Origin of the sequence: Corynebacterium sp. P4-C1 (genome assembly GCF_030503595.1) — a bacterium.
Lineage (GTDB): Bacteria > Actinomycetota > Actinomycetes > Mycobacteriales > Mycobacteriaceae > Corynebacterium.
The window spans coordinates 173015-402630 of the sequence record NZ_CP129966.1 but is presented as its reverse complement, the minus strand read 5'-3'; the positions used below and the strand labels follow the sequence as shown (position 1 = coordinate 402630).

At 64.2% G+C, this 229616-nt stretch carries 218 protein-coding genes, 7 tRNA genes and 5 pseudogenes (2 of these 230 running past the window's edge); 78 read left to right on the top strand and 152 right to left on the bottom strand.

The window, feature by feature from the left end:
* The 12 genes from coaBC to pyrR all read right to left on the bottom strand — a co-directional run.
* Window positions 1-512, bottom strand: the start of a protein-coding gene (gene coaBC / locus QYR03_RS01920) for a bifunctional phosphopantothenoylcysteine decarboxylase/phosphopantothenate--cysteine ligase CoaBC (protein WP_301712388.1). 742 nt of this gene lie to the left of the window's left edge; the window shows 512 of its 1254 coding nt (coding positions 1-512); the start codon lies at window positions 510-512; its stop codon lies off the left edge, out of view.
* Between the two features lie 77 nt (window positions 513-589).
* On the bottom strand, window positions 590-2164 hold the full coding sequence (locus tag QYR03_RS01915; protein ID WP_301978761.1) for a hypothetical protein: 1575 nt from the start codon (window positions 2162-2164) through the stop codon (window positions 590-592).
* Between the two features lie 160 nt (window positions 2165-2324).
* The gene (locus tag QYR03_RS01910; protein WP_301712386.1) at window positions 2325-3005 is read right to left on the bottom strand and encodes a DUF3558 family protein; all 681 of its coding nucleotides are present in this window, start codon (window positions 3003-3005) and stop codon (window positions 2325-2327) included.
* A gap of 256 nt (window positions 3006-3261) precedes the next feature.
* The gene (gene rpoZ / locus QYR03_RS01905) at window positions 3262-3573 is read right to left on the bottom strand and encodes a DNA-directed RNA polymerase subunit omega (protein ID WP_259850705.1); all 312 of its coding nucleotides are present in this window, start codon (window positions 3571-3573) and stop codon (window positions 3262-3264) included.
* A gap of 6 nt (window positions 3574-3579) precedes the next feature.
* Complete coding sequence (gene gmk / locus QYR03_RS01900) at window positions 3580-4170, bottom strand: guanylate kinase (RefSeq protein WP_259850703.1); 591 nt, start codon at window positions 4168-4170, stop codon at window positions 3580-3582.
* Window positions 4171-4173: 3 nt separating this feature from the next.
* Window positions 4174-4494, bottom strand: a complete 321-nt coding sequence (gene mihF, locus QYR03_RS01895; protein ID WP_259850701.1) for an integration host factor, actinobacterial type — start codon at window positions 4492-4494, stop codon at window positions 4174-4176.
* A gap of 218 nt (window positions 4495-4712) precedes the next feature.
* Window positions 4713-5564 carry an orotidine-5'-phosphate decarboxylase gene (gene pyrF / locus QYR03_RS01890; RefSeq protein WP_301712385.1) on the bottom strand — a complete coding sequence of 284 codons (852 nt, stop codon included), beginning with the start codon at window positions 5562-5564 and terminating at the stop codon, window positions 4713-4715.
* A 6-nt stretch (window positions 5565-5570) separates the two neighbouring features.
* The gene (gene carB, locus QYR03_RS01885) at window positions 5571-8933 is read right to left on the bottom strand and encodes a carbamoyl-phosphate synthase large subunit (RefSeq protein ID WP_301712384.1); all 3363 of its coding nucleotides are present in this window, start codon (window positions 8931-8933) and stop codon (window positions 5571-5573) included.
* Window positions 8934-8948: 15 nt separating this feature from the next.
* Entirely contained in the window at window positions 8949-10181 is a 1233-nt protein-coding gene (carA, locus tag QYR03_RS01880) for a glutamine-hydrolyzing carbamoyl-phosphate synthase small subunit (protein ID WP_301712383.1), read from the bottom strand.
* 78 nt (window positions 10182-10259) lie between these two features.
* Window positions 10260-11588: a dihydroorotase gene (locus QYR03_RS01875; protein WP_301712382.1), complete on the bottom strand. Its 1329-nt coding sequence runs from the start codon at window positions 11586-11588 to the stop codon at window positions 10260-10262.
* A complete protein-coding gene (locus tag QYR03_RS01870; protein ID WP_301712381.1) occupies window positions 11585-12544 on the bottom strand; it encodes an aspartate carbamoyltransferase catalytic subunit in 960 nt (319 codons plus the stop codon). Before QYR03_RS01870 ends, QYR03_RS01875 begins: the two co-directional genes overlap by 4 nt.
* On the bottom strand, window positions 12541-13095 hold the full coding sequence (gene pyrR, locus QYR03_RS01865) for a bifunctional pyr operon transcriptional regulator/uracil phosphoribosyltransferase PyrR (protein ID WP_301712380.1): 555 nt from the start codon (window positions 13093-13095) through the stop codon (window positions 12541-12543). Before pyrR ends, QYR03_RS01870 begins: the two co-directional genes overlap by 4 nt.
* A gap of 130 nt (window positions 13096-13225) precedes the next feature.
* On the opposite strand from pyrR, the gene QYR03_RS01860 reads away from it, so the two are divergent.
* Genes QYR03_RS01860 through QYR03_RS01845 form a run of 4 tightly spaced genes read left to right on the top strand, consistent with a single transcriptional unit; the run spans window position 13226 to window position 16000 of the window.
* Complete coding sequence (locus QYR03_RS01860) at window positions 13226-14596, top strand: TIGR01777 family oxidoreductase (protein WP_301712379.1); 1371 nt, start codon at window positions 13226-13228, stop codon at window positions 14594-14596.
* 26 nt (window positions 14597-14622) lie between these two features.
* On the top strand, window positions 14623-15111 hold the full coding sequence (locus QYR03_RS01855; protein WP_301712378.1) for a YbjN domain-containing protein: 489 nt from the start codon (window positions 14623-14625) through the stop codon (window positions 15109-15111).
* Window positions 15111-15581, top strand: coding sequence for a hypothetical protein (locus QYR03_RS01850; RefSeq protein ID WP_301712377.1), 471 nt, complete (start codon window positions 15111-15113; stop codon window positions 15579-15581). The genes QYR03_RS01855 and QYR03_RS01850 overlap by 1 nt, the downstream gene beginning before the upstream one ends.
* The gene (locus QYR03_RS01845) at window positions 15581-16000 is read left to right on the top strand and encodes a hypothetical protein (RefSeq protein WP_301712376.1); all 420 of its coding nucleotides are present in this window, start codon (window positions 15581-15583) and stop codon (window positions 15998-16000) included. The genes QYR03_RS01850 and QYR03_RS01845 overlap by 1 nt, the downstream gene beginning before the upstream one ends.
* Window positions 16001-16062: 62 nt before the next feature.
* Here QYR03_RS01845 and QYR03_RS01840 read toward each other — a convergent pair whose 3' ends face one another.
* The 19 genes and pseudogenes from QYR03_RS01840 to aspS all read right to left on the bottom strand — a co-directional run bounded on the left by QYR03_RS01840 (window position 16063) and on the right by aspS (window position 36494).
* Entirely contained in the window at window positions 16063-16821 is a 759-nt protein-coding gene (locus QYR03_RS01840; protein ID WP_301712375.1) for an ATP-binding cassette domain-containing protein, read from the bottom strand.
* A gap of 4 nt (window positions 16822-16825) precedes the next feature.
* The gene (locus QYR03_RS01835) at window positions 16826-17809 is read right to left on the bottom strand and encodes an ABC transporter permease (protein WP_259850860.1); all 984 of its coding nucleotides are present in this window, start codon (window positions 17807-17809) and stop codon (window positions 16826-16828) included.
* Window positions 17810-17907: 98 nt separating this feature from the next.
* The gene (locus QYR03_RS01830; RefSeq protein WP_301712445.1) at window positions 17908-18897 is read right to left on the bottom strand and encodes a substrate-binding domain-containing protein; all 990 of its coding nucleotides are present in this window, start codon (window positions 18895-18897) and stop codon (window positions 17908-17910) included.
* Between the two features lie 122 nt (window positions 18898-19019).
* The gene (locus QYR03_RS01825; RefSeq protein ID WP_301712374.1) at window positions 19020-19868 is read right to left on the bottom strand and encodes a PPK2 family polyphosphate kinase; all 849 of its coding nucleotides are present in this window, start codon (window positions 19866-19868) and stop codon (window positions 19020-19022) included.
* 265 nt (window positions 19869-20133) lie between these two features.
* Window positions 20134-20580: pseudogene (nusB, locus tag QYR03_RS01820) on the bottom strand (transcription antitermination factor NusB); the annotation flags it as partial.
* A 72-nt stretch (window positions 20581-20652) separates the two neighbouring features.
* A complete protein-coding gene (gene efp, locus QYR03_RS01815) occupies window positions 20653-21216 on the bottom strand; it encodes an elongation factor P (protein ID WP_259850676.1) in 564 nt (187 codons plus the stop codon).
* Window positions 21217-21313: 97 nt separating this feature from the next.
* Entirely contained in the window at window positions 21314-22405 is a 1092-nt protein-coding gene (locus tag QYR03_RS01810) for a Xaa-Pro peptidase family protein (protein ID WP_301712373.1), read from the bottom strand.
* Window positions 22406-22843, bottom strand: a complete 438-nt coding sequence (gene aroQ, locus QYR03_RS01805; RefSeq protein WP_301712372.1) for a type II 3-dehydroquinate dehydratase — start codon at window positions 22841-22843, stop codon at window positions 22406-22408.
* Between the two features lie 76 nt (window positions 22844-22919).
* Window positions 22920-23981 carry a 3-dehydroquinate synthase gene (gene aroB / locus QYR03_RS01800; RefSeq protein ID WP_301712371.1) on the bottom strand — a complete coding sequence of 354 codons (1062 nt, stop codon included), beginning with the start codon at window positions 23979-23981 and terminating at the stop codon, window positions 22920-22922.
* 51 nt (window positions 23982-24032) lie between these two features.
* On the bottom strand, window positions 24033-24548 hold the full coding sequence (locus QYR03_RS01795; protein WP_301712444.1) for a shikimate kinase: 516 nt from the start codon (window positions 24546-24548) through the stop codon (window positions 24033-24035).
* Between the two features lie 175 nt (window positions 24549-24723).
* A complete protein-coding gene (gene aroC, locus QYR03_RS01790; RefSeq protein ID WP_301712370.1) occupies window positions 24724-25944 on the bottom strand; it encodes a chorismate synthase in 1221 nt (406 codons plus the stop codon).
* 12 nt (window positions 25945-25956) lie between these two features.
* A complete protein-coding gene (locus tag QYR03_RS01785; RefSeq protein WP_301712369.1) occupies window positions 25957-26394 on the bottom strand; it encodes a prepilin peptidase in 438 nt (145 codons plus the stop codon).
* A 120-nt stretch (window positions 26395-26514) separates the two neighbouring features.
* Entirely contained in the window at window positions 26515-27375 is an 861-nt protein-coding gene (locus QYR03_RS01780) for a shikimate dehydrogenase (protein ID WP_259850656.1), read from the bottom strand.
* Between the two features lie 9 nt (window positions 27376-27384).
* The gene (gene mltG / locus QYR03_RS01775; RefSeq protein ID WP_259850655.1) at window positions 27385-28539 is read right to left on the bottom strand and encodes an endolytic transglycosylase MltG; all 1155 of its coding nucleotides are present in this window, start codon (window positions 28537-28539) and stop codon (window positions 27385-27387) included.
* Window positions 28540-28542: 3 nt separating this feature from the next.
* A complete protein-coding gene (ruvX, locus tag QYR03_RS01770; RefSeq protein WP_259850653.1) occupies window positions 28543-29082 on the bottom strand; it encodes a Holliday junction resolvase RuvX in 540 nt (179 codons plus the stop codon).
* Window positions 29083-29208: 126 nt separating this feature from the next.
* Entirely contained in the window at window positions 29209-31881 is a 2673-nt protein-coding gene (gene alaS / locus QYR03_RS01765) for an alanine--tRNA ligase (RefSeq protein ID WP_259850651.1), read from the bottom strand.
* Window positions 31882-32007: 126 nt separating this feature from the next.
* Window positions 32008-33438 (bottom strand): replication-associated recombination protein A, encoded by a 1431-nt coding sequence (locus QYR03_RS01760; RefSeq protein WP_301712368.1) that lies wholly within the window; start codon window positions 33436-33438, stop codon window positions 32008-32010.
* On the bottom strand, window positions 33435-34598 hold the full coding sequence (locus tag QYR03_RS01755) for a phosphotransferase (protein WP_301712367.1): 1164 nt from the start codon (window positions 34596-34598) through the stop codon (window positions 33435-33437). The genes QYR03_RS01760 and QYR03_RS01755 overlap by 4 nt, the downstream gene beginning before the upstream one ends.
* A 57-nt stretch (window positions 34599-34655) precedes the next feature.
* Window positions 34656-36494, bottom strand: coding sequence for an aspartate--tRNA ligase (gene aspS / locus QYR03_RS01750; RefSeq protein ID WP_301712443.1), 1839 nt, complete (start codon window positions 36492-36494; stop codon window positions 34656-34658).
* Window positions 36495-36723: 229 nt separating this feature from the next.
* Between aspS and QYR03_RS01745 the strand changes: the two genes are divergently transcribed.
* Both QYR03_RS01745 and QYR03_RS01740 read left to right on the top strand, forming a co-directional pair.
* Window positions 36724-37614 (top strand): neutral zinc metallopeptidase, encoded by an 891-nt coding sequence (locus QYR03_RS01745; RefSeq protein WP_259850645.1) that lies wholly within the window; start codon window positions 36724-36726, stop codon window positions 37612-37614.
* A gap of 14 nt (window positions 37615-37628) precedes the next feature.
* Window positions 37629-38375, top strand: a complete 747-nt coding sequence (locus QYR03_RS01740; RefSeq protein WP_301712366.1) for a CBS domain-containing protein — start codon at window positions 37629-37631, stop codon at window positions 38373-38375.
* A 210-nt stretch (window positions 38376-38585) separates the two neighbouring features.
* Here QYR03_RS01740 and QYR03_RS01735 read toward each other — a convergent pair whose 3' ends face one another.
* The 6 genes from QYR03_RS01735 to QYR03_RS01710 are packed head-to-tail and all read right to left on the bottom strand — an operon-like array spanning window position 38586 to window position 44910.
* Window positions 38586-39239 carry a DUF624 domain-containing protein gene (locus tag QYR03_RS01735; RefSeq protein ID WP_259850639.1) on the bottom strand — a complete coding sequence of 218 codons (654 nt, stop codon included), beginning with the start codon at window positions 39237-39239 and terminating at the stop codon, window positions 38586-38588.
* Window positions 39240-39265: 26 nt separating this feature from the next.
* A complete protein-coding gene (locus QYR03_RS01730) occupies window positions 39266-40195 on the bottom strand; it encodes a carbohydrate ABC transporter permease (protein WP_259850637.1) in 930 nt (309 codons plus the stop codon).
* A 3-nt stretch (window positions 40196-40198) separates the two neighbouring features.
* The gene (locus tag QYR03_RS01725; protein ID WP_259850636.1) at window positions 40199-41044 is read right to left on the bottom strand and encodes a carbohydrate ABC transporter permease; all 846 of its coding nucleotides are present in this window, start codon (window positions 41042-41044) and stop codon (window positions 40199-40201) included.
* A 26-nt stretch (window positions 41045-41070) separates the two neighbouring features.
* Complete coding sequence (locus QYR03_RS01720; protein WP_259850635.1) at window positions 41071-42414, bottom strand: ABC transporter substrate-binding protein; 1344 nt, start codon at window positions 42412-42414, stop codon at window positions 41071-41073.
* A gap of 43 nt (window positions 42415-42457) precedes the next feature.
* Window positions 42458-43738, bottom strand: a complete 1281-nt coding sequence (locus QYR03_RS01715; RefSeq protein ID WP_259850634.1) for a DUF4032 domain-containing protein — start codon at window positions 43736-43738, stop codon at window positions 42458-42460.
* Between the two features lie 53 nt (window positions 43739-43791).
* The gene (locus tag QYR03_RS01710; RefSeq protein ID WP_259850633.1) at window positions 43792-44910 is read right to left on the bottom strand and encodes an ABC transporter ATP-binding protein; all 1119 of its coding nucleotides are present in this window, start codon (window positions 44908-44910) and stop codon (window positions 43792-43794) included.
* Window positions 44911-45054: 144 nt separating this feature from the next.
* Here QYR03_RS01710 and QYR03_RS01705 point away from each other — a divergent pair, with 144 nt between their 5' ends.
* On the top strand, window positions 45055-46500 hold the full coding sequence (locus tag QYR03_RS01705) for an L-serine ammonia-lyase (protein WP_259850631.1): 1446 nt from the start codon (window positions 45055-45057) through the stop codon (window positions 46498-46500).
* Window positions 46501-46699: 199 nt separating this feature from the next.
* On the opposite strand, the gene hisS is transcribed toward QYR03_RS01705, so the two are convergent.
* Genes hisS through tpx form a run of 3 tightly spaced genes read right to left on the bottom strand, consistent with a single transcriptional unit; the run spans window position 46700 to window position 49261 of the window.
* Window positions 46700-48025, bottom strand: a complete 1326-nt coding sequence (gene hisS / locus QYR03_RS01700) for a histidine--tRNA ligase (RefSeq protein ID WP_301712365.1) — start codon at window positions 48023-48025, stop codon at window positions 46700-46702.
* A gap of 11 nt (window positions 48026-48036) precedes the next feature.
* A complete protein-coding gene (locus QYR03_RS01695) occupies window positions 48037-48711 on the bottom strand; it encodes an MBL fold metallo-hydrolase (protein WP_301712364.1) in 675 nt (224 codons plus the stop codon).
* 49 nt (window positions 48712-48760) lie between these two features.
* Window positions 48761-49261 (bottom strand): thiol peroxidase, encoded by a 501-nt coding sequence (gene tpx / locus QYR03_RS01690; protein ID WP_301712363.1) that lies wholly within the window; start codon window positions 49259-49261, stop codon window positions 48761-48763.
* A gap of 109 nt (window positions 49262-49370) precedes the next feature.
* Between tpx and QYR03_RS01685 the strand changes: the two genes are divergently transcribed.
* Both QYR03_RS01685 and QYR03_RS01680 read left to right on the top strand, forming a co-directional pair.
* Entirely contained in the window at window positions 49371-50255 is an 885-nt protein-coding gene (locus QYR03_RS01685; RefSeq protein WP_301712362.1) for a peptidylprolyl isomerase, read from the top strand.
* Between the two features lie 384 nt (window positions 50256-50639).
* On the top strand, window positions 50640-50969 hold the full coding sequence (locus tag QYR03_RS01680; protein ID WP_301712361.1) for a hypothetical protein: 330 nt from the start codon (window positions 50640-50642) through the stop codon (window positions 50967-50969).
* Between the two features lie 347 nt (window positions 50970-51316).
* Here the strand turns inward: QYR03_RS01680 and QYR03_RS01675 are convergent, their stop codons facing one another.
* From QYR03_RS01675 to QYR03_RS01590, 18 genes are all read right to left on the bottom strand, one after another.
* The gene (locus QYR03_RS01675) at window positions 51317-53593 is read right to left on the bottom strand and encodes a bifunctional (p)ppGpp synthetase/guanosine-3',5'-bis(diphosphate) 3'-pyrophosphohydrolase (protein ID WP_301712360.1); all 2277 of its coding nucleotides are present in this window, start codon (window positions 53591-53593) and stop codon (window positions 51317-51319) included.
* Between the two features lie 58 nt (window positions 53594-53651).
* The gene (locus QYR03_RS01670; protein ID WP_259850619.1) at window positions 53652-54218 is read right to left on the bottom strand and encodes an adenine phosphoribosyltransferase; all 567 of its coding nucleotides are present in this window, start codon (window positions 54216-54218) and stop codon (window positions 53652-53654) included.
* Between the two features lie 3 nt (window positions 54219-54221).
* Window positions 54222-55988, bottom strand: coding sequence for an ABC transporter substrate-binding protein (locus QYR03_RS01665; protein WP_301712359.1), 1767 nt, complete (start codon window positions 55986-55988; stop codon window positions 54222-54224).
* Window positions 55989-56025: 37 nt separating this feature from the next.
* Entirely contained in the window at window positions 56026-57312 is a 1287-nt protein-coding gene (secF, locus tag QYR03_RS01660) for a protein translocase subunit SecF (protein WP_301712358.1), read from the bottom strand.
* A 2-nt stretch (window positions 57313-57314) separates the two neighbouring features.
* Window positions 57315-59291 carry a protein translocase subunit SecD gene (gene secD, locus QYR03_RS01655; RefSeq protein WP_301712357.1) on the bottom strand — a complete coding sequence of 659 codons (1977 nt, stop codon included), beginning with the start codon at window positions 59289-59291 and terminating at the stop codon, window positions 57315-57317.
* Window positions 59292-59556: 265 nt separating this feature from the next.
* Window positions 59557-59895 (bottom strand): preprotein translocase subunit YajC, encoded by a 339-nt coding sequence (gene yajC / locus QYR03_RS01650; RefSeq protein WP_301712356.1) that lies wholly within the window; start codon window positions 59893-59895, stop codon window positions 59557-59559.
* Between the two features lie 32 nt (window positions 59896-59927).
* Window positions 59928-61004 (bottom strand): Holliday junction branch migration DNA helicase RuvB, encoded by a 1077-nt coding sequence (ruvB, locus tag QYR03_RS01645; protein ID WP_301712355.1) that lies wholly within the window; start codon window positions 61002-61004, stop codon window positions 59928-59930.
* A gap of 23 nt (window positions 61005-61027) precedes the next feature.
* Window positions 61028-61642 carry a Holliday junction branch migration protein RuvA gene (ruvA, locus tag QYR03_RS01640; protein WP_301712354.1) on the bottom strand — a complete coding sequence of 205 codons (615 nt, stop codon included), beginning with the start codon at window positions 61640-61642 and terminating at the stop codon, window positions 61028-61030.
* Window positions 61639-62160, bottom strand: coding sequence for a crossover junction endodeoxyribonuclease RuvC (gene ruvC, locus QYR03_RS01635; RefSeq protein ID WP_259850853.1), 522 nt, complete (start codon window positions 62158-62160; stop codon window positions 61639-61641). Before ruvC ends, ruvA begins: the two co-directional genes overlap by 4 nt.
* A 150-nt stretch (window positions 62161-62310) precedes the next feature.
* Window positions 62311-63066, bottom strand: coding sequence for a YebC/PmpR family DNA-binding transcriptional regulator (locus tag QYR03_RS01630; protein WP_301712353.1), 756 nt, complete (start codon window positions 63064-63066; stop codon window positions 62311-62313).
* Window positions 63067-63145: 79 nt separating this feature from the next.
* A complete protein-coding gene (locus QYR03_RS01625) occupies window positions 63146-63994 on the bottom strand; it encodes an acyl-CoA thioesterase II (protein WP_301712352.1) in 849 nt (282 codons plus the stop codon).
* A 63-nt stretch (window positions 63995-64057) separates the two neighbouring features.
* Entirely contained in the window at window positions 64058-64438 is a 381-nt protein-coding gene (locus QYR03_RS01620) for a hypothetical protein (RefSeq protein WP_301712351.1), read from the bottom strand.
* 14 nt (window positions 64439-64452) lie between these two features.
* Window positions 64453-65568, bottom strand: a complete 1116-nt coding sequence (locus tag QYR03_RS01615; RefSeq protein ID WP_301712350.1) for a glycosyltransferase family 4 protein — start codon at window positions 65566-65568, stop codon at window positions 64453-64455.
* Between the two features lie 6 nt (window positions 65569-65574).
* A complete protein-coding gene (locus QYR03_RS01610; RefSeq protein ID WP_301712349.1) occupies window positions 65575-66504 on the bottom strand; it encodes a phosphatidylinositol mannoside acyltransferase in 930 nt (309 codons plus the stop codon).
* The gene (gene pgsA / locus QYR03_RS01605) at window positions 66504-67160 is read right to left on the bottom strand and encodes a phosphatidylinositol phosphate synthase (protein ID WP_259850582.1); all 657 of its coding nucleotides are present in this window, start codon (window positions 67158-67160) and stop codon (window positions 66504-66506) included. The genes QYR03_RS01610 and pgsA (QYR03_RS01605) overlap by 1 nt, the downstream gene beginning before the upstream one ends.
* Window positions 67160-67768 carry an HIT domain-containing protein gene (locus tag QYR03_RS01600; RefSeq protein WP_301712348.1) on the bottom strand — a complete coding sequence of 203 codons (609 nt, stop codon included), beginning with the start codon at window positions 67766-67768 and terminating at the stop codon, window positions 67160-67162. The genes pgsA (QYR03_RS01605) and QYR03_RS01600 overlap by 1 nt, the downstream gene beginning before the upstream one ends.
* The gene (gene thrS / locus QYR03_RS01595) at window positions 67737-69803 is read right to left on the bottom strand and encodes a threonine--tRNA ligase (protein WP_301712347.1); all 2067 of its coding nucleotides are present in this window, start codon (window positions 69801-69803) and stop codon (window positions 67737-67739) included. Before thrS ends, QYR03_RS01600 begins: the two co-directional genes overlap by 32 nt.
* Before the next feature lie 162 nt (window positions 69804-69965).
* Window positions 69966-70622: a copper resistance protein CopC gene (locus tag QYR03_RS01590; RefSeq protein ID WP_301712346.1), complete on the bottom strand. Its 657-nt coding sequence runs from the start codon at window positions 70620-70622 to the stop codon at window positions 69966-69968.
* Window positions 70623-70840: 218 nt separating this feature from the next.
* Between QYR03_RS01590 and QYR03_RS01585 the strand changes: the two genes are divergently transcribed.
* The 3 genes from QYR03_RS01585 (at window position 70841) to QYR03_RS01575 (ending at window position 73430) form a co-directional block, all read left to right on the top strand.
* The gene (locus QYR03_RS01585; RefSeq protein WP_311197609.1) at window positions 70841-72319 is read left to right on the top strand and encodes an MFS transporter; all 1479 of its coding nucleotides are present in this window, start codon (window positions 70841-70843) and stop codon (window positions 72317-72319) included.
* Window positions 72320-72426: 107 nt separating this feature from the next.
* The gene (locus tag QYR03_RS01580) at window positions 72427-72879 is read left to right on the top strand and encodes a helix-turn-helix domain-containing protein (protein WP_259850574.1); all 453 of its coding nucleotides are present in this window, start codon (window positions 72427-72429) and stop codon (window positions 72877-72879) included.
* Window positions 72876-73430, top strand: a complete 555-nt coding sequence (locus tag QYR03_RS01575; RefSeq protein WP_259850572.1) for a putative toxin-antitoxin system toxin component, PIN family — start codon at window positions 72876-72878, stop codon at window positions 73428-73430. The genes QYR03_RS01580 and QYR03_RS01575 overlap by 4 nt, the downstream gene beginning before the upstream one ends.
* A gap of 117 nt (window positions 73431-73547) precedes the next feature.
* Here the strand turns inward: QYR03_RS01575 and QYR03_RS01570 are convergent, their stop codons facing one another.
* Entirely contained in the window at window positions 73548-73742 is a 195-nt protein-coding gene (locus tag QYR03_RS01570) for a hypothetical protein (RefSeq protein WP_301712345.1), read from the bottom strand.
* Between the two features lie 92 nt (window positions 73743-73834).
* Entirely contained in the window at window positions 73835-74128 is a 294-nt protein-coding gene (locus tag QYR03_RS01565) for a hypothetical protein (protein ID WP_259850569.1), read from the bottom strand.
* Window positions 74129-74424: 296 nt separating this feature from the next.
* Here QYR03_RS01565 and QYR03_RS01560 point away from each other — a divergent pair.
* The 5 genes and pseudogenes from QYR03_RS01560 to QYR03_RS01540 all read left to right on the top strand — a co-directional run.
* Window positions 74425-74654: pseudogene (locus QYR03_RS01560) on the top strand (IS256 family transposase); the annotation flags it as partial.
* A gap of 229 nt (window positions 74655-74883) precedes the next feature.
* The gene (locus QYR03_RS01555) at window positions 74884-75567 is read left to right on the top strand and encodes a hypothetical protein (RefSeq protein ID WP_259850567.1); all 684 of its coding nucleotides are present in this window, start codon (window positions 74884-74886) and stop codon (window positions 75565-75567) included.
* A gap of 27 nt (window positions 75568-75594) precedes the next feature.
* A complete protein-coding gene (locus tag QYR03_RS01550; RefSeq protein WP_259850565.1) occupies window positions 75595-75735 on the top strand; it encodes a hypothetical protein in 141 nt (46 codons plus the stop codon).
* Window positions 75736-76899: 1164 nt separating this feature from the next.
* A complete protein-coding gene (locus tag QYR03_RS01545) occupies window positions 76900-78021 on the top strand; it encodes a sensor histidine kinase (protein WP_259850563.1) in 1122 nt (373 codons plus the stop codon).
* A 181-nt stretch (window positions 78022-78202) separates the two neighbouring features.
* On the top strand, window positions 78203-78826 hold the full coding sequence (locus tag QYR03_RS01540; RefSeq protein WP_301712344.1) for a response regulator transcription factor: 624 nt from the start codon (window positions 78203-78205) through the stop codon (window positions 78824-78826).
* A gap of 126 nt (window positions 78827-78952) precedes the next feature.
* On the opposite strand, the pseudogene istB reads toward QYR03_RS01540, so the two are convergent.
* From istB to QYR03_RS01525, 3 genes and pseudogenes are all read right to left on the bottom strand, one after another.
* A pseudogene (istB, locus tag QYR03_RS01535) lies at window positions 78953-79735 on the bottom strand (IS21-like element helper ATPase IstB).
* Between the two features lie 26 nt (window positions 79736-79761).
* Window positions 79762-80967 carry an IS21 family transposase gene (gene istA / locus QYR03_RS01530; RefSeq protein ID WP_301712343.1) on the bottom strand — a complete coding sequence of 402 codons (1206 nt, stop codon included), beginning with the start codon at window positions 80965-80967 and terminating at the stop codon, window positions 79762-79764.
* Window positions 80968-81263: 296 nt separating this feature from the next.
* Entirely contained in the window at window positions 81264-81527 is a 264-nt protein-coding gene (locus QYR03_RS01525; RefSeq protein WP_259850557.1) for a hypothetical protein, read from the bottom strand.
* Between the two features lie 841 nt (window positions 81528-82368).
* On the opposite strand from QYR03_RS01525, the gene QYR03_RS01520 reads away from it, so the two are divergent.
* Together QYR03_RS01520 and QYR03_RS01515 are read left to right on the top strand one after the other, a co-directional pair.
* Entirely contained in the window at window positions 82369-82563 is a 195-nt protein-coding gene (locus QYR03_RS01520) for a hypothetical protein (RefSeq protein ID WP_259850554.1), read from the top strand.
* Between the two features lie 151 nt (window positions 82564-82714).
* The gene (locus QYR03_RS01515) at window positions 82715-82978 is read left to right on the top strand and encodes a hypothetical protein (protein ID WP_259850552.1); all 264 of its coding nucleotides are present in this window, start codon (window positions 82715-82717) and stop codon (window positions 82976-82978) included.
* 146 nt (window positions 82979-83124) lie between these two features.
* On the opposite strand, the gene QYR03_RS01510 is transcribed toward QYR03_RS01515, so the two are convergent.
* Window positions 83125-83196: transfer RNA gene (locus tag QYR03_RS01510), tRNA-Val, on the bottom strand.
* Between the two features lie 280 nt (window positions 83197-83476).
* Between QYR03_RS01510 and QYR03_RS01505 the strand changes: the two genes are divergently transcribed.
* The 9 genes from QYR03_RS01505 (at window position 83477) to msrB (ending at window position 86485) form a co-directional block, all read left to right on the top strand.
* Window positions 83477-83552: transfer RNA gene (locus QYR03_RS01505), tRNA-Gly, on the top strand.
* Window positions 83553-83574: 22 nt separating this feature from the next.
* Window positions 83575-83646, top strand: a tRNA-Val gene (locus tag QYR03_RS01500).
* A gap of 19 nt (window positions 83647-83665) precedes the next feature.
* A tRNA-Gly gene (locus QYR03_RS01495) sits at window positions 83666-83741 on the top strand.
* Window positions 83742-83781: 40 nt separating this feature from the next.
* Window positions 83782-83855: transfer RNA gene (locus tag QYR03_RS01490), tRNA-Cys, on the top strand.
* 29 nt (window positions 83856-83884) lie between these two features.
* Window positions 83885-83956 (top strand) — tRNA-Val (locus tag QYR03_RS01485).
* An 18-nt stretch (window positions 83957-83974) separates the two neighbouring features.
* Window positions 83975-84050, top strand: a tRNA-Gly gene (locus QYR03_RS01480).
* Window positions 84051-84104: 54 nt separating this feature from the next.
* Complete coding sequence (locus QYR03_RS01475) at window positions 84105-84782, top strand: dihydrofolate reductase family protein (protein ID WP_301712342.1); 678 nt, start codon at window positions 84105-84107, stop codon at window positions 84780-84782.
* A 25-nt stretch (window positions 84783-84807) separates the two neighbouring features.
* Window positions 84808-86100 carry a glycosyltransferase family 87 protein gene (locus QYR03_RS01470; protein WP_259850548.1) on the top strand — a complete coding sequence of 431 codons (1293 nt, stop codon included), beginning with the start codon at window positions 84808-84810 and terminating at the stop codon, window positions 86098-86100.
* A complete protein-coding gene (gene msrB, locus QYR03_RS01465; RefSeq protein ID WP_259850547.1) occupies window positions 86066-86485 on the top strand; it encodes a peptide-methionine (R)-S-oxide reductase MsrB in 420 nt (139 codons plus the stop codon). Before QYR03_RS01470 ends, msrB begins: the two co-directional genes overlap by 35 nt.
* Before the next feature lie 108 nt (window positions 86486-86593).
* Here msrB and hemQ read toward each other — a convergent pair whose 3' ends face one another.
* Window positions 86594-87295 (bottom strand): hydrogen peroxide-dependent heme synthase, encoded by a 702-nt coding sequence (hemQ, locus tag QYR03_RS01460; protein WP_259850545.1) that lies wholly within the window; start codon window positions 87293-87295, stop codon window positions 86594-86596.
* 224 nt (window positions 87296-87519) lie between these two features.
* Here hemQ and QYR03_RS01455 point away from each other — a divergent pair, with 224 nt between their 5' ends.
* Window positions 87520-88086 (top strand): DUF3000 domain-containing protein, encoded by a 567-nt coding sequence (locus QYR03_RS01455; protein ID WP_259850844.1) that lies wholly within the window; start codon window positions 87520-87522, stop codon window positions 88084-88086.
* A 3-nt stretch (window positions 88087-88089) separates the two neighbouring features.
* The gene (locus QYR03_RS01450; RefSeq protein WP_259850543.1) at window positions 88090-89292 is read left to right on the top strand and encodes an HRDC domain-containing protein; all 1203 of its coding nucleotides are present in this window, start codon (window positions 88090-88092) and stop codon (window positions 89290-89292) included.
* Between the two features lie 50 nt (window positions 89293-89342).
* On the opposite strand, the gene dxs is transcribed toward QYR03_RS01450, so the two are convergent.
* From dxs to dut, 4 genes are all read right to left on the bottom strand, one after another.
* The gene (gene dxs / locus QYR03_RS01445) at window positions 89343-91232 is read right to left on the bottom strand and encodes a 1-deoxy-D-xylulose-5-phosphate synthase (RefSeq protein WP_301978968.1); all 1890 of its coding nucleotides are present in this window, start codon (window positions 91230-91232) and stop codon (window positions 89343-89345) included.
* A gap of 167 nt (window positions 91233-91399) precedes the next feature.
* Entirely contained in the window at window positions 91400-92713 is a 1314-nt protein-coding gene (locus tag QYR03_RS01440) for a class I SAM-dependent RNA methyltransferase (RefSeq protein ID WP_301712341.1), read from the bottom strand.
* A 41-nt stretch (window positions 92714-92754) separates the two neighbouring features.
* Window positions 92755-93594, bottom strand: coding sequence for a DUF3710 domain-containing protein (locus tag QYR03_RS01435; protein WP_301978739.1), 840 nt, complete (start codon window positions 93592-93594; stop codon window positions 92755-92757).
* 135 nt (window positions 93595-93729) lie between these two features.
* The gene (gene dut, locus QYR03_RS01430; RefSeq protein WP_301712442.1) at window positions 93730-94203 is read right to left on the bottom strand and encodes a dUTP diphosphatase; all 474 of its coding nucleotides are present in this window, start codon (window positions 94201-94203) and stop codon (window positions 93730-93732) included.
* A 128-nt stretch (window positions 94204-94331) separates the two neighbouring features.
* Between dut and QYR03_RS01425 the strand changes: the two genes are divergently transcribed.
* Window positions 94332-94892, top strand: a complete 561-nt coding sequence (locus QYR03_RS01425; protein ID WP_301712339.1) for a DUF3093 domain-containing protein — start codon at window positions 94332-94334, stop codon at window positions 94890-94892.
* Between the two features lie 23 nt (window positions 94893-94915).
* On the opposite strand, the gene QYR03_RS01420 is transcribed toward QYR03_RS01425, so the two are convergent.
* Entirely contained in the window at window positions 94916-95209 is a 294-nt protein-coding gene (locus tag QYR03_RS01420; protein ID WP_259850527.1) for a DUF4193 domain-containing protein, read from the bottom strand.
* 225 nt (window positions 95210-95434) lie between these two features.
* Here QYR03_RS01420 and ppgK point away from each other — a divergent pair, with 225 nt between their 5' ends.
* The gene (ppgK, locus tag QYR03_RS01415; RefSeq protein WP_301712338.1) at window positions 95435-96244 is read left to right on the top strand and encodes a polyphosphate--glucose phosphotransferase; all 810 of its coding nucleotides are present in this window, start codon (window positions 95435-95437) and stop codon (window positions 96242-96244) included.
* Window positions 96245-96497: 253 nt separating this feature from the next.
* A complete protein-coding gene (locus QYR03_RS01410) occupies window positions 96498-98117 on the top strand; it encodes an RNA polymerase sigma factor (protein ID WP_367620393.1) in 1620 nt (539 codons plus the stop codon).
* Window positions 98118-98200: 83 nt separating this feature from the next.
* Here the strand turns inward: QYR03_RS01410 and QYR03_RS01405 are convergent, their stop codons facing one another.
* The 4 genes from QYR03_RS01405 to QYR03_RS01390 form a co-directional block, all read right to left on the bottom strand.
* Entirely contained in the window at window positions 98201-99133 is a 933-nt protein-coding gene (locus tag QYR03_RS01405; RefSeq protein WP_301712336.1) for a hypothetical protein, read from the bottom strand.
* 235 nt (window positions 99134-99368) lie between these two features.
* Complete coding sequence (locus QYR03_RS01400) at window positions 99369-99893, bottom strand: hypothetical protein (protein ID WP_259850519.1); 525 nt, start codon at window positions 99891-99893, stop codon at window positions 99369-99371.
* 67 nt (window positions 99894-99960) lie between these two features.
* Window positions 99961-101718, bottom strand: coding sequence for a DEAD/DEAH box helicase (locus tag QYR03_RS01395; RefSeq protein ID WP_301712335.1), 1758 nt, complete (start codon window positions 101716-101718; stop codon window positions 99961-99963).
* Entirely contained in the window at window positions 101715-101966 is a 252-nt protein-coding gene (locus QYR03_RS01390) for a DUF3039 domain-containing protein (protein WP_259850842.1), read from the bottom strand. Before QYR03_RS01390 ends, QYR03_RS01395 begins: the two co-directional genes overlap by 4 nt.
* A 90-nt stretch (window positions 101967-102056) precedes the next feature.
* Here QYR03_RS01390 and QYR03_RS01385 point away from each other — a divergent pair, with 90 nt between their 5' ends.
* The 6 genes from QYR03_RS01385 (at window position 102057) to galE (ending at window position 107520) form a co-directional block, all read left to right on the top strand.
* The gene (locus QYR03_RS01385) at window positions 102057-102500 is read left to right on the top strand and encodes a DUF3099 domain-containing protein (protein WP_259850515.1); all 444 of its coding nucleotides are present in this window, start codon (window positions 102057-102059) and stop codon (window positions 102498-102500) included.
* 15 nt (window positions 102501-102515) lie between these two features.
* Window positions 102516-104039, top strand: coding sequence for a methyltransferase (locus tag QYR03_RS01380; RefSeq protein ID WP_301712334.1), 1524 nt, complete (start codon window positions 102516-102518; stop codon window positions 104037-104039).
* 16 nt (window positions 104040-104055) lie between these two features.
* Window positions 104056-104490, top strand: coding sequence for a D-aminoacyl-tRNA deacylase (dtd, locus tag QYR03_RS01375; RefSeq protein ID WP_301712333.1), 435 nt, complete (start codon window positions 104056-104058; stop codon window positions 104488-104490).
* Window positions 104491-104662: 172 nt separating this feature from the next.
* Complete coding sequence (locus QYR03_RS01370; protein ID WP_301712332.1) at window positions 104663-105655, top strand: sigma-70 family RNA polymerase sigma factor; 993 nt, start codon at window positions 104663-104665, stop codon at window positions 105653-105655.
* 169 nt (window positions 105656-105824) lie between these two features.
* Entirely contained in the window at window positions 105825-106517 is a 693-nt protein-coding gene (locus QYR03_RS01365; RefSeq protein WP_259850507.1) for a metal-dependent transcriptional regulator, read from the top strand.
* Window positions 106518-106560: 43 nt separating this feature from the next.
* Window positions 106561-107520 (top strand): UDP-glucose 4-epimerase GalE, encoded by a 960-nt coding sequence (galE, locus tag QYR03_RS01360; RefSeq protein WP_259850505.1) that lies wholly within the window; start codon window positions 106561-106563, stop codon window positions 107518-107520.
* A 7-nt stretch (window positions 107521-107527) separates the two neighbouring features.
* Here galE and QYR03_RS01355 read toward each other — a convergent pair whose 3' ends face one another.
* Complete coding sequence (locus QYR03_RS01355) at window positions 107528-108730, bottom strand: DUF4192 domain-containing protein (RefSeq protein WP_301712331.1); 1203 nt, start codon at window positions 108728-108730, stop codon at window positions 107528-107530.
* A gap of 261 nt (window positions 108731-108991) precedes the next feature.
* On the opposite strand from QYR03_RS01355, the gene QYR03_RS01350 reads away from it, so the two are divergent.
* The 4 genes from QYR03_RS01350 (at window position 108992) to hrpA (ending at window position 117606) form a co-directional block, all read left to right on the top strand.
* Window positions 108992-109999: a PAC2 family protein gene (locus tag QYR03_RS01350; RefSeq protein ID WP_259850501.1), complete on the top strand. Its 1008-nt coding sequence runs from the start codon at window positions 108992-108994 to the stop codon at window positions 109997-109999.
* A gap of 28 nt (window positions 110000-110027) precedes the next feature.
* Entirely contained in the window at window positions 110028-112589 is a 2562-nt protein-coding gene (locus QYR03_RS01345; protein WP_301712330.1) for an RNA helicase, read from the top strand.
* 99 nt (window positions 112590-112688) lie between these two features.
* Complete coding sequence (locus tag QYR03_RS01340) at window positions 112689-113630, top strand: hydrogen peroxide-inducible genes activator (protein ID WP_301712329.1); 942 nt, start codon at window positions 112689-112691, stop codon at window positions 113628-113630.
* A gap of 61 nt (window positions 113631-113691) precedes the next feature.
* Window positions 113692-117606: an ATP-dependent RNA helicase HrpA gene (gene hrpA / locus QYR03_RS01335; RefSeq protein WP_301712328.1), complete on the top strand. Its 3915-nt coding sequence runs from the start codon at window positions 113692-113694 to the stop codon at window positions 117604-117606.
* Window positions 117607-117667: 61 nt separating this feature from the next.
* Here the strand turns inward: hrpA and nrdR are convergent, their stop codons facing one another.
* Window positions 117668-118132: a transcriptional regulator NrdR gene (gene nrdR, locus QYR03_RS01330; protein ID WP_301712327.1), complete on the bottom strand. Its 465-nt coding sequence runs from the start codon at window positions 118130-118132 to the stop codon at window positions 117668-117670.
* A gap of 115 nt (window positions 118133-118247) precedes the next feature.
* Window positions 118248-118619 (bottom strand): hypothetical protein, encoded by a 372-nt coding sequence (locus QYR03_RS01325; RefSeq protein WP_301712326.1) that lies wholly within the window; start codon window positions 118617-118619, stop codon window positions 118248-118250.
* A gap of 277 nt (window positions 118620-118896) precedes the next feature.
* Between QYR03_RS01325 and lexA the strand changes: the two genes are divergently transcribed.
* The 5 genes from lexA to QYR03_RS01300 all read left to right on the top strand — a co-directional run bounded on the left by lexA (window position 118897) and on the right by QYR03_RS01300 (window position 124127).
* Window positions 118897-119571, top strand: coding sequence for a transcriptional repressor LexA (lexA, locus tag QYR03_RS01320; protein WP_301712325.1), 675 nt, complete (start codon window positions 118897-118899; stop codon window positions 119569-119571).
* 131 nt (window positions 119572-119702) lie between these two features.
* Window positions 119703-120482 carry a DeoR/GlpR family DNA-binding transcription regulator gene (locus QYR03_RS01315; RefSeq protein WP_259848626.1) on the top strand — a complete coding sequence of 260 codons (780 nt, stop codon included), beginning with the start codon at window positions 119703-119705 and terminating at the stop codon, window positions 120480-120482.
* Window positions 120483-120661: 179 nt separating this feature from the next.
* Entirely contained in the window at window positions 120662-121627 is a 966-nt protein-coding gene (locus QYR03_RS01310) for a 1-phosphofructokinase family hexose kinase (protein WP_301712324.1), read from the top strand.
* Window positions 121628-121641: 14 nt separating this feature from the next.
* Window positions 121642-123786, top strand: coding sequence for a fructose-specific PTS transporter subunit EIIC (locus QYR03_RS01305; protein WP_301712323.1), 2145 nt, complete (start codon window positions 121642-121644; stop codon window positions 123784-123786).
* Between the two features lie 71 nt (window positions 123787-123857).
* Complete coding sequence (locus QYR03_RS01300; RefSeq protein ID WP_076598856.1) at window positions 123858-124127, top strand: HPr family phosphocarrier protein; 270 nt, start codon at window positions 123858-123860, stop codon at window positions 124125-124127.
* 128 nt (window positions 124128-124255) lie between these two features.
* On the opposite strand, the gene QYR03_RS01295 is transcribed toward QYR03_RS01300, so the two are convergent.
* The 3 genes from QYR03_RS01295 to hflX all read right to left on the bottom strand — a co-directional run bounded on the left by QYR03_RS01295 (window position 124256) and on the right by hflX (window position 128261).
* Window positions 124256-125341, bottom strand: a complete 1086-nt coding sequence (locus QYR03_RS01295) for an HNH endonuclease signature motif containing protein (RefSeq protein ID WP_301712322.1) — start codon at window positions 125339-125341, stop codon at window positions 124256-124258.
* Window positions 125342-125439: 98 nt separating this feature from the next.
* Window positions 125440-126729 carry a uracil-xanthine permease family protein gene (locus QYR03_RS01290; RefSeq protein ID WP_259848630.1) on the bottom strand — a complete coding sequence of 430 codons (1290 nt, stop codon included), beginning with the start codon at window positions 126727-126729 and terminating at the stop codon, window positions 125440-125442.
* Window positions 126730-126773: 44 nt separating this feature from the next.
* On the bottom strand, window positions 126774-128261 hold the full coding sequence (gene hflX, locus QYR03_RS01285) for a GTPase HflX (RefSeq protein WP_301712321.1): 1488 nt from the start codon (window positions 128259-128261) through the stop codon (window positions 126774-126776).
* 115 nt (window positions 128262-128376) lie between these two features.
* Here hflX and QYR03_RS01280 point away from each other — a divergent pair, with 115 nt between their 5' ends.
* Both QYR03_RS01280 and QYR03_RS01275 read left to right on the top strand, forming a co-directional pair.
* Window positions 128377-129150, top strand: coding sequence for a hypothetical protein (locus tag QYR03_RS01280; RefSeq protein ID WP_301712320.1), 774 nt, complete (start codon window positions 128377-128379; stop codon window positions 129148-129150).
* Between the two features lie 13 nt (window positions 129151-129163).
* Complete coding sequence (locus QYR03_RS01275; protein ID WP_301712319.1) at window positions 129164-129679, top strand: hypothetical protein; 516 nt, start codon at window positions 129164-129166, stop codon at window positions 129677-129679.
* A 9-nt stretch (window positions 129680-129688) separates the two neighbouring features.
* Here QYR03_RS01275 and dapF read toward each other — a convergent pair whose 3' ends face one another.
* From dapF to QYR03_RS01260, 3 genes are read right to left on the bottom strand one after another with little or no spacing between them, the layout of a single operon-like run.
* Window positions 129689-130624 carry a diaminopimelate epimerase gene (gene dapF / locus QYR03_RS01270; protein WP_301712318.1) on the bottom strand — a complete coding sequence of 312 codons (936 nt, stop codon included), beginning with the start codon at window positions 130622-130624 and terminating at the stop codon, window positions 129689-129691.
* A complete protein-coding gene (gene miaA, locus QYR03_RS01265) occupies window positions 130621-131550 on the bottom strand; it encodes a tRNA (adenosine(37)-N6)-dimethylallyltransferase MiaA (RefSeq protein ID WP_301712317.1) in 930 nt (309 codons plus the stop codon). Before miaA ends, dapF begins: the two co-directional genes overlap by 4 nt.
* Window positions 131543-132139 (bottom strand): hypothetical protein, encoded by a 597-nt coding sequence (locus QYR03_RS01260; protein ID WP_259848634.1) that lies wholly within the window; start codon window positions 132137-132139, stop codon window positions 131543-131545. The genes miaA and QYR03_RS01260 overlap by 8 nt, the downstream gene beginning before the upstream one ends.
* A 128-nt stretch (window positions 132140-132267) precedes the next feature.
* Here QYR03_RS01260 and QYR03_RS01255 point away from each other — a divergent pair, with 128 nt between their 5' ends.
* The 3 genes from QYR03_RS01255 to QYR03_RS01245 all read left to right on the top strand — a co-directional run bounded on the left by QYR03_RS01255 (window position 132268) and on the right by QYR03_RS01245 (window position 136467).
* Complete coding sequence (locus QYR03_RS01255) at window positions 132268-133656, top strand: DUF349 domain-containing protein (protein WP_301712316.1); 1389 nt, start codon at window positions 132268-132270, stop codon at window positions 133654-133656.
* Between the two features lies 1 nt (window position 133657).
* Complete coding sequence (locus QYR03_RS01250) at window positions 133658-134737, top strand: GNAT family N-acetyltransferase (RefSeq protein WP_301712314.1); 1080 nt, start codon at window positions 133658-133660, stop codon at window positions 134735-134737.
* Window positions 134738-134892: 155 nt separating this feature from the next.
* A complete protein-coding gene (locus tag QYR03_RS01245) occupies window positions 134893-136467 on the top strand; it encodes an FMN-binding glutamate synthase family protein (RefSeq protein WP_301712313.1) in 1575 nt (524 codons plus the stop codon).
* Here the strand turns inward: QYR03_RS01245 and QYR03_RS01240 are convergent.
* On the bottom strand, window positions 136451-137095 hold the full coding sequence (locus QYR03_RS01240) for a hypothetical protein (protein WP_301712312.1): 645 nt from the start codon (window positions 137093-137095) through the stop codon (window positions 136451-136453). The genes QYR03_RS01245 and QYR03_RS01240 overlap by 17 nt on opposite strands.
* Before the next feature lie 10 nt (window positions 137096-137105).
* Window positions 137106-138566 (bottom strand): tRNA (N6-isopentenyl adenosine(37)-C2)-methylthiotransferase MiaB, encoded by a 1461-nt coding sequence (miaB, locus tag QYR03_RS01235; protein WP_301978965.1) that lies wholly within the window; start codon window positions 138564-138566, stop codon window positions 137106-137108.
* A gap of 211 nt (window positions 138567-138777) precedes the next feature.
* Here miaB and QYR03_RS01230 point away from each other — a divergent pair, with 211 nt between their 5' ends.
* Window positions 138778-139671 (top strand): glutamate ABC transporter substrate-binding protein, encoded by an 894-nt coding sequence (locus QYR03_RS01230; protein ID WP_301712310.1) that lies wholly within the window; start codon window positions 138778-138780, stop codon window positions 139669-139671.
* 17 nt (window positions 139672-139688) lie between these two features.
* Here QYR03_RS01230 and QYR03_RS01225 read toward each other — a convergent pair whose 3' ends face one another.
* The 3 genes from QYR03_RS01225 to QYR03_RS01215 all read right to left on the bottom strand — a co-directional run bounded on the left by QYR03_RS01225 (window position 139689) and on the right by QYR03_RS01215 (window position 141824).
* Window positions 139689-140321: a regulatory protein RecX gene (locus QYR03_RS01225; RefSeq protein ID WP_301712309.1), complete on the bottom strand. Its 633-nt coding sequence runs from the start codon at window positions 140319-140321 to the stop codon at window positions 139689-139691.
* A gap of 6 nt (window positions 140322-140327) precedes the next feature.
* The gene (recA, locus tag QYR03_RS01220) at window positions 140328-141443 is read right to left on the bottom strand and encodes a recombinase RecA (protein WP_259848642.1); all 1116 of its coding nucleotides are present in this window, start codon (window positions 141441-141443) and stop codon (window positions 140328-140330) included.
* A 165-nt stretch (window positions 141444-141608) separates the two neighbouring features.
* Complete coding sequence (locus tag QYR03_RS01215; RefSeq protein ID WP_259848644.1) at window positions 141609-141824, bottom strand: DUF3046 domain-containing protein; 216 nt, start codon at window positions 141822-141824, stop codon at window positions 141609-141611.
* A 93-nt stretch (window positions 141825-141917) separates the two neighbouring features.
* Here QYR03_RS01215 and QYR03_RS01210 point away from each other — a divergent pair, with 93 nt between their 5' ends.
* From QYR03_RS01210 to QYR03_RS01200, 3 genes are read left to right on the top strand one after another with little or no spacing between them, the layout of a single operon-like run.
* Window positions 141918-142502 carry a biotin transporter BioY gene (locus QYR03_RS01210; protein WP_259848645.1) on the top strand — a complete coding sequence of 195 codons (585 nt, stop codon included), beginning with the start codon at window positions 141918-141920 and terminating at the stop codon, window positions 142500-142502.
* An 11-nt stretch (window positions 142503-142513) separates the two neighbouring features.
* Window positions 142514-143227: an energy-coupling factor ABC transporter ATP-binding protein gene (locus QYR03_RS01205; protein WP_259848646.1), complete on the top strand. Its 714-nt coding sequence runs from the start codon at window positions 142514-142516 to the stop codon at window positions 143225-143227.
* A 17-nt stretch (window positions 143228-143244) separates the two neighbouring features.
* Window positions 143245-143841, top strand: a complete 597-nt coding sequence (locus QYR03_RS01200; protein WP_301712308.1) for an energy-coupling factor transporter transmembrane protein EcfT — start codon at window positions 143245-143247, stop codon at window positions 143839-143841.
* A gap of 17 nt (window positions 143842-143858) precedes the next feature.
* Here the strand turns inward: QYR03_RS01200 and QYR03_RS01195 are convergent, their stop codons facing one another.
* The 4 genes from QYR03_RS01195 to pgsA (QYR03_RS01180) all read right to left on the bottom strand — a co-directional run bounded on the left by QYR03_RS01195 (window position 143859) and on the right by pgsA (QYR03_RS01180) (window position 146373).
* The gene (locus QYR03_RS01195; protein ID WP_259848648.1) at window positions 143859-144716 is read right to left on the bottom strand and encodes a PspA/IM30 family protein; all 858 of its coding nucleotides are present in this window, start codon (window positions 144714-144716) and stop codon (window positions 143859-143861) included.
* 108 nt (window positions 144717-144824) lie between these two features.
* Window positions 144825-145208, bottom strand: a complete 384-nt coding sequence (locus QYR03_RS01190; protein WP_259848905.1) for a helix-turn-helix domain-containing protein — start codon at window positions 145206-145208, stop codon at window positions 144825-144827.
* A gap of 8 nt (window positions 145209-145216) precedes the next feature.
* The gene (locus tag QYR03_RS01185) at window positions 145217-145819 is read right to left on the bottom strand and encodes a CinA family protein (RefSeq protein ID WP_259848650.1); all 603 of its coding nucleotides are present in this window, start codon (window positions 145817-145819) and stop codon (window positions 145217-145219) included.
* Window positions 145816-146373 carry a CDP-diacylglycerol--glycerol-3-phosphate 3-phosphatidyltransferase gene (pgsA, locus tag QYR03_RS01180; protein WP_259848651.1) on the bottom strand — a complete coding sequence of 186 codons (558 nt, stop codon included), beginning with the start codon at window positions 146371-146373 and terminating at the stop codon, window positions 145816-145818. The genes QYR03_RS01185 and pgsA (QYR03_RS01180) overlap by 4 nt, the downstream gene beginning before the upstream one ends.
* Window positions 146374-146418: 45 nt before the next feature.
* Between pgsA (QYR03_RS01180) and QYR03_RS01175 the strand changes: the two genes are divergently transcribed.
* Window positions 146419-146703: a YciI family protein gene (locus QYR03_RS01175; protein ID WP_301712307.1), complete on the top strand. Its 285-nt coding sequence runs from the start codon at window positions 146419-146421 to the stop codon at window positions 146701-146703.
* 10 nt (window positions 146704-146713) lie between these two features.
* Here the strand turns inward: QYR03_RS01175 and QYR03_RS01170 are convergent, their stop codons facing one another.
* Together QYR03_RS01170 and QYR03_RS01165 are read right to left on the bottom strand one after the other, a co-directional pair.
* Window positions 146714-147889 (bottom strand): TerC family protein, encoded by a 1176-nt coding sequence (locus tag QYR03_RS01170; RefSeq protein WP_301712306.1) that lies wholly within the window; start codon window positions 147887-147889, stop codon window positions 146714-146716.
* 198 nt (window positions 147890-148087) lie between these two features.
* A complete protein-coding gene (locus QYR03_RS01165) occupies window positions 148088-148468 on the bottom strand; it encodes a DJ-1/PfpI family protein (RefSeq protein WP_301712305.1) in 381 nt (126 codons plus the stop codon).
* Between the two features lie 246 nt (window positions 148469-148714).
* On the opposite strand from QYR03_RS01165, the gene QYR03_RS01160 reads away from it, so the two are divergent.
* Both QYR03_RS01160 and QYR03_RS01155 read left to right on the top strand, forming a co-directional pair.
* The gene (locus QYR03_RS01160; protein ID WP_003849997.1) at window positions 148715-149104 is read left to right on the top strand and encodes a helix-turn-helix transcriptional regulator; all 390 of its coding nucleotides are present in this window, start codon (window positions 148715-148717) and stop codon (window positions 149102-149104) included.
* On the top strand, window positions 149094-149978 hold the full coding sequence (locus QYR03_RS01155; RefSeq protein WP_301712304.1) for a permease: 885 nt from the start codon (window positions 149094-149096) through the stop codon (window positions 149976-149978). The genes QYR03_RS01160 and QYR03_RS01155 overlap by 11 nt, the downstream gene beginning before the upstream one ends.
* A 282-nt stretch (window positions 149979-150260) precedes the next feature.
* On the opposite strand, the pseudogene QYR03_RS01150 reads toward QYR03_RS01155, so the two are convergent.
* The 10 genes and pseudogenes from QYR03_RS01150 to dapB form a co-directional block, all read right to left on the bottom strand.
* Window positions 150261-150476, bottom strand: a pseudogene (locus QYR03_RS01150) (low molecular weight phosphatase family protein); the annotation flags it as partial.
* Window positions 150477-150939: 463 nt separating this feature from the next.
* Complete coding sequence (locus QYR03_RS01145) at window positions 150940-151575, bottom strand: hypothetical protein (RefSeq protein ID WP_301712303.1); 636 nt, start codon at window positions 151573-151575, stop codon at window positions 150940-150942.
* A 195-nt stretch (window positions 151576-151770) separates the two neighbouring features.
* Window positions 151771-152964: pseudogene (locus QYR03_RS01140) on the bottom strand (IS3 family transposase).
* A 271-nt stretch (window positions 152965-153235) separates the two neighbouring features.
* Window positions 153236-153445, bottom strand: a complete 210-nt coding sequence (locus tag QYR03_RS01135) for a hypothetical protein (protein WP_301712302.1) — start codon at window positions 153443-153445, stop codon at window positions 153236-153238.
* Between the two features lie 3 nt (window positions 153446-153448).
* Window positions 153449-156502 (bottom strand): DNA translocase FtsK, encoded by a 3054-nt coding sequence (locus tag QYR03_RS01130; RefSeq protein WP_301712441.1) that lies wholly within the window; start codon window positions 156500-156502, stop codon window positions 153449-153451.
* Between the two features lie 246 nt (window positions 156503-156748).
* On the bottom strand, window positions 156749-157375 hold the full coding sequence (locus QYR03_RS01125) for a TIGR03085 family metal-binding protein (RefSeq protein ID WP_301712301.1): 627 nt from the start codon (window positions 157373-157375) through the stop codon (window positions 156749-156751).
* Between the two features lie 41 nt (window positions 157376-157416).
* Window positions 157417-159507 (bottom strand): ribonuclease J, encoded by a 2091-nt coding sequence (locus QYR03_RS01120; protein ID WP_301712300.1) that lies wholly within the window; start codon window positions 159505-159507, stop codon window positions 157417-157419.
* A gap of 2 nt (window positions 159508-159509) precedes the next feature.
* Window positions 159510-160418, bottom strand: a complete 909-nt coding sequence (gene dapA / locus QYR03_RS01115) for a 4-hydroxy-tetrahydrodipicolinate synthase (RefSeq protein WP_301712299.1) — start codon at window positions 160416-160418, stop codon at window positions 159510-159512.
* A gap of 43 nt (window positions 160419-160461) precedes the next feature.
* Window positions 160462-161214 (bottom strand): FAD-dependent thymidylate synthase, encoded by a 753-nt coding sequence (gene thyX / locus QYR03_RS01110; protein WP_259848658.1) that lies wholly within the window; start codon window positions 161212-161214, stop codon window positions 160462-160464.
* The gene (dapB, locus tag QYR03_RS01105; protein ID WP_301712298.1) at window positions 161215-161961 is read right to left on the bottom strand and encodes a 4-hydroxy-tetrahydrodipicolinate reductase; all 747 of its coding nucleotides are present in this window, start codon (window positions 161959-161961) and stop codon (window positions 161215-161217) included.
* A gap of 193 nt (window positions 161962-162154) precedes the next feature.
* Here dapB and QYR03_RS01100 point away from each other — a divergent pair, with 193 nt between their 5' ends.
* Both QYR03_RS01100 and QYR03_RS01095 read left to right on the top strand, forming a co-directional pair.
* Window positions 162155-162811: a hypothetical protein gene (locus tag QYR03_RS01100; RefSeq protein ID WP_301712297.1), complete on the top strand. Its 657-nt coding sequence runs from the start codon at window positions 162155-162157 to the stop codon at window positions 162809-162811.
* Window positions 162812-162834: 23 nt separating this feature from the next.
* Window positions 162835-163242, top strand: a complete 408-nt coding sequence (locus QYR03_RS01095) for a hypothetical protein (RefSeq protein WP_301712296.1) — start codon at window positions 162835-162837, stop codon at window positions 163240-163242.
* A 10-nt stretch (window positions 163243-163252) separates the two neighbouring features.
* Here the strand turns inward: QYR03_RS01095 and QYR03_RS01090 are convergent, their stop codons facing one another.
* The 8 genes from QYR03_RS01090 to QYR03_RS01055 all read right to left on the bottom strand — a co-directional run bounded on the left by QYR03_RS01090 (window position 163253) and on the right by QYR03_RS01055 (window position 171650).
* Window positions 163253-164428 carry a copper oxidase gene (locus QYR03_RS01090; RefSeq protein ID WP_301712295.1) on the bottom strand — a complete coding sequence of 392 codons (1176 nt, stop codon included), beginning with the start codon at window positions 164426-164428 and terminating at the stop codon, window positions 163253-163255.
* Window positions 164429-164528: 100 nt separating this feature from the next.
* The gene (locus QYR03_RS01085) at window positions 164529-166820 is read right to left on the bottom strand and encodes a polyribonucleotide nucleotidyltransferase (RefSeq protein WP_301712294.1); all 2292 of its coding nucleotides are present in this window, start codon (window positions 166818-166820) and stop codon (window positions 164529-164531) included.
* Between the two features lie 144 nt (window positions 166821-166964).
* Window positions 166965-167222, bottom strand: a complete 258-nt coding sequence (locus QYR03_RS01080; protein ID WP_259848664.1) for a hypothetical protein — start codon at window positions 167220-167222, stop codon at window positions 166965-166967.
* A gap of 107 nt (window positions 167223-167329) precedes the next feature.
* Window positions 167330-167596, bottom strand: a complete 267-nt coding sequence (locus QYR03_RS01075) for a hypothetical protein (protein ID WP_259848665.1) — start codon at window positions 167594-167596, stop codon at window positions 167330-167332.
* Window positions 167597-167644: 48 nt separating this feature from the next.
* Entirely contained in the window at window positions 167645-169015 is a 1371-nt protein-coding gene (locus QYR03_RS01070) for an inorganic phosphate transporter (protein ID WP_301712293.1), read from the bottom strand.
* A 195-nt stretch (window positions 169016-169210) separates the two neighbouring features.
* The gene (gene rpsO / locus QYR03_RS01065) at window positions 169211-169480 is read right to left on the bottom strand and encodes a 30S ribosomal protein S15 (protein WP_259848667.1); all 270 of its coding nucleotides are present in this window, start codon (window positions 169478-169480) and stop codon (window positions 169211-169213) included.
* 188 nt (window positions 169481-169668) lie between these two features.
* Window positions 169669-170625: a nucleoside hydrolase gene (locus QYR03_RS01060; protein WP_259848668.1), complete on the bottom strand. Its 957-nt coding sequence runs from the start codon at window positions 170623-170625 to the stop codon at window positions 169669-169671.
* Window positions 170626-170672: 47 nt separating this feature from the next.
* Window positions 170673-171650: a bifunctional riboflavin kinase/FAD synthetase gene (locus QYR03_RS01055; RefSeq protein ID WP_259848669.1), complete on the bottom strand. Its 978-nt coding sequence runs from the start codon at window positions 171648-171650 to the stop codon at window positions 170673-170675.
* 31 nt (window positions 171651-171681) lie between these two features.
* Between QYR03_RS01055 and truB the strand changes: the two genes are divergently transcribed.
* On the top strand, window positions 171682-172590 hold the full coding sequence (gene truB / locus QYR03_RS01050; RefSeq protein WP_259848671.1) for a tRNA pseudouridine(55) synthase TruB: 909 nt from the start codon (window positions 171682-171684) through the stop codon (window positions 172588-172590).
* On the opposite strand, the gene QYR03_RS01045 is transcribed toward truB, so the two are convergent.
* From QYR03_RS01045 to rimP, 9 genes are all read right to left on the bottom strand, one after another.
* Window positions 172552-173259, bottom strand: coding sequence for a 4'-phosphopantetheinyl transferase (locus tag QYR03_RS01045; protein WP_259848672.1), 708 nt, complete (start codon window positions 173257-173259; stop codon window positions 172552-172554). The genes truB and QYR03_RS01045 overlap by 39 nt on opposite strands.
* Window positions 173256-174056 carry a metallophosphoesterase gene (locus QYR03_RS01040; protein ID WP_259848673.1) on the bottom strand — a complete coding sequence of 267 codons (801 nt, stop codon included), beginning with the start codon at window positions 174054-174056 and terminating at the stop codon, window positions 173256-173258. Before QYR03_RS01040 ends, QYR03_RS01045 begins: the two co-directional genes overlap by 4 nt.
* An 18-nt stretch (window positions 174057-174074) precedes the next feature.
* Window positions 174075-175370 (bottom strand): MATE family efflux transporter, encoded by a 1296-nt coding sequence (locus QYR03_RS01035; protein WP_259848674.1) that lies wholly within the window; start codon window positions 175368-175370, stop codon window positions 174075-174077.
* On the bottom strand, window positions 175367-176362 hold the full coding sequence (locus QYR03_RS01030) for a bifunctional oligoribonuclease/PAP phosphatase NrnA (RefSeq protein ID WP_301712292.1): 996 nt from the start codon (window positions 176360-176362) through the stop codon (window positions 175367-175369). The genes QYR03_RS01035 and QYR03_RS01030 overlap by 4 nt, the downstream gene beginning before the upstream one ends.
* Window positions 176363-176797, bottom strand: a complete 435-nt coding sequence (rbfA, locus tag QYR03_RS01025; RefSeq protein ID WP_259848676.1) for a 30S ribosome-binding factor RbfA — start codon at window positions 176795-176797, stop codon at window positions 176363-176365.
* 130 nt (window positions 176798-176927) lie between these two features.
* Window positions 176928-179747, bottom strand: a complete 2820-nt coding sequence (infB, locus tag QYR03_RS01020) for a translation initiation factor IF-2 (RefSeq protein ID WP_301712291.1) — start codon at window positions 179745-179747, stop codon at window positions 176928-176930.
* Window positions 179748-179882: 135 nt separating this feature from the next.
* Window positions 179883-180164, bottom strand: a complete 282-nt coding sequence (locus QYR03_RS01015; RefSeq protein ID WP_301712290.1) for a YlxR family protein — start codon at window positions 180162-180164, stop codon at window positions 179883-179885.
* Between the two features lie 186 nt (window positions 180165-180350).
* Entirely contained in the window at window positions 180351-181400 is a 1050-nt protein-coding gene (gene nusA, locus QYR03_RS01010; RefSeq protein ID WP_301712289.1) for a transcription termination factor NusA, read from the bottom strand.
* A gap of 61 nt (window positions 181401-181461) precedes the next feature.
* Window positions 181462-182016, bottom strand: a complete 555-nt coding sequence (rimP, locus tag QYR03_RS01005) for a ribosome maturation factor RimP (protein ID WP_301712288.1) — start codon at window positions 182014-182016, stop codon at window positions 181462-181464.
* 50 nt (window positions 182017-182066) lie between these two features.
* On the opposite strand from rimP, the gene QYR03_RS01000 reads away from it, so the two are divergent.
* Window positions 182067-182912 (top strand): DUF4439 domain-containing protein, encoded by an 846-nt coding sequence (locus QYR03_RS01000; protein ID WP_301712287.1) that lies wholly within the window; start codon window positions 182067-182069, stop codon window positions 182910-182912.
* 35 nt (window positions 182913-182947) lie between these two features.
* Here QYR03_RS01000 and QYR03_RS00995 read toward each other — a convergent pair whose 3' ends face one another.
* Window positions 182948-184726, bottom strand: a complete 1779-nt coding sequence (locus QYR03_RS00995; protein ID WP_301712286.1) for a proline--tRNA ligase — start codon at window positions 184724-184726, stop codon at window positions 182948-182950.
* A gap of 43 nt (window positions 184727-184769) precedes the next feature.
* On the opposite strand from QYR03_RS00995, the gene yaaA reads away from it, so the two are divergent.
* Window positions 184770-185570: a peroxide stress protein YaaA gene (gene yaaA / locus QYR03_RS00990; protein ID WP_259848683.1), complete on the top strand. Its 801-nt coding sequence runs from the start codon at window positions 184770-184772 to the stop codon at window positions 185568-185570.
* Here the strand turns inward: yaaA and QYR03_RS00985 are convergent, their stop codons facing one another.
* Together QYR03_RS00985 and QYR03_RS00980 are read right to left on the bottom strand one after the other, a co-directional pair.
* A complete protein-coding gene (locus tag QYR03_RS00985; RefSeq protein WP_259848684.1) occupies window positions 185571-185699 on the bottom strand; it encodes a hypothetical protein in 129 nt (42 codons plus the stop codon).
* Window positions 185700-185811: 112 nt separating this feature from the next.
* Entirely contained in the window at window positions 185812-186600 is a 789-nt protein-coding gene (locus QYR03_RS00980) for a hypothetical protein (RefSeq protein WP_301712285.1), read from the bottom strand.
* Window positions 186601-186817: 217 nt separating this feature from the next.
* Here QYR03_RS00980 and QYR03_RS00975 point away from each other — a divergent pair, with 217 nt between their 5' ends.
* The 4 genes from QYR03_RS00975 (at window position 186818) to QYR03_RS00960 (ending at window position 190043) form a co-directional block, all read left to right on the top strand.
* Window positions 186818-187543, top strand: coding sequence for a DUF1648 domain-containing protein (locus QYR03_RS00975; protein WP_301712284.1), 726 nt, complete (start codon window positions 186818-186820; stop codon window positions 187541-187543).
* 25 nt (window positions 187544-187568) lie between these two features.
* Window positions 187569-188075, top strand: coding sequence for a thermonuclease family protein (locus QYR03_RS00970; RefSeq protein WP_301712283.1), 507 nt, complete (start codon window positions 187569-187571; stop codon window positions 188073-188075).
* A 66-nt stretch (window positions 188076-188141) separates the two neighbouring features.
* Window positions 188142-189263, top strand: coding sequence for an ATP-binding protein (locus tag QYR03_RS00965; RefSeq protein WP_301712282.1), 1122 nt, complete (start codon window positions 188142-188144; stop codon window positions 189261-189263).
* 33 nt (window positions 189264-189296) lie between these two features.
* Window positions 189297-190043 (top strand): NAD-dependent deacylase, encoded by a 747-nt coding sequence (locus QYR03_RS00960; RefSeq protein ID WP_301712281.1) that lies wholly within the window; start codon window positions 189297-189299, stop codon window positions 190041-190043.
* On the opposite strand, the gene QYR03_RS00955 is transcribed toward QYR03_RS00960, so the two are convergent.
* Both QYR03_RS00955 and cobA read right to left on the bottom strand, forming a co-directional pair.
* Entirely contained in the window at window positions 190040-190990 is a 951-nt protein-coding gene (locus QYR03_RS00955) for a class I SAM-dependent methyltransferase (RefSeq protein ID WP_301712280.1), read from the bottom strand. The two genes, QYR03_RS00960 and QYR03_RS00955, sit on opposite strands and share 4 nt — an antisense overlap.
* On the bottom strand, window positions 190974-191708 hold the full coding sequence (gene cobA, locus QYR03_RS00950; protein ID WP_301712279.1) for a uroporphyrinogen-III C-methyltransferase: 735 nt from the start codon (window positions 191706-191708) through the stop codon (window positions 190974-190976). The genes QYR03_RS00955 and cobA overlap by 17 nt, the downstream gene beginning before the upstream one ends.
* Between cobA and QYR03_RS00945 the strand changes: the two genes are divergently transcribed.
* The gene (locus tag QYR03_RS00945; RefSeq protein ID WP_301712278.1) at window positions 191707-192936 is read left to right on the top strand and encodes a protein adenylyltransferase SelO family protein; all 1230 of its coding nucleotides are present in this window, start codon (window positions 191707-191709) and stop codon (window positions 192934-192936) included. The two genes, cobA and QYR03_RS00945, sit on opposite strands and share 2 nt — an antisense overlap.
* Here the strand turns inward: QYR03_RS00945 and mqo are convergent, their stop codons facing one another.
* Window positions 192937-194367 carry a malate dehydrogenase (quinone) gene (mqo, locus tag QYR03_RS00940; RefSeq protein WP_301712440.1) on the bottom strand — a complete coding sequence of 477 codons (1431 nt, stop codon included), beginning with the start codon at window positions 194365-194367 and terminating at the stop codon, window positions 192937-192939.
* 277 nt (window positions 194368-194644) lie between these two features.
* On the opposite strand from mqo, the gene QYR03_RS00935 reads away from it, so the two are divergent.
* The 4 genes from QYR03_RS00935 to QYR03_RS00920 all read left to right on the top strand — a co-directional run bounded on the left by QYR03_RS00935 (window position 194645) and on the right by QYR03_RS00920 (window position 199407).
* Window positions 194645-195679 (top strand): alpha/beta hydrolase, encoded by a 1035-nt coding sequence (locus tag QYR03_RS00935; RefSeq protein WP_259848693.1) that lies wholly within the window; start codon window positions 194645-194647, stop codon window positions 195677-195679.
* 2 nt (window positions 195680-195681) lie between these two features.
* Window positions 195682-197070, top strand: coding sequence for a mycothione reductase (gene mtr / locus QYR03_RS00930; RefSeq protein ID WP_301712277.1), 1389 nt, complete (start codon window positions 195682-195684; stop codon window positions 197068-197070).
* Window positions 197071-197306: 236 nt separating this feature from the next.
* Window positions 197307-197705 carry a hypothetical protein gene (locus QYR03_RS00925; RefSeq protein ID WP_301712276.1) on the top strand — a complete coding sequence of 133 codons (399 nt, stop codon included), beginning with the start codon at window positions 197307-197309 and terminating at the stop codon, window positions 197703-197705.
* Between the two features lie 607 nt (window positions 197706-198312).
* Window positions 198313-199407, top strand: a complete 1095-nt coding sequence (locus QYR03_RS00920) for an HNH endonuclease signature motif containing protein (RefSeq protein ID WP_301712275.1) — start codon at window positions 198313-198315, stop codon at window positions 199405-199407.
* On the opposite strand, the gene map is transcribed toward QYR03_RS00920, so the two are convergent.
* From map to dxr, 5 genes are all read right to left on the bottom strand, one after another.
* Window positions 199404-200276, bottom strand: a complete 873-nt coding sequence (gene map, locus QYR03_RS00915) for a type I methionyl aminopeptidase (RefSeq protein WP_301712274.1) — start codon at window positions 200274-200276, stop codon at window positions 199404-199406. The two genes, QYR03_RS00920 and map, sit on opposite strands and share 4 nt — an antisense overlap.
* Window positions 200277-200383: 107 nt before the next feature.
* On the bottom strand, window positions 200384-202213 hold the full coding sequence (locus tag QYR03_RS00910; RefSeq protein WP_301712273.1) for a penicillin-binding transpeptidase domain-containing protein: 1830 nt from the start codon (window positions 202211-202213) through the stop codon (window positions 200384-200386).
* A 62-nt stretch (window positions 202214-202275) separates the two neighbouring features.
* Window positions 202276-203439: a flavodoxin-dependent (E)-4-hydroxy-3-methylbut-2-enyl-diphosphate synthase gene (gene ispG, locus QYR03_RS00905; RefSeq protein ID WP_259848700.1), complete on the bottom strand. Its 1164-nt coding sequence runs from the start codon at window positions 203437-203439 to the stop codon at window positions 202276-202278.
* Window positions 203440-203501: 62 nt separating this feature from the next.
* Entirely contained in the window at window positions 203502-204749 is a 1248-nt protein-coding gene (locus QYR03_RS00900) for an RIP metalloprotease (protein ID WP_301712272.1), read from the bottom strand.
* Window positions 204750-204767: 18 nt separating this feature from the next.
* Complete coding sequence (gene dxr / locus QYR03_RS00895) at window positions 204768-205919, bottom strand: 1-deoxy-D-xylulose-5-phosphate reductoisomerase (RefSeq protein ID WP_301712271.1); 1152 nt, start codon at window positions 205917-205919, stop codon at window positions 204768-204770.
* A gap of 148 nt (window positions 205920-206067) precedes the next feature.
* On the opposite strand from dxr, the gene QYR03_RS00890 reads away from it, so the two are divergent.
* Complete coding sequence (locus QYR03_RS00890; protein WP_301712270.1) at window positions 206068-206625, top strand: DUF2631 domain-containing protein; 558 nt, start codon at window positions 206068-206070, stop codon at window positions 206623-206625.
* Window positions 206626-206722: 97 nt separating this feature from the next.
* Here QYR03_RS00890 and rlmN read toward each other — a convergent pair whose 3' ends face one another.
* The 3 genes from rlmN to frr all read right to left on the bottom strand — a co-directional run bounded on the left by rlmN (window position 206723) and on the right by frr (window position 209362).
* Window positions 206723-207832 (bottom strand): 23S rRNA (adenine(2503)-C(2))-methyltransferase RlmN, encoded by a 1110-nt coding sequence (rlmN, locus tag QYR03_RS00885; RefSeq protein ID WP_301712269.1) that lies wholly within the window; start codon window positions 207830-207832, stop codon window positions 206723-206725.
* Between the two features lie 60 nt (window positions 207833-207892).
* The gene (locus QYR03_RS00880) at window positions 207893-208738 is read right to left on the bottom strand and encodes a phosphatidate cytidylyltransferase (RefSeq protein ID WP_259848908.1); all 846 of its coding nucleotides are present in this window, start codon (window positions 208736-208738) and stop codon (window positions 207893-207895) included.
* 66 nt (window positions 208739-208804) lie between these two features.
* Window positions 208805-209362, bottom strand: a complete 558-nt coding sequence (gene frr / locus QYR03_RS00875; protein WP_259848704.1) for a ribosome recycling factor — start codon at window positions 209360-209362, stop codon at window positions 208805-208807.
* 95 nt (window positions 209363-209457) lie between these two features.
* Between frr and QYR03_RS00870 the strand changes: the two genes are divergently transcribed.
* Window positions 209458-210570, top strand: a complete 1113-nt coding sequence (locus tag QYR03_RS00870; RefSeq protein ID WP_301712268.1) for an amidase family protein — start codon at window positions 209458-209460, stop codon at window positions 210568-210570.
* Between the two features lie 38 nt (window positions 210571-210608).
* Here the strand turns inward: QYR03_RS00870 and QYR03_RS00865 are convergent, their stop codons facing one another.
* The 4 genes from QYR03_RS00865 to rpsB form a co-directional block, all read right to left on the bottom strand.
* Window positions 210609-211544 (bottom strand): DMT family transporter, encoded by a 936-nt coding sequence (locus tag QYR03_RS00865; protein WP_301712267.1) that lies wholly within the window; start codon window positions 211542-211544, stop codon window positions 210609-210611.
* Window positions 211545-211604: 60 nt separating this feature from the next.
* Window positions 211605-212288 (bottom strand): UMP kinase, encoded by a 684-nt coding sequence (pyrH, locus tag QYR03_RS00860; RefSeq protein ID WP_301712439.1) that lies wholly within the window; start codon window positions 212286-212288, stop codon window positions 211605-211607.
* Window positions 212289-212495: 207 nt separating this feature from the next.
* Window positions 212496-213314 (bottom strand): translation elongation factor Ts, encoded by an 819-nt coding sequence (gene tsf / locus QYR03_RS00855; protein WP_259848711.1) that lies wholly within the window; start codon window positions 213312-213314, stop codon window positions 212496-212498.
* Between the two features lie 209 nt (window positions 213315-213523).
* Window positions 213524-214426, bottom strand: a complete 903-nt coding sequence (rpsB, locus tag QYR03_RS00850) for a 30S ribosomal protein S2 (protein ID WP_301712266.1) — start codon at window positions 214424-214426, stop codon at window positions 213524-213526.
* A 329-nt stretch (window positions 214427-214755) separates the two neighbouring features.
* Between rpsB and QYR03_RS00845 the strand changes: the two genes are divergently transcribed.
* A complete protein-coding gene (locus QYR03_RS00845) occupies window positions 214756-215301 on the top strand; it encodes a M23 family metallopeptidase (protein ID WP_301712265.1) in 546 nt (181 codons plus the stop codon).
* Here QYR03_RS00845 and QYR03_RS00840 read toward each other — a convergent pair.
* The 12 genes from QYR03_RS00840 to rpsP form a co-directional block, all read right to left on the bottom strand.
* Window positions 215264-216178, bottom strand: a complete 915-nt coding sequence (locus QYR03_RS00840) for a tyrosine recombinase XerC (RefSeq protein ID WP_301712264.1) — start codon at window positions 216176-216178, stop codon at window positions 215264-215266. The two genes, QYR03_RS00845 and QYR03_RS00840, sit on opposite strands and share 38 nt — an antisense overlap.
* Window positions 216179-216341: 163 nt before the next feature.
* Complete coding sequence (dprA, locus tag QYR03_RS00835) at window positions 216342-217526, bottom strand: DNA-processing protein DprA (protein ID WP_301712263.1); 1185 nt, start codon at window positions 217524-217526, stop codon at window positions 216342-216344.
* The gene (locus QYR03_RS00830; RefSeq protein ID WP_301712262.1) at window positions 217523-219055 is read right to left on the bottom strand and encodes a YifB family Mg chelatase-like AAA ATPase; all 1533 of its coding nucleotides are present in this window, start codon (window positions 219053-219055) and stop codon (window positions 217523-217525) included. The genes dprA and QYR03_RS00830 overlap by 4 nt, the downstream gene beginning before the upstream one ends.
* A complete protein-coding gene (locus tag QYR03_RS00825) occupies window positions 219042-219434 on the bottom strand; it encodes a YraN family protein (protein ID WP_259848718.1) in 393 nt (130 codons plus the stop codon). Before QYR03_RS00825 ends, QYR03_RS00830 begins: the two co-directional genes overlap by 14 nt.
* Window positions 219435-219518: 84 nt before the next feature.
* Window positions 219519-219824 carry a DUF2469 domain-containing protein gene (locus QYR03_RS00820; protein WP_087118156.1) on the bottom strand — a complete coding sequence of 102 codons (306 nt, stop codon included), beginning with the start codon at window positions 219822-219824 and terminating at the stop codon, window positions 219519-219521.
* Window positions 219814-220467 (bottom strand): ribonuclease HII, encoded by a 654-nt coding sequence (locus tag QYR03_RS00815; RefSeq protein ID WP_301712261.1) that lies wholly within the window; start codon window positions 220465-220467, stop codon window positions 219814-219816. The genes QYR03_RS00820 and QYR03_RS00815 overlap by 11 nt, the downstream gene beginning before the upstream one ends.
* Window positions 220468-220484: 17 nt before the next feature.
* Window positions 220485-221174 carry a signal peptidase I gene (gene lepB, locus QYR03_RS00810; RefSeq protein WP_301712438.1) on the bottom strand — a complete coding sequence of 230 codons (690 nt, stop codon included), beginning with the start codon at window positions 221172-221174 and terminating at the stop codon, window positions 220485-220487.
* A 176-nt stretch (window positions 221175-221350) separates the two neighbouring features.
* Window positions 221351-221698, bottom strand: coding sequence for a 50S ribosomal protein L19 (gene rplS, locus QYR03_RS00805; protein ID WP_259848720.1), 348 nt, complete (start codon window positions 221696-221698; stop codon window positions 221351-221353).
* Between the two features lie 131 nt (window positions 221699-221829).
* Window positions 221830-223002, bottom strand: coding sequence for a tRNA (guanosine(37)-N1)-methyltransferase TrmD (gene trmD, locus QYR03_RS00800; RefSeq protein ID WP_301712260.1), 1173 nt, complete (start codon window positions 223000-223002; stop codon window positions 221830-221832).
* Window positions 223003-223007: 5 nt separating this feature from the next.
* Window positions 223008-223508: a ribosome maturation factor RimM gene (gene rimM, locus QYR03_RS00795; protein WP_301712259.1), complete on the bottom strand. Its 501-nt coding sequence runs from the start codon at window positions 223506-223508 to the stop codon at window positions 223008-223010.
* Window positions 223509-223661: 153 nt separating this feature from the next.
* Window positions 223662-225677, bottom strand: coding sequence for a hypothetical protein (locus tag QYR03_RS00790; RefSeq protein ID WP_301712258.1), 2016 nt, complete (start codon window positions 225675-225677; stop codon window positions 223662-223664).
* Between the two features lie 91 nt (window positions 225678-225768).
* On the bottom strand, window positions 225769-226293 hold the full coding sequence (rpsP, locus tag QYR03_RS00785; protein ID WP_301712257.1) for a 30S ribosomal protein S16: 525 nt from the start codon (window positions 226291-226293) through the stop codon (window positions 225769-225771).
* 390 nt (window positions 226294-226683) lie between these two features.
* Between rpsP and QYR03_RS00780 the strand changes: the two genes are divergently transcribed.
* Complete coding sequence (locus QYR03_RS00780; RefSeq protein WP_301712256.1) at window positions 226684-228948, top strand: acyltransferase family protein; 2265 nt, start codon at window positions 226684-226686, stop codon at window positions 228946-228948.
* Between the two features lie 42 nt (window positions 228949-228990).
* Here QYR03_RS00780 and ffh read toward each other — a convergent pair whose 3' ends face one another.
* Window positions 228991-229616 carry the end of a signal recognition particle protein gene (gene ffh, locus QYR03_RS00775; RefSeq protein WP_259848732.1) on the bottom strand. The gene runs 1021 nt beyond the window's last position, so the window shows 626 of its 1647 coding nt (coding positions 1022-1647); its start codon lies off the right edge, out of view; its stop codon occupies window positions 228991-228993.

The window sequence follows — 229616 nt, the reverse complement described above, 5'->3', positions numbered from 1 at the left end:
ATCCGGCCGGCGCCGGTGTCTGTGCCGGTTAGCCGCCCGTGCGCCGGTTCCAGCACGATCACGCCGCGGCGACGCAGCGTGGCCACGTTGTCTTGGGTGGCGGGGTTTTCCCACATTTCCGTATGCATTGCGGGGGCGAGTACCACGGGACAGGTGGCCACCAGGACCGTCGCGGTCAGGAGATCATCCGCACGACCGGCGGCGATGCGCGCAATGGTGTCCGCCGTTGCGGGGGCGATAACAATCACATCAGCTTCCTTACCCACGCGCACATGCTGGACTTCGTCCACGCGGGAGAACACGTCTGTATCGACCGGGTTTCCGGACAGCGCCTCGAAGGTCGCCGCGCCCACGAAGTTCAGTACCGCCGGTGTGGGAACCACCCGGACATCATCTCCGTCCTCGGTGAATTCGCGGATAAGGTGGCAGGCCTTGTATGCGGCGATGCCTCCTGCGACTCCGACGACGACGTTGCGTGGGCTGCGGGTGTTCTCACTGGGCTCTGGGCTCATGGCCCCCGAGCTTACCCACCGACCTCGGGTCTCACTCACCGTGCCCGGGCTTATCCACCGGCAACTAGTGCTTCCAACTAGTGGTTCGGTTGGCGCACCCACGCCCCGATCACGCCGGGCACGACTTCCGGTGCTTCGCCGAGTAGCGCCTTCAGGTTTCCTTCACGCTCGACAGAGGAGGTCACAGCCTGAACCTTGCCCCGCTTCCTGTTCGCCGCTCCGGCGCCGCGCTGCCCGGCACCATACATCCCCGGCCCACCGGCGATCGCTCCACGCGCACCTGCCCCAGCGCTACCGCCGCCGGACGCACCCGTCCCGACGAACGTTCCGCCACCGTGGCCACCGGTTGCCGATCCAGCAAAGCCTCCGCCCGGGCCGCCGAATCCGACGCCTGCACCACCGCCGAATCCTGCCCCGCCGAGACGCCCTGCTCCCATTGCACCACCGACTCCGCCGGAGGCTGCGCCCCCGCGCATTCCTCCAAACCCGCCAGCAGCTCCTGCCCCACCGCGTCCTCCGCCTAGCGCGCCCATCGCCGGGCCAGCCAGTCCGTTGAGGTTGCCTGCTCCTGCACTGCCCACACCGCCGGCCACGCCGCCTACACCAGCCAGGCCTGTTGTCGGTCCGATGCCGTTCACGCCAGCGCCACCCGGCAGTGCGCCACCGGTTCCGGCTGCACCTCCGCCCGTGATCCCTGTCAGCGACGGCGGCATCGTCGGTGCCGCCGCACTCGCCGCCTGCGTCGGTGTGGCGCCAGCCGCGATCGACTGGAGCATGTCCGGGTTCGGCCGTCCGAATTGTTCAATGACCTGCGTTGGTGTCGATGCGTACGCTAAGTCGCGGTACCCCGCGTTCGACAGCGCCTGCTGCACGATCTTCGGCAAAGGAGTGTCCTCGAAGCCTGGGGCGTTCGGCGCCAGCTGCCCTGACTGGTTCGTCCCAGCACCGTTCGGTGCCCCCAACTCGGGCAGCAGCTGTGTGAACAGTGGCGTCACCGGCACAAGTTCGGTGGTCAGCTTCGGCGAGAATGCCGCGAGGAATGATTCCTCCAGCGCTTTCGCCACACCCGGGCTCGGGGTTAACCGTGCCACCGCCAATGCCGCGGCCACCTGCAGCGCGTTCGCTTCCGTCACGGTGACTAGACTCGCTGTGTGCGCGGACAACGCCGACGCGTTCGCCGCGTACTCTGTCCCCGCCGTCTGAATTTGGCCGAGGTTCTCGATCGCCCTGGAGATCGACTCAGTTTCCGCCGACCCCTGAAGATCAGCGATGGCGCCCGGAATGAAGGACAGCGCCTCCCCGACCGTCGCCGCGGTGTCCGCCCAGTCCGCCGACATCCCCGACATCGACACCACATCCGTAGCGATGAGCTGCATGTTCAGCGAGTCCAAGCTCATCGGTTTTCCCGCTACCGGCCGGGTGGCATCGAACGTATTGATCACCGGGTGCTCCGTGCTCACGTCATCGATGACCGCCTGGTAGCTATTCCCCATCACCGACTGCCCCACGCTGCCCAGCACATCCGCGAAGCTCATGTCCGCCATCTGGTACCCCAACAGCTGAGCAGAAAGAAGGTCCACGGCGTTGTTGAAATGCTGAACTAACCCGAATGTGGCTTCTGGCTCACTATCCGCCCTAATCGTGCTGTGCATGGAGCCAGACTTATCGAGACCGGAAACTTGCGAAAATGTTTGGTCACTCCCGAAGCCAAACCCAAATCTGCCGTCGGTACACGCGGCCGAGGCATCATTCAATTTCCCGATTGCATTCTGCACATCGGAAACTACTAATTTCATTTTCCCCCCCTGTTTTCTAGAGTCTGTAAAGCGCTTCTAAAATCTCGATCGATACTTTGCAAAGTTCTTCATGCTGGTAAATCCCGCTGACCCCGCCTACTCCGGAAGCAACTGCGAATTGGCCCCGCTCTGTATCGACGCCCGCATAGCAGATGTCGTCGTCAATGCCGATTGGTCCGTATGCGTAAACACCGGGCACTACATCCGATACTCCGGTCTCAACCAACGCTCCCTGCTCCACCGTCCTTGCTAGATCTGCTGAACCACCAAGCAAGACATACGTGAGGCCACTCGTATCCCCAGGAAGGTCCATAAAGCAGGAATTGAGGTCCTTCATGTGTGTCCGTTTGTTCCGACCTCGGCTCTCAAACCCGATCGCGGCGAACTCCTCGGCGGAGATCTCCTCGCAGGGGTTGAAGATGTTGCCGGCGATGTCCTCGTAGTTGAAGTCGCCGAGGACAAGGTCGCCGCTTGCGAAATGGAAGGCGGGGCGGTCCGCGTCGTCGGCCGGGGCTTGGGCTGACGTTTGGGTGTCAGCGGCGGCGGATCCAGCGGGTAGCTCGGCGGGTGTGCCGTGATCTTGCAGTTCCGACGAGCAGCCGGCCAGCGCCACTACCAACACAGCCCCCGGTGCGGCAGAGAACGCGCGGGCTGCAATGGTCCCCCAACCATTGATCCTGCCGTGACGCTTTCCCATATCCTCCGTCCCCCGTATCGGCGGATTCGCCTGTGTTCGTAGTGGTGCTGGCCGACAGGAACAAGAATGACATGTTTTCAACGGGAATGTAACCCAACAATGTCTACTTCAGTAGACATTCGTCCGTCCTTGGTTGCGTCCTTGATCGCGTCGGGTGTGAGTAGAGGCCGACGGAGAGAATGCGGGCATGAAAAAACGGGCCGCGCCACCGTGATGGTGGGCGACCCGCGCCGGCGCAGGGTGCCGTCGAAAAGCGTTACTGGCCTTCCTCGTGCTCCAAGAGACCGTGCTCGATCTCGCGGAGGGCGATGGACAGCGGCTTCTCACCCGGCTGCGGAGTGACCAGGGGGCCGATGAACTCGAACACACCCTCGTCCTGCTCCTGGTAGTAGCTGTTGATCTGACGGGCACGCTTGGCCGCGAAGATCACCAGGGCGTACTTGGAAGACACCTTGGTCAGCAGCTCATCAATAGGCGGGGCGGTAATGCCCTCAGGCGTGTCGAACACCTGCTCGTTGACGTCGGCGGCCTCCGCCGTGTTGGCCAGATCGTTGGTCACGTTGCTCACTCACACCTATTCGTTGTTTGGACGCTGGACGCACAAGAGAATATCACTAATCCCCTGCACAGCCTCATCCAGATCGTTGTTGACAATGACATCGTCGAATTCGTCCTGAGCGGCGAGCTCAGCACGAGCCGTTTGAAGTCGACGCGCGATCACGTCCTCGGTTTCGGTGGCGCGGCCGGTGAGACGCTCCACGAGCACCTCCCACGACGGAGGGGCGAGAAAGACCGTGACGGCCTCCGGCATGATCTGCTTGATGTTGCGCGCACCGGCCAGATCAACCTCGACCAACACCGGGCGACCGGCATCGAGGGCTTCCCGCACAGGTGCGGCGGGAGTGCCGGAACGCTGCAGACCGCCGTGAATATCGGCCCATTCAAGCATCTCACCAGCGTCGATACGCTCCTGGAACGCGTCGCGGGAAACAAAGAAGTAGTCCTTGCCGTCCACTTCACCCGGGCGCGGATCACGCGTGGTCATGGAGACGGAGAAGTACAGGTCCTCCACCTTGTCGCGGAGACGCTGAACCACCGTCGATTTACCAACGGCGGAAGGGCCAGCCAAAACAACCAGCCGGCCCTTCCCGTTCACGTTTGTCACCGATTATTCCCCGTAGCCGAAGCGCTCGAGCAGAGCGCGACGCTGGCGGTCGCCGAGGCCGCGCAGACGGCGGGTCTGGGCGATCTCCAGCTCCTCCATGATCTCGCGGGCCTTGACCTTGCCCACCTTCGGCAGAGCCTCGAGGAGAGCGGAGACCTTGGTCTTGCCAATGATCTCGTCGGACTCAGCCTTAGCGAGGACGTCCTTCAGGTTGGTGTCGCCACGCTTCAGGGAAGCCTTGAGCTCAGCACGCTGCTTGCGTGCTTCCGCAGCTTTAGCGAGAGCCTGCTGGCGCTGTTCCGGGGTCAGTTCGGGAAGGGCCACTGGGTTCCTCCAATGTGTTAGGGGTTAAGTTCTGATCCAGCTTTTGAACCGATTCGACACTGTCGCAAAAGAATTACATAGATGCAACTCGTCGACGTGGGACAACTGTACCACTGAGCGGTTCCTGACACGATGATTGGCGGTGTGTTTTGCCACGTCATCGCATCGACGCCTATAACCTACCAGCAGTTTTCATCCTCGCGTAGTTCAGGGCTGATCTAGCCCGACACAACCAGCGATTTCGCCGCTTTCCGCAGGTCAGCAACATCGGGACCGGCGGACAGAACGGAGCGCGAGACATTCGGGAAGACAAGGTGGGACTGCTTTCCGGCGATCCGCGCCACATTTTCCATCGTCGCGCCCTGCGCGCCCACGCCCGGCATGAGCACCGGCGCATTGAGGTCCTCGAGACGCGGCGGGGACGCCACAGTCGCACCGACCACAACGCCCACGTGCCCGACGTAGGGCGTGTCCCCGCTGTGCGAGGCGCGCTTATCGACGTTGAATTCCGCGCACTCGTCCACCATCTGCTGCGCCACGGTGACACCACTGCCGCTGAGGGTCTGCCCCTGGAAGGCTTCGGCTTCCGGGTTGGAGTTGGCGGACATGACGAACACACCCCGGTTCTCCCGACCGGCGAGCTCGATCGCCGGTGTGAGCGAGCCGACACCGAGGTACGGAGTCAGCGTCACCGCATCGCAGCACAGCGGTGAATTCGCGTCCAACCACGCAAGGGCATACCCCTCCATGGTCGAGCCGATATCCCCGCGCTTCGCGTCCGCCACGACCAGGGAACCGCTGCCCCGTAGCTGCTCAAGTGTCTCCTCGAGCACCGCGAAGCCGGCGGAACCGAACCGCTCGTAGAACGCCACCTGGGGCTTGATCAGGGCGACGTGGCCGGCGAAGGCCTCGACGCAACGGAGTGAGAACTCCCTGAGCCCGGCGACATCCTGGGACAAGCCCCAGGCGTTGAGGAGCCCCTCGTGGGGATCGATGCCGACGCAGAGCCGGCCGTATTCCTCCCCCGCCGCGACGAGACGGTTACCGAAGTTGCGCGGTGTGTCCTGCACGCTCATCTACTTCGCCGCCTGCCCGTTGTGGTCGAGCTCCTGGAGGCTCGTCACGGTGATCTCGTTCGCGCGCAAGGCCTCGATGCCCTGCACCGCCGCGGTCACGCCCTGGACCGTCGTCATCATCGGCACGCTGGAAACAACGGCCGCCGCGCGAATGTCGTAGCCGTCGTGGCGTGCACCGGCAGAACCCGCCGGCGTATTCAGAACCAGGTCCACTTCGCCTTCCAGGATCCGGTCGACAATGGACTTGCCCTCGACACCGTCGCGCACCTCGGAAGCCTTGAGCGCGACTTCGCACTCAATTCCGTTGCGGCGCAGCATCTGTGCGGTGCCTTCCGTCGCCAGCACATTGAAGCCCATCGTGTACAGGCGCTGGATCGGGAAGATCAGTGTGCGCTTGTCACGGTTGGCCAGGGAGACGAACACGGTGCCCTCGGTCGGCAGTTCGCCGAATGCGGCTGCCTCCGCCTTCGTGAAGGCGACACCGAAGGACGGGGCAAGGCCCATGACCTCGCCGGTGGACTTCATCTCGGGGCCGAGGATGGTGTCCAGCACGGCACCGTCCGGGCGGCGGAAGCGGGTGAACGGCAGGACCGCCTCCTTCACCGCGATCGGGTGCTCCAGCGGCAACGAGCCACCGTCATAATCGGTCGGGAGCAACCCCTCGGACTGCAGCTCCGCGATAGTGGAACCCATCATGATGCGGGAGGCCGCCTTGGCCAGGTGCACACCGGTTGCCTTGGACACGAACGGCACAGTGCGGGAAGCTCGCGGGTTGGCCTCGATGACGTAAAGGATGTCGTCCTTCAGCGCGAATTGGACATTCATCAGGCCCTTGACCCCGATACCGTGAGCCAGAGCCTCGGCGGAGCGGCGCACCTTATCGATGTCGTCCGGCCCCAGAGTCATCGGCGGCAGAGCACACGCGGAGTCACCGGAGTGGATGCCGGCTTCCTCGATGTGCTCCATCACGCCGCCGAGGTAGACATCCTCACCGTCGGACAGTACGTCGACGTCGATCTCGATCGCGTTGTCCAGGAAGCGGTCGACGAGCACCGGGTGGTCCGGGGTGAGCTCGGTCGCGCGGTCGATGTAGTCGCGCAGGTTCTCCTCGTCGTAGACGATCTCCATTCCGCGGCCGCCGAGCACATAGGAGGGGCGGACCAAGACCGGGTAGCCGATGCGGTCGGCGACCTCGCGGGCGCCGTCGAAGGAGGTCGCGGTGCCGTAGGCCGGAGCAGGCAGCTTCGCCTCCTCGAGGACCTTGCCGAATTCGCCGCGGTCCTCCGCCATGTCGATGGCCTCCGGGGTGGTGCCCACGACGGGAACACCTGCGTCGGCGAGCTTCTGCGCGAGGCCCAGCGGAGTCTGGCCGCCAAGCTGGACGATCACGCCGGCAACGGCGCCCGTCGCCGCCTCGGCACGGTAGATCTCCATGACATCCTCGAACGTCAACGGCTCGAAGTACAGCCGGTCGGCGGTGTCGTAGTCGGTGGAGACAGTCTCCGGGTTGCAGTTGACCATGACCGTTTCGTAACCCACACGGGAGAGCTCGAGCGCCGCGTGAACGCAGGAGTAGTCGAACTCGATTCCCTGCCCGATGCGATTCGGGCCGGAGCCCAGGATGATGACCTTCTCCTTGGCTGTGCCGCCCTGCGCGGCCCCCACGGCCCCTGCCTCGGACTCGGCGTGCGGGTCGTACTCGTAGGCCGAGTAGTGGTACGGCGTTTGCGCCTCGAATTCGCCGGCGCAGGTGTCCACCGTCTTGTACACCGGGTGGATGCCCAAGGACCAGCGCAGGGAGCGCACACCGTCTTCACCGGCGAGCTCCGGGCGGAGCGCGGCGATCTGGGCGTCGGAAAGCCCGTACACCTTGGCCTCGCGCAGCAGGTCGGCGTCGAGGACCGGGGCATCGATAAGCTGCCCGCGGAAATCGATGAGCGCCTCGAGCTCGGCGAGGAACCACGGATCGATGCCGCTCGCCTCGTAGACCTGCTCGATGGTGCCTCCGAGGCGGAGCGCAAGCTCAACGTCGTACATGCGCTTATCTGTCGGGCGCTTCAGGTCGTCGAGGACGGCGGCGAGGTCCTTCTCGCGTCCCTCAGCGAAGTACTCGTCCGGCTTCGTCCAGAAACCGCTCGGTTTATCCTCCATGGAACGCATGACCTTGTTCAGGCCCTGGATGTAGTTGCGGCCGATGCCCATGGCCTCGCCCACCGCCTTCATGGAGGTGCCCAAGGTCTCGTCCGCGCCCGGGAATTTCTCGAAGGCGAAGCGCGGCATCTTCACAATCACGTAGTCGAGCGTCGGCTCGAACGCGGCCGGCGTCACGCCGGTGATGTCGTTGGTGATCTCGTCAAGGGTGTACCCGATGGCCAGCTTCGAGGCGATCTTGGCGATCGGGAATCCGGTGGCCTTGGAAGCCAGCGCGGAAGAGCGCGACACGCGCGGGTTCATCTCGATGGTGATGATGCGGCCGTCGACGGGGTTGACCGCGAACTGGATATTGCAGCCGCCGGTGTCCACGCCCACCTCGCGGATGATCGCGATGCCCTGGTCGCGCATGGTCTGGAACTCGCGGTCGGTCAGCGTCAACGCCGGGGCCACCGTGACAGAGTCGCCGGTGTGGACACCGAGAGCGTCGACGTTCTCGATCGAGGCAATCACGACTACGTTGTCGTCGCCGTCGCGCATGAGCTCGAGCTCGAATTCCTTCCAGCCGAGGATGGACTCCTCGATGAGGACGTTCGCCTCCGGGCTGGCGTCCAAGCCGTCGCCGGCGATGCGTTCCAAATCCTCCATGGTGAAGGCGAGGCCGGAACCGAGGCCGCCCATGGTGAAGGACGGGCGGACAACGACGGGCAGGCCGAGCTCTGCCACGGTCTCCTTCACTTCGTCCATGTTGAAGCACACGCGGGAGCGTGCGGAATCGCCGCCGATCTTTGCCACGATGTCCTTGAATTTCTGGCGGTCCTCGCCGCGCTCGATCGCGTCGATATTCGCGCCGATGAGCTCGACGCCGTGCTTGGCCAGAATGCCCTGGCGGTCGAGCTGGATCGCGGCGTTCAGGGCGGTCTGCCCGCCGAGCGTGGCCAGGATAGCGTCGACCTTATGGCCCTGCTCTGCTTCACGGGCGAGGATGCGGTCGATGTATTCCGGCTGGATCGGCTCGACGTAGGTGTGGTCGGCGAATTCCGGGTCGGTCATGATCGTCGCCGGGTTGGAGTTGATCAATGTGACGCGGAGGCCTTCCTCCTTGAGCACGCGGCACGCCTGGGTGCCCGAGTAGTCGAACTCGCAGGCCTGGCCGATCACGATCGGGCCAGAGCCGATGACCAGGACGTGGTTGATGTCGTCGCGTTTCATTAGTTCCCTTCCTGGTTAGTTCTGCTCGGTGGCCGCGGCTGCGCTGCCGGTGCTGGTGGTGGTGCCGTTCTTCTTCGCCTTGTGGCCGTCCATGAGCTTCACGAACTGGTCGAAGAGCGGGTTCGCGTCGTGCGGGCCGGCGGCGGATTCCGGGTGGTACTGCACGGAGTACGCCATGCCGGACTCGAGTGCCACGCCCTCGACGACGCCGTCGTTGAGGCAGGTGTGCGTGATCAGCGCCGGACCGAAATCGGTGTCGAATGTCGTTCCTGCCGCGATCTTCTCAGAGGTGAAGCCTTCCGGCGCCTTCACTGCGAAGCCGTGGTTCTGGGAGGTGATGTCGATTTTCCCGCTGGTGTGGTTCTTCACTGGGACATTCACACCGCGATGGCCGAACTTCAGCTTGTAGGTGTCCAGTCCGAGCGCGCGACCCAGGATCTGGTTGCCAAAGCAGATGCCGAACAGCGGTGTGCCGTCGGCGATGATGTCGCGGGTGACCGCCACCATGTCGTCGGCGGTCGCCGGGTCGCCGGGGCCGTTGGAGATGAACACCCCATCCGGGTTGTGCTTCTTGATCTCCGCGTACGGCGTGCCGGCTGGGACGACGATTGTCTCGATTCCCCGCTGGGAGAAGTGCCCCGGGGTCGCCGTTTTGATGCCCATGTCGTAAGCAACAACGGTGTAGCGCTTGTCCCCCTTCGCTTCGATCACGTAGGGCTCGTCGGTGGACACGTCTGCGGACAGGTCCGCGCCCGACATCGCGGGCTGCTCCTTGACGAGGGCGGCAAGCTTGTCGACGTCGCCGCGCGCCTGCTCGCCCATGAAGATGCCGGCGGCGATGGAGCCGTAGTTGCGCAGGTGGCGCACGAGCGAGCGGGTGTCCACACCGTGGATGCCCACGATGCCCTGGCTGCTCATCTCGTCCTCGAGGCTGCGCTCAGCGCGCCAATTGCTGACCCGCTTGGACAAGTCGCGGATCACCAGTCCGGCAACCCAGATGCGGTTGTCGTGGGACTCGTTGTCCTCGTCGTTCCACCCGGTATTGCCGATCTGCGGAGCCGTGGCCACCACGATCTGGCGGTGGTAGGACGGGTCCGTCATCGTCTCCTGGTAGCCGGTCATGGCAGTGGTGAAAACGGCCTCGCCGAACACAGGCTCGGTGTCGGCGCCGGCCGCGCCAAAGGCGAAGCCCGGGAACGTGGTGCCGTCGGCCAGTACCAGCACGGCGGGGATGCGTTCAGTGCTCATGTGTGTTTCCTTCTTCGTTTCGCTCTATTCACGCTGCTTCTGCGCCTCTCCCCTATGTGGGAGCGGCGCTCGTGCTGGTCAGTCTGTGTCTGTGTTTTTGTCGGTGTTGCTGTCGGCTCCACTTCCAACCTCGGCGAGGTGGAAGGTCTGTTCACCGCGGAGCCACGTGCCCACCACGCGCGCCGCGAATTCCGCGCCCTCGTACGGGGTGTTGCGGGACTTCGACGCCATCTCGTCGCCGAGCGCGGTCCACCCGGCGTCCGGGTCGACGAGGACGAGGTTGGCTGGCTGTCCCACCGCAATGGGGCGGCCCTGGTCCGCGAGACGGAGAATCTCTGCGGGGCGTTCGCTCATGACCTTGGCCACGAAGCGCCAATCAGCCAGGCCCGACTCGACGAAGACCTTGGCGATAATCGCCAGCGACGTCTCCAGGCCGATCATGCCGGGCTTGGCGTTTTCGAATTCCACGCATTTGTCTTCGGAGCCGTGCGGGGCGTGGTCCGTGGCCACGATGTCGATGGTGCCGTCAAGAAGCGCGTCGCGCAGGGCGATGGTGTCGCGGTCCTCCCTCAGCGGCGGATTGACCCGGTAGACGCCGTCGTAGGTCTCCAGCTTGGCATCGGTGAGCAGCAAGTGGTGCGGCGTCACTTCGGCAGAGACCTTGATGCCCTGTTCCTTTGCCCAGCGCAGCAGGGAGACAGTTCCTTCGGTGGAGGCATGGCACAGGTGGTAGCGCCCGCCGTAATCGCGCGTCATAATCAGGTCACGAGCAATCACGGACTCCTCGGCCACGCGCGGCCAGCCGCGCAGACCCAGGCGGGCAGCGTTCTCGCCCTCGTGGGCGCAGGCCCCCTCCGTCATGCGGTGGTCCTCAGCGTGCTGGGCCAGCACGACATCGTAGGCCTTCGCGTACTCGATGGCGCGGCGCATGAGCTGCGGGTCGTTGACGCATTTGCCGTCGTCGGAGAACATCTTCACGTGCCCGCGGGACATCAAGCCGATCTCGGTCAGAGTGTCGCCGTCCAGCCCCTTCGTGATGGAGCCGACCGGGTAGACATCGCATTTCCCGTATGCCTGGCCCTTCTCCCACACCGCGTCGGCGAGGAAGGGCTGGTCGATGACTGGCTGGGTGTTAGCCATGGTGAACACGGCTGTGAAACCGCCCCTGGCCGCGGCGTCGGAACCGGTGGCGATCGTCTCGGTGTCCTCGCGGCCGGGCTCGCGCAGGTGCACGTGCATGTCCACGAGCCCCGGCAGCAGGACCTTGCCGCCGCAGTCCATGACCTCGTCCGCGTCGTTGAAGGGGTTCTCGCCGATGGAGTCGATCACGCCGTCGGCGACGTCGATGAGGATATTGGTCTCGTCCTCCCCGTAGGGGCGGACGTTGTTGAGTGCGAGCGTGGTCATTTGGTGGCTCCTTCCTCAAGGCTGACCGGATCTCCGGACCCCGCGAGCAGAGTGAACAGCACTGCCATGCGGGTGTACACGCCGTTGGTCACCTGGTCGAGGACGACGGTGTTGGGGCGGTCGGCGACATCGAAGTTGATCTCCATGCCGCGCAGCATCGGGCCGGGATGCATGATCAGGGTGCTGCTATCGAGCTTCTCGGCGCGGTCCTTGGACAGTCCGTAGAGCGCCGCGTATTCGCGGTGGGACGGGAAGAAACCGCCGTTCATGCGCTCAGCCTGCACGCGCAGCATCATGACGACGCTGGGCGTTTCCGCCGATTCGAGTTCCGCGTCGAAGTCGTAGGCGACGCGGCACGGCCAGTGCTCCACCCCGGTGGGCAGCAGCGTCGGTGGGGCGACGAGAACGACCTCTGCACCAAGCGTGGACAGCAGGTCGACATTAGAGCGCGCCACGCGGGAATGCAGGATGTCGCCGACGATGAGGACCTTCTTGCCGGCCACGTCGCCGATGCGCTGGCGCATCGTCACAGCGTCGAGAAGCGCCTGCGTCGGGTGCTGGTGCGAGCCGTCACCGGCGTTGATGATGGACGCGCCCGGCACCCACTCACGCAACAGGTTCGGCGCGCCGGATGACGGGTGGCGCATGATGATCGCGTCAGCACCGACTGCGCGCAGGGTGCTCGCGGTGTCCTTGAGGGACTCGCCCTTCTTCACGCTCGAGCTCGACGCGGAGACGTTGATCACATCGGCGCTCATCCACTTGCCGGCGGTCTCGAACGAGGAACGGGTACGGGTGGAGTTCTCGTAGAACAACGTGAACACGGTGCGCCCGCGCAGTGTCGGCAGCTTCTTCATTTCGCGGCCGTCGAGGGCCTCGCGGAAACGATCGGCCTCGTCCATCAGACCGATGATCTCCTCGTGGCTCAGATCCGCGATGCTAATGAGGTGCTTCACTCTTCTCCCTCCTCTTTCATCAGGAGAACCGCATCAGCGTCGTCGAGCGGAGTCAGCGTGACACGGACATCCTCAGTGAGCGATGTCGGGATGTTCTTTCCCACGTAGTCGGCGCGGATTGGCAGTGCGCGGTGCCCGCGGTCGACGAGGACGGCGAGCTGGATAGCCTCGGGCCGGCCGATGTCGCTGAGCGAGTCGAGGGCGGCGCGGATCGTGCGGCCGGAAAACAGCACGTCATCGACTAGAACAATGGTCGCGCCGTTAATGTTGCCCGGAATATCGGTGGGAGCCAGCGCGCGGTGCGGGCGTCCGCGGAGATCGTCGCGGTAGAGCGTGACGTCGAGGCTGCCGACGGGAACGCTCACCCCCGAGAATTCCTCGATCGCCGCCGCAATGCGGTCGGCCAGGGGCACTCCTCCGGAGGGGATACCCAGAATGATCACTGGTGGAGCACCGTCTGAATCGAGTGCAGTTTTCTCGATGATCTGGTGCGCGATGCGTGCAATAGTGCGCGAGACGTCACTAGCGTCAAGCAACTCAGTGGCACTCATCGAACCTCCTTCCCCGCCTCTCTGTGCGGAATTTAAAGGATGCTTCTTTTAGAGCCTGCCTATGCTTGGTAGACGCTTGCCACAGTAGCACTTCCCCGCCCATTCATTTCATCGAAGCAGGTGCCCGCTTATGTGCCTCACCGCCACCCACACGATCCATGCGCCGCTTGACGACGTCTGGCGGTGGCACACCCAACCCGGCGCAGTTGAGCGGCTCACTCCGCCGTTCCTCCCCATGAAGGCGCTCTCCGGCGCTTCGTCCCTGAAGGACGGCACGACGGTCTTTTCCCTTCCGGCTGGCCAGAAGTGGGTCGCACGCCACATGCCGGACGGCTACATCGAGCGGGAGAAGTTCGTCGATGTAGCCGCCAACGCCCCCGTCAAGCAGTTGACCAAGTGGCGCCACGAGCACCACTTCGAGGCCGCCGGTGCCTCCACCCGCATCACCGACACAGTGCATACCACCGCCCCGGGGGCAGTCCTAGCCCCCTCCTTCGCCTACCGCCAGCACCAGTTGGCAGAGGACATCGCGTTTTTGGGGCGCATGGACCAGCTCGGTCCGGATGCGCCGGCAAAGAAGCTGACCATCGCCATGACTGGCTCCCGCGGGCTCGTCGGCACTGCGTTGTCGGCGCAGTTGAGCACCGCCGGCCACTCCGTCATCCAGCTCGTCCGCGGAAACGCCGGGGACGGCCAGCGGCACTGGGACATGGACAACCCGGACAGGAGTCTTCTCGACGGTGTGGATGCAGTGGTCCACCTTGCCGGCGAGTCGATCATGGGCCGGTTCACCGACGCCCACAAGGCGGAGATCTACTCCTCGCGCATCGGCCCGACGCGCCGCCTGGCGCAGCTCGCCGCCGATTCCGGAGTGGCGACATTCGTCAGCGCATCAGCGGTGGGCTTCTACGGCACCGATGCCGGCAGCCCGCCCCGCACGGAGGCCGATCCACTTGGGGATGGCTTCCTCGCCGATGTCGTGGACCAGTGGGAGCGCGCCACCAGCTACGCCCGCGACGCCGGGGTGCGCACCGTGAATATCCGCACGGGTCTGGCGCTCTCCGGCGCGGGCGGTCTCCTGCCGCTGCTGAGGCTTTCCGCGCAGACGGCAATGAGCGCCCGTTTCGGCGGCGGCGACTTCTGGATGTCCTGGGTCGCGCTCGACGACCTGACCGACATCTATTTCCGCGCGCTTGTCGACGACGCACTCGCCGGTCCGGTCAACGCCACTGCCCCGAACCCGGTGACCAACGCGGAGCTGTCCCGCACGCTCACATCCCTACTGCACCGGCCGGAATTGATGGGGATCCCCGAGTTAGGTCCCAAGCTCCTCCTGGGCGATGAGGGTGCCCGCGAGCTGGCGCTGGCCGACCAGCGTGTGGCACCGGCGGTCTTAAACGGTCTCGGCCACCATTTCCGCTACCCCACCCTCGTCGAAGCGTTGCGACACGAGCTGGGCAAAGAAGACTTCCTGGACGTTGAGCAAACTTCAGCCCTGTAGGGAGCCACGATGTAGCCTTGGGTGCCATGACCACACCGAACGACAATTCAGCCCCCGAGGCGGCAGCGGCCGGTGCGAGCGCCAGCGAGGACACTGTCCGCGAGGTGACGCTCACCGATATCGCCAATGTGCTCGAGGGGGAGAACCTCGAGTACCGCTTGGAGGAGCCCGTGGTGCGCACCGGCTTCGTCAACGCCGCGATGGTGTTCACCTTCGACGACGGAAAGCTCCTCTTCGAGTCCGTGTGGCGCGGCGAATTCGAGCCCGAGGATGTCTCCTCGCTGCTGTACGCCTGCAATGAATTCAACCAGTCGCACTTCACTCCGACGCTGCGCTTCTTCCAGAGCGAGGAGGAGACCCTCGCGATCACCGGCGTGCGCACTCTCGATGTGAGCAAAGGCTTGTCGACGAACCAGCTCGGTGCATTCGTTGTCACGTCGATCCAGGCGACGATGCAGGCGTTCAGTTTCCTGGCCGATTCGTTCCCGACAGCAGTCACGTGGGAGGAGAACTAATGTCCGCTGATTCCGCCACCCCTTCTTTGGTCACCATCGACCGCATTGTCCACGCTGCATCCCAATCCGGCATTGGCATCACCGCCGATGAAAGCGGCCGTGCCGCGCACGGCACCCACGAAGAGCTCCAGCTCATGGTGGTTCTCCTCGACTCGGTGTTCATCGTCCGCGCAGACTCCGAGACCGACACTGCCGCCGACTCCCCCGACGCGACCTACTACCTGGCGGCGAACGAGGTGAACTCCACGCTGATCGGCGCCCGCGCCATCGTGGGCAACCGCGCCGAGAATCTCGTGGTCCGCACCGAGGCCGAGCAGTCCGTCGCCGCCGGCATGACTGACGCACAGCTGCGCTCCGCCGTCTCCGCGGCAGTCAACGGCGTGGTCAGCGCCCACAACGCGATGTCGGCTCTATCCGAGCAGATCGCCGAAGCCCAGGCAGCCGCTGAAACGAACGGCGGAGCACAGTAATGACGTATCCCCCGTACGGCCCCCAGTACCCGGACAACAACCCGCAGCAGCCGGCCGGCGGGTACCAGCTCAACGGCCACCAGCCGGGCCAGCAGGGTCAACCGGGTCAACCGGGCCAGCCGTATGGGGCACCGATGGGCGGACCGTCACCGTATTACGCGATGCCGCAGAACGATCAGTCAGCAGGCGGCTGCGCCTCCGCGTTGGTCGTGCTCTTCACCTTGGGGCTACCGATCATCCTTCTGATCATCGGCACCTTATTCGTCGTCGGCTTCGGCGTGTGGGCGGTCAACTACACCGATAGTGAGATATCCAGCTCATCCAGTACCTCCGCAGCGTCTGCCGCCGTGACGACGACACCGCGGCCGGAGCCCGCCGCCTCCGAACCGCGGAAAGCCCCAGATAATGCCGTGCGGTAGTCCCCCCGCTACCGCGTATGGGACGTGGTGGATCTCGGCGGGCCTTGGCGGACTCGGGGGAATTAATTCCGCAGCTCGTGGCTGAGCGCGTCGAGCTCGGCTCCGCCGGACATTTCGCGGGTCAGCTCGTCGAGTGTCACCTCATCGCGGGAGGCGTTCAACTCCTGGCGTCCGAGCTTCAAAATGGTGAAGTGGTCCCCCACCATGTGCGCGTGATGCGGGTTATGGGTGACAAAAACGATGGCCACTCCACGGTCCCGTGCTGAAGCGATGAACTTGAGCACCACGCCCGATTGCTTCACGCCAAGTGCCGCGGTGGGCTCGTCGAGCACCACCACGCGGGCACCGAAATAGACTGCGCGGGCAATCGCGACGACCTGGCGCTGGCCCCCGGAGAGGTTCCCGGCCTCCACATTCACGTCGGGGATGTCGATTCCCATCTCCAGCAACTGCTCGGAGCAGATGCGTTTCATCTCCTCCTGTTTGAGCACCCCGAATGCGCCGGTTAGTTCCTGGCCGAGGAAGAAATTCCGCCACACGCTCAGCTCATCCACCACTGCCAAGGTCTGGTAGACCGTCGCAATGCCCGCATCAATGGCCTGGCGGGGTGAGGAGAAGGTGACCGGGGAGCCGTCGATAAGCAGCTCTCCGCTCGTCGGCTCGTGCAATCCCGCGAGGATCTTGATCAACGTCGACTTGCCCGCGCCGTTGTCGCCGAGGACACACGTGACTTCGCCTTCCTCGATGTCGAGGTCGACCCCGCGGAGAGCGTCGAAACTGCCGTAGGACTTGGTGATGTCCCGCAATTCAATGATGGCCATCGAGCTACCTCCGTTTCGTGATGTTGGCGAACGACGTGTTGGTGAACACTGCGAACAGGAGCATCGCGCCAAGGAAGAATTTGAACCAGTCGGGGTTCCACCCGGCATAAACGATGCCCTGATTGGTCATGCCGAAGATCAGTGCGCCGATCATCGTTCCGATCGCTGTGCCGCGGCCGCCCTTCATCGCACAGCCGCCGATGACGGCCGCGATGATGTACAAGAATTCGTTGCCCACGCCCTGCCCTGCCTGGATGGAGTCGAAGGCGAACAAGGTGTGCATGCCCACGAACCATGCCGCGAAGCCGACCGTCATGAACAGGGCGACCTTGACCCGGCCGACCGGGACGCCGACTGCGCGGGCAGCGTCCTCGTCGCCGCCGACCGCGGTGATCCAGTTGCCGAATTTCGTGCGGAAGAGCACGAAGGACGCGATGGCGACGAAAAGCAGCCACCACAGCACAGTGACGCTGATGCGCACATCGCCGATGTGGAAGCTACCGGCAAAGAATGTCCGCGCAGACGGGAAGCCCTCCATGTCTGCGATCGTCGGGGTGGCCACCTGGCCGGTGACAAGTTTGGTGACGGCCAGGTTCAATCCTTGCAGCATGAGGAAAGCCGCCAGAGTGATCAAGAAGCTGTCGATGCCTGTGCGGGAGACTAAGAATCCGTTCAAAGCGCCGATGGACAAGGAAATCACCAATGCGAGTCCTGCCCCGACCCACGAATTCAAGTGCAGGTTGTAGTTGAGCATCGTCGCCGCCAGCGCCGCCGTAGTCACGGCGACACCGGAGGACAAGTCGAATTCGCCGCCGATCATGAGCAAGCCGACGGCGAGCGCCACGATGCCGAGAGTCGAGCTGGCGTAGAGAATCGTCGCCATTGCCTCGAAAGAACGAAACGCGGGCGCCACCGCGAGAAAGAGCGCGAAAATAGCCAGGAAGCCGAGCAGGCTGGCCAACTCCGGGCGACGAATCAGTTTCGCCATTCCGGTGTGGGTGCGCAGACGGTCGTCGGCGTTGGTGTCTTGCGGGGAGACATGCGCTGTCGCTTTGACCTTTGTGACGGGTTCAGGTGCGGCCGTGCTCATCGCAGCCCTTCCTTCGCGGCTTCAGCAATCGTGTCCACGTTGCTGCTGTCCACGAAACTCGGTCCGGTGAACACCGGCTGCCCCCCGCCGAACGTGCCACCATTGCGCTTGGCCACCCACAGCGAGTCGACCGCCAGGTAGCCCTGGAGATACGGCTGCTGGTCGACTGCCCAAGCGACGCGCCCGTCAGCGATCGCGCCGACAAGCTCGGAGTTCGTGTCGAACGTGACCACCTGTGCCTCGGAACCGGACTGCTTGACTGATTCTGTGGCCCGCATGGCCACTGGAGCCTGCAGCGCGAAGACAGTGTCGAAGCTGGAGTCCTGGCTCAACTTCGAGTTGATTGTCGACTGCACGGATGTCAGGTCCTGGCCGTTGACGTAGAGGATCTCGACCTCTCCACCGCCGAGGCCCTTCTTCACTCCGTCGCAGCGGGCCTCCTGGGAGGAGTTGCCCTGCTCGTGAATCACGCAGAGCACTTTCTTCTTCCCCTCCTCCTTGAGGCGTTCACCCGCTGTGGTGCCGGCGATCGTCTCGTCCTGGCCGAAGAAGCCGGTGATGCCGTACTTGGTGTACTCGTCCATGCCCGCATTCAGGCCGACGGTGGGGATGCCTGCGTCAACGGCGCTCTGCGCCGCCGGCCCAATTGCTTCCGCATTGGGCAACGTCACTGCGATGCCGTCGACCTTCGAGTCCACAGCGCTGCGCACCAGATTCGCTTGGTTGGGCGCCTGCGGGTCGGACGAGTAGCGCAGCTCGATATTGTCCTTCTTGGCCGCGTCCTCCGCCCCCTTACGCACGAGGTCCCAGTAGGTGTCGCCGGGCGCGCCGTGGGTGACCATCGCCACGACATAGCGCGGAGTGTCCACTCCGCCTGCAGTCCCGTCAGAACCGTTATTGCGCGGCGCGCCGCCTGTGGCCGAGCAGCCTGCTCCCGCCAGCCCAACAGCTGCGGTGATAGCCGCTGCCTTGAAAAACTTTCCGATCTTTAGCACTCATCTAGTGTGCCCCGCATGTGCGAGAAAGCGGGCATTCCGGAGCTGCTTTACCGATCAAGAAATATTCGTGCCCCCAGCCGTCCGGGATGTCGGAGCGAGGCACCGGAACTTTAGGACTCTTCGAGCCGCTTCAGTTCCAGATCGCGGTCGAAATCTGCAGCCGGCCACTCGAGGTTCAGCTCGCGAAGCGCCTTCAACAACAAGGTCTTGACCACGGTGCGGCAGTAGTCCTTGTCGTCGGAAGGCACGCAGTACCACGGCGCGGCATCGGTGGAGGTCCGCTTCATCGCGATCTCGTAGGCCTCTTGGAACTCGTCCCAGAGCATGCGGTCGTCGATGTCTCCCGGGTTGTACTTCCAGTGCTTGTCCTCGCGCTCGATACGCTTGCGCAGGTTCTCTCCCTGGAATGCCTTTGAGATGTGCGGCATCACCTTGATGATCTTGGTGCCGTTCGCCGCGGCTTCCGCCTCGAAGTCCACAATTGCGCCGTAGCGGCGCTCAATTTCCTCCGGCGGTGCCATCTCGCGCACGCGTTGGACGAGCACATCCTCGTAGTGGGAGCGGTCGAAAACGCTCACCATGCCCGGCTCCGGGAGGTGGGGCTTGATCCGCCACAGAAAGTCGTGCTTTTGCTCTTCCTCGGTCGGCTTGCCGAAGGCTTTGATGTGCACGCCTTGCGGGTCTAGGAGATCGCCGACGACGTGGCGGATGATCCCGCCCTTGCCGGAGGTGTCCATTCCTTGCAGCACGAGAAGGATCGACCCTGCGTTCTCGTTGCCGGCGCGGCCGTTGGCGTACAGGCAGTCGTGGAGCTCGGCTATCTCCTCGTCGTACTTTTCGAAAGCGTCGTCGATGTCGTCCTCGTCCACGCCCGGCGTGGATTCAGGATCGACGTCGGCGATTGTGAAGTCGTCGTCGACGCGGAGTTTCTCCGCTTCCTTGATGGACACCTTCGCCATGGCTGCGCGACTCCTATTCCTTCTCTTCTGCCGCCGGTGCATTCGTCTCCGGCTGCTCGGCTTCCGGCTGCTCGGCTTCCGGATTCAGCCCGATCCACGCTGTGCCACCGGAGAGCTCGGTGGATTCGGTGACCTCGGGAGCGACTTCGGGACTGAACTGCGGAGCTTCCGCACCCCGCTCATCGCCGGAATCAAACTCATTGGCGGTACCGAACTCATCATCGGCGGTGTCAACACCGGCGCCTGGCGGGGAGGTCACCATCTCCGGGGCCTCAGCGGCGTTGGCCTGGATGATGTCGTCGAGGACAGCGTGAATGTACGGCGAGGCGTTGTCCCCGGCGTATTCCGTGGACATCTCCATGGCGTTGGCGATGATGATCGCCGGGGCGACATCGTCATTTTGGAGGATCTCCCACGTGGCAACGCGGAGGATCGCGCGATCGACTGCCGGGAGACGGTTTAGCTCCCAGTTCTCGGACAAGAAGCGCTCGATGGAATCGTCGATCTCGTCGAGATTCTCGGCGGCGCCAGCGATGATCTCGCGCGTGTAGTCAGCGACAGGGGCCACCGCATTCGCCGGGTCCTGGGCTAATGCGGCACGGTCCTCGACGATGGAGACGGGATCGATGTCGCGGGTCTCCGCCTCGAAGAGAATGTCTACTGCGCGGCGGCGCGCACGGTAGCGCGCACCATGACGTTTGTAATCAGGCATTTTCTCAACCAAGAAAGAAGGTGCAGGGAAAAATGAGGTGGATCCGAGCGGATCCACCTTCATTCGTGCGTCTTAGTTGTTGACGCGGGAGAGGTACTCGCCGGTGCGTGTGTCGACCTTGAGCACGTTGCCGGTCTCGATGAACAGCGGCACCTGGATCTCAGCGCCCGTCTCCAGCTGGGCCGGCTTGGTGCCGCCGGTGGAACGGTCGCCCTGCAGGCCCGGATCGGTGTGCTCCACCTTCAGGTCCACGGAAATCGGCAGCTCGGCGAAGAGTGCCTCACCGTCGTGGAAGGAAACCTGCACGCGCATGTTCTCCAGCAGGAAACGTGCGGCATCGCCGAACTTGTCCTCGCCGAGCTCGTACTGCTCGAAGGTCTTGTCGTCCATGACGACGTAATTGGTGCCGTCGTTGTACAGGTAGGTCATGTCGCGGCGGTCCACCGTCGCGGTCTCCACCTTCACGCCGGCGTTCCAAGTCTTGTCGACAGTCTTGCCGGAGACGACATCCTTGAGCTTCGTGCGCACGAACGCGGGGCCCTTGCCCGGCTTGACGTGCTGGAACTCGATGATCTGCTGCAGCTTGCCGTCAACCTTGAGCACAAGGCCGTTCTTGAAATCAGCGGTCGTTGCCACGATATTCTCCCTTATTTTCGGCTCGGTGGGTGATTCAAACATGGCTATGCTACACCACGGCCCGCGCTGGGCCGCACGGTCATAGCCCCGGGTTTACCTACAGGATGGTCAGTTCCTTCGGCGCGGGCGTGATCACTTTCGGCGCACCGGAGGTGATGATCAGGGTGTCTTCGATGCGCACGCCGCCCTTGCCGGGCACGTAGATGCCGGGCTCAATGGTCAGCGTCATGTTCTCTTCGAGCACGCCCTGAGCGCGTGTCGACGCGGCCGGCCCCTCATGCACTTCCAGCCCGATGCCGTGGCCGGTGGAGTGCACGAAATAATCGCCGTAGCCAGCCTCGGTGATGATGTCACGGCAGGCCTTATCGACGTCGACGAGCGGGCGGCCCGGTGTCGCGGCGGCGACACCGGCTTTCTGCGCCTGCAGGACGATCTCGTAGATCTCCCGGTTGAAGTCGCTCGGTTCACCTATGCAGAACGTGCGGGTCATGTCCGAATTGAAGCCGACGTAGTGCGCGCCGAAATCGATGGTGACCAGGTCCCCATCGGTGAGCTCACGGTCCCCGGCGGCGTAGTGCGGAAGCGCCGAATTCGGCCCCGACGCGACGATGGTGTCGAAGCTGACACGCTCCGAACCGAGCAAACGCATCCGGTGTTCGAGGTCGGCGGCGACCTCTTTCTCGGTGCGGCCGGCACGCAGCTCGCCGGCGTCGATAAGCTGCGCGAGCGCGTCAACGGCAATCTTCGCGGCGTCCTCGAGGCGGTGTAACTCAAAGCTGTCCTTGAGCAGCCGGATCTGCTCGACCACACCCTTCACTGGGACGAGTGCCACCGAATCGGGTGTGGCCTTGTCCAGCCGCTCGAGCTCGTCCACCGTCACCCTGGTGGGGTCGAAGCCGACGCGCCACCCTTCCGGCACTGTCGCCAGGACCGCGGTGCCTGCCTCACGCTCGATGATCGCATCGATGTCGGGGACTTCCTCGGCGATCTGGGTGGTGTACCGGCCGTCAGTGGCGATCGCGGCCGAGAGGTCCTTGTTCATCAGCAGCGCGCCGTTGGAACCGCTGAAACCGGAGAAATAGCGCACATTCGTGGGGTCCGTGAGCAGGAACGAGTCGATCCGCTGAGCCGCGAGCTTCGCGGACAGTTTGCGGCGGCGGGTGAGAAAGCGGGAATCTGCAAAGCTCATTTACTTAGCCCTCCTCAGGAAGTAGTCGAGCGCCATGTCGTAGCCGTCGGTGCCGAGCCCGGCGATGACGCCGGCGGCAATCGGCGAAAGGTACGAGTGGTGGCGGAACGGTTCACGTGCGTGGACGTTGGAGATGTGGACTTCTATGAAGCCGGGGCCGTCCTGCAGCTCCACCAGAGCGTCACGCAGCGCCACAGAGGTGTGGGTGAAGCCGCCGGGGTTGATGATCACGGGCCAGGAATTGTCGGCGGCCTCGTGCACGGCGTCGATAAGCTCGCCCTCGTGGTTGGACTGCAAGAACGCAATGTCCGTGCCCGCCTCCTCGGCGCGCGAGCGCAGGTGACTCTCAATGTCCGCCAACGTGGTCGTGCCGTACACCTCCGGCTGCCGCTTGCCCAACCTGTTCAGGTTCGGGCCGTTGAGCACCAGGATCTTCACGTCGGGGCCTCCTCGCCGCTCAGCGTCGCGCTGAGACTCAGTCTTGATTTGTCACCGGGCCAGGCACGGCCGGTGCTCACTGTGAAAGCTCAGTGTACGCGGTGCGCAGCTCCTCGATGCCCGCATCCTCGATTCGGGTGGTGCTGCCGATCCCGTCAAGGGCGACGAACCTGATCTGCCCGTTGCGGTTCTTCTTGTCGTGCGTCATGCCCTCGTACAGCTCATCGAACGCACCCACCTCGTAGGTCGTGGGCAAACCGACTGCTTCGAGGATCTCGCGGTGCATGTCCACCACATCGTCCCCGATGAGCCCGCGGTTGCGCGCCAGCTTTGCGACGAACATCATTCCGACCGCCACCGCGTTCCCGTGGCGCCAGCGGTAGTCTTCCCGCTTCTCGATGGCGTGACCGAGAGTGTGGCCGTAGTTGAGGATCTCGCGCAGGGAGGACTCCTTCAGGTCCTGTGTCACAACCGAAGCTTTCACCGCGACGGAACGCTCGATGAGCTCCGCGATCTTGTCGGTGGGCACGCTGCCTCCCGCGCGGTAGATGTCCAGGATCACCGGGTCAGCGATGAACCCCGTCTTGATGATCTCGGCGGAGCCGGAGACGAACTCCGCCTCCGGCAGGGTATCCAGGCGGTCGAGGTCGATGAACACGGAATCCGGTTCGTGAAACGCACCGACCAAGTTCTTGCCTGCGGCAGTGTTGATGCCGGTCTTTCCGCCGACGGCGGCGTCGACCATCGCCAGCAATGTGGTGGGAACCTGGACGACCTTGATGCCGCGCATCCACGTGGCGGCAATGAAACCAGCCAGATCGGTGGCGGCTCCCCCGCCAAGGCCAACGACAGCATCCTGACGCGAGAAATTCTTCTCGCCGAGTGTGTCCCACAATTGCCCGGCGACAGCGAGCGATTTCCCGTCTTCCGCATCCGGAATCGGAGCCAACGCCGCGCTGAGGCCTACGCCCTCCAAGCGCGCACGGAGCGCCTCAGCCGCACCCGCGAGCGGTTCCTGGTGCACGATCAGTGCCTGACGCGCACCTGACTCAGCGATGCGTTGCGCCACCTGGCCGTCCAGCCCGTGGTCGATCCGGACGGTGTACGGGGACGGTCCTGCGACCTGAATCTCGGCCATGAGGGGGGCGCTCCTTGCTGTGGGCTCTCGGGGTTGTGAACGTTGTGGGGGCTAGAGGGTGTCGATCAGCGAGAGAATCTCAGCGACGAGCCGCTGCGGCGGGCGGGAATCGGTACGCACACGGTGCATGGCCACCTCCCGGTAGAAGGGCTCACGGGACTCGAGCAGCGCACGGTAATGCGCCACGGGATCGTCGGCATTGAGCACTGGGCGGAAATCGTTGCCGGAGGTGCGGCGCACGCCTTCCTCAACGGAGACGTCGATCCAGACAACGTTGTGCGCCTGGAGCAGCCTCCGTGTGGACTCGGTGAGCACTGCCCCACCGCCCAAACTGACTACTCCACCGGATGCCAGCGAACGAGCGACGTATTCTGCCTCAACCTCGCGAAAGCGCTCCTCCCCCAGATCACTGAAGACCTCGCCGGTGGGTTTTCCCTCACCCTTGGCGATCAGATCGTCCGAATCGACCAACGGCAGGTTCATGGCGCGGGCGAGACGGCGGCCGATTGTCGACTTGCCGGCGCCGGGCGGGCCGACCAGAACAACGCGCGGCGAACCGTGGACCACGGGTTCCTCCGGCGCACCGAAAGCAGCGGCATCACCGTGCGAGCCGACCGGTTCCGCGACATTGGAAATTCGGCCGTGCTGCGCCGTGGACGGGTCGGGAGTACCAGCGGTGGCCGGGAAGCGCGCGGGGCGCTGCGGACGCGGCTTCGGCTGCGGCTGGGGCTGTGCCACAGAGTTAGTCATTGTTGTTTCCTCCAAACGCGAGACGCTCAGACACGTACTGCTTATACGCTTCAACGTTGCGTTTCGTTTCTTCCACGCTGTCGCCGCCGAATTTCTCCAACGTCGCACGTGCAAGCACAAGCGCGACCATGGCTTCGGCGACGACTCCGGCGGCGGGCACGGCGCAGACATCGGAACGCTGGTGGATGGCGGTGGCTGCATCCCCCGTCGCCATGTCGAGTGTCTGCAGCGCGCGCGGGACTGTGGAGATCGGCTTCATCGCCGCACGGACGCGGAGCTGCTCGCCGTTGGTCATGCCGCCTTCAAGACCGCCCGCGCGGTTCGTTGCGCGGTGAACGCCATTCTCATCGCGGAGGATCTCGTCGTGGGCTTCCGAACCGCGGCGGCGGGCCTCCTCGAAACCGTCGCCGATCTCGACGCCCTTGATCGCCTGGATGCTCATCAAAGCAGCGGCGAGCTGCGCGTCGAGGCGGGTCTCGCCGGAGACGTGGGAGCCCAATCCGATCGGCAGGCCGTCGACGATGACCTCCACGATTCCGCCGAGTGTGTCTCCCGCCTTCTTCGCCGATTCAATCTCGGCGATCATGGACTCCTCCGCATCCTTGCCGTAGGCGCGGACTGGGGACTCGTCGATCGCGTCATTGTCGCTGAACGACGGGGACGGGCCATCGTACGGCTCGGAAGCGCCGATGGAGATCACGTGCGAGTAGACCTCGACGCCAAGCACCTCACGCAGGAATGACCGCGCTACCGTGGCGGCCGCAACGCGGGACGCGGTTTCGCGTGCCGACGACCTCTCCAGCACCGGACGTGCCGCATCGAATCCGTACTTGACCATCCCGGAAAAATCCGCGTGGCCCGGGCGCGGCCGGGTCAGCGCCGCACCGCGGCCCGAATTCATCGCCTTCGCCACTTCCGGGTCGTCGTAGTCGAGCGCGTCCGGCGACATGATCGTCGTCCATTTCGGCCACTCGGTGTTCCCGATCATGATGGCGATCGGGCTGCCGATGGTCTTTCCGTGCACGACACCGGTCAGCAGGGTCAACTCGTCCTGCTCGAATTTCATGCGTGCGCCGCGCCCGTATCCGAGACGGCGGCGGGCGAGCTGGTGACCGATCTCTTCCGCGGAGACGGTGACCCCAGCCGGCATATTCTCGACCAGTGCGACAAGCGCCTGACCGTGGGATTCACCTGCGGTAGTCCAACGAAGCATGGAGGCATTGTCTCATACCGGTGACAGGAAAGTGCTAGCAATACCCACCAGCCATGCCGCGGCGAGCATAGACGGCCCGTGCGCCATCGTCTTCTTCCGCCGGGCCAACAGCACCAGAACAGTGAACATGCTGGCCAGAAACATTCCGGCGAGAACAGCGCCGACTCCCCCAAGAAGCGCGAGCACCACCCCCAGCGGCACCGCCAACTTCACGTCTCCCCCGCCAATTCCCCTTCCAGCAACCGCGTACGCCAGCGGCCAGACGAGCCCGGCCGCCCCTGCCGGCACGGCGACGCACGCGGCGGCCGCGGCACCCGCCACCGGCAAAGTCCACACGTCCGGCAGCCGACGTTCTTCCGCGTCCACCGCGATGAGCGCCACCGTCCAGATCGCCGCCGCCGCGCACAACACCGAGCTCACGGCAACGGCCCCCACCGAGATCTCCCCCATGACGCTCAACCTAGAACAGTGGCCGCCCGACCGCACAGGCGGGGTGCGCACTCTAATGCGCAACGGCGCTATCTAGCGAAGCAGTGGCGGAGTTCCAGGGCTCTACCGGCTTCACCGCTACTACCGGTTCTTCCGCGTCACTCCAGTGGGTGCCACCCAACCGACGTGGCGGAAGAGGGCTTCGCGCATTTCTTCGCGCGGAGCGGGGACACCGGTGAACTGCTCGAACTGCGAATAAGACTGGCACGCGAGCATGACTAGGCCGCCGACGGTCAGGTGGCCGTTTGACGCGCAGCGGGTCGCCAGAGGCGTGGGCCAGGGGTTGTAGATGACGTCGAGCAGCGGCGCGTGCCCGAGCTCCTTCTCACGTCCGGATAGCGCCGCTGAAGGGACGGTGGAGATGATCAGATCCACGCTCATCGCCAGCGGTTCCAGGTCTCGCTCGAAATCGATGAATTCCGTCTCAACGCCGTCCAGCAACGGCAGCAGCTCGGCCGAACGGTCGGAGCGGTTGAGCACCGTGACTTTTTCGGCACCGCGCTCCGCCAGCGACCACAGCGCCGGCCGGGCAGTTCCGCCGGCGCCGATGACAAGGGCATGGCCGATTGGTGTGTGCGTGCCGACGAGCTCCTCCAGCGCCCCCGCGATTCCTTCGCAGTCGGTGTTGTCCGCACGCCACGTCGACCCTTCGCGGACGAGGGTGTTCGCCGAACCGATCGCCTGTGCACGCTCCGTGACAGTGCCGCCGAATTCCAGCGCAGCGAACTTCCCGGGCATGGTCACGGAGAAACCACGGTATTCGTCCCCCGCCTCCCCGACTAGACCGGGGAGCCGCTCTGCATCGCACTCGATGCGCTCGTACGTCCAGCCTTCCAGGCCCGCGGCCTCGAAGCCGGCGCTGTGCAGCACCGGCGACAAAGAATGCTCGACCGGGCTGCCCAGGACTGCAGCTTTATGCTCGACGCTGACTGCTGTGCTCATCGCGTTGCTCTAACGCTGGGAATCGAGGATTCCGGAGTCGTATGCCTGCTGAACATTCGCCTGGTGCTCCTCGAACGTGTTGCTGAAGATCGTGGTGCCCTTGTCGTCGACGGTGACGAAGAACAGCCACGCGCCCTCGGCCGGGTGCTCCATCGCCTGGATCGCCTCCTCCGACGGCGATGCGATCGGAGTCTCCGGCAGGCCGTCCTTGGCGTACGTGTTCCACGGGGTGACCTTCTTGCGGTCGGTGTCGCCGGTGGCCAGCTCCACCGACTCCAGGCCGTAGTTCACCGTCGAGTCGAACTCCAAGCGCATCGGCTCCTTGAGCCTGTTGAGGATCACGCGTGCGACCTTGTCGAACTCCCCCTCCGGTGCTTCGCGCTCCACAAGCGACGCAGCGGTCAGCAGGTCGTAGGGGCTCAAGCCGATCGCCTGGGCGCGTCCGACGATGTCGGTGCTGTTGTACTTCTCTGTGGAACGGCTGATCAAGTCCGTAAGAATCGTCTGGGCATCCGCGTTCGGGTCGACGATGTACTCGCCCGGGGCGATCAGGCCCTCAAGGCGCTTGGGGTCGCCTTTGTGGGCGTTGACCGGGTCGACCGCCCACTGCGGAACACCGAGCGCCACCGGATCGGAATTGGCGGCCACGTCGTGGAGCTCCTTCACGCTCACGCAGCTGTCTTTCTCCCCTTCGGAGCCGCAGGAGACCGACGAGATGCTGCTGAAGATGCCGAAGCGCGTGTCGCCGCCGACGACCTTGACGTCCATCAACGTGGCGCCGCCGGGGATCTTGAGCATGTCCACCTTGTTGGCGGGATCGAGCAGGGCCTTGACGGCCTCGTCGGCACTCATCTTCTCCTGCAGGCGGTAGAAGCCCGGCTGGATGTTGTCCGCATCCGAGTTCGCCATCGCGGCATTCTGGAATGCTTTGTCTGAACGGACGACGCCTTTATCCGTCAGCGCGGGACCCATAGCCGAGAGGGTGGAGCCCTCCGGAATCTCAACGATCTGCTCGACGCCGTTACCGGCGCCTTTGAAATCGCTGCCGGTGGAGTTGCTCCGGGCGAATGCGATGTAGACGACAGCGCCGATGATCAGCAAGATCGACGCGACCAACACCGCGACTCCGCGGGTGCGCCCTTGAGACGAGGTTGCCGAGCTCACGTTTTAAGTCTCCTTGGGTTGTGGCGACGGATCCGCGCTGGCCGACTGCTCGGGCGCGGTTTCCTCGCGGTAGTTCTTACGTCCGTCCAGCCAAGACTGAAGGATGGCCACGGCCGCGGCCTGGTCGATGACGGAACGTCCCTCGCGCTCACTCACGCCAGAGGCACGCAGCGCATGCGTTGCCTCGACGGTGGTGAGACGCTCATCGGCGTACCGGACCGGAACATCGCTGCGGCGCGAAATCCGGAACCCGATCTCCTTGGCGTGCTTCACGCTGGACGATCCGTTGCCCTTGAGGTCGCGGGGAAGCCCCACCACGACTTCTACAGCGTCATATTCGTCGATGATTTCCAGCAGGCGTTCGATATCCTCGCCATCGCGGTCCTTGAACCCGGTGACGCGCTTGACTGTCTCCACGGGAGTGGCCAGCCGCGCATCGCGGTCCGAGGATGAAACGCCGATCCGGACGGTGCCGACATCGAGACCGATGCGGCGGCCGTTGCCGGGGTCGTCGACCCCGGGGTTGTCCGGATGAACTTTCATCGTGCGCGGGAACCTTTACTTTTGCTGAATACACCGTCGTTTCCACGGTAGTGCCCGGAGGCACTGCCGTTGTACCACAGGCAGGGCGTGTCACGTAATCAATTCGTGACCTTGTTGAAGCCTATCCTATATCTGCGAAATGCGTTCCCGGAGGGCAGCGAAACCTGCCTCGACGCCAGCGGCGTCCGATCCCGAGCCCTGCGCGAGATCCGGCTTACCGCCGCCCTTGCCGCCGACGTACTGGCCGAATGCGCCGACGAATTCGCCGGCCTTGACGCCCTCGTCCACGGCGGCCTTGGTCGCGGCCACTGCGAACGGGACCTTGCCGCCCGCTTCTGCTGCCAGCACAATCACAGCCGGAGTATCGCCGAAGCGGCCCTTGAGGTCCGTGGCGATCGTACGCAGGTCGCCGCCGCTCGTGCCGTCGGGAAGCTTCACGCTCAGGAAGCGGAAGGAACCGATCTCCTCCGCCTTGTTGACCAGTTCACCGGTCTGGTTGGCGAGCTCCTTCTTGCGCAGGTTCTCGATCTCTTTCTCGGCGGCGCGGAGACGCTCAGTGAGCTGGGCGACGCGTTCCGGAAGGTCCTCCGACGGGGTCTTCATCTCGCCGGCGAGCAGGTTCGCGATCGCGGCTTCCTTGGAGAAGTACTGGAAGGAATCCAGACCCGAGTACGCCTCAATGCGGCGTGCGCCGGACCCGACGGACGACTCGCCGAGGACGGCCACCGGGCCGATCTGCGACGAGTGTTCCACGTGGGTGCCGCCGCACAGCTCGATGGAGAACGGGCCACCGATCTCCACGACGCGCACCTCATCGCCGTAGTTCTCGCCGAACAGCGCCATTGCACCCATCTCCTTGGCCTTGTCCAGGGACGTCTCGAAGGTGTTCACCGCGAAGTCCGCGTCGACGGCCTGGTTGGTGATGGCAGCGATTTCCTCTAGCTGCTCCGGGCTCAGCTGCTCGGTGTAGTTGAAATCGAAGCGCAGGTAGCCCGGCTTATTCATGGAACCCGCCTGGACGGCGGTCGGGCCGAGCACCTGGCGCAGTGCCGCGTGGATCAAGTGGGTCGCGGTGTGCGCCTGGCGGGCGCCGTGGCGCCACGTCGGGTCCACCTCCGCCCGCACGGTCTGGCCGACATCGAGGCCGCCGTTGGCCACGGTCGCCTTGTGCACCCAGAGCTTCTTGTTGCCCACTTTCTGCACGTCGTGGACGTCCAGCACCGTGTCGCCTACGACGATGCGGCCGCGGTCGGCGAGCTGTCCGCCGCCTTCGGCGTACATCGGGGTAACGTCGAGAATGACCTCGACCTCGTCGCCCTGCGCGGCCTCGCCGACCTTCTCGCCCCCGCGGACCAAACCCAGGACCTTTCCCTCGTGGGACAGCTCTGTGAAGCCGACGAATTCGGTCGGGTGGCCGTCGATCCACTCGCGGTAGAGGGATTCGTCGATGTTGCCGTGCTTCTTCGCCTTGTTGTCGGCCTTGGCGCGCTGCTTCTGCTCGTCCATCGCCGCGTGGAACGCGTCCATGTCCACGTCTAGGCCGGCCTCCGCCGCCATCTCCAGAGTGAGGTCAATTGGGAAACCGTAAGTGTCGTGCAGCTCGAAAGCTTTCTCACCGGGGACCGTCTCTTGGCCGGACGATTTCAGCGCGCTCGCCGTCTCGTCGAAACGCGTGGTGCCGGACTCGAGGGTCTTCAGGAAGGCCTTCTCTTCGGCGATGGCGACGCGCAGGATGCGCTCGCGGTTGTCGGCGATCTCCGGGAAGGACGGGGTCATCGTGTCCATGATCGTGTTCATGAACGTCTCCAGCGTGTTGCCTGTCGCGCCGAGCAGGCGGGCGGAGCGCACGATGCGGCGCATCAGGCGGCGCAGGATGTAGCCGCGGCCCTCGTTCGACGGGGTGACACCGTCGAGAATGATCATCATCGCGGTGCGGGAGTGGTCGGCGATGACACGGAAACGCACGTCGTCGGACTGGTTGCCGGCACCGTATTTCGTCCCGGTGAGCTCCTCGGCCGCCGTGATCACAGGGGCGAGCAGGTCGGTCTCGTAGACGTTGTCCACACCCTGCAGAAGGCATGCCAGGCGCTCGATGCCCAGGCCGGTATCAATGTTCTTCTTGGGCAGTTCGCCGACGATGTCGAAATTGCCCTTCTTGTCCCCTTCGCCGCGGATGGACTCCATGAACACGAGGTTCCAGATCTCCATGTACCGGTTGTCGTCGGCGACCGGACCGCCGTCGGCACCGTACTCCGGGCCGCGGTCGTAGTAGATCTCGGAGCAGGGCCCGCACGGGCCCGGAATGCCCATGGACCAGAAGTTGTCCTCCATGCCCATGCGCTGAATGCGCTCGTTTGCGACACCGACTTTGTCGCGCCAAATCGCGGCGGCCTCATCGTCGTCGGTGAACACGGTGACCCAGAGGCGGTCCGGGTCGAGCCCGAAGCCGCCGTCTGCCTGGGACTTGGTCAGAAGGTCCCAGGCGAGGGTGATCGCGCCTTCCTTGAAGTACTGGCCGAAGGAGAAGTTGCCCGCCATCTGGAAGAACGTGTTGTGGCGGGTGGTAATGCCCACTTCCTCGATATCCAGGGTGCGCACGCATTTCTGGATCGAGGTGGCCTTACCGGTCTCGAACGGCGGGTTTTGCTGCCCCAGGAAGTACGGCTTGAACGGCACCATGCCGGCGTTGACGAAGAGCAGGGTGGGGTCGTCGAGGATCAGCGAAGCGCTGGGAACGGCGATGTGGCCGGCCTCGACAAAGTGCGATGTGAACCGGTCGCGGATCTCATGGGTCTGCACAGAGGAATCCTTAAATATGTGTTGCGTTGACAGTGCGTTTCTCGCCGTTTCACCTTACCCGCGCCAGGCGCACTCACGGTCACCAGCTCGCACGGAACGCGCGCAGAACGCAGTCACGGGGCATGCTTATCGACGTTCCGCCCCGCTGCCCCGCACCATTTCCCGCAGCCGTTCCGAATACGACTGGATGCGCTTTTCCGCCCCGTGGTCGGTCGGCTGGTAGTAGCGGGCCTCGTCGAGCCCTTCCGGGATGTAGCGCTGCTCCACCACGCCGCGGGGATCGTCGTGCGGGTAGATGTAGCCGACGGCATGCCCGATCTTCTTCGCGCCTTCGTAGTGGCCGTCGCGCAAATGTGGAGGGACGACACCGGACCGGCCGGCGCGGACATCGGCGAGCGCCCCGTCGATAGCCTGGATGACCGACGGCGATTTCGGCGCGGTGGCGAGGTGGATGGTGGCTTGCGCGAGCGGCAGGCGCCCTTCCGGCATGCCGATGAACTGGACCGCTTCCGCCGCCGCTGTCGCGGTCTGCAGTGCGGTCGGATCCGCCATTCCGATGTCCTCTGACGCGTGAATGACCAGGCGGCGGGCGATAAAACGCGGGTCCTCCCCTGCTTCGATCATGCGGGCGAGGTAGTGCAGCGCCGCATCGACGTCGGAGCCGCGGATGGATTTGATGAAGGCGGAGATGATGTCGTAGTGCTGGTCGCCGTCGCGGTCGTAGCGCACCACCGCACGGTCTACGGCGTTCCGGACGACATCAAGAGTCACTTCCTTTTTCCCGGAATTGCCCTCCCCCTCGCTGGCTGCAGCCCCCTCGGCCGCCGCCTCGAGGTAGGTCAACGCGCGGCGGGCATCGCCTCCGGCGAGCAGGATGAGCTGCTCGCGTGCGTCGCCGCTGAGCGTTATTTCGCCGCCCAGTCCACGTTCATCGGCGACCGCCCGGTCGAGCACCACCCCAATTTCGTCGTTGCCGAGGGACTCGAGTTTGAGCAGGAGGGAACGGGACAGCAACGGTGCGACCACGCTGAACGACGGGTTCTCCGTCGTCGCCGCGACAAGCAGCACCGTGCGGTTTTCCACCGCGGCGAGCAGCGCGTCCTGCTGAGTCTTGGAAAAGCGGTGCACCTCGTCGATGAACAAAACGGTGCGCTGGCCGCGGACAAGGTCCTGCTTCGCTGCCTCGAGCACCTCGCGCACCTGCTTGACTCCCGAGGACAGCGCGGACAAACCGACGAAATTCTGCCCCATGGCACCTGCGATGAGCGAGGCGATCGTCGTCTTGCCGGTGCCCGGCGGGCCATAGAGAATCACCGACGCTTCCCCGGATCCCTCGACCAGCCGGCGCAGCGGCCGCCCCGGCCCGAGCAGGTGCTCCTGCCCCACCAGTTCGTCCAGGGTGCGCGGGCGCATCCGCGCGGCGAGCGGCGCTGCGGACCCCGCATCAAAGAAGGCTGTTCCACGAGATGCGGCGGCTCCCCCGCCAGAACCGGACTGGCCCGGACTGCCTGTGCTGCCCGCACCTGCCGGATCCGTGAACAGTCCGCCTTGCGTCATACCAGCCACTCCACCACACGGCGGGCAAAGTTCGCCACCACCGCATATGTGGGTTCCGTACCAGTGTCTGCGTAGCGCGCCAACGCGTCGAACGTGCCCGCGACATCGCGGCGGATGGCGCGCGCCTCCGCCTCGTCTGGGTCAATCGTCATCCCGGCGCCGGCGGAGTTTCCGCCCTCAATCGCGCCACCAGCGACGCTGCGCGTGTACTCAAGCAACGACGCGCTGAAGAACGACCAGCCGACGAGCGCCGCGGTAATCCTGGCCTGCAGCGTTTCAGGGTTGAGGACCGACGGCCACACACCGCCGACCTCGGCCACCCACGCCTCGAGGAAGACTGCTGTCTCTTCCTCGCTGATCGGGCGCGCGGAGATGTACTGCGGAAAACCCGCGATCACGCCGGCGATATCTGCGACCACATCGCGGAAACCTGCCCACTCGTAGTCGAGGAATTGCGCCCGCTCGGCGAAGACGATGTTATCCGGCGAAAGATCGAAAGGCGTGAACGCGCGGGACCCGCCGTGCAGCATGCGCACCTGCACCGTGTCGGCGACAGCCGCGACATCGGCCGGCATCTCGATGCCTGCCTCACGGATGATGTCCACGCCTTCTTGGATGCGGTTCTCCAGCATCGCTTCGCGTTGAATCTGAATCTCGCGCGCCCCGTCGATCGAGCGCACCATGCGGGCGAGCAGGATATTGAAGCTCGTCTCCGCACCCGCGGTACCAGCGTGCATCTTGCCCAGCGACGTACCCAGATTCCGGAGGAGCCGCACCCGCGCTTCATCGTCGGATTGCTCGAGCAGGTCAGCGAAGGTCTCGCTGTTGCCCACATCCGACAAAATCAGCGTGCGGCGCTCAATGTCGTAGCCGAGCAGCACAGGACCGGGGCGCACATCTTCGCTTAGCGACGTCGTGAACTGGTACGCCACCACTTCCCTCATGAAAGCGGCATCGTCAATCGCATCGTTCGCCTGCGGCGAGTACTTCACCACGACCGACCGGTGCGGGAAGACCGGATTGTTGGCCACGCGCAGGCGCAGCACCGTCGTGGCGCCAGTCCCGCTGAGCTCCTCTGGTTCGGTGAGCTGCTGCTGACCACCGTAGCGGTGGTTCAAGACCGCCTCGGCAGTCGCGATGATTTCTTGGGTGTCCAGCATGGTTAGGCAACCAGCCCAGGGCGCACATGTCCCTGGCTCCGGCCGGCCTCCGTCCCTTTAATTCTCCGCCTTGGCCCTGGCTTCGGCGCTTGCACCAGCACCAGCTTCAGCGCCAGAATCCTTCTTCTCCGGCTTGAAGTCCACACCGGTCTCCTTGCGCTGTGCGGCAGGGATGGTGCCCGGAGCGTCAGTGAGCGGGTCGACGCCGCCACCCGACTTCGGGAACGCGATGACATCGCGGATGGAATCGAAGCCACCGAGCAGGGAGACGATGCGGTCCCAACCGAAGGCGATGCCGCCGTGCGGGGGCGCACCGAAGGAGAACGCGTCGAGCAGGAAGCCGAACTTCTCTTGCGCTTCCTCGTTGGTGATGCCCATGACGTCGAAGACGCGCTTCTGCACATCCTGGTTGTGGATACGAATGGAGCCGCCACCGATTTCGTTGCCGTTGCAGACAATGTCGTAGGCGTAGGCCAGCGCCTCGCCCGGCTCCTTGTCGAAGGTGTCCAGGTACTCCGGTTTCGGAGAGGTGAACGCGTGGTGCACCGCGGTCCACTGGGAGTGGCCGAGAGCCACATCGCCGGAAGCCGTTGCGTCGGCAGCCGGCTCGAACAGCGGCGCGTCGACGACCCAGGTGAACGCCCAGTCGCCTTCCTTGATCAGGCCGAGCTTATTCGCAATCTCGCCGCGGGCCGCCCCGAGCAGCGCACGGGAGGACTTGGTGTCTCCCGCGGCGAAGAAGATGCAGTCACCCGGCTTCGCGCCGACGTGGGCTGCGATGCCCGCCTTCTCCTCGTCGGTGATGTTCTTCGCCACCGGGCCAGTGAGCTCACCGTCTTCCTGCACGAGGATGTAGGCCAAGCCCTTTGCGCCGCGCTGCTTCGCCCAGTCCTGCCATGCGTCGAGCTGGCGGCGCGGCTGGGAAGCTCCGCCCTCCATGACCACAGCGCCGACGTACTCATTCTGGAACACGCGGAACGGGGTGTCCTTGAAGAACTCGGTGCAATCCACCAACTGGATGTCGAAGCGCAGGTCCGGTTTATCGGAGCCGTACTTCTCCATGGCCTCCTTGTACGTCATGCGCGGGATCGGGGTGCTGATCTCGTAGCCGATCAGCTTCCACAGCTCCACCAGGATCTCTTCCGCGAGCTCGATGATGTCGTCCTGGTCGACGAAGCTCGCCTCAATATCCAACTGGGTGAACTCCGGCTGGCGGTCAGCGCGGAAATCCTCGTCGCGGTAGCAGCGTGCGATCTGGTAGTAGCGCTCCATGCCGGACACCATGAGCAGCTGCTTGAACAGCTGCGGGGACTGCGGCAGCGCATACCAAGAACCCGGACGCAGACGCGCCGGGACGAGGAAGTCACGGGCACCCTCCGGGGTGGAGCGCGTCAACGTCGGTGTCTCGATCTCGACGAACTCGTGGCGGTTCAGCACATCGCGCGCCGCCTTGTTCGCCTTGGAACGCAGGCGCAGCGCATCCGCTTGGCGCTCACGGCGCAAGTCCAGGTAGCGGTAGCGCAGACGGGTTTCCTCGCCGACCTCGCTGGAGGAGAAATCCTCCACCTGGAACGGCAGCGGCGCAGACGTCGACAGGACAGTCAGCTCCGTCGCGTTGACCTCGATCTCGCCCGAAGCGAGGTTCGGGTTGGCGGAACCCTCCGGGCGCGGCTCGACCACGCCGGTGACCTTCACGCAGTACTCGCTGCGCAGGTCATGGGCGGCCTCCGCCACGTCGGATTCACGGAAGACCACCTGGGCGTAACCGGACCGGTCGCGCAGATCGATGAAGATGACGCCGCCGTGGTCGCGGCGGCGGCCGACCCAACCGGTCAGCGTGACGGTCTGGCCGTCCATTTCTTTACGGAGATCCCCTGCAAGGTGAGTGCGCAGCACGGTGTCCTCCACGTCCTTCCACGTGTCGTATATCTATTGCTCAACTCACGTGAGTCTACCGAATACGCCGCACCCGTCTCCTTCCGCGTCCGTATCTTTCCGTATCTTTCCGCGATCTTCCTCGGCAGCTTCCCGCGCAGCCCAGCCCACGGCGCGCTCTCTGCGAGGTCGCCGCCGCATGAAACATATCGAGAAACAGATAAGGCACAGATATGGCATGATTTGGCCCATGACCTTCAAGAGCGGTGTGACGCCTTCCGGGCGTGGAGTCAGTACAAGCCGGGGATCCCGCGGCGGCGGGGGCGGCATGCCCATCATGATCGGTGGCGGCGGCATCGGCACGCTCGTCCTCATCGCCCTCTACCTGCTGCTTGGCGGCGGCGGACTCACCCCCACCGACTCCGGCCAGCAAGCCCAGGAGCAGAGCGGCGAGAACTCGCTGGAGCACTGCAGTGCCGACGGCGCCGTAAACGAGTACGCCGACTGTCGTGCCGCCGCCATGGCCGACTCGCTGAATATCGTGTGGCCGGCAGTCCTCCCGGAGCAGGCCGATGTCGAATACCACGAGCCCGGCCTGCGGCTGTTCGAGAACAGTGTGCAGACCGGGTGCGGCAACGCGTCGTCAAGCACTGGCCCGTTCTACTGCCCGCGCGACGAGCACATCTACCTCGACACCAGCTTCTTCAAACAGCTCGAGCAACTCGGTGGCAGCTCCGGTTCCTTGTCGCAGATGTATGTCGTCGCCCACGAGTGGGGCCACCACATCCAGCAGCTGGAAGGCACGCTGGGCTTGAGCGACTACAACAACCCGGGCGAGGACTCGGCGGCCGTGGCAATCGAGCTTCAGGCCGACTGCTACGCAGGTATCTGGGCCTCCCGCGCCGACAAGGGCGAGGATGCTTTGCTGGAGCCCATCACCGAAGACCAGCTCAAGCAGGCGATCGACACCGCCCGCGCGATCGGCGACGACCACATCCAGCAAGAGTCCGGCCGTGAGGTCAACCCCGATGCCTGGACGCACGGTTCCTCCGAACAGCGCCAGCAGGCGTTCATGTCCGGCTACGACAGCGGTTCCATGGCTAAGTGCGACACCCTCAACCGCGGCGTGTACAAGGGCTAGAAGCCGCCGGAACGATGACAGGAGAGACCAGCACGGAGGAGACCGGCGCACCCCGCAACCGAGCCGTACCCTTCCTCGCGGCGTTCAACGAGATTGAGGGATTTCTGCGTTCAGCTCTGGACGCTAAGAAGTCCGACAGCTTCAACTGGATGGTCTCCAAAGCCGAGAAACGCCACATCGTCACGACCGCCCAGGCCAACGACCTCAAAGAGTTCGCGGGCCTGCGCAACGCGATCAGCCACGGTGAGTACCAGGACTTCCGCCCCATCGCCGAGCCGCTGCCCGAGACCGTGGCGGAGATCGAGGCGATCCGCGACCAGCTCCTCGACCCGCCGCTGGCCACCGACGTCATCGGGCACCAAGACGTGATCACGTTCTCTCCCGACGAGGACGTGCACGAGGCGCTCCACGTGATCCGCGACACCGGCATCTCCCAGTTCCCGATCTACGAGGGCAAGCAGTGCGTCGGTGTGCTGACCACGAACACGATCGCCCGCTGGCTCGCGTCCGAGCTCAACGGCGACGACACGGTCCGCCACCCGCAGATCCGCAACCTCCTCACCTTCAACGAGCGCAAGGACCAGGCTGTTTTCCTTCCCCGGACGTCCACCGCGGCAGAGGTCATCGCCGCGCTCACATCCCCCTGTGCGAAGCAGACCTTGCCGCGCTTAGTCATCATCACCGAGCACGGGCACGACAACCAGCAGCCGCTGTGCGTCGTCACGCCGTCGAACCTTCCCGCGCTTTTCGACGCTGTCTAGCCCGCGACAGTTTTCAGCACAGGCCTCGGTTCTGGCTCCTGGTGAATCTGTTCATATTTCGGTCGCAGGCCGTGGGGCTTCAAAACTCCTTGAACAGCGCTTATAAGCTTCGAGCCATGCCGGCTACGACAACAGATTCACCAGCCCCCAGACCCGCCCCCAAACTCACCCATATACCGGCAGGACCGAACACCTACCTGAGCCCGGTCTTTAGTCCCCCAGCTCCTGTCCGAGTGGCGCCGCCAGTACGAGCCGCACGAGATACAGCGCCGCCGCAGGCCCGAAGAAGAACACCAGCGGCACCGAGAAAGCGAGAGGCAGCTTGACGACGACCCACACCGCCCCGGCCACCACCGCCACCGCGGCTACGGTGCGGCCGAGGAATCGGAATGTGTGCTGGATCGACAATGCGGCGAGCTGGGCAAATCCCGGAGCAGGAGACCTGCCGGCACCTGTGCTGCCCGTACCGACAGATGCCAGAGCGAAGAACCACACGCTGATCCCGGCGATGATGAACGCCCCCGCCAAGGCGAGCGCTTGAATCACGGTGAGCGCTGCCCCATCGATGCCGGCCTGAAAGACGACGAACTGCTGGTACGTGAGAAACGCCCCGGCGGCCAGGAGGATCAGCCAGTAGAAAGTTGCAGGCTTCCACGCGTGTGTCAGCTGACGGATGAACGCTAGCCCGGGCCGTGAACCTCTCCCCTGCACCATGTCCCCGACCACGGCGTTGGCGGCCCGCAGGGCGGCACCACCGGTGACCACAGGTAGTGACGTGACCACCAAGAGCATGTTGACGATCACGATGTCGGCCAGCATCGTGAACGCCGCCATGAACTTCGAATCCGGGTTGAACACCTGCATGTCTGCCTCACCGGCGCCGTGGGGCGCTAGCCCTTCACCGCGCCAGCGGCCACGCCCTCGATAATGTGCTTCTGCGCGGAGACGTAGAAGATGATGATCGGGGTGATCGCCAGCACCAGCATGGCCATCATCGCGCCCAGATCGCGGTCACCCTGCGACCCGATGAACTGCTGGATCACGACCGGGATGGTGCGGTACGGGGTGGACAGACCGATAACCAGGTACGGCAGGAGGTAGTCGTTCCAGATCCACATCGCGTTCAAGATGGCCACGGTGATGGCGGTAGGTTTCAGCATCGGCATGACCACGCGGAAGAAGGTGGACAGCGGGGAGCAGCCGTCGATATGTGCGGCTTCTTCGATCTCCAGCGGGATTGACTTGATGAAGCCGGAGAACATGAACACCGACAGGCCCGAACCGAAGCCCAGGTAGAGCACCACCATGCCGAGCGGGTTGGCCAAGCCGAGTCGGTCGGCGATGACCACGGTCGGGAACATCACCATTTGGAACGGAATGACCATGGAGAACACGAATGCGTAGTAAAGGGCGCTCGTCCACCACGTCTTCACACGGGTGATGTAGTAGGCGGTCATCGCGGAGAAGAACACCACGGCGACTACCGAGCTGATCGTGATCACGAAGGACCACACGATCGCCCACCCGAAACCCTCACCCTGGACACCGGTGACGTAGTTCGTCAGGCCGGCCCACAGCTCGCCCAACGGCAGGGCGAACGGATTGGTGGAGATGGCGAAGCGATCCTTGAACGAGTTCAGCAGGATGAAGAAGATCGGGCCCAAGAACACGACGGTGAGGAAGATCAACACCGCGTAGATGAGCGCCTTCGCGCCGCCGGAAACAGTCGATTCATCGTCGTTCTTGCGGCTCCCACGGTTCCGCTTGGCCGCGGCCTGCGCCGGTTCGGCCTGTTTGCTGGCTTTGATACTCGTAGTCATTATTTATGCCTCCACTTCCCTGCTGCGGGTGGCGCGCAGCTGGAACATTGCGATGACGACGACCACGACGACGAAGATCACTGCCTTCGCCTGGCCGACGCCCTCGGCACCCACCCGGTTGAACATGGTCTTGACGATGTTGAGGGCGACCATCTCGGTTTGGCCGCCGGGGGCGCCGTCAGTGAGCGCCAAGTTCTGGTCGTAGACCTTGAACGTGTTCGACAGCGTCAGAAACAGACAGATGGTGATCGACGGCATCATCAGCGGGATGGTGACGTGGCGCAGCTCCTCCCACTTGGACACCCCGTCGATCTCCGCGGCTTCGATGAGCTCCTGCGGGACGTTCTGCAGTCCGGCGATGTAAATGATCATCATGTAGCCGATCAACTGCCAGTTCATCAGGATGATCAGGCCGGCGTAGCCGAAGCGCCAGTCGGCAGAGATGGTCGTCTCGTAATTGGCCAGGACCGCGTTGATCATGGACTGCCAGGTGTAGCCGAGCACGATGCCGCCGATCAGGTTCGGCATGAAGAACACCGTGCGGAAGAAATTGGTGCCGCGCAGCTTCCGCGTCAGCGTCCACGCGATGGCGAACGCGATGATGTTGACGGTGATGATGGACACCACGGCCACAGCGATCGTGAACAGCAGCGCAGAGACGAAGCCTTCGCGCTCGGTGAACACGCGGCTGTAGTTGTCCAGGCCGACCCAGGTTGCGTCGGTGATGGTGGTGAATTCAGTGAAAGACAGTGCCGTACCGACGAGGAACGGCACGAAAAACGCGATGCCGAATGCGATGAGCGTCGGCAGCACGAAGATCGGGAAGTATTTCTTCAGTGTTTCTTGCATGATGTGGTCCTCTTCGTCGCTCCCGGCTAGTTGAGCAATTCGATCTGGTTGGCCATCTCGTAAGCCCAGTCCTCCTTGAGCTTGTCCACCAGCTGCTCCCAGGTGAGGTTGCCGTTGGCGTACTGAGCGAGGTTCTGGCCGTAGAGGTCGCGGAACTGCTGGTTCGGTGTGTATTGGAAGTCCCACGGAAGCGACTCGGTCTCCGTGTCGCTCAAGGCTTCCTGCACCTGGCGGGCCAGCGGGTCATCCGGCACGTCTTCGTTGCCGTAGTTCGTGAACGGGGCGATGAAGCCGAGATCGTTGACGACGAGTTCCTTGCCGCGTTCGGAAAGGAACAACCAGTTGAGGAAGTCGCGGGTGGCTTTCTGATCTTCCTCGCTAGCCTTGTTGTTGACGGAGAGGAAGTTCTCGGTGCCCACGTTGAGGCCGACGTTCTCCTCGTTCGGCAACCCCATGTACATGGGCATGAACTTGAGCTTGTCTTCCTTGACCACGTTGCCGCCCTCACCGGAGATCTGGCCCCAGGCCCAGCTTCCGTTCTGGACCATGGCGGCCTTGCCGCTGGCGAATTCCGCCATCGAGTCGGACACCGCGCGGGCGGACGCCAGCGACGGCTTCACGGTGGAATTCTGCAGGTACAGGTCGAACAGGTTGCGGTAGTTGTCCCCGTAGGTGAATTCGAACTCGGCCATGTCCGAGAAATCCTTGATGCCGCGATCCTCGACCTCGTAGTGGATCGGTCCGTTCATCAGGTGGTTCGTCCAGCGCCACTCCTCGCCCGCACCGAGCGAGGTGGACGCGAAGACGCCTTCGATCCCCAATTCCTCTTTGCGCGCCTGCATGTCTTCGGCGACGGCCTTGAGGTCTGCGAAGGAATTGAGCTCCTCCATGGAACCGACTTTCGCGTCCGGCAGAGCGAAGTATTTGTCCATGATCTCCTCGTTGTAGAGGATGCCGAAGCCCTCCATCGCAAAGGGAATTCCCACGACTTGGCCTTCGGCGTTGGTGATCGGTTGGGCGTCGTCCTTCAGTGCCCCGGTGATCTCGTAGTCGGACAAGTCGGCCAAGTAGTCCTTCCAGATACCGTACCCTTCCTGACCGTTGATCTGGAACAGCGTCGGGGCGTTGGATTTCGCCATTTCCGCCTTCAACGTCTGCATGTAGGAGCCGGATGCCGCGGTGACGATCTTGACGGGGATGCCGGTCTGGGCGGTGTACTCCTCGGCGATCGCCTCGAACTGCTTGGCCTGTTCCGGCTTGAAGTTCAGGTAGTACACGTTTGGTCCGTTGTTCTGCCCGCACGCGGTCAGAAGCGACGCACTCAACCCGACCGCGGCTACGGCCGCTAGTGCTCGGGTGATCGGTTGCATGGTTTGTACCTCGTTCTTCGTAGGTGGTCTGTGTCGTTGTGAATCAGGAAAAATCGTTGTTCTCCGGCCAGGCGGTCTCGTTCGCGGTGTAGATGCGGGCCTCGTCCGGACGGTCGGGAAGGATGGTGCGGAAGTAGGATTCCGCGGCCTCGTCGAGACGCACGTAGCGCTGCTCGTTCTCAGAAATGAACCAGCGGTGGTCCAAGATCTCGTGGAAGACCTGCGGGGGTTCCAGCTTCTTGCGCAGAGCGGACGGAGTCAGGGCGACGACTGGTTCGTACCGGTTGACCAGCCAGTCGAGCGCGACCTCCTCCAAGGACACTGCGCCTTCGTGGTGAAGGGCCCGGTAGACCTCCATTTCCCCCAGCAGGCGCTGCGCCTGGCGGTCCTGGACGTCCAACCCGGTGAGCTGCTTGAGCTTGCGGCGGTGGAAGCCGGTGGAGAACACCGCAGGCTCGATGTTGACTCGGTAGATGTCGGCGGAACTGCCGTCGGGATTGCGGCGGGTCTCGTGGCTGATTTCGGTCTCGCCGCTGTCGAAGCCCAGCGAGTTGATCTTCTCGATGCGCTCCGCGATCTTGCCGAACGCATCGCCTTCCACGACGAGTTCATCCGTCATCAGGCTCCACAGTTCGTGGTAGGTGGCGTCGACGGCGTTGCCGAGGGCGATGACATCGACATCGGCGTCGATGAGTCCGCCTGCTTGGAGGTCCATGAGCTCGCCGATGATGTTGACGCGGGCGACCTCGACGTCGTAAAGCCTGCGCCCCTGCGAGAGTGGCTCGTGGAACTCCCCTGTCTCCGCGTCGACGAGATACGCGGAGAATTCGTCGGCATCGCGGCAGAAGAGAGTGTTCGACAGCGACACATCGCCCCAGTAGAAATTGACCAGGTGCAGGCGAACGAGCAACACCGCGAGCGCGCGGATGAGCTTGTTCACCGTCTCGGGGCCGAGCGACCGGCTGAACACGTCACGGTACGGCAAGGAGAACTCGAGATGCTCAGTGACCAGGCATGGAGTGAGCTCTTCGTCGCGGCTGTCGTTCGTGCGGTGCGCGATGACCGCCACCGGCTTCACACAGGGAATGTCGAGGTCGCGCAGCTTTTTCAGCATGCGGTACTCGTGGTATGCGACAGACTCGCCGATCTCCTTGATGGCCAGCGCCATGCCGCCCGCTGCGATGAGGCGCACGGTGTGGCGGGAAATGCCACGCGGGAAGGCGGCGAGCAGCTCGCTCGGCCATTCGGCGAGAGGAATTGCCCAGGGCAGGCCAAGCAGCACTTCGGCATACGCCGGCGACTGGACACTCATCTTCTCGGACATGGCTTTGAGCTTTTCAGCCTCCTTGCTGCGCGGCTGCCCCTCCGGGGCGCCGGTTAGATCCTGTTCCCGGTGGCCTTGGAGAACGCGTGCAGGCCACCTTCGTTGACGGTGACGTGGATGATGTCGCCGCCCTTGATCCCGGACATAGGTGCAACGCGCACAACGATCTGCCCCGCAGCGGAATCGTCGGAGCCCTCCTCGCGCCATTCCCCGCCGACGAGGTGGCCGTAGAGGTAGGAATCGGAGCCGAGCTCCTCGGTAAAGTCCACCTCGATGGGCACGGTGTGCTCGGTGGTGTCCGGCACGACGGTGAGTGCCTCCGGGCGGAAGCCGAGGATGATCTGGTTGTTGTCTTCCGGCGTTAGCGCCGCGACGTACTCGGGCGCCAACGGGATTAAGGCGCCGCCGAGCTTGGCCACATTGCCCTCGACGTTGAAGGTGGACAAGTTCATCGCCGGAGAGCCGATGAAGCCGGCGACGAATACGTTGTCCGGACGCTCGTACAACTCGCGCGGGGTGCCCACCTGCTGCAGCACGCCGAAGTTGAGCACGGCGATGCGGTCGCCCATGGTCAGCGCCTCGGTCTGGTCGTGGGTGACGTAGATGGTGGTCACGTTCATGCGGCGCTGCAGGCTCGCAATCTGGGTGCGAGTCTGCACACGCAGCTTCGCGTCGAGGTTGGACAGCGGCTCGTCCATGAGGAAGACCTGCGGTTCGCGCACGATTGCGCGTCCCATGGCCACGCGCTGGCGCTGGCCGCCGGAGAGAGCCTTCGGCTTGCGGTCGAGGTACTCAGTCAGGTCGAGGGTCTTCGCGGCCTCCTCGACGCGGCGGTCGATGTCGCCCTTCTCCATGCCCGCGATCTTCAGGGCGAAGCCCATGTTCTCGCGCACTGTCATGTGTGGGTAGAGCGCGTAATTCTGGAAGACCATCGCGATGTCACGGTCTTTCGGGGACTCGTTGGTCACGTCGCGGTCCCCGATCAGGATGCGGCCCTCGTTGGTCTCCTCCAGACCCGCGAGCATGCGCAGCGCGGTGGACTTGCCGGAGCCGGAGGGCCCGACGAGGACGAGGAACTCGCCGTCCGCGATTTCAAGATCAAGCTTATCGACGCTCGGTTTAACCGCCTTCGGATAAATCCTCGTCGCCTTGTCATAGGTCACTGTTGCCATGTGTTTCTCCTCTGTCGGCCGGCACGAATCCAGCGGATTTTCTGATTCAAACCTTAGATTGACCCTAACACTGGCTGTCTGCCCGAAAAAGGCGACCCGCTTTAGGGTTGGTAGACCGATACCCCCGCGCTTATCCTCGGGTGCATGAGTTCGCACCGTGTCAGCGTCATCGACCTGTTCAGCATCGGCATCGGGCCGTCGTCATCCCACACGGTCGGCCCGATGCGCGCCAGTGCTGCTTTCGTCGACAAGCTCGGCGTCGTCCCCGCAGAAGTCCACATTGAACTGCGTGGATCCCTCGCCGCCACCGGCGTCGGACACGGCACCGACCGCGCTGTCCTCCTGGGCTTGGTGGGCTACACTCCCCTGACCACCGACCAGACCGTCGAGCCTGTCCCCGGCACCCCCATCCCTGCCAAGGGCACCATCTCCGGACCCGACGGCAGCGTCGCGTACGAGCTGACCTTCAACCCGAAGCCGGTCGCCGAGCACCCCAACTGCCTCATCTTCGATGCCTGGGATGCTCAAGGCACGCGTCTGGCCAGCCGCAACGAGTATTACTCCGTCGGCGGCGGGTTCATCATGGACCGTGCAGAGATGAACGAGGCCGTCGAAGAGGGCGCCGCCACCGGCATCGCCGCTGCCACCGCCGTCGCCGAGGCCGAAGGAGAGAAGGATGGTTCCAGCACCGACCATGACGACGGCACCTACGCCTACGATTCCTCCGCAGACCTGCTCGCAGTCTGCGACCGCACAGGCCTGAGCATCGCCGAGGTCATGGCCCACAATGAGCGTCTGGCCAACGGAGAGACCGAGTACACCGCACACCTCGACAACGTCTGGTCCGTCATGCAGGAGTGCGTGAAGAACGGCATCACCACCGACGGTTCCCTCCCCGGCGGCCTCAATGTCCGCCGCCGCGCGCCCCGCATGCACGCCATGCTCACCAGCGAGCAGCAACGCCACAGCTCCGAGGGCCTCGACGCCATGGAGTGGGTGAACCTCTACGCTTTGGCCGTCAACGAGGAGAACGCCGCCCACGGCCGCGTGGTCACAGCTCCGACCAACGGCGCCGCCGGCATCATCCCGGCTGTCATGCACTACTGCCGCGATTTCACGCCGGATTTCACTCCTGAGCGCGCCCGGGAATTCCTGCTCACTGCCGGCGCTGTCGGGGCGATCATCAAAACCAATGCCTCCATCTCCGGCGCCGAGGTCGGCTGCCAAGGCGAGGTCGGCTCCGCGTCCGCCATGGCCGCCGCCGGCATGTGCGCTATTTTGGGCGGCACACCGGCCCAAGTGGAGAACGCCGCTGAGATCGCCCTGGAGCACAATCTTGGCCTCACCTGCGATCCGGTCGGTGGACTGGTGCAGGTCCCGTGCATCGAGCGCAACGCCATCGGCGCCGTGAAAGCCATCAACGCCGCTCGCCTGGCCAAGTGGGGTGACGGCACCAACATCGTCTCCCTCGACGATGTCGTCGAGACTATGGCCGCCACGGGCCGCGACATGATGACGAAGTACAAGGAAACCTCCGTCGGCGGCCTCGCCGTCCAACTCGGCTTCCCTGTGAACATCACGGAGTGCTAGCGGACCCCGCTGAACCGGCACCGGAACTCCCCTAGATCGTCCTCCCCGGCACCCTGGTGGATATAGATGACATAGTTCCCGCACCAACGAAAACTGACCTGTGAAAATGCGGGGGTGAACCCCGTTGCTAGCAATCCAGATCCACAGAGCCTGAGCGCGGCCACCGATCGGGAAGAATGTTGCCCTCCCCCCGGTTGCTCTAGTCCTCCGAGGTTTCCGCGGCGGAATCGCCGTCGGGGAGGAAGATCGCGTCGATGATCGCGGCGGCGTCGAGAGGAACAGTCTTCTGCGACTGGTCGCGCAGGTTCTTCATGGCGATTTCGCCGGTCTCGAGCTCGCGGTCGCCGAGCACGAGAGCGGTGTGGGCACCGGAGCGGTCGGCACCCTTCATCGCACCCTTAAGGCCGCGGCCTCCATAGGCCATGTCGGCGGAGATGCCGTCGTGGCGGAGTTCGTCGATAAGCTTGGCCATCTTCTTGGTCGCTTCGGGGCCAATTCCAACGCCATAAACCTGGACGCGCTGGTCGACCCCATCGATGGTGATGCCTTCCGCTTCGAGAGCGAGAACGGTGCGGTCGACGCCGAGGCCGAAGCCGATGCCGGACAGGTCTTGGCCGCCGATCTGGGCCATGAGGCCGTCGTAGCGGCCGCCGCCACCGATGCCGGACTGGGCACCGAGGCCGTCATGCACGAACTCGAAGCAGGTCTTGGTGTAGTAGTCCAAGCCGCGGACCATGCGCGGGTTGATTACGTAAGGGATGCCGAGGTTGTCGAGGGAGCCGGTGACGGTCTCAAAGTGCTCGCGGCACTCGGCATCTAGGTGGTCGAGCATGAGCGGTGCGTCGGCAGTCATCTCTTGGACCTCCGGGCGCTTGTCGTCCAGCACGCGCAGCGGGTTGATCTGTGCGCGGTGTCGGGTCTCCTCGTCGAGCGGGAGATCGAGCAGGAAGTCCTGGAGCTTCTGGCGGTACGCCGGGCGGCAGTTCTTGTCCCCCAGGCTCGTTAGCTCGAGACGGAAGCCGGTCAGCCCGACAGAGCGGTAGCAGCGGTCGGCCAGAGCGATGACCTCGACGTCGAGAAGCGGGTCGTCGACACCGATCGCCTCGACACCGACCTGCTGAAGCTGGCGGTAACGGCCGGCCTGCGGGCGCTCGTAGCGGAAGAACGGGCCGTAATAGTTGAGCTTGACCGGCAATTGCCCGCGGTCGAGATTGTGCTCGATCACAGCGCGCATGACGCCCGCTGTTCCCTCCGGGCGCAGAGTGACAGAGCGGTCGCCGCGGTCGGCGAAGGTGTACATCTCCTTGGACACAACGTCGGTGGATTCGCCGACGCCGCGGGCGAACAAGGTTGTGTCCTCGAAGACGGGAAGCTCAATGTGCTGATACCCAGCCAGATGTGTCTGCTTGACGAACTCCGAGCGCACCTTATGAAAGGTCGCGGACACCGGCGGCACATAGTCCGGCACGCCCTTCGGGGCTGACAGGGGTTGGAACTTCTCGGATTTCTGCTGGGTATCGCTCACGCCGGTCGATCTTAGCGCGAACGTCCTGCCGCGCTGAGATATGGGTTTGTCTCGCGCTCTTGCGCCACTGTGGTCGCGGGACCATGGCCGGGCAGAACTGTGAGGGCGTCGTCGAGATCCCAGACAGGGCCCGCTAGGGTGCGGTCCATCGCGGCTGGGTCACCGAGCGGCAGGTCGGTGCGGCCGATGGACCCGGCGAACAGTACGTCGCCGGCGAAAACAACGTCTTCTTCCTGCGCAATGAGCAGAGACGATCCTGGCGAGTGCCCTGGGGCGTGCACGATGCGGAAGTCCATCCCCGCGAAGGTCATGGTTTCCCCTGCCTCGAGGTGGCGGAGGTCCTCCGGCTGCTTCATGGAATCGACCTCGAAGATCCTGCCGAAGTCGCCGGGTGCGCCCCACTTCGGGTCCAGCATCACTTCATCGTCGGGATGGATGTAGACCGGCAGCCCGAATTCAGCGCAGTCACGCGTGTGGTCGATGTGGCCGTGGGTGAGCACGACAGCGACCAGCTCCGCCCCGGCGTCCTCGACAGTCTTGCGGACGTGAGCGGCGCTGTCCTTGCCCGGGTCGACGACGAAGGCCTCGGGTTTCGCGCCACCCTCAGTGTCCGCGCCGCCACCGGAATTGATGACGACGTAGGTGTTGGTGCCGAAAGGTCCGGCGGTGAATCCTGCGATCTGCATGCCCGCCAGTGTAGCCAGTCCAGGCAGCCGCCTCCCCGGACAGCTGGAGCTAGTTCTCCAGCGCTGCCGCGGCGGCGCCGTAATCGGGTTCGTTGGCGATTTCGTCGACAACCTGGGTGTGCACGATCTTGTGGTCGGCGTCGGCGACAACGACGGAGCGCGCCAGCAGGCCCTTGATCGGCGAGCCCTGCATGGTCACGCCGTAGTCCTCGCCGAAGGTGGAACGGAACGCGGATGCGCTGATGACGTTCTCGATGCCCTCGGCGCCGCAGAAACGCTGCTGCGCGAAAGGGAGGTCCTTGGACACGCACAGGACGACGGTGTTGTCCAGGCCGGCAGCGAGCTCGTTGAAGCGGCGCACCGACTGTGCGCACACCCCGGTGTCCACAGACGGGAAGATATTGAGCACGATACGCTTGCCAGCGAAATCGCTGTCAGTCACCGGGTTCATGTCGCCGCCGACGAGCTCGAATGCCGGCAGCTTGTCTCCCACTGCGGGGAGTTCGCCGGAAGTGGTGGTGGGTTCATTGCGGAAAGTCACGTTAGCCATGGCGCCCAGCATAAATAAAGGACCGAGCGCACGCACCGGCCGCGGGCGCGGTGCTGCTACTGTAATTGACCATCTGACCACCTATAGACACTGATGGAGGCCGAAGTCCGTGAGCACTAACGCGCAGCGCGGCAAGGACGCCCTGAAGGAACTCGACCGCGAGCTCAAGGCACGCGACCGGAAAGAGAAGAACAAGCCGTGGACGATCGCCGCGATGGCCCTGCTGGTCATCGCCCTCGTCGGAGGCGGCATCTACATGGCGGCGACCTGGGGCTCGGACGAGGAGGTCAACGCCCAGGACGAGTCCAGCGAGTCGGCGGAACCGACCGAGGACATGCAGCCCGTCGCGCTGAGCAAGAAGCGGGCGACCCCGCTCGACCCGCAGGTGACGTGCACCTACACCGAGGACGGCCAGGGCGAGTACTACAAGGGCCTGCCTGAGACCGAGAATATTTCCACCGAGGGCACCGTCGACCTCAACCTGGACACTTCCGCCGGACCGATCGGCATGACGCTCGACCGCTCCGTGTCCCCGTGCACCGTCAACGCGATCGAGTACCTGGCGAAGGAGGGCTACTACGACGGCACGGTGTGCCACCGCCTGACCACTGAGGGCATTCACGTGCTGCAGTGCGGCGATCCGAGCGGAACCGGCAGCGGCGGCCCGGGCTTCCAGTTCGCCGACGAGTACCCAGTCGACGACGACGCCGAGGGCCAGAAGCCGAATGTCCTCTACGAGCGCGGCACCATCGCGATGGCGAACTCCGGCCCGAACACGAACGGCTCCCAGTTCTTCCTGAACTACGGCGAGACTGCTCTGCCTCCCGCCTACACCTACTTCGGCACGATCAACGACGAGGGTCTCGCGACCCTGGACAAGATCGCCGAGGCCGGGATCGCTGAGCCTGCGAACCAGGAAGAGGCTGCGGCGATGAACCCGGGCGACGGCGCACCGAAGGAAGAAGTGAAGATCAACAGCGCGAAGGTCGCGTAGCTTCAGCCCACGTCGCGGCATTCACGCCACCGCACCTAGTGTAATGTTACTCACACTAGGTGCTTTTTCACGCCCCCACCTTAAAGTCACCGTAGTAACGGACAGCGGACATGCAGCTTATCGATCCCAACCCCGCGCCACCCCATCCCATCAACCCATCCATCAGTGCTTCCGCGAAAAAGTTCACCGGATTTCCAAGGTGCGCCACATGTTCCGCCCGTCACATTTGCCCCATGACCACCACTTCGCACTACAAAACCATAAGAATAGGCTGAGAGCCTGCTCCACAACCTGAATAAGCTCTCGTTATAGCCCTTGCAGCGCCTATAGCCCGGCTGTAGAGTGTTCCACGTTGATGAGAGCTTCTTTCTGAAAGGGACATTCATGACGATCCGTAAGGGCATCCTCGCTGCCGCTACCGCTGCCACTGTTTCCGTTTCCGGTGTCGTCGCCGCTCCGGCATTCGCCGCTGACACCACTAACGGCGCCGCCACCACGCAGGGCGCCAACAACGAGTCGAACACCGGCATCGAGAACAACGACGACAACGCCGACAACGGTAAGAACAACGAAGACGAGCTCTCCTTCGGCGAGAAGCTGAAGGCCAACTCCTCCGACAAGGACGGCAACTGGGACCCGAAGGCCATCACCAATTGGATCGGCACCATCACCGCTGTCCTCGGCCTGGTCGGCACCGTCATCGCCTTCGCCTAGAAGAACCTCAACCTCCCGAAGGCCTAAGACTGACCCCGAGCACTAAGCTCGACAGTCAAAGAACTACCGCCGCGACACTGTGTCGTGGCGGTTTTTCGCCCTTCTGAAGGGTGCTTGCGAAGTCGAGGTTGGATCTAGATTGACTTTCTAAAACCGCGACCTGGATAAACGCATTAGGAGTGACCCTGAAATGCAATCCAAATCCACCGCTCGTTCGGGCTCTCCTGTTTGAGCTCTCCGATTTGAGCGCATTGGTGCGGGAGGGCTTGGCTCGACGAGGGGCTGGGGCCACGACATGTCCGCGACTGGGCTGGGCAGTCTTGGACGGTCTTGGGCGAAGGCGAAGCCTAGGCAGTGACACGATAGACGTCAAAGACACCCTCGATATTGCGCACCTGGGTCATCAGCGTGCCCAACTGCTTGGTGTCGGAGACCTGGAAGGTGAACCGGACCGTGGCAATGTGGTCGTCGTCGCAGTGGTGGTTGAAGGCGATGACGGGCAGCTTCTGGTCGTTGAGCACGCGGGTGAGCTCCGCGAGCAGGCCCTGCTTGTCAAGGGCCTCGAGCTGCATCGTGGCCAACGAGGCGCCCTGCCGGGAACCGCTGTCCCACTCCACCGCGATCAACCGCGCGGATTCCTGCTGCAACTTCTCAGCGTTGGTGCAGTCCACACGGTGCACGGAGACTCCCCCGCCGCGGGTGACAAAGCCGAAGATCTCGTCGCCCGGAACCGGTTGGCAGCACCGCGCCAATTTGGCCATCACATCGGGTGACCCCTCGACGAGGATGCCGGGGCCGTCGGTACGCGTTGGAGTCCGCGTCAACTCCGACATCGGCGCGCGGGCAGTGAGCGCGTCGACAGCGTCGTCCTCGTCGCCGAACATCTCCACCAGCAAGCTGACCACATGCTTGGCGGAGACCTGCCCACCACCGATCGCGGTGTAGAGCGCGTCAACGCCATCGTAATGCAGCTGGGTGGCCACCTTGTTCATTGAGTCTGCGGTGAACAGTCGGTGCAGCGGAAGTCCCCCGCGTTGCACCTCGGCGGCGAGAGCGTCGCGGCCGGCCTCCAAGTGCTCCTCACGGCGCTCCTTGGCGAACCACTGGCGGATCTTGGTACGTGCACGCGGGGAGACAACGAAGTCCTGCCAGTCCCTTGACGGGCCCGCGTTGGCATCCTTGGAAGTGAACACCTCCACACGGTCGCCTGACTTGAGCGTCGACTCGAGGGCGACGAGTTTGCCGTTGACCTTCGCGCCGATACAGCGGTGGCCGACCTCCGTGTGAACGGCGTAGGCGAAGTCCACCGGCGTAGAGTTCGCCGGGAGGTTGATCACGTCCCCCTTCGGAGTGAAACAGAAGATCTGTGCTGAAGTCAGGTCGTAGCGCAGCGAATCCAGGAATTCGTTCGGGTCCGCCGCCTCCTTCTGCCAGTCAAGGAGCTGACGCATCCACGTCATCTGGTCCAGCTCCGCCTGGTCGCCCTTGTGGGAGCCCTTCGTCTCTTTGTACCGCCAGTGCGCGGCAACGCCGAATTCGGCGTTGTAGTGCATCTCGTGGGTGCGCACCTGGATCTCAAGGGCGCGGCCGGAGTCTGTCATCACAGTCGTGTGCAGCGACTGGTAGACCCCGAAACGCGGGTTGGAGATGTAGTCCTTGAAGCGGCCCGGCATCGCCGAGTACAGCGAGTGGACGACGCCGATGGCTGCGTAGCAGTCGCTCACGTTGTCCACCAGCACGCGGATGCCCACGAGGTCGAAGATCTCGTTGAAGTCGCGGCCGCGCACCACCATCTTCTGGTAGATCGACCAATAGTGCTTTGGGCGCCCCATCACCTCGGCTTTGATGCCGTTCGCTTTCAATTCGGCCTGGATCTCGCCGGTGATTTCCTTCAGTGCACGGTCACGTGAGGGTGCGCGCTCGGCAACAAGGCGGACGATCTCCTCGTACTTCTTCGGGTAGAGGATCGCGAAGGCCAAGTCCTCCAGCTCCCACTTGACCGTCGCCATGCCCAAGCGGTGGGCCAGCGGGGCGATGACATCGAGAGTTTCCCGGGCCTTTTTCTGCTGCTTCTCCGGCGGCAGGAACCGCATCGTGCGCATGTTGTGCAGGCGGTCACCGACTTTGATCACCAGCACGCGGGGATCCTGCGACATGGCCACGATCATTTTGCGGATCGTCTCCGCTTCAGCAGCCGCGCCGAGGGCGACCTTGTCCAGTTTGGTCACGCCGTCGACAAGCCGGGCCACCTCGGGGCCAAAGTCGTTAGTCAGGTCCTCGAGCGAATAGTCCGTGTCCTCGACAGTGTCGTGCAGTAAGGCCGCCATGATCGTCGTGGTATCCATGCCGATCTCGGCGCAGATCGTCGCCACCGCCAACGGATGGGTGATGTAGGGGTCTCCCGATTTGCGTAGCACACCCTCGTGGAGCCGTTCCGCTGTTTCGTAGGCGCGCGAGATATCCTCGACGCTCGCCTTCGGGTGGTACTTGCGGTGGATCGAGTACAGCGGCTCGATCACCGGGTTCGTCTTCGGGCGCCCGCCGGTGAGCGACCGGGCGAGCCTGGCCGACACGCTGCGCACCGACGAACCGGATCGCCGCTGCGGTCTGTCTTGGGACGTCATGCGCCCACCTTATTCCAAAATCCGGGTGGCCGTGTTGACGGCTTTCTACATGCCGCGTCTATGCCGCATCCCCGTCGCCCTGGTTGAGCACCACCAGCGGAATATCCCCCAGCTTGTCACGTCCGCCGAGGCCGGACACCTCAAGCACCACGACGCAACCGGCGACGATCGCACCGGCGCGCTCAATGAGGTCACAGGCGGCAGCGAGGGTACCGCCGGTGGCCAGCACATCGTCGACAAGCACGACGCGCTTGCCTTCCAAGTTCATGCCTTCCGCGGGGATCTCCAACGCCGCCTCACCGTATTCCAGCGAATACTCTTCACTGATCACCGGCGGGGGCAGCTTGCCTTTCTTGCGGATGGCCAGGATGCCTGTGCCCATCTCGTAGGCGACAGCGGAGCCGAGCAGGAATCCGCGGGCGTCGAGGCCGCCGATCATATCGGCGCCCAAGTTGCGGGATGCCTCGGCCATCTCAGAGATGACCACCTTGAGCGCCGCGCCGTCGGCGAGCACGGGGGTCAGGTCCTCGAAGAGCACACCCTTTTCCGGGAAGTCCTGCACGTAGCGCATTCGCGCGGCGAGGGCTTCGCGGGCTGTCCGGTAAGAGGGTTCAGGGGAGGTCATGGTTTACTTGTCGTCCTTCTGTTCCGGTGTGGCTTCCAAACCGGGAACGTGCCAGCGGTCCATGTTCCAGCCGATCCCGACAGGGCCAGTGTAGACCACAACATTCTTGATGCTGTTGTCCACGATGAAGGTGCGCGGCTGCGCCGACAGCGGGATGGACGGAACCTCGTCCCACAGGCGCTTTTCTTCGGCGCGCAGGCTCTGCAACTCCTCGGAGCGGGAGGTCGCCGACTCGTATTCGCTCATCGGGTCAACCGCGCCGAGGAAGGCGTCGATCTTGCCCTTGCGGTCCAGTTGGCCTTCAGCGTTCCACTCCGGTTCCTCGGTGAGTAGGTCGCCGCGCGTCTTGCCGTTGGCGGTGACGTCGACGATGGTGATTCCGGCGGGCTCGCACGACTTCTTCATCGCTTCGACCATGGCTGCCATGCGCTTATTCGGCCCGTTGTACCCGACATGCAGTTCGAGGCCGGAAGCGACGCGGGCTCCTTCGATGTCGACGTCGAGGTGCGGGTTGGCGATGTCGCCGAGACGCGCCGACATCGGGTCGTTCTGCGTGAGCACGTGAACTGGCGACGGCGGCAGCTCGATACCAGCCTCCTGCGAAGATGCCTTCGCGACAGACCGGATGTCCACGCACTTCGCAAGCGCCTGACGGTTGTCGTGGTTCGCCCACTGCCCCGCCGAGGCGAAGATGAGGGTGTCCGTCATCTCGCCGATCACTGTCTGAAGTTCCTGGTGGTTCTCCGGTGCGTTCGGATCCCCGGAAGCGGATGCGGTGCCCGCGGTCTCTCCAGCCGCGCTCGCCTCGGATTCTTCAGCGTCCTTGCCGTCCTTGCCGGTTCGCACATCGTCGGCGTTCGCGCCCTCGTCGGCGTCGGGAGCCGCATTGAACCAGTCCGGGTTGTGGTCGCTCAAGTCTCCGACCATGAGAGCGCCAGCCTTCTGGAGTTCCGTCGAATCCTTGGTGGACGGCCACACGACGATCTTGGGAATGCCGGGGGCATCGCCGTAGTACTTGTCGTTGGCGACGAGGACCACCTCACCGTCCGCACCCACAGACTCGATCTTGTACGGGCCGAAGGAAGCTTGCAGCTCCGGGTCGAAATTACCGAGGGCGAAACCGAACCGCCAGATCTCCGCCGTACGGCCGAGTAAATCCGGGTCGCGCGCTTCGAGCCCCTTCGTCAGATCAGCTGTCTCCATGCCGAGACGCTTTGCGACGGCATGCGCGGGCAAGACAGTGCCCGCCCCGAAAAGCTCACGCCAACGGCCACCTTGCCCCTGCTGGAATACGACCGTGAACTGCTTAGAACCCGGGGTGCAGTCGACCCGCTCCACCTGCTGCATCTGCGGCATGTGGGAGGAGAAGACATCCGGGTTCGAACCAGCAGCGAAAGCGAGGGCATAATCGTCGCAGGTCACCGGCTCTCCGTCGGAGAACACCGCCTTGTCCGACAAGGTGTAGATGACCTGGCGCTGCGGTGCAGGTAGCACCTGGGTGTTCACGAGATCCGTGTTCGGGATGCGCTGGCCCGACGGCCCAGGGATGAAGGCACCCGGGAAGAGGCGTCCGGACAGGCGCTGCATCTTCAGCGAGTCACCGATTTTCGTAGCCGCATTCGTGGTCACAAGCGGGACAGGCAGTTGGTAGCCGAAGTAGTCCAGAGCAGTGGGATCCTTCGGCTCAGTCTCGGAGCTGGAACAGCCCGAAACTATCGTGGCGGCGGCGGTCAGAATCGCGGCCACCCGCACCAGATGCTTGCGTCTCACGGTGAATTCCTCTTCCCTCTCTCGCGGAAATACCAGACTAGTTTTGATTCGGGCGCCAAGTCGCCGCCGACTGGCGGGCGTGCTCGGACGCCGAGGTCGCGGCGTTAGCACCATGAGCACCACTGTCGCGGTGCGGAGAGGTCACAGTGCGCTTTGCCCTTGCACCTGTTTCAGCGGTTTCCGCTTCGGAGGTCGAGGTGGCATCGGTGCCGGAGGTGCCGTCGATAAGCGCGTCCTTTTCCTTGCCCGCGCGGAATTCCGCGACCCGCTTGTTGTGCTCTTTGTACTTGCGCTGCGAATTCGTGAGCGTCACCAGCAGGGAGGACGCGAGGAGCAGCGAGGAAATGATGCCCTCGACGACACCGATCAGCTGGATCAGTGCGAGGTCCTGCAGGGTGCCCACGCCGAGCAGCCACACAGCGACGACCATCAGGGCGATGATCGGCAGCGCGGAGATGACGGACGTGGAGATGGAACGCATCAGAGTCTCATTGACCGCCAAATTCACCTCTTCGGCGTAGGTGGAGCGGCGCGAATCGAGAACGCCCTCCGTGTTTTCTTTGACCTTGTCGAAGACGATCACCGTGTCGTAGAGGGAGAATGTCAGCACGGTCAGCAGGCCGATGATCATGGCCGGGGTGACCTCAAGGCCGAACAGGGAGTAGATGCCCATGATGACCACGCCGTCGAAAAGCAGCGCCAGCATCGCGGCGATCGCCATGTTGCGCTGCAGACGCACTGCGACATAGACGGCTGCAGTGACGAGGAAGATCAGCATCGACAGCAGCATGCGGTTCGTGATGGTCGAACCCCAGGACTCGGAGACCGTCGAATCACCGATGGCATCCGGCGAGGGCTCACCCGATGCGTCGCGCGGCTGGTACTTCTCGTAGATCGCTTCTCGGGCGCTGTTGATCTGCTCCTCCGAAAGGTGCTCGGAGTTGATCTCCAGTGTGCGGGAATCGCCCGCACCGACAATCTGCGTCAGCTCCGGGGTCACGCCCGTCGCGTCCACGAAGGTCTCCTCCACCTGCTCCGCGACCAAGTCACCGGCCGGCATGGACATCTTCGTGCCGCCCTCGAAGTCGATGCCGAGGTTGAAACCGCGCAGCAGCATGGCTGCGGCGGAGATGACTAGCAAGGCGACCGCGAGGATGTACCAGAGCTTGCTGCGCCCGACGAAGTCGATCGCGCCCTTGCCCTCGTACAGGCGCTCAATGCCCTTGGTGGGCGTTGCAGTCGCGGTGTCTGCGGCTGCCGCGTCTCCGGCAGCCTTCCCGTTGCTCGCCGGCGAGGGAGTTGCGGCGTTCAGTGAGGTACTCATGTCTATTTCTCCTCTTCCCTGGTGGCCGTGGGCGTTGCGGTGACTGTGGTCGAATCAGCGGCGAGCGCCGGGGATTGTTCAGCCGGCGCGGTTTCGGCTTCGGCTGCTGCGTGGCGCCTCGTGCCGCGGGGGGTGACCGTCTTGCCGCGTCCGGCTTCGAATGCCTTGCCCATGCCGTTGACCGACGGCTTGGACCAGTACTTGCTGCGGGATGCCAGGATCATCAGCGGTGCCGTGATCAGGAAGGTGACCAGCAGGTCGAAGATCGTCGTGAGACCCATGGTGAAGGCGAAGCCCTTCACCTCGCCGACTGCGAGGAAGTAGATCACCACGGCACCGATGAGGGTGACCATGTTGCCTGTGACGATCGTTTCCTTCGCGCGATCCCAACCGTTGAGCGTCGCGGAGCGGAATGTTCTGCCGCGGCGCACCTCGTCCTTGATGCGTTCGTAGAGCACCACGAACGAGTCTGCGGTGGTGCCGATACCGATGATCAAGCCGGCCACGCCGGACAGATCCAGCGTGTAGCCGATCCAGCGGCCCAACAAGATGAGGGCACCGTAGACCAGCATGCCGGCGACGAGAAGCGTGAACAGGGAGATCAGGCCGTACAAGCGGTAGTAGACGAATACGAAGATCGCCACCAGTGCCAGGCCGACCAGGCCCGCGATGATGCCCGCCTTCAGGGAGGCGATACCCAGTGACGGCGGAACAGTCGTCGCGGTGCCGCCCGGTTCGCCGTTCTCGCCAGCGAAGGAAAGCGGAAGTGCGCCGTACCGCAGGTTATTGGCCAGATTCTCCGCCTCTTCCTGGGTGAAGTCACCAGTGATGGAGGTCGCGGAACCCACCGGTGTCGGCGACTGGATCTTTGGCGCGGAGATGATCTGGGAGTCCAGGGTGATGGCGACCTGCTGCCCCACCATTGCGCCGGTGAGAGCCGCCCACGTGGAGGAACCGTTGTGATCGCCGTCCTGCTTGAACGCGAAGTTGATCTCCATCTGGCCGGACTGAGAATTGAAGCCGCCGGTGATCGGACGGTTCGTGTCGATCTCGGTGCCCGTCAAGCGTGGGCCGTCGGGATCCTCGATGCCCTGAAGCAGAGGAACAGCGTCGAGCAGCATCGGCTGGCCGGTGGCGGAATCGCATGCCACCAGCGGGCGCTTCGGGTCATCGGTGCCCGCAAGCGGGTCGACCGGAGCAGGCCCCTCAGCCTCAGCCGGGGTGCACTGCATCAGCCAAGACGCCGCTTGCAGCTTCGTCATGTCATCGGACTGGCGGTCCTCCCGCAGCATCGCCGTGGCCTCTTGACGCAGCTCCGACGCCTGGAGCGTGTTCTCCGGATCAGGCTTCGCTTCGGCTGTCACCTCGGGGGCCTCGATCGGCTCGATCTTGGTCGCCGTCTGGCCTTCCTGGGCCTGCTGCTCCTGGGCTTGGTTCATCGCGTCAACCTGCTGGTTGAAGGTGTCGGCGAACTGTTTCATCTTCGCCTGCGCCTCATCCTTCGTGATCACGCGGTATTCGACCCAGCGGTTAGCCATGTCCTGCATGATTTTCGGGAAGTTGGCCGAGTCCCCCTGCTGGTCCGGTTGTGCGACAGGGCGGAACATGAGCTGCGAGGTTTGGCCGATATTCCGCACGTCGGCGGTGCTCTCGCCGGAGACGGTGATCACCAGAGTATTGCCGTCGACGACGACGTTGGCGTCGGAGACGCCCATGCCGTTGACACGGTTCTCCAGGATGGTGCGAGCCTGCTCCAACTGTTCCTGCGTGGGTTCTTCGCCCTGCGGCACGAGTGTGACGCGGGTGCCGCCGCGGAGATCGATGCCCAACTTCGGCGACGCCTCACGGTCCCCTGTCAGGAACACGAGGGCATAAGTGCCCACCAAAATAAGCGCGAATAATGCGATGGCCCGCTTGGGCCATGCGCGCTTCGATCCTCCCTCTCGGGCCGATCGCCTACCTGACGTTTTCGAAGTCACGTACGTGCTCTCCTCATTAACCTGCTCTACCCACCTCAGGCGGCTTGCCTCTCTCGGCCGCGCAAACGGCCGGCGACTTAAACCCGTTCAAGGTGTTTCTGTTGTCTTCTCTTCCCTGCCCGGCACAGACGCGTCATCACTGCCCCCATCCCCGGGCCGGGAAAAGGTCCAGTCAGTGATCGTACGTCATGGACGCGGAAATGATTAAGCCCGGCGTGCCTTTTCTCGTGCCACGCCGGGCGGCTGTGCCTGACAGCTAAGCGGTCTAGCGCTCGTCCTCGACCTCAGTGCCGGTCTCGTGGACGGTGCTCCCGGCGGCGGCGTTCCCGGGCTGGTTCGTGCCTTCCTCGTTGTCGAGCACCTTGTAGACACCCTCGCGCTCCATGGTGACGACGACGCCCGGGGCCAGCTCCACCCCGATGGTGGTTTCGCCGGCGGAGACGATGTCGCCGTGGAAACCGGACACAGTCACGATCCGGTCGCCGGGCTTCGCCGCGGCCTGGAGGGCGCGGGCTTTCTCCACGCGCTTCCGGTTCGTGCGCGACAGCAGGAGGGCGGGCAGCGCGAACAGGACGAAGATAAGAAGAATAGGTAGGTATTCCATGGTGAACCATTGTGGCACACCATGCGTGGCCCCTAATACAGGTGCATTTGGCCGGGTGCCTCCGGCGGCGGTGTCATGCCGAGGTGATTCCAGGCGGCAGCGGTGGCGACGCGTCCGCGGCCGGTGCGCGCCATGAGGCCCGCCCGTACGAGGTACGGTTCGCAGACTTCCTCCACGGTGGAGGGCTCCTCGCCCACCGCAATAGCCAGGGTGGACACGCCCACCGGCCCGCCGCCGTGGTTGCGGATCAGAGTGTCCAGCACAGCGCGGTCGAGCCGGTCCAGCCCGAGCTCGTCGACGTCGAAAACCTCGAGCGCCTGCTGCGCCGCCTCCACAGTCACAGTTCCATCGCCGTTGACTTCCGCCCAGTCCCGCACGCGGCGCAGGAGACGGTTCGCAATACGGGGCGTGCCGCGGGACCGCGAGCCGATTTCCACGGCCGCGTCGTGTTCAATCTCGACCCCGAGGATCGAGGCGGCACGGGTGATCACGTCGGTGAGGTCGTCGACGTCGTAGAACTCCATCTGGGCAGTGAAGCCGAAACGGTCGCGCAGAGGCCCTGTGAGCATGCCGGCGCGGGTGGTCGCACCGACGAGGGTGAACGGCGGAATCTCTAGCGGGATTGACGTCGCCCCCGGCCCCTTGCCCACAATCACGTCGATGCGGAAGTCCTCCATGGCCATGTAGAGCATTTCCTCGGCGGGGCGCGCAATGCGGTGGATCTCGTCGATGAAGAGCACATCACCCTCCATCAGGTTCGACAGCATCGCCGCCAAGTCGCCCGCGCGCTCCAGCGCTGGACCCGAGGTCATGCGTAGCGACGTCCCGAGCTCCTGCGCCACGATCATCGCCATCGTGGTCTTGCCCAGCCCAGGCGGGCCGGACAGCAGGATATGGTCGGGCGTGACGTTGCGTTTCTTGGCGCCGGTGAGGACCAACCCGAGCTGCTCGCGCACCTTCGGTTGGCCGATGAACTCGTCGATCGACTTCGGGCGCAGCGACTTTTCAAAGTCCTGCTCCCCTGTCTGCTCCGTGGCGTCCACAGGGGAGTTCGCCTGCCGGGCCAGGTCCGGCGGGAGTTCGAATTCCGTCTTCTCCACATCAGACATCCGCTGCGTCCTCCTTACACTGACTACTTCTTACCCAACCGGTTGAGCGCGCTGCGCAGCAACACCGAAGATTCCGCGTCCGGGGACTCGGCCGCAACGGTGTCAACCGCGGCGCGCGCTCCCTTCTCCGGAAAGCCGAGGCCGATGAGCGCCTCGACGACTTGTTCGGTGGCCAGCGATGCTGCCTTGGTGTGGGTTGGGGCCGCCTGCGCTGCCGCGCCCGGCTGCGAGCCGTAGACACCGGCGAGCTTGTCCTTGAGTTCCAGAACCAACCGGTCGGCCATCTTCTTGCCCACCCCGGGGATGGACTGGATGGTCTTGGAGTCCCCCGACGTGATATGGCTGGCCAGTTCCGCAGGCTCGAACACGGACAGAGAGGCGAGCGCCAACTTCGGGCCCAGTCCAGTCACGGTGGTGAGGCGGTGGAACATGTCGCGCGCGTCGTCGTCGGTGAAGCCGTAGAGCGTCATGTCGTCTTCCTTGACCACCAGTGTGGTGAGCACGCGTGCACGCTCCCCGCGGGTCAACCGGCCCAGCGTCGGAGGTGTAGCGAGGAAGCGGTAGCCAACCCCGCCGCATTCGATCACACCGTGATCCAAGCCGATCGAGATGACCTCACCGTTGAGCGAATCGATCACTGTCCCAGACTCCTTTTCCCAGTCAACGCCGCCGCGGCTTGGGTGCGGGCAAGAAGCGGCGCACGCCAGCAGTGGCACACGGCGATCGCCAACGCGTCGGCCGCATCCGCCGGTTTCGGCGGCGCGCTCAAACCGAGGATGCGCGTAATCATTGCCGTCATCTGTTTCTTGTCCGCCCGGCCGTTGCCCGAGATGGCTTTCTTCACCTCGGACGGGGTGTACATGTACACGGGAATTCCGCGCTGCGCGGCCGCTAGCACCATCACCCCCACTGCATGGGCGGTGTGCATGACGGTGGAGACGTTGCTGCGTTCGAAAATACGCTCCATCGCGACAACGTCCGGCTTGTAGTCGTCCAGCCATTCGTTGACAGCGTTGGACAGGCGCAGCAGACGCTCAGCCAGTTCCGCGTCGGACGGGGTACGCACCACGCCGACGGCGACGGGAATCACCTGCCGCCCCTTGCCTGTTTGTAGCACGGAGAGACCGCACCGGGTCAGCCCCGGGTCGATCCCCATCACGCGCAAGCCCTCCGTCGTAGTCACACATTTGTTCTACCACACGTCCGGGACACATCCCGCCACCCATGCCGGCGGGCATACAAAAGCGGACCCGGCCGCAGCCAGATCCGCTTGAGCAGAGCCCGCCGTGCGGGCAACGAGTGGGAGCTACTCGTTCGCGAGTGCTTCAGCCACCTCGTCGGACATCGTCGAGTTGGTGTAAACGTTTTGGACGTCGTCGGCGTCCTCGAGTGCGTCGATAAGCTTATCCAGCTTCTTCGCGCCGTCCAGATCCAGATCGACCTCGACCGAGGCACGGAAATCCTGCTCGGTGTCCTCGATCTCGATGCCGGCCTCGCGCAGCGCATCGCGCACGGCGTACATGTCGGTCGCCTCGGAGACAACCTCGAAGTGCTCGCCGAGATCGTTGACCTCTTCAGCACCTGCCTCAAGCACGGCCATGAGCAGATCATCCTCGGTCAGGTCGCCCTTGACCACGGTGTTCACGCCCTTGCGGCTGAACATGTAGGCCACGGAACCGGACTCGCCCAAATTGCCGCCGTTCTTCGTCATCGCGGTGCGGACATCGGTGGCCGCGCGGTTGCGGTTGTCGGTCAAGCACTGGATGAGCATGGCCACGCCGTTTGGGCCGTAACCCTCGTATGTAACTTCTTCCCAGTTGGAGCCGCCGGCTTCTTCACCGGAGCCGCGCTTGCGGGCGCGCTCGATGTTGTCCTTTGGGACAGAGGCCTTCATGGCCTTCTTCATCATGTCGTCGAGGGTGGGGTTACCCGCCGGGTCACCGCCGCCGGTGCGTGCCGCGACCTCGATGTCCTTGATCATCTTCGCCCACAACTTGGAGCGCTTCGCATCGTTGGCGGCTTTCTTGTGCTTGGTCGTCGCCCATTTAGAGTGGCCTGACATTCGCCATCTCCCCTTTCCTCCGGCTGAAGTGTCGGCTGTTCAGTATACGCGGACTGCTACGCGTCCTATTTAGGGGCTGTTAGCTAAATGCCACTCCGTTTTCGCGGAGTGTGCGGGTCAGACCTTCCTGCACGGTCATAGCGACGAGGTTGCCGGCGCTATCGAAGATGCGGCCCTGGGTCAGCGCTCGGGCACCGTGAGCCGACGGCGAGACCTGGTCGTAGAGCATCCATTCGTCAGCGCGGAAGGGCCGCAGGAACCACATCGCGTGATCCAGCGACGCCATCTGCACCTTGGCGTCGCGGTGCGGCACGAGCGCCGAGTGGAGCAGAGTCAGGTCTGACATGTACGCCAGGGTGCAGATGTGGAAGGTCTGGTCGTCCGGCAGCTCCCGCTTGGATTTGAACCACACCACCTGCTGGCTCGGCGTATACGGGTTGTGCTCGAAGTCCTCGTCCGGAACGATGCGCACGTCCCAGTCGTTCGCCCACATGGAGAAAAATTTCAGCGGCCCACCCGTTTCTTCGAGTGGGACGAGGCCCTCCGGGTCCGGTACCTTGCGCATCTTGTCGGAGTGCTCGATGCCCTTGTCGGAAGTGATGTGGAAGCTCGCCTCGAGCGAGAAGATCGTCTCCCCTCCCTGCACGCCGTCGACAATGCGGGTGGAAAAGCTGCGGCCGTCGCGGACACGGTTGACCACGAAAACAATGTCCTTGTCGGCTTGCCCCGGCCGGATGAAATATCCGTGGAGCGAGTGGACCAATTTGTCCTCGCCCACCGTCTTCGTCGCTGCGGACAATGCCTGAGCCGCTACCTGGCCGCCGTATGTGCGCTGCAGGCCGGTGAACACACCGGTGCCGCGGAAGATGTTGGCATCCAGCTGCTCCAGGTTCAGAATTTCATCGATGCTGGGAATGTCGAATTGCATGGGTCACAGCTTAAACGTTCCGCGCCGCCTTTTCCGGAGCTTTCGGGCCCCTACAGCCTCCCGTCAATGCGGCCCGCAGTGCTTGCCGCCCCGAATCTCAATGCTTCGGAATTCCGGCATCGGGGCTGTGCCCGCGAGCCGCATCGCACGCACGCCGGGTTTGAGCCGCACCGCCCGGGTCGCTGAGACAGCGGCGTTGTAGAGGCGCAGCGAAAGGGCCACTTTGTCCTCCGCCTCGTCGAGCGCCGCCAACGCCGCCTCATCGTCGCGAGTGGCGGCTGCGATTGCGGCGACCGCGTCGCGGTGTTCCAGCGCCGCGTCGAGCGACGCGCCCGCCCGGTCGAGCCGGATGTGCAACCGGTCCAGGCGGCGCGCCGTCCCGACCGCCCACACCGCAATGGCCGCAACGACGGCGATGACGACTACCCATGCCACTGCACTCATGCCCATGACCGTGTTCAAGACCGCCCCACCGCCGCGTTGTAAACCGCCTCGACCTGTCCAGCGACCGTATTCCAGTCATAGCGATTAGCCCGCCGTTCACCGGAAGCCGCGAGGTCCTCCCGCGCGCTGGGGTCCCGGATGAGGCGCTGCAACGCGACCGCGAGGGAATTCGCGTCGCCGGCCGGGAAGAGAACTCCCGCAGGCGTATCCGTATCAGCACCGCAGACATCGGCAAAAGCCTCGATATCGCTGGCCACGACGGCACATCCAGCAGCCATCGCTTCGACCAGCACGATGCCGAAGGACTCCTGCCCGGTGTTGGGGGCGACATAGATGTCGGCCGAGGCCAGCAGCTGCGCTTTCTCCGCTTCGCTGACCCGGCCGACGAATTCCACGTGTTCGGGCGCACCGGCGGGTCGTCCCCCGCCACCGCCGATGACTGTCACTCGGGAACGTTCATCCATGATTTCCAGCGCCTTGAGCAGGACCGGTAAGCCCTTGCGGGGCTCGTCGTACCGGCCGAGGAAGACGATGTGCACGCATCCGTCACGCCCACCCGCCGTGCGCGCCGCTTTCCGAGCTGAGCGGAACCGCCGGGTGGAAACTCCGTTGGGAATGAGCAGCGGGTCGCCGCCGAGCTGCTCCACTTGCCAGCGGCGGGACATTTCGCTCACGGCGATTCCCGCCTGAATCTTCTCCAACGCGGGCCGCAGCAGCGGACGGGCAGCGCGCAAGGCTCGGGAGGATGTGGCTGAAGCGTGGTACGTGGCCACGACGGGTTCGTCGGAAAGCAGCAATGCCGCAAGAGAATAGCTGGGCGCGTTGGGCTCGTGAATGTGGACGACATCGAAATGTCCCCCGCGCAGGAAGCGCCGGGTGGTCAGGAATGTCTTCGGTCCGAACGAGACACGCGCGACCGAGCCGTTGTAGCGCAGCGGCACGGTCCGGCCGCCGAGCGTGACGTAACCGGGCAACCGATCGCCCGCGCTAGCGACACCGCCCGGGGTGCCCGGCCCGAGAACACGCACCTCATGCCCGCGGTTGGTCAGAACCTCGGCAAGGTCGAGTATGTGCGTTTGCACCCCACCGGGGTGGTCGAACGAGTACGGGCACACCATACCGACACGCACGTTGAATCACCGCTTCCGTTTCGCGCGGTCGGCGGGCCATACCGGCTGCAGGGCATGCCAGTCAACGGGATGGGCGGCGATATTAGCTGCGAAGATGTCGGCGACGCGTTGAGTCGTCTCCGCCACGTCTGTGACCTCAATGGCCGGCGAAACAGAGTGCCCCCAGTCCGGCCCAGCCGCGGTGCCGGCGAACCAGGAATGCGCCACGTGCAGGCCCGCCCCCGTCTCAACCGCCAGTTTCGCCGGGCCTGCAGGCAGCGTCGTCTCCTCACCGAAGAAGCTCACCGGCACACCGCGTGGAGTCATGTCACGCTCCCCCATCAGGCAAACGATTCCGCCTCCGCTGAGCACCTCCCGCAACCGCTCGAACGGCGGCACAGTTGAGCCGGCCGCGGCGATGACCTCGAATCCCAGTGATTCGCGGTAGTCCACGAAAGCGTCGAACAGCGCTTCAGGCCGCAGCCTTTCGGCGACGGTGGCGAATCCGCCGTAACGGGACACGAGCCACATCCCGGCCATGTCCCAGTTACCGGAATGCGGGAGAGTCAAGATGAGGCCCTTTCCTTGCCCCAGCGTCTTCTCCAGGTGCACGCGGCCCTGCACCCCAGCGTCGAGGCGGGCAAGCAGCTCTTCATCTCCCGCGATCGCTGGGAGACAGAACGCTTCATTCCAGTATCGAGCGTACGAGCGCATCGAATCGCGCACGAGCTCCCGGGTGACGTTCTCCGCACCCACGACGCGGATCAAGTTACGCCGCAGCATCTCCATCCCGCGTCCGCCGTCGGAGGCGTAGTCCGCTCCCGCGTTGAAGATGCGGGCAGACAGCCGCAACGGCAGATGGCGCACGACTTTCCAGCCCGCGATGTATCCAGCGGCAGCGAGACGCTCACCAGCCGAGGTAGCCGATCCCGTAGCCAAAACCGTTGCCGCCGCCACTAGCGCGCAGCCTTCGGTTCCGGCGCACCCGCCGGCGCCGCAATACGGTTCCCCGCATTCGGGTCCCGGGAAGCCTTGACCAGACGCTGCACCACAGTGAAGACGGAACCGGCGGCCAAAACCCACAGCGCCACCTCAATCGCCCCGTGCACACCGAGACCCTCGATAAACAGTCCGCCGAGCGCGAGAATGAGCCGTTCAGGACGTTCGATGAGCCCGCCGTTGACCTTCAACCCGCCGGCTTCCGCGCGGGCTTTGATGTAGCTGATCGTCGGTGAGAGCGCGAGCACCACCAGCGCACAAGCGACCGTTGCCTTGTCGGCGTGGTCGACGAATACGAGCCAGTAGGCGATTGAGCCGAACAAGGCGCCGTCGGAAAGCCTGTCGCACGACGCGTCCAACGTCGCACCGAATGCGGTACCGCCGCCGCGGATGCGCGCCATCGTCCCGTCGATCATGTCGAAGGCCGCGAAAAGGGCCGTGAGAACACCGGCCCACACCAGGTGTCCGCGCGGAATGAGGGCGACGGCCACAGCGACCGTGGCCAGGGTGCCCATGACGGTCACGGCGTTCGCGGAGAGTCCTGCACGCAAAAATAGCTTTGCGACGGGCTCCGCCACCGCCGCCGCTGGCTTCCTTCCGTGGAGACTGAGCATCAGGCGTTGTCCTCCTCGACGATTTCCTTCCAGCCTTCGGCCAGAAGCGCACGTGTCTCCCGCAACAACTGGGGAAGCACCTTCGTGCCGTCGATGACCGTCATGAAATTCGAGTCCCCCGCCCAACGCGGGACGACGTGCATGTGCAGGTGGTCGCCGACCGATCCGCCGGAGGCTTTGCCGAGGTTGAAGCCCACGTTGACCGCCTCTGGGCGGGAGACGCGCTTGAGGGTGCGCACCGCGAGTTTCGCGAACTCCATGAGCTCCGCAGTTTCCTCGCCGGTGAGGTTCTCCAATTCCGCGACTTTGCGGTACGGCACAACCATCAGGTGGCCGGCGTTGTACGGGTAGAGGTTGAGCAGCGCGTAGACGGTCTCACCCCGCGCGATGATGAGCGCGTCCTCATCGGACTGCTCCGGCGCGGCGAGGAACGGATCCGCCTTGCGCTCCTTCCCGCCTGGGATGGACGAGATGTACGCGGAGCGGAACGGTGCCCACAACCGCACGAGGCGGTCCTGTTCGCCCACACCGGAATCGACATAGGTCTCCCCGTTCACGTCGGACCCGGCGGCGGGCTTATCCGCGGCGTGCCTCAAAGGACACCTCATTCGGCTGCTCGTTGAGCTGGTCGCTCACCCATGCAGCGATGAGCTCCACAGCTTCGTCGACCGGCACGCCGTTGACCTGGCTGCCGTCCAGGAAGCGGAAGCTCACCGCGTTCGCCTCGACGTCGCGCGCACCGGCGAGGAGCATGAACGGCACCTTCCCCTGGGTGTGGGTGCGGATCTTCTTCTGCATACGGTCGTCGGAGTGGTCGACCTCCGCGCGGACCCCGCGGGCACGCAGCTGCTCAGTCAGGTTGTCCAGGTGCGGGGCAAAATCGTCTGCCACCGGAATCCCCACCACCTGGTGCGGTGCCAGCCACGCGGGGAAGGCGCCGGCGTAGTGCTCGAGCAGCACGCCGAAGAAGCGCTCGATGGAACCGAAGAGTGCGCGGTGGATCATCACCGGCCGCTTCTTCGTGCCGTCGGACGCGGTGTATTCGAGGTCGAAGCGCTCCGGGAGGTTGAAGTCCAGCTGCACGGTGGACATCTGCCAGGTGCGGCCGATGGCGTCGCGCGCCTGGACCGAGATCTTCGGGCCGTAGAAGGCGGCACCGGCCGGGTCCGGGACCAGTTCCAGCCCGGACTTCTCTGCCACGGACTGGAGGATGCTCGTGGAGCGCTCCCAGATCTCGTCGTCACCGATGTACTTCTCCGGATCCTTGGTGGACAGCTCCAAGTAGAAATCGTCCAGGCCGTAGTCCTTGAGCAGGGAGATGATGAACTCGAGAACATCGGTGAGTTCCTGCTCGAGCTGGTCCTCGGTGCAGTAGATGTGCGCGTCGTCCTGGGTGAAGCCGCGGGCGCGGGTCAGGCCGTGGACCACGCCGGACTTCTCGTAGCGGTAGACGGTGCCGAACTCGAACAGGCGCAGGGGCAGCTCACGGTAAGAGCGCCCGCGGGAGTCGAAGATCAGGTTGTGCATCGGGCAGTTCATCGGCTTGACGTAGTAGTCCTGTGCCTGCTTGGTCACTTCGCCGGCATCGTTGGTCTCGCCGTCGAGCTGCATCGGCGGGAACATGCCGTCGGCGTACCAGTCGAGGTGGCCCGACTGCTTGAACAGGTCGCCCTTGGTCACGTGCGGGGTGTTCACGAAGGAGTAACCAGCCTGAATGTGACGCTTGCGGGAGTGGTTCTCCATCTCCATACGCACAATGCCACCGTCCGGGTGGAAAACCGGCAAGCCGGAACCCACCGCGTCCGGGAAGGAGAACAAATCCATCTCGGAGCCGAGGCGGCGGTGGTCGCGCTTCTCGGCTTCCTCGATCATGTGCTGGTATTCCTCCAGCTTCTCCTTCGACTCCCACGCGGTGCCGTAGATGCGCTGCAGGCCGGCGTTGGCCTGGTCCCCGCGCCAGTAGGCGGCGGAAGAACGGGTCAGGGCGAAAGCCGGAATGTACTTGGTGGTGGGTACGTGCGGGCCGCGGCACAGGTCGTGCCAGACCACCTCGTTGGTGCGCGGGTTGACGTTGTCGTAGTGGGTGAGGTCACCGGCGCCGACTTCGGTGGCTTCGTCGGAGTTCGGGTCGACGGACCCCTTGTCCTGAATCAGTTCGAGCTTGTACGGCTCGCCTTTGAGATCCTCCGCTGCCTCCTCGGGAGAAGCGTAGACACCGCGGACGAATTTCTGGCCCTGCTTGATGATCTTCTTCATGCGCTTTTCCAGCGTCTTCAGATCCTCAGGGGTGAACGGTTCGGCGACGTCGAAGTCGTAGTAGAAACCGTCGTTGATCGCGGGGCCGATGCCAAGCTTCGCATCGGGGAATTCCTCCTGGACCGCCTGCGCGAGAACGTGCGCGCACGAGTGGCGGATGACGCTGCGGCCCAGCTCCGTGTTGGCGGCGACGGGCATGAACGACGCGGTTTCTTCCGGGACGTGGGAGAGGTCCTTCGGGTTTCCTTCGGCGTCCTGGACACAGACAATGGCGTCTTCGCCCTTGTTCGGCAGCTCCAGCTCCCGCATTGCCGCACCGACGGCTGTGCCGGCGGGCACCTCGAAGGGCTCGTGGTTCACTGCAGTTGGGGCAATCCCGCTGGACATATGTTCTTCAGCGCTCCTTTGCGCTCGTGCGGGACGGCATACCTGGCCGCGCCCGCGGTTCGTTCATTTTTAAAACCCGCGCATGCCGCCGGTGGGCAGCCGGCGCGTGGGCACTGGGGGCGATCTTACCCCTGCCCTCCGCGACAGCTCTGCGGGAGCTGCTTACTTGGTCTCCGCCTCACCATCGAGCTCGTCCATGTCGCGGACCCGCTGGGTCGCGTCGTCGTTGCGCTGGCGGCGGCTCAGTGCGGCGATGACCACTCCGCCGAGTAGCAGCGCACCGAGCAGCAGCCAAAGCCAGGTGTAGCCCGAGCCGGATTCCTCTTGCGCTTCCTCGCTCTCCGACGTCGCATCTGCCTCCCCTGCCCCCTGCTCGCCCTGCGCGGACTCGCTGCCCGGCGCGGTGGACTCCCCGGCTGCTTCGGCGGGCTGGAAGGTGAAGCTGGTGGTGCCCTTGGTGGCGTGCCCGTCGGAGGAGGTGATCTGGTAGCCGATGCGGTACTCGCCCGGCTGTGCGTCCACGTCGTCCGGGACGTCAATGAATACCTCGCGGTCATCGACTTCGGGCTCGCCGCTGAACAAGACTTCGTTATCGGAAACACGAGACAGCGCCACGGTGTTGAAGTCTTCCTTCGGCTGCGCGGAGAATTCCAGCACGAGCTCCGTCGGGAATTCCGACACAGTCTCGTCGATGCCCGGACGCGCGGAGATCACTGAATCGTGTGCAAAAGCCGCTGGTGCTGTGCCGACCGCGAGCATCGCTGCGGCGGTGCCCGCGATCAGAGTCCGGGTAGTGGCGGAATTCATGGTGCGTGCCATATGGGTCTTCTCCTCTTTCCAGGTCGTGTTCGGCTGTTCCACCCGAGTGTTCAATAGTTCCTCCGAAGTATCCAGCAGTTCTGCATCAATATTCGATGGAACGAAATGGTCTGTGGTCTGCCGTAGTAGTACCCACGCTAGCCCCGAAAGTTCCCGCCATTGTCATGTGAGGTTGTCTAGCCGTGACAAACCACTGGTTAAGGCGGTAGGTTGACCGGGTGATTTCCCGAGACCGTCGCATGCGCAAGAAACCGGCCAACCCGAACCGTTGGCCATTTTTCATTGTCGTGTCGCTCGGCCTGTTGATGGTCGCGCTGGATAACTCGATTCTCTACACCGCGCTTCCCGCCCTGGATGAGCAGCTCGGCGCGACGGCATCCCAGTCGTTGTGGATCATCAACGCCTACCCGCTGGTGATCACGGGCCTTCTCCTAGGGTCCGGCTCGCTCGGCGACCGCGTCGGTCACCGCCGCATGTTCATGGTCGGGCTCGTGATTTTCGGTATCGCGTCTCTTGCCGCGGCATTCTCCCCCACTGTGTTGTCGCTCGTGATCGCGCGCGGTGTTCTCGGTGCTGGTGCGGCGACGATGCTTCCCGCCACGCTTGCCCTGATCAACCAGATTTTTCCGCACGAGCGCGAACGCAACCTCGCGATGAGCATCTGGGTTTCCGCTGCGGTCCTGGGTGCCGCGCTCGGCCCTGTGGTGGGCGGTGCACTGTTGCACTTCTTCTGGTGGGGCTCGGTCTTCCTGATCAATGTTCCGGTCGTTGTGTTGGCCCTCGTGTGCACGCTGCTGATCGGCCCGCGCAACAGGCCGAACCCGGACAAGCACTGGGACCTTATTTCCTCAGTATTCGCATTGTTCACCTTGTCGGGGATGACGCTGACGATCGAGGAAGCCGCTCGCCTCGACACCCACATGCCGGTTCTTATCGGTGCCGCTGTGGTCATGGTCTTCGGCGCCGTCATGTTCGCTCGCCGCCAGAAGAAGCTCGACGACCCGCTTTTGACTTTCGACATCTTCAAAAACCCGGTCTTCACCGGCGGCGCGGTCTCGGCTGCCGGCGCCATGTTCGTGTTAGTGGGCTTAGAGATGACCTCGACGCCGCGCCTACAGCTTGTCGACGGCTTCTCGCCCTTCCACGCCGGCCTTGCCATCGGCGTGATCGGCTTCGCGGCGTTGCCGTTCACGATCGCCGGCGGCGCGCTGCTGCACCGCATCGGTTTTCAGACCATCGTGTCCGGCGGCTTCGCCGCATGCATCGCCGGCGCGCTTATTTGCTGGTGGGGTTCCGCAATCGATAACTTCCCCGTGTTCCTCGCCGGCGGCATTCTCCTCGGTGCCGGAGCGAACTTCGCAATGTCGGTCTCCTCCACCGCCATCATTGGCGCCGCTCCCCCGGAACGCGCCGGCATGGCCGGCGGCGTGGAGGAGGTGTCCTACGAATTCGGCACCCTCATCACCGTCGCCGTCTCCGGCTCAATGCTGACCTCGCTGATGCTGTCATTCCTTCCGCCGGAGCTAGCCGACAAGGGCATGAGCGCAATTTACGATCCCGCCACCCACGATGCCGCCGCCCCGGCCTACGCCCATGCCCACGAGCTGACCCTCGCCTTCCTCGCCGTAACCGCCGTTGGCTTCTGCGCGGTCACCGCGTGGTGCTTCCGCGGGAACCCGAAATCCCCGAGCGCATAGCTTCCGAAGTACGGGCCGGGCTACAGAGCCCGTTATAGGTAGATTCTCGTTCGCAGTCCCCTGTTCATACCGTTTCGTTTATTTCGTTTACGTGCTAGCGTGACCCTATGACGAACGTGCAGGACAACAGCACTACACAGACCAGAGCAACCGCTCGTCACGCGCTTCGGAAATTGAATAGCGCGCTCGCACAACGCACGGACTCTACAAAAGGCATCGATGTCGCGGTAGAGGGTTCAGGCGAGGTGATCCGCCTGTCTCAAGATGTCGCTGGCCTGCTCCGCGACATCTTGGCTAACACCGCTGCAGGACGATCGGTGAGCGTAATCCCCACGAGCGCAGAACTAACCACCCAGCAGGCCGCAGATCTCCTGAACGTCTCCAGGCCACATGTGATCAAGCTGATGGACGATGGCGTCTTAGAGGGACACAAGGTGGGAACTCACCGCAGGTTGTATGCCTCTGATGTGCAGGCATACAAGCATCAACGAGACATCAAACAACGCGCTGCCGCTGATGAGCTGACGGCCCTGACCGATCACTTAGGGCTGTATGAATGAGCAATTTCACGGTGGTCTACGACGCTAATGTCCTCTACCCCAGCATCCTCCGTGATGTCCTCATCCGACTAGCAAGTGGCGGGAATTTCCACGCGCGCTGGACCGACATGATCCTGGATGAAGTTTTCTCCAACCTGAGTAAGAACCGACCCGATCTAGATACGACAAAACTCAGCAGGACAAGACGCCTGATGTGCGAAGCGATTGACGACTGTCTAGTGACTGGGTACGAAGAGTTAATTCCAGCGCTCTACCTTCCTGACCCGGACGACAACCACGTCCTAGCCGCAGCCATTCGCTGCGGAGCTCAGGTCATTGTCACCGAGAACAAGCGCGATTTCCCCCAGCCTGAATTAGCCAAGTATGACATCGAGGTTCGCACAGCCGATGAGTTCCTCTGCGACCAAATCGACCTCTACGGTTCAAGCGTGCACCAAGCGATTACCTATGCGACGGCAGCTTTCACCAACCCGCCGAGAACCGTTGATGATGTGCTTGATGCTCTAGCTAAAGCGGGAGCACCTGAGGCGGCAGAACTCCTGCGCCGCTAGCAAAGATCAAAAATACGAAATCTCGCCGTTCAGCGGAACACTAGTCGTTGAGATTCGAAGGGAGTCAGGAGCCTGTTGGCAACCTAGATTGTGGCCCCAGCTAGGATCACCGTACTTTTACACCGTCGGCGCTTCGTCGCCGACTTCCTCATCTGCATCCTCCCCCACCATTGCGGTGAACAGGTCAGCCATGAGCTGTGAGGCCTTGATCGAGGCGGCTTCCTGCTCTTCCGGGGTGACGTCTTGGTAACCGGCCAAGAAACGCAGTTGGTACACATGGTCGTCGATATGACTCAAAAGTAGCAAGGTCACCCGGCACCTTTGGGGTGTGGTCGCGCTGGCTAATTGGTTAGCAGCTAAACAAGTAGACCTTTTACATCTACCCGGCCGATCATGCCGGTCGGCTAGTACTTAAATGTTCCGAAGGCTGCGAGCTGGCAGATTTCATCGGCCACACGGGGCGGGACGTGCCTGGGAACGTTGTCGTCCCGGAGGGCAGCGGTGAAGGCGTCGCCGGGGTTGTCCGCGGCCCATGCTTCGGCTGCGCGCTGAATGTCTGCGGCGGTGACGTGGTGGTCTACCTCGTCAAAGTCCGTGAAGACTACGGCATTTGGACCATGTACATCTTTGCCAACGACGACCGGCCTCGACCACATGGCGCCGACGATGAGGCCGCTTCGAAGAATTGTGCTTGCCATTTCTAGGCTGACGGACATTCGTTCCTCCCCAATGCTTCTTCTCACACGGTTCTCGGTTTCCAGCCATAACTCTATTTCTTCTCTGCTCAGAGTCCTTTTCTGACTCGCTATGTCCACCTGGGAATAGATCTTCGGGGTTAAGTAGCAGAATGTGTGTCTGATTCTTGCGATTTCCGCAGATCAGACTATACAAATCAGGCTTGAATAAGGATTTCGTCCTTATTCGGGCCCGCTTCTCGTTCAATCCGCCGGAACGGCGCTTCAGTGTGGTAGCTGGATGCTGGTTAGCTTTGCCGGTGACACCAAACAGACCACGATGCCCAGTATGTACTGGGCAAATGAAGAAAACGGCACCACCACAAAAGGAACGACCAGATGGCGGTGCAAGAACCCTGACTGTGGATTTTCCACCACCTACCGTCGGCCTGATCTGACTAAAACCCGCGACTTCAAAGCGTTTCACCGATACGTGACCTCCACGAGGTCACTAACCGAGATCGCCTGCGATGCCGGAGTCAGCAGATGGGGTCAAGTCTCGGCGGGCATAGCGGTGAACAAAGTGCGAGGTCTGGTCGGCGGTGCTGCGCGTAGCCGCCTTGTCACGAAGCCAAAACAGCCATGAGTCAACCATATTTTTAAAAGAAGCGACTTTCGTAGCATCTCATTGGTAAACCGTACCGCTCAAACAGAGTGATTGATAGCGTTCTGTTCGTCCGACACAGTTTGTTCTACTTATGCACGATCAAGGAGACTGCATGACCATCCGACCGAAAATCCGTTCAGGCGTTGTCCTTGCTTCACTGTCGACCATCGTTCTCGCCGGTGTTCCACTGGCCAGTGCCACACCCGCCAGTTCCGATAATGTTCCTTCGCTCACTTCCACCGTGGCCGATAACTCCGAGGTTGATGCGGCGACGCGCGAAAAAGCAGACCGGTTTATCTCCACTCAAGAAGATCAGTTCGTTATCGACGGCGCAGCCAAGTCGGCATTGACACCGAATGAACTGCAGAAAGTCGAAGCGTCCGTGAAGGAAGCCAACACGGCCATCGCGTCCGCTTCCTCAACCAATGACCCATCGGTTGAAAAGAAAGTCAATGATAAATCCATCGCTTTTTCCCAGTCAACGGGTCCACGCATCGAAAACACCGATGGTGACACGGTTGACCCATTCTTCCAACCAGGCCGCAACGGAATCGAGTACTACTGGTGGGGGGTGAAGATATTTATTTCCCAGGGCACTCTCAAAGGGATTGGCGCAGGAGTATCAATCGCAGGAGTCTGGATTCCAGAAGCATTGGTATCGAAGATCGTCTCCACCCTCGGCATTGCAGTTGCCGTTGCTCCCGGCGGTATCTGGGCTGATTTTACTTATGCTCAATTTGCCCTCTTGCCTGTCAACCCAGTAGGCATCACGCCTGTGCGGGCTGGCTTCCAGTAAGGTAGCGAAAAAGAGAAAGGATCGCTCATGGTCAAGAAGATTCTGATCTCAGTAGTGGTAATCATGATTCCGATAGCCTCTTGGTTTCATTGGCCGAGTTGGGTGATGTACGCCTTTGCCATCATCGCCCTGGTGTTGATATTCCTTCCAACCAACACCAACCAATAGGGCACCCTCTAGGGGTGGCCTCCGTGCGGGTCACCCCTAGAGGTCGTATAGACAAGGTTTGTGCAATGTATCGAGAATCATTAGCCGTCTGTGTAATTGCCACTGTAAGTGCCTTCATCAGCGGATATACTTCATTGGATTTACCACAAACAAACTCGACAGCATCCACGATTACCCCTCAAGAGACTCCTTATATTGACCATCCCCCAGGCGACTCCGCGCAGTCAGGCCCCAGGTATTCCAGCGGGGACGATATTCAAGTGTGGTGGCCCAATGGCTCCATAGACTGCTCTGTCTCCTATATCTCTATGACAACTGGTTTAACAGCAGGCCACTGTGGAGAAGAGGGGGCAGAAGTCTTCTCCCACGGAAATAAAATAGGAACCATTTCGACAAACTATCTGCTCAACGGCTTGGGTCTCGACATAGCAGAAATCGCACTCCACCCCAGCGTAGGGGACCAGATAAGGCCGCTGCAAGTGGAAGAACACCCTCAAGAGTCCGTTGTGTTTGCCAACGATCACGAAGGTCAGAAAAAGTCCGGAGAACTGATCTCCGAACAATACTCGTGTCAACGGTTTTTGTTGAATGGCCAACCAGTGTTTGCTTACGTCCAGTCCTCAAGCTTACGACTTTCGCCAGGCGAGTCCGGCGCCCCCATCTACTCTTCATCCGGAAGGTTGGTGGCACTGGGGCAAGGTGGAAATGGTGCTAGCGTGTCCACTGTAACCCCGATTTCGTTGTTGGACAGTGCCAAGTCGGGCGATGTTGACACAGTGCACAAAAGGGCAGGTGGACCCTGTCGGAGATAGACCACGCCTCCCGGCTAAAACCGCGACAATTCCAGTTTTGGAGTAAGCATCCGCACGTTTCATCGCGCTCGATTAAGTATTCGGCCTGGGTGCAGTCGTGACCAACGTAGTGGGACTCGGGCGTGTGTGGGAATGGTCCTCAATGGCGTTCTATCTTTCGTCTGGAGTCTTGCCCTCGGCACTGGCTTCGATACCACTGGTGAGATAGGGAAACGCTGTGGGATGCCCCCGTGGAACGATCGGCGACTTCCCAAACCCTTGAAGTAGATCACCTCCCAGGAGGGGAAGACCTCTATTGTCGGCAGTTGGGCATTCAGAAACTGGGTGTTGGGGTGAACCGTGCCCTTCATGCTTGACTGTTCTTTTATGTTTTCCGTCGATAGAGCCATTGGTATTCAATGTGTTTGTTAATTTTTTTCGTTCTTATCGCCTATCAATAGCACTGGTGCTGTGTCTGCTCGCCCTTGTTTTGTGGGGCTTGCGTGTGCTTGTGATCGCTCCTGTCGATGTTGGTACAGGGGTTTTATTCTTCTTTTTAGTGGCTACACTGCCTCTGGCGGTGTATCTTCCTACTGCTGCAGTTTTGGGATATCTCGTATTGTTCGCGGTCGTTACCTTGTCTGGTCATTCGCCCGATCTGTTGACATTGACGGCGGTTCTGCTGGTTACGGTTGTTACTGCGCAACACAGGTACAAGACTGCTGTGGTCTTTGCTGCTATTACGACGCTGCTCGGGTTTTACTCCCCGGATCAAAAGTCGTTGAGTATGGATCCACAGTCTGTAACCATCTTTACTCTCATGATGGTCAGCGCCTTTGCCGCCGGGTGGTTTATCGTTAGGTTGCGCACCAAGGAGATGCGACAGAGGTACCAGATGCGCCAACGTCAGGTAGAGGTAGCGGGATTTCTTCATGACATGGTGGCTGCTGATTTAACCGCGCTGATAGCAAGACTTGAAGCACTGGCGATCTACATCCCGGAGAACGAGCAAGCTCTACAGCGGTGTGCCGCCACAGCGCGTAAGTCAATGAGTGACATCCGCACGCTGGTAGATGAGCTCAATGCCCAGGCAATTGATCATCCGCAGGTGACCGTACCGGCACTAACAATGACAGTGACGCAAACTGCCCGTGCACTTCAGGAGGCCGGGTTTCACGTTGAGAGCTCCACGACTATTCGTGTGGATCCTGGCGCGGAGTCTATCAATAGGGCGCTCAGTCAGTGCCTATCTGAAGCTAGTGCCAACATCATCAAATATGCCGTCCCTTATTCCACCGTTAGTATCACCGCGACTGCAAATACCGAAAAAGTCATGGTGACTCTCGTCAACACCTATAGGCTTGGCCGTGGGCGAGCTGGCTCCAGCAATTTCGGTCTAGCCTCCATGCAGCGAACGATTGCTATCGTAGGTGGAAGCATGACACTGGATAGCACTAATGCCCGCTGGACGATTACTTTCCAGGTTCCCGTTTGAAAGGTCCCGTAATTGATATGAAAATGTTGGCCTCTCTAATCTTCACCGTTGGCCTTACGGCAAGTCCCCTCCCAACAGTCGAGGCACCTCCCACTGAGGGTGAACCAGTGATCCAAACGTATCAGTCTATTAAGGACTGGCTGGGGTGCAGTAAGGGTCAAACACACCCTTGGTGCAGCAAGTGAGTTTCACGATCCTGCTTGTTGATGATGATCCCGTAATCCGTGAATCATTTCCGGTTTACTTCTCTAAAGTTCCAGACCTAGAAGTTATCGCCACTGCCGCAAACGGGCGCAGCGCACTGGCATGGCTCAACAATCACACCTGCGACATCGTATTGTCTGATGTACGTATGCCCGATATGGATGGGATCGAACTGCTGAAAAAGTTGAATAGTTTCGATACCCCACCAGTCTTTGTCGTGATGACAGCCTACGACACTGACGATACGATGATTACCTCTCTTGCGCGTGGGGTGTCCGGGTACGTCATTAAAGGCCAACCACCGCAGATAATCATTCAGGCGCTCAGGGATGCACTCAACGGAGGGACCAGTCTCTCACCTCAATGTGTGAAACGGTTAGTTGCCCAATCCTCATGGGGGCGTTTCGCCGAACGAATAGAGCAAGCCTCCTTGACCGATAACGAGGAAGCCGTCATGCAATTGCTGTGCCAAGGAAAAAGTAACAGGCAAATAGCGAACGAGTTGTTCTACTCGGAGCCTCACGTAAAAAGAATGGTGTCTTCCCTGCTGAAGAAGATGGACTGCAGATCCAGGGCAGAGCTCATAGCGCTCTCATTCTGAACGGCCTATATAGTTGGCGGACCCACGCCGCTTAGTGCTCGAGTGAACCCACCAACCTTTTCATAGTGCGAGTGTTTTGCACCCCCATGTGAGTGCTCTTTGAAAAGTAGCCCAGTGTGGTCGTAGTTATTGTGCCTGATTTGTTTGTGGTGTTGTGAGTTCGCGGCCTTTGATGCGGTGGCTTACTCCTCGGTGTTGGAAGATTTTTGCGTGGTGGACGATGCGGTCGACCATGGCAGTTGCGACGGTGACGTCTCCGAAGCATTGGGCCCATTGGGAAAAGGCCAGGTTGGATGTGACGATGATGGATCCGTGTTCGTATCGGCGTGAGACGAGTTGGAAGAAGAGGTTTGCTGCGTCTGCCTCGACGGGGATGTATCCGAGTTCGTCGATGATGAGCAGGTGGTATCCGCTTAGGCGTTTGAGTACGGATTCGAGTCGTCCGGTGTTGTGTGCCTCGGTGAGTGTGTTGATCCACCCTGCGGCGGTGTCGAACAGTACTCGGTAGCCTTGCTGAGCAGCGGTTATGCCTAGGGCTGTAGCGAGGTGTGTTTTTCCGGTGCCTGGTGGGCCTAGAAGGACGACGTTTTCAGCGGTTGCGACCTAGGCGCCGGTTTCTAGTCGGGCGATGTCAGCGCGGTCGATGCCGGGTTGGGCGCCGAAGTCGAAATCGGCGATGGTTTTGACTGCTGGAAAACCGGCTCGTTTAACGCGTTGGCGCGCTCCGGATTCAGCGCGTGCGGTGGCTTCTACTGAAAGTACCGCGGCGAGGTATTCCTCGTAGGTATACGATTCTGCGCGTGCTTGTTCAGCAATGGTGGCGTAAACGGTGTTGATACGTGGGGCTTTCAGCGCCTGTGATAGGTGCGCAATCGTTGCTTGGGTGTCGTGGGCGTGCGTGTGGGGCATAGTCGAATCCAATCTTCTTTGAGGGGCTAAGCGATTGAGTCGTAGATGGCTAGGTCGGCTACCTCTACGTCGTTGTCTGGTGTGTGGGTGTGTCGTTGGGGTCCGGTGTTTAGCTGTCGCATGCGTCGTGCGGCGTGTCGGTGGGCAGGGTCGGTGATGACGTGGTGTTTTCCCCAGTAACGCCGGTGGCAGGCGGCGATTTCGCCGGATGGTCCTGTGACAGTGATTTCTTCTAGGCAGGTGCGCACGGTCACGAGCCTGTCGATGAAGGCGGGGTCGACGCTGTATTGGTTGGTGTCGACGGTGATGTAGTAGTTGCGTGGCAGGCGTACCGCAGGACGGATCCCGATCGTTGGGGTATACGGCGGAAGTGGACGCATGGACTGTTGGTCGGTGCGAAACAGATCGATCGGGCGGGTTTTCAACGTGGCATGGGTGCGGGTATTGGCTACGGTGCTAAACCATTCATCGAGCTGGTCTTGCACATCCTGCGGGTTGCTGAAGTGCCGGCCTGGGAAAAAGGAGCGCTTCATATAGCCGTTGGTGCGTTCAACGATGCCTTTCGATTCCGGATCTCTCGGCGGGGCCTGGACGATCTTGGTGCCGATTGCACCGGCGAACGCAGCGACTGGCTCACACAGGCGGGCCTTACCGATGCCAGCTTCCCGGTCCCATACCAGCCGGTCGGGCACGGCTTTGAAGTCACGCTCGATGAGCTGCCACATCCCAGCTATCAGATCATCAGTTGTACGAGTCGGAAGCAGACAGGCAGCGGCGAATCGGGAACGCGATGCCGCCATCACCAACACCGGGAATGCTCGGGGCACACCGCTTGCATCGGGCAACCCGCCGGCGGCAAAGGTCAGGTCGCACTGGATTTCACGCCCGGGAAGATGGGTGAGAGTGTCCACGGGGTCTGCGGGAAGATACTCGGGTCGGATCCGGGCAATGTTTTTGCGCAGCCACGATTCTGACCCAGTCCACCCAACGCGCTGTCCGATGACTTTTGCGTTAAGACGTGGAGTTTCAGCAAGCAACGCGCGTACTTGTGGTTCAAAAGCATCGAAACTCGTAGTTTTAGCCCGACGCGGCGGGTATTTCGGAGGCAAATCCAAAGCCAGTGCCCGCTCGACAGTCTTCTTCGCGCAGCCAACCTCGTTGGCGATCTTGCGTATCGATAAACCCTGCCCACGCAGGTATCGGATCTGTGCCCATTGTTCCAAAGAAATCACCCATCCAATCTTTTTCGGATGGGCTACTTTTCGAGGAGCGTTTTGGGCTACTTTTCAAAGAGCGCTGACACCCCACCTTGATTCAATCCTGGCACTCGGAGCTAGGACCATCCCTGAAAAAGATTATACACAATTCGACGGGCTGCCTGCCGCCCGGATTCTGTCAGAGCTACACCTGCGATAAGCCCAGCGATGCCTCCAAAGAACACAGAAGGGAACCAAGGCATATCAGTGTAAAAATGAAATATGCCAAGTGCCACTAAAAATCCGCAAATTGTTACCAATGAGCGCATTTTTTACCACCCCATGTAGGTGGCAAGGGCGCCACCTGCACCGGAAATGCAGCTGATCGCAAGTCCTAGTCCAATTTTCTTAGCGAGGAACTTTACCAAGGCCCAGTAGGAAACCCTCTTCTCTAAAATTTCCAGGATTGTATCGTAACCGATTACACCACCTGCACAACCAGCAATGGTTGTGGCAGTTGCGCTAAGAACTCCCTTATCGTCTTGGTCCTCTGCGGCCCTAGTCTGGACTAGTACTGAATTCAGCTCAACATCCATCTTCTTTGCTCAAGACAAGACTGTTTCCCGACCATTGGAGTCAATGGCTACCGCGTCACCATCAGCGTTGAACCCGTACTCAACTGTTCCCGCAGGCAAGGGGGGGAACCACCCGCGGACTCGATATCCTCATTGATTTGTTTGAGGTCATTTTCCGAAACAGTCTCTCGGTCTGCACCGAGAGTAGAGGGAACCTGGTGAGTCTCGACGCACTCCCCCTCCTGAGTGGCAGGAGCTGCGCTGGCCGTAGCAACAGGGAATGCGACGAGAGCGGTAGAAACAGCTAGAGGGAGGATTAAAGCTTTCTTCAAACGCATAAATAGATCCTTTCGGATTGATGAAAAAAGGGACAAGACAGCAGCTTTCAAGCTGTCCACCACTACATCTAATGGGAAAATTAAGTCTCTTTAACGTCTTTCCTCCGTCTGGCCTCCGTCTGGAAGGATATTGATACGAAAGTATCGACTTGTAAAGACCAAGGATTTAGAGGCGCCGACTCGATCCTTTTTCTTCGGCAACGGTGAATTGCCGGATCAAATCAAGCAGCTAGACACGCAACATCGCAATGCCACCGACGTATCTAAGGGGGCTTTCACCTTCCGATTGTTGGCCATAGCTATGACTATCAACGCGAAGGGTGGTGTCGGGAAAAACCACGAGCAGGATGTCCCTGGCGACCGTATTCGCCTAACGCGGTATCCCCCTGGACCGTGACCAACCTCTACCGCCAGGGGTCCGCTCTCGACTGGGCCGAGCGTGCGGCGACCCGCTGCCGTTCAACGTCGAGCTGTCGATCCCACAGCGCCTGGACCGCCAAGCCGCTTTAGTCGCCGATAACGAGATGATGTTTATCGACGTACCACCCGGAGACGAAAACGCGATTGAAGCCGCTATCGCCGTCAGCGACTTCATCATCATTCCGACCCGTTCCGCAGCCGCCGACCTGTCGCGGGTGTGGGAGCTGCGCGACGCTGTAGGCGGCACCCCGCACGTTGTCTTGCTGACTTTCGCCCGTAAAGGGAACCAGCGCGCTTGAAGCTGCACGAGAAGCGCTTGAAGCCGAGGACATGCCGCACTTTGAAACGGAGATCCCGCTGCGCGGATATGCACCTTACCTTTGGCTACTGCCCCGGCCCCGACATGCATGGTTACGACAAGTTGGCCAACGAGATTATGGAGATGATGAAGTGACCATCAGCAAAGCGCGCGCACGCGCCCAACAAGGCCCATGGACTAAGAAAAAGGCCACGAAGAAAAGCACAGCCACACCCACGAAGTCCGTCCGTTCCGCGTTCCACCAGCCTTCAATCCGTGATTACGTCAAGAAAATGACCATCGAAGTGGACCGCGATCTGCATGCTGAACTCAAAGCTATCGCCGCACGCAAGGTAGGCACCTTGCGTGAAATTGTCGGGTCGTGCCTCGAAGAATACGTCAAGAAGAACCGCTAGCTACTCATGCAGCTTTGCGGGAGCACCTGAGGCGGCAGAACTCCTGCGCCGCTAGCAAAGATCAAAAATACGAAATCTCGCCGTTCAGCGGGGCACTGATCGACGAGATTCAGGGGGAGTCAGGAGCCTGTTGGCAACCTAGATTGTGGTCCCAGCTGGGATCGAACCAGCGACCTTTCCGGTGTGAACGGAACGCTCTTCCACTGAGCCATGGGACCGTCGCGTTTTTGGCGCGAGGGATACATTAACACTGCTGTGGTAAAAGCCCCTAATCGCGTGCCCAAGCACGGTGAACGTGGGCTTCGAGCGTGGCGGCGGGGCAGGGGGAATGTACGGCCGGGTTCCGGCGCTGGAATGAGGGATGGATGGAAAGCAGGCGGCGTCGATAAGCGCGTGCTTGAGCACACTAAAAACAAGTCACAACGACGGGATTTGGTCGAACGCGGGGCGACACATTAGAGTTTCTAGTCGCACAAGTTCACATCGGAACGAATGCATGCGGATGTAGCGCAGTTGGTAGCGCATCACCTTGCCAAGGTGAGGGTCGCGAGTTCGAGTCTCGTCATCCGCTCCAAGTCCCCTTATGGGGGGCTTAAGCGCGATTAGCTCAGCGGTAGAGCACTACCTCGACACGGTAGGGGTCACTGGTTCAATCCCAGTATCGCGCACAAGGGCGAAAGCCCCGATGCGGATGTAGCGCAGTTGGTAGCGCATCACCTTGCCAAGGTGAGGGTCGCGAGTTCGAGTCTCGTCATCCGCTCCACGTACCTCTTGGTACTGTGAAAGAGGCGGAAATCGCCCACGGTGGAATGGCCGAGTGGTGAGGCAAAGGTCTGCAAAACCTTGTACACGGGTTCGATTCCCGTTTCCACCTCCATATTCATTTGAGTATCATCTGAATATCAAGCGCGATTAGCTCAGCGGTAGAGCACTACCTCGACACGGTAGGGGTCACTGGTTCAATCCCAGTATCGCGCACAAGAGCACACGCTCTTTGCGGATGTAGCGCAGTTGGTAGCGCATCACCTTGCCAAGGTGAGGGTCGCGAGTTCGAGTCTCGTCATCCGCTCCACACCACCCCACCAGCTGAAATCACTGTTTCGGCCGGTGGGGTTATCCTTTTGCCATGGCAGCATCCGATTCATCTGAAGCATCACCGAAGACGCACGCGGAGATCATCGGGCCGTCGACGGCGACCCAGGAGGTCCGCGCGGTAGCGATCAGCACGGCGTTCGGATCGTTCACCGCGTCCGGCACATCCGGGGCGCTGGGCAACGACGCTGACAAAGAAGTCATGCTCGCGCTGCGCGAGTGGGCGGATGTCGTCCTCGTTGGTTCCGGCACGGTCAAAGCCGAGGACTACGGCCCGGCGGACATTCCCCTGGCGGTCGTGTCTCGCTCCCTGGACTTCGACACCTCCGCGAAGCTCTTCAGCGGCACACCCCCGTTGATTCTCACCCCGGATTCCTCGCTCACCGACGCCGGGCTCGCCCCGCGCCGCGAGGAGCTCACCCGGGCGGGCGCAGAACTCCTCGGTACGGGTTCAGGCAGCGCGCGGGAGATCGTCGATACGCTCCGCGGAAGGGGTTTGGGCCGCATCGTGTGTGAGGGAGGCCCGTCACTGTACGCGGCGATGTTCGAGGAATCGCTTATCGATGTCCTCCACCTCACCTCCGCCCCCTTCGTCAACGGCGAGCCCTCCGGTTTGCCCGGCGACATCGACGTGGAACTGGAGCTGGAGGACGTCCACTCCGCCGGCTCCCACATCTTCGCCCGCTACCGGCGGGTGGGAGCGGGAAACTAGCTGGCGTTTAGTAGCTTTGGGGGTTGTGACTACCAGGACACCCCGCACGAACGTGCTCCGCTCCGCCTGGACTGCCCCCGCCCCGGAAGAGACTGGGGAGTTCCGGCATTCGGCATGGACGGCCGCAGCGAGCGCTTTCTTGCGGCCGCTGGCGGTTCTGCTCGTCATACACCGTGTTTTCGCGGTGGCGCTGCCGGGGACTGTGACCGACGATTTCACCACTGTGTGGTCGGCCGCGCGCCGTTTCGTGCTGCGCGAGCCGGTATACAACGAGCTCTACCACCACGTCGACCCGCACTACCTCTACAACCCGGGGGCGACACTGCTGCTGTCCCCGCTCGGGTTTGTCGAGAACATGGATGCCGTCCGTGCGCTGTTCATTATCGTCAACGCCGCGTGCATCATCGGTGCACTGGCGTGGCTGACCCGTCTCGCGGGTGGCAGCCTGTCCTCCCCGGTCTTCCCGGGAGCCGTGGCGCTGGCCTTCCTCACTGAGGCAGTGACCAACACGCTCGGGTTCTCCAACATCAACGGCATATTGTTCCTGGGGCTGACGGCTTTCCTCGCTTGGTTCCTCGCCGAGCGCCCGGGTCTATCCTGGGCCGCTGGAATTGTGCTGGGCTTGTGCATCCTGATCAAGCCCATGTTCGCCCCCGTGCTGCTGCTGCCCCTTCTGCGCTTGGACTGGCGCGCGGTCGCCGGCGGAATCGCTGTGCCGGTGGTGTTAAACGCTGTCGCGTGGCCGCTGACCCCGGGTGCGCGGGGCTACATCGACATCGTCGCGCCGTACCTGAGGCAGACCCGCGATTACGCGAACTCCTCGCTGGCCGGCGCGGCGGCCTACTTCGGCATGCCAGGTTGGCTGCACGCGCTGCTTTTCATCTTCTTCGCCGCGGCCGTTCTCGCCGCCGTGGTCTTCCTGGCCCGCTTCCGCTATTCCGCGCCCTGGGTCTGGGCTGCCACGACCGCCGCGGTGCTGCTCGCCGGGGTGTGCCTGCTGTCCTCCCTGGGGCAGGCATACTACTCAATGATGCTCTTTCCCGCCGTCTTCACCCTCGGAAGCCGTCTCAGTGTCTTCCGTTCGCCTGCGGCGTGGGCGGGAATAATCCTGTGCCTGTCACCGCTGTCATGGGTAGTGGAGGGCCACTGGGTACTCGGCCGCTGGATGGACACGTTCCTCCCCACTGCCGGCTGGGGCATCTTCATCCTCGCAGCGGCGGCGTGGGCAGTGGCTGTCAGCACCCCGATCACCGTGTTGAACCGAACCGAAAGGACGCACCACGATGCTGGAAAACACGAACTACAGCGACTGGACTGAAACGCAGTGGCGTGAGCGCCTGAACCCCGAGGAGTACCACGTGCTCCGCGAGGCCGGCACTGAACCGCCTGGAGTCGGCGAATACACCGACACCACCACCGAAGGTGTGTACCGCTGCCGCGCCTGCGGCGAAGAGCTGTTCCGCTCCACCGAGAAATTCCAGTCACACTGCGGCTGGCCGTCTTTCTTCTCCCCGCTCGCCGGCGACAAGATCATCGAGCGCGAAGACCGCTCGCTCGGTATGGTGCGCACCGAAGTGCTCTGCGCGAACTGCCACTCCCACCTAGGGCACGTTTTCGCCGGGGAGGGCTACGACACCCCGACAGATCTGCGCTACTGCATCAACTCCATCTCCATGACGCTGGAGGAAAAGCCGGTCCAGTAGCAGCGCGGCCCGGTTACGCACTGCCCACTCAGCAACATGAAAGATGAAAGGCGCCTGTCCACGCGGTAAAGCGTGGGCAGGCGCCCGTCGATAAGCGAAAATGGCCTTCTACGGCAGGGCCTCAACGAGTTCCGCGATGTCCGCGACGCGGCGGCCGGAGAAGAACGGCAGCTCCTCGCGCACGTGCAGGCGGGCCTCCGTGTAGCGCATCTTGTGCATCAGGTCCGAGATGCGGGCGAGCGTCGGTGCCTCGAACGCCAGCATCCACTCATAGTCGCCGAGGGAGAACGCCGACATCGTGTTCGCGCGCACGTCCTTGTACTCCGCCGCCGCCTGTCCGTGCTCAATGAGCAGCTGGCGGCGCTTGTCCGCGTCCATGATGTACCAGTCGTAGGAACGGGTGAACGGGTACACGGTGATCCAGTCCTGCGGCTCCTCGCCCATGATGAACGCCGGCAGGTGGCCGCGGTTGAACTCCGCCGGGCGGTGCAGGCCCACGCCGATCCAAAAGACCTCGAGGCTCTGGCCAAGCACGGTGTCGCGGCGAAAATCGTTGTACGCCTTCTGGATGTCCGAGAATTCCTCCGCGTGCCACCAGATCATCACGTCAGCTTCCGCGCGGATGCCGGAGATGTCGTAGATCCCGCGGACGACGACCTTTCCCTCCTCCTCGAGGCGCGCGAAAAACGCCTTCAGCTCAGCGATGATCTCCGCGCGGTCGTTTCCGAGCGCGCCCGGAATTGCGCGGAACGTTGCCCACTGCGCGTAGCGCTGTGTGTTGTTGAGCTGTTCAATGTCCGGCTGGGCCATGGTGGCGAATCCTTTCTTCCCGCGTAGGGAGGTCCAACAAAAGTTCTATAGACCGATCCTACCCCGCACGCTCGCGCAGACAACGGCGCGCCTCCACAGAATGGGCACAGGCTCTGGATAGCTTGGAACGCGTGACACATTCGGACCATCCGCAGCTCTCCGCCGCCCCCTCCCCAGCATCCGCGAACGCGCCAGCAGACGCGCCGCACGGGGAGTCCGCGACCATCCCTGCCGAGTTCAACGAGGCAGTGGAATCCATGCACCGCGCGCGATTGCGGCCGGAGATCAGCTTGGGCACCATCCGCCCACCGCAGCGTCCCGCACCGTTCAGCCACGCCGTGGGGCTCGAGGTGCAAGAGCTTGACGACGATGCCCCCATCCCCACCGACTCACAAGGCGACGCCTTCGGGCGGCTGATCCTCCTCTACTCCCCCTCTTCCGAGGAGTCGTGGGAAGGCTCGATGCGTTTGGTCGCCTACATTCAGGCGGACATGGACGACGCTGTCGCTTCCGATCCCCTGCTGCCCGATGTGGCGTGGCAGTGGCTGGGTGAATCCCTCGCCGAGTCCGGCGCCGACTACACTAACCTTGGCGGCACGGTCACTTCGACCTCCTCTGTCCGCTTCGGCGAGATCGGGGGCCCGCCGCGCGCCTACCAGATCGAAATGCGCGCTTCCTGGACCGCAACCGGAACCGATTTGTCCCACCACGTCGAGGCCTTCTCGAAGGTCCTGGCGCATGTCGCGGGCCTGCCGCCCGAAGGCGTTGCCGGCATCGACGGCCGCCGCTAGCTGATGCCGCAATCCCCTGACCGCGGTAGGTACACCCTAGCGTCCACCCCTGCGGATTACCGGCGCGCGGCCGAGGCGCTGGCCCACGGCCGCGGGCCCTTCGCCATCGACACCGAGCGCGCCTCCGCGTACCGCTACGACGACCGCGCTTTCCTGGTACAGGTCTTCCGCCGCGGTGCCGGGACGTTCCTGCTCGCCCCCGAGGGACACCGCGACGCTTTCCCCGGGATTCTCGGCCCTGTGCTCAACGGCGGCGACTGGATCGTCCACGCCGCACCGGAGGATCTTCCCAGCCTCGCGGAGCTGGGGTTGTATCCCGGCATGCTCTTCGATACCGCCCTGGCCGGCCGCATCGCCGGCTTCGACAAGCCCAACCTCGCCGCCATGGTCGAGGAGTTCTGCGGTGTCGTGCTGGAAAAAGGCCACGGGCGCGAAAACTGGTCCGAAGTTCCTCTACCGGACGAGTGGCTCGACTACGCCGCGGAGGACGTCATCTACCTCAACGAGCTCGCCGAAGCCCAAGCGGAACTGCTCGCTTCCGAAGGCAAGCTGGACATTGCCGACGAAGAATTCGCCTTCATCGTCGCTGAATACGCCGAGTGGGAACCGGTGCGAAAAACGTGGCGTGACTTGAAGGGGCTGTCGCAGCTGAAAACGCCCACCTCCTTGGCCGTGGCTCGCGCCGTGTGGGAGGAACGCGACACCCAAGCGCGCCGCCGCGACATCTCGCCCTCGATGATCATGCCGAATAAGACAGTGCTGGCTCTGGCGAAGGAGCTGCCCCGCACACCGCAGCAGCTCGGTGCGGTGCACGGATTTCCGCGCCGCCGACGGGGCGCTGTGAAAGCATGGTTCTCCGTGCTGCAGTCCGTGTACGACTCTGATCCTGCGGGCTACCCCGATAAATCGCGCCGTTCCGACGACGCGGCCACCGCCCCCGGGAAGTCCGCGTGGCAGCGCCACCACCCCGAGTCCTGGGAGGCGCTCCAGGCAATGCGCTCCGCCGTGATGTATTCCGCTGCCGAGCTGTCTATTCAGCCCGAGGTGCTGATCACTCCGGCGACGCTGCGCCAGGCTGTGTGGACGGCGACGCACACACCGGGCCCCTGGGATGCCCACCGTGCCGCTGTCCTGCTGCGGGGACTTGGCGCGCGCGAATGGCAGATCGCCGAAGTCGCCCCACTATTCGGGCTGCTGGAGACCTAGAGCGCCCGCTCACGCCGGGCACAGGGTGTCGTCGTCGGTGACTTCCCCGTTTAGAGGTTGCCGATCCACTCCTCGACCGATACACGGGCTGATTCAGCGTCAAGTCCCACGTCGGCAATGAGCTGGGATCGGGAGGCGTGCTTCGGGTACACATCCGGGAACGCCAGGTGGCGCAGCGGGGTATCCACCTCGGCGGCGCTGAGTACCTCGCCGATCGCGGAACCGATGCCGCCACGGACAACTCCGTCCTCGTAGACGACCACCATGTCGGCCTCAGCGGCCATCTCCACCAGTTCCGGGTTGACCGGGACGATCCACCGCGGATCCACCACGGTGATGCGCTGGCCCTCGCTATTGAGCTGGCCGGCTACCTCGACAGCATTCTCGGCGAACTCGCCGATTGCGACCACCAGCACCTTTGCCGGATTATCCCCGCTGTCCGCATCGCCGTCGGAAGCGGGGGCAGCCTCAGGCTCGACGAGAATATCGCAACCCCCGGGTGTCCGCCGCACAGTGTCAATGGCTGGGCCGACGTCGCCCTTTGGGAACCGCACCACTGTTGGGCCGTCCTCGATGGCGATCGCTTCCCGGAATTCCTCGCGCAGGCGGTCCGCATCGCGCGGCGCGGCGACCCGGATCCCCGGCACGATAGACGTGATCGCCATATCCCACACACCGTTGTGGCTGGCGCCGTCGCTGCCGGTGATGCCGGCGCGGTCCAGCACCAGCGTCACCGGCTGCTTGATCAGGCCGACATCCATGAGCAGCTGGTCGAAGGCGCGGTTGAGGAAGGTCGAGTACACGGCCACAACCGGGTGCAGCCCGCCGAGCGCCATGCCGGCAGCGGAGGTCACGGCGTGCTGCTCCGCGATTCCGACATCGAAGAAACGCGACGGGAACTTCTCCGCGAACGGGGTGAGCCCCGTCGGGCCCGCCATGGCGGCAGTCAAAGCGACAATGTCCTCGCGCTCGTGGGCGGCGCGCAGAAGCTCCTCGGAGAACACCGACGTCCACCCCGGTCCGGCCTCCCCGAGTGCCTCACCCGTGACCGGGTCGATGACGCCGGTGGAGTGCATCTGGTCGGCTACGTTGTTGACGGCCGGCGCGAAGCCGTGCCCCTTTTCCGTGGCCACGTGAATGATCAGCGGGCCGCTGTACTGTTTCGCGTACGCCAGAGCCGTCATCAGGGAGCCGATGTCGTGGCCCTCGATCGGTCCGACATATTTCATGCCAAGGTCCTGGAACATCTGTGTGGGCACCACCTGGTGGCGGATGCCCTCCTTGACAGCCTGTAGCGCGCCGAAGGCCCGCTCCCCGACCCAACCCATGGACTTGAGTGTGCGCTTGCCCTGCTCCATGACTTCGTCGTAGCCCGGTTGAATCCGGATCTGCGCTATCTGGGAGCGCAGCTCGTCCAGGTTCCGCGCGAAACCACCGATTGTCGGCGAGTAGGAGCGGCCGTTGTCGTTGACCACGACGACCACGTTTCGGTCGCTTTCAGCGATATTGTTCAGTGCTTCCCAGCACATGCCTCCGGTCAGCGCGCCATCGCCGACCACGGCAACCACGTTCTGGTCGCCGTTGCCGTGAAGCACCTTCGCCTTTGACAAACCGTCGGCGTACGAAAGCGCGGCGGATGCGTGGGAGGATTCCGTCCAATCGTGCTCCGACTCGGTGCGGCTCGTGTAACCGGACAGGCCTCCCTTCTTGCGGAGGGTGTCGAATTGGTCGGCACGCCCGGTGAGGATCTTGTGCACGTACGACTGGTGGGATGTGTCGAAGATGATGGGCTCGTCCGGCGAGTCGAAAACCGCGTGCAGCGCGATACTCAACTCCACGACACCCAAATTCGGGCCGAGGTGTCCGCCAGTGGCCGAGACTTTCTGGATGAGGAATTCGCGGATTTCGCGCGCGAGCCCGTCAAGCTCGTCCGCGGACATGCTCTTCAGGTCAGCGGGAAGGTCGAGGTGGTCAAGCCTACTCACTGTTCGTCTTGGCTCCTTCTCGGCGAAGTCTCTCCGCCGCGCGTTCTGCCTGGTTCGGTCCACTGCGCGGCGGACTCGAATGTTCTGATCGAGTCTACACCGCAGGTGGCCGAAACCATTATTCACCGGGGGGCGGGAATCAGGCTCGTAAGGACTTCGAAGTGGTGCGTGTTCGGGAAGGCGTCGATAAGCGCCATGCGTTCGACGACGTACCCGGACTCGCCCCAGGACGCGAGATCGCGCGCGAAAGTGGCGGGATCGCACCCGATGTGGATGACGCGCTGCGGGTTCCGCCCGGCGACAGCCTTGACGACGTCCGCGCCCGCACCCGTGCGCGGCGGGTCGAGCACGACCAACCCCGGGTCGGGCAGGCCGTCGATGCTCGTCTCGACCTTGCTGTTGCGCACCTCCACGTCGTACCTCTCAAGCGCGGGCTGCCGGTCGCGCGTCGCGGCCGCAGAGTAGTCGACGCTGACCACGTGCGCGCCCGAACCGATCGCGGCACTGATCTCCGGCACGAACAGGCCGACCCCGCCGTAGAGGTCCCAGCCGACCGGGCGGGTGTACGTGTCCCCCGCCCAATCCGCGATGTAGCGGCAATAGGTCGCCGGTGCCGTGGTGTGCGCCTGCCAGAACGCCGTCGGCGGGAAGCGGAAAACCGATTCCTCGGTGCCGCTGTCCACCGGCGCGGGAACCGCCTCCGTCACGGCGGCACCGCCCTCGATTCTCGTTTCGATGTGCTCGATGCGCTTGCCGCGCTGTGCGCGTTGCGTCTCGACGACGTGCCGCTCACCCCGCGAATCCACCACAACGACGAGCTCCGCGCCCGGGGTGAACGCACGCGCCTCGGGGCCGACGATGCCGTCGAGCGCCTCCTGGTTGACCTGGGTGCAGCGCACATCGGAAACGACTTCATGGCTGCGCGCCCGCCGCATTCCGGCACGGCCGTTGTCCCCGACACCGAGCCGGACGCGCGTGCGCCAGCCGGTGAGCGGCGCGAGGGTGTCCTGTTCCAAGTCGATGGCCAGGTCGAATCCGGTGAGCACGCCACTCGAGCGGGCGAATTTGTCGAGCTGTCCGACGAGAATTTCCCGCTTCAGCCGTTCCTGCGCTGCCGGGGCGATATGGGAATAGTCGCAGCAGCCGGCGCCGGCCTGAGCCGCCGGGCACACCGGGTCCACCCGGTCCGGGGAAGCAGCCACGATGGATTGCGCCTCACCGCGCGCCCAGTTCTTCTTCACGCGTGTCAGGCGCACCATGGCGGTATCCCCCGGAATGGCCCCGGAGACGAACACCACCCTGCCGTCCGGCGCGTGGGCGATCGCCTCGCCGCCGTGCGCCATCGTCGTCGGGGTCAGCATGAGCTCCTCCCCCACGCTCAGCGTCGGGGTGGCCGCGGGTGCTGGCTCGGCCGGGTCCACGGGTCGTTCGTCCATTTCTGTGTGATTCGCCTACCTGTTGAGTGTCTGTGTCGGGTTTAGTTCTCCGGGTTCTGGTTTTGGTCCTGGCCCTGGTTCTGCTGCTGTTGCTGCTGAGCCATCGCCTGCTGGAGCTGCGCTGCGAGCTGCGCGGGCAGCTCGACCGGAAGCGAGTTACCGGCGAGCACCGGGGCGGTGCCGCGGTAGATGAAGGAACGGGCGATGATCTCATGGGCAAGTTCCGCCAGCTGGTCTTCCTTGCCGCGGGGTGCGGCGAGAGTGACCCGGTACAGCCAACGCGGCCCCTCGATGCCGACGATGCGGATGACGCCGTTGGCTCCGCGGCCCACGACCTCGCGGCCCCACGGGCCCTTCTCGAACTCGGCGGGCATGCCTTCTCCGCGCATGCCCTCGATGATCTCGTCGCTCGACTCTTCCCACATGCCGCCGGAATTCGGTGCCGCGAAAGCGACAGGCGTGACACGGCCGAATTCGGTGACCACGTGAAGCATGCGCGGGCCCTGCTCCCCCATCTCCACCTGCACCTGGGAGCCCTTCGGCAGCGGAAGTTGGATGGAACCGAGGTTGAGAATGCCTTCCGCGAAATCGCTGAAGTCGAAGTCCTTGATGTCCACGTTGTCCCCGTCGAACGGGCCTGTGTCACCGCCGACGGCATCGTGCTCGATCGTCACAGGACCGGTGTACGTCGATTCGGTGGTCGCCGGCGCGGTCTCGCCGATCTCGGCCGCCGCAGAGGCATCCGCCTCCGTGTCCGCCACAGCAGCTTCCCTGACCGGCTCCGCAGCCGGTTCAGCGGTGCCAGCCGGTGTGGCCGGCTCCTGCTCCGGTGCCGCTTCGTCGGTGACGTTGTCTGCGTCCTGGCTGTCGGTCGCGCTCACCGGTTCAGCGTCCTGCTGCTTTTTTTTCTTGCCAAACGGCCACAATCCCATGGTGGTGTGCTCCCCTCGTCTCTTTAGGTGCTGTCGTGCTGTGCGTTCGAACTGTTCGTTCTAAATATTCGTTGTCATCCAGCGCTAGTTCACGCCGGTTGAACCGTACCCGCCGGCGCCCCGGACCGTCTCGTCGAGTTCGTCCACTTCAACGAAATCGGGCAGCTCCACGCGCTGAACCACGAGCTGGGCGATGCGCATCCCGCGCGTGATCTCGAACGGTGTGTCCTTGTCGGTGTTGAGCAGGCAGACCATCAGCTCGCCACGGTAGTCCGCGTCCACGGTTCCGGGAGCGTTCACGATGGTCAATCCGTGCTTGGCGGCTAGTCCCGAGCGCGGGTGGATAAGGCCGACTGTTCCCAGCGGCAGAGCCAGCGCGATGCCGGTCTTCACAAGGGCGCGCTCGCCCGGAGCGATGACGAGGTCCTCTGCGGAGTGCAGGTCCACTCCCGCATCGCCGCGGTGGGCGCGTTCGGGGAGAGGCAGGTCAGGGTCGAGCCGCTTGATCGGAATCGGCCCGATGCCCGCAGTTGCGCTTTCATTCGCGTGATTGGTCAGATTGGTCACGGCCCCACACTACGCCACGGCCCACGGGCTGCGTAGGAGCACGGTTCGCGCTGTGGCCTCCCCGAGTTGACTGCAGTCAGGATTAAGGGTTCCGCCGGTGGCTGCTTAACATGGGAGCTGTGACTGACAACGCCAGTGAGAATGTGACCAGCAGCAACCACCCCACAGCCGAATCATCCGCGAAGGCGGAGACGCTCTATTCGGAGCGCCAGTGGGTGCCGGTGTGGTGGTGGGTCGTGGGCATCGCCTTCGCCGCTCTGCTCGGCGGCCAGATGGGCAATAACCGGGGTATCTGGTGGTTCGCGATCACTTTCGTGATCGTCTCGGCCGTCATTGTGTGGTTCCTCGTCCACTTGTCGTCGACGGTGGTGAAAGTGGAGCGGGACGCCGACGGGACGCGCTGGCTCGTTATCGGGGAGGCGAACCTGCCGGCGAGTGTCGTCACGCGTTCGCTCGCTGTGCCGAAGACCGCGACCCAGAACGCGCTCGGCCGGCAGCTCGACCCGGCGGCGTACCTGGTGCACCATGCGTGGGTCGACGAATTGGTGCTCTTCGTGCTCGACGACCCGGAGGATCCGACGCCGTACTGGCTCGTGTCGTCGAGGGACCCGGAGGCTCTGCTGCGCGCTTTCGTGCCCGATCAGGCAGACCGCGCGACGGAGCCGCTGCAGAAGGGCTAGCCGCCCTCCCTGGCCCGGCGGGCCTATTCGCAGTCGAGGCAGATCTTGGAACCATCCGGCTCGGTGTGGCCGAGCCGGTTGTTCTTCTGCACTAGGAAGCAAGAAGCGCAGGTGAATTCGTTCTGCTGCTTGGGTACGACGGAGACGTTGAGCTCCTCCCCGGTCAGATCCGCCTGGGGCGGGTCGAACGCGTCGACAACTTCACCGTCGTCGTCCATGCTGCTGCCGGCGACCTCTTCTGCCTTGAGACCTTCAAGCGAGTCGGTCTCGATCTCGTCGTCGAGGCGGCGGCGGGGCGCGTCATAGTCGGTGGCCACTGTTGGGTCTCCTTTGCCTTCCATCGTCGCAGCAATAACCGCGCTTGCGCGGGGTGCGGCAGCACCCGGTGACGGCCTTCACTGCTCTACTTTCGAGGCGATCCTAAATCAAGGTTCCCCATATGTCATGTTTCCCCCGCACATTCCTTTTGTGGCGTGCCACACGCGGGCACCCCTCCGCCGGTACCCCACGCCCACACCGGGGGACGGTTAGAATCGTTCACCATGGATAACCGGGTCAACGGCACCAGCGAAAACCACCCTCGCACTGGGGAGGAAACCACTAGCGCGCTCTGCTGCGGCATCGACATCGGCGGTTCGGGCGTCAAGGGCGCGATTGTGGACATGAACACCGGCGAATTCCTCAGCGACCGCATCAAAATCCAGACCCCGCAGCCAGCGACACCGGATGCGGTCGCGGAAACCACCGCAGAAATCGTCCGTCAACTCGGATGGGACGGCCCGGTGGGCATCTGTCTGCCGAGCGTGGTCACCGACCACGTCGCGCGCACGGCCGCCAACATCGACGACTCCTGGATCGGCACAGATGTCCACGAACTTTTCACCCGTTATCTCGGCGGGCGCGACATCGCAGTGCTTAACGACGCGGACGCGGCCGGTTTGGCCGAGGTGGCCTTCGGTGACGAGACCGCCCGGACCGGGGCAATCATTTTCCTCACTTTCGGCACCGGAATCGGCTCGGCTTTCCTCGTTGACGGCGAGCTCTTCCCCAACACTGAGCTGGGCCACATGATGGTTGGCGACAAGGAGGCGGAGCACCAGGCGTCCTCCGCTGTCCGTGACCGCGAGGAGCTGAGCTACAAAAAGTGGGCGAAACGTGTCAGCACCGTCCTCGCGGAATACGAGCGCCTCTTCAATCCCAGCGCTTTCGTCGTCGGCGGCGGAATCTCCCGCAAGGCCGATAAGTGGGTGCCGCTTCTCACCATCGACGCGCCTGTCGTGCCCGCCACGTTGCGCAACCGGGCCGGCATCGTTGGCGCCGCAATGGCCGTGTGGAAGCACGTCTCACCGTAGGGCGCCGGACGCAGGAATCACTGAAAATAAACTATCCAGCAAGGTGGCGTGCACCAGCTGCGCATGCGTATGCTGTAGGGTTGTTCAATACCCAGCGGTACTGACCCTGATAGGAGTCACTCCTTCCGGAGCCAGTGCCGTGCCCTAACTCATGGACGTAGGAATAGACTCCGCCTCTCGGCGTTGACATCACAGTCCCGTATTGTGGTGGCACACCAAACAAGAGAAGCGACGAGCTCACGAAAGGTCGTACGTGGCAGCGAGCACTCCATCTGACAACAAGAGCCCTGAGAACAGCACTAACGCCTCCGGGGACGCCGGCGTCACTTCGCCTGCCCGCAAGACTGCCGCTAAGAAGACGGCCAAGAAGACCACGAAGAAGGCCGTGAAGAAGGCAGCCAAGAAGACGGCTAAAAAGACCGCCCGGAAGTCGGCGGCTACAAAGGCGACGAAGAAGACAGCCAAGAAAACCGCCAAAAAGACGGCTAAGAAGTCGGCCGCGAAGACGGTGCGGAAGTCAGCCGCCAAGAAGACTGTGAGGAAGACCGCCGCATCGAAGGAAGGCGCACCCGAGGCGGATGAGCTCGACGAGGATGCCCAGGACAACGAAGACCTCGACGACGACATGTTGGACCCGGACATGGACAGCGATGATCTCGAGGACGACATGGATGACGACCTCGACGATGATCTCGAGGACGATGAGTTCGAGGAAGACCTGGACGATGAAGAGGTCGTCGATGCGGCCATCGAGGACGAGGACGAAGAGGACGACGCTGACGATGTCGTGCCCGAGCTCGGTGAGGAGGACGGCTCCGAGAAGGCGCCGGCAAGCTCCGACGACGATGAGGACGACGAGTCCAGCGCTCCGTCCGTGTGGGATATCGAGGAGTCCGCTGCCCTGCGCCAGGCGCGCAAGGACGCGCAGCTAACCGCTTCCGCTGACTCTGTCCGCGCTTACCTGAAGCAGATCGGCAAGGTCGCCCTGCTCGACGCCGAGCAGGAGGTCTCCCTCGCCAAGCGCATCGAGGCGGGCCTGTACGCCCAGTACCGTCTCGACGAGATGAAGCGCGCCGCCGACGAGGGAGACAAAGACGCCAAGCTCAGCCCCTCTATGAAGCGTGACCTGCGGGCTGTCGCCCGCGACGGACGAAAGGCCAAGAACCACCTGCTGGAGGCGAACCTCCGCCTTGTGGTCTCCCTGGCCAAGCGTTACACCGGCCGCGGCATGGCCTTCCTCGACCTGATTCAGGAAGGCAACCTGGGACTCATCCGCGCCGTGGAGAAATTCGACTACTCGAAGGGCTACAAGTTCTCCACCTACGCGACATGGTGGATCCGTCAGGCCATCACCCGCGCGATGGCGGACCAGGCCCGCACGATCCGTATCCCGGTGCACATGGTCGAGGTCATCAACAAACTCGGCCGCATCCAGCGCGAGCTGCTGCAAGATCTCGGCCGCGAACCAACACCGCAGGAACTCGCCAAGGAAATGGACATCACCGAAGAGAAGGTCCTCGAGATCCAGCAGTACGCGCGTGAACCGATCTCCCTGGACCAGACCATCGGCGACGAGGGAGACAGCCAGCTCGGCGACTTCATCGAAGACTCCGAGGCGGTCGTCGCAGTGGATGCCGTGTCCTTCACCTTGCTGCAGGACCAACTCCAGGATGTGCTCCACACCCTGTCCGAGCGCGAGGCCGGCGTTGTGCGACTGCGCTTCGGGCTTACCGACGGCATGCCCCGCACCCTCGACGAGATCGGCCAAGTCTACGGCGTGACCCGTGAACGCATCCGCCAGATCGAATCGAAGACGATGTCGAAACTGCGCCACCCGTCCCGCTCCCAAGTGCTGCGCGACTACCTCGACTAAACGCGCCCCCGACCAAAAAACCCGCAGGCTCACCGGCCACTGTTGAGACCGGCCATCCTGCGGGCTTTTCTACTCCCCGGAAGCTAGATGCCTGTTTCCCCGCCGAGTTCGAATTTCCACACAGCCGGTTCCTCCTCCGGGGACGCCACACCTCCAACTAGGAGCAACGTGGTTTCGCGGAATTCACCGGCATAGGAGCCACAATATTTGGTGGAGACGTCTTGTGATTCGTCGTACGTCCCCTCTTCCCCCGTGGTTTCGAGCCACCTCAATGTCCCCGCTGGGGTCATGACTCCTAGATCAGGCAACCTGAACTTCTCGTCAATATTGTCTTCCAAAGCGGCAATGTTGAGTACGAGGTCGCCACACACCTCACTTTCTTCGTCGGTTTGCAGCGTTCCGAAGGGGGAAATTTTCACTTCCTTGGGTTGCAGCGTCGCTTCCTTCACGTCCACTGACCGCACGTTCTTCTTGGTTCCGATGTGATCTGCCGAAGACAGGAGTTCCGAATACTCGTCACTTGCCACGCTGACCGGTTCGCTTGTATGAACCTGGTCCTCGCTGGGGGACTTCTTCCCTGTTGCGTCAGCAGCGAGTTGCGCCAGTTCCTGTGCCATTGGATAGAGCGGTTCGCAGGACGACGGCACGAACAACGAGACAGCGGACAACGCGGGGTTAACGGATGTCATCATGCACCAAGGGTTATGGGGCTGCGTTGAAGTGATCTCGCTCCAGCCTGCAACATCGGACGGTGCGATGGCACCATCGAGAGGCTCGTCATCGAGATAGATTTCAACAGCGACTTCACCCTCGGTTGTTTCCGCCCACCCGTGGCAGAATTTATCCGTCGAATAGTCCCTCCGTGTATCTTTCCAGCCGACGGAATCATAGAAATCGGGGTCCACATCGCAGGTCGCTAGCTTTCCGTCGACGAAGTACTGCTCGAGCTTCGCGGAGTTCAGCGCCCGGATACTTGCCCCCACCATTACAGCAGCGAGCGCACCGATGATAGCCAAGATCCCGACGATGCCTAGGACAATGAGAAACGGGTGCTTTTCCTCGGCTGCGGATACTCCTGAGGTCTGTACCCGTACCGTGCACTCCCCGCGTCTCTCACTGGTCCTCTCCCCTTGCCGGCCCGGGCTCTTCCAGGCGCGTGAATCTACGTGTGGCCCAAGGGACCTTACCGGCATACAGGGGGAATTTCTCGCCTACGGCAGATCATGAAACGGGGTTGGGACGAGCACCGCGCTACGTGTGTTCGGTGAACCGGTCGTTGGGACGGTCGAAGATGCTGCCGTTGCCGCTGTCGGGAACGGCATAGTCGGTGTCGGAGTCGGTGTAGTCGGCGTAGCCCGGGTCCGTGAGCATGAGGACAAGAATGCAGCCGACGATGATGGAGACGACCAAGGCGCAGCCGTTGAGCAGCAGGCCGACGACGCTCGATACCATGCCACCGTTGCGCAGGCCGCGACGACACTGGCTGATGCCGACGATGCCGAGAATGATGCCGGCGATCGCGGCGATGGCGCCGAGCACGATGAACCACCACGAGCTCATGATGGTGAAGAACCCCAAGACGAGCGAGATGATCGCGCACACATTCGTCCGGTTCTGCCCAGTAGGTGCCGTGGCGTTGCTGTAAGGAAGATACGAGTTCGGGCCGTGGGGATTGTAGCGGCCGTACGCATCAACAGGCCCCTGGCCGAAGGGCTGCCCGTAACCGTCGAACTGCCCGGCGCGCTCATGGGAGTAGCCGCCGTCAGGTTCGTTCATGGGGTCCCGCGGGCTGCGCGGGTAACCAGCGCCGTAAGGATTCGGGTGCACCATAGTGGGCCCGACTTTACCATTGCGTCAGGTACCGGATTCTTTCCCTGAGCTGTTCCGCCGAGCACAATGCCGTGGGCGGACCACCGCACGCTTTACGCGCCTCCGTGTGGATGGCGCCGTGTGGACGGCCCGTGCGCGACGCCATGATGGCCACGCGTGCGTTGAGTTCCTGGCGCAGTGCCGGAATGTCTTCGGAGGCCACCCCGCTTTCGGCCCCGCGCACCGACGGGGCACCGGCGGTCGTCGTCGGCGGCGGTGGTTCTTTCGCTTTGGCGGCTTCTTCGGCGCGGCGGGCCTTCTCCTCGGCTTCCCGCGCATCAAGCTGCTCAGACTGGCGTTTACGCAGCAGGGTCTTCACCTGGTCCGCGTCGAGCAAGCCGGGTAGGCCGAGGAAGTCCTGCTCCTCCTCGGTGCCGGCGAGTGTCGGTGTGCCGTAGGTGGAGCCGTCGAAAATGAGCGAGTCGAGCTCCGCGGACGCGCCGATGGATTCGTATTTCGCGGCCTCGTCGGGTTCGCTGCGCTTCTGGTTGGCCTGCTCCAGCAGTTCGTCGGACCAGCCGGACTCGCGGTGAGGTTTGCCCAGCACGTGGTCACGGGAGACCTCCATCTCTTCAGCCAGGCGCAGCAGAACAGGAACAGACGGCAGGAAAATGGAGGCGGACTCACCCGGCATGCGGGAGCGCACAAAGCGGCCAATCGCCTGGGCGAAGAAGAGCGGGGTCGACGCAGACGTCGCGTACACCCCCACCGCGAGACGCGGAACGTCGACGCCCTCGGAGACCATGCGCACAGCCACGAGCCATTCGTCCTGCGAGGCGGAGAATTCCTCGATGCGTTTCGACGACCCCGGCTCGTCGGAAAGCACGACGGTGACGGGCGTGTTGCTAATGGTTTTCAGGATCTTCGCGTAGGCGCGCGCCGTAGTCGTATCGGTGGCGATGACGAGGCCGCCAGCATCCGGCATGTGGCTGCGGAGCTTGGTCAAACGGGTCTGCGCAGCCTGCAGCACAGCCGCGATCCAGTCGCCCTTGGGGTCCAGCGCGGTCTTCCAGGCGCGCGCGGTCTGCGCGGCGTCGAGCGGTTCGCCGAGACGGGCAGAGTACTCCTCCCCTGCCGAGTCTTTCCATTGCGCCTCGCCGCTGTAGGCGAGGAAGACGACGGGGCGCACCACTCCGTCGGCAAGCGCCTCCGCGTAACCGTAGGTGTAGTCCGCCTGGGAGACGAGATGTCCTTCGCCGTCTTCTTCGTAGGTGACGAACGGGATCGCGGAATCGTCCGAGCGGAACGGCGTACCCGTCAGTGCAAGCCGGTGCTCGACATCGTTGTACGCCTCGCGCACGCCGTCGCCCCAGCTCTTCGCGTCACCAGCGTGGTGGATCTCATCCAGGATCACCAACGTGCGCCGTGAGGACGCCACCGCGTGGTGCTTGAACGGGTGCATGCCCACCTGTGCGTACGTGACCACGATTCCGTCGTAGGCCGGGTTGACCGCCGACGAGTTCGTGAACGCCGGGTCGAGCGACAAACCAAAACGCGCCGCGGCCTGCGACCACTGCACCTTCAAGTGTTCCGTGGGCACCACGACGATGATGCGTTCCACCGTTTTTTCCGCGTGCAGCGTGCTCGCCAGCGTCAACGCGAAGGTGGTCTTGCCCGCGCCGGGGGTTGCCACGGCGAGGAAGTCCTTCGGCTTCCTAGCGAGAAAAAGGTCGAGGGCCTCCTGCTGCCACTGGCGCAGGGTCGGCCCGTTTCCCTTGACTGCTGATGTCACTTGCGGCGCAGCCCCTTATAGATCCGCTCGCAGTCCGGGCACACGGGTGAGCCGGGCTTGGCTTGCTTGCGCACTGGGAATGTCTCGCCGCACAACGCGACAACCATGGCACCACTGACTGCGGAGTTCACAATCTGGTCCTTCTTCACGTAGTGGAAGAAGTCGGGGGTGTCGTTGTCCTGCGAGGTGTCTTCGCGGACATCGGGCCGTTCAATCGTCTTCGTCGTTGTCTGCGTCACGCACACCATCATGCCTCATTGCCCGGACCATGTTTAAAAGCCGTGGGCGCGCGGGCGGAAGTCGCATAAGCCCGCCGGGCGCGTCTACCCTGGGTTGCCATGAGCACAGCAGGTGGCCGCAACGATCCGTCCGTCGTCGACGGGGACGCGGTGAGTGCGCCTGGCAAGCGGTTTTCCCGCCGCAAGGCCGAGCTGATCACGTCGGCGAAGCGCTCCCCGATGGAGAACCTCCGTTCCCGCGAACGGGCTTACCTGATTATGCAGGGGATGCGCTTGCCGTTCGTGTTCCTCTCCATTGCGGCGGCGCTGTGGTGGCACAACTGGGTGCTCGCGATCATCTTCTTCGCCATTTCCATCCCGCTGCCGTGGATTTCCGTGGTGGTAGCCAACGACGGCAACGAGGTGCGCGACAAGCGTTCACGCAACGTGTACAAGCCGGCCGCCGCCCGCCAGCAACAGATCATGGCCGCCCGCCAGCAGCAACTTTCTTCCGGTGGGCACAGCTCCGCCAACCAGCCCGACACGATCGACCACGAGGACTAAGGAGACCGAGACACTGTGCAGCCCACCGACATCGCGCGCGAGCTCACCCGCGAACTCACTGACGCGGGTTTCACTGCGGGTTCCATCGCCGCGCACCTCGGCCCAGACGCAATGGAGGCGCTCTTCCGCGGGGAACCCGGCGCGGTTCTCGAAGCGTGCGACGGCTCGCGCTTGTCTGGCCTCATCCGTTTCTTCCTCGTGCGCGAGAAGATGACGGCGGAAGAGCTCGCCGAGTTCCTCCCGGCGCGGCTCGTGCTTGCGCTTATCGACGCTTCCGTGGTCTCCCGCACTCCTTCCGGCGACCTGCAGGTCGCGCTGGATGTGCGCCCGCACATCATTGCGGGCCGCGACCGTCTCATCTTCTCGGATTTGGATGCCTCGGTCACGGACCATGTGCCAGGGCCCGACCACGTCCTCGGCGTGGGAGCGGCCAGCTTGTCGCTGCTGTCCGCCACGCCGCTGACCCCGGTGGAGACAGTGCTGGACCTGGGCACAGGTTCGGGTGTCCAGGCTCTCGCCCAGTCGACGGCCGCCGAGCGTGTGGTGGCCACAGACGTCCACGAGCGTGCGCTGCTGCTCGCCGAGGCGGCTTTCGCCGGTGCCGGGGCCACGAACGTGGATGTGCGCCACGGCTCTTGGTTCGCTCCGGTCGAAGGCGAGCGCTTCGACCGCGTCGTAGCCAACCCGCCTTTCGTCGTCGGCTTGCCGGAAGTCAGCCACGTCTATCGGGACTCCGGTTTGGACCTGGATGGGGCAACCGAGCTTGTCGTGTCCTCCACGCCGGATTACCTGGCCGAGTCCGGCTCCGCGTTCATTCTGGGCTCCTGGGTGCACACCAGCGAACAGTCCTGGGAACAACGCGTGGCCAGCTGGTTCCCCTCCACCGGTGTCTCCGCCTGGGTACTCCAGCGCGACGTGGTGGACCCGGCCCTCTATGTGTCCACATGGCTGAAGGACGAATCCGTCGACCCCCGCTCCGCCGAGGGCATCGCCCGGACGCGCCAGTGGCTCGCCCACTTCCGGGAGGAGGATGTGCGTGCAGTCGGCTTCGGATGGATCTTCATCCGCGACATCGGTGAGGCCCCGACGGAAGTCACAACGGAAACCCTGTCCCAGCCGTTCACGGACCCGCTCGGCCCCGAGGTGGAGGAATACTTCGTGAGGATGGAGTGGCTGCGGGAGACGTCGGAAAGCGGTGTGCTCGACGCGCACTTCGCCCTGCGGCCCGGTGTCGCACTCGAAGACATCAGCCTCACCAACACTGAGACGGGCATGGGATTCGCCCCCGAAGTCAAGCGCATCACGCGTACCGACGGCCCCCGCTTCAGCCACGAAATCGACGACACCGTCGCCGCCATCATCGCCGGGCTGAACACCGACGGACTTCCGCTGCGCGACATCGTCTCCCTCTGGGCCGCCTCCCACGGACTCGACGATGATGCCGAGGAGACCCTGTGCCACGATGCCGCCGCTGTCGTCGTGGACCTCATCCGCCACGGCTTCGTCCTGCCCGCCGACATTGTCAGCTTGAACAGCTAGCCCGAAAGGAATACCGATGAAAGCAGTTCTCACCCGTGTCACCTCGGCCTCCGTCACTGTGGAGGGCGAAACCGTCGGAGCCATCGACTGCCCTGAAACCGGCGGCATCCTTGCGCTCGTCGGTGTCGGCTCTGAGGACGCCGACGACTCCTGGGAGACCATGGTGCGGAAAATCGCCGAACTGCGCATTCTCGACGGCGAAGTCTCCGTCGAGGAGGCCGGTGCGCCTGTCTTGCTCGTCAGTCAATTCACCCTCATGGGCCGCACCAAGAAGGGGCGCCGTCCGTCCTGGTCCGATGCGGCCCCAGGCGATGCGGCCGAGCCAGTCATCGCGAAGATCGCCGAGGGTTTGCGCGCCCGCGGAATCCACGTCGAGGAAGGCCGCTTCGGTGCCATGATGGAAGTCGCCTCCGTGAACTCCGGGCCGTTCACCGTACTGGTTGAAAGCTAAACCGAAGGTGCTAAAGTCCCAATCACGGCAACCGCGTATCAGCTCCCTTCGCACGACCCCATATGACCTGCACGAATGAGTGCTTAGACGACAGGGTCCCACGGCGGGAACAAACTGCTCTTGTCCGGCGTTAGAACGATAGATTCGCGAGACTTTAAAGGAGCCTTCATCCATGACTCAGCCCAATGTGGATCATGTCGATGACAACGAAGAAAGAGTCGACCGCGGGAGCCGGCGAAATCAGACGAACGACAACCCGTCCGCCGACCTTGTGCGCGTCTACCTGAACGGCATCGGCAAGACCGCATTGCTCAACGCTGAAGAGGAAGTCGAACTCGCCCAGCAGATCGAGGTCGGCCTGTACTCCCAGCACCTCCTCGACGACCCGGACGTGGAGCTCACCCGCGCGAAGAAGCGCGACCTGAAGATCCTAGCCAAGGAAGGCCGGAAAGCGCGCTCCCACCTGCTGGAAGCGAACCTCCGCCTCGTCGTTTCCCTGGCCAAGCGCTACACCGGCCGCGGCATGCCCCTGCTGGACCTGATCCAGGAGGGCAACCTCGGTCTCATCCGCGCGATGGAGAAATTCGACTACACCAAGGGCTTCAAGTTCTCCACCTACGCCACCTGGTGGATCCGCCAAGCCATCACCCGCGGCATGGCGGACCAGTCCCGCACCATCCGCCTCCCCGTCCACCTCGTGGAGCAGGTGAACAAGCTCTCCCGTATCCGCCGCGAGATGTACCAGTCCCTCGGCCGTGAACCCACGAACGAGGAGCTGGCGGACGAGTCCGGCATTGAAGAGTCCAAGATCGAAATGCTGCTGCGCCAGTCCCGCGACCCGGTGAGCCTGGACATGCCCGTCGGCGCCGACGAGGAAGCCCCGCTGGGGGACTTCATCGAGGACGCTGAGGCGGCGGACGCCGAAGACGCTGTGGTCTCCGCACTGCGCCACGACGACATCAACGACATCATCGGCGGCCTAGAGCAGCGCGAGCAAGATGTCATCCGCCTGCGCTACGGGCTTGACGACGGTGTGCCGCGCACCCTCGACCAGATCGGCCGCAAATTCGGCCTGTCCCGCGAGCGCGTCCGCCAGATCGAGCGCGAAGTGATGAGCAAGCTGCGCGTCGGCGACCGCGCCGACCGGCTGCGCGACTACGCATAAAAACGCACCCCCGACCCAGACGCACCGTCCGAGCAACGGTGTGTTCTGGGTTACTATGTGCTCGAGCTGTTGCTTGAATCCAACACTGAAGATCGACCGCGGAGAAAAGCGCTGCGCCACGGTGCCGCAGTGCGCATACCCCGCGTGAAGAATAAGAGGGAAGACTGCTGTGAGAGATCTCGTAGATACCACCGAAATGTACTTGCGCACGGTCTACGAGCTTGAAGAAGAAGGCATCACCCCGTTGCGTGCACGCATCGCCGAGCGCCTCGACCAGTCCGGCCCCACCGTCTCGCAGACCGTGGCGCGCATGGAGCGCGACGGGCTCATCGTTGTTGAACCGGACCGCTCCCTCTCTCTCACCGAACGGGGCCGCGAGCTCGCCACGTCCGTGATGCGCAAACACCGCCTCGCAGAACGCTTGCTCACCGATGTTTTGAACCTCGACCTCAGCAAGGTCCACGCCGAAGCCTGCCGCTGGGAACACGTGATGAGCGAGGAGGTCGAGCGCCAGATGCTGAACGTCCTGGAGGACCCGACCCGCTCCCCCTTCGGCAACCCGATTCCGGCTCTCGACGAGCTCGGCTATACCGAGCCGCTCCAAGACGACTTGGGCGTGCGCGCCAGCGACATTGACTTAGACGCGCCGGTGCGAGCCGAGATCGTGCAAATCAACGAGATTCTTCAGCTCGACTCCGAGCAGTACTCCTCCATTTGCCGCTTCGGTATCAACCGCGGCGCGAAGGTCACCCTGGAACGCTCCGACAACGGCTGCCTGGGCGTCATCACTGACTCCGGCTCGCGCGTCGATCTCGCCCCGGAGCTGGCGCACGCCCTGCGCGTGGCGCTGCTGGACAACTAGCCCCACGCCCCTCCGTCCGAATCAGCCCGAAGAAGGAAGCATCATGTCACGTCTCGTTGTCACCGGCGGTGCCGGATATGTCGGAAGCGTCTGTTCGAAGGTCCTGCTTGAAGCCGGTCACGCCGTCACCATCGTGGACAATTTCTCCACTGGCAACCGCGATGCCGTGCCAGAGGGCGCCGACCTCGTCGCAGGCGACATCAACGATGTCATCGACGACGTGCTCGCCGGCGGCGGGGTCGACGGTGTCCTCCACTTCGCCGCACGCTCGCTGGTGGGCGAATCCGTAGAGAAGCCCGACGAGTACTGGCGCGACAACGTGGGCACCACGTTGAAGCTGCTCAACTCCATGCGCGACCACAATGTGAACAGCCTGGTGTTTTCCTCCACCGCCGCCACCTACGGCGAGCCGGAGCGGGTGCCCATCACTGAGGACATGCCAACCGCCCCGACGAACGCCTACGGCGCGACCAAACTGGCCATCGATTACGCCATCACGTCGTACGCCACCGCTTTCGGTCTCGGGGCGACGAGCCTGCGCTATTTCAACGTGGCGGGCGCCTACGGCGGTCTCGGCGAGAACCACGCGACGGAGACCCACCTCATTCCCCTGGTCCTCCAGGTGGCGCAGGGCAAGCGCGACAAGATCCTCATGTACGGCAATGACTGGCCCACCGCCGACGGCACATGCGTGCGCGACTACATCCATATCAGGGATCTCGCCGACGCCCACCTGCTCGCCCTGGAGTCCAATGCCCCGGGCAAGCACCGCATTTTCAACCTCGGTTCCGGCGACGGATACTCCGTCAAGGAAGTCATCGAGGCTTGCCGCCGCGTGACTGGGCACCCGATTCCCGCCGAAGTCGCGCCCCGCCGCGCCGGCGACCCGGCCACGCTCATCGCGTCGTCCCAGCGTGCCAAGGACGAACTTGGCTGGACCCCCACCCGCACCGACCTGGACCAGATCGTGGCGGATGCGTGGGAGTACACCCAGTCGCGCTAGCGGCGGCTTAAGCGCTGACGGCTTCCCCGCCGTAGTCCTCGCCCTCGATGATGTGGGCGCAGGCGAGTTCGCAGCCCTGCAGAATCGTGGTGACCAGGTGCTGTTGCTGCCCCGCGGCGAGGATCTCCAAGCAAATGGCGGACATCGAGTGCTCCGGCATCTCCTCCTGCGCGATCGCTAGCGCGGCAGATGCCCACGACGACAGCCCGCGGCTGATCGCCACGATGCCCCACAGGCTCAACGCGTTGGCGCGGATCACGCCGTCGAACGCGCGGGCCACCGCGAGCAGCGCCGTCGCCGCCTCCTCGGGGTGCCGCACGGCGGTGCCGATGACGCAGTCGCGCAGCATCGACCGGGACAGCACCGTGGCCATGGCGCGCAGGCCCTCCGCGTCGTGGAAGACACGGTCGACGCCCACGCGCTCATCGAGCCCGATGATCGGCTGGGCGGGCGCGTCCTGCAGCGCCTTCATCGCCGCGCGCACAACCGCACCGGGCCCGGGCTGACCGTGGTCGATGCGGGCACGCAGTTCGTCGGCGTGCCGGGCGGCTTCACGCGTCAACGCCGCGACGTCCACAGCCTCCCCGGCGATAACGGCACCGGCCAGCGAATCGTCGGGCTGGAAGTATTCGAAGGTGTCGCTGCGGTCGAGTGCCGGCAGGATGCCGTTGTCATGCCAGGCGCGCATCGTCGGCGACGAGACCACCGACGCCACTGTTCCGCGGCCCCAGCGCAACTCCGGCCACTGACGGTCCATATCTTCCGGGTCGGGTCCGAAGACCATCTCGTACGGAGTGCCTTGGGCGATCTCGGAGACGTGCCACAGCACATCGACCAGTGGCGCCCCGCACGGGCGGACTAGGTCCTCCAGTTCAGCCGCGGCAGCTGTCGCGGCCGACGACTGCGGCCGGCGGGTCACCATGATGCCGAGGAAGGCGACGCACCGCGCCACCGGAGCGGTCTCCAGGAAGTCTGCCAGCTCGCCTGCATGCTGCAGGTCCGCGCGGAGAACCGGTCCCAGAACGAGCTCGCCGCCGCTTTCAAGGTCGGGCACCAGCCCGATAACGATGATGGATTCCTGCGGGTAATAGCCGAGTGTGCCGGGAATGGTGGCGATGATTGTCGAGGGGTCGTCGACCGACACGGAATCGTCGGTCCACGGGTCGAAGGATGGTTGCTGCTTGCGTGAATGTGAATGTGAATGTGTCATGTTTTATTGGACTTCCGCGACCCCCGCTGCGGTTCCACTGAAAAGCGGGAGAATTCACAACTCGCGCCCCCCTTCGCTCGGTCCACGGGGAGGAAGGTTTGGGCAAGCGGGAGGCGTCGATAAGCGAAGCTGTGCTTTCCCGGCCAATGCGGCACGCGCGTTACCGCGTGACGTGCACGGTCCGTAAGGTGGGAATGAAACTCCGCACCCATGAGGTTGAACACGGTGTCGGAAGGTTCACGAACAAGGAGGATGTCAACAATGACGTCAGACGATCAGCGGCAGATGTACGAGCTGGAGTACCCGGCTCCCGCCGTGGAAGACGGCGCGTCCTCTGGCCCCACCCTCATCGTGGCGATGCAGGGCTACGCCGATGCCGGGCACGCCGTCGAAGGCGCCGCCGGGCACCTCAAAGCCGCCCTGGATTCGCGCACCCTGGCCACTTTCAACAACGACGAGTTGATCGACTACCGCTCGCGCCGCCCCATGGTGACCTTGAGCGAGCACGAGATCAGCGATGTCGACGACATCGACCTGGACATCCGCGTGCTGCGCGATTCCAAGGGCGAGTCCTTCCTGCTGCTCTCCGGCCCCGAGCCGGACCTGCGCTGGGAGGCGTTCTCGAAATCCGTGGCCGACCTCGCGGACCGCTTCAACGTGGACAAGACGATCTGCCTGTACGCCGCGCCGATGGGTGCACCGCACACGCGTCCGCTCGTCGTGTCCGCGCACGGCAACGACCGTGACCTCGTCGGCAAGATGTTCACCTTCGACGGAATGGTCTCCGTGCCCGGCGCCGCCGCAGTGATGATCGAGCGGGAACTGCACTCCCGCGGCCGCCGCGTCGCCGGCTACACGGCGCACGTTCCGCACTACGTCGCGTCCTCGCCGTACCCGCAGGCTGTCTACCAGCTGCTGCAGTCCGTTTCGGACACCTCCGACCTGCAGTTCCCGCTGCGCGCGATCGAGCGCGACATGGAGCGAGTTGCCCAGCAGCTGGCGGAGCAGACCCACGGTTCGGAAGAAATCGCGCAGGTCGTCGCGCAACTCGAGCAGCACTACGACTCCGAGATGGACTCCTACCGCAAGAAGAACCCACAGAAGATGATGCCGGGCGAGGCCCAGGTGCCCAGCGGCGACGAGATCGGTGAGGCCTTCGAGAATTTCCTCGCCGCGATCGACGACCGCGACCGGACGCTCGGCCCGGGCGACGGGATGTGGGAGGACACCACCGGCGGCCAGATCGACATGCCGGACGACGACGAGTAGTGCGCGCCCCTCAAGTACCGTGGGTGGGGTGACTTCCAACGCCCAAGCACCGACGCTCGCCGACTACCTCACCGACCTCGAGGACGTGCCGGACACGCTTTTCGACGACGCAGTCTGGGACTCCTTCACCTCCTGGACCTCCTCGCGCGGGATCTCCCTGTACCCGGCGCAGGAGGAGGCGTCGCTGGCGTTGCTGGCCGGCGACAACGTCATCTTGGCCACTCCGACCGGCTCCGGTAAGTCGATGGTGGCCAACGCCGCGCATTTCATCGCCATGTCGCGGGGACAGCGGTCCTTCTACACCGCGCCGATCAAAGCGCTGGTGAGCGAGAAATTCTTCTCCCTGTGCGAGATTTTCGGGCCGGAAAATGTGGGCATGATGACCGGGGACGCGACCGTCAACGGCGACGCCCCCATCATCGCCGCGACGGCCGAGATCGTCGCCAACATCGCCTTGCGTGAGGGAGCCAAGTCCGATATCCGCCAAGTCGTGATGGACGAATTCCACTACTACTCCGAGCCCGACCGCGGCTGGGCGTGGCAGGTGCCCCTGCTGGAGCTGCCCAAAGCACAATTCCTGCTCATGTCGGCGACGCTCGGCGACACAAAGTGGCTCGAGGACGACCTCACCCGCCGCACCGGTCGCGAGACCACCTACGTCGGCGGCTCCGAACGCCCGGTTCCGCTGGATTTCCACTACGTGTTCACGCCCGTCCACGAGACGATCGAGGAGCTTCTCGACGCGGGCAAGGCCCCCATCTACGTCGTGCATTTCTCCCAGCGCGAGGCGACTGAGCGCGCGCAGGCGCTGACATCGATATCGATGATCACGCCCGAAGAAAAAGAAGCCATCCGGGAGGCCATTGGCGATTTCCGCTTCACCACCACCTTCGGCAAGACCCTGTCGAAGCTGCTGCGCCGTGGCATCGGCATCCACCATGCCGGAATGCTGCCGAAGTACCGGCGCCTGGTGGAGCGTCTCGCGCAGGCGGGTCATTTGAAGGTCATCTGCGGCACGGACACGCTCGGCGTGGGCATCAACGTGCCGATCCGCACCGTGCTCATGACCGGACTGGCGAAATTCGACGGGATTAGGCAGCGTATCGTAAAGTCCCGCGAATTCCACCAGATCGCCGGACGCGCGGGCCGCGCTGGATACGACACCAAAGGCACGGTGGTTGTTGAGGCGCCGGAGCACGAGATCGAGAACGTCAAGCTCCGCCGCAAGGCGGGCGACGACCCCAAGAAGCTGAAGAAGATCCGCAAAAAGGCCCCCCGCGACGGCGAAATCTCGTGGTCGGAAAACACTTTCAACCGTCTTACCGAAGCCGAACCTGAGGAGCTGACCAGCCAGTTCACCGTGTCGAATTCGATGCTGCTCAACGTCGTCGCCCGCCCCGGAGACGGCTACGAGCACATGAAGCACCTCCTGCGCGACAACCACGACAGCCGCGCCAAGCAGAACCGCGACATCCTCACCGCCGTCGACCTCTTCCGCGGCCTCATCGCCGCTGATGTCGTCGAACGCACCCCGGATTCCCCCGCGTTCCGCCCGTACACGCTCACCGCTGAACTCGACCGCGATTTCGCGCTCAACCAGCCGCTGTCACCGTTCGCGCTCGCTTTCCTGACATTGCTCGATCCAGAAAGCGAGACCTACGACCTCGACGTCATCTCCGCATTCGAGGCGATTCTCGACGACCCACGCCAGCTCCTCCAGGCACAACAGAGCAAGGAACGCGGCGAAGAGATCGCGGCGCTCAAGGCCGACGGCGTCGACTACACCGAACGCATGGCGCTCATCGAGGATGTCACCTACCCGCAGCCCCTCAAGGAAGAACTGGAGGACGCGTACGAGACCTTCGTCCAGGGCAACCCGTGGGCGGCGGAATTCGAGCTCTCCCCCAAATCGGTGGTCCGCGACATGATCGAGCACGCGATGACATTCTCCGACGTCATCGCCACTTACGGCCTCGCACGCAGCGAAGGCGTCGTCCTGCGCTACCTCACCGACGCGTGGCGGACCTTGTCGCATTCGATCCCCGACGCGTACATGACCGAGCGGCTCGACGACATCATCGTGTGGCTCGGCGAGCTCATCCGCCAGGTCGATTCATCGCTTATCGACGAGTGGGCGCACATGGCCGACGAGAACACCCCGATCAGCCGCGACGACCTGGAACGCGAACTGGCCTTCGGTGTGGAAGACCCCACCGCTCTCACCGCCAACCGCCGCGCCTTCACCATCATGGTCCGCAACTATTTCTTCCGCCTCGTGGAGCTCTTCGCCTTCGAGAAGGAGAAGGAGCTCGCCGGGATGCTCGACTACATGGACCTTGCCGACCAGCCCGACTGGCCGGCACTCATGGACGACTACTTCGACGAATACGACGATGTCGACCTGGACGCCGATGCGCGCGGCCCCGGGTATTTCGTCCTGCAGAACACCGATACCCGCCGCTGGACAGTCACCCAGATTCTCAAGGACCCCGACGGCGACAACGCTTACCAACTGCACGGCGCTGTCGACCTCGACGCTTCCGACGAAGCTGGCGAAGTCCGCCTGAGCGCTCTCGAAATGCGCCATTAAAAGCATGACTTAAAGCAGGAGCGAAAACTGCGTTCAAATACACCAAAATATTTGCGCTAATTTCCCACAGCAACCTATCAATGCTAGTACTTTAAGAGCATGACCAACAAGGAGTACCGACCGACGCTGGCACAGATCCGCACGTTCGTCACCATCGCCGAGCACCGCCACTTCGGCACCGCCGCGAACCAGCTGCACATCTCCCAGCCCTCCCTCTCCCAGGCTCTCGTCACCCTGGAGACCGGACTGGGCATCCAGCTCATCGAACGGTCCACGCGCAAGGTCATCGTCACTCCCGTCGGCGAGCGCCTCCTCCCCTACGCCCAAGCCACGCTGGAGGCGGCCGAAGCGTTCGTCCAGCACTCACGCGGCGCACAAGGCGTCCTCACCGGGCAGATCACCCTGGGCATCATCCCCACCATCGCCCCGTATCTGCTCCCTGATCTTCTGCGCCTCGCCAAAGAGCGCTACCCGGAGATCGAGCCGAAGATCGTCGAGGAGACCACTCCAGCGCTCATGGAACAGCTCCGCAACGGGCAGCTCGACGCCGCGCTCATTGCCTTCCCGACCGGCACCACCGGGCTCACCGAAATCCCCCTCTACACCGAGGACTTCGCCATCGCCGTGGAGGAAGACCACCCCCTCGCCGGACGCGACGACGTCACGCTGTCGGAGCTCGATCAGCTCGACATGCTCCTCATGGACGACGGCCACTGCCTCCGCGACCAGATCATGGACCTGTGCCGCACCGCCAACCTCGACGTGGCAGGCATGACCGACACCGTCACCCGGGCATCGTCGCTGACCACCATCATCCAGCTCGTCGCCGCCGGCTACGGCGGGACCCTGCTGCCGGCCTCCGCCGTCCGCGTCGAATGCGCCCGCCCGCACGTGGCCATCGCCAACTTCAGCGACACGGTGATCGCCTCCCGCAACATCGGCCTCGTCCACCGCTCCTCCTCCACCCGCGCCGACGAATTCGCCGCACTCGGGGAGGTAATCAATGAGGCGTTCAACGCGACCGTCGACAAGCGCGCGTAACGTGCGCCCGGCAGCTGCGCGCTAGCTGCCACCAGCCGGCGGGTAGACTCGCGCGTTGACTATGACGAAACCTGAACTCACCCGTGACGATCTATACCGCCGACTCGACGAGCTGCCCATCGCGAGCGTCCGGCGGTTCCAGCGGCGCCTGAAAAAGGCGCGGTCCCCGCACGCGCTCAGCCAGATCAGCGCGGACATGGACACAGAAGCGGAGAAAGTCGCGGACGTCGATAAGCATGTGCCCGCGATCGAGTATCCCGAAGCCCTCCCCGTCTCCGCACGACGCGACGACATCAAGGAGCTCATCCGCGACAACCAGGTCGTCATCATCGCCGGCGAAACCGGCTCTGGCAAGACCACCCAGATCCCAAAAATGCTCCTCGCGCTCGGGCGTGGACGCCGCGGCCTGATCGGCCACACCCAGCCCCGGCGCATCGCCGCACGAACCGTCGCCGAGCGCATCGCCAACGAACTCGGCCAAAACATCGGCGAGACCGTCGGCTACGCCATCCGTTTCGACGACCGCGTCTCCTCCACCACCGCCGTCAAACTCATGACCGACGGCATCCTGCTCGCCGAAATGCAGCGCGACCGTTACCTCAATGCCTACGACACGATCATCATCGACGAGGCGCACGAACGCTCCCTGAACATCGACTTCCTGCTCGGCTACCTCAAACGGCTTCTGCCCGCGCGGCCCGACCTGAAGGTGATCATCACCTCCGCCACCATCGACCCCGAGCGCTTCGCCGACCACTTCTCCTCCCCCAACGGAAAACCCGCGCCCGTCATCGAGGTCTCCGGCCGCACCTACCCCGTCGAGATCCGCTACCGCCCGCTGGAGACGCAGATCGCGGGGAAGAACGGTGAAACGAAGGTCGTCGACATCGACATGCTCGACGGGCTTATCGATGCCCTCAAGGAACTCATGCGCGAAGGCGACGGCGACATCCTGTGCTTCTTCGCCTCCGAACGCGACATCCGGGACGCCATGGAAGTCATCGAGAAACAGCACTGGCGCGGTATTGAAGTCACACCCCTGTTCGGTCGGCTCTCCAACGCCGAACAGCACCGCGTGTTCTCGCCGCACTCCGGGCGCCGCATCGTGCTGGCCACTAATATCGCTGAGACCTCCCTGACCGTGCCAGGAATCCACTACGTGGTGGACACCGGCCTCGCCCGCATTTCCCGGTATTCAACCCGCACGAAAGTGCAGCGCCTGCCCATCGAGGAGATCTCCCAGGCCAGCGCCAACCAGCGCTCCGGCCGTTCGGGCCGCACCGCCGACGGCATCGCCATCCGCCTCTACTCCGAAGACAACTTCAACGCCCGCCCCGAATTCACCGACCCGGAAATCCTGCGCACCAATCTCGCCAGCGTCATCCTGCAGATGATCAACCTGCGCCTGGGCGATGTCGCCGACTTCCCCTTCGTGCAGCCGCCCGATGCGAAGGCCGTGCGCGACGGCCTCTTGCTCCTCCACGAACTCGGCGCCATCACCGACAAAGAGGACCACGGCGCGCCCGTGCTCACCCCAGTCGGCCGCGACATCGCCCGCATTCCCGTCGATCCGCGCATGGCGCGCATGCTCGTCGAGGCCGACCGCCTCGGAGTGCTCGCCGACGTCACCGTCATCGTCGCCGCCATGACCATCCAGGACGTCCGCGAACGCCCCCTGGAATTCCAGGCGCAAGCCGACCAAGCGCACGCCCGGTTCAAGGACAAGACCTCCGACTTTCTCGCCTCGCTCAACCTCTGGGACTACATCAAGGACTCCCGCGACGAACTGTCCGGCAACGCCTTCCGCAAGCGCATGAAGAAAGAATTCCTGCACTACATGCGCATCCGGGAGTGGTTCGACCTCGTCCGCCAGCTCCGCGACGCTGAAAAGCAACTCGGCTGGACCAACCTGCGTCATGCCGACGCTGGCGAACGCGATCCGAACGCGATCCACCAGTCCCTGCTCACGGGTCTGCTGTCCAATATCGGCGCCCGCGACGGCAACTCCAAAGAGTTCAAGGGTGCCCGCGGCACGCGCTTCATGATCTTCCCCGGCTCCTCCCTGGCGAAGAAGCCGCCTGAATTCGTCATGGCCGCCGAACTCGTCGAAACGTCCCGACTGTGGGCCCGCGATGCCGCCGCGATCGACCCTTCCTGGGTGGAAAAGCTCGCCCGCGACCTGCTCAAGCACACCTATTCCGAACCCGTGTGGTCGCAAAAGCGCGCCGCGCCGATGGTCCACCAGAAGTCGATGCTCTACGGCGTCACCGTCGTCGCCGACCGGCTGGTGCCCTACCACCGCGTCGACATGGAAGCCGCCCGCGACTTGTTCATCCGACACGCGCTCATCGACGGCGAATGGAACGCCCACCACGCCTTCCTGAAGCACAACGCCGAACTCCTCGAGGAAGCCGCCGCCGTCGAGGAGAAAGTCCGCCGCCGCGGCATCGTCGTCGACGAGGACACCTTGTTCGAGTTCTACGACGAGCGCATCCCCGCCGACATCGGCACCGGCCGCCACTTCGACGCGTGGTGGAAGAAGAAGCGCCAGAAGGACGCGTCTTTCCTCGACTTCGACCCGGAGGCACTGCTTAGCGACGCCTCCCCCGACTCCTCCGAAGCCGCCTTCCCCGACAAATGGCGCCAAGGTTCCATCAACTACGACCTGCAGTACAAATTCGAACCGGGAGACCCCTTCGACGGTGTTACCGTCCTCGTTCCCGTTCCCTTGCTGGCCGGACTGGAGAACACCGATTTCGACTGGCTCGTGCCCGGCGTGCGCGAAGAACTCGTCACCGAGCTCATCCGCTCCCTGCCCAAGGCGCTGCGCAAGACTGTTGTTCCAGCACCGGAATTCGCCGAACGCGCCATGGGCAAGCTGCTGCCTTTCGAAGCCCCCATCACCGAGCAACTCGCCGAAGTCCTCCGCTCCTTGGGCGGCCACGGCATCAACGCGACCGACTTCCGATCCGAGTCCCTGCCTGCTCACCTGACTATGACGTTCGCCGCTGTCGACCGGCGCGGCAAGATCATCGACCACGACAAGAGCCTCGCCGCACTAAAAAAGCGCCAGGCCGGCCACATCACCTCGTCCGTGTCCAAAGCCACTAAGAAAGCCGAATCCGGATCCGTGGCCGAGTGGACCGACGACACTCTCGGCGCCGTGCCCGAGACAGTCACCACCGAGATCGAAGGCAACCACGTCGATGCCTACCCCGCACTCGAGGCCACCGCCGACGGTGTCCGCGTGAAGGTCTTCCCCACCAAAGCCGCCGCCGACGCCTCCATGATGACGGCCACCTTGGCCATGCTCATGCGCCACATCCCGGTCAACGCCGCACAGATGACGAAGGGGCTGCCGTTGCGGCAGCGGGTGGCCGTCGATAAGTATCCCCACGGTGGCGCGGCGGGACTCGTCGAAGATGCGCGCGTGGCTGCGATCCGCGATCTCATGATGGCCAACGGAGGCCCGGTCCGCACGCCCGCAGAATTCAAGAAGCTTCTCGACGCCGTGAAACCCCAGGTTCCCGGGGTCGTCCGGCGGTCCGTCGTCGGAATTTCCGGCGGAGTCGTTGAATACATCAACATCGCCGCCGAACTGGAGAACTGGTCGGGCCCCGCCATCGACGACATCCGACAGCAAATGGCGTTTCTCCTGCCCAAGAACGCCATCACAGTCCACGGCATGGAGAATCTCCAGCACCTCCCGCGGTACATGTCCGCCATCCAGGTGCGCCTCGAGGACATGAATCTCGACCCCGACCGCGACGCCGACCGTCAGTCCGTCGTCGACGAGGTGAAGAGCACGCTCGACGCCAAGCTGAAGCGCCTGCCTGCCCAACGCGCGAAATCACGGGCGGTCAAAGACATCCTCTGGCGTATTCAGGAGCTTCGTGTGAGTCTGTTCGCGCAGCGCCTGGGCACCGCTAAGCCAGTGAGCCCGCGGCGCATCGAGAAAATGATCGACAAGCTCTAAGACGCCGGGCGGAGCCCGCGATCACTTGCCGCACTCACTGTGCTCACTTAATGCCGTGGACTTACAGCTCCTCCATGCCGCGGTCCTTGCGCCTCATGAGGCGGATTTCGGATTCGAAGTCGTCAGCGCTCTCGAAAGATTTGTACACCGACGCAAAGCGCAGATAGGCGACCTCGTCGAGCGCCCGCAGCGGCTCGAGGATGGCCAGGCCGATCTCGTTGGAAGGGATCTGTGAGCTGCCGTGACTGCGCACGATCTCCTCGACCTCTTGTGCGAGGCGCTTCAACGCATCATCGGACACATCTCGGCCTTGGCATGCGCGGCGCACACCGACGATGAGTTTGTCGCGGTCGAAGGGTTCGCTGACCCCGTTGCGCTTCACCACGGTCAGGACCGCTTTTTCCATGGTGGTGAAGCGTCCGCCGCACTCCGTACACTCGCGGCGGCGGCGAATGGCTGCGCCCCCCTCGACGAGACGGGAGTCGGAGACACGGGAGCTATCGTTCTGGCAGAAAGGACAGTGCACGGCTTAAGATCTTACTCCCCAGATCCGCCGCCAAGACGCGCCGACAGGACGCGGAATGCATACGCCCTCCCCCATGGTCGGCTTAGTGCGGGACGGGTCCGCGCACATGCTTTCTTTAGTGCTGGGACACGGCCGCCATCTGGGTGCCGGCGTTGTCGGAGACGAACCCGGCGTCCCCGCCGGAGAACGCCCCGCCGAATGCCGAACCGACGATCAGTGCCACGCCGAAAAGCGCGCCAAGGACAGTCGCACCGGCGGTCTCGCGCCGGGATTCGAACGAATCAGCGTTGCCACCGAACTCAACCCTGTCCGGCGCGTCGCGGTGCTCATATTTTCGATTATCCGGCCCCAAGGTTCGAACGGTGGGACGGTTCCGGAGCGCGCTCGAACGCCGGTCAAGGTCCCAGACATCAGCCGGCTGCACACGAGATGCGGGTTTCATCGAGGAGGAGTCGGCGCTGCTAGAACGTGCGATAGAGATAGTCATGAGAGTTCCTTTCTGTTGTTCGACTGCGATTCTAAGAGACGCTTCAACCACGTCCTAGAATGTGTTCGATTAAGTGTTCGATAGCTTCTATGTTCGATTTATAGCAAGGCGGCCAAAATTTGTCTAGGCGTGCTCCGAATATTTCGAACAAATTTGCTCATTCGTGGTAAACAAGAGTCAAGGGAACCGAACGCCGGGCAGCGTCGTCCAAGTTGATGAAGGGTTTCACCCCCACCCCAACGGACGATCACCATGGAGAGAAAAGAGGACGCACCCAATGCCGAAGCGAGAAGACAAGAAGCCGGACCTGAAGTCGTTGACTGAACGTCAGCGCCGCATTCTCGAGGTCATCCAGGACGCGGTAGTGCTGCGCGGCTATCCGCCGAGCATCCGCGAGATCGGGGATGCTGCCGGCTTGCAGTCGACGTCGTCGGTGGCGTACCAGCTCAAGGAGCTCGAAAAGAAGGGCTTTTTGCGCAGGGACCCGAACAAGCCCCGCGCGGTCGATCTTCGCCACTTGCCCGAGTCCGGATCACGCAAAAACCGCAAGGCCAGCCCGACGCCAGAGGACGCGGCGGCGCCCCGCTACATCCCGGTGCTGGGCCAAATCGCCGCCGGGAACCCGATCCTCGCGGAGGAGAACGTCTCCGAGTACTTCCCTCTCCCGGAAGAGCTCGTCGGTGACGGGGACCTCTACTTGCTCCAGGTTGTCGGGGAGTCGATGCGGGACGCCGGCATCCTCGACGGGGACTGGGTCGCGGTCCGCACACAGCCCGTCGCTGAGGAGGGCCAGTTCGTCGCCGCGCTTATCGACGGTGAGGCGACCGTCAAGGAATTCCACAAAGACTCCTCCGGCGTGTGGCTCCTCCCCCATAACGATGCCTTCGCCCCCATTAAGGGCGACGACGCGGAAATCATGGGCCTGGTCGTCTCCGTTTTCCGCAAACTCTAGCCTCCCCTTCCGGGGGTGAAACGGGCACAGACAGACACGCTCGGGCGTGATTTTTCAAGCCTAAAAGGAATAATGGGGCAAGTGTATGAGTGCCTCGCACGCACATGCCCGAGGCTCGGAAGGAAGTGCCCATGTACGCCGAAGAACGGCGCCGTCAGATCGCGTCCCTTACCGCCGTGGAGGGACGCGTCAACGTCACCGAACTCTCCACGAAATTTGACGTCACCGCCGAAACCATTCGGCGCGACCTCGCCGTGCTCGACCGCGAGGGCATCGTGCAGCGCGTTCACGGCGGAGCTGTTTCCAGCCAGTCGTACCTGACGACGGAACTTCCCCTCGACGCCCGGTTGCGCTCCGCGACGACAGCCAAGACCGCCATCGCGAAAGCCGCGCTCCAATTCTTGCCCACCTCGGGCGGTTCCGTCTTCCTTGACTCCGGCACGACCATCAACGTGCTCGCGGGCATGATCAAAGACGTTCCCGTCGCTGCGTCGCTGTCATTCGTGACCAACTCACTACCCATCGCGGTCGACCTGTCCAGTACGGGCGAAATCAATGTCCAGCTTCTCGGTGGCACAGTACGCGCCATCACGCAAGCCGTCGTCGGCGATACCGCGCTCCGAACGCTCGCGCTTTTGCGTGCCGACGTCGCCTTCATGGGCACCAACGCCCTCACCGTCGACCACGGGCTGTCCACCGCCGACGCGCAGGAAGCCGCCGTGAAATCAGCCATGGTGACCAACGCCCGGAAAGTCGTGGTGCTGTGCGACTCCTCCAAGCTCGGAAGCGACTACCTGGTGAGTTTCGCCGCCCTCGACAGCATCGACGTCGTTGTCACGGACACCGACGCTCCCCCGTCTTTCGTCACCGAGCTCACCGAACTCGGAGTCGATGTCATCCAGGCGGACTGAGCCGGACCGGCCCTCCCGCGCCGCCGTGACGCTTGCCGCATGTGGTTTTTCTTGAGCTAACCACACAAAACGGGCATAATCGGACATGAAGGGGCGCACATACCACCCCCGCCCCGGCATCTGTCCACCAACGCTCCAGCACCCCCACGGCCGCGCCGCGGAGCGAAAAGGATTGCCCAGTGATTATCACATTCACCGCTAACCCCAGTATCGACGCCACAATGTGCATCGACTCACTCGACCCAGGCGGGGTTCTCCGCGTCTCCGAGAGCTCGCGCGAACCGGGCGGGAAAGGCATCAACGTCTCCAACGCCGTGCTCAAAGCCGGCCAGGACACCCTCGCCATCGCTCCCGCCGCGGACAACGACCCCTTCACCGCGCTGGCCCGTTCCGCGGGAATTCCGCTGCGCACCGTCCCTGTGGACGGCGCAGTTCGCACGAACACCACCGTGACGGAATCATCCGGCCGCACAACTAAGCTCAACGAACCGGGCACCACGCTGACTGACGATGTCCGCCGCACGCTCGAAACAGAGCTTGTCGACGCCGCCTCCCACCCCCTCACCCGTGCCGCCGTCCTCGCCGGCTCGCTGCCCCCTGGTGCCCCGGCCGACTGGTACCCGCAACTGGTGGCAGCGCTGCGCGACGCTGCACCCGACCTGCTCATCGCAGTCGACACCTCCGACGAACCGCTCAAGGAGCTGGGAAGGAAGCTGGAGGCGACGGCGCCGGACGTCGTCAAGCCCAATGCTTTCGAGCTCGGCCAACTCGCGGGCATCGACGGCGGCGAGCTCGAGAGTCAAGCTGACGACGGCGACTTGGACGCGGTGGTGAAAGCCGCGGCAGCGCTCGTCGATAAGGGCGTGCGCGAAGTCCTCGTCACCCTCGGCGGCGCCGGCGCATGCCTCGTCACCGTCGACGGCGCATGGCACGCCGCCACCCCGCCCGCACAGGTGCGCTCCACCGTCGGCGCAGGCGACAGCTCCCTCGCGGGCTACATTCTCGCGCGTCTCGACGGCAAAGACTTCCCTGCAGCACTGCGCACCGCCGTCGCCTACGGCACCGCAGCCGCAGCCAGCCCGGGTACCGCAATCCCCTCCCCCGACGACATCGACTACGACCGCACCACCGTGCGCGAACTCTAAGAAAAGGAACCACCGTGTCCAACACCATCACCCCGGACCTCGTCCGGCTCGACACTGATTTCGGCGCCACGCCAGGCGACGTCATAGGCAACCTCGCCGAGCTCGTCGCTGCGGCCGGGCGCACCGACGAACCGAGCACGCTTGCCGATGCCGCCACCGCCCGCGAACTCAAAGCCGGCACCGGCGTCAACGGCAAGGTAGCCATCCCCCACTGCCGCACCGCCGCGGTGGGGGAACCCACTCTCGCGTTCGCCCGCCTGTCCCGGCCCGTCGATTTCTCCGGCCCGGACGGCGATGCCGAGCTCGTCTTCCTGATCGCCGCCCCTGAGGGCGGCGGCAAGGAGCACCTGAAGATTCTGTCCAAGCTCGCCCGCGCACTGGTCCGGGGTGAATTCCTCGACACCCTGCGCGCCGCCTCGACACCGGAAGAGGTTGTCGCGGCCGTCGATGAGGTGCTCAACGCTGCCCCCAAGAAGAAGGCCCCCGCGGCACCGGCAGCCGCCGGCGACAGCGCCGGATCCACCGCTGTCTCTGCCGCACCTGGCTCCCCTGCCTCCACAGGTGGCTCTGCTCCGGCCCCGTCTTCCGCACCGGCCGCAAAGAGGCGCATCGTCGCCGTCACGTCCTGCGCGACGGGCATCGCCCACACCTACATGGCCGCCGACGCCCTCGAGCAGGCCGCCAACGGGCGCGACGACGTCGAACTGCGCATCGAGCCCCAGGGCTCCTCCGGCGGCGACCGGGTCGACCAGGCGTTCATCGACTCCGCCGACGCCGTCATCTTCGCCCACGACGTCGCCGTGCGGGACCGGGAGCGTTTCGCCGGCAAACCCGTCATCGATAGTCCCGTCAAGCGCGGCATCAACGAGCCGAACGCGATGATCGACGAAGCCATCGCCGCCGCTGACAACCCGAACGCCCGCCGCGTGCCGGGCGGTACCGCCGAACCGTCAGGAGAAGCGCAGGGAGATGTGAGCTGGCCGAAGCGCATCCAGCAGGCCATCATGACGGGTGTTTCCTACATGGTTCCGTTCGTCGCGGCCGGAGGCCTCCTCCTGGCGCTCGGTTTCCTCGTCGGCGGCTACGATGTCGCCGACGGCTGGCAGGTCATCCCGCTCGACTACTCGCCCACCAACCTGCCGGGCCACGAGGTGCTCATCGACGGCGAGACCGTCACCTTCGACCGCTCCGGCTGGTCTTTGTACTTAGGCGCGGTCCTCTTCGCCATCGGGAAATTGGCGATGCAGTTCGTGGTCGCTGCCCTGTCCGGCTACATCGGCTACGGCATCGCCGGCCGCCCCGGCATCGCTCCGGGCTTCGTCGGCGGCGCACTGTCCGTGATGGTCGGCGCCGGCTTCATCGGTGGTCTCGTCACTGGTTTGCTCGCTGGTTTCATCGCCTACTGGATCGGCTCGTGGAGGGTCCCGCGCTGGCTCGGCTCGCTCATGCCGGTGGTGATCATCCCGCTGCTGACATCGCTCATCGTCGGCCTGCTGATGTTCCTGTTTTTGGGCCGTCCGCTCGGCGCGATCATGACCGGGCTGCAAGGCTGGCTGGAGTCGATGAGCGGATCGTCGGCAATTCTGCTCGGCGTGATCATCGGCCTGATGATGTGCTTCGACCTCGGCGGCCCCGTGAATAAGGCCGCGTACCTCTTCGGTACCGCCGGCCTGTCCGCCGGCACCGACGCAGCCTACGAGATCATGGCCGCCGTGATGATTTCCGGCATGGTCCCGCCGATCGCTCTGTCCATTGCGACGTTCCTGCGCAAGAAGCTGTTCACCCCGGCCGAGCAGGAGAACGGCAAGTCTGCGTGGCTGCTGGGCCTGTCCTTCGTGTCCGAGGGTGCCATTCCGTTCGCTGCCGCCGACCCGCTGCGCGTCATCCCGTCGATGATGCTCGGCGGAGCCGCGGCTGGTGCTGCGTCGATGGCTCTGGGCGTGGGCGCGAAGGCACCGCACGGCGGTATCTTCGTCATCTTCGCCTACGAGCCGTGGTGGGGCATGTTCATCTCCCTGGCTGTCGGCGTCGCAGTGGCCACAATCGCGGTGATCGCGGCGAAGCGACTCTGGCCGAACACCACCATCGAGCAGGCGGCGCAGAAGCACGCCGAATCCGCGCCTGACGCACAGGCCCCACACGCTCCTGCAGCCGCATAACCCACACTTTTCTCCTACGATGGAGCGCACACAGCGCCCATCTCGACGCCACTGAAGAAAGGATTTCTCATATGGCTTCCAAGACAGTCAAGGTCGGCTCCACCGTGGGCCTGCACGCCCGCCCGGCAACCGTGATCGCAGAGGCGGCCGGAGAGTACGACGACGACATCATCCTCACCCTCGTCGGCGGCGACGAGGACGACGAGACCGATGCGGCATCCTCCCTCATGATCATGGCCATGGGTGCTGAGCACGGCGACGAGGTGACGGTCACGTCGGATAATGATGAGGCAGTCGAGAAGATCGCGGCACTCATCGAGTCCAACCTCGACGACGAGTAAGACGCGCTTCAGCACCGTAGCGCCGTGGCACCGTGGCACCGTGGCACCGTGTGCTGCAGCCTCCTCATTCTGCGCGACCCGACCGACCGGGTCCCGCCCCCAAGCTCCGGCTTCCGGCCGGAGTTTTTTCATGCCCGGGCGCTGGTCCCGAACAGCGTTTCGGCCGCCCCGAACCGGTGGTAGTCGTTCTGGATGACTTTTCCGCTGGGCGACCGCCACACCGGGGCGCCCCGGATTCTCTCGATGCGGCCGCGCTTGTTCCGCCACGGGTCGTCGTCGTTGACGCGGTTGTGGTACCTGCACAACGGCGCGAGGTTGTCGAGGTTGGTCTCCCCGCCATATTTCCACGGTGTGATGTGGTGGATCTCGCAGTTGTCGGCTCCGTGACGGCATCCCGGCACCGGGCAGACGGGTGTGGCGGCGCGGATCAGATCGCGTTGCTTCTGGTTCGCCAGCCGCTGTGCGCGGTACAGGTTGACGGGGCCTTCCTGCGGGTGGATGAGAGCGATTTCGAGTTCGTCGCTGAGATGTTCGCGGAGGAATTCGGCGCCCGTCGTTGTGGTGGCGTTGGTCAAGCCCAGGACAATGTCGTCGCCTTCGCCGCGCAGGATGCGCGCATACGCCGGCGGCGGCACGAGCAGCATTGGTCGCGCCGCTGCGGTCGGGATGCCTCCTCCGCCGCGGCGCATGCGCCGCAAGAAGTTGTCTGCCATCTGTGGTGCCGCTGGCTTCGACGGGTCGATGCCCTGCATGAGTACGTGCTCGAGGTCGGCGATGGATTGTTCGTCGGCGGTGAGCGACATGGTGCGCATCCCGCACCGCGAGGGCGAGAACCGGGCCTGTTTCTTCGGCGGCTTCTTCTCCGCCGAGATGAGGGCTTTCGCTTCACGACGAAGCGTCTCATACTTCCCCCTCATCCCCAACAGCTCGTGCCGCAGCTCCCATTTCTCGCGGGGATTCTTGACAGTGCCCAGATGTTTCTCGATGAGCGCCAACTGATCGAGACTCATCTCCCCTTCGCGGGCGAGTTCTAAAGCGTGGCGCTGCTGCGCTGTCCACGCGGTGGGCCCGTAATAGGTGTGGTGGAGTTTGTCCCACTCGTCGATTCGACTCGGCTTGATGCCGGCGTGGAGAGCAGCGCGACGGTCGAACCCGGCGAGGGCGTCCAGCGCGCTGGTCGTCTCAGTGGCAAGAAGTGTGTCGAATGTGCTCATGCCTCGGAGACTAAAGGTTTCTCCGGCCCAATCAACTGCCGTCCGGAGAACCTGTGGATAGTTCACGGTTATCCACAGGACGCCGCGCGGCTAGTCCGTTAATCCGTCTTGGGGAGGAGGCGTCCCTCGCCGAGGTGGGTATAGGCCCAGCGCATGAGCGGGTACAGCACGATGATGCCGATGGAGCCCAGCGCGATGCCTTCGAGGGTGACGTTGCCGATCTCGAAGGTGAGGTTGCCGATGCCCACGATGAGCGCGACTGCCGCCATCGTGAGGTTGACGGGGTTGTTGAAGTCGACCTTGTTGTCCTGCCAGATTCGCACGCCCAGCATGCCGATCAAACCGTAGAGCACCAGGCACGCACCTCCGAGGACTCCAGCGGGAATCGTGAAGATGAGGGCGCCGAATTTGGGCACGAAGGCCAGCATAATGGCGAAGACTGCGGCGACCCAGTACGCGGCGGTCGAATAGACGCGGGTGGCGGCCATGACACCGATATTCTCCGCGTAGGTGGTGGTGCCGGAGCCGCCGAAGGCGCCGGCAAGACTGGTGGCCACTCCGTCGCCGATCAGCGCGGGGCCGGCAAGGTCATCGAGGTCGCGGCGGGTCATCTCGGCGACAGCCTTGACGTGTCCGACGTTCTCGGCGATGAGCACAACGAGCACCGGCAGCGTGACCAGGATGGCGGAGAGGTGGAATTCGGGGGCGTGGAAGGTCGGCACGCCGATCCAGGGAGCGGCGGCGATAGTGGCGCCGGCGTCTTCGGAGAGGTTGCCGGTCAGTGCGGCGAATACCCAGCCGGTGACCACACCGATCAGGATGGACAGGCGCGAGGCCATTCCGCGCAGGCAAGCGGTGGCGATGAGGATGGCGGCGAGGGTGACCAGACCGACGGCGGGCTGGGTCTGCGTGTTGACGACAGCGGTGGGCGCGAGGTTCAGGCCGATCAACGCAACAATCGCGCCGGTGACCACAGGCGGCATGACGGCGTCGATGACGCGCTTGCCCGCCCACGTGACCAGCAGTCCCACACCGATGAGCGCCAGACCCGTGATCAGGATGCCGCCGAGCTGCGCGCCGATGCCATGCTGCTGCGACGCCGTCAGCGGAGCGATGAAGGCGAACGACGATCCCAGGTAACTCGGCAACCTGTTGCGGGTGAAGAGCAGGAAGATGATGGTTCCCAGCCCGGAGAACAGCAGCGTGGTGTTCACCGGGAAGCCGGTCAAGGTGGGCACGAGCAAAGTCGCACCGAACATTGCGATAACGTGCTGCATGCCGATGCTGATCGTGCGCGACCAGCTCAGACGCTCTTCAGGGGCGACGACGGAACCGGGACGGATGGTCTTGCCGTCGCCGTGGACGGTCCAGGAAGGAATGAAGCTCACAGGCTCCTAAATTTAGCACCCGGCTCGCCGTGGACGAATTCGTTCTAGTCCACAACGAACTCGGCGAATTGGTGGGCGAGGACGCGGGGCAGGCGGACGTCGATAAGCGTGCCCTCCTCCTTGTAGTCCTCGCTGCGCACGGTGCCCTCCTCGTGGAGGCGGGAGATGATGTCGCCGCGGGTGTACGGCACCAGCATGGTCACGTGCGCATCGAGAGTGTTGAGGAACATCTCGATGCGGCCCTCGAGCTCCGGAATGCCCTCACCGGTGCGGGCGGAGACGAAGACGACGTCGCGCCGGGAGTCGTCGAACGCGTGGCGCAGCTCCGCCAGCACGACGGGGTCGGCGCAGTCGATTTTGTTCACCACGACGATCTCGGGCGGGATCTCATCACCGGTATCGCGCGTGATCTCGGCGAGGACGTCGTTGACCGCCTTGATCTGCTTCAGCGGGAACGGATCGGACCCGTCGACGACGTGCAGCATCAGGTCGGCGCCGGCGACCTCCTCAAGGGTGGACTTGAACGCTTCGACGAGCTGCGTCGGAAGGTGGCGCACGAAGCCGACGGTGTCGGTGAGGACGACAGTGCGGCCGTCGGCGAGCTCGGCTTTGCGTGTCGACGGATCCAGTGTCGCGAACAACGCGTCCTCCACCAAAACGCCCGCATCCGTCATGGCGTTAATCAGCGACGATTTGCCGGCGTTGGTGTAGCCCGCAATCGCGATCTTCGGAATCGTGGAGCGCTGCCGCTGGGCGCGCTTGACGTCGCGGGCTGTCTTCATGCCCGCCAGTTCGCGGCGCAACTTCGCCATCTCGGAGCGCAGGCGGCGGCGGTCTGCCTCGATGCGCGTCTCACCGGGACCGCGCAGGCCCACACCGCCGTTGGAGCCGGCGCGGCCGCCCGCCTGGCGCGACAAGTTGCCGCCCCAGCCGCGGGTGCGGGTGTACAGGTATTCCATCTGCGCGAGGCTGACCTGCGCCTTGCCCTCCTTCGACTTCGCATGCTGGGCGAAGATGTCAAGGATGAGCATGGTGCGGTCGATGACCTTGATTTTCAGCGCCTCCTCGAGCGCCACCATCTGGCCCGGGGAGAGCTCGCCGTCGCACACGACTGTGTCGGCTCCGGTGGCCGCCACGATGTCTTTGAGCTCGCTGACTTTTCCGGAGCCGATATAGGTGCCCGGGTCCGGCTTGTCGCGCTTCTGGTACAGCATTTCGACGACATCCGCGCCGGCTGTCTCCGCCAGTGCCGCGAGCTCGTTCATGTTGGCTTCCACTTCGGCGGTGGTGCCTTCGGTCCACACACCGATGAGGACGACCTGTTCGAGGCGCAGTTTGCGGTACTCGACCTCGTAGCCGTCCTCCTGCTCTTCGGAGCGGATGTCGGTGTCGCGGATGACGCGTCGGAAAGCGTTGCGCTCGGCGAGGTCCAGCGAACCGGTTGTCGGTTCGCCGAAGGCTTCCGCGAGAAGCTCGTCGTGGGTCGGCTGCCCGTCTGGTGCGGCGGGAGAGTGGGAAAACGTTTTCGTCATTGAGTCCTTATTGTCGCATGCCTGCAGGTTCAGGCAAAAAGGTCTGTCTCCGAAAACAACCGCCCGCTGCGGCGGATTGTTCCAAGCGTGCTCTCCGGCACTAGAATCAGGGGGCATGAGCGACACGATCACCTCAGATCTCTCCAGCATCGGCATGCGCTATCCGCGGTGGCAGGACGCCGTGGAGGCGGCCATCGCGTCCAACCAGCTCTCGGTGACGGGCGAGGTGCGCGGCGGGCAGCTGATCCAGTTCGCGGACCCGTCGGGCGCGGAGCTGAACATTCTCGCGGTGGAGCCTTTCGCCACTTTCGCCGGCTTCGATTCCACGACGCGCACGTACGCGCACGTGACTATGGTCAACGATGTCGTCGGGCTGTGCGATGTCGTCGACCCGATGGGCAACGCGATCGCGTCCGTCACGGCGAACATCGCACAGGGGCCTTTGCTTGTCGACGAACCAACCCTCGAGTGGCAAGAAATGGGCTTCACCGCCCTCGCAGTGGCAGTTGACCGCTACGACAGCGTTGATGCCTACCTCGCAGCCACCGGCGAGACTTTGGGCTCTGTCGTCTCCGAAGGCGCCGAGCGCGTGAATTCCGGAGCCGCCTCAGCCCCGGACGCCGCCGCGAAATTCTCCGCGCGGGTGCTGGAGGCCGAGTACCGCACCAACACGTTGACCGGTGAGCGTTTCATCCACGTCTCCGTTGACGGGGCGTTCCCCTTCGACGTGGTCATGCCGGCGGAGGGCGACGCGGAAGACAGCCCCCTGCCGGAGCGCAATTCCGTCATCGCGGGAACGGCTGTTCTCGCGGGCCAGGTCGCGATGGCCGCCGGCTGCGGCGGCGGTTGCGGAGGCGGCGGCGGAAGCTGCGGTTGCGGCGGGCACTAGGACGGGGAATCCCATGGCCGGGAGTCGCCGCAACCGGGAGGCAGCTATTTGGCTGACGCTGGCTCTTGTCGTCGCCATTTTGCTTGGCACGCGCATGGGCTACATCGGCCTGCTCATCGGCATCGCCATCGCGGCGGTGGCGTTCATCGGCTACCGCAACAGCACGGTGGACCCGGAGGTGGAGGCGTTGAAGTCGTCGCTGCGGGTCGCGCGCGACGACATCGCACAGGTGGTGGCGGAGTACGAGGATTTCATGTCGGGTATCGGCCCCGACGCCCTCGCCGAGCGCACGTTGACGTACCGCGCGTTGGCGCACCCGCACAGCGATATTCCCGCCATCGAGGATTTCCACTTGCGGCTCGGGTCGTCGCGCCGTTTCCTGGCGCGCGTGGACACGCATTTGGGCAACGACGACCTCGACCGCCGTGCGCTGGAGCGCATGATCAACATCGCCGACCAGCGCGCGTGCGATCTTGCGGCGTCCTGGGCCGACGCGCGGCGCGCCGCCCGCAGGTTGGGACCGGGCTGAGCTTTCCGCTTATCGACGCAGCGCCCCCAGCTCCACCTCTCCCCTCGCCACGATCACGGACGGCCCCGTCATGGTCGCTTGCCCGTCGTCGATGGTGATGGTCAAGGCACCGCCCGGGACGTGGACGGTGACGGAGCCGTTCTCGATGCCGGCATCGGCAAGCGCGGCACACGCCGCGGCAACGGTGCCGGTGCCGCATGAGCGGGTCTCCCCCACGCCACGCTCCCACACGCGCATGTGCACGGAACCGCTGGCGGTGCCCTCCTGCACGCCGGCCATTTCGGTGAGGATTTCGACGTTGACCCCGTGCGGGAAGAATTCGTGGTCGAAGGCAGGCTGGGTGAAGTGCATCGCGGCGAGTTGTTCCGGTGTCATTCCGGGAATGACCGCGGCGAGGTGCGGGTTGCCCACATCCACACCGAGCCCGGCGAAGTCGACCTCGCCCATGCGAGCAGTGGACACTCCGGTGACCTCCACCGGGCCCATGCCGACCTCGACCTCCGCGTGTGAGGGGCCGTGGGGGCCCTCACCGGCGAGGTCGCGGATGATAACGCGCTTGACACCGGCGCGGGTATCCACGTCGAATTCGCGAGACGTCTCCAACCCCTGGGCGGCCAGGACGTGGGCGAAGACGCGGATCCCGTTTCCACACATCTCGGCGACCGAGCCGTCGGCGTTGCGGTAGTCCATGAACCACCGCGGACCCGCCCCTCCGTCACCTCCGTCGCCGCTGTCGCTGTCCCCGCCGGACGACCGGACCACGCGCAGGAAGCCGTCGCCGCCGATGCCGGCCCGGCGGTCGCAGAGGGAGGCGACGAGCTCGTCGGTCAAGACACCGAGGTCCTCGAGCTGGTCGTCGACGTCGACAAGCACGACGAAGTCGTTCTCCGTTCCGTGCGCCTTGATGAACGGCAGGCTGGACAAGTGATCCTTGTTGTTGCTCACGCCAGCGAGTCTAGCGCGGCGCGGAGAAGGTCCTGTGGCTCCTGGTCCGCCTCAATCCACGCGATGCGCTTGTCGCGGTTGAACCAGGAACGCTGCCGCCGGACGTAGCGGCGGGTGCCCGTGATCGTCGACTCCACGGCCTCGTCGAGCGAGATTCCGCCGCCGAGAAAATCGAGGACTTGCGCGTAACCGATGGCGCGGCCGGCGGTGGAATCGGGGGTGAGGCCGGCGTCGATAAGCGTGCGCACCTCGTCGACGAAGCCGCGGTCGAACATGAGCCGCGTGCGCTTCTCGATGCGGGGGTTCAGCCATTCCGCCACCGTCCGCAGGCCGACGATCTTCGTCCCCCACCGTGGTGGGGCATCCTTCGGCGGTTGGGAAGCCTGGAAGGGCTTGCCGGTCAACTCGATCACCTCGAGGGCGCGGACAGTGCGTCGCGGGTCGTTGTCCTCGATGATGCTCGCCGCCTGCGGATCCACCTCCGCGAGCTCCGCATGCAGCGCCTGCACCCCGATCTCCGCCTGGCGAGCCTCGTACTTCCCGCGGACGGCGGGGTCGGTGGGCGGGAACTGCCAGTCGTCGATAAGCGACTGCACGTACATCATTGACCCGCCGACGAGAACCGGGACCGCCCCACGCGCGGCGATGTCCTCGACGACGGCGACCGCCCGCGACTGGTACTCAGCAACCGACGCCGTGCGCGTCACGTCCCAGATATCGAGCAGGTGGTGCGGGACACCGCCGCGTTCCCCGGGCGCCAGCTTCGCCGTGCCGATGTCCATGCCGCGGTAGAGCTGCATCGAATCGACGTTGACCACCTCCCCGCCGAGTTCCTTGGCCAGAGCGATCCCCAAATTCGACTTGCCCGATGCTGTCGGGCCGACGACCGCGATGGGCGTGACAGGCAGACCAACCGCATCAGGCATGATCCACCTGCCAGGTAGCGATGAAACGGCCGACACCGTCCGCCGCGTCGTGCGCGATGAGCTGCTGGTTGGCGGCATCGAGCGCGGCGAGCTCATGCCACAGGGCGGGCTCGACGACCCCGTGTTCCGCGAGCTCCTCCGGCAGCTGTGCCGCGCCGGCCAAAAAACGCGCCATCTGCTCGTGGACTTCCGGGGCACCGTCGACGAGTGCGAGCGGCGCACGCTGAGTGAGCCCCGCCGAACCGTCGACGACGACCACCGTCAGCGCCTCCGGGTCCAGCGGGGCGATCGTGGAGCGCGATTCGGTGACACGTGCGGCGGAGTCGCCGAGCACGTAGCGCGCGACGAGCTCCGCCAAGTAGTTGCCATCGCCGACAGTGACCTGCGGCGCACCCCACGCGCGGAACGAACCCGTGTGTTCCGTGCGCCACCGCCCGTCCTGCGACCCAACGATGTGGATCGGCCGTGCGTCGTGCCCCGCGAGCCGGCGGATCGTGCGCACTAGTTCGCCGCCGGCGGCGTCTCGGGGAGCGAGTTCGCTGACAAGCGCCGGCGAACCCGGCACGACGCACACATTGAACTGGTTCACGCACACCACCCTAACCACTGGTCCGCAAACGGTTCCAACGGCTGACATGTGCAGCGGCGGGCCGGTAGAGTCTCAAAGCATTACGGCAGCCGTGTCGCGCGGCACACACATGAAAGGACGCCTCCACCATGACGCAGCCCCCAACCGACGGACAGAAGCCGACCCCGAAGGCGGTTCCCTCGCCGGGATCGATGCCCACCCGCGCCCCCAAGCCGGGGCCGCGCCCGGGAGCACGCCCGGCCGGTGCAGGGGCGTCCACACCTGCACCGGTGCCCGCGACCCCGGCCGCGCCCGCCGACACCGCCGAGGCGAAGAAATTCGGCCGCATCGACGAGGACGGCACCGTCTACGTCACCCGCGGCGGCACCGAGCGCGCCGTCGGTTCGTGGCAGGCTGGCACCCCGGAAGAGGGGCTGGAGCACTTCGCGCAGCGTTTCGGCGACCTCGCCACCGAAGTCGGCCTGCTGGAGAACCGCCTGGCCGCCCGCCCCGAGGACGCGAACTCGGTGCGCACGCAGGCGCAACAACTCATCGATAGCCTCGACGAGCAGGCCGTCGTGGGCGACCTCGACGCAGTGGATGCCCGACTGAAGGAGCTCCTCGACCAAGCCGACGTCGCCGGCGAAAAGGCCAAGGAAGCCAAGGAGGCCCGCCGCGCCGAGGCGATTTCCCGCAAGGAGACCCTCGCCGCCGAGGCGGAGGACCTTGCCGCCAACTCCACGGAATGGAAGGCCGCGGGCGACCGCATCCGCGCCATCCTGGACGAGTGGAAGACCATCCGCGGCATCGACCGCAAGACCGACGACGCCCTGTGGAAGCGCTACTCCAAGGCGCGCGACTCCTTCAACCGCCGCCGCGGCGCCCACTTCGCGGAGCTGGACCGTGGCCGCGCCGCCGCGAAGGCCGCTAAGGAAGACATCATCGAGCGCGCCGAGAAGATCAAGGATTCCACAGACTGGAACGAGACCGCCCGCGCATTCCGCGACCTCATGACGGAGTGGAAGGCCGCCGGCCGCGCCCCGCGCGACGTGGACGACAAGCTGTGGGAGCGTTTCCGCTCCGCCCAGGACCACTTCTTCGCCGCGCGCAACGCCGTCAACGACGAACGGGACCGCGAGTTCGAGGCCAACGCGAAGGCCAAGGACGACCTCATCGCCGAGTACGGCCCGCTGATCGACCCGGGGAAGGGACTCGGCGCCGCAAAGTCGAAGTTGCGGGAGCTGCAGGACAAGTGGGAGGAGATCGGTTTCGTGCCGCGCGGAAAGATCCGCGAGTACGAGGACAAGATCGGCGAAATCGAGAAGCGCGTCTCCGACGCTGAGGAGAAGCAGTGGCGCAAGTCGAACCCGGCCCAGCAGGACAAGGCGAACCAGTTCCAGGTCAAGGCCGACGACTTCCGCGCGAAGGCGGAGGCCGCCGAGGCCAAGGGCGACGCCGCGAAGGCTGCGGAGTTGCGCGCGCAGGCTGAGCAGTGGCAGGAGTTCGCCGATGTCGCCGCGAAGGCTCTCGACGACTAGCTTGCAGCCGCTTCTCTATTCCGCCGGCGCCAACGCCGATGAGGTTGTCGGCGCGTACGCGTTCTCGGCGACGCTCGCGGTTCAGGACATCACCGGCGACGCGCATTCCGGGGTCACTGCGTCGCATATCGCGAAACGCCTCGAGGGCTCCGCAGAGTCGGAGGCGTACCTGTTCGCGCTGACCAGTCACCGGATGCCGCGTCCGCTGGGCGGTCACGGTTACCCGGAGATCACCGTCGACGATTTGGCCGATATCGACGCGTGGGTGTTCATCTCCCTGCCGCTCCTCGAAGACACCGGCATCATCGAAGCTTCCGTCACGCTCGACGCCGCCATTGCCCCGCTGCCCGGCGAGCCGGTCCCGGAAGGGCCGTGGGGCGCCGCTTTATCGCTTATCGACGCCCTCTCCGCCCGCCTCCACCGCCCCATCCGCCACATCTGGGAGACCCACGCGGTCGGCGCTCCTTCTCCCGCCGCCGGGATTGTGGGCACCGCCGGCTACTCCCCCGCTTACCGTGAGGAACAGGCGACGTTTTCCATCGGGGATGCCCAGCCTGCCTCAGCGGTTGCGCCGATGCCGGTGGACTCCATCGAGATCGTGCACAACATGGACTTCCCCGCCGCCGACCTCGCTTTGTTCCGTGACGTGCTCACCGCCGCCTCCCGCGACTACCCGCGCGGGGAGCTGAAGCTGGATACCGTCGAGTGGACAGAGCAGCGAGTCCGCGATGCCGGCGCCCGGCTTCTGGACCGCGGCGGCAACCAGGTCACCGCCATCGCCTACACCGCCGACCCCGCCACGGGCGGGCGCACAGCTGTCGGCATGGCCGAAGCCGTCCACTACGACTCCGACGACGACGCCCTCATGGAGCTCGGTCTCATTTACGTGATGCCCCAGCACCGCCGCCGCGGTGTCGGCACCGCAGTGGTGGAGGCGGCGCTCGCGGCCGCACAGGCCCAGTGGCCGGGGGTGGAGACGGGGTACTGCTCGTATCCGTCGGTAAGCGGTGCTGCCCACGCCATGCTCAAGCGGCGCGGAGCGAAAGCGATCTCCGCGACGACTGCCTGGCAGCGGAAGTGACTCAGCGAGTTAATCACCCCGGAGCAGATCCACGCCTGCCCCGCGGCACGGCCGCGTCCACCCCTCATCATCAGGGTCGGAACACCTCCCGTTAAAATAGGAACTACCTGTGACTATCCGTGCAATGTATGAATGTGTGAATTGGTGATAAGCAAATGAAGAAGGCCGTGTCGTCGCTAGGAAAGTTCGTGGCCGAAAAGCCGCGGGCAGTGATAGCAGGTACAGCCGCAGCAGCGACAGCATCCCTGGCCGCACGGGATCTGCGACAGAAAAACAACTCCATCTTCCGCAACTACCCGGTGCTCGGGCACGCCCGGTACCTCGCCCACCGCATCCGCCCCGAGATCCACCAGTACTTCGTGGAGAACAATTGGGACGGTCGCCCCTTCAACTACCAGACACGCGAGATGATCAACCAGCGCGCCAACGGCACCGAGGGCGAGATGGCCTTCGGCACCGAACGCGACGTGATGAGCTCCGGTTTCGAGTATCTCGTCCACTCCGTCATGCCCGCCCAGATGCCCGACGAGGCTCCCCGAGCGCACATCGGCGGCAAAGACTGCACGAAGCCGTACGACATGTCGCTGATGAACATCTCCGCCATGTCCTTCGGCGCGCTGTCCGCCAACGCCGTCCGCGCACTGAACAAAGGCGCGGAGCTCGGCGGCTTCGTCCACGACACCGGCGAGGGCGGTCTGAGCCGCTACCACCTGGAGAACAACGGCGACCTCGTCTGGGAAATCGGCACCGGCTACTTCTCCGCCCGCACCGAGGACGGCAAATTCGACCCGGCGAAATTCCAGGAGCTCTCCTCCATCGACCAGGTGAAGATGACTGAGCTGAAGCTCTCCCAGGGCGCCAAACCCGGCATCGGCGGTGTCCTGCCCGGATCGAAGGTCAGCGCGGAGATCGCCCGCGTGCGCGGCGTGCCCGAGGGCAAGACGTGCATCTCCCCGTCGCGGCACTCCGTGTTCTCCACCCCGACGGAACTGATCGAATTCATCGCCGAGATGCGCGAACTCTCCGGCGGCAAGCCGGCCGGCTTCAAGATGTGCGTTGGTTCGATGATCGACGTCCTGTCCATCTGCAAAGCCATCCGCGAGGTGGGCACCGCCCCCGACTTCATCGTCATCGACGGGTCCGAGGGCGGCACCGCCGCTGCACCCCTCGAATACGAGGACCACGTCGGCCTTCCCCTGACCGAGGGTCTGATGATGATGCACAACGCCCTCGTCGGCACCGGCCTCCGCGACAACATCAAGATCGGTGCGTCCGGAAAGGTCACGGCCGCCAACGACATCGTCAAACGCCTCATCCAGGGCGCCGACTACACCAACTCGGGCCGCTCCATGATGATGGCCGTCGGCTGCATCCAGGCCCAGAAATGCCAGACGGGCCAGTGCCCCTCGGGGGTGGCGACGCAGAGCAAGTGGCGCCAGCGCGCCCTCGACGTCGACTCCAAGGCGGTGCGCGTGAAGAACTACCACAACGCCACCGTCGACCAAGCGGTGTCCATGATGGCTTCATGCGGCGCCACCACCCCCGCAGAGCTCACGCCGAACATGCTGCGCCAGGTCATCGCGCCCGGCGTCACGCGCTCCTACAAGGCGCTCTACGACTGGCTCGAGCCGGGCCAGTTGCTTGGCGACGCCCCCGAGGCCTGGGCCGAAGCCTGGGAGCAGGCCAGCCCGGACGAATTCCGTCTGCCGGTGATCACGAAGGTGCGCTAGCGCCCCCGCCGGCGTGGCGGTGGCGCTGGGCGGCGCGGGCGCGGCGGTCGTCGACAAGCTGCTCGGCGTTCTCCGCGCGGCGGACCGACTGGTGCCCCGCATCCGCTTGGACCTCGGCGACGGGGTTGAAGTCGGTCTGCTCGCGGCGCAGCGATTCAATCTCCTGCTGCTCCGGGTCGCGGCCCATCCAGGCGGAAGTGAGCAGTGGAACGGCGACGATAACGCACGCGATGGCGAGGTACATGCCGGCGCCCGTTGCATCACCCGTGCTTCCGGTCTGGCGCAGCCACAGGCCGAGCAGCGCCGCTACGAGGGACACGCAGCCAGCCATCCACGCGAAGAGGGCAAACATTGTGCGGCGCATGATCACGAGCAACAGGGTGAACACAGCGAGGCAAAGGAAGGACAGGAGCGCAAAGACGCGCTCCCCGATCGCCACGTCGATGCCGTCCGGCTCGGTGAAGGTGAGCATCTGCCACCCTGCAGCGTCGCCGGCGAAGGGCAAGAACAACGAAATGAGATAGACGGCCACCGCTGCGGCGAGAACCCAGCGGCGGGCCCCCAATTCCACAGTGCCGGCGCGCTGCTTCTCGAGGGCGGCGAGGTCGGTGGTGGCGTCGTCAAGCATGCTGCTCATGTTAACCGCACGTCCCGCACGCGCTGGCGGCGCTGGGTGCTTGCTTCGGCGCGCCGATCGTCGGAAGACCCAAGCCCACGCCGACGGGCGCTGTGGTGGGAACCTGGCCCGCCTCCGCGTTGTCGCCCGCAAGCGTGCGGCGGTGAGCGTGAATGCCGGAATCCGCGATCAAATAGTGGGGGCGGGAATCCGTCACCGTGACATGCACGATATCGCCCGGGCGCACAGCGCGGTCAATATTCCCCTCGACCGTGAAGTGGACGAGACGGCCGTCGCGCGCACGGCCCGACATGCGGCCGGTCTCCTTCTTGTCGTTCGTTTCCTGGACGAGCAGCTCCTGGTCCGTGCCTACGAGCTTCGCGTTCTCCTCACCGCTGATGCGCTCCTGCAGCTCGAGCAGCCGCTCGAAGCGCTCCTGGACGACCTTCTTCGGGATCTGGTCGGCCATCTCCGCCGCCGGGGTACCCGGGCGTGGCGAGTACTGGAACGTGAACGCCGAGGTGAAGCGGGCCTTCTCCACGACATCGAGCGTCGCCTGGAAATCCTCCTCCGTCTCCCCCGGGAAGCCGACAATGATATCCGTGGTGATCGACGCGTGCGGAAGCTTCTCGCGCACCTCGTCGAGGATCCCGAGGAATTTCTTCGAACGGTACGAACGGCGCATGTCCTTGAGCACCTTGTCCGATCCGGACTGCAGCGGCATGTGGAGCTGCGGGCAAACATTCGGGGTTTCCGCCATCGCGTCGATGACATCGGAGGTGAACTCCGCCGGGTGCGGCGACGTGAAACGCACGCGCTCTAGGCCCTCGATGTCACCGCACGCGCGCAGCAGCTTCGAAAACGCCGAACGGTCGCGCTTCATGTCCGGGTCCACGAAATTCACGCCGTAGGCGTTGACGTTCTGGCCGAGCAGAGTCACCTCGGACACGCCCTGTTCGACGAGCGCTTTCACCTCCGCGAGAATGTCACCCGGCCGGCGGTCCTGCTCCTTGCCGCGCAGGGACGGAACGATGCAGAACGTGCAGGTGTTGTTGCAGCCCACCGACACCGACACCCAACCGGCGTAGGAGGACTCGCGCTTCGCCGGCAGCACTGACGGGAAGTGCTCGAGCGCCTCGACGACCTCGACCTGGGCCTCCTCGCTGACGCGGGCTCGGTCGAGCAGGGCGGGCAGCGCAGCCATGTTGTGGGTACCGAAGACGGCGTCGACCCACGGCGCTTTCTCGATCACCGTGTCGCGGTCCTTCTGCGCCAGGCAGCCGCCGACGGCGATCTGCATGCCCGGATGGTTGCGCTTGACCTCGCGCAGCTGGCCGAGAGTGCCATAGAGACGCTGGTCGGCGTTCTCGCGCACGGCGCAGGTGTTGAAGACGACCAGGTCCGCCTCCGCCTCAGCCGGCGCAGCCGTGTAGCCCGCGTCTTCAAGCAGGCCGGATAAGCGCTCGGAATCGTGCACGTTCATCTGGCAGCCGAACGTGCGCACCTCGTAGGTGCGCGGAGTCGCCGGCGCGGTGTGGGCTGTGTCTGGCGTCTGTGCTGCTGTTGTCACGGTGCCCAAGTGTATTGCCCGCCTCGGCCAACACATAACCGCTCTCGAAGCCGGCGGAGCACGGTAGCCTTGGGGGAGATCCACGGGGGCGCTGCCGGCCAGCTCCCCACCATCGGAGGAATGCATGTCCATTTCAGCGCGTCCTGCATCGCCGCGGGCGGTACTTGCCGTTGCCGCGCTCGCGGCGGCAGCGCCGGCGTTTTCGGGGTGCGGGCTTTTCGACGCCGGCGCCAACGACGCCGACCTGCTCGACCAGATCCGCAGCGGGAAAGTCGTTGTCGGCTCGGCGTTCACGAATCCGGGATTGAGCACCCGCAACGCCGACGGAACCGTGGAGGGACTCGACACCGAGGTTGCGGAGTACGTCATCAACTCGATCGCGGACGACAAGGGCTGGCGCCGCCCGCGCATCGAGTGGCGTCAGGTGCCCCACGGCCAGCGCGCGTCCATGTTGGAGCATGCGTACGTGGACATGATCGCCTCGACGTACTCGATGAACCGGGAGCGCGCCGATGCGACGGCCTTCGCCGGGCCGTACCTGCTCACCCACCAAGCCCTGCTTGTGCGGGACGGGCAAAAAGACATCACAGGACTGCAGTCGCTAGGCGGGCACCGCCTGTGCTCCGTCACGGGCACGACGGCGGCGGGCACGATCAAGGAGAAGCTGCCGGAGGTCGTGTTGGAGGAGTACGACTCCTACGAAGCGTGCTTGAACGCCCTTCGTGAGGGCAACGTCGAGGTTGTCTCGACCGATGCGGCGATCCTGGAGGGTTTTGAAGCCCAGGAACCGGACACATTCGACGTGGTTCCCCTCGAAGCCGACGGGCGCCCGCTTACCGACGAGCACTACGGCCTCGGCCTCCGCAACGACAACCGCGAGACGATCGACGCGGTGAACGATGCGCTCGTGCGGATGTACGGCGACGGCTCTTTCGACCGTTACGTCGCGCAGAATCTCCAAGTGGAGCCTGATGCACTGCGCGATATCCCGGGCGACACATCGTTCCTCGCGACCTAGACGCTGGCTGCTGGTGTTTAGCCGAGGTCCGCGAGTTCCTCGCACCGGGTGTCGAGAGCCTCTTTGCCGATCTGCAGGGACATCGACTGGGGGAATCCGCGGCGCGCGAGTACACCGACGATGCGGCGTAATTCCTTGTCGCGCGCGGCGCGGTCGGCAGGCACCGTCTTGACGGAGCGGGCTTTCTTGGCGGCGAGCCGGCGGGCGATGTCGCGCTCGTCGGATTCGTCGATCTGGTCTAGCGCCGCTTCCCGGTCTGCGGCGGAGACTCCTTTTTCTTGGAGTTCGCGCCGCAGCATTGTCGAGGACTTCCCGCGGCGCTCGAAACGCTGGCGCACCCACTCGCGGGCGAAGGTCGCATCGTCGATGAGGCCGGAGCGTTGGAGGGAGTCGAGCACATCGTCGACGAGCTCGGGTGCGGGCCCCTCCTCGCCCTCCTTGACGCGCCGCGGGTCGAGGAGGCGCTCGCGCAGTTCGTAGCGCGACCGGGAGCGCTGGTCAAGCAGCCGCAGAGCTCGCTCACGCACTTTCGCCGCAGCTTTCTCGTGCTCGTGGTCGATCAGCCCGGGGCTGTCGCCTGCCGCATACGCGTCGAGCGCTTCCTGCAGCTGGCGTAGCTTTTCCGGGTCGGGTTCGCGCCGTGCGGTCATCCGGGGCTACTTCTCCCCTGCGGTGCCCTCGTCTTCGTCGTCGAAGTCGATGTTGGGCACCATGTCGATTGCCTCGTCACTCAGCTCGTCGTCCTTGCCGGCGAATTCGCCGACACCGAGTTTCTCGAAGATCTTCTGCTCCAGCTCGTTGGCCAGGTCCGGGTTCTCCTTGAGGAAGAGACGGACCTTCTCCTTGCCCTGGCCGAGCTGGTCACCCTCGTAGGTGAACCAGGAACCGGATTTCTTGATCACGCCGTTGTCCACGCCGAGGTCGATGATGGAGGACTCGCGCGAAATGCCCTCGCCATACATGATGTCGAATTCGGCGATCTTGAACGGCGGGGAGACCTTGTTCTTGACCACCTTGAGGCGGGTGCGGTTGCCGATGGAGTCCTGCCCGTCCTTCAGGGTCTGGATACGGCGAACATCGCAGCGTACGGACGAGTAGAACTTCAGGGCCTTGCCGCCGGTGGTGGTCTCCGGGGAGCCGAACATGACGCCGATCTTCTCGCGCAGCTGGTTAATGAAGATGGCGGTGGTGCCCGAGTTGTACAGCGCACCCGTCATCTTACGCAGCGCCTGGGACATGAGGCGGGCCTGCAGGCCGACGTGCGAGTCGCCCATTTCACCCTCGATCTCCGCTTTCGGGGTCAGGGCGGCCACTGAGTCGATCACGATGATATCGATCGCACCCGAACGCACGAGCATGTCGGCGATTTCGAGTGCCTGCTCTCCTGTGTCCGGCTGGGAGACGAGCAGATTGTCGGTGTCCACACCGAGCTTCTTCGCGTATTCCGGATCAAGGGCGTGCTCCGCGTCGATGAACGCCGCGATTCCGCCGGCCCGCTGTGCCTGCGCGATGGCGTGGAGGGCCACCGTAGTCTTACCGGAAGATTCTGGGCCGTAGATCTCCACGATGCGGCCGCGCGGCCACCCGCCGATGCCGAGCGCCACATCGATCGCGGTGTTGCCGGAAGAGATGGACTGGATCGGCGGGCGCTTCTCGTCGCCGAGGCGCATGATCGCGCCCTTGCCGTAGTCCTTCTCAATCATCGCCATCGCCGCGTCGAGCGCGTTCTGGCGGTCATTCGTGGCGGAGGCAGCCTTCTTCTTTGTTGCCATGGCGTGGTTCCTTTCGTTTCGTGTGTTCCCCGGTGCAGGCCGGTTTGAGCGGTCTCATCTTCTTAGACCGCCCCCGCCTGCGTCCGGTTCCCCGTTGACTGCAAATCACACTAGTGGGATGCGCGACACTTCCGTCGAATATACACGCACGAATGTTCGAATGGTTCAGTCGCCGGGACGGTCAATGCCCAGCCGGCGGTCCTCGGGGACATCGAAGGCGTCGCACAGGCGGTCCCACACGATGCGGGGGTCCACGCCGGCGTCGATAAGCTCGCCCGCCGTTTTCCCCTCACCGGGGAAGACGTGCGAAGAGACAACCCATTGGCCCTTCGCGTCGCCGAATTCATCCGCGACGAGTTGGTGGAATTCCGTCAATCGCATGCGCACCACCTTACGCGCCGGGCTTTTCGCTTATCGACGCCCTGCCCCAGCCCCCAATTGAACACCGTTCAACAGCCCGCTAGTCTTTTCCCCATGACAACTTCACAGTCTTCCGGCGCGCGCGGAACCAGCGCAGCGACCGACATTGCTTACATCGCAGTCTTCGCGGCACTGATCGCGGTCCTCGGCTTCGTGTCCATCCCGGTCGGCGTGGCCGGTGTGCCGATCGTGCTGCAGAATGCCGCGACCATTCTCGCGGGCCTCGTGCTCGGCGGCCGCCGCGGTTTCCTGGCCACGGCCTTGTTCCTGCTCGTCGCCTGCTTCCTCCCTGTGCTCGCGGGCGGCAGCACGCTGATTCACGCACTCGCGGGACCGACCGTCGGCTACCTCGTCGGCTACCTGCTCGGCTCCGGCACCGCAGGCCTCATCGCATACCGCGCTCCGTGGAAGAACAAGGCCGCCACGATCGCCGTGTTCGTCCTTGGCGGTCTCGCCGCCATCGCCCTGCAGTACGGGCTGGGCGCGATCGGCCTCGTCTTCCGCGCGGACATGGGCCTCGGCGCCGCACTCGCCGCCAACGCCGCCTTTATTCTCCCCGACTTGGGCAAGCTGGCTGTGATGGTCGCGATCGCTTTCGCCGTCCACTCCGCCTTTCCGCAGCTGCGCCGCACGCGCTAGCCTTTGGCCCCGTGCCTACTATTTCTTTCGACCGTGCCAGCGTCGCCTACGATTCGTCGGTGGTGCTGCAGCCGCAGACGTTCGAACTGACGGAGCACCGCATCGGCATCATCGGGTCCAACGGATCCGGCAAGTCGACGTTGGTGCGCCTGATCAACGGGCTGATCGAACCGTCGTCGGGCACAGTGCGCTACAACGGCCTCGACTTGGCAGAAAAGGGCAAAGAGGTGCGGCGGAAAGTCGGGTTCATCTTCTCCGACGCCGAAGCCCAAATCGTCATGCCGCGGGTGCGCGACGATATCGCGTTCTCCCTGCGGCGCTTCAAACTCCCCAAGGCGGAAGTCAACGCCCGTGTCGACGACATGCTCGCGCGATTCCGTCTCACCGAGCTCCACGAGAACTCGCCGCACACGCTCTCCGGCGGTGAGAAGCAGATGCTCGCTCTCGCCTCCGTCTTGGTGATTGAACCGGAGACGGTCATCGCCGATGAGCCCACCACCTTGCTGGACATGCGCAACCGCCGCCGCATCATCCGCGAGCTGACGTCGCTGGACCAGCAGGTCATCGTGGTCACCCACGACATCGAGATGCTCTCCGACTTTGACCGAGTTCTCTGCGTCAACGACGGCGATATCGTCTACGACGGGCCGCCGCGCGACACCATCGCCTTCTACACCGACCTCATGGACCAGCTCGACCGCACTGAACGGAACGGTGGACAGTGAGAATCCGCGAACTTCCCATGGGTGTCTATGTGCCGGGCACGACGCTCATCCACCGCGCCTCCCCCGCACTGAAATTCGCGGCACTGCTGCTGTTCATCGTTCTCATCACGGTGCTTCCGACCGAGCCCTGGCACCCTCTCGCGGCGGCCGCTGGCGTGGGTGCGCTCTACGCCGTCGCGCGCATCCCTTTCAGCACCGCCATGCGCCAGGTCCTGCCGATCCTGCCCTTCATGGCGTTCATCGGCGTGTTCCTCTGGTGGCAAAACGGCTTGGAGAAGATGCTCATCACGGTCTTCGGGCTGATCGCCTCGCTCATGGCCGCCAGTCTGTTCACGCTCACCACCACTATCGAGGACCTCATGGAGGCCCTCGAGACGAATATGGCCCCGCTCGAGCGCATTGGCGTTCCCGTGGACACCATCAGCCTCGCCATCGCATTGACGATCCGCCAGATTCCCATCCTGCTCGGCACAGCCAATGAGTCCTTGGACGCGCGAAAGGCCAGGGGCGCGGATTTGTCGCTCCTGGCCTTCGGGACACCACTCGTCATCCGCAGCGTCCGCCACGCCCAACTAACGGGCGAGGCGTTGATGGCGCGCGGTGCGGTGGATTAGCGGATCACCGCTGGCGCTTAGTGCTCGCCGCGCAGCTCGCGCATGCGGGCTGCCACGGCGTCGTGGTCGACCTCGCCGTAGTCGGCCGCGGAATCAGCGGCGCTGGAGGAAGCGGAATCCCCCTTCTCGATCGCCGGCTTCTGGCCGGACTCCAGCTCTCCGCCCATCTCAGCGCGGATCTGCTCGAGGCGGCTGTGGCCCGCCATCTGGATGCTCGCCTGCTCCACCTCAGCCATGCGGCCCTGGACGGAGTTCTGGGCCAGCTCGGCCTGGCCGAGTGCGTTCGAGTAGCGGCGCTCAATCTTCTCGCGGACCTGCTCCAGGTTCGGCTGGTTGCCGTCCGTGAGGGAGTTCATGGACTGCAGGGAATCGGCGACCTTCTCCTGCATCTTGGCCTGCTCGAGCTGGGACAGCAGCTTGGAGCGCTCAGCGACCTGCTGCTGCAGCTTCATCGAGTTGCGCTCGACGGCCTTCTTCGCCTGTTCTGCCTGCTGCAGCGCCTGGTCGTGGAGGGCCTTGGTGTCTTCGACGCCCTGCTCCGCGGTGACCAGCTGGGCGGCGAAAGCCTCTGCGGCATTCTCGTACTCGGTGGCCTTGGCGGTGTCGCCCTGCGCGCGGGACTTGTCGGCCAACTGCAGCGCCTGCTTGGTGTTGGCTTGCAGCTTCTCCACGTCGGCGAGACGGCGGTTGAGCTGCATCTCCAGCTGGCGCTGGTTGCCGATCACGGCTGCGGCCTGCTGGGAGAGCTCCTGGTGCTGGCGCTGAGCCTCCCCGATCGCCTGCTCGATCTGGATCTTCGGATCTGCGTTCTCCTCGATCTTGTTGTCGAAGAGGGCCATCAGGTAATTCCAGGCCTTAACGAAAGGGTTCGCCATGGTGTTTCAGTCTTGCCTTTCTACCGCGTGGTTATTCACCACGTCACGTGGTTCGTCGCTAACGGTTCAATGGTAGCGGAGCAGGGCAGGTCGCGCGCGGGTGTTTTTCTACACCTCTGCAGCCGCCGGCGGGGTGTGGGCCAGCTCGTGCTCCATCGACTGGAGCGACAGGTTCGCGGCCGCCTCGAGCAGCAGCTCGGCGACAGTGGTGTCCAATGCCACACACACGGCAGCGAGGAGTTCGGAGGAGACTTCTTTGCGGCCGCGCTCCAGTTCGGAGATGTACCCGGGCGACACACGTGCCTCGTTGGCGAGTTCGCGCAACGTCACGCCCTTATCGGCGCGGAACGCGCGTAGCGACATTCCCAATGCCTCCCGCAGCAGCGGCTCGCGGACCTTCGTCCGCGTCTTTTCGGCGGCGGCATCGGTCGCACGGTCGGCGGTGCGGGTGGTCGAAGCGGGCTGGTAATTGAGCGTCGTAGTAGTTGCCATCACGTCGTTCAACGGTCGTCCCCCAGTTTTTGTTCCCGATTGGTTTCATGGAGCACAGCCACGACAGCGGCGGCCACGGCCAGACCACGGATTTCCTGGCGCTGCCCCACCAAGACACGCACAGGTTCGTGCTCGCCCGGAACCAGCGCGAACTGGGTCGCCGGGGCACCGACAGTGCCACCGGCTGGCCCCGCGAGAATCTCCGCGGCCGGCTGCGACACAGTGCGCGACGGGCCAGCCACAGCAATATGAACCTCGCCCACCGGATGCCCGTTCTGCGGGTCGGGGCCCGCCACTCCGGTCAGCGCCACGCCCCAGGTTGCCTCGCACCTCTCGCGCGCGCCGCGGGCCATGTGGCGGGCAGTGACGGCGGCGACAGGACCGTGCTTGTCCAGCACAGACTCCGGCACACCAGCCAAAGAGCCCTTCAGGTCAGTCGCGTAGGTCACCAATCCGCCACGCAGAGCATTCGATGCGCCCGGAACGGTCGCCACCGTCGCGCTGGCCAGCCCCGCAGTCAACGATTCGCAGAAGGCGACGGTCTCGCCCCGCTGGGCGAGGGTGCGGACAAGGTCGGTGACGGCGGCGTCGATAAGCGTGCTACCCGTCATGCTGCCATCCTGTTGGCCTTCGCGCCGTCGACGAGGTACTGCACGCCCGTGACCACAGTGGCCACGACGGCGATGAGCATGACCACGAGCGTCGGGATATCCATCCAGCCTGGCAGCGGGCACAGGTACATGGCCACGCCGAGCGACTGGAGCGCGGTCTTCAGCTTGCCGCCCTTCGATGCGGGAACGACCTTGCCGTTGCGCAGCATGCCCATGCGCCAGAAGGTGATGCCCAGCTCGCGCACAATGATCACGATCGTAATCCAGACCGGCAGCGGCCCCGCGATATTCAGCGTGACCAGGGCCGTGATCATCAGCGCCTTATCCGCGATCGGGTCAGCGATCTTGCCGAAGTCCGTCACCAGACCCCTGGAGCGCGCAATGTCGCCGTCGAGCTTGTCCGTGATCATCAGGGCGACGAACATGCCGAACGCCCACCACCACCGCTCCGAGAGCACGAGCCACGCGAAGACAGGGATGAACAGGATGCGCAACGAGGTCAGGATGTTAGGCAGGTTCCAGTTCGAGGGCTTGGACTGGGTCGGAGCATTCACACCTCCAACCCTACATACCGTTCGGTGGCGCTAGACTTCGCGACCATGACCTATTTCATTGCGACATACGCCTACGGCGACGCAACGCTCATTCAGGAAACGCGGCCAGCGCACCGCGACTTCATCACCGCGCTGAAGGACGAAGGCAAAGTCGTCGCCGCCGGACCGTTCGCCGGTGACACGCAGTCCGCGATCATCCTGCGCCTGGCTGAGGGAGCAACCCGCGCCGACGCCGAAGCATTGCTTGCCGACGACCCCTACCTCGCCGCCGGCGCCCTCGCCGACCGGGAACTCCGGGAGTGGAACCCGGTCATTAATATCTGGGACTAGCTGCCCCCTTTTATTTCTTCCTGCCGCCGCGCGCGACATCCAAATGGTCGGTCTCGCGCGAACCGGTGGCGGTGTGGTCGCCCTTGCCGGAGGTCGCCGGGTCGTCGATCCACTCGACGTGGTGGCCGTACTTGTCCACCTTGCGGCGGTTGCCGTGGTCGTCGTAGTCGATGTGGTGCTGCTGGTCTTCGCGGCTGGACCGGCCCGCCTTCACATCGGCGCGCTCCTTGATGATGGAAGCGCCCGCGGTGACCGCCAAGACTCCGACGATGACGAGCAGCGACGTCACTGTACCGATCTCCGGCACATTCAGGCCCTCACCGCCGTTGATGAACGGCAGGTTGTTCTCGTGCAGGGCGTGCAGCAGCAGCTTCACGCCGATGAAGCCCAGCACCACCGCGAGGCCGTACGGCAGGTACACGAGCTTGTCCAGCAGTCCGTTCAGCAAGAAGTACAGCTGGCGCAGGCCCAGCAGCGCGAACGCGTTGGCCGAGAAGACCAGGAAGGATTCCTGGGTGATGCCATAGATCGCCGGGATGGAGTCGAAGGCGAACATCACGTCAATGAAGCCGATTGACAGCAATGCCACGAACAGCGGTGTGACAGCCTTCTTGCCGGCCTCCGTCGCGGAGAACAACCGGTCGCCGTGGTACGACTTCGTCACCGGAATGACCTTGCGCAGGGTCTTGACCACGAGCATGTCGTTCGGGTCCGGATCCTCCTGGTCCGTCGCCTCGTCGTACACCAGCTTGATCGCGGTGTAGAGCAGGAACGCGGCGAAGATGTAGAACACGTCCGACCACGCCTCGATGATCACCGCGCCAAGCAGAATGAACAGCAGGCGGCAGATCAGCGCGATGACGATGCCGATGAGCAGCACCTTCTGCTGGTACGCGCGCGGGATCTTGAACGAGCCCATGATCAGCGCGAACACGAACAGATTGTCCACGCTGAGCGAGAGCTCCGTGATGTAGCCGGTGAAGAACTGCACGCCGTGCTCGGCGTCCCACAGCCACCACACGATCCCGCCGAAAATGCAGGCCATCGTCATGTAGAACGCGGCCCAACCGCCCGACTCCTTCATCGTCGGCTCGTGCGGGGTGCGCACGTGTGAGACGAAGTCGAAGACGAAGAATCCGAGGATCACGGCTGACGTGATCAGCCAGATCGAAAGGGGCACATGCATGAATTGAACCTCCGGTTGCGTCGAGAAATAACCGGAGGTCTCCCCCACCAGCTACTGCGGCGGGCCGCCTGGACCGGGAACCGCATGCGGTTGGCCGTGTTGACGATCCGAGGCGCTTTCGGGGTACTCCCCTCCAACGACAAGCAACACTACTTGATCGCTCCCGCGGGCACACACGCCGGCCCACAATGTTGCGGCCTAGACGGCGAAGGGGTCGTCGTCGGCGTCGAGATTCAGCCGGAGCTCAATCGCGTCAGCGATGTCGGAGACGAATCTTCCGCCGTAGCGGTCCGCAACGAACGCTGCGGCCATGTCGGTCCCGGCGGCCACTCCCGAGGATGTCCACCGGTCGCGGTCGTGCACCCACCGCGCCGAGCGGCGCCACTCAATATTCTCGCCGAAGCTCGTGGCCCAATCGAACGCTCTCTTATTGCTCGTCGCCGAGTATCCCTCGAGCAGGCCAGCAGCAGCGAGGAGCGCAGATCCCGTGCACACCGACATCAGGATCTGCGGCCCGGCGGCCATTGCTTTCAACTGGGCGAGGAAGCGGTCGTCTTCCACCAGCCGTCGCGTCCCCATGCCGCCCGGTAAGAAATGCTGGGAACGGCCCTATTTTACAGCAAACATTCCGCACCAAACCGGCGTAACAATAGGGTGTGACTTGTGAGACATGCTCCTCCTGGGGCTATGTATTTTCAATCCATTGTTGTTAATGGTGTCTCGCTTCCTTAGAAGTGAGACACTCGGGAAAGGCGGGAGGGGTCCCCTTTCCCGACGTTTAAACCATCGCTTGCAATACAAGTAGTCGCTTGTTAATGTCGGGGTGTGCTTACAGAGATTTCCTTATCCATCCCCGCGTCGGATCTCAGTCCCGCCGAGCGGGCCCAGTTACTTGTGCCCACCCTGTCCGCGCTGTCGGATGAAAACCGGTTGACGATCCTGCTCACCTTGGCGGAGAAGTCGATGACTAACCGCCAGCTCCATGAGGTCACCGGGATGAGTCAGGCGTTGGTTAGCCATCATCTGGCTGCCCTGCGCAAGGCCGGACTGGTGGACTCGGAGCCGACGGGTCGTGCCACGCTGAATTCGGTGTGTTGTGCTCAGCTGGCTGATCCGGTGCGCTGGCTGGCGCACCTGGCGACGTTGACGCCGGAGGGACAACGCGCCTGCTGCACGGACACCTCCCTGAGAAACGAGGTCGTTGATGCTGATTAGCGCGCTCGGCACGTTCGCTACCCTCCTGGTCGAACTGCTCCTGCTGTTTCTGGTGATCTCCTATGCGGTCGCGTTGATCAACCGGCGCTTCGGCCCGGAGCGGTTGCAGAGCTGGATGGCTGGTGGAGCGGTTGCCGGTCAGGTCAAGGGACTGGCGTTGGGGGCGATCACTCCGTTTTGTTCCTGTTCGACGATCCCGATGTTTGTCAGCATGCTCAAAGCCGGGGTGGCCTTTCGTACCACCGTGACCTACCTGATCGCTTCGCCGCTGCTCAACCCGGTTATCGTCGGCGGGATCTGGCTGACCCTTTCCTGGCAGGTCGCGATCAGCTACGCGGTGATCATGGTGCTGCTGTCGCTGGGAGCACCCTGGGTCTGGACCGCGCTGGGCATGGAAGACCAGCTGCGCAAGGTCAAGGTCAAGGGCGGGCGCCAGCTGGACGGGACCCCGTGGCGTGGAATCAAACAAGAAACCCCGGCAGCGATCCGTCAGGCATGGGACGATCTTCGCCCCATGCTCCTTCCGATGATCATCGGCGTGGCCATCGGTGCATTCATCTACGGGGTCGTGCCCGAAGACGGCCTGGGATTTATGGCCGGTGGAAACGTCTGGTGGCTGATTCCACTGGCTGCGGCGATTGGTATCCCGCTGTATGTCCGACTGGAGACGATGCTGCCGGTCGCCTTGGCTTTATCGGGTGCCGGGGTGGCCATCGGCCCGATCTTCGCGATGATGATCGGCGGGTCCGGGGCCTCGCCACCGGAAATCTCGATGTTGGCGGCAGTGTTCAAGCCGAAACTGTTGGCCACCTTCGTGATCACCATTCTGCTGGCGGCCATGCTGGCCAGCTACGCGATGACGATCATCCTCTAAACCACTTACCTCTAACGAAAGGAGACCCTCATGGCTTCAAAGACCTGTTTCACAAGAAGAATACGAACTCCGATTGCTGCAGTGTCGAGATCGTCGCCGACGACGACACCGACACCACCAGTGACCAGGAGGAGCAGCATCCGCAGGCTCAGTCCTAACCTGCCACGCTCCTGGTATCTACCAGCATGTCCGGTTTCAGGCCGACGACGCTGATGATCAGTTCAGGCATCAACGACCCCGCGCGAGTTCGCGGGGGGTCGTTGATGGTGTGAGGTGGGGTGGTCAGTTCTCGAGCAGCTCGGCAACGAGCCGGCGTACACGCGTGTCGATGTCGTCACGGACCAGACGTATGCGCTCGATCCCCTCTATCCCCCTCCTGGACGGCTCGTCGGTCACCCACCGTTCGCACGTTCCGTGGGCGTCGTCGGGAAGCTCCAGCTGGGCATCACCTCCCAGGATGATCACGCGGTCAACCTCGCACAACAGCTGTGGATCCACAGGCACGAGTACTGACCGGATGGTGTTCCGAAGCCGTCGTCACAACCCTGGTCACCGGGGCCATCTGTGCCAACGCCTTCTGACTCTGACAGTAATTCTAAAACTGTTCTTTTGAGGTGTAATTGGCCTTACAGCGGTTCCATATCTATAGGCTATGCGAAGTTTCCATAGCTAGAAACGGTGCTCACCCATAAGAACGCTGATACGACGAAAGCCGCGGCGAATGTGAAGGCAAAAGCACGCCATGATCGGTCGCTAAGCCGATCCTTTTTCAACATGTAGACAAACATGGCTAATACACCCAACACCACCAATGAAGGTAGAGGTAGCCCATAGAAGACGAAAGGTATTGGAAGCCATGTGGACAGGAGCACTCCGCCATAAAGGGTTGCGACGCCCAAGACAATTCCAAAAAGTATTCCCGGAATGCTCGTTCTTTCTTTCACAACAAATTCCTTACCAATCAGTTTATCTTGATCAGACCACCGTTTTTAGCCTGCGCATGACATTCATTGATGGCGCCCGCTTCATCTCCTTCGTGTCGCAATCCAATGTCTCGACCAATGGCATTGTTTGTTTGATCCATGTGCCCAGCTTCAGGAGAACCAGGATGGTCTGTTTCGTGGGCATCGCCAATTTTTCGTGCAAAATCTGCGTTAGCCCGGATCGTTGTCAGCGCCTGCCACACACAATGCCTATCAGCGTCCTGAATGTTATCGTTCGTTACCTTGTTTGGAAACGTTTGCGAGGAGATACGTTCCGCGTCCTTGATTGCCTCTTTCGCGCGAACACAATCATAAGGATTGGTCGCACAGGCTGCCGCTTCATGCCTACCGATGTTGGTTCCATAGTTCTCGCCGGAGTCTCGAAAGGCGGTTTTATCCCCTGCAGAGCCGGTTTCATTTAAAACTTGCTGTACGATATGGTCTGGGGTCTCAGCCTTCGGATCAATATGCTCTTTCTCACGCAGTTCAATAGTCGTCTGAGCGATCCGCTCGTAAGAGTCAGTTTCTGCTGGTGTGGCATGTGCTGGCGATGCTGCCAAGGCATTCGCCGTGACGCCAATCGATAGTAGTGCTACTGCACCCAAAGCCTTCATATTTAGGCCTTTCTCGAATCTTGATGGACTCGACTAGCTCACCACGCCCAAAGCTCCCATACAACCGATAATCATCATCGTTACGGTATCGATACGTGGTCTTATATATCTGTTCACCTTCCACCATCCCGAATTACCTTGACGAACAGATTTTCTGGGGCCTGACCCCCGGAAAGTAGACACGTCGGGGGTTAGCTATGCTGCTTGGATCAGTGTAGTTGAGGTGAGTACTTCGAAATCATCGGGGGCTAGAAGGTTGCACCAGTAGTGCCGTCTGCGGGTGTTGTAGCGCATGCACCATCGAAAGACTTCCTGCCGGCAGGTAATGGGATTGTCAAAGACTTTCCGATCACGTAGAACTTCACGCTTTAAGGTGGCGTTAAATGACTCTGCCAGGGCATTATCGGCACTAGTTCCCGCCGCGCCCATGGATTGGCGCACACCAAGTTCGGCGCAGTGATCCCCAAACGCCTGTGATGTGTACACACTGCCATGATCAGAATGGAAAATTGCCCCTTTAAGGCTTCCGCGGACTTCGCTGGCATGAGATAAAGCTTCGATAACCAGCGATACCCGCATGTGATCGGCTAGCGCATGACCAACGAGCTTGCGTGAATAGGCGTCAATGACCGTGGCAAGGTACATGTTCTTCCCGCCCTTACACGGCAGGTAGGTGATGTCGCCTACATAGACGTGATTCGGCCTGCCAGCAGTGAACTTACGGCCTACTAAATCTGGCATGACACGGTGACCAGGCTTGCGCCTAGTGGTGATGCATCGACGCCTTTTCGTAAAGCCCTTCAACCCCATGGATTTCATGATGCGGGCAACCTTCTTATGATTAGTCGCGCCGAAGTCCGGATCGTCGTTGAGGCTTGCAGCGATGCGTTTAGCACCACAAAGCCCGTGCTCATCATCGAAAATGGTTGTGATTCTTGCACCAATAAGAGCATCGGAACACATCTTTAACCTGCGATTCTCGCGGGTGTTGACCCATTTGTAGAACGAGGAGCGATTGAGCTTTAACACATGGCACATCCGCTTGACCGAGTACTCGGTTCGGTGGTCATAGACAAACTGGAAGCGGATCACCAGCGTGTCTCTTCGGCAAAATATTTCGCGGCCTTACGCAGGATGTCGCGTTCTTCGCGCAACTTTGCGTTTTCTTTTGTCTCACTGGCGGATTCGCTCAGAATCAGCCGTCGCCTGGGCGTGATCACGCATGGCCTTCGTGCGAGCACGTTTGCCGGTGCCATACTGCTTAAGCCAGGAATAAAGTGAGGAACGATTAACTCCAAGCTCTGTCGAAGCCGCGTGAAGTGAAAGGTCCTCATTGTTCTCATAGAGGGCCACAGCATCACGTTTGAACTGTTCGGAATACCTAGGCATGGTGGTAGATTACCTTTCTTCCCAACCCAACCGGGATGGATATCAGGTGTCTACCAAACAGGGGTCAGGTCCCTCTTCAAGCTTGTCTAGCGTAAGCAACCAAACAACCGCATCCGGATTCGCATCCAACTGCTGTTGTGCATGATGCGGCGCCCTAGACGCAGGTGGGCGATCAAACTCCGTTTTAATTGGCACACCATCCTCGTGGACGATATTAAGGTCGGGTCGTCCACGGCTTGTTGTCTTTAGCGTCTTTTGCCCCGTTTCTGGATCAAAGCACATCCCCGGTTGCCGAACTGAAGTCGCCGTCCACGCCGAGCCGCACTCCTTGCGAACTCGCGACGGAACCACCATCCGCTGAGAGCATTTCCACGTCGAAGTCGTCGACCTTGGACAGCACTTCAACCGGGCCAGCCACATCGAGCAGCTCAACATCGTCGAAAAGGACGACAGAGAACCGAAGCTCAGGAGTAGCGCCCATCGGTTAGAACGCGCCGCCGGTCGGGTTGTAGGTGGCCTTCACCGTTTGAGCATCTGTGCTGGCGCCGGAGCCGGACTCGGCACCGGAGTTGGCGGAATCGTCGTCAAGCGACTGCTCCTCGAGTACCTCCTTGGGCGCCTCGGCGGGGTCGGCCCCCTTGATCATCCACTGGATAGTCTCGAGCTCTTCGGGCTTGACCAGCACCTCGCGTGCCTTGGAGCCCTCGGACGGGCCGACGACACCGCGGGATTCCATGAGGTCCATGAGGCGGCCGGCCTTGGCGAAGCCGATGCGGAGCTTTCGCTGCAGCATCGACGTGGAGCCGAGCTGGGAGGTGACAACGAGCTCGACGGCCTCGAGGAGGTCGTCCATGTCCTTACCGATCTCCTCGTCGATCTCTTTCTTCTCCGGAGCCTTTTCCTCGGTGACACCTTCGGTGTAGTGCGGTTCGCCCTGCTCCTTGACGGCATCGACGACAGCCTGGATTTCCTCGTCGGTGACGAAGGCGCCTTGGAGACGCTGCGGCTTGCCAGCGCCCTGCGGAATGAACAGAGCGTCGCCCATGCCGATGAGCTTCTCGGCGCCACCCTGGTCGAGGATGACGCGGGAGTCGGTGAGCGAGGAGGTCGCAAAGGCGAGGCGCGACGGCACGTTCGTCTTGATCAGGCCGGTGACCACGTCCACTGACGGGCGCTGCGTGGCGAGCACCAGGTGGATGCCGGCGGCGCGGGCCTTCTGTGTGATGCGGACAATGGAGTCCTCGATCTCCTTCGGCGCCGTCATCATGAGGTCGGCGAGCTCGTCGACGACGCAGACGATGAGCGGGTACGGGCGCATTTCGCGCTCGGACCCCGGAGGAGCCGTGTGCTCGCCGGAGCGGACCTTCTTGTTGAAGTCCTTGATGTGGCGCACGCGCGCGGACTTCATGTCCATGTAGCGCTGCTCCATCTCCTCCACGAGCCACTGCAACGCTGCCGCCGCCTTCTTGGGCTGGGTGATGATCGGGGTGATCAGGTGCGGGATTCCCTCGTACGGGGTGAGCTCCACCATCTTCGGGTCGACGAGGATGAGGCGGACCTCTTCCGGCGTCGCGCGCGTCAGCAGGGACACGAGCATGGAGTTCACGAACGCGGACTTACCGGAACCGGTTGAACCAGCCACAAGCAGGTGCGGCATCTTCTGCACGGACGCGGAGACGAAGTCGCCCTCGATGTTCTTGCCGAGACCGATCAGCATCGGGTCATGCTCGGCGCGCACGTTCGGCGCGTCCAAAACATCGCGCAGACGCACCATTTCGCGGTCGGAGTTCGGCACCTCGATGCCCACGGCGGACTTGCCGGGGATCGGGGTCAGCAGCCGGACGTTGTCCGTCGCCACCGCATAGGCGAGATTCGACTGGAGGTTCGTGATCTTGGAGACCTTGACGCCGGGGCCGAGCTCGACTTCGTAACGCGTCACTGTCGGTCCGCGCGAGAACCCGGTCACCGCAGCGTCGACCTTGAATTCGTCGAAGACATCGGTGATTGCCTCGATCATCCGGTCGTTGATTTCCGTGCGGCTCTTCGGGGCGTTGCCCGGGAGCAGCAGGCTTGTCGACGGCAGCGTGTAGTCCCCTGCCCCCTCCGGTTCCCGTGCGGCGGGAGCTTGGGCCGGCTGCTGCTCCTTCTCGGAATTGGGTGTGGATGCCGGGATAGCCGACGCATCGATGCCCGAGCGTGCCACGATCTGCTTGCGCATCTCTTCGCGCGCCTGGCTGACTGCGTCACCTGCCGCATTGGCGGCTCCGGCTGCCCCGGCAGCCCGGGCGGCACCAGCTCCGCCAGCCGCTGCAGCACCGGCTGCACCGGAAGCGGCGCCTGCAACACCACTGACCTTCTCGATCGGTGCAGTGTCGCTCGTCTTCGTCTTTGGGGCGCGCTTGCGGCGCGGGGCATTCACCTTCGTCTCAGGCTGCTCTGCCCGCGCCGGTGCCTGTGCCGGGATCTGCTCGGTGAACTGGTCCTCGGCGGCGACTTCGCTGCCGAAGTCGTACACCTCGTCCTGCTGGTCACGAGCATCAGTACGGGACATCGCCCGGGTCTCGTTCGCCGCTGATGTAGCTGCTGCCGCGGGCCGCGGACGGGTCCGGCGGCGTGGGGCGGGGTCAGCGGGAGCGTCGAGAAGCGTCGGGTCTTCGGCGTTCTCGTCGGCCGGGTCAACCGGGTAATTGTCCATTGGGGTGCGCGGACGCTTCGCCGGACGCGGTTGGCGAGTCTGAGCACGGGGACGGCGCTCACGCCCCTCGGCGATATCGTCGAGGTCACCCTCAACATAGCCGTACATGTCGTCCGATTCCTCGCTTTCCGCGGGATCCGGGGTGTACGCGCTCGACGCGATGCTCCGGATCAGATTGCGGATGTAGTCGAAGGATTCGCGCACCGTGATGCCGGTAGCCAGAAGGGCCGCGTAGACAATGACGAGCCCCAGCAGCGGAACCGCCACATACGGGGTGAAGCCCGCGCTGAGCGGCCCGCCCACCAACGCGCCAATGGCACCGCCGGCGACCTTGCGGTCCGCCCAGCTTTCCGGCGTGCCCGCGAAGACGTGGATCAGGCCGAGCATGCAGATAGCGATGATGGTCAGCCCGGCTCCGCTGTGTGCGCGTTCGGAAGCGCTGCTGCCCAACCCGAGCATGACTGCGATAGCGATGCCAACCAAGACCACGGGGAGCACCAAGGCGCCGGCACCGATGATCCAGTGCACACCGCTGGCGATTGCCGCGCCCACCGGGCCGGCAATGTCGAGCCAAACGGACGCCCCGAGAACAGCGGCGAGACCGATGAGCACAAGACCGATTGCGTCGGCGCGGCGGCCGCGCTCTGTCAGGTCGCCCTCGTCGTAGCCGTCATGCTCGTCGTAGGCCTCGGCACCGCCATGCTCCTTCGGCGAGCTGGCGTCGAAAGCGTCGTCGTAGGTGTCCTCCTGCATCGGGCGCTTGCGGCGTCGGGAAGCGGAGGCACCAGCCTTGCGCCCGACAGCCGAAAATGCGCCGGTCACTTCGCGCGCCGCATTGCCCATTCCGCGTCCGACGGCGCCGACGGCCGAGCCGACGCGCTCATCGGCGGAGTCGGCTGCAACCGTGGTGCCGGATACGGACGAGCGGGAGTACCCGCCTGTGGTGCGGGTATCACGGCTTTTCGGCCCAGTTTTGGACCGACCTTTCTGGCGGCGCTGGGTACTCGTGACAGACATGGCCACCACTGTAATGGCCAGTCACACCTTTAGTCACATGCGCCACACCGGCGCTCTCAAATTTCGATCAGTCTAGATTCGGCGCTTGACCTTCGCGATATCCGCCTCAGCGCCGTCAATGTCCACCTGCACGGCATCGCGACCGGTGACCCACAGCAACAGCTCACCGGGATCACCCGAAACGCGCACGACGCGGTCTCCCTTCGCCACCACTCCCCGTTTCCCGCCGAGCGTGACCGGTGGGTGGTTCTGCGGGGTCAGCACCACCGGCACCTCTGAACTACTCAGCGCCATCTGGACCATCATCCGTGCGGCCTTCATAAGGTCGGCCTCCACAACCCGCGAAAATTCTCGGGGAGCCACCTCTCCCCTACCCCGGCGCACATCCTCGTGGTGGATGAAGTGCTCGGAGCTGTTCATGGCTTTATCGAAGGGCTTGATGAACAGCGGCGGACCGGCAGCCCATTCGCCGACCACCTCGGTGTACGGCCGCTGCTTCACCGCGGACTGCGCATTCTGGGTGACTTCCGACAGCGCGGAAATGAAATATCCGCCCGCCAAGTACGGCTTGCGCTCACGCAAGTACAGGTGCGCGGCGAGGTCGGCAGTAGTCCACCCTTCGCACAGGGTGGGCGCATCCGGGCCGCGGTCGAGAAGAAGCTGAGCCAGCTGTTCACGCTCTTTCTGCTGAAAAGACATAGGCCCCAGCCTAGTCCGGCTGGGGCCTATCAGTGCGGGTCTTACAGCGACTCGCGGGATGACTCAACATCCTCGTTGCTGAGCGGTGCGGTGTCATCGGCGTTCATTGGAACGACCGTCGGCAGGATCACCGGCTCGCGCTTGTACTTCTGCTCGATCGAGCGGGAAACACGGCGGCGGAGCTGCTGCACCATGCGGTACGGATCATTCTCGCCTTCCGCGGCCAAATCGAACATGGTGTTCTCCACCAGCTCGACGAGATCCGGCAGGACACCGCGGTCATCGTCGACGAGGCCGGTGGTGGACACGACCGGACGCTCGATGAGACGGCTCGTGCGGTCGTCGATGACGCAGGTGATCGAGATGACGCCGCCAGCAGCGAGGTTGGTGCGGTCAGTCAGGACATCCGGATCGACATCGCCCATGGTGGTGCCGTCGACGTACAGGTTGCCCACCTGGTACTGGCCCGCGACCTTGAGCTTGCCGTCGACCATGTCGACCACCACACCGTTCTGGGCCAGCACTGTGTTCTCCGGCTTGACGCCGGTAGCGATCGCCAGTTCCTTGTTGGCGCGCAGGTGGCGCCACTCGCCGTGAACCGGCATCGCGTTGCGCGGGCGCGCCATGTTGTACAGGAACAAAAGCTCGCCGGCGTAGCCGTGGCCAGATGCGTGAACATGGGCATCATCGCTGGTAATCACATTCGCGCCGATCTGGGCAAGGTTGTTGATCACGGCGAAGACCGCTTCCTCGTTGCCCGGAATGAGCGAGGAGGACAGGATGATCGTGTCACCATCGCGCACCGTGATCTGGCGGTGCTCGCGGCGGGACATGCGCGACAGGGCAGCCATCGGCTCGCCCTGCGTTCCGGTGGTGATCAGCATGACGCGGTGCGGAGCCATCTTCGCGGCTTCCTCGATCGGGATGATCGTGCCCTTCGGCGCTTTGAGGAGGTTCATCTTCTCGGCGATCTCCATGTTGCGGATCATGGAGCGGCCGTTGAAGGCGACCTTGCGGCCCGATGCGACAGCGGCGTTGACCGCCATCTGCACGCGCGACACGTTGGACGCAAAGGACGCGAGCACCACGCGCTGCTTCGCAGCCTGAACCAGGCGGATCAGCGTCTCCTCGATACCAGCCTCCGAGGCGGAGATGCCCGGAATCGTCGCGTTGGTGGAATCGCACAGGAAAAGGTCGATGCCCTCGTCACCGTAACGCGCCAGAGCAGGCAGGTCCGTCGGCTTGTTGTCGTACGGGGTCATGTCGACCTTGACATCGCCGGTCATGCAGACGGTGCCTGCACCAGTCTTGATGACCACGCCGAGGCAGTCCGGGATGGAGTGGCCGACGTGGAAGAAGCGCAAGTTGAACGGACCGACGGTGATCTCGGACTTCGCATTGACCTCGTGCAGCTTCGGGCGCTGACGGTGTTCCTTCGTCTTGGCCGCGATAAGTGCGTTGGTGAACTTCGCCGAGTAGATCGGGATGTCCGGGCGCAGCTTCAGCAGCCACGGAATCGCACCGATGTGGTCCTCGTGGCCGTGAGTGACCACAAGGGCTTCGACCTTGTCCAGCTTGTTCTCGATCGGGCCGAAGTCCGGCAGGATCAGGTCCACGCCCGGTTCGTCGGAGGACGGGAACAGCACGCCGCAGTCCACGATGAGCTTACGGCCGTTGTACTCGAAAACCGTCATGTTGCGGCCGATCTCGGAAATGCCGCCCAGAGCATAGATACGCAGGCCGTTCTGCGGGGCCTTCTGCGGAGCCGGCAGACGCTTAGTCAGGTCGGCACCCTGCATACCCTTCACCGGGTTGCGGCGGTTGTCTCCTCCACGGCCGCCGCGTCCGCGGCCGCGTCCACGACCCCGCCCGCGGTTGTTGCCGCCTCCGTTGCCGTTGTTGCCACGGCCGCCGCGGTTGTTGCCGCCGTTGTTGCCGTTGCCGTTGTTGCTGCGGTTATTGCCGTTGCCGCCGCCGTTACCGTTGCTGTTGCTATTTCCGTTGTTGGAACCGTTGCCCCCGTTGTCGCCGGGTTGGGTATCCGCTGCCTGGAAGACGGGCTGCTGATCGCCTGCCTCCGGCGGGCCCGCCTTGCGGGTCACTTTACGGGAGCGATTGCGGGGTTCGTTCATACTTATAGGACTCCAGCCTTTTCCATGTCGCGGCGGAGAACCTCCAGCTGCGTCTCGTCCGCGGGGACGACAGGCAGGCGGGGGTCTCCGACCTCGATGCCCTGCAGGCGCAGGGCCGCTTTTGCAAATGTCACTCCACCGAGCGCAGCCTGCTGTCCGGCAAGCACGCTCATGGTGGTGGCGTTGATTTCCCGCGCGCGGGCGAGGTCGCCTTCCTCGAAGCTTGTCACCATTTCTCTCATCAAACCTGGGGCCGCGTGCCCGATCACGGAGATGACTCCGGTCGCGCCGACGGATAACCACGGCAGGTTGAGAACGTCGTCGCCAGAGTACCAGGCAAGGTCCGTCTCGTTAATAATCGCGGTCGCCTCAAGCACATCACCCTTGGCGTCCTTCACAGCCTTCACGGTCGGCAGCTCCGCCAGGGCACGGATTGTTTCACCCGCGATCGGGATACCGGAGCGGCCCGGGATGTCGTAGAGGCAGATCGGCAGGTCCGTCGCCTCGGCCACGGCTGTGAAGTGCTTGAGCAGTCCGGCCTGGGACGGCTTGGAGTAGTACGGCGTGACCACGAGCAGACTGTCGGCGCCGGCATCGCGGGAGGCTTCCGCCAGCGCAATGGTGGAACGCGTGTCGTTCGTGCCGGCACCCGCCATGATCTTGACGCGGTCGCCGAGTTCCTCGCGGACCGCCTTGATCAGCGAGATCTTCTCTTCCGCCGACGTGGTCGGGGACTCGCCGGTCGTGCCGCCGAGGATGAGAGAGTCGACACCGTTGTCGACGAGGTGGGCAGCCAACTTTCGCCCGGCTTCTAGATCGAGTTCACCGTTTCGGTCGAAAGGAGTGACCATTGCGACACCGACAGTGCCGAATTCTTCTGCACCGGTTTGTGCTTTCGTTGAAATGCCCATGGTTATCTAGGGTACATTCTCTTCCCTGTGAATCTGTGTAGCCCTATCCGGCGTAGGGGCTGGTTGCCATCACGGAGCCATCAGCGAGCGTGCTGATGAGAAAGTCGTCGAAAAGCGCGGGCGCTTGTTTCTTGAGTATCTCCAGGCAGGCCACGGCGAGTTCGCGGATCTCGATGTCCGCGTGCTCGCTGGCGCGGGCGGCGATGAATTCGCGCCACGCCCGGTAATTTCCGGTGACCACGAAGCGTGTCTCCGTGGCGTTCGGCAAGATCGCCCGCGCCGCCTGGCGCGCCTTCTTCTTGCGCAGCAGGGAGTTCGGCTCGGCGGCGAGGTTGTTCTCCAGCGCGTTGAGGAGCTCTTCGTAGACGAACCGCTGCTCGTCGACTGCCGCGAGGAACATGCGGGACAGGTCCTCGTCCTCCGCGATAACGTCGGGCACGACGACATCAGCTTCGCCCGCCGGGACGAAACGCTGCGACAGCTGGGAGAAAGAAAGGTGGCGGTGGCGCAGCAGCTCGTTGCCCGCCGCGCGCGACAGACCGCGGATGTAGAGCGTCGCGGTGGCGTGCTCGAGCAGCGCGTCGTGGCCTACCTCGAGAATATGGCGCAGGTACGCCTCGTTGCCCGCGGTGTGCGGGTTCGGTTTATCGAAGGTCTCGTAGCAGGCGCGCCCCGCAAACTCGACGAGCGCCTCCGCGTCGGTGGCCGCCGAGTCCTGTTCCCAGTCCACGTCCGCGGGTGCCGCAAAGGAGGTCGCGGCGACGAGTTGGACATCGAGCTTCTTCTTTTGCGTCATTTACAGGCCCAGGTAGCTGTCCAGCCCGATGGTCAAGCCGGGGTTATCGGCGACCTGGCGCACACCGGTGAGCACACCCGGGACGAAGGAGTCGCGGCCGTAGGAGTCCTGACGGATTGTCAACGACTGATCGGTGGTGCCGAAGATGATCTCCTCGTGCGCGACCATGCCCTGCATGCGCACGGCGTGGACCTTCACGCCGTCCACGTCTGCGCCGCGGGAGCCGTCGAGAGCCTGCTCCGTGGCGTCCGGCATCGCGCCCTTATTCGCTTCTCGACGAGCTTCCGCGATCCCCTGCGCCGTCTTCACTGCCGTGCCGGACGGCGCGTCGAGCTTATTCGGGTGGTGGTACTCGACGACCTCGGCGGACTCGAAGAACGGTGCCGCCTGCCGCGCGAAGGCCATGGCGAGCACCGCCGAAATTGCGAAATTCGGTGCGATGAGCACACCGACATTACTGTTCGCCGCACACCAGTCGCGCACCTGCTGGTAGCGCGACTCATCGAAGCCGGTAGTGCCCACGACGGCATGGATGCCGTTGTTGATGCAGAACTCCAAGTTGTCCATGACGGCGGCCGGGGTGGTGAAGTCCACGACGACATCCGCCCCCTTTTCGACGAGCAGGTCCAACGAATCGGATGCGTTAACTTCAGCGACGAGTTCCAGATCCTCCGCGGCGTTGACTCCCGCTACCACTGCCGAGCCCACACGGCCCTTCGCGCCTAGTACTCCGACCTTGATAGCCATGATCCGCCTTCCTGCCGGCTGCGGCACCGGCAATTTCGTTTTCAGTTTCTACAGTTTCTTCAGTTTCCGAAGTGATTGTCGTGTCCTCCACCATAGCGCCGCGGGTGCGCAACGCTGGCGGCTGCTCCCCTCCCTTGCACATCGGGCTTGTCGCTGGTCGCGCGGGCGCTTTTGCCCAGATAGACTGGAACACATGAAACTCAAGTCACTTCAGGCAACAGCTGTCACAGTCGCCGCGGGTTTCGCTCTGGCCAGTTGCGCCGGCGGCGACATCGACGAGCCGGCGATGACCGAGCACGGGCCTTCCAGCGGGACGACCACTGCCACATCGACTGAGTCCCAGGAAAAGACCGAAGCGTCGACAAGCAACGACACCCGCGCGGCCGCCGCTGTCGAGGAGCAGCCGGCCGCCGACGGCTTCAGCACCGAGCCGACCGACACCCTCGGCGATCACGGCCCCGGCGGACAGCTGCGAACCACCGACATCCGCGCCGGCTCCCACGACGGCTTCGACCGCGTTGTTTTCGAATTCGAAGGCGAGGGTCTTCCCACCTACAACGCCGCGTACACGAACGAACCGCGCGAGCAGGGCTCCGGCTTCCCCATGGAATTCCCCGGCGCCACGGCACTAGAGCTCTTTGTCCACGGCACATCCCTGGACATGGACCCGGACGCGAAATACGCCTCCGACACGAACCTCGGTCTGAACACCGGAAATATCGCAGACGTCGTCTACGGCGGCACCTTCGAGGCGGACTCGCACTACCTGGTCGGCCTGGACTCTAAGCGACCGTACAAGGCGTACGTCCTCGAGAACCCGACGCGCCTCGTCGTCGACATCCAGAAATAGACGGCGCCCAGGGGATGACCGAGATGCCTTCCACTCCTGGAGCACCGACCGCCCGCGGCACCGCTGCCTCGTGGGTGGCGGTCGTCCTCCTCGTCGTAGCCTCGGCGGCAGATGCGCTCCTCGCGCACGCCCGCTCCGGCGGGGCGAACGATATTTCCGGCCCGGTGATCCAGGACATCACCATCACGGGCATGAAATTCTCACCGGCGCAGGTGGAGGTCGACCCCTCCACCCCGGTTGTTTTGAGGATCACCAACAACGACGACCGCAGCCACGACCTGAAAATCGGCACGGAATACTCCGGTATCATTCCAGCGAAAAAGACGGTCGTTCACGACTTCGGTACCTTCACCAGCAGCACGCAGGGCTGGTGCACCATGGCGTCGCATAAATCCCGCGGCATGGTCTACGACGTCACGGTGACCGGCTAGAACATCCCCACTAGACCCGTCCGCCGGACTGTGCCGCAATCACCCGGCGTTGCGCCCGCACAGCGCGGACCATGAGGGGAAGGAACGCGACCAGGCACCCGCACGCGATCAAGCTGCACACAATCCGCGCCAGCGACGACGGCGCGAAGAGCCAACCGAGCACTGCACAATTGAATGCCGCCGCGCGGAAGATCCCGGCACGGTTGAGTTCCGCCAGTCCCGCCTGCGTAGCGGCCGGACCGCCGCCAATCGTCGTGGGCATCAGGTAGCTCATCGTCCCGATGAGAAGCTGCGCGGCGAACCCGGCGAGGAGAGGAAGGGTGGGAGGAACGAGGGCATCGAGGGGGCCGTCGATAAGCAACGCAGACGTCCCGAAGCTCACCAGCGCGGCGACGAGCCACACGACGGCGAGCAAGGCGGACATGCCCGGATATGTGAAGCGGTCGCGCGTGGCGGAAGAAAAGACTCCCGCGCACCACGTCTGGAGCGCCCAGGCCCACGCCGCCGCGTAGACAATCACACCGGAGCCAAGGACGACACCGCTGCCCGACAGTGCGCCCGCGGCGGCGACGAGCAAGCCCGCACCCATGATGCACAGCACAGAACGCTGGTGCGCGAGCACTGCTTTCATCCGCCACATGGCGGGCAACAGCACAACAAGCGACGACATCGCGGCGAATCCCACGAAGCCGCCGATATTAGCCAATAGGTGCGCCAGCAAAACCCGCTGCTGCCATCCGTTGCGCAGATCCATCGCCAGCGCCGCGCCGAAGCAGGCACCGATAACGAGGCTCCCGCTGCAGACGACGTACCCCCACACGACGGGACGGAAACGCTTAGCGGGATCAGAAGCGGCGACCTGCTTGCCGACGCTCACTGCATGCCACCCAACAGCACCCACCACGAACGCGGCACCGCAGCCCGTGATGATCCAGTTCCAGTCCTCGCCGCCGAACAGGTGCCCGAGGAGGACAGCCGCGACTCCGATGTTGAGCAGACGGGAGCGGGCCAACTGGTACCGGCGCGCCGAGTCCGGCAGCTTCGCCTGGAGGAAACGTTCCGTGAGGTTCTGGGACCACACCATGATGGCGTTGGTGAGAATGCCCAGAGTGAAGATGTGGATGAGCACCAAGCGCGGCTCAGGCAGCAGTGTGTGCACAAGCCCGACAAGGATGAAAACCCCCATCCACACCGAGACCGGGCGCGACACCTTGCGGTGCCACACCCGCGGATCCCAGCGTGAACGCGGGTCTTTTAGAGCTGTGCTCCCCTGCGGAACGAAACGGTTACTCGTTGTCCTCATCCTCGTTGACTGGGACGAGCGAGATCTTGCCGCGGTTGTCGATGTCGGCGATTTCGACCTCGATCTTGTCGCCGACGTTCACAACGTCCTCGACATTCTCGATGCGCTTGTTGCCGCCCAGCTTGGAGATGTGCACCAAGCCGTCGCGGCCCGGAGTCAAAGAGACGAACGCGCCGAAGGCGACGGTCTTGACCACGGTGCCCAAGTAGCGCTCCCCGACCTTCGGCTGCTGCGGGTTGGCGATGGCGTTGATCTTCTCGATCGCCGCATCTGCACCTTCGCCCGTGGCGGCGGCGACGTAAATGGTGCCGTCGTCCTCGATGGAGATGTCCGCGCCGGTCTCTTCGGTGATCTGGTTGATGGTCTTGCCCTTCGGGCCGATGACCTCGCCGATCTTGGATACCGGGACGTGGACGGTGGTGATCTTCGGGGCGAGCGGGTTCATCTCGTCCGGCCCCTCGATGACCTCTGCCATGGTGTCCAGGATCGTGGCGCGGGCGTCCTTCGCCTGCGTAAGGGCATTAGCCAGGACGTCAGACGGGATGCCGTCGAGCTTGGTGTCCAACTGCAGCGCGGTAATGAACTCGGACGTGCCGGCGACCTTGAAGTCCATGTCGCCGAACGCATCCTCAGCACCGAGGATGTCGGTCAGGGCGACGTACTTGGTCTCGCCGTCGACCTCACCGGAGACCAGTCCCATGGCGATGCCGGCGACCGGCGCCGCGAGCGGAACACCAGCGTTGTACAGCGACAGAGTCGAGGCGCACACGGAGCCCATCGAGGTCGAGCCATTGGAGCCGAGCGCCTCGGAGACCTGACGGATCGTGTACGGGAAGTCCTCCTTGGACGGGATCACCGGCAAAAGGGCGCGCTCCGCAAGCGCACCGTGGCCGATCTCGCGGCGCTTCGGGGAACCGACGCGGCCTGTCTCACCCGTGGAGTACGGCGGGAAGTTGTAGTGGTGGATGTAGTGCTTGGAGGTCTCCGGGTGGAGGGAGTCCAGCTGCTGCTCCATCTTCAGCATGTCCAGGGTGGTCACGCCGAGAATCTGGGTCTCGCCGCGCTCGAACAGGGAGGAGCCGTGGGCGCGCGGAACCAGTTCGACCTCGACGCCGAGGTCGCGAATGTCGGTGACCCCGCGGCCGTCGATACGGAAGCCCTCGGTGAGGATCTTGGTGCGCACGATCTGCTTCATCACCGCGTTGTACGCGGCGCGGATCTCCTTGGACGCGTCCTCGTCGTCCTCCACCGGCAGGGAGTCAAGCAGGTCCGCCTCGATCTCCTCCATGTAGGCGTTGGTAGCGTCGTCGCGCTCGGCCTTGCCTTTGATGGTGAGCAGCGTGGACAGCTTCTTGGACGCCTTCTTCTCCACGGCGTCGAAGATCTCGTCGCTGTACGACGGGAAGAGCGGGAACTCCTGGGTTTCCTTGGCGGTCCGCTCGGCAAGGCCATTCTGGGCCTCGCACAGCGTCTTGATGAACGGCTTCGCGGCTTCAAGGCCTTCAGCGACCGTGGACTCGGTCGGGACCGGCGCACCATCCTCGACAAGCTTGACGACGTTCACGCCTGCGCCCGCCTCGACCATCATGATCGCGACGTCCTCGACCTTCTTGCGGCCCTGCTTCTTCTCCACGATGCGGCCGGCGACCACCATCTCGAAGACGGCCTGCTCGTGCTGCTCGTGGTTCGGGAATGCGACCCACTGGCCGTCCGGGTGGTCCTCGTCGGCGATGAGCGCCATGCGCACGCCGCCGACAGCGCCGGAAACCGGCAGGCCCGACAGTTGCGTGGCCGCGGAGGCGCCGTTGATGGCCACGACGTCGTAGTACTCCTCCGGGTCCCAGCTCATCACGGTGATGACGACCTGGACCTCGTTGCGCAGACCCTTCACGAAGGTCGGGCGCAGCGGCCGGTCGATGAGGCGACACGCCAGGATCGCTTGTGTGGACGGACGGCCCTCGCGGCGGAAGAACGAGCCAGGGATCTTGCCGGCGGCATACATGCGCTCCTCGACGTCGACCGTGAGCGGGAAGAAGTCGAAGCCTTCGCGCGGCTGATTCGACGCGGTCGTCGTGGCCAGCAGCATGGTCTCATCGTCGAGGTAGGTGGTCACCGCGCCGTCGGCCTGGCGAGCGAGCTGACCGGTCTCGAACCGGACGGTGCGCTCGCCGAAGTCGCCGTTGTCCAGCACGGCAACTGCGTCGGTGATGCCGAAATCTTCGTCAATATTGAATTCGACGGAATTGTCCGGGGTGTGGGGTTGGTTCTTGCTCAACAGATCCCTTTCTGGGGTTCTCGTTCAAAGTGGCGATCATCGGTGCCGCCGTCGATGGTTTCTAGGTGCAACAACCAGGCATGCTACCAGCAGGCATAGAAAAATGCCCAGTTCATCCGTGGGGATGAACTGGGCATTGCCCGGCTACGCGGCGAGTCCGACGGACTCGAGTTCCTGCATCACGCTGTCGAGCTCGCCGACACTCGGGGCGTAGCGCATCACGTCGGTGAATGCTTCCATCGCCGCTGCCGCGGTCGCGGGAGTCTGCCCCGAGTCGATCAGGTGGGCGACGACGTCCGGAGCGCCGATGCCACCACCGGTGAGGACGCGACTGTCAGCCGGTGCCAGTACTCCGAGCGCAGTGGCATCGACGGGATGCTTGAACATGTTGGTGAACTTCATGGTGCTCCTTTCGTGCGAATCGTTCGTCCGCAATCAATGAGGAGCCAGTTTACCTTGAGTTCACCTTTGGTTCATAATCGTGTTGTTTTCAGATCCGCGCAGGCGGTCTACACGCCCTTGCCGCCGGTGCCGAAGAGATCGATGCCGAAGGTGCTGGAGATGCGCCCCTGGGCGATCCAGAGAATGCCCACGATGAGGGCGACGATGATGATGCCGAAGAAGATCCAAGCCACGACCTTGTTCGGCGAGCTGCCGTCCGAGGAGTCCTTGTGGGGCACCGCGAAGCGCACACCGAGCGCGAAGAGGATCGGCAAACCGGCTCCGAGGATCAGGCCACCGAGCGTGACCTGGAAGAGGGATTGAAGCAGTTCCATGTCGTATTCCTTTGATGTCTCTCGTTACTTGTTAACAGTGGCAGCCGCCTAGTGGCGCGGTGTGTTTCCGTCGGAGCCGGCGACGGACGATCCGCCCGTCTCCCCCGACAGGTTCTCTCCGGTGGCCCAGCCGCCGCGGCTGGTGTCCACGAAGTCCGCGGGTTCGCCGGAGTCGCGGCGGGGCGCCGGTGCGCCGGCGCCGACCTTCTCGCGGTTGGCCTCGTCCGCTGCCTTGGCATCGGCTTCGGTGTCAGGCGTGCCGTCGTCGTCCCAGTCGTCATTGACGTTGTCGGAGTGGATCGGGTTCTGGTGAGCGCGGTGCAGCATGTACAAGACGAGGGCCGCGAGGACAACGATGGAGAAGATTGCGCCCCCGAGCGGGCCCGTGGCGTTGGAGAGCTGCTCGGAAATCCAGAAGAGTACGCCCGCCACGAATGCGGCGATCGGCAATGTGGTGACCCAGGCGATCGCCATACGTCCTGCGACGTTCCAGCGGACCTCAGCGCCCTTCTTGCCGATGCCGGTGCCCAGGATCGAGCCAGTTGCGACGTGGGTGGTCGACAGCGCCATGCCCAGGTGGGAAGACGACAGGATAATCACGGCGGACGCGGTCTCCGCGGCCATGCCCTGCGGCGAAGAGATCTCCACGAGCCCCTTGCCCAGGGTGCGGATCACGCGCCAGCCGCCCGAGTAGGTGCCCAACGCAATCGCGGTGGCGCAGGCGAGGGTCACCCACAGCGGCATATCTGCGGAGTCCTCGAGGTGGCCGGTGGCCACCAGAGCTAGGAAGATCACGCCCATCGTCTTCTGGGCGTCCGAGGTGCCGTGGGCGAGAGCCACCAGCGATGCGGAGCCGATCTGGCCCCAACGGAAGTAGTTGTCGCGCTCCTTCTCGCGCAGCTGGGAGGTGAAAAAGTACACACCTGCCGTGCCGCACGCGGCGACAAGCGCCGCCACAACTGGGGCGGCGAGCGCCGGAACGATGATCTTGTCCAGCACGCCGTTCCACAGAACACCGCCGAAGCCCATCGCGCCGATCGCGGCACCGATGAGGCCGCCGAACAGGGAGTGCGAGGACGAGGACGGAATGCCGAACAACCAGGTGAACAAATTCCAGAGAATGCCGCCGATCAAACCACACAGCACAATCAACAGCAATGTGTCGGCTTGGGCATTGTCGCTCAAATCGAATTCATCGAGTTTGACGATGCCCTTGGCCACCGTCTTCGCCACCTCCACGGAGATGAAGGCACCCACGAAGTTCAGGCAGCCAGCGAGGATCACGGCCGTCTTGGGCCTCAGGGCGCCAGTCGCGATCGATGTCGCCATGGCGTTCGCGGTGTCGTGGAAACCGTTGGTGAAGTCGAATGCTAGGGCGGTAACAATGATGATCAGCAGCAGGATCAGCTCGGTTGTCATGCTCGTGAGTATCCTCCTCCACCCACTGCCGCGCTAACCCAAATGCGGGCCACAAAGCGCTTTCCCTAGACAAAGTATCACCCTGACCTGCGCACATGAACAACACGTGTCGCCCATGATTCACCGAGATTTAAGAAAAAGGCATGAAAAAACGGCCACCGGAGAGCACCGGTGGCCGTCGAAAAGCGCCGTAGCTTATCGACGCAGACCCAGGCGGGCGATGAGCTCACGGTAACGCTCAACGTTGTTCTCTCGCAGGTACTTCAGCAGACCGCGACGACGGCCGACGAGCAGCAGCAGGCCACGACGGGAGTGGTGGTCGTGCTTGTGGTCCTTGAGGTGCTCGGTCAGGTTGTTGATGCGCTCGGTGAGGAGGGCAACCTGGGCCTCCGGGGAGCCGGTGTCGGTCTCGTGCAGACCGTACTCCTTGAGGATCTCGGCCTTCTTCTCGGTGGACAGAGCCATGATTCAATCTCCTTGTTTATTTCAGTTCGCATTCTGCGGATCTTCCAGAAGACTGGAAGCGGTGCGGGCGACTGCTGCGAACCACAGTCCTCCACGGTTGAGCGCATGGGCGCCCGTAACCGGTGCCGTTACCGAGAAAGTCATGCTAGCTCACCTGGCGCCGCAACTGTTAATTACGGCGGCCTGGGTTACGCGTTCTTGGCGGCGAGGTCGGTCAGGCGGCGCATGAACTCCTCGAGGAAGCGCTGCTTGTCCACTCCGACGGCCACTTTGGCGGTCTTCTCTTCGTCGTTGAGGCGGTTCTCGTCGCCGATGGTGCGGCCGCGGGTCTCACCCTCGGTGTCGACCTTGAGGTTGATGTCCAGCGTGTCCACGAGCGTCGGGTCGATGGCGACTCCGACTGCGAGCGGGTCGTGGAGGCCGCAGCCGCCGAGGTGCGGGGCTGTTGTCTTGTAGGCGTCGATGTAGTAGTTCGTGGCCGCAGCCAGGAAATCGCCGCCCGGGGTGCCCAGCGCTTCCCACTTGGCGGTCTCCTCGACCGTGAGCAGCGTCTGCAGGGTGACATCCAGGCCGATCATGGTGATGTCCTTGAGGCGCCGGAAGATCGCGTCGGTCGCCTCCGGGTCCTGGTTGACATTCGCCTCCGCCCACGGGGAGACGTTGCCGGGGACGGTGAGCGCGCCGCCCATCATGACGATGTGGGCGTTGTCGGCGAAGGTCTCGCTGACCTTGGTTGCGGCGGCGATGGTGGTGGACGGGCCGGTGGGGACGATGACGAGCTCGTCGCCGTATTTCTCCACGGACTCGACGAGGAAGTCCACCGCGGACTTTGTCTCGACAGCGCGCTGCGGCTCCGGCAGCTGCGCCTCGCCGATGCCGTTCTTGCCGTGGATGAACGCGGAGATCTCCAGGACCTCGAAAGAGTCTTTAGCGCTGGCGTGGCCGGGGCCGGCGAAGACCGGGATGTCGGTGCGTCCGAAGAGCTCGAGGATGGCCAGTGTGTTGCGCACTCCGGTTTCCACGAGCACATTGCCGTAGGTGCCGGTCACGCCGATCAGGTCAACTTCCTCGGAGCCGAGGGCGTAGGCGAGAGCGAGGGCATCGTCGATGCCGGTGTCCAGATCCAGAATCATTTTGCGTGTCATGGCACACCACACTAGCCCGTGAACGGACCGGGACCGCGACCGCGGTCTCAGGACAGGATCTCGCGGACCCTGGCGACATCGCGGGCCATGTTCTCCAGCAGTTCGTCGACGGAATCGAATTTGACCATGTCGCGCACCTTGGCGATGAACTCCACGCGGGCGGTGCGGCCGTACAGTTCGGCGTCGCGGTCGAGGACGAATGACTCGATGCTGCGGCGGTGGTCTCCGAAGGTCGGGTTCGTGCCCACGGAAATGGCCGCCGGGTAGCGGATGCCGGGTTCCATGTCCCCCTGGATCGGACCGAGGGATCCGCCGCCGTCTTCGGGCAGCACCGTGAACCAGCCGGCGTAGACCCCGTCGGCCGGGACGGCGTCTGTGTCGGCGGCGTACTGGTTCGCCGTGGGGTAGCCCAATTCCCTACCGCCGCGGCCAGCGCCGCGCTCGACCTCGGCGGTGACGGAGAATACGCGACCCAGGAATTCGGAGGCCTGGGCCACGTCGCCGCCACGGAGGGCATCACGGATGGCGGTGGAGCAGACGCGCTCTGTGCCGTCGAAAAGCAGCGAGACGACATCGACGTTCACGCCGTACTTCTCACCTAGGGCGAGCATTGTCTGCGCGGTGCCTGATGCGCCGGCGCCGAAGGTGAAGTTCTCCCCCACCACCACGCGCGACGCGTGCAGAGTGTCCACGATGACGGAGCGGAAATAATCCTCGGGGCTCTCCCCCGCGAGCTCCTTGGTGAAATCGATGACCAGCAGGTGGTCGACACCGAGCTCGGCGATCAGACGGGCGCGCTCCGCCAGCGGCAGCAACGTGTCCGGGGTGTGCTCGGGCGCGAAGATCTTCACCGGGTGCGGGTCGAAGGTCATCACGACGCATTCCACTCCCGCTTCATGGGCGAGCTTCACGGCGCGACGGATGAGTTTCTGGTGGCCGCGGTGCACGCCGTCGAAGACACCGATGGTGACGACGGGGTCGTGCATGTCGGCGGGAACACGGCCGAGCCCAGACAAAATATCCACGGTCGAAAGAGTAGTGCATAGTGTGGTGACTATGAACGTGGGCCAAACTGCAGATCCGCTTTCCACCTCGGGCGTGGTGGTCGTCGATAAGCCTGCCGGCATGACCAGCCACGATGTCGTCGCGCGTCTGCGTCGCATCTTCGGCACCCGCAAAGTCGGGCACGCCGGCACGCTCGACCCTATGGCGACGGGGGTGCTCGTGGCGGGCATCGAGCGCGGGACGAAATTGCTCACTCACCTCGTGGCCGACGACAAGGTTTATTCGGCGACGATCCGTCTGGGCGCGACGACGAGCACGGACGATGCAGAGGGCGAGGTCGTCGCGGAACCCGGTGCCGCGCATATCACCGATGACCAGGTCATGGCCCAGGTCGCCGCACTGACCGGCGAGATCATGCAGGTGCCGGCGAAGGTCTCCGCGATCAAGATCGGCGGCAAGCGCGCGCACGAACTCGTGAGGGAGGGCAAGGAGGTGGAGATTCCGCCCCGGCCTGTGACTGTCTTCAGCTTCGCTGTTTCCGCGATCCGCCGGGAGGGAGACTTCGTCGACGTCGATGTGCGCGTGCACTGCTCGTCGGGCACCTATATCCGGTCGCTGGCGCGCGACATGGGTGAAGCACTCGGGGTGGGCGGTCACCTGACGGCACTGCGCCGCGAGGCGTCGGGGCCGTTCACGCTTGCGCACGCGCGCACCCTCGACGAACTCGAGGACAACGCAGCGTTGTCGCTCACCCTCGATGAGGCGCTCACCGCCGCGTGGCCCACACTCGAAGTCACCGCCGACGAGTACGCCGCGCTCGCGATGGGCAAATGGCTCACGCCGCGAGGGCTCACAGGCGTCCACGTCGCTGTGGGACCGGATGGGCGCGCCGTCGCGCTCGTCAAGGAAAAGGGTTCCCGCTTATCGACGACGTTCGTCGCCCGCCCCTCCACCCTCTAGCCCGCGGGCGGAGCTGGACCGGATGAATGTCGCCGCGCAGACATAACCGGCGCGGACCATCCACCTGCCCTCGATGAACGGCACCGGTGTCGGCCGTACGAGCAAGTAGGCGATGAATGTGCCGTCGGGGCGGATATCGATCTCCGCGTCCTCGAAGCCCAGCCACCTCATCGTTATCGGGAACCACGCCTTGTAGGTAGCCTCCTTAGCACAGAACAGCAGGCGGTCCGCCCAGTCGTTGCCCGCGGCCTTCTGCACGTCCACCCAGTGACGCTCCGGGGAACGCGCGATCTGGTCGAGCACGCCTTCCGGCAGAGACTGAGCTGGCTCCGCGTCGATTCCCACTGAGCGCAGCGCGTCCGTCGGCGCCGCGACTGCGATGCGCAGCCCATCCGTGTGGGTCAACGATCCGGTGTAGCCCTCCGGCCACAACGGCATGCCTTTCTCCCCTTTCAGGATCGCGCTGGCGGAGTTCATGCCTAGCTCCCGCAGCGCCTGGTGCGCGCACCAGCGCGCGTCGCCGAACTCTCCTTTGCGGTTGTCCACCGCCCGGCTGACCACCACGCGTTCGGCCGGGTGCAGGTCGTTGTAGTTCGTCAGGTCCGCATTCGCATCCGTGCGCAGGAACACCACCCGCGCGGGGGCCGGAAACAGCTTTTCGACGATCACTGCTCCACCTCCATCACCGCCCGCGGCCAGGCCGGCGGATTAGTGCGCCGCGTCCATTCGTCCGGGTACCCGAGGGAGACCTCGATGTGGTCCACGCCATCAATCTTCTGCACCCCCGGCATGTGCAGGTGACCGTAGATGACTGCCTCGGCGTTGTAGCGCGTCGCCCAACCGCGGGTGTGCCTCGTGCCGCACCACAGGGCCACTTCGCGCCACCACATCTTGTCCGTCGGTTCCTGCACCAGCGGCCAGTGGTTGATCAGGATCGTCGGCCCCTCAATGCGTGAGAGCCTGCGCGTCGAGTACGCCAGGCGATCCCAGCACCACGCGCGGATATCGGCGAAGGGGGCGATGGCCACCTCGTCGGTGAACACGATCTCTTTGTCCCGCGCTGAGGCCAGCGCCTGCTCCACCGTGGTCGTGGGGACGCGGAAAGAGTAGTCGTACAGGGTGAACAGCGGCACGAGAGTCACCCCGCCGAAGACCGGGTAGGGATCCTCCGGGGTGATCACCCCGAGGCCGCGCAGCCGGTTGACCAGGTCGGTGTATTTCTCGCGCCCCCTGTAGCGGTCCGTGCTCCGCGCGAAGAGCTCGTGGTTGCCCGGAACCCAGATCACCGTGTCGAAACGCTGCGCCAGCGTCGCCATGATCTTGACCACGAGCTCGGTGCGCTCCGCCACGTCCCCGGCCACGATGAGCCAGTCCGACGGGTCGGCCGGCACAATCTCGTCGACGCGCGGACGGTTCGCCTTCACAGCCGCGTGAAGGTCGGAAACAGCCCACAGTGTCGTCGTCATGATTCCTTCCTAGCCTTCCTAGCCTTCCGCGCCGTCCACCCGTGCCCAGCGCATGGAGGAGAACCGCCACACGTCACCGGCCAGGCGGATCACGATCATCGCGGCCAGGCCGCACCAGATGCCCGTGAGTCCCGTACCCGCCCAGTAGGCGATGGCGATGCCGGGCAAAAAGCCCAGCAGCACCGAACTCAACGTCAACGTGCGCAGGAACGCCGCGTCGCTGGCGCCCAGCAGCACACCGTCCAGGGCGAAGAGCACACCGCCCGCGGCGATCATGGCGATCAGCAGCCACCACGGCCACGCCATCGCGTCCAGCACCGCCTCATCGGTGGTGAACAGCCGCCGGATCAGCGGCCCGCCCACCGCGAAGATGCCCGCCAGGGTCAACGCGAACCACAGCGACAGGCGGGTGACTTTCTCCCCGACGGCGCGGGCTTCATCGATGCGCCCGGTCCCCAACGCCGAACCTGTCAACGTCTGCGCCGCGATGGCGAGCGAGTCGAGCACGAGGGTGAGGAAGTTCCACAGCTGCAGCATCACCTGGTGCGCCGCGAGAGCCGCTACGCTCACCCGGCCCGCCACCGCCGCCGCAGAAATGAAGGCCACCTGGAACGACAACGACCGCAAGATCAGGTCGCGGCCGAGCACAAGCTGCTGGGCAATCACCTTCCGGTCCGGGCGCCACGACCCCTTGTGCACGTGAATCAGCGCCCACAAGAACCCCGCAGCGGTGAGTCCCATACCGATGACGTTGGCCACCGCAGAGCCCACCAGACCGAACCGCGCCACCAGGAACGGCAGCGCCACCGCGCCGGGGACCAGCCCGCACAGCGTCAAATAGAACGGCAGTTTGGTGTTCTGGACGCCTCGTAACCAGCCGTTGCCGGCCATGATGATCAGCGTCAGCGGAATCGCCAGCGCCGCCACCCGCATCCAGCTCACCGCCATGTCGGCGGTGGCCGGGTCGTTGGTCAGGAAGAGCGCGATCGGGTGGGCAAACAACCACACCAGCGTTGCCAGCAGCACACCGACGACGACAGCCACCCACGTGGCTTGGACGCCCTCCGCGATCGCACGGTCTGTCTTGTCCGCCCCGTAGAACCGGGAGGAGCGCGCTGTCGTGCCGTACGACAGGAACGTCAACTGCGTGGTCACCGTCGACTGCACCGTCGCACCCGCCGCGAGCGCCGCAAGTTCACCCGCGCCGAGCCGTCCGATGACGGCCGTGTCCAGCAGCAGGTACAGCGGATTCGCCGCCAGCACGCCGAGCGCGGGCAATGCGAGCGCCAGCACCCGCCGAAAATTCACCGTCACGGCGCAGACACCATCTCAGCGACTGTGCGCCGCAACTCCACGATGGCGTCGGACACCGGACCTGCGACGGAGTACCCGGCAGCCGGGATATGCCCGCCACCGCCGTACACGGCGGCGACCTCCGCGACATTCACCACAGTGGAACGCAGGGAGACCGACCAGTAGCCCGGGTGGATCTCCTTGAACACCACTCCGATATCGCTCCCCGTCAGCGCGCGGGAGTACTCGATGATGGATTCCACCGCCGTCTGGTTCATGCCCGAAAGGTGGGCGTCGTCGATGCGCAGGACCGACATGGTGAGCGAGCCCGCAGTCAGCGTCTGCATCCCGGCCATGACTTCGCCCATGAGCTTCAGGTCGTCGGCGGAGACCGCATCCATCAAGTCCATGCCCGCCGAACGCGGCTCGACCCCGCTATCCAGCAGTTCCGCCGCCAGGCGGTGCATGCGCGGGGTGCCCCAGCGGAAGCTGCCGGTGTCGGTGACCAGGCCAGCGTACAGGCAGTACGCGATTTCAGGCGTGAGACCGACTCCCAGGTAGCTCATCAGCTCGCGAATAATCACCGTCGTAGATTCCGACGGCAGGATCAGGTTCATCCCGCCGAAGCCCGGGTTCGACGCGTGGTGGTCGATCACGATCACCCGCGACGGGTCCGCCTCCAGGTCCGCACGGAAACGGCCGGTGCGGTCCACCGAAGCGCAGTCCGTTGTCACCACCAGGCCGTCCGCGGGCAGCTCCTCGCCGAGCACGATCTCATCGACCCCCGGGATGGTGGCGAGGTTTTCCGGCCACGGCTCGTTCTGCCCGATGAGCACATCCACCGTGATGCCCAGCGAACGCAACACGATCGCCAGCGCCGAAGCCGAACCCACCGCGTCCGCATCAGGGCGGATATGGGTGACAACGTGAACGACATCGGCGGCTTTCAGGCGCTGCGCCACTGCCTCGAATTCGCCCTCGCCCGGGGCGAAGAGATTGGCCGGGGACGTCATCTACTCATCCCTCGTCTTGTACGGGTCCGCGTCGCCCGCCGGGGTCGCGTTCTTCTTCAGCTCCGCGAGCTCCTCGTCGCGCGCACGGGCGCGCGCCAACAGCTCCTCCATGCGTGCCGACGCTTCCGGCACCGTATCCAGTTCGAAGCTCAACGTCGGAGTGAACCGGACCCCTAGCTCATCACCCATGATCTTGCGGAGCTGGCCGCGGGCGCGGTGGAGGGCCTCCGCCGCCTGGTCCAGGTCGGGCTCATCGTCTATATCGGCGCCGCGAACCGTGTAGTACACGGTCGCGTCGTGCAGGTCGCCGGTGACGCGCACATCGGTGACCGTGACCAGTTCCAACCGGCGGTCCTTGATCTGGCGCTCGATAGCGCTCGCCACAATCGTCTGAATCCGTTTGGCCAAACGCTGCGCGCGGGTGTTATCAGCCACAGTGCTTCCCCTTCCTGCAATCCAAAAATCAGCTTCCCTAGTGTAGCGCCCCTCACTAACGCCCACGCCCCGCGGGCAGAAGCCAGCGGGGCGTGGGCGGGATGTCAGTCCGTCGATAAGCGGTCACGCGTTAGCTGCGCGGTACCTCGACCATCTCGTAGACCTGGATCTCGTCGTCGACCTGGATGTCCGGGTACGACAGGACCATGCCGCATTCGTAACCCTTGTCCACCTCGGTGACATCGTCCTTCTCGCGGCGGAGCGAATCGATTGTCGCATCCGGCGTGACCACGTTGCCGTCGCGCACGAGGCGGACCTTCGCCCCGCGCTTGACCTTGCCGGACGTGACCATGCAACCCGCGATGAGGCCCACGGAGGACGCCTTGAAGATCTGTCGGATCTCGGCGGCACCGAGGTCGCGCTCCTCGTAGATGGGCTTGAGCATGCCCTTGAGCGCGGCCTCCATGTCGTCGATGACCTGGTAGATCACCGAGTAGTAGCGGATCTCCACGCCCTCTTCGTTGGCTTCCTCGGTGGCCTTGCCCTCGGATCGGACGTTGAAGGCGATGATCACCGCGTCGGAAGCGGCGGCCAGCGACACGTTGGTCTGGGTCACAGCACCGACACCGCGGTCGATGATGTTGACCTGCACCTCGTCGTCCACCTCGATCTTGAGCAGAGCCTCCTCGAGGGCCTCCACCGAACCGGCGTTGTCGCCCTTGAGGATGAGGTTGAGCGTGCTGGTCTCCTTGAGAGCCTGGTCCAGGTTCTCCAAGGAGACGCGCTTCTTCTTGCGCGCCTGCATCGCCGCACGCTGGCGCGCGTCACGCTGCGCCGCGATCTGGCGTGCCACACGGTCGTCCTCGACCACGAGCAGGTTGTCGCCCGGGCCCGGGACACCGTTGAGGCCCTGAACCTGAACCGGGCAGGACGGACCCGCCTCCTCGACGTCGTTGCCCCACTCGTCGATCATGCGGCGCACGCGGCCGAAGTTGCCGCCGACGACGATTGAGTCGCCGACACGCAGGGTGCCGCGCTGCACGATGACCGTGGAGACGGGGCCGCGGCCGCGGTCCAGGTGGGACTCGATGGCCAGGCCCTGGGCATCCATGTCCGGGTTCGCCGTCAGCTCGAGTGCCGCGTCCGCGGTGAGCAGGACAGCCTCGAGCAGGTCGTCAATGCCGGTGCCGTTCTTCGCCGAGATGTCGATGAACATGGTGTCGCCGCCGTACTCCTCCGGCACGAGTTCATACTCGGTGAGCTGGCCGCGGATCTTGTCCGGCTGCGCCTCCGGCTTATCCACCTTGTTCACCGCAACCACGATCGGCAGCCCCGCCGCCTTGGCGTGGTTGATCGCCTCGACGGTCTGCGGCATCACGCCGTCGTCCGCCGCGACCACGAGGATCGCCAGGTCGGTCGACTTGGCGCCGCGGGCACGCATAGCGGTGAACGCCTCGTGGCCCGGGGTATCCAGGAACGTGATCTTGCGCGGCTCGTCCTCGAGGGTGACCTCAGTCTGGTACGCACCGATGCCCTGAGTGATGCCGCCAGCCTCGCCGCGGCCCACGTTCGCGTTGCGGATCGAGTCCAGCAAGCGGGTCTTACCGTGGTCGACGTGGCCCATGACGGACACCACCGGCGGGCGCTGCTCGAGGGCTTCCTCGCCGCCTTCGTCCTCGCCGAACTGGAGGTCGAAGGATTCGAGCAGCTCGCGGTCTTCGTCCTCCGGCGAGACGATCTGCACTTCGTAGTTGATCTCGGCACCCAGCAGCTGCAGCGTCTCCTCCGAGACGGACTGCGTGGCGGTCACCATCTCGCCCAGGTTGAACAGAGCCTGGACGAGGTTCGATGCCTCGGTGCCGATCTTCTCAGCCAAGTCGGACAGGGTCGCACCCTGGCGCAGGCGCACGGTCTTACCGCCACCGTCCGGCAGACGCACACCACCGACGACATTCGGTGCGTGCATCTCCTCGTACTCGTGGCGCTTCTGGCGCTTGGACTTGCGTCCCTTGCCGGGCGCACCACCCGGACGGCCGAATGCGCCGGCCGTGCCGCCGCGGCGGCCGCCACGGCCGCGGAAACCGCCGCCCATCGGGCCGCGTCCGCGTCCACCTGGGCCACCCGGACCACCGCGACCGCGTCCGCCACCCTTGCGGCTAGCAGCGCGCGACGGCATCTGCGCCGGGTTCGGGTGGTTCGCCATGTCTGCGGGGCTCGGTGCTCCCGAACGGGAACCGCCGCCGGAACGCTGACCCTGGCCGCCCGGACGGGATGCCTGGTCGCCGCGGCGCTTCTGCGGGCCGCCTGCTCCACCGCGTCCACCCGGACGCGGTTGCGGCCGCGGGCCGCCGGAGTTGGAGGAAAACGGGTTGTTGGCCACGCGCGGGCGGCCGCCCGGCTTCGGCTTCGGGCGCGGCATGGGTGCGGCGCCGCCCTCGGAACCCGGCTTCGGCGCCGGCTTACCAGCGGGCTTGGGGCCCGGCTTGGCTGCGGCACCCGGCTTGGGGGCAGCGGGCTTGTTGGCGGCGGGCTTCGGACCCGGCTTGACCGCGGCACCCGGCTTGGGGGCAGCAGGCTTGTTCGCGGCGGGCTTCGGACCCGGCTTGACCGCGGCACCCGGCTTGGTGTCCCCGCCCTTCGAGGCCTCGCCGGCAGGCTTGGCGGCCGGCTTCGCCGCACCAGGTTTGGGGGCCGCCGGTTTCTTGGTGCCAGCCGCAGTCTTCTTCGCCGCAGCGGGCTTGGCGGTCTTTCCGGTCTTAGCCGCCTTTTCGTCCTTCGCACCGTTGCCGCGCTCTTCGTAGAGCGCCTTCATCTTCTTCACCACCGGGGGTTCGATGGTGGACGATGCGGTCTTGACGAACTCGCCTTCCTCTTTCAGGGTGGCGAGCAATTCCTTACTTGTTACGCCGAGCTGTTTTGCCAGTTCGTGAACGCGTAGCTTTCCGGACACGTATCTCCTCTTGGTTTAGCTAGAGGCGACTGTCCGCTGCTACGCGGCAGGCCTCTAGACGATGGTCATGACGTTCATCGCTGATGCTTCATGGTCTGCTTCATGGTTGAAGACTCATCAGTTCTTTAGTCCTTTTCACTTACTGTGCGGAATTTCTTCCGCGATGTACTTGCGTACTGCGCTGGTGTCCACATTCGCGGACACCCGGAGGGCCCGCCCGAAGGCACGGCGCGACTCCGCCAGCTCACATGCTTCGATGGTGGGTGTGATCCACGCGCCGCGTCCGGGAAGTCTCCGTCCCGGGTCCGCGATGATGCGCGTGGGGTCTGCGGGGTCGACGACGACGCGCAGAAGCTGAGTGTCCGGCCGCGTCTCGCGCGTGGCTATGCACGTCCGGGTTCGTGTCGGGTTACTCATTTTCGCTTATCGACGCCTTCCACCCCACCACCTCGGCAGGATTGAAGCCAAGGGTCAAGCATACGCCATTGGGGCTCGGAACTGTAACTTGTTGTTCACTTTCACCGGAATGAATCACACCGGCTGGATTCATCGCCCTGGCACACGGTGCCGTCGGGCACTGCGCCCCGGGGGACGAATCTTTGCTTAATCAGCGCGGTCGGTGTCCGAGTGGATGTCGATCTTCCAGCCGGTGAGGCGCGCAGCCAGGCGGGCGTTCTGGCCTTCGCGGCCGATCGCGAGCGAGAGCTGGTAGTCCGGCACGGTCACGCGCGCGGTCTGCGCCTCAAGGTCGAGGACCTCGACCTTGATCACCTTGGACGGCGCGAGTGAATTGCCCACGTAGACGGCCGGGTCGTCGGAGTAGTCGACGATGTCGATCTTCTCGCCGTTGAGTCCGTCCATGATGTTGGTGACGCGCGCGCCGCGCGGGCCGATGCACGCGCCCTTGGCGTTGATGCCCTTCACGGTGCCCTTCACCGCCACCTTGGAGCGGTGGCCGGCCTCGCGCGCGATTCCGACGATCTCGACGGAGCCGTCCTCAACCTCCGGAACCTCGAGCGCGAACAGGCCGCGGACGAGCTCCGGGTGCGTGCGGGACAGGTTGACGGTGGTGTTGCGCTCGCCGGTGGTCACACCCACGACATAGGCCTTGACGCGGTCGCCGTGCTCGAGCTTCTCACCCGGGATCTGCTCCGCCGGCAACAGGATGCCGTCCTGCGGGTTCGCTTCGGTGCCGAGCTGCACGACGACGATACCGCGCGCATTCGCGTTCGCGTCGCGCTGCACGACACCGGATACGACCTTGCCCTCCAGGCCGGAGTACTCGTCGTAGGCGCGGGTCGCCTCGGCAGAGCGCATGCGCTTGAAGATCGCCTCGCGCACAGCCAGCGCACCCACGCGGGAGAAGTTCACCGGGGTGTCGTCGTATTCGGAGACGATGTTGCCCTCGTCGTCGAGCTCGCTGACCAACACCGCGACCTGGCCGGTCTCGGTATCGATGTCGACGCGCGCCTTCGAGTCGCTCACCGCGCCGGCAGCGCTAGCAGCAGTTCCCCCGCGACCGGACGGGCCGCTCTCCTCGCGGGTCTCACGGTAGGCGTGCAGGAGCGCCGTCGCGATCGTGGTCAACAGATCGTCGACCGGGATGTCAGCTTCCTTCTCGATGCCTTCGAGTGCAGCGATATCGATATTCACTTGTCGTCCTTACTACGGGGTGGGGTGGTCGTGCTGGTTCTCGCGTGAATCGCGTTCGGCCCTACTTACCGTCGTTGCCTGCGAGGGCTTCGACGTCGTGGTAGTCCTTCTCCGCCAATTCCACTTCCGCGGCTGGCGGGGTGTTGAACTCAATTTCTACCACTGCACCCGACAACGACGAAATAGGCATGATCTCCACGGTGGGCTCGGCGGACTTCTTCGGCGCCGGAACGATCAGGGCGACGGTGTCCTCCGCGCCATTCAAAGCTCCGATGCGGTAGAGCTTCTCCCCAGCCTTAACCAGGTGGCCGCGGTTGCGGCGCCAGTGGCGGGCCTCGGTCAGCGGCAGGTCCACGCCCGGGGTGGTCACCTCCAGGGTGTAGCCGGCACCGAAATTGACCTCGCCACGCTCCTCGGCGGCATCGAAAAGCTCGGAGAGCTCGTTGGAGACCTCTTCCAACTGGTCGAGCGTCGGTGCCTCATCGCCCGCGACAGCGACGACCACCTGCGATTTCTTGCCCGCCTTGACCGTCTTCACGGTCTCGATGTCCAGACCGTGTGCGTCAATAACGGGGCGGATCAGCTGTGCCAGTTCTTCGCTTTCCGGAAATGCCATGGCCACCACTGTACGGGCACAGGCACAAGCGGGCGGTACAGTCTCCCACTGTGAAGTCCTCCCGCAAGTTCCTCGCCGTCATTCTCACCACAGCACTCGCCGCTCCCCTGGCCGCGTGCTCGCCCCTCGACGTCTTCGGGCCGCGTGCGAACAGCGAGATCATCGCTCTAGCCAAGCAGGCTTCCGCCGATGCCGAAGCCAGCAGCCCGAACAGCGGTGGCGGCGACTCCAACGCGAAGTGGAATGAGCTTCGCATCTTCCATGCCAAACAGCTTCAGGACGAGGCCCAGCGCTTGTGCGGAACGGACGACAACGGCGAGACTCCGTCCACCTGCCAGGTGGAATACGACGGAACTCACTTGCCCGTCGGGGCTGACGCGGCCGCTTTGGTGGAACAGACCGTCGAATCTACGGGCAAGGTCCCCGACGAGTCCGTCGACCTCGTCGTCGCCCAGGCCATCGACGCGGCCGCAGCGGCGGATCTCCCCCTCGACATCGCCAGCCCCATCGACGACGAGGCCGCCTTGGAGGCCGCGAAACAGCTGGCCAGCGCCGAATATGCCGTGGACTACGGCCTCGACATCGCCACCGCCTACGCCGACGACCAGCTGCAGGGACGAATCGACACGCTGCGCACGCTTCACGACGCCCGCCTGTCCGCCCTCCACGACGCCTTCCCCGCTGGCTCTCTGCCCGTCCGCGAAGCCGGCTACGAGGTCCACGGTGGGGCACCGACGAATCCTGCGGAGGCAGCCGCGTTCGTCGATAAGCTTGAAAGCGACCTCGTGGAACGCTGGCGCAATGCCGCCGCCGATGCCACCAGCACCGACTGGCGCGGTGCGGCCATCATCCTGGCCGGCCACGCGCAGCGAGCCGCGGACGCGGGCACTGCCTAGGCCGCGACCGCTCGGGCAGCCCCGCACCAACCGTCTTAGCCGCGGACGAGTTCTTGGACCTTCTCCACGATCTGGTCAGCAGGCACCTCGAGGGTCTCGCCGCCGCGGATGCGCAGCTCGATGATCCCGTCGGCGAAAGCGCGGCCCAGGATCACGATGAAGGGCATGCCCAGCAGCTCCGCATCCTTGAACTTGACGCCGGGAGAGACCTTCGGGCGGTCGTCGAAAAGCACGTCGATCCCCGCCGCCTCGAGCTCACCGACCAGTTTCTCGCCCGCCTCCATCGCGGCCGCATCCTTGTTCGCCACGGCGAGGTGCACCTGGTACGGCGCGATCTCCTTCGGCCACACAAGACCCTTGTCGTCGTGGGTCTGCTCCGCGATGACGGCGAGCATGCGTGTGATGCCGATACCGTAGGAGCCCATCGTGGGCACGGCGCGCTTTCCGTTCTCGTCGAGAATCTGCACGTCGAAAGCCTCGGTGTACTTCCGGCCGAGCTGGAAGATGTGGCCCAGCTCAATGCCTCGAGCCAGTTTCACTGTGCCGTTACCGCTTGGCGACGGGTCGCCCTCGCGGATCTCAGCGGCCTCGATGAACTCATCGACCTCGAAATCGCGGCCGGCGACCAGGCCGACAACGTGCTTCTGCTTCTCGTCCGCGCCGGTGATCCACGACGAACCGGTGACCACACGCGGATCCGCGTAGATCTTCACCCCGTTGGCCTGCAGCGCACGCGGGCCAACATAACCTTTGACCAGGAAGTCGTGCGCGGCGAAATCTTCCTCGGTAGCCAGCTCGAACGTGGCCGGTTCCAGCGAGGCCTCGAGGCGCTTCTCGTCCAGCTCGCGGTCACCCGGAATAAGCACACCGGCCAGCTGCGGCCCCACAGGCTCGCCGTCCTCGCCCACCTGACGGGGATCGTTGATCTTGACCACCATGCACTTGAGGGTGTCGGCGGCTTCGACCGCGCGACCGTCGATAAGCACGCCCTCGTTGTTCGCCCACTCGACGAGCGCCTCAATGGTCTCCGAGGCCGGCGTGTCGTGCACCTGCGCCTCCGGAAGGCCCTCAACCGGGCGCTCGGCGGGCGGGACCGTGACCACAGCCTCGACATTGGCGGCGAAATCACCCGCGGTGGACACCACGAATGTGTCCTCGCCGTTGTCGCTGTACGCCAAGAACTCCTCGGAGGCGGAACCTCCCATCGCGCCCGACGTCGCCTGGCAGATCTCGTACTTCAAACCCACCCGGTCGAAGATCGCGCGGTAGGCGCCGCGGTGCTTTGCGTACGACTCATCCAGGCCCTCATCCGACATGTCGAACGAGTAGCTGTCCTTCATCACGAACTCACGCCCGCGCAGCACGCCCGCACGCGGACGCGCCTCGTCGCGGTACTTCGTCTGGATCTGGTACAGCGTCACCGGGAAGTCCTTATACGACGAGTACAGGTCCTTGACCGCCGCAGTGAACATCTCCTCGTGCGTCGGGCCCAGCAGCATGTCGGCGCCCTTGCGGTCCTTCAAGCGGAACAGGTCGTCGCCGTACTCTGTCCAACGGTTCGTCGCCTCGTACGGCTCGCGCGGCAGCAGCGCCGGGAACAACAGCTCCTGCGCGCCGATCGCGTTCATCTCCTCGCGCACGATCTCCTCGATATTGCGCAGAGCACGCAGACCCAGCGGCAGCCACGAGTACACGCCCGGCGTCGCACGCCGGATGTAGCCGGCGCGAACAAGCAGCTTGTGACTGGGCACCTCGGCATCGGCGGGATCTTCGCGCAGTGTGCGCAGGAACAGCGTGGACAACCGTGTGATCATGCCGTCATCTTAACCCTGGGCTCGACGCGATAGCGTGGAGACCATGCTGATCGTGCTCCCCCCATCTGAAACCAAAGCTCCCGGCGGAGAAATGGACGAAATCGACGTGTCGTTTCCCTCCCTCGACCCGATCCGCGGACGGATCATGGACGACCTCGCCGCCCTCGACGTGGACGACATGATGACCGCACTCAAGCTCCCCGCCACCAAACGCCCGGAAGCCGAGGAGAACCTGACGTTGCGCTCAGCGCCCGTCATGCCCGCCATCTTCCGCTACACGGGCGTGCTTTACGACGCCCTCAACGCCGACACCCTCCCCACCCCCGCCCTCGAGCACCTGGCCGTCGGCTCCGCCCTGTTCGGCGTGGTCCGCGCCACCGACACCATTCCGCGGTACCGGCTCTCCGGCGGGTCCAAGCTGCCGGCCCGCGGCGGTTCCGCCCACGAAGGTTCCGCCCACGAAGGCTCAGCCCGCGGTGGCTCGGCCCGCGGCGGTGCTGCCCCGACCATGAAGGCCCGCTGGGGATCCGCAATCACGGACGCGCTGGCGGACGAGGGCTTCATCGTGGACATGCGCTCCGGTGCCTACCAGCAGCTCGGCCCGGTGCCCGGCGCGGTCACCGTCCGGGTCGAGACCGTGCAGGACGACGGCTCCCGGAAGGTGGTCAGCCACTTCAACAAGCACTACAAGGGCGAGCTCGCGCGGGTGCTGGTCACGGCTCCTGACATCGCCTCTGTCACTGACATCGAGGGGATCGCTTCCATCGCCGAGGCCGCCGGCATGACTGTGGAGCTGCCCGGCGCGGACAGCAAAGACCCGAACCAGCTCATCCTCGTGGTGTAGCTACGCCCATGCCGTCCGCCGTGCCCAGGTCACGGCCACGGACCCCCAGGCCGGCTGGCGCACACAGTGCAGGGAGCGCGACAGGCCGGGGCACGGGGCGTCGATAAGCGTGCTCGTGTTGGGGGACATGCGATGTCTACTATGCTGTGTCCACTATGCGATGCTGATTTTCGCTGACCAGCCACCTGGGCTTTCATGGATTGCATAGTGCATATCGCATAGGGCACACCGGACAGTGGGTTCAGCCAAGCCGGAGAAGCGCCTCACGGACCATCGCGATGAACCCGTCCGGATTGCGCAACAACGCCATCGGATCGACCCGGCGCACGGTGTATCCCCGATTCTGTAGGTACACCTCGCGTTTGCGCTCCTTCCTCAGGGTGATGTCCAACGGCGCGTAAGTCTTTCCGTCGTATTTCTCCTCCCCGTCAACCTCAATGATCAGCTTGCCGAGCCCGAGATCGCCGCTATACGGCCCGACCGGCACCTGCGTTGCCACTTCCGTCATGCCGGCTTGAATGAGGAGCGCCCGGGCGTAGCTTTCGAATGGCGATTGAGAATTATGCACGGCATACCGCAGCACCTCTCGCAGAACTGCGACTCCTTTCTTTCCCCGCATCAGCGCGACTGCCTGCTTCAGCTCAGCTCGCGTGGCGCCGCGCGAAGCAAACAGCCAATCAAAGGCTACGAGTCCTTCCGCGAAACCATGCCGGATCGCAATGTCGAAAGCCGTGCGCACAGGTCCTGTGAACTCGATGCCGGGCAACTCCTGATAGTGGAAGATCTCGGTGCGTTCAAGTTTGCCGCGATAGAACTTCGTGCCTTCTGCCCACTCAGCCTTCGGCGGACTGAATCCAGACGGCAGCGTCAGTTCGACGTGCTCGGGCGTGGCGGCAACGACCCACATGCCGAGCATTCGGGCTGCGGACCGCCCGGTCAACACCGCTTTCGAGGTTCCTAGTCCGATCGCAGCGGCGCGCAGCCACTTCCGCTCGCGGTAGGAAAGTTCAGCCACCATTTCCTTGTGCACGGCATACCTGCGCGACTGCGCGATCAGCGCGCCGCTCGCCAGCTGCCCGAGCAGTTCTCGATCGCCGTAGCACGCGCCCTGCGTATCGACGAGCCCTCCCAGCAGCTCCTTCCCCCCCTAGCCAACTCCACAGTTTCTCCCTTCTCTCCTCTACAGAGGTTGGACTGCTCGAGACGCGGAATGGTTCCGTTCGGATTACCCTCGATACAATGGCCATATGAATTCCCGGTCCTTGTACGGTGTGGCGCTCGGCGTGGCGTTGCTGACGTTCGCGGTCGTTGTGTTGCGTTTCGATTCTGTGCCGGAGCAGATCCCTACGCACATCGGCCCGGCCGGCGAGGTCGACAGCTGGGAGCCGAAGTCTCTTCCGGCCGCGACCTTCGGCGCGTGGTATTCGCTGCTGCTCCTCGCGCTCGTTTACAACGCGGCCCCACGTCCGGGCATCGCTTATCGACGAATCCCCGTCTCCCCCACCTCCCCCATCCCCTTCTCCGAAACCGCTGCCGACAAGACCGCTGCTCTGTTGCGCGTAACGGATCGTTCCATGGCCTGGATTGCGGTAGCGCTCGCCGTGCCGATGTGCCTGATTCAGTTGACGTTCACGTTCCCCGGGCACACGGCGTACCGCCCAGTCGCGCTGGGTTTGCTTGTCGTCGGGCTCATCGCCGCAGTGATCTACACCTTTGTGCTGCTTTCCCGCTGGCCGAAGCAGATGGAAGACATGCCCACCGATGACGATGAACTCGCCCGACAGAAACATTTCGGACCAGGCAGCGGGGTGGGCTTATACAACGAGCCGGACGATCCGATGGTGGCGTGGATCTCGCCGTTCAACCAGAGCAGGGTCGACCTCAACTGGGCGCACGCCCCAGTGAAGCAGTACGCCCTCGTAGTTCTTGTGCTGCTCGTCGCGGTGTGCGTGGTTCCGTTCCTCGCTCTCTAAGCGCGGGCATCTAGAGGAAGTGACGATGAAGAAGTGGATCGCAGGCATCGGAGCAGTTGCGCTCGTGGGAGCTGGGGCGGCGGCAGCCGTCGTCGTGGGGAGCGACACGACGGTCGAGCGCGTTGTCGACGGCGACACCGTCGACGTGTCCACCTGGTTGGGAACTAAGCGGGTGAGGCTTCTCAATATCAATGCCCCTGAGCTTGGTCACTTCGGCGATCCAGAAGAGTGCCTCGCGCAGGAAGCCAAAGACCGTCTGGAGGAACTCCTGCCCGAAGGTACGGAAGTGTCGCTCGAGTACGACAATGACCGCCATGACCGTTACGGCCGCGAGCTCGCCGGGGTGTTTGTGGGCGAGGACTTCATCAACGAGCACATGGTGCGCGACGGGTTCGCCCACGCCGTCGTCTACGAGCCGAACCGGAAGTTCTACGACCGGATCCTCGCCGCCGAAGCCGGACCGCGCGAGAATAGGGCCGGGGTCTTCGGCGCCGAGCCTGGGTGTGTCGTCGGTCACGGCGAACCCGGATGAGCGAATTTATCGGTTTATCGGCCGAGGCGATTTTATCGGTTTATCGGTTACGTTATGCTGAACAGCATGAATAACCCGTTCCGCCCCACTTTCGGCGCGAGTCCACTGGTGTGGGCTGGACGCGCCACCGTGCTCAGCGATTTCAAACGAGCGATTTCCGGCGCAGCAGGCAACCCCGACCGCTCAATCCTCATCTCGGGATCGAGGGGAATCGGTAAAACGGTGCTCCTCACTGAGCTCGAGGACATTGCCGTGCGCGAGGGCTGGATCGTGCTCCGCGCCTCGGCACGGGAAAAGGTGGCGGATTCACTGATCGAGTCCGCGATCCCGCAGGCGATCAACCGGCTTTCCCCTCCGCAACGGCGGCACATCACGGGATTTTCCGTCGCGGGCATCGGCTCGGTGAGAACCGACATGGAGAGCAATGATCCGGTGCCGACGCTGAGCAGCCAGCTCCGCGAGCTGATTTCCAACCTCCACGACACCGGTGTGCTCATCACGATCGACGAAGTCCAAGATGCATCGCCGGAGGACCTCACCCAGGTCGCCGTGGCGTACCAGGATCTCGTGCGCGACGACCTCCCTGTTGCGGTGGCGATGGCAGGCCTCACCCACGGCATCAACGGATTGCTCGATCTCCCCGGCGCGACATTCCTCCGGCGCGCCCGCCACTACGAGCTCGGTCCACTCACCTTCGACGACGCACGCACCGCCCTCGTCGACACCGCCCGCGACGGCGGCAGGACCTTCGAGGATGCGCAGCGGGCGGCCGAATTCAGTAGGGGCTACCCGTATCTCGTCCAGCTCATCGGTTTCTTGTCCTGGGAGGAAGCCGACCAGCGCGGTTCGGGCAGCGTCGACGCCCACGCGGTGTCGGCGGCAATACCGCGCACGCTCGAGCGGCTCGGCGTGCAGGTGCACCAGCCCGCGCTGCGGGAGGTCCCGGCGCGGCAGATGGAGTATCTGCAGGCGATGGCCACGATCGAGGAGGAGACAGGGTCGAGCGAGATCGCGTCGTCCGCCCTCGCGGAAGCGCTCGGCCGCCCCGCCACATCCCTCTCCGATATCCGGGCCCGGCTCATCGAGCGCGATCTGATCAATCCGGCTGGCTGGGGCCTCCTCGAATTCGCCCAGCCGTACCTCGGCCAGTACCTGTTGAACCGGGGTCGGCCGCAGCGCATCAGCTGACGCGCACCGCCCGGTGTGGGTACGGTTCGAACCATGACCACGCCTTCCACCCCCACCAGCTTTGACGCCGCACGCGCGTTCCTCCACGACGCTTCGCACATCGAGGTGTTCACCGGAGCCGGCATGAGCGCCGACAGCGGCATCGCGACGTACCGCGACGCGCAGACCGGCTTGTGGGAGAACGTCGACCCGCAGGATATGGCATCGACTGACGCGTGGCACGACGATCCGGACACGATGTTCGCGTGGTATCTGTGGCGCGCGCATCTCGCGCAGCAGGCGGAACCGAACGCGGGGCACATCGCCATCGCGCGCTCGCCGAAGACGACGGTGACCACGCAGAATATCGACAATTTGCACGAGCGGGCAGGGAGCAAGGATGTCGTTCACCTGCACGGTTCGCTGTTCGAGTTCCGCTGTTCGCTTTGCGACGAAACCTACACCCGCCCCATCGCCTTCCCCGAGAAGCCGGTCGCTGAGATCACCCCGCCAGCGTGCCCGATGTGTGGCGGGCTGGTGCGGCCCGGTGTCGTGTGGTTCGGCGAGGCTTTACCCGAGGACGAATGGGCGGAAGCGGAGCGCCGCATGCGCACTGCCGATGCGGTGTTGATCGTCGGTACCTCCGGGGTGGTCTACCCCGCTGCCGGTCTGCCGCTGTTGGCGCACTCCCGCGAGATCCCGGTCATCGAGGTCACTCCGATGCGCACGGATTTGTCGCACCTCGCCGATGTCGTCATCGAGGACACTGCGGCGAACGCCCTGCCGAAGCTGCTGGGTTAGAGTTCCGCCCGCAGAACCGTGAAACGCTTGTCGCGTGCGGCCTGACTCACCGATGTGAAGCGGCGTTCCACCTCACCGCGGTAGCGCAGGTGGGAGTTGTGCACGAGGTAGAGAGTGCCGCCGTCGGCAAGCAGGCGCGTCGAGGCATCGAGGAGGTGCTGGACCAGGGTGGCGTCGACGGCAGTTCCGTCGTGGAACGGCGGGTTGAGGGCGATGGTGTCGAAGCTCTTCTCCGGAAAGCGGAAGCCGGCGTCGTCCCAGGTCGCCTCCAAACCGATCGCACGCGCGGAAAGGACGGCGTCGGCATCGGAGTCAGTCGCCCGTGCTTCGAAGCCGCGGGTGACGGATCCGTTGCCGCAGCCCAGATCGAGCAGACGCCCCGGATCGTCGGGCAGGCAGGAGCGCAAAAGCTCGCCACCCTGGTCCGGCTTCGCGCCGGAGAAGACGCCGCCGATAGCGATGAGCCCGTCGCCACGCACCGGCTCGTAGGTCACTGGAAGCGGACCGGAGGCGACCAGGCAGCGGAACTTGCCGCGGCCCAGTGACGCGGAGACATTGGAGAAGGACTGTCCGAGCTGCGTGTTCATGCCGCGCGACAGGTGCTTGTTATTCGCCCCCAGCACCACCCGCACGTCGTCGAAGCCGGCACCGGCAATCGAGCGTGCCAGGTAGTCCAGGCGTGCAAGGGACTTCGGCACTTCCCCGATCGCCACAGCCGAACCGGACGAGCCGGCTAGGAGCTCGTCCAGACGCACATCACCGGCGATCCGGGCACCGAGAGAAACAGCCTGTTGACTGCGCGCATAATCCGAATCCAGAAACACGACCGGCCCTCCCACGTCCAGAGCTGCCCGGGTGAGGTCGAGGGTGGGGTCGTGGCAGATGAGGGTGGTGGCGGAGGCGTCGATAAGCGCCTCATCGATGATGAGGCTATCCAGCGTGCGCAAGACCGGCCACCTCCCCGATGACGTAGACGGCCGGGTTGGTGATGCGCTCGCGCTCCATCGTCTCGGCGAGCGAACCGAGCGTTGTGCAGATCTCGCGCTGGCGGGTAGTCTCCCCGTCCTGGATGACCGCGGCGGGCGTAGTGGCGGGAAGCACATGCTGCAACGTCTCCGCGATCGCGGGCGCCTGGCGCACGCCCATGATGACGACGATGGTGCCGCCCACCCGCGCGAGCGCCTCCCAATCGACAAGCGAACGCGGATCATCCGGGGCGAGATGCCCCGAGACAACCGTGAAGGAATGGGTCACACCACGCTGAGTCACCGGGATCCGCGCCGCCGCCGGCACCGACACCGCACTCGTCACGCCCGGCACGACCTCGCACGGCACACCGGCGGAAGCGCACGCCTGAAGCTCCTCGAAGCCGCGGCCGAAGACGTACGGATCCCCGCCCTTGAGCCGCACGACGCGCTTGCCGTCCTGCGCGTGCGCGACCATGAGCTCGTTGATCCGCTCCTGCGCCACCTGCTTCGCGTACGGCAGCTTCGCCACATCGACGATCTCCTTGCCCGATGTGTCCAGGAACTCGTCGAGCTGGTCCGTCGGCCCGAGGTGGTCTGTCAGGATCACATCGGCCGCTTCCAGCGCGCGCAGCCCACGCACTGTGATCAGATCCCACGCCCCGGGACCGCCGCCGACAAGAGTCACACTTCCGTTCATGGCATCCGAGTCTAGGGTGGTGCCCATGCCGGAGAAGAAACTCGCCCACAGCTTCGCCGACGCGCTGCCGTCCATGGCGGTCGAAGCGCGCGGTGCGGAGTTCCCCGACCCGAAGATCGTGGTGCTCAACGAGGGGCTCGCCGCCGCGCTCGATCTCGACGCGGAATGGTTGCGCTCCAGCGACGGCCTCCGCTGGCTCACCGGAGCACACGGCGGCCACGCGACAGCGTACGCCGGGCACCAGTTCGGCCAGTTCGTGCCGCTGCTTGGCGACGGCCGCGCCCTCCTCCTCGGCGACCTCCCCTCCCCGTCCGGCCGCATCGAGATCCAATTGAAAGGCTCCGGGCCGACGCCGTTTTCCAAACCGGGATCCGACGGGCGCGGTGCGCTGGGCCCGATGCTGCGCGAATACGCGGTCAGCGAGTTCATGCACGCGGCCGGTGTGCCCACGACGCGCTCACTGGCGGTGCTGACCACGGGCGAGACCGTCCTACGCCAGCACGGCCCTGTGCCCGGCGGCATAGTCGTGCGCGTGGCGCAAAGCCACTTGCGCATCGGGTCGGTGCAGTACGCGGCCACAAAGTCTGCGGAGCTCGTCGCAGCTGTCGTCGCCGCCGCCGGCTTCGACACGGCGGAAGATCTGCTCTCGACCGTGATGGAGCGCCAACTGGATCTCGTCGCGCGGTGGATGCGATTCGGCTTCGTCCACGGAGTGATGAACACCGACAACACCGCTTTATCCGGCGAGACTATCGACTACGGCCCGTGCGCCTTCACCGAGCGCTTCCGCACCGACGCGAGCTACTCCTCCATCGACGTCCACGGCCGCTACGCATTCGGCAACCAGCCCGACATCATGGCTTGGAACCTGAGCCGGCTCGCCGAAGCCCTGCTGCCGGTCAGCACCCTCGACGCCGTGCAGGACATTCTCGGTGGAATGGAGACGGTGTGGCAGCGGGCCTGGGAGAGGCACATCCCCGACCCGGAGGCGCTGGGGCGTGCCGGGGACATCACCACCCACAACCGCATGCACCACAACGGACCTGTGTTCGTGCCGCGCAACCACATGCTCGACGCCGCCATCGCCGCAGCGGAACGGGACGGCGACTTCGAGCCATACCTCGAGCTTCTCGCCGCCGTGACGGACCCCTACAACGCACAAGCGGGCCCGGCCTGGATGGCCGAGCCCGAAGGGGATCTCCCCTACACGACGTTCTGCGGAACGTGACTAGCGCTCAAGCTTCAGGACACGCTGGGTGTACTCCCACTGCTGGTCGTAGAGGTCGCGGTAACGCTTGAGGGACTTGCCGTACGTCGGGATCATGTCGTAGAGCTTCGGGCCCCACTCGATCATGCGCTCACCGAAGCAGCGCTCAAGCAGCTCGAGCATCGCGGCCGGGGCGATGGACGCACCCGGGGACGCGCCGAGGATACCGGCGATCGAACCGTCCTGGTCGTTGACCAGCGCGGTACCGAACTCCAGGGAGCCGAAGTGAGGCGGAGCAGCCGGCTTGATGATCTGGACGCGCTGGCCGGCGACGACGGCCTCCCAGTCCTTGCCCTCGGCGGACGGCATGTATTCGCGCAGGTCGTCCACGCGACTGTCGAAGGACTTGAAGACCTCCTCGACCAGGTATTTGACCAGATCGAAGTTGTAGGCCGCGACGCCCAGGTAGGAAGGGATGTTGTCCGGACGGATCGACTTGAACAGGTCGAGGTAGGAACCTTCCTTCAGGAACTTCGGGGTCCAGCCACCGAACGGGCCGAAGAGCAGGGACTGCTTGCCGTCGACGACGCGCAGGTCCAGGTGCGGCACGGACATCGGCGGAGCACCGACCTTGGCCTTGCCGTAGACCTTCGCCTGGTGCTGGGCGACCAGCTCCGGGTTGGTGGTGCGCAGCCACGCACCCGAGATCGGGAAGCCGGCGTAGCCGCGGACCTCTGGAACGCCCGCAGAACGCAGCAGATCGAGCGCGTAGCCGCCGGCACCGACGAAGACGAAGCGGGCACGGGAGATTTTGGTGTCGCCGGTGTGCAGGTTCTTGACCTTGACGTGCCAGAACTTGCCCTTCTTCTTCAGGCTCTGCACCTCGTGGCCGTAACGGATCTCGGTGCCGGCCTTCTTGGCGTGGTTGAAGAACTGGTTCGACAGGGCGCCGTAGTTGACGTCGGTACCGGCGTCAGTCCAGGAGATGGCCACACGCTCACGGTCGAAGTCGCGGTTGCGGGCCATCAGCGGAAGCTTCTCCGCGAACTCGTCGCGGTCGGCGGTGAACATCATGTGCGGGAACATGTAGTTGTCGCTGAGCGCCTCGTAGCGGCGGCGCAGGTAATCGATCTGATCGTCACCCTGTGCGAAGGAAACGTGCGCGACGGGGTTGATGAATGCTTCCGGGTCCGTCAGCACGCCCTCTTCGATCTGCTGGGACCAGAACTGGCGGGAAACCTGGAATTTCTCGTTGATGTTCTGGGCCTTAGAAACATCGATGCGGCCATTCTTCTCCGGCGTGTAGTTCAGCTCGCACAGCGCCGAGTGGCCGGTGCCCGCGTTGTTCCACGGGTAGGAGGACTCGAGGGCGGGGCCGTCGAGACGCTCGTACACCAACTGCGTCCATTCCGGCTCCAACTGGCGGATCATGGCACCCAAGGTGGCGCTCATGATGCCGGCACCGATCAGGAGAACGTCAACCTCGTCTCCGTTCCTCGTGCCTTCTGTTTGCTGCGAATACGGTGTTGACACTTTTCAATGACCTCTTCGATCCGATAATCGGGTAATGCTGATGAAGCTTACTCTAATCATTCCACGCTAATTCCCGTTGACGGTAAACGCCCAAAACCTCCCCCGAAAACCACACTTCGGGCAACCGCCGCCGAAGAGACTGTCCGGTTGGGCTCACCCCCGCCCCCACCTCCCCGGGAAGCCTAAGATGAAGCCCATGACTTCCGAGGCGAACGAGAACGCAGAGACTACCCCGGCTATCGACGCACTCGACTGGTCCGCCGATGAGCTCGGCGGCGGGTTCGAGCACGCAGTCCTCGACTTGGGACCGGACCCTGAGGGCGAAGAGGAGAATAACGCGGTGCTCGTCAAAGCCCCTGGCGAACCGAAGGCGGGAAAGCCGGCACTGCTGTGGGTGCACGGGATGTCGGACTATTTCTTCCAGACACACGTCGCGGAGCATTTCACGGCGCAGGGATACCCCTTCTACGCCATCGACCTGCACAAGTGCGGGCGGGCGCACCGCGCGGGGCAGCGCTGGCACCACACCAACGACATGGCCACCTACTTCGGCGAGCTCACCGAGGCTGCCCGGCTCCTCGCCGGAAAGCACGGGGGCGTCATCCCCATGGCGCACTCCACAGGCGGTCTCATCGTCCCGCTGTGGCTGGATTACCTGCGCCGCACTGACCGCGCTACGCACGCGATGGTCAACGGGATGATCCTCAATAGCCCGTGGGTGGACATGCAGGTGCCGCGGTGGCAGGTGCGGGTGCTGCGGCCCGTCGTCAAGCTCGGCGCGAAGATCGCACCGGACATGAAATTGCCGGTCTCCGGCGAGGCGACGTACGGCGAATCCATTTATAAGGGCCTCAACGGCAACTGGGATTTCGACACCGACAAAAAGCGCCTCGGCGGCCACGACAAGTACGTCGGCTGGCTCGCTGCCGTGCTCGACGGGCAGAGCACGCTTCACGACGCCTCCACCGACGCCGCCGTACCCACCCTCACCCTGTGTTCGACCCACTCCTACCTGGGCAAGCCTTATTCACCCGCCGCGGACACCGCCGACACCGTGCTCGATGTCGCCCAGATCCAGAAATGGGCTCCGCAGCTCACCACCAGCGCCCATGAGACACGCCCCATCCCAGGCGCGCTCCACGACGTCTTCCTCTCCCAGCCACACGCCCGCGACCTTGCCTTCGCGGCCGTCGACGCGTGGCTCGACAAACTTGACACCCCGGAGGTTTAACAATGCACTTCGACTACATCATCATCGGCTCTGGCTCCGGCAACTCCTTCCCCACCCCGGAACTCGACGACGCCTCCATCGCGATCATCGACGAGGCGCCCCGCTTCGGCGGCACATGCCTCAACTCCGGCTGCATCCCAACGAAGATGTACGTCGTCGCGGCCGACACGGCGCACAGCGCGGCCTCCTCCGAGCGCCTGGGCATCCGCACTACCTTCGACGGCGCCGACTGGCCGGCCATCGTCGACCGTGTCTTCAGCAACCGCATCGACCTCATTTCCCGCGGTGGCGAGGACTACCGACGCGGCGACGAGTGCCCCAACGTCACTCTTTTCCGCGGCCACGCCGAGTTCACCGGCCCCAAAACGCTGTCGGCAACCCTCGACGGCGAACCGGTGGAAATCACCGGCGACACCATCATCATCGCCGCCGGGTCGCGTCCGAACATCCCGCCGGTCATCGCCGAATCCGGCGTCCCGTTCCTCACCAACGAGGACGTCATGCGCCTGCCCGAGCAGCCCGAATCCATCACGATTCTCGGCGGCGGCTTCATCGCCATGGAATTCGCCCACGTCTTCGAGTCCCTGGGCACCCACGTGCGTCTGGTCAACCGCTCCCCGCTGCTGCGCCACCTTGACGACGACATCCACGAGCGCTTCAACGCGATTGCACAGTCCCGCTACGAAACGCACATCGGACGCACCGTCGCTAGCGCAACCCACGACGAGCACAGCGTGACGCTCACGCTTGACGACGGCACCTCCCTCACCTCCTCCGCCCTCCTCGTCGCCACCGGGCGGTTACCCAATGGCGACCGCCTGAACCTCGCCGCCGCCGGTGTGCGCATGCATGAAAATAGCCGCATCGTCGTCGACGACTACGGCCGCACCACTACCGACAGCGTGTGGGCTCTTGGCGATGTCTCCTCCCCCCACATGCTCAAGCACGTCGCCAACGCCGAGCTACGCGCCGTGCGGCACAACATCCTCAACCCGTCGGACATGGTGCCGATGCCTCACGAGCACGTCCCCTCCGCCGTGTTCACCTACCCGCAGCTCGCGACGGTCGGCATGACCGAAGCCCAAGCCCGCGATGCCGGATTTGATGTGACCACCAAGATCCAGAATTACGGCGACGTCGCCTACGGCTGGGCCCTTGAAGACCAGACCGGCGTGGTGAAGCTCATTGCCGACAAGAAGACCGGCAAGCTCCTCGGAGCCCACTACATGGGGCCGCAAGCCTCCACCTTGATCCAACAGATGATCACCGTGATGGCCTTCGACTTGGACCTGCGCGAGGTCGCACGAGGGCAGTACTGGATCCACCCCGCTCTCCCCGAAGTCACTGAAAACGCCATCCTCGGCCTCGACCTCGACTTTCCCGATATGTGACCCAAAACACAGCTGTGAATGTAACGGAAAATTCGCAGTTGACAATCTATGAATAGCAAGCCAAGTTCACAGGTTTTTGTGCAGACAGCAGTTTTTCCTTGCGATAAGGTTGCCGGAACCTGCATCTTCCAATGAGGCAAGTCACACTAACCCCTCGAAAGCGAACGGAGTTTCATAGACCCGTTCTCCGAATCTAACTAGTTGAAAATCTAACTAGTTGAGTAGGAACAGTGAATATGCGTAACTTCCGCAACGCAGCCATCGCTGGCACCACCGCCCTGGCGTTGACCTTCGGTGGCACTGCTGTCGCAGTTGCTGAGGAGACGGCTGACAACCAGACCGCTGCCGACCAGACCGTTGGCAACCAGTCCGCAAGCGAGCAGAACCAGGGTGGCGACAAGCCGCGCAGCTCCTCCACCCGCATTTTTGAGAGCACCGGTGGCGACCACAGCGACCCGGACACCTACATGGTGAATGGCCGCGACCTGTTCGGTTCCTCCAAGAATTGGGATAATGTCGGCACCCCGGCCAAGGTGCTCTACGGACTCACCGTCGCCCTCGGCGCTGTTGCAGCATTCGGCGTCATTCTCGCACCGCTCGACAACTTCATCAACTACCGCCCGTTCGCCCAGTAATCACGAAACTAAGCCGGTAACCTTCAAACAGCGAAGTAAGGAAACATCATGCGCAAGTTCCGCAACGCAGCTCTCGCTGCAGTCACCGCCTCCGCCGTTGCTTTTGGCGGCACCGCAGTCGCTACCGCTGCTCCTTAGCCGGACGAGTCCCGTGGATCTTTCACCTCCGGCTCGAGCCAGGCCGACGATACCCCGATCAAGGATCTGATCGGTAAGATCGGCGAGAAGCCGGGCCTGGCCGCCGGTTGGTGACGCCCCCGACGCTGACACGGATGCCGACGTTCGCGACATTTGGGGCAATGAAACCTACACGGAAGATGAGAACACTCCGCAGTGGGCCCGCCTCTGGCGCGATGGCGTCGACTGGTTCGCCCTCGCCACCATCATCGGTGGCGTCATCGGTGCTGCCAACTGGGCTCTTTACAACGGCTACCTGCCGCAGATTGACTGGAAGACCATGACCCTCAAGTAGGAGACACGGTTTTCAGCCGAAAAGACCGCCTTTGGGCGGTCTTTTTTATTGCGTTCTTTAGCGCTACCCCCGCGGCTGCGCACTATAGTAGACATGCTCTTTCGCGGCGGAGCAGCGGTGTCTAGGTTGAAAACTATGAACCAATTCACCGCCATGCTCGGGTCGCTGAAGGCCCCGCTCGACTTCCTGGAGCACTTCGATGCCCAGGAAGCTCTCGACGCGGGGCTCGACGGGTCGACGGTGAAGAAATGGGAAACCATCTACGCCGTGTACCTGGCCCCGACGAAGTGGACGCGCCAACAGAGGTACTCCGCGCACGCCGCACGGGCCGCAGCGTTCACGGCGGACCAGCTCTGGGCCATTGAATCGCGCATCAAGCACATCACCGACGAACGCGAGAAGTGGCGGCTGCGGCTGAAACTGTTGGATGTCCGCGGTCGCTGCGAGACGCTTAAGCGCAAGGCAGCGGAGATCGTCCCCGAAAGGAAGAAACCGACGCCTAAGAGGACGATGGGGTTCGGCAAGTCGCGCGACGGCATGCGTCCGCTCACCGCCATGGGAACTGAGGAGGACATGGCGGCTCTCGAATTCGCGTTGCGGAAGCGTATCTCGCCGGACGGGCCGGCGGGCCCACAGATGCTCGAGACGCTCATGGGCATGCTGGGGTTGCGGCCCGACGCCGAGACGGAAACGACAACGCCCGCCGCACCGGCTGTGCCGCGTCCGCTGGTGCTGATCCCGCTGCCGGACTACCTCGACATCGTCAGCGGCGACGGTGACGAGACCATCCTCGGTCTCAGCGACGGCACGACGATCACGGGGGCGGACTACCTGGCCAAGTATCACGGCGCCGACCTCCAGGTGGCCACGTTCCACCCGCAGGAAGGTGCCGTGAATCTGTACCGCACGAGCCGTTTCGCTAACAAGAAACAGCGCGATCTCGCCCGAGCATGCTTATCAGCGTGTCCTGTCCCCGACTGCCGCCATTCCTCCGACAACTGCGAAGTCCACCACATCACCTCATGGTCGCGCGGCGGTCAGACCAATATGGCGAACCTGGCGCCGCTGTGTAGGTACCACAACCGCACAAACGACGACGACCCGAAGCACCGTAACCGCGGCAGCATTGTGAATATCAGGGGCAGACCTGTCTGGAGGTCCCCGCGGGGATACCCGGTGGACAACAAAGTCCACCCGTTCGGCGCGATGAGTCTCCTATTCGGAAACTAACGCTCGGAATCCGGGATGGTGAGGATCTCGTTGCCGTCCTCGGTGATCACGATGGTGTGCTCGAATTGCGCTGTGTACTCGCCGTCGCGGTTCTGGACAGTCCAGCCGTCATCCCAGATGTCGTACTCGAGACCGCCGATATTGATCATGGGCTCGACGGTGAGTGTCATTCCGGGCTCGATTACGTCGGTGTAGGCCTCAGAATCGTAGTGCAGCACGACAAGCCCGTTGTGGAAGGTCGTGCCGACACCGTGGCCCGTGAAGTCGGTGACGACGTTGTAGCCGAAACGCTTGGCGTAGGACTCGATGACGCGGCCGATGACGTTGATCTGGCGGCCGGGCTTCGCGGCGCGGATGCCGCGCATGGTGGCTTCGCGGGTGCGCTCGACGAGAAGACGGTTCTCCTCGGCGACATCCCCGGCGAGGAATGTCGCGTTGGTGTCGCCGTGAACACCGTCCTTGTAGGCGGTGACGTCGATGTTGCAGATGTCGCCGTCCTTGATCACGGTCGTGTCGGGGATACCGTGGCAGACGATTTCGTTGAGCGAGACGCAGCAAGACTTGGTGTAGCCGCGGTACCCCAACGTCGAAGGGTAGGCGCCGTGGTCGAGCATGTACTCATGGGCGATGCGGTCGATCTCGTCGGTGGTCACGCCGGGGGCAACGGCGGCACCGGCCGCCTCGAGCGCGTTCGCGGCGATGCGGGAGGCCTCGCGCATCTTCTCGATGGTCTCCGGTGTCTGGACCAGCGGCTCGCCGACGTTTTCCTGCACCTCGTCCTTCCACGCGTATTCGGGGCGTTCGATCGACTCAGGGACGGTGCGAATCGGCGTGGGTTTTCCGGGGGTCAGTTTTCCGCGAGTGTTCATGCGCACCATGCTAGTCCCATGCCACGGCGCGGCTGATTTGGCTCGGTCGGCTCCCCGATTCCCCGGATCCACGGCTCTCCTGCGCCCCGATTCCTGGCTGCTGGGGGTTACTGCGGCTTCGGGGCGCCCGCCTCGTCGATGTTGCGCAGCATGGTGTCGGTGACGGCCACCGCGGCTTCGGACCCGCCGCCGAGGACGATGAGGGTGGCGAACGCGATGTCGTCGTCGCGGTATCCCGTGAACCAGGAGTGGGAGCCGCCGTTGATTTCGGCTTCACCGGTCTTGCCGCGGATGTCGCCGCCGGCGCCCATTCCTGTTGCAGTGCCGCCGGGGCTGGTGACGGCTTTCATCATCTGTCGCAGCTGCTCGATGGCGCGCGGGTCGGGCTGCGGGGCTTCTTCGCTGGGGGTTGTGTCGCGGCCGGCGATGAGGTACGGCTTCGGCGTGGAGCCGTTGGCGGCGGTGGCCGACACGAGCGCCATGCCGAACGGAGACGCGAGGTCGAGGCCTTGGCCGTAGCCGGCTTCGGTGCGGTCGAGCGGTTCCTCGCCGTCGGGGATGGAGCCGGTCAACGAGTCGAGTCCGGCGATCTTGTAGTCGATACCGAGGCCGAATTGCTTGCCGACGTCCCGCAGCTCCCCCGGCGCCAGTTTCGTCGAGATATCGGCGAAAGTGGTGTTGCAGGACCGCGCGAACGCAGTCTGGAGCGGCACGTTGCCCATGCCGAAGCCGGCGTAGTTGGTCACTGTACGGCCGTAGATGTCCATTGTGCCGGGGCACGGGACAATGGAGTCGGGGTTGAGCCCCTGGTGTTCGAGACCGGAATAAGCGGTGAGGATCTTGAAGGTGGAGCCGGGCGGGTACTGCCCCATCATGGCGGTGTTGCCGTCTTCATCGGCGGCTTTCGTCTGGGCCACGGCGAGGATTTCGCCTGACGACGGCCGGATCGCCACAATCATCGCCTTCTGCCCGTTGATGGGCTCGAGTGCCTTCTCGGCGGCAGTCTGCACCTTGTGGGAGAGACTGACCGTGATAGACGGCGACGGAGTGGCATCGTGGCGCTCGATGTCCTCCAGCTCGTTGGCGTTCTCGTTGACGATGGAGACCTTCCACCCGGCGTCACCCTCAAGGTCGGTGCGGACTTCCTCACCAATGCGGGCCATGATGTCGGGCGCGAAGTGGGGGTCGTCGGCGACCATGGATGCTTCCTCGTTGAGGCGCACACCTTTCAGCCCGCCGACAGCGCCCTCGACCGCGTCCCGCGCGCCGAGGGGGAGCATGGCCACGGAGAAGACACCGGAGGCGTCGGCAAGCTGCTTCTCCAACTCCCCCGCATCGCGCAGCGGCACCGACGGGTCTTGCTCGTGGGCGGCGGCGAGCGCTTGAGAAATCGAGGCTGCGGTATTCGTTTTGTCCCCCACCGCGTTCGTGTCCACGAGGAGGCGGTAGGCCACACCCGGACTCAGCAAAGCCACGCCGTCCGACGACACAACGCTCGCCTGATCCGCCGGCACCGTGCGCAGTTCCAGGTGCTGGTTGGCTCCGAGGCGCGGATGCAGGATGGACGGTTGCCAGCGCACGGTCCAGTCCTGGTTCTGCTGGGTGAGGGTCATCGAGGCGTCGTAACGCACATGACGGTCCCGCGGCAGCGCCCAGTCGAGGGTGTAGTTCGCCGTGGCCAAATTCTCCTGCTGGTCGACACTGTTCAGCGTCGCGGTGACCCCCTCCGCCTGCAGTCCGGCGACGGAGGTGGAAAGGGAATCGGAGGCTTTGGCGGAATCGTCGACAAGCGCCGCCATCTGGTCGTAGTCGAAGCGCGACAACGCCTCGAGGAAGTCCTGCGCGACCGGCTCAGCGGGATTCGGCTTCGGCGTGCACCCCGCCGCGCCCATCACGAAGGCGAGGACCGTCAGCAGCACCGAAACCCGAGTTTTCATGGGCGTAAAAATAGCAGCGCCGGGAAGTTTCCCGACGCTGCCACACTATGAACGGCGATGTTCTACTTTGTAACCTTGACCTCCGCGCGTGCGCCCTCGATCTCCTCGAGGCCTTCCTCCTCGGCGATGCGTTCCGCATGCGCGATGAGCGTCTCCACGATCTTCGACTCCGGCACGGTCTCCACAACCTCGCCCTTGACGAAGATCTGGCCCTTCCCGTTGCCGGACGCCACACCGAGGTCCGCGTCGCGCGCCTCGCCCGGGCCGTTGACGACGCAGCCCATCACCGCCACACGCAGCGGGTACTCCATGCCCTCCAGGCCCGCAGTGACCTCCTCGGCGAGCTTGTACACGTCCACCTGGGCGCGGCCGCACGACGGGCAGGAGACAATCTCCAGCTTGCGCGGGCGGAGGTTCAGCGACTGCAGGATCTGGTCGCCGACCTTGATCTCCTCCACCGGGTCGGCAGACAAGGAAACCCGGATCGTGTCACCGATGCCTTCGGAGAGCAGTGCGCCGAACGCCACGGAAGACTTGATCGTGCCCATGAACTTCGGGCCCGCCTCCGTCACGCCGAGGTGCAGCGGGTAGTCCGTCTTTGCGGCGAGCTGGCGGTATGCCTCCACCATGAGCACCGGGTCGGAGTGCTTCACGGAGATCGCGATGTCGCCGAAACCGTGTTCCTCGAACAGGCCGGCTTCCCAGATCGCGGACTCGACGAGCGCCTCCGGGGTCGCCTTGCCGTACTTTTCCAGCAGGCGCTTGTCCAGGGAGCCGCCGTTGACGCCGATACGGATCGGGATGCCCGCGTCGCCGGCCGCCTTCGCGACCTCCTTGACTCGGCCGTCGAATTCCTTGATGTTGCCGGGGTTGACGCGCACGGCGGCGCACCCAGCGTCGATGGCCGCGAAGATGTACTTCGGCTGGAAGTGAATATCCGCGATCACCGGGATCGGCGATTTCTTCGCGATCGCCGGCAGCGCCTCCGCATCCACCGTCTTCGGGCACGCGACGCGCACGATGTCGCAGCCGGTCGCGGTCAGCTGCGCGATCTGCTGCAGGGTGGCGTTGACATCATGCGTTTTCGTCGTGGTCATCGACTGCACAGAGATCGGGTGGTCCGAACCGACTCCCACATTGCCGACGAACAGCTGGCGGGTTGTGCGGCGCGGGGCCAGCGTCGGCGGCGGCCCTTCCGGAATGCCCAAACCGATAGGTTGATTCATAGCCACAAGACTAACACCGCACGCGCACGCTTATCGACGCCCACCGCCTCCACCCACAACCCCTACCCGAACAGCCGCACCGGGTTGGTCACGTCCGCGACAATCACTAGTACTCCCACCCCCAGCAGGAGCGCGGCCATGGTGTACGTCAGCGGCATGAGCTTCTCGTAGTTGACGGGCCCGCCCGGCGGGAGTCCGCGGAGGCGCCGGATGCGGTCGCGCACGGCCTCGTAGAGGACGACGGCGATGTGGCCGCCGTCGAGAGGCGGCAGCGGCACGAGGTTGAACAGCGCCAGGAAGAAATTCAGGGATGCCAGCAGCGAGAAGAAGACGGCCCACTGGCTGCGCTCCGCCAGCTCACCGCCAGCGCGGGAGGCGCCGACCACGCTGATCGGCCCTTCCACGTCCCGCTCGTCTCCGAAGATCGCCGTGACCACGCCCGGAACCTTCCCCGGGAACGCCGCCAGGCCCTTCACGCTCGCCGAGATCATCTCGCCCGACAACCGGCCTGCCGCCGGCACTGCTTCCAGGGGCCCGAAGCGCTTCATGGCATCAGCGACCGGTGCGCTGGCCATGCCGACCGCACCCGCCACGTACGGCTGGCCGTCCGGGCCGATGCGGGAGACCTCGTCGACGTCGACGGGAATGTCGAGCCGCTCAGCGCTGGCGCCGGCGCTGGTTCCGGCTCCCGGCCCGGCACCGCGCTCCACGCCGAGTACCACGGTCTCCCCCGGCCTCTCGAGCACGTAGTCGCGCAACTCCACGAACGACGAGAGAGCAGTCCCGTCGACGGAGAGAATACGGTCGCCTTGACGCACGCCGGCGGCGGCAGCGGGGCCGTCGCCCTCACAGTCGGCAAGCGTCTTCTCGTCGACTTGGTCGGCGGTGCACGTCAGCTCCCCCACCACGGGAGTGCGGTCGGCGTCAGGGTTCGGGATGCCGGACGACACCGCCAGCAGATAGATCACCATGAAACCCAGCAGCAGGTTCATGACGATGCCGCCGCTCATCACCGCCACCCGCTGCCACCACGGTTTGAGGTACATCGCGTGGGACTTTTCTTCCTCGGTGAGCTCGTCCATCGCCGTCATGCCAGCGATGTCGCAGAACCCGCCGAACGGGAGCGCCGCGATGCCGTATTCTGTCTCCCCTTTCTTCGCGGACACGAGTGTCGGCCCGAACCCCAGGAAGAAGCGCCTCACTCGCATCCCGAAGGCCTTGGCGGCGAGTATGTGCCCTGCCTCGTGCAGCCCGATCGACAGGGCGATGCACACGGCAAACAGCACGATGCCTAATACGAATGCTCCCATGGGGTGGCCTTCCGGGGGTTAGGGGGAGGCGTCGATAAGCGAATGGGCGCGTTCACGCGCCTGCGTCTCCACGTCCACGATCTCGTCGAACGAAGACGGTACCACCGCGAACTCGGACGCCGAATCCAGCACCTCGCCCACGATGTCGACGATCTGCGGGAAGCGGATCCGCCCCGCGAGGAACGCCGCCGCCGCTTCTTCATTCGCGGCGTTGTACACCGCCGGGTACGTGCCGCGCGCCGCCGCGACCTCGCGCGCGAGACGCACAGCGGGAAACGCCGCCTCGTCGAGCGGCTCGAAACGCCAGTCCATCGCGTCGCGGAAATCGAGCGCCGGCTGTGCCCCATCGACGCGTCCGGGCCACGCGAGAGCATGCGCGATCGGCATTTTCATCGACGGCGGCGACGCCTGCGCGATCGTGGCCCCGTCGACAAATGTCACCATCGAGTGGACGATCGACTGCGGGTGCACAACCACGTCGACGATGTCCGGGGAAATGCCGAACAGCAGGGTCGCCTCGATTAGCTCCAGGCCCTTGTTGACCATCGTCGCGGAGTTCAGGGTGTTCATCTGCCCCATCGACCACGTCGGGTGCGCCGCGGCCTGCGCGGGGGTGACGTCCCACATCTGCTCGCGCGTCCATCCGCGGAAAGGCCCGCCCGAGGCGGTGAGAACGTAGCTGGCGACGTCCTCCTCTCGTCCCGCACGTAGGCACTGCGCCATCGCGGAATGCTCGGAATCGACGGGGACGATTTGCCCGCCGCGCGCCGTGACCAGGTCCCCGCCGGCGACCAACGACTCCTTGTTGGCCAGGGCTAGCACGGCGCCGATGTCCAGCGCCGCCAGCGTCGAGGCCAAGCCCAGCGACCCGACGAGCGCGTTGAGCACAACGTCCGCCTCCGTTTCGCGCACGAGCTGCTCGGCTGCGTGCTCGCCCCCGCGCACAGGCCCGCCGAGAGCTTCCGCGACAACCTCAGCCGCAGCTTGCTTAGCGACGCCCACCCGGTCTCCCTCCAGGCCCCACTCCCTCGCCTGGGCGATGATGGCCTGTGGGGCCGATCCTCCGGCGGCGATCCCCACGACCTCGAACTGGTCGGGCGCCGCGGCGATCACCTCCAGCGCCTGCGTTCCGATCGACCCGGTGGACCCCAAAATGAGAACTTTTCGCACCGCTCCATTCTCACACACGCCCGCTCCCCGCGCGCCGGGGTCAAACGAACGTTGGCAGCGCGCCGACTTTCGGGGGGATGAATCGCGGTGCGGCGAGCAGGTGTGCCAATATAATGGGCAAGAACTGATTTCCCGCAAGGAGTGTGCTGTGAGCGCTAAGGACGATGCACCACAGGTGTACAACGGTGTTTCCGAGGCTGACGTCCCGTCGGCCAAGCTGGGCTGGAGCGAACTGACCCCGAAAACCATCCAGATCGCTGGTTGGATCTCCGTGCTGTTCCTCATCGGCTACAACTTCGGCAACCACCGCGGCCACGTCGAGACCATCTGGCTGATCACGATCGCCGTGCTGATCGCCGTCGGCCTGATCCTGTTCGCGCTGCGTCCGGAGCTATCCCAGGTCCGGACTCTGACCGCCCACAACAAGCCGGAAGGTCACGTCGAGCCGAACTGGACCCACGACCAGCAGGCTCTGACAGGCCGCTACGCCGAACTGACCGACAGCCAGCTGCGTGCCCTGAACGTTGATCCGGCGACCGTGAACCACGGTGCGAACAACGGTGCCGCGGCAGGTGTCGGCGCCCACAGCGCACACAGTGCGCACGGCGCACATGAGCTGCGCGACGCCCACCGCGAAGACATCGCCGCCCCGGAGATCCCGAACGTCCACGAGACGCTCCGCGTGGAGGAGTCTGATCCGCGCTAGGGCAGTTGGCCTAGGGCGGCTGGGCGCTGGGAAGCGTCGATAAGCGAAACGCTCCGGGGACCACACGGTCACCCGGAGCGTTCTTTTTGCGCCTGTTTTAGGCGCCTGCTTGCTTCTCGTCAGCGGCGAGCTGGCCGCACGCCGCGGCGATCTCCTGCCCCTTCGTGTCGCGCACGGTGCAGGTGACTCCCTGAGCGATGACGCGGCGGACGAACTCGTCCTGGCGGTCACGCGGCGACGCATCCCACTTCGAACCCGGCGTCGGGTTCAGCGGGATGAGGTTGACGTGGACGAGGGGGCCGAGGGCGTCGTGAAGCTTGCGGCCCAGCATGTCGGCGCGGAAATCGTGGTCGTTGATGTCGCGGATGAGCGCGTACTCAATGGACACGCGGCGGCCGGTCTGATCCGCGTAATAGCGCGCGGCCGTGAGCACGTCCTCGACGCTGAAGCGGTTGTTCATCGGAACGAGGGTGTCGCGCAGCTCGTCGTCCGGGGTGTGGAGGGAGACGGCGAGGGTGACGTTGAGACCTTCATCGGCGAGCTTGCGGATTGCGGGCGCGAGGCCGACCGTAGACACGGTGACGTTGCGCTGCGAGATGCCGAACCCGTCCGGTGCCGGCGAGACAATCTGCCGCACCGCCGACACGACGCGGTTGTAGTTCGCCAGCGGCTCCCCCATGCCCATGAAAACCACGTTGGTCAGGCGGCCCCCCTCCGCCTCCATCATCGCGGCGGCCTCGCGGACCTGGTCGACAATTTCCGCCGTGGACAGGTTGCGGTCCAACCCGCCCTGGCCGGTGGCGCAGAACGGGCAGGCCATGCCGCAGCCAGCCTGCGAGGAAATGCACAGCGTCGCACGGCCCGGGTAACGCATCAGCACCGATTCCAGCAGGATTCCGTCGTGAAGGCGCCAGAGAGTCTTGGTCGTGTCTCCTTCGTCGGTCTCGACGGTGCGCACCGGGGTGAGCAGGCGCGGGAACAGGGCATCCTTCACCAGTTCGCGCTGCGCGGCCGGCAGGTCCGTCATCGTCGACGGGTCAGCCTCGAACCGGCCGTAGTAGTGGCGGGCAATCTGGTCGGCGCGGAATTTGGGCAGGCCGAGCTCGGCGAGGGCATCGATACGCTCCTGCTTGGTCAGGTCGGCGAAGTGCTTCGGCGGCATCCCGCGCTTGGGCGAGAGCAGTTGGATCTTCGGAAAATCACTCATGACGTGCCCTATTCTGGCACGGCGCAGCGAGCTTTTCTAATCAGTGCTGGTGAGACGCCTCTAAATGACGACCACGTTCATGAGGAGCCAGGTGGCCGCGGCGGCGGGAAGGATGCCGTCGATGCGGTCCATCATGCCGCCGTGGCCCGGCAGCAAACCGGACATGTCCTTCAAGCCGAGTTCGCGCTTGAACTGGCTTTCCACCAAATCACCGAGCGTCGCGCACACGACGATGCCCAGGCCGAACACGAGACCGGCCCACCACGGCCGGCCCAACAGATAGATGCCACTGAGCACACCCGCCACTGCACCGAACGCGACGGAGCCCGCGAAGCCTTCCCACGACTTCTTCGGGCTGACCGCCGGGGCCATCGGGTGCGAGCCGAACAAGACACCGGTGACGTAGCCGCCCACGTCGGAGGCGACGACGCAAAGAATGAACGTGACGATGAAGTAGCTGCCGGTGACGCTGCCCGTCTCCAAGCGCGAGATCATCGCGGCGAACGAGCCGAACAGCCCGATCCACACGAGAATGAAGATACTCACGGCAGTGTCGCGCAGGTAGTTGCGTGGCGGGGTGTGCCTGCCATGGAAGAACAGGCGCGAGAACATGATCATCAACGCGCTGATCGTGAACGTGGCCAGCAGTCCGGGGTAACCGAACTCCCACGTGGACACGATCATGCAGAGACCGAGGACGATGATCACGAAGCGATAGACGCCGTAGCCGTTTTCGCGCAGGCGCGTTAGCACTTCCCACATCCCGAGCGCGGCGGCGGTGCACACCACCGGGTACCACATGACGGGGCCGACATAGGTGGCCACCAGCACGAGTGCGGCGAGCCCGACTCCCACCGCGATCGCGGCAGGCAGGTTGCGCCCTGCGGAGTTCTTCGGGCGCGGCATGTGCACGCGCCGAGAGTGCACCGCGTCCAGCGGTTCGCGAGAGCGGGAGTCGGTGTCGGTCACTGTTTAGACCTCGAGGAGTTCGGCTTCCTTGCGGGAAACCAAGTCGTCGATCTCGGCGACGAATTTCGCGGTGGTCTTGTCCAGTTCCTTCTCGGCTGCGGTGACCTCGTCCTCGCCGGCGTCGCCGTCCTTCTGGATCTTCTTCAGCGCTTCCATGCCGGAGCGGCGGACGTTGCGGATGGCGATCTTGCCGTCTTCGCCCTTGGCCTTTGCCTGTTTGACCAGGTCTCGGCGGCGCTCCTCGGTGAGCTGCGGGATAGTGACGCGGATGACGTTGCCGTCGTCGGTGGGGTTGACGCCGAGGTCGGAGTTGCGGATCGCGTTCTCGATTTCGCCAAGGGTGGACGGGTCGAACGGCTTGACCATCAGCATGCGCGGCTCCGGCACGGACACGGTGGCCATCTGGTTGATGGGGGTCGGGGCACCGTAGAAGTCGGCCATGACGCCGTTGAACATGGCTGGGTTCGCGCGGCCGGTGCGGATGGTGACCAGTTCAGAGCGGGTGTGCTCCACGGAGCTGGTCATGCGCTCCTCAGCGTCGAGAAGTACGTCGTCGATCATGTTGTCATCCTTTCGCATTGTCTTCATCCAATCTAGCAGCGCACCGCTTACCGACGAACGCCCCATTCCCCCTTCCTCCTACACTGAGGGGAACTATGCATCCCGCCTTGACGTATTCCGCCGCCGATGTTCGCCCCCGACCGGGAGAGGGCCGTCTTTCGGGCTGGGTGATTCCCGCGAAGGACACGGCGGATGTGGCGGGGTGGCCGACGACGTCGGGAAGCCCGCTGCGCAGCCGGGTTGCTGGGGAGACGACCCCGTTTCTGGCGGGGTTGCAGCGCCATGGCGCGCTCATCGACGCCAAAACGCTCACTTCCGAGCTCGGCGCCACCATTTACGCCGAGCGCCCCGACGTGCCGGTGCTGTCATCGCCGGCGTATCCGGGGTGCACGCCGGGCGGGTCGTCGACGGGCGCTGCGGTGGTTGTCGCGGACGGACTGTACCGAGCGGCGCACGGCGGTGATGCGGGCGGTTCCCTGCGCGTGCCCGCCGCCGCGTGCGAGGTCGTCGGGTTCAAGCCGGGTGCGCCGCGGCAAACGGTGTCGGTGGACGGCTTCATCACCCGAACCGTCGCCGACCAGGTGGAGCTGTGGGGGCTTCCGCGGCGCCGTCTAGAGGCCCTTTCGGTGGGAGTGCTCACCGCTCCCCTGTTCACGCCTGGGGCGGTGGTGGATGCTGGGCGGGAGGGCGTCGTCAAGCGTGCTGCTGCTTTGCTCGCCGGCTACTTCCCTGTGCGCGAGGTCGCCCCGCTTTCCTTCGGGGTGGAGACCTACCGCCATTTCTCGGCGCGGATCAAGCACTCCTTCGCCGAGGTCGACCCGCTGGACAGCCCGTACATCGCCTGGCTTCGCGACGAAGCCCGCTCCCTCACCCCCTCCACCCTCACCGCCGCGGCAGCCCACATCGCCGCGCTGCCCTCACTGGTGCGCGCGGAGTGGGACGTGGATATTGTGCTGACCCCGATGATCGCAACGGATCCCCCGCCCCTCGGCTTCTTTCCGTCGTTGTCCCCAGCCGACTCTTTTGAGGCTCAGACCGAATGGTCCCCGTGGGGGTCATTATTCAACCTCACCGGCGCGCCCGCTGCCGCCGTGGGGCCGGTGCAGGTCGGCGGGATCTCCCCGGCCGCCGACAACGCGACGGTCCTGGAAATTGCCCGCCTTATCGAGCCCGTTGTCGAGGAATGGCAGCGTGAGCGCCGGCGGTAAGGCACAGGCGGCAACGGGGCCTCGGTAACATGCCGGTGCTAGAGCACGCGCACAACCACCGCTCCGGCGAACACCAGCAGGAGCCCGAGAATTCGCACCGGCTGCAGCACACTGCGCGGCGCCCCGAAGAGCCCGAAACGCTCGATGACCTGTCCCGCGAGAATCGTTCCCGCGAGAATCCCGACGACGGTTGCACCTGTGCCGATCAGCGGCGACAACGTGGCGGCGCCGATGACGAAGATCGCGCCGAAGACACCGCCGAGCCACATCCACCACGGGCCGGGCTCGACCCCGGAAACCAGCGCCTTGCGTGAATCCGTGAACACCAGGCAGAGCAGGAACAGCAGGATGACACCGACGCCCAGGTTGACGGCGCCCGCTTGAATGGAGCTGCCCAGTACTTCGCCGAGGTGGCCGTTCGCGGCGGTCTGGGTTGCCGAGCACATGCCCATGAAGACGCCGAAGGCTCGCCACGCCCACGTCAACAGAGGTTCCGCAGTCGCAGCCGAATTCGCAGACCCCGCTGCCCGCCCCACCACGTGCACGAGAACGATGCCCGCCAGAACAACACCGGCACCGAGCACACGCAACAATCCGACACGGTCGTGCGTTGCCCCGAACAGACCGAAATTGTCGATCACCAACGCCATCACCACTTGCCCCAGAATCGGCAGGACAACGGTTTCCACGCTGCCGATCTTCGGGAACAGGATGACATTCCCGGTGATGAAGATGACGCCCATCACACCGCCGATCCACACCCACCACGGCTCGCCGGAGGCGCGGGTGAGGTCGATGGAGGGGCCCGTCGTGAAGCTCAGCGCGAGCGCGAGAACAACCGCGCACACGAACGCGATGAAAAACGAAATGAACGCCGCCGGAATCGGAGCGCCAATACTCACGCGCAGACGACTATTCACCGCCGTCTGGGCCGGAATGACGGAACCGACACCCAACGCTGCCACGGTCAGCACAACGGGACCTCCCTAGCTAGTGGAACTGCGCGAACTAGTGGAACTACGGAAAGGCCCGAACTACTGGACGAGGGTACCGATCTGCTCGCCGGACACCGCACGTGCGATATTGCCTTCCTTGAGCAGGTTGAACACCAGAATCGGCATGTGGTTGTCCATGCACAGGCTGAAAGCAGTGGCATCCGCGACCTTCAGGCCCTTCTCGATGGCCTCGCGCGGGCTGATCTCGCTGTAGAACTCTGCGTCAGGGTTGGTGCGCGGGTCATCGGAGTACACGCCGTCCACGGCCTTGGCCATGAGCAGCACCTCGCACCCGATCTCCAAGGCGCGCTGGGCCGCAGTGGTGTCGGTAGAGAAATACGGCATGCCCATGCCGGCGCCGAAGATGACGACGCGCCCCTTCTCCAAGTGGCGGGAAGCACGCAGCGGAAGGTACGGCTCCGCGATCTGCGCCATGTTGATGGCGGTCTGCACACGGCAGTCCACCCCCAGCTGCTGCAGGAAATCCTGCAAAGCCAGACAGTTCATCACCGTGCCGAGCATGCCCATGTAATCCGAGCGCGCACGGTCCATGCCGCGCTGGGACAACTGCGCGCCGCGGAAGAAATTGCCGCCGCCGATGACCACCGCGACCTCGGTGCCCTGGCTGGCAACCTCGGCGATCTGCTTCGCCACATTCTCCACCACATCAGGGTCGATGCCGACGTTGCCGCCGCCGAACATCTCGCCTCCCAGCTTCAGCATGACGCGTTTATACCCGCGGCGGGAAGTCGAATGCGTCTCATTGCTGTTGGCAGTGCCGTGGTCAGTCACCGAAAGCTCCTTAACGTGGAAGGCGGATGTGGGGGCGAAAATTCACCCACCGATTCTAGCGGCAAGGCGGGTGGGCAAAAGAAAAGGATCCCGGGCTACCGTCGATAAGCGGCGCACCGGGATCCGTGAAGTCAGCGTTTACTGCTGGCCGACCTCGTAGCGGATGAAGTCCGTGACCTCGATGCCGTTCTCCTCGGCGTACTGGCGGACGGTCTTCTTGGAGTCCGCCAGCGACGGCTGCTCGAGCAGAGCGACATCCTTGAAGAAGCCGCCCAGGCGACCCTCGACGATCTTCTCGATAGCCGCCTCCGGCTTGCCCTCGCTGCGGGTGATCTCCTCCTGGACCGCGCGCTCCTTCTCGACGACCTCAGCCGGGATGGAGTCCTTGGACAGGTAACGGGCCTTCATAGCCGCGATCTGCAGGGCAACCTGGTGCGCGGCCTCAGCGTTATCACCGGTGTAGGCGACGAGCACGCCGACTGCCGGCGGAAGATCAGCGGCCTTCTGGTGCAGGTACACCTCGACCTTGTCGCCCTCGATGGTGGCGGCGCGGCGCAGCTCCAGCTTCTCGCCGATCTTCGCGGACAGAGCCTGAACAGCCTCAGCGGCGGTCTGGCCCTTGACGTCGGCGTTAGCGAGCTCCTCCGGAGTATTGGCCTTGACGGCGGCGGCGCCGGCTGCAACGTCGTCGGCAAGCTGCTTGAACTCGTCGTTCTTAGCCACGAAGTCCGTCTCGGAGTTGATCTCGATGATCGTACTGCCCGACACTGCAACCAAGCCCTCGAGAGCGTTGCGCTCAGCGCGCTTGCCCACGTCCTTCGCACCCTTGATGCGCAGGATCTCAACGGCCTTCTCGAAATCGCCAGCGGATTCCTCCAGAGCCTTCTTGCAGTCGAGCATGCCGGAACCGGTGGTTTCGCGCAGCTTCTTCACGTCTGCAGCGGTGTAGTTCGCCATAGTTGGGCGACCCTCCTCATTGTGGGACTAAAAGTATGTGTAAAGGTCAACTGACAGCGTAGTGGACTTACCGCAGCGCGGCATGCCCAGCTGCCGTGTCGCACGCAAAACCCCCGCGCCCAGTGTCCTCGATGAAGTTGGGACGTCTGGTGTGACGCGGGGGCATGTGCATGGGTGCAACGTTTCCGTTGCGGCCGTCGGCGCGGAACTTAGACCGGGTCGACGTCGTTCTTGGCGGAGTCGACGTTCTTGACAGCCTCGGCAGCAGCCTTGTCGGCCGGTGCGGCGGTCTTCTCTGCCGCCTCAGCTGCCGGGGTCTCCGGCTGGGCTGCCTTCTCGGCTGGGGCCTCGGAAGCGGCCTCGTTGGCCTCGGCTGCCGGTGCGTCACCAGCGGCCTCGCGAGCCTTGGCCAGCTGGCGCTCCTCGCGCTGCTGCTTGCCGGCGACGACTGCCTCGCCCACGATGTGGGTGAGCAGCTTCACGGAGCGGATGGCGTCGTCGTTGCCCGGGATCGGGTAGTCGACGAGGTCCGGGTCGCAGTTGGTGTCCAGGATTGCGACGACCGGGATGCGCAGCTTCTGCGCCTCGGAGACAGCGATGTGCTCCTTGTTGGTGTCGACGATCCACAGCGCGGACGGGGTCTTGGTCATATCGGAGATGCCGCCCAGGACGCGCTCGAGCTTGGTGCGCTCGCGGGTGAGCATCAGGACTTCCTTCTTGCCGCGGCCTGCGTAGCCGTCCTCGGCTGCGTCCATGGCCTGCAGCTCCTTCATGCGGGCGAGGCGCTTGGACACGGTCTGGAAGTTGGTCAGCATGCCACCGAGCCAGCGGTGGTTGACGTACGGCATGCCCACGCGGTCGGCCTCTTCCTGGACCGGCTCCTGGGCCTGCTTCTTGGTGCCGACGAACAGGATGGTGCCGCCGTGGGCGACGGTCTCCTTGACGAATTCGTATGCCTCATCGATGTAGGTCAGCGTCTGCTGCAGGTCGATGATGTAGATGCCGTTACGGTCGGTGAAGATGAAGCGGCGCATCTTCGGGTTCCAACGACGCGTCTGGTGGCCGAAGTGCACACCGGCGTCGAGGAGTTCACGCATGGTTACGACTGCCATGGGAATGTCTCCTTGGGAGTTAAAGTTGTTCGGTTTCTTGCGGTTCGTGCGGGTTTTGCCCGCACCCTAGCGACGAGCCACATCCACGCCTCCCGTGTTTCCGCAGGAGGACCGTTGCGGATTGCAGCACCTTCGCCACATCTGTGACCAGGCATTTTCGCCGCGCGTAGTCAGCGCACCCCAGTGGACACACTGCTGAGCACCAAGCTTACATCGTTGCTGCGTGCGCGCCAATTCGAGGCGCGCAAGGTTGTGGATGCAGCGGAGTTATCCACAGGGCATTCCGCATTGCGGCGCTCTGTGGTCCTCCCTCCCTTAAAAATAGCCCTATGAACACTTCCCGTTTACGTGCTGCTCCCCTTCCCCGTTCCGCGTTCCTCCTGCTGTCCATATTCCTTCCGCTCGCCGCCTTCGCCGCCGGGGCCGGGGCCGGTCCCGCGGCCGCGTACGTCGACCCGACAACCGGTTCACCGACGGCGGCGCATGTCACCCGTTCCGCCGACATCCCAGAGCACAATTGGCTGGCCGGCCACCGCGGCGTGGATCTGGCCGCCCGGACGGGACAGGACATTCTTGCTGCGGAGGACGGTGTCGTCGCTTTCACCGGGGTGGTCGCGGGCGTGCCGGTGCTGTCGGTGGATCACGCCGACGGCATCCGCACCACCTACCAGCCTGTCCACGCGACGGTCAAGGTGGGCGACGAGGTAGAGGAGGGAGAGGTGATCGGGCGATTGGCACCGTCGTCGGGCGGTCACGACGGGCTTCACTGGGGTGCGCGCACGGGTCCGGATGCGTACATCAATCCGCTCACGCTTCTCGACGCTCCCCAGATCCGCCTCAAGCCCGTGGATGCGCACGGTCGTACACGCTCTTGAGCCGCTGCGCTGAGACGTGGGTGTAGATCTGCGTCGTCTGCAGCGACGAATGCCCGAGCAGCTCCTGCACCACGCGCAGGTCCGCTCCTCCCTCGAGCATGTGGGTGGCGGCGCTGTGGCGTAGGGCGTGGGGGCTTAGGTCGCTGTCGCCGGTGCGCTGCGCTGCGCGCTCCACGACCCGGCGCACTTGGCGCTGGTCGATACGCCCGCCTCGGGAGCCGAGGAACAGCGCCTTTGTGGCATCTGCCGACGCAGCCGCAGAGCTACCCGCGCCGTTGTTGAGGAGTTCGCCGCGGCGGGCGAGCCAGGTGTCGATAGCTGCGGCCGCGTTGTCGCCGAAAGGCACGACGCGCTGCTTGTTGCCCTTGCCTGTCACGCGGGCGAGGCGCCGGGAGGCATCGATATCTCCGGTGTCGAGGCCGGTGAGCTCCGCGACACGCATGCCCGTGGCATAGAGGAGCTCGAGCATCGCGCGGTCGCGAGCCGCTTCGGGCGAGGCAGCGTCGGCGTTGATCTCCGCCTCGACGAGCTGCTCGGCGCGCGCGGGCGTGACCACGTCGGGAAGGTGGCGGTTGACCTGGGGGGTGGCGAGTCGCGCGGCGACATCGGAATCGAGGTGCCCGCGCTCGTACGCCCACGTGGAGAAGGCCCGTACCGCGGCCGTGCGCCGCGCCATCGTGGAGCGGGCGAGCCCGGCGCGGAGCGCGTCCGCCAGCCAGGCGCGCAGGGTGGGCAGCGTGAAGTCGGCGAATGTCCCGGCGAAGGGCACCAGCGTGCGCAGGTCGCTGCGGTAGCCCTTCACCGTGGCCGGCGAGCGTCCTTTGACGAGCAGGGCGTAGTCGGCGAAATCGTCAATCGCCGCTTCGAGCTGAGCCATCGCACGCCCTGCCTTCCAGTTGCCGTCAACTACCGGTATTCCACCGGGAAGTATATGACTGCGCGGTGGACTCGCGCGAACGAGGAACGAGAACGAACTCGGCGGAAGGGGTTACGAACGTAGGGCGGCCGTTACGTGTCGTCGCGTGGCCCTTACGAGGCCGTTACGAGGCCCTTTCCCGGTCGCTGCGTTCCCACAGCTGCCCTTTCCGGGATACCAGGCCCTTCCCGGAGAGGTCCATGAGCAGATGGACGGTCAGTCCGATGGTGAACCCGCAGGCCGCGGCGATCTCGGCCGCTTCGAGCCCTCCCGTGTCGGCGAGCGGCAGGGCGTCGTAGACGCGGAGTTCGTTGCGGGAGAGTCGCTGCACGGCATCGGCGGCGAAGTCGATCTCGTATTGGCCGTCGACGTCGGAGGTGCCGATTGCGCTGAGCTGCTCGTGGGCATCGTCGGCGCTGAGCACCATGGAGGCCCGGCCGTCGCGGATGGCGAGGTTGGTGCCCAGGGAGCCGGGTCCGAGGATGGGGCCGGGCACGGCCATGGCGACGCGGTTGAACGCCTCGACCCATTTTAGGGTGTTGAGCGCGCCGGACCGGAACGCCGCTTCCACGACGACGGTTCCCTGCGTCAGTGCGGCGACGAGGCGGTTGCGGGTGAGGAAGCGGTGGCGGTCCGGCGTAGCTCCTGGCGGGTATTCGGTGATGACGGCGCCCCCGGAGGCGGCGATGCGGTCGAAGAGCTGCTCGTTGCGCCGGGGGTAGGTCTGCCCGGCGCCGCACGCGGCGACGACGACAGTGGCTCCCCCGGCGTCGAGGGTCGTCGTGTGGGCGACGGTGTCGATGCCGAGCGCCCCGCCAGAGACAATGGTGTGCTGGTGGCGCGTCAGCCCCCGGCACAGGTCGGCGGCGGCGTGGTGTCCGTACGAGGACGCGGCACGGGTGCCCACGATTCCGGCGGCCCGGGCGAAAAGTTGCGCGAGGTTCGTGTTGCCGCGCACCCACAGTCCGTGCGGGGCGTATGCGTCGGACGGTAGAGCACCATCGCTTTTCGACGCCCCCGCCAACGCCGCCCCGAATGATGCCTCGATGGCCTCGCGCGGCCATTCCGGTGAGTCGGGTGTGAGCAGGGTGTAGCCGTGTTCTTCGGCGATGGCGAGGTCTTCGGCCGGCTGGTCCCAGGTGTAGCGGGTTTCGGTGGCGGGACCGAGCTCGCCGAGCCAGCTGGCGCGGGTGCGGATGGCGTGGGCGAGTTCGTCGGGGGTTCGTCCGGCGTCGAGAAGCGCGAGCACGTGGCGGTTCGGTCCCTCGACGACGCGGTTGAGGTATGCCCAGGATTCGAGGGTGCTCATGCCATCACCTCCGCGTGCTGTGTGGCGCGCAGGTCGAGGGCGTCCATTACCTCGGCGAGACGCGGCTTATCGACGCCCCCGAGGTCCGCCACCGTCCACGCCAACCGCAGGAGCCGATCGACGCCGCGCTGGGTGATGATGCCGTCGCTGAGTGCTTTGCCGATCACTCCCATGCCATCCTCGTCGGCCGGGAAGTGTCTGCGCAGGACAGCTCCGGGGACGCGGGAGTTGGTGGTGGCCGGAAGTCCTGCCTGGGACCAGCGCCGCCGCGCCCTGTCACGCGCGGCGAGGACCCGCTCAGCGATGGCGGCGGAGGATTCGTTGTCACCGTTGGTCACCAACGCACCGACGGATGTGGTGGTCAGGCTGATGTCGATGCGGTCGCGGAGCGGACCCGACAGGTTGCGCAGGTATGTGGCCCGCTCGGAGGACCGGCACGTGCACTTCGCGGCGTTGTCCACTCCGCAGCGGCACGGATTCGCCGCCATGACGAGCTGGAAATTAGCCGGGTAGACCACCTCCCGGCGCGCGCGTGTCAGGCGCACCTCGCCCTTTTCCAGCGGGACGCGCAGTGCGTCGAGGGTGTGGGCGTCGATCTCGCTGACTTCGTCGAGGAAGAGCACACCGTGGTGGGCGTGGCTGACAGCACCGGGACGCGGTATTCCCGAGCCGCCTCCGATGAGGGCGGCGCGCCCCAGCGACGGGTGCGGGGCGACGAACGGGGCCTGCATGATCACCTCCCCCGTTGAGTTTCCGGAGATGGAGTGGATGGCTGTGGCCTCCACGACCTGCTGGGGCGTAAGGTCCGGCAGGATCGACGGGAGGCGCTCGGCGAGCATGGATTTCCCGGAGCCTGGCGAACCGATCATGAGCACGTGGTGTCCCCCGGCTGCGGCGATCTCCATAGCGCGGCGCTCATGCTCCTGGCCCACGATGTCGCGGAAATCGGGAACGTGGACGGGGTGGACTGTGTGGCTCACTGTTTCGAGCCCGGGCAATTCGCGCTCCCCGACCGCCCAGTGCCACGCGTCGGTGAGACTGCCGGCGATCTTCACCGCTGGATGCCCGACCAGGGCAGCTTCGTGGGCGTTGCCGGCGGGAATGATGACGTGCTCGATCCCCGTCCGCTCGTCGCCGTGGAGGGCTTCGAGGATGATCTGGAGGATCCCGTCGACCCGCCGTAGCTGCCCGCCGAGGCCGAGCTCGCCGACGATGAGGCTGCGCTTCAATCGGCGTTCGGCGCGCGGGTCCATGCTCGCGAGCACCGCCAACGCTGCGGCCAGATCGAATTGGGAGCCGGCCTTGGGCAGGTTAGCGGGCGAGAGCGACACCATGATCTTGGTCCGGGGCCACGGCAGCGTCGAGTTGGCCACGGCTGTGCGGATGCGGTCGCGCGATTCACCGACGGCCTTGTCACCCAAGCCCACGATGTGCATGCCGGGCAGTCCGGGCCCGACGTTGGCTTCAACGGTGACGCAGTGCGCGCCGACGCCCTCGACGGTGGCGGAGAAGGTGCTAGCAAGCGGCATCGTCGACCCCCTGGTACATGCGGGTGGACACGTTGACGCCGTCGTAGATGACTTCTATGACGTCGAAACGCACAGGCGAGTAGCCGCCGTCCTGCACGTCCAGCCATTGGGCGGCGGCGGTGCGGATGCGGCGCAGTTTCGTCGCCGTGACGGCTTCCGCGGCCCCGAAGCTTCTCCCCCGCCGGGTCTTCACTTCGGCGAAGACGACCGTCCCGTCAGGCGCGCGGGCGATGACGTCGATCTCACCCCCTTTGGCCAGGTAACGTAGCTGGACTATCTCGTAGCCCAGGTCCTCGTACCAGGCTGCGGCGGCTGCTTCGCCGCACCGGCCCAGCATGAACTGGTCCTGCTGGTCGTGCCCACTCGTTTTCGCGTGCATGAAAAATCCCCTCTGTCAACTGAAGTGCGTGCACTTAGTTAGACGAGGGGAAGGGGCGGATGGATCCGTCGAGAAGCGAAAAATTTACTCGGGGATGACCATTTCGGGCTTATCCAGCTCCTCGATGTTGACGTCTTTGTACGTGATCACGCGCACGTAGCGCACGAAACGCACGGCGCGGTACATGTCCCACACCCAGGCGTCGGACATACGGACTTCGTAGTAGACATCCTTGCCCTCGGTGTGCGGGATGAGCTCCACGGCGTTGGCGAGGTAGAAGCGGCGGTCGGTCTCGACGACGTAGGAGAACTGGCTCACGACATCGCGGTATTCGCGGTAGAGGGACAGTTCAACCTCAGCCTCGTAATTGTCCAGGTCCTCAGCGCTCATCGTGTGTGCTCCTCATGTACATCTCGTGGGCTGCAGCAACGTTGGCATAAGTGTAGCGATGCTCGGCACTCGCGCCGTGGCGGCGCACCGCGTCCATGTGGGCGCGCGTCGAATAGCCCTTGTGCTTCTCGACGCCGTACCCCGGGTACTCCTCCCCCATCTGTGTGACCAACCGGTCGCGGCTGACTTTGGCCAGCACACTGGCGGCGGCGATGCAACGGGCGGTGTAGTCCCCACCGATGACGGGCAGTTGCGGAGATGTGAGACCGGGGACGCGGAAAGCGTCGACGAGCACGTAGCCTGGGTCGGTGCCGAGCGCGGCGACTGCGCGGCGTGCGCCGTCGAGGTTGGCGTTCTGGATGCCGCGGCAATCGATCTCCGCCGCGGGGATGTGCACGACCGCTTGGGCGAGCGCCGTATCGACGATCGCCCCGTACAGCTCCTCGCGCCGTTTCGCCGTGAGCTTCTTGGAGTCCGTCAGGCCGTCGAGCGCCGCGAGGGGCTGCGGCGGGAGCACGCACGCCGCGATGGTGATGGGGCCGAAACACGCTCCGCGCCCCGCCTCGTCGATGCCCGCGACGGGGCCGAATCCCGCCTTGTCCAGCGCTACCTCGTAGGTGCGCAGCTGCTTCAACGTGCGCATGTGCACAGCGCGGGCAGCTACTGCTGCTGCAGTTCGACGTCGCCGTCCTTCACCGGTCCAATGCGGGTCAACGGCAAAATAATGAAGGAGACTTTGCCGCGGACGTTGTCCACCGGGATCGTGCCCTGGAACTCGTCGCCCATGTGGTAGCGCGAATCGGCAGAATTCGTGCGGTTGTCGCCCATGACGAAGATGTTGCCGTCCGGCACCGTGACAGGACCGAAGAATGCGCCGCCGCACTCGGCGGAACCGTCCTCACCCACGACCGGGTTGGCCGGCGGGTCGAGGACGTAGGACTGGTCGATCGGCTTGCCGTCCACCATCACAGCCGGGTCGCCGGCCTGGCACGACACGGTCTGGCCGCCGGTGGCCACCACCCGTTTGACCAGATCGTTCTCGTCCGGGGCGACGAGCCCCACGTACGAACCGAGCTGCTGCAGCCCCGCAACGAGGGGGTTATCGGAACGGTTGGAGACATAGTTGGTGTTCCAGGACGGAGCGCCCTCGAAGACCACCACATCGCCCGGCTCCGGGTCAGAGAAGTAGTAGCTGACCTTCTGCACGAAGATGCGGTCGCCGTTGCAGCCGTCGCAGCCGTGCAGCGTCGGCTCCATCGACGCCGACGGGATCAGGTAGACGCGGCCGACGAACGTCTGCAGCACGAAGATCAAGGCCAACGTCAGCACGATCACCAGGGGGATCTCGATGTACCACGGTGTGGCGTTGTCCTCATCGTCGCGGCGTCGGCGGGCTGGACGGGGCCGGGGGCGCGGTTGCGAATATTCTGTCACGGCGAATCACCTTATCAGCGTGAAAACGAAACGCCCCCTCCCGCTCGCCTAGAAAAGGCTGTCAACGGGGAGGGGGCGTGGAGTACCGCTGTTTAGCGGCGCTCCTTGATGCGGGCTGCCTTACCGCGCAGGTCGCGCATGTAGTACAGCTTCGCACGGCGGACGCGGCCGCGGCGCAGGACCTCGATGTGGTCGATGTTCGGGGAGTGCACCGGGAAGGTGCGCTCAACGCCGATACCGAAGGAGATCTTGCGGACGGTGAAGGTCTCGCGGATGCCGGAGCCCTGACGACGGACGACGAAGCCCTCGAAGAGCTGGGTACGGGTGACGTTGCCCTCGATAACCTTGACGTGGACGCCGAGGGTGTCACCGGGGCGGAAAGCCGGGATGTCGTCGCGCAGCTGGCCTGCGTCGACCTTATCGATAATGCCGTTGGACATGGCAGTATTCCTTTTCAGATTTGGACAGAGGACCCTAGCGGCGGCACCGTTTCGGCGCACGCTCAACTGGTTCATGTCGGCTACATGACCCAGACATTCTTGCATACAGGCCGGTAGCTTCCCAAATCCGCTTATCGACGCCCCGCCAGCGCCGTCGTTCCCTGCCAGTACTCGACCTGCGGTAGCGCGTTGACCACAGCAGCTGTGGCCCGCGCGGGCTCTAAGACGGTGCGCCCCTTGACCACGACACGGTAAACGGGATCCAGCAACGGGCCTTCCTCGGCAGCCAAGTACTGGTTCACCAATGAGTTATCTGGGTGGCAGCGGTCGTCGATGGGGGCGACATCGATAAGCTCCGCAATAAAGCCTGCGCGCCTGAGCTTTTTGGCGACCTTGTTCTGCGCCTTCTCCCACGCGGTGGCGTTCATGATGACGTGGAGATCGGTGGTGGCGTCGCGCGCATCGAGCGTGAACAGGTCGTCCTTATCGAGCGTCCCTTCCGCCCGCGCTTTGGCGATGAGCTCTGGGCGCACGCGACGGGTCCGCTCGAGCGACTGGTCGCGGCGCCACCGCGCGATCTTCCCGTGATCACCCGAGAGCAGGACCTCCGGCGCATCGATGCCGCGCCAGTGACGCGGCTTCGTGAACGACGGACCCTCGAGCAGACCGTCGGAAAAACTGTCCTCCTCGTGGCTCTCTGTGTTGCCTAGAACCCCGGGGATGAGACGCGTGACGGCCTCGGCGATGACGAGCACCGCGACCTCTCCCCCGATGAGCACGTAGTCCCCGATGGAGACCTCCCGCACCCGGTACGTCTTCTCCGCGTCCTCGAAGACACGCTGGTCGATGCCCTCGTATCGGCCGCACGCGAAGACAATGTGCTCTTCCCGCGACCAAGCCTGCGCGTCGGCCTGCGTGAACGGTTGTCCGGCTGGGGTCGGGACGAGCAACAAGGGTTTGTCCACTTCGCCAGCGGTATCGGCTGCATACGGGCGCGGCGCAACACGTGCGACCTCGTCGTGGCGCCGCTTGTCGTTGCGGTGGGCGGCGGCGGTGTCGAGTTCGGTGCCTGTGCGGCCGGCGGCGACGTCGTCCAGTGCTCTCCCCCACACCTCGGGCAGCATCACCATGCCCGGTCCCCCGCCGAGCGGCGGCGCGTCGACGGACTTGTGGTTTCCCATCGCCCAGTCGCGCAGGTCGTGCACGCCGACCGAGAGAATCTTCTGCTCGATCGCTTTGCCGAGCAGCGCGTGGCGCAGCGGGTCCAAGTACTCCGGGAAGATCGTGACGATGTCGAGCCTCATCGCGCTCACAGTTCCAGCAGCCCTTCCGGCGGGGTGATCACCAGGTATCCCTCGTCCAAGTCGATCTCCGGCACGATATCCATGACGAACGGGATCAGGACCTCCTTGCCGTTGTAGTCCACCTCGAGCAGCTTCCGGTTCGGCATGGTGGTCACACCGGTGACATCGCCGGCGTGGGAGCCATCGATAAGCACGCGCAAGCCGATGAGCTCGTGGTCGTAGTACTCGTCTGAATCCTCGTCGCGCGCGAGCGGCTCCGCGAAGAACTGCGTGCCCCGCAACGAGTCCGCGCCCGTACGGTCGGCGACCTCCTCGAATGTGACCAGCAGGCGCTTCTGGTGCGGGCGCACCGCCGCGATGGTCAGGTCCTGCTCCTTGCCCGCCTGGCGGCCGTGCAGCACCTCGCCCACCGCGAAGAAGACGTCCTCGTCGTCCGCGAGCGGCTCCACGACGACCTCGCCGCGCACGCCGTGCGACTTCACAACCCTGCCGATCCGGATTTCCATGCAGCTCAGGCTACCAGCGCGGACGTCAGACGCCTGGGCGGCTACCCGAAGTGCGTGAATGACTGCATCCTCCCCCCGACGATCTGGCTGCCCGCAGTTTCGACCGGGTGTTCTTCGGTTGGGACTGCGGATAGCCCGCCCCCAGGGCGGAGATCACAGTTTAAAGAGACCTGCTTCCGTCATGACCTGGTCCATATCACCCGCGGCAAAGGAGGATACGGCACGCATTGCGAACTGGAGGTCGGCGAAACGGAATGAATAATTGCGGGTCACGTCGTCATCGCCGACGTAATGGGCCTCGACGATATACGGCAAGGCCTCCTCCTGGTCGACGCGGCGAATCTCGACGAAGGCGTCATCGCCGGTGACGTCGAGAATGCAGTACCGGTCACCAGCGTTGTTCAACCCGTTACTCAGGATTCTTTCGATCGCCACGGGGTGAAATCTCCCGGCAGACTCAGTGGGCCCGATCTTCAGAACCTGCAGTAGACGGCGATTTTCCTCTACCTGAATTTTGCCGGACCGCCCCCACAGGGACGGGTCCGTGATGCGTTTGAAATCTCCTGCGATGGAGAAGATCCACGAGGCATCGTCGAGGCTGATGTTGTCGCGCTCGAAGTAGGTGCCGTCCGGGTAAAGCAATGTGGTGGTGAGCTGCCCGTCTTTCTCAAAGATCATCGTCTGGTAATCAGCGCGGTGCCCGCGGGTGCCGAAGGTGCCCTCGACAAGGACGGAGAGAACGCACCCAGCGGCGACTTTCCCGATTCCCTCCATAAACGCGTTCAGTGAAGGGACTTTCCACCCGAGAAACGGCAGGCCGTTGTTGAACACCACGACTGGATCGGGTTCATGCCCTTCCTCGTACTCGCCGGAGGAGTTGTATAAGACATGGTCGCCGTGAACCACGACAGAAACGCCACTTCTTTTAGCAAGGGCGTAAAGCTGAGGTATGGCGCCGGGATTGCGCAACCGCAGTCTCGTCAGGTCTGCTGGCTCTGCAGGGCCGTCAACGAGAAAGTCAACCAGTTCACGGTTGACGCTGTCGACGAAGTCGCGCATCCGCGCTGAGGCGGGACGGTTACGGCAGGCACGGTTGTGGTGGAGAAAGCGGATCGTCGAGTTCATGAACGGGGCGCTGCGTTCAGGAAGCACCATGGCGGTGGCTTCCACCACGTCTTTATCCCAGACGAATTCGGTACGCGCCCGGGAATGATTCTGCATCATCTCTGAAACTTCGCTGCCTTGTCGGGTCACGTATGCGTAGACAAGCGCCATCAATTCATCGAGCGTGTCGAAATCTCGGCTGATACGCACACCCAAAAGGCCGGTTTCTGTGGCGTTCCATGCACCACTGGCGTCACGGCCGTATCGCAGTTCGCCCCAACTCAAGTTGTGGAGCCGCATCATGATGCCTGCGGGCAGGTCGGCGACGGCGTCGAGGCGACGCAGCGGCATGTTCTGCTGGTACGCCATCGGGCGGAGCGTGGCCTCGCCGGGCGCGGCGTCCCGCCAGTCGAGCTCGTGGATCTCCTCGCAGATGTCGGCGAACGCCAGCAGGATGGCCCGCGCCTCCTCGTAGGTGAGCACACGCAGGGTCTGGGCGGGCTTCTGCTCGCCGGATTCAGCTGGCGCGTAGCGGAGAATCAGCGTCCACTCGCCGTCAGCCTCGAGGCGCATGCTGAGCGAACCGCCGTAGGAGTCCGCATTCCCGTACGTCGTCACAATGAGGATCCACGCGCCGACAGGATCCGGTGCGCGCAAAGCGTCCTCGAAAGCAATGTCGACGGTGCGCTCCCCGACCTGGCGCCACACCGTGCCAGTCGAGCTGGTCATCTGGACCGGCACGAACGTCTCCTGGAGATCGAGGCCCGACGCGTTGACGTACAAGCCCGCATCGCCGAGAAAAACGAGGAGCTTATCGACGAACGCCAGGTGCTCAATCTGCCCGATCTGCCGGTCAGCGTTTGCCGGATCGATCTCCAGAGTGATGACTTTGTGGGCGGGGACCTCGTACCCCACGATCTGGCTCAGCTTCACGGCGGCATCCCGCATTGACGGGTCTGGGGTGTGGAGGTTGTCAAGGTCAGCGGAATAAAGGGCGTTGACCAGTTCGTGGTGCACGGCGATGACGGACGCGGGCGGTTTCAAGATGTGCAGCGTGATCGGCATGTCTATCACGGTACGTGGGCGGGACGAGGCGTGACGTCGATAAGCAAGATGCCCGCACACCTTGCGGTGTACGGGCACGAGAGCGGGGAGCTTAGTTCTCCTCAGACTCCTCAGCCTTGTCTTCCTCGGCCGGGGTGTCCTCAGCCTCAGCCTCAGCGGCCTCAGCTTCTTCCTTCGCCTTGGCCTCGGCCTCAGCCTCGGCAGCTGCTTTAGCCTCTGCCTCTTCCTTGGCCTTCTTGCGCTTCTCGGTGATGGCCTCGGCGGTCGGGCCGTTGGAAGCTTCCTCGAGGGCCTGGTTGAACAGGTCGAGCTTGGACGGCTTCTCCTCGGCGACCTTGAGGGTGCCCTCGGCGCCTTCCTCGCCCTTGTGCTTCTGCCAGTCTCCGGTCACCTTGAGCAGTGCGAGCACCGGCTCGGTCGGCTGAGCACCGACACCGAGCCAGTACTGGGCGCGCTCAGAGTCGATCTGGATAAGCGACGGCTCTTCCTTCGGGTGGTAGATGCCGATGTTCTCGATGACGCGGCCGTCACGGCGGGTGCGGGCATCGGCGACGACAACGCGGTACTGGGCGTTGCGGATCTTGCCCACGCGCTGCAGCTTGATCTTCACAGCCATGTTGAAAGTCCTTACTTGGTCACTGGGCAGTTCAGTCACCCGCCGCTTATCGACGGGCCGGTTCAACCCTTAGATTTAATCTGCGTGTGACGAGGCCGGTCGGTGGCATCCCCGCTTCCGCGAAAATGGTGCCGGTTCCGGCGCTTACGCAGTCGGTGCCGCCGCGCGCACCGCCATGCGGACGCGCTTCGACCCCGAATACACTACCCCCGCCATTAGCGGCACACCAAAACGAGGCGCGGGTTAACAGTGTTCGAGGGTATCGGCGGTAGAGTCTCCACAGGAAGAACGGGAGAAACAGACAGTCAACGCTAGCGAGTCTGTTTTTCTTTCCGCATTGTTTTCTTTCGATTCGTCCCGATTCCCCAGAGCTTACGGATTATTCACGAGATGACGACCACGGTAACCACCAAGCAGGAGAAGGCCGCAATGCCTGCGCTGAAGACTGCGTACCGCAACGACCTGGACGGTCTGCGCGGCATCGCGATCGGGTTGGTGGTGCTGTTCCATGTCTTCGTCGGGCGCGTGTCCGGCGGCGTCGATGTGTTCCTGTTGCTGTCGGGCTACTTCTTCATGGGCTCGCAGCTGCGGTACGCGATGCGGCCGAATCCATCGTTGAATCCGTGGTGGCCGTTCTGGCGCACAGCGCGCCGCCTGCTTCCTGCCCTGGCGGTGGTGCTGGCGGCGATCTACGCGGGCATCAGGTGGCTGACGCCAGAGATCATGAGCGCTGATTTGGCGAAGCAGTTCACCGCCGCGGTGCTGTACTACCAGAACTACGAGCTGGCCTCGCAGAACCTGGACTATGCAGCGGCGGGCGCGGAGACCTCTCCCCTGCAGCACCTGTGGTCGATGTCAGTGCAGGGGCAGTTCTACGTCTTCGCCATCACGTCCGGTGTGATCGTGGCGTTCCTGGCGTCGCGCGTCGGCGTGAGCAACCAGAAACTGCGCCGCGGCATCATCGGTGTGCTCGCGGTGCTCGCAGTGGCATCGTTCACGTACGCTTCGCGCTTCGGCTTGGTGGGCACGCCGCAGAACTACTACGAGTTCCCCTCGCGTTTGTGGGAGCTGGCGTTCGGTGCCCTGCTGGCGATGCTGCCGGTGACGAATCTGATCCCGGAGAAATTCCGCGGTTTCGCGGCGGGGCTCGGCGTGGCGGCGATCGCGATGACCGGCGCAATCATCACTACCTCCCTGGCATTTCCCGGCCCGGCGGCGCTGATTCCGCTGCTGGGTGCGGCGCTCGTTGTCATGGCTGGACCTGACCAACCGGTGGCGCGCGTGCTGTCGTCGGGCCCGATCCTGTGGCTGGGCAAGGTGGCGTATTCGCTGTACCTCTGGCACTGGCCGCTGCTGATTCTATTCACGGTGAAGTCGGGTCGCCCGACGCCGACGGTGGGCCTCGGCATCCTGGTCATCGCCCTGTCGCTGTGCCTGGCGCACCTGACCTACACCTTGGTCGAGGATCCGCTTCGCCAGCACGGCAAGCGCCCGAAGGCGGGTGACACGCCGGTGCGCAACGCGAAGGCGAGCTTGTCGACGCCTGAGGGGCGCGGCCGCGCCGTCGGCGGCGCCCTGATCGGTGCCCTCCTCGTCGGCTTGCTGGCTATCCAGCCGGTTTACGCGCGCCAGGTGAATGACGCCGACTTCGACCTCGCCTCCGAGAATTACCCGGGCGCCATGGCCCATTTCGGCGCGGACGTGCCCGAGGCCCCCGCGCAGCCGGATCCCAACCTGATCGCGGATATCTTCCCGCCGACGGCGGATGACAACTGCATCATCTTCATGGACCAGCCGGCCGACATGCTGCCCGGCCCCCACTGTGTGTGGGGCGACCCGGAAGCTGAGACCACCGTTGTCATCTTCGGCGGTTCCCACTCCGAACCGTGGCTGATCCCGCTGGATAAGCTCGGCCGCGAACACGGTTTCAAGGTGATGCCGATCGTGCGCCAGGCGTGCCCGCTGATCCTCGACGACTTGGACACCGTGAGCCCCGAGTGCGCGGAGTGGTCGCGCCTGGCGTTCAACCGCATCATCGAGATGCACCCGGACCTGACGCTTTCCACCGCCACCCGCCCCGAGGGCCGCGCCGGCGAGGGCAACCCCGGCCCCGACATGGTGCCCAGCTCCTACGCGACGGTGTGGGAGGAGCTCCAGGCCAACGACATTCCGTTCCTGGGCCTGCGGGATAACCCGTGGGTGTTCAGCCGCGAAGGCGACCACATGGACCCCAACGAGTGTCTGCTCGCCGGAAACGACTTCGAGGCCTGCTCCACCCTGCGCCAGACGGTCTACGGCGATGCCGATCCGTCGCAGGAATACCTCTTCCCGGAGAACAAGCAGTGGGGCTTGGACACCGCCGACTGGTACTGCGATGCAGAGCTCTGCCCGCCCATCATCGGCAACGTGTATGTCTACCGCGACCAGAACCACGTCTCCAACGCATTCGCCGCCACCACCGCCCCGCTGCTGTGGGCGAAACTCCAGGAGGTCTTCACTGCCCTGGGCATCCCTGTCGACGGGGCCTCCCCAGATCTCGACCCTGAAGACGGGGCTCCCACACTGCGGCAGGGTGAAGGTGTGGACGCAGAAGACGTCGGCAAGCCGAGCGTCGAGGCGAACCCGGACATCCTCCCCGAACTCGGTGAGCAATGAAAATCCCTCCCGCGCGGTGCGGGAGGGACAGAACTCTGAGGGCTACTTGCCCCGGCCCATGCGCTTCATGGCTTCGTTGAAGTCCAAGTTATTCAGGTCGATGCCGTCCATTCCGGGCGGGAGCTGTTCCTGCATTTTCTTCAGCTGGGCCGGATCGAGCTGATCCATGCCCGGCATCCCGGGCATTCCAGGCATTCCGCCCTTGCCCGGCATTCCCGGCATCTTCGGGCCGCCGCCCCGCTTCTTCGCGGGCTTGCGCTTGCCGTTCTTGCCCTTGCGGCCCTTCGGCTTCTTCTTCGTCGCGGAACGGCCCATGCCCGGCATCCCGCCCATCCCCGGCATGCCGGACAGGCCGAATTGGTTGGCCATTTTGCCCATCATCTTCTTCGCCTCGAAGAAGCGCTCCACGAGCTGGTTGACCTCAGCGACAGTGACGCCGGAGCCGTTGGCGATGCGCTTGCGGCGCGAAGCGTTGAGGATCTTCGGGTCCTCGCGCTCCTGCGGGGTCATGCCGCGGATGATGGCCTGGATGCGGTCGAGCTGCTTCTCATCGACCATGTCGGCCATCTCGTTCATCTGCTTGCCGCCCGGCATCATCTTCAGCAGATTCCCGATCGGGCCCATGCGGCGGATCATCAGCAGCTGGTCGAGGAAGTCCTCGAGTGTCA

Excerpts from the sequence above, each read along its gene's own strand:
- QYR03_RS01120 (WP_301712300.1), bottom strand. The coding sequence starts at position 159,507 with ATGAACGAACCCCGCAATCGCTCCCGTAAAGTGACCCGCAAGGCGGGC.
- hemQ (WP_259850545.1), bottom strand. The coding sequence starts at position 87,295 with ATGGCCCAGCCGGACATTGAACAGCTCAACAACACACAGCGCTACGCG.
- QYR03_RS01875 (WP_301712382.1), bottom strand. The coding sequence starts at position 11,588 with ATGACCACGCTCGCACTCAACAACGTCCGCCCCTACGGGGAGGACGAG.
- QYR03_RS01100 (WP_301712297.1), top strand. The coding sequence starts at position 162,155 with ATGAAACTCAAGTCACTTCAGGCAACAGCTGTCACAGTCGCCGCGGGT.
- QYR03_RS00830 (WP_301712262.1), bottom strand. The coding sequence starts at position 219,055 with ATGCCGCTTGCTAGCACCTTCTCCGCCACCGTCGAGGGCGTCGGCGCG.
- QYR03_RS01575 (WP_259850572.1), top strand. The coding sequence starts at position 72,876 with ATGAGCAATTTCACGGTGGTCTACGACGCTAATGTCCTCTACCCCAGC.
- QYR03_RS00920 (WP_301712275.1), top strand. The coding sequence starts at position 198,313 with ATGAACCAATTCACCGCCATGCTCGGGTCGCTGAAGGCCCCGCTCGAC.
- rimM (WP_301712259.1), bottom strand. The coding sequence starts at position 223,508 with ATGGAAATCCGGATCGGCAGGGTTGTGAAGTCGCACGGCGTGCGCGGC.
- QYR03_RS01715 (WP_259850634.1), bottom strand. The coding sequence starts at position 43,738 with ATGTCCGAGAAGATGAGTGTCCAGTCGCCGGCGTATGCCGAAGTGCTG.
- QYR03_RS00995 (WP_301712286.1), bottom strand. The coding sequence starts at position 184,726 with ATGATCACACGGTTGTCCACGCTGTTCCTGCGCACACTGCGCGAAGAT.
- QYR03_RS01725 (WP_259850636.1), bottom strand. The coding sequence starts at position 41,044 with ATGCAAGAAACACTGAAGAAATACTTCCCGATCTTCGTGCTGCCGACG.
- msrB (WP_259850547.1), top strand. The coding sequence starts at position 86,066 with ATGCTGGAAAACACGAACTACAGCGACTGGACTGAAACGCAGTGGCGT.
- QYR03_RS01170 (WP_301712306.1), bottom strand. The coding sequence starts at position 147,889 with ATGCATGTGCCCCTTTCGATCTGGCTGATCACGTCAGCCGTGATCCTC.
- QYR03_RS01565 (WP_259850569.1), bottom strand. The coding sequence starts at position 74,128 with ATGGCAAGCACAATTCTTCGAAGCGGCCTCATCGTCGGCGCCATGTGG.
- yajC (WP_301712356.1), bottom strand. The coding sequence starts at position 59,895 with ATGGAATACCTACCTATTCTTCTTATCTTCGTCCTGTTCGCGCTGCCC.
- ruvB (WP_301712355.1), bottom strand. The coding sequence starts at position 61,004 with ATGTCTGATGTGGAGAAGACGGAATTCGAACTCCCGCCGGACCTGGCC.
- QYR03_RS01600 (WP_301712348.1), bottom strand. The coding sequence starts at position 67,768 with ATGAGGTGTCCTTTGAGGCACGCCGCGGATAAGCCCGCCGCCGGGTCC.
- tpx (WP_301712363.1), bottom strand. The coding sequence starts at position 49,261 with ATGGCTAACGTGACTTTCCGCAATGAACCCACCACCACTTCCGGCGAA.
- QYR03_RS01015 (WP_301712290.1), bottom strand. The coding sequence starts at position 180,164 with ATGAGTAACCCGACACGAACCCGGACGTGCATAGCCACGCGCGAGACG.
- QYR03_RS01190 (WP_259848905.1), bottom strand. The coding sequence starts at position 145,208 with ATGGCAACTACTACGACGCTCAATTACCAGCCCGCTTCGACCACCCGC.
- QYR03_RS01860 (WP_301712379.1), top strand. The coding sequence starts at position 13,226 with ATGTGCCTCACCGCCACCCACACGATCCATGCGCCGCTTGACGACGTC.
- rplS (WP_259848720.1), bottom strand. The coding sequence starts at position 221,698 with ATGTCCAACGGCATTATCGATAAGGTCGACGCAGGCCAGCTGCGCGAC.
- QYR03_RS01165 (WP_301712305.1), bottom strand. The coding sequence starts at position 148,468 with ATGGGGACGCGACGGCTGGTGGAAGACGACCGCTTCCTCGCCCAGTTG.
- cobA (WP_301712279.1), bottom strand. The coding sequence starts at position 191,708 with ATGAACGGAAGTGTGACTCTTGTCGGCGGCGGTCCCGGGGCGTGGGAT.
- QYR03_RS00825 (WP_259848718.1), bottom strand. The coding sequence starts at position 219,434 with ATGCACGCGAAAACGAGTGGGCACGACCAGCAGGACCAGTTCATGCTG.
- QYR03_RS01755 (WP_301712367.1), bottom strand. The coding sequence starts at position 34,598 with ATGCTGGACACCCAAGAAATCATCGCGACTGCCGAGGCGGTCTTGAAC.
- tsf (WP_259848711.1), bottom strand. The coding sequence starts at position 213,314 with ATGGCGAACTACACCGCTGCAGACGTGAAGAAGCTGCGCGAAACCACC.
- pyrH (WP_301712439.1), bottom strand. The coding sequence starts at position 212,288 with ATGCTGAAGCTGGGAGGCGAGATGTTCGGCGGCGGCAACGTCGGCATC.
- miaA (WP_301712317.1), bottom strand. The coding sequence starts at position 131,550 with ATGCCTGATGCGGTTGGTCTGCCTGTCACGCCCATCGCGGTCGTCGGC.
- lexA (WP_301712325.1), top strand. The coding sequence starts at position 118,897 with ATGCCGAAGCGAGAAGACAAGAAGCCGGACCTGAAGTCGTTGACTGAA.
- QYR03_RS01835 (WP_259850860.1), bottom strand. The coding sequence starts at position 17,809 with ATGGCGAAACTGATTCGTCGCCCGGAGTTGGCCAGCCTGCTCGGCTTC.
- QYR03_RS00965 (WP_301712282.1), top strand. The coding sequence starts at position 188,142 with ATGAATAACCCGTTCCGCCCCACTTTCGGCGCGAGTCCACTGGTGTGG.
- mqo (WP_301712440.1), bottom strand. The coding sequence starts at position 194,367 with ATGAGCGCCACCTTGGGTGCCATGATCCGCCAGTTGGAGCCGGAATGG.
- QYR03_RS00910 (WP_301712273.1), bottom strand. The coding sequence starts at position 202,213 with ATGAAAACTCGGGTTTCGGTGCTGCTGACGGTCCTCGCCTTCGTGATG.
- hrpA (WP_301712328.1), top strand. The coding sequence starts at position 113,692 with ATGACGAAACCTGAACTCACCCGTGACGATCTATACCGCCGACTCGAC.
- QYR03_RS01340 (WP_301712329.1), top strand. The coding sequence starts at position 112,689 with ATGACCAACAAGGAGTACCGACCGACGCTGGCACAGATCCGCACGTTC.
- QYR03_RS01040 (WP_259848673.1), bottom strand. The coding sequence starts at position 174,056 with ATGACGACGACACTGTGGGCTGTTTCCGACCTTCACGCGGCTGTGAAG.
- QYR03_RS01275 (WP_301712319.1), top strand. The coding sequence starts at position 129,164 with ATGGCCGGGAGTCGCCGCAACCGGGAGGCAGCTATTTGGCTGACGCTG.
- QYR03_RS01670 (WP_259850619.1), bottom strand. The coding sequence starts at position 54,218 with ATGACCTCCCCTGAACCCTCTTACCGGACAGCCCGCGAAGCCCTCGCC.
- pgsA (WP_259850582.1), bottom strand. The coding sequence starts at position 67,160 with ATGCTCAGTCTCCACGGAAGGAAGCCAGCGGCGGCGGTGGCGGAGCCC.
- aroC (WP_301712370.1), bottom strand. The coding sequence starts at position 25,944 with ATGCTTCGTTGGACTACCGCAGGTGAATCCCACGGTCAGGCGCTTGTC.
- QYR03_RS01680 (WP_301712361.1), top strand. The coding sequence starts at position 50,640 with ATGACGATCCGTAAGGGCATCCTCGCTGCCGCTACCGCTGCCACTGTT.
- QYR03_RS01185 (WP_259848650.1), bottom strand. The coding sequence starts at position 145,819 with ATGACGGGTAGCACGCTTATCGACGCCGCCGTCACCGACCTTGTCCGC.
- QYR03_RS00840 (WP_301712264.1), bottom strand. The coding sequence starts at position 216,178 with ATGGCTCAGCTCGAAGCGGCGATTGACGATTTCGCCGACTACGCCCTG.
- QYR03_RS01245 (WP_301712313.1), top strand. The coding sequence starts at position 134,893 with ATGAAGAAGGCCGTGTCGTCGCTAGGAAAGTTCGTGGCCGAAAAGCCG.
- QYR03_RS01070 (WP_301712293.1), bottom strand. The coding sequence starts at position 169,015 with ATGACAACCGAGCTGATCCTGCTGCTGATCATCATTGTTACCGCCCTA.
- thrS (WP_301712347.1), bottom strand. The coding sequence starts at position 69,803 with ATGTCCAGCGGGATTGCCCCAACTGCAGTGAACCACGAGCCCTTCGAG.
- QYR03_RS01555 (WP_259850567.1), top strand. The coding sequence starts at position 74,884 with ATGACCATCCGACCGAAAATCCGTTCAGGCGTTGTCCTTGCTTCACTG.
- rpsB (WP_301712266.1), bottom strand. The coding sequence starts at position 214,426 with ATGGCAGTCGTAACCATGCGTGAACTCCTCGACGCCGGTGTGCACTTC.
- QYR03_RS01255 (WP_301712316.1), top strand. The coding sequence starts at position 132,268 with ATGACGCAGCCCCCAACCGACGGACAGAAGCCGACCCCGAAGGCGGTT.
- QYR03_RS00880 (WP_259848908.1), bottom strand. The coding sequence starts at position 208,738 with ATGCCGCGCCCGAAGAACTCCGCAGGGCGCAACCTGCCTGCCGCGATC.
- QYR03_RS01745 (WP_259850645.1), top strand. The coding sequence starts at position 36,724 with ATGACCTTCAAGAGCGGTGTGACGCCTTCCGGGCGTGGAGTCAGTACA.
- dxs (WP_301978968.1), bottom strand. The coding sequence starts at position 91,232 with ATGTCCGCGGACGAGCTTGACGGGCTCGCGCGCGAAATCCGCGAATTC.
- QYR03_RS00975 (WP_301712284.1), top strand. The coding sequence starts at position 186,818 with ATGAATTCCCGGTCCTTGTACGGTGTGGCGCTCGGCGTGGCGTTGCTG.
- QYR03_RS01355 (WP_301712331.1), bottom strand. The coding sequence starts at position 108,730 with ATGACACATTCACATTCACATTCACGCAAGCAGCAACCATCCTTCGAC.
- QYR03_RS00960 (WP_301712281.1), top strand. The coding sequence starts at position 189,297 with ATGACCACGCCTTCCACCCCCACCAGCTTTGACGCCGCACGCGCGTTC.
- QYR03_RS01230 (WP_301712310.1), top strand. The coding sequence starts at position 138,778 with ATGTCCATTTCAGCGCGTCCTGCATCGCCGCGGGCGGTACTTGCCGTT.
- QYR03_RS00845 (WP_301712265.1), top strand. The coding sequence starts at position 214,756 with ATGAACACTTCCCGTTTACGTGCTGCTCCCCTTCCCCGTTCCGCGTTC.
- QYR03_RS00870 (WP_301712268.1), top strand. The coding sequence starts at position 209,458 with ATGCATCCCGCCTTGACGTATTCCGCCGCCGATGTTCGCCCCCGACCG.
- QYR03_RS01915 (WP_301978761.1), bottom strand. The coding sequence starts at position 2,164 with ATGCACAGCACGATTAGGGCGGATAGTGAGCCAGAAGCCACATTCGGG.
- QYR03_RS01125 (WP_301712301.1), bottom strand. The coding sequence starts at position 157,375 with ATGTCTTTTCAGCAGAAAGAGCGTGAACAGCTGGCTCAGCTTCTTCTC.
- ispG (WP_259848700.1), bottom strand. The coding sequence starts at position 203,439 with ATGAATCAACCTATCGGTTTGGGCATTCCGGAAGGGCCGCCGCCGACG.
- QYR03_RS01740 (WP_301712366.1), top strand. The coding sequence starts at position 37,629 with ATGACAGGAGAGACCAGCACGGAGGAGACCGGCGCACCCCGCAACCGA.
- dapA (WP_301712299.1), bottom strand. The coding sequence starts at position 160,418 with ATGGGCATTTCAACGAAAGCACAAACCGGTGCAGAAGAATTCGGCACT.
- QYR03_RS01850 (WP_301712377.1), top strand. The coding sequence starts at position 15,111 with ATGTCCGCTGATTCCGCCACCCCTTCTTTGGTCACCATCGACCGCATT.
- QYR03_RS01695 (WP_301712364.1), bottom strand. The coding sequence starts at position 48,711 with ATGCAGATCGCAGGATTCACCGCCGGACCTTTCGGCACCAACACCTAC.
- QYR03_RS01760 (WP_301712368.1), bottom strand. The coding sequence starts at position 33,438 with ATGACGCAAGGCGGACTGTTCACGGATCCGGCAGGTGCGGGCAGCACA.
- QYR03_RS01135 (WP_301712302.1), bottom strand. The coding sequence starts at position 153,445 with ATGGGCGCTACTCCTGAGCTTCGGTTCTCTGTCGTCCTTTTCGACGAT.
- miaB (WP_301978965.1), bottom strand. The coding sequence starts at position 138,566 with ATGAACGTGCACGATTCCGAGCGCTTATCCGGCCTGCTTGAAGACGCG.
- QYR03_RS01450 (WP_259850543.1), top strand. The coding sequence starts at position 88,090 with ATGCCGCAATCCCCTGACCGCGGTAGGTACACCCTAGCGTCCACCCCT.
- QYR03_RS01705 (WP_259850631.1), top strand. The coding sequence starts at position 45,055 with ATGAGTTCGCACCGTGTCAGCGTCATCGACCTGTTCAGCATCGGCATC.
- QYR03_RS01735 (WP_259850639.1), bottom strand. The coding sequence starts at position 39,239 with ATGCAGGTGTTCAACCCGGATTCGAAGTTCATGGCGGCGTTCACGATG.
- QYR03_RS01400 (WP_259850519.1), bottom strand. The coding sequence starts at position 99,893 with ATGAACGAACCTGACGGCGGCTACTCCCATGAGCGCGCCGGGCAGTTC.
- QYR03_RS01090 (WP_301712295.1), bottom strand. The coding sequence starts at position 164,428 with ATGGGGGTTTTCATCCTTGTCGGGCTTGTGCACACACTGCTGCCTGAG.
- dapB (WP_301712298.1), bottom strand. The coding sequence starts at position 161,961 with ATGGCTATCAAGGTCGGAGTACTAGGCGCGAAGGGCCGTGTGGGCTCG.
- ruvX (WP_259850653.1), bottom strand. The coding sequence starts at position 29,082 with ATGAAAGTTCATCCGGACAACCCCGGGGTCGACGACCCCGGCAACGGC.
- QYR03_RS01315 (WP_259848626.1), top strand. The coding sequence starts at position 119,703 with ATGTACGCCGAAGAACGGCGCCGTCAGATCGCGTCCCTTACCGCCGTG.
- QYR03_RS01370 (WP_301712332.1), top strand. The coding sequence starts at position 104,663 with ATGACTCAGCCCAATGTGGATCATGTCGATGACAACGAAGAAAGAGTC.
- dtd (WP_301712333.1), top strand. The coding sequence starts at position 104,056 with ATGAAAGCAGTTCTCACCCGTGTCACCTCGGCCTCCGTCACTGTGGAG.
- QYR03_RS01300 (WP_076598856.1), top strand. The coding sequence starts at position 123,858 with ATGGCTTCCAAGACAGTCAAGGTCGGCTCCACCGTGGGCCTGCACGCC.
- rlmN (WP_301712269.1), bottom strand. The coding sequence starts at position 207,832 with ATGAGTGATTTTCCGAAGATCCAACTGCTCTCGCCCAAGCGCGGGATG.
- QYR03_RS01240 (WP_301712312.1), bottom strand. The coding sequence starts at position 137,095 with ATGCTTGACGACGCCACCACCGACCTCGCCGCCCTCGAGAAGCAGCGC.
- galE (WP_259850505.1), top strand. The coding sequence starts at position 106,561 with ATGTCACGTCTCGTTGTCACCGGCGGTGCCGGATATGTCGGAAGCGTC.
- rpsP (WP_301712257.1), bottom strand. The coding sequence starts at position 226,293 with ATGGCTGTGAAGATCAAGCTGCAGCGCGTGGGCAAGATCCGCAACGCC.
- QYR03_RS01475 (WP_301712342.1), top strand. The coding sequence starts at position 84,105 with ATGGCAGCATCCGATTCATCTGAAGCATCACCGAAGACGCACGCGGAG.
- QYR03_RS00970 (WP_301712283.1), top strand. The coding sequence starts at position 187,569 with ATGAAGAAGTGGATCGCAGGCATCGGAGCAGTTGCGCTCGTGGGAGCT.
- QYR03_RS01440 (WP_301712341.1), bottom strand. The coding sequence starts at position 92,713 with ATGGACGAACGACCCGTGGACCCGGCCGAGCCAGCACCCGCGGCCACC.
- QYR03_RS01225 (WP_301712309.1), bottom strand. The coding sequence starts at position 140,321 with ATGACCGCACGGCGCGAACCCGACCCGGAAAAGCTACGCCAGCTGCAG.
- QYR03_RS01550 (WP_259850565.1), top strand. The coding sequence starts at position 75,595 with ATGGTCAAGAAGATTCTGATCTCAGTAGTGGTAATCATGATTCCGATA.
- QYR03_RS01295 (WP_301712322.1), bottom strand. The coding sequence starts at position 125,341 with ATGAGCACATTCGACACACTTCTTGCCACTGAGACGACCAGCGCGCTG.
- secF (WP_301712358.1), bottom strand. The coding sequence starts at position 57,312 with ATGAGTACCTCACTGAACGCCGCAACTCCCTCGCCGGCGAGCAACGGG.
- QYR03_RS01580 (WP_259850574.1), top strand. The coding sequence starts at position 72,427 with ATGACGAACGTGCAGGACAACAGCACTACACAGACCAGAGCAACCGCT.
- rimP (WP_301712288.1), bottom strand. The coding sequence starts at position 182,016 with ATGGCATTTCCGGAAAGCGAAGAACTGGCACAGCTGATCCGCCCCGTT.
- aroB (WP_301712371.1), bottom strand. The coding sequence starts at position 23,981 with ATGGCCGAGATTCAGGTCGCAGGACCGTCCCCGTACACCGTCCGGATC.
- dprA (WP_301712263.1), bottom strand. The coding sequence starts at position 217,526 with ATGAGCACCCTCGAATCCTGGGCATACCTCAACCGCGTCGTCGAGGGA.
- pyrR (WP_301712380.1), bottom strand. The coding sequence starts at position 13,095 with ATGAGTGCCACTGAGTTGCTTGACGCTAGTGACGTCTCGCGCACTATT.
- QYR03_RS00985 (WP_259848684.1), bottom strand. The coding sequence starts at position 185,699 with ATGTCCCCCAACACGAGCACGCTTATCGACGCCCCGTGCCCCGGCCTG.
- QYR03_RS01730 (WP_259850637.1), bottom strand. The coding sequence starts at position 40,195 with ATGACTACGAGTATCAAAGCCAGCAAACAGGCCGAACCGGCGCAGGCC.
- QYR03_RS01210 (WP_259848645.1), top strand. The coding sequence starts at position 141,918 with ATGACAACTTCACAGTCTTCCGGCGCGCGCGGAACCAGCGCAGCGACC.
- QYR03_RS00925 (WP_301712276.1), top strand. The coding sequence starts at position 197,307 with ATGCGTAACTTCCGCAACGCAGCCATCGCTGGCACCACCGCCCTGGCG.
- QYR03_RS01710 (WP_259850633.1), bottom strand. The coding sequence starts at position 44,910 with ATGGCAACAGTGACCTATGACAAGGCGACGAGGATTTATCCGAAGGCG.
- frr (WP_259848704.1), bottom strand. The coding sequence starts at position 209,362 with ATGATCGACGACGTACTTCTCGACGCTGAGGAGCGCATGACCAGCTCC.
- recA (WP_259848642.1), bottom strand. The coding sequence starts at position 141,443 with ATGGCAACAAAGAAGAAGGCTGCCTCCGCCACGAATGACCGCCAGAAC.
- QYR03_RS01825 (WP_301712374.1), bottom strand. The coding sequence starts at position 19,868 with ATGGCGAAGGTGTCCATCAAGGAAGCGGAGAAACTCCGCGTCGACGAC.
- QYR03_RS00820 (WP_087118156.1), bottom strand. The coding sequence starts at position 219,824 with ATGAGCGCTGAGGACCTGGACAATTACGAGGCTGAGGTTGAACTGTCC.
- trmD (WP_301712260.1), bottom strand. The coding sequence starts at position 223,002 with ATGAGGCTCGACATCGTCACGATCTTCCCGGAGTACTTGGACCCGCTG.
- QYR03_RS01810 (WP_301712373.1), bottom strand. The coding sequence starts at position 22,405 with ATGAGCTTTGCAGATTCCCGCTTTCTCACCCGCCGCCGCAAACTGTCC.
- thyX (WP_259848658.1), bottom strand. The coding sequence starts at position 161,214 with ATGACGCAAAAGAAGAAGCTCGATGTCCAACTCGTCGCCGCGACCTCC.
- QYR03_RS01390 (WP_259850842.1), bottom strand. The coding sequence starts at position 101,966 with ATGGTGTGCGTGACGCAGACAACGACGAAGACGATTGAACGGCCCGAT.
- QYR03_RS00900 (WP_301712272.1), bottom strand. The coding sequence starts at position 204,749 with ATGGGAGCATTCGTATTAGGCATCGTGCTGTTTGCCGTGTGCATCGCC.
- ruvC (WP_259850853.1), bottom strand. The coding sequence starts at position 62,160 with ATGGGGATCGACCCGGGGCTGACCCGGTGCGGTCTCTCCGTGCTACAA.
- QYR03_RS01130 (WP_301712441.1), bottom strand. The coding sequence starts at position 156,502 with ATGGGCAATGCGGCGCGCGAAGTGACCGGCGCATTTTCGGCTGTCGGG.
- mtr (WP_301712277.1), top strand. The coding sequence starts at position 195,682 with ATGCACTTCGACTACATCATCATCGGCTCTGGCTCCGGCAACTCCTTC.
- QYR03_RS01620 (WP_301712351.1), bottom strand. The coding sequence starts at position 64,438 with ATGAGTGCAGTGGCATGGGTAGTCGTCATCGCCGTCGTTGCGGCCATT.
- carA (WP_301712383.1), bottom strand. The coding sequence starts at position 10,181 with ATGAGCACTGAACGCATCCCCGCCGTGCTGGTACTGGCCGACGGCACC.
- QYR03_RS01385 (WP_259850515.1), top strand. The coding sequence starts at position 102,057 with ATGAGCACAGCAGGTGGCCGCAACGATCCGTCCGTCGTCGACGGGGAC.
- QYR03_RS01215 (WP_259848644.1), bottom strand. The coding sequence starts at position 141,824 with ATGCGATTGACGGAATTCCACCAACTCGTCGCGGATGAATTCGGCGAC.
- rpsO (WP_259848667.1), bottom strand. The coding sequence starts at position 169,480 with ATGGCTCTGTCCACCGAGAAGAAGGCCGAGATCCTCAAGGAGTACGGT.
- yaaA (WP_259848683.1), top strand. The coding sequence starts at position 184,770 with ATGCTGATCGTGCTCCCCCCATCTGAAACCAAAGCTCCCGGCGGAGAA.
- QYR03_RS01325 (WP_301712326.1), bottom strand. The coding sequence starts at position 118,619 with ATGACTATCTCTATCGCACGTTCTAGCAGCGCCGACTCCTCCTCGATG.
- QYR03_RS01145 (WP_301712303.1), bottom strand. The coding sequence starts at position 151,575 with ATGAAGGCTTTGGGTGCAGTAGCACTACTATCGATTGGCGTCACGGCG.
- truB (WP_259848671.1), top strand. The coding sequence starts at position 171,682 with ATGAACGTGGGCCAAACTGCAGATCCGCTTTCCACCTCGGGCGTGGTG.
- QYR03_RS01630 (WP_301712353.1), bottom strand. The coding sequence starts at position 63,066 with ATGTCAGGCCACTCTAAATGGGCGACGACCAAGCACAAGAAAGCCGCC.
- map (WP_301712274.1), bottom strand. The coding sequence starts at position 200,276 with ATGAACACTCGCGGAAAACTGACCCCCGGAAAACCCACGCCGATTCGC.
- QYR03_RS01720 (WP_259850635.1), bottom strand. The coding sequence starts at position 42,414 with ATGCAACCGATCACCCGAGCACTAGCGGCCGTAGCCGCGGTCGGGTTG.
- QYR03_RS01590 (WP_301712346.1), bottom strand. The coding sequence starts at position 70,622 with ATGGCACGCACCATGAATTCCGCCACTACCCGGACTCTGATCGCGGGC.
- QYR03_RS01840 (WP_301712375.1), bottom strand. The coding sequence starts at position 16,821 with ATGGCCATCATTGAATTGCGGGACATCACCAAGTCCTACGGCAGTTTC.
- QYR03_RS01910 (WP_301712386.1), bottom strand. The coding sequence starts at position 3,005 with ATGGGAAAGCGTCACGGCAGGATCAATGGTTGGGGGACCATTGCAGCC.
- QYR03_RS01030 (WP_301712292.1), bottom strand. The coding sequence starts at position 176,362 with ATGACGTCCCCGGCCAATCTCTTCGCCCCGGGCGAGGGCGAATTCGAG.
- QYR03_RS01200 (WP_301712308.1), top strand. The coding sequence starts at position 143,245 with ATGGGTGTCTATGTGCCGGGCACGACGCTCATCCACCGCGCCTCCCCC.
- QYR03_RS01095 (WP_301712296.1), top strand. The coding sequence starts at position 162,835 with ATGCCTTCCACTCCTGGAGCACCGACCGCCCGCGGCACCGCTGCCTCG.
- QYR03_RS01155 (WP_301712304.1), top strand. The coding sequence starts at position 149,094 with ATGCTGATTAGCGCGCTCGGCACGTTCGCTACCCTCCTGGTCGAACTG.
- QYR03_RS01785 (WP_301712369.1), bottom strand. The coding sequence starts at position 26,394 with ATGGGGGAGATCTCGGTGGGGGCCGTTGCCGTGAGCTCGGTGTTGTGC.
- QYR03_RS01675 (WP_301712360.1), bottom strand. The coding sequence starts at position 53,593 with ATGACGTCCCAAGACAGACCGCAGCGGCGATCCGGTTCGTCGGTGCGC.
- QYR03_RS00790 (WP_301712258.1), bottom strand. The coding sequence starts at position 225,677 with ATGCCGATCACGCTGCACATCTTGAAACCGCCCGCGTCCGTCATCGCC.
- QYR03_RS01780 (WP_259850656.1), bottom strand. The coding sequence starts at position 27,375 with ATGAGCACAGCAGTCAGCGTCGAGCATAAAGCTGCAGTCCTGGGCAGC.
- QYR03_RS01280 (WP_301712320.1), top strand. The coding sequence starts at position 128,377 with ATGAGCGACACGATCACCTCAGATCTCTCCAGCATCGGCATGCGCTAT.
- carB (WP_301712384.1), bottom strand. The coding sequence starts at position 8,933 with ATGAAACGCGACGACATCAACCACGTCCTGGTCATCGGCTCTGGCCCG.
- QYR03_RS01350 (WP_259850501.1), top strand. The coding sequence starts at position 108,992 with ATGACGTCAGACGATCAGCGGCAGATGTACGAGCTGGAGTACCCGGCT.
- QYR03_RS01175 (WP_301712307.1), top strand. The coding sequence starts at position 146,419 with ATGACCTATTTCATTGCGACATACGCCTACGGCGACGCAACGCTCATT.
- QYR03_RS00815 (WP_301712261.1), bottom strand. The coding sequence starts at position 220,467 with ATGCGCACGTTGAAGCAGCTGCGCACCTACGAGGTAGCGCTGGACAAG.
- QYR03_RS01195 (WP_259848648.1), bottom strand. The coding sequence starts at position 144,716 with ATGGCGAACCCTTTCGTTAAGGCCTGGAATTACCTGATGGCCCTCTTC.
- QYR03_RS00780 (WP_301712256.1), top strand. The coding sequence starts at position 226,684 with ATGACGACCACGGTAACCACCAAGCAGGAGAAGGCCGCAATGCCTGCG.
- QYR03_RS01525 (WP_259850557.1), bottom strand. The coding sequence starts at position 81,527 with ATGGATGTTGAGCTGAATTCAGTACTAGTCCAGACTAGGGCCGCAGAG.
- QYR03_RS01080 (WP_259848664.1), bottom strand. The coding sequence starts at position 167,222 with ATGAAGTTCACCAACATGTTCAAGCATCCCGTCGATGCCACTGCGCTC.
- QYR03_RS01845 (WP_301712376.1), top strand. The coding sequence starts at position 15,581 with ATGACGTATCCCCCGTACGGCCCCCAGTACCCGGACAACAACCCGCAG.
- QYR03_RS00935 (WP_259848693.1), top strand. The coding sequence starts at position 194,645 with ATGACTTCCGAGGCGAACGAGAACGCAGAGACTACCCCGGCTATCGAC.
- hflX (WP_301712321.1), bottom strand. The coding sequence starts at position 128,261 with ATGACGAAAACGTTTTCCCACTCTCCCGCCGCACCAGACGGGCAGCCG.
- QYR03_RS01520 (WP_259850554.1), top strand. The coding sequence starts at position 82,369 with ATGATGTTTATCGACGTACCACCCGGAGACGAAAACGCGATTGAAGCC.
- QYR03_RS01060 (WP_259848668.1), bottom strand. The coding sequence starts at position 170,625 with ATGACACGCAAAATGATTCTGGATCTGGACACCGGCATCGACGATGCC.
- QYR03_RS01075 (WP_259848665.1), bottom strand. The coding sequence starts at position 167,596 with ATGGAACTGCTTCAATCCCTCTTCCAGGTCACGCTCGGTGGCCTGATC.
- QYR03_RS00945 (WP_301712278.1), top strand. The coding sequence starts at position 191,707 with ATGGCATCCGAGTCTAGGGTGGTGCCCATGCCGGAGAAGAAACTCGCC.
- ppgK (WP_301712338.1), top strand. The coding sequence starts at position 95,435 with ATGGATAACCGGGTCAACGGCACCAGCGAAAACCACCCTCGCACTGGG.
- QYR03_RS01855 (WP_301712378.1), top strand. The coding sequence starts at position 14,623 with ATGACCACACCGAACGACAATTCAGCCCCCGAGGCGGCAGCGGCCGGT.
- QYR03_RS01625 (WP_301712352.1), bottom strand. The coding sequence starts at position 63,994 with ATGCAATTCGACATTCCCAGCATCGATGAAATTCTGAACCTGGAGCAG.